Source organism: Pseudoalteromonas sp. SR44-8 (assembly GCF_014163635.1).
Classification (GTDB): Bacteria; Pseudomonadota; Gammaproteobacteria; order Enterobacterales; family Alteromonadaceae; genus Pseudoalteromonas; species Pseudoalteromonas rhizosphaerae.
The window spans coordinates 1-196,594 of sequence record NZ_JACJDS010000001.1; the positions used below are offsets into that span (position 1 = coordinate 1).

Consider the following 196,594-nt stretch of genomic DNA (forward strand, 5'->3'; position numbering starts at 1 on the left):
CTATCAGCTATCAGCTATCAGCCATTATTAACCGCCGTTTTGGTGCAAAATACCAAGCCTTGAATTTTGCTATTTTAATTACTTGTTTACAAAAGTAATTATTGGTGGAATTATCAGAATATGTAATAGATGCCGTTTTGGGGTTTATAAACCATCAAAATGGTGTTTAATAAGCTGTTAGACCTATGTGCGTACTTGGCAACAGTTAAAAATCAAGGAGATTAAATGATTGGATCAATTTGGGGTAAATGGGATTTACACATTCACTCTCCATATACTCATCAGGCTAATGAATATGGGGCTTCTACTATAGATGAGTTTGTTGACAAAATAATCTCTTCAAAACTTAGCCTAACCGGGATTACCAATTACTTTTTCTTTAAAGATAATGAATTAGGTGAAATCAGAGAAAAGTTTCAAGAGAAAGGCGTTGAACATACAGTCCTAGGAAACCTAGAATTTCGTATTGATCAACAAAATAAGGATGGTGAGTGGATTAACGTTCATTGTATATTTTCGGAAAATATTAGCACCCAGCAGATAAACAGCATTTTATCCACACTTCCCATCTCCAATACAACTTCTGACGGTAAGCATATCTATTGCTCCCAACAGTCTTTTACTGAATCCCAAACTAAAACATCTGAAGCGTTTGTAAAATTTGATTCATTGATAGCTCATCTAAATAATAACTTAAAGTTCGGAGTTGATTTTTTAATAGCTGCTTGCCCAAATGGTTATGGTGGCTTTAGACCTGATATGAAGGAAGGGAGGTCTCTAGCTGTTGCACTAGAAATAGAGAAACGGTGCCAAATTATCTTAGGCCGACCTCAAGACAGGAACTTTTTCCTTAAAGAGGATAGATATCCATCTGCAAAACAAAAGCCGGTATTTCATGCTTCAGATGCTCACAAGTTGGAAGATATCGGAACAATGTACTCTTGGGTTAAGGCTAAACCAACCTTTGAAGGCTTAAGGCAATCTATTATTGAGCCAGATTTGAGAGTTCAGCAAACTGACGACTTTGTCGAAAACACATACATAAAGCCTTGGTTTAAATCAGTTGAGTTAGGTGGAAAGGTATTTGCTGGAGAGGATATTAACTTTTTTAGTCAAACTATCCCATTAAATCCAAACCTAGTCACAATAGTGGGCGGTAGAGGGACAGGTAAAAGTCTTTTTTTAGATGCGATGCATTCAAGATTCAATCATCAATCTGAGCACTCAAATGCACGAAGAGTAAGTGGAGAAAGCCTTTGCGTTGAACTAGATCAAGGTGATGGAACAGTTTTAAAGTTCGATTCATCGGCAAATACCTACTCCTATTTGCATGTTTCACAAGGAGATGTGCAACACTTTAGCCAAAAGCCTGATGACCTAAGTGGCGAAATTAAAAGAATGTTAGGAATTCATGGTGTGGAATTTGATTCTGTTACCAGTTCTGAAATATCAAATAACCTGAGTAAATATCGCACGTTCGTTGAATATTGGGAAGATGTTGACTCTCAAAATCAGCGTGTTAATACGCAACAATATCAACAAAGCGTTATCGACAATAATACTCAGTTAATTGGAACACTTACCAATCCACAAAATAAGCTGTTAATTGAACAATATCAAAAGAACTCAAAGAATATTAACGAAAAAAATAACTTCATTGACGAAGCAAGAAGCACTTTAGCTCTTTTGAATCGGCACGCAATAGAAATAAATCAAAAAATTACACTCTTAAATACCAATCTATGCTCAACCAATCAAGCGCCATTGATTGATGATTCTTTGATTAAATATCCTATTAGCAAAAATATTGATATATGCAATAAAGAAATAGAAGCACTAACAGAATCAAATAGTGAAATAGCAAGCCAGTTTAGACAACAAGGTATCAATCAAGATATATCATCCTTGTTAAGCAAAGTGACTGAATATCAAAAATCTATTGATCTGGCGTCATCAAAATTAGATGAGATAAACCAAAAGACGATGGATTATCAAGCGTTTGTTAAAGAGCGTGGTGAACTTGCATTAAAGTACAAAGAGTACATTGATTACCAAAAAGACAATATAGATCAGGCCTTTCAAAATCTTAAGATAAAACAGCCCAATTGGAATGATGAGCAAAATGAATTAGTACAGGAGATTCTTTCAGACATACATATTAATGGTCGTGTCGTATTTAATGTAAATCATTTCTACAGTGGAATTGAAGAATGCCTAAATCGTGGAAAGTTTAGAAGCACAAGTGAAAAATCGACATTTGAACGGTTGAAAGAAACATTTTGCGTAAGATCAATTGATGACTTTTTTAAACTGCTTTCCGGGGAAAAAATTATCAACTGTGATGGAGCTCCTACAAGTATTGAAGAGTTCTTTTGGAAGCCTGAGTTCTTTAATAAGGGAGGACGATTTGAGTTGTTAAATTACCTCTACTCACCTTCAAATATTAGAAGATATCTTTATGCTAATGCAGATTTCCAGTACAAAGGTAAAACAGTAAATAAATTATCTGTAGGTCAAAGGGGTACATTCTACGTTTGTTTAAAATTAGCAACAGACCCGTTCGGTAGTCCATTTGTATTTGATCAGCCAGAGGATGACTTAGATAATGAATTTATTATGTCACAGCTGGTTCCCCTTTTTAGGAAAATTAAGAAATACCGACAAGTTATTATAGTTACTCATAATGCAAATTTGGTGGTAAATACCGATGCTGAACAAATTATTATCGCTGATAACCAAGGTGAGAGTATCCGCTACACTTCAGGTTCTGTTGAAGACGGTAATGTTAAAGAAAACATAGGGATAAGAGCAGAGATTTGTAATATTTTGGAAGGTGGGAGTTATGCTTTCGAGAAGAGAGAGCGTAAATATGGTATTCAAGAATTGGCCTAATCGGGTAGCCGGAGATCTCCTCCAGCTCCCACACCACTCATCATGCACTTTTTATTAACAGAAAGTGCAATGGGCGGTTCATCTTCCGTAATGAATATTGATTCAAATATCTCTCAATGACACTAAACCTTGTAAAGCTAAGTAGTTATTGTCTAGCGCAATGTTTATTCCTGCAAAAATGTCGATAGTTGATCAACATGAGATTGTGTCTCATTGATTAATAACCCTATCTGAACCGCGGCTTCGTTTGAAGTTTTGGCTAAATTACGGACTTCGTCAGCCACCACTGCAAAACCTCTTCCCGCTTCACCAGCCCTCGCAGCTTCGATCGCAGCATTTAAAGCCAATAAATTCGTTTGATCAGCTACGGCATTTATAGTTGTAACGGTTGCCTGGATCTTGCCAAGAACCGACGACATAGAATGATGAGTTTCACTAACAAGTTTATTTCGAGATGACACATTGCTGCCAAAAACAACGTACTTAGAAATATCACCATTTAAATCCGTTATTGACGAAATGACACAATCTAATACCACCTCAGCGCCATTATGATTCAGTTTTATCATTACTTCTGTGGCTTCACCTTTTTCAAATTTCTGAATACGTGGTTTATCTAGGTAGTCTTTTAAATTACCAATCACCGATTGTATTTGAGCGTCATTCTCAATATGCAGCTGCTTTTTCGTATAATCATTCGCCGAAATGAACTGGCCATTTTGGTTAAATTCCAACACCGCTGAATGACTACTGATGGCATCTCTTTGATTAATTTGCTCCAATACTTGTCGTTTAATTTCACGCACATCAGAGCTAACACCAACAAAGCCAGTGTGTTCACCATATTTGTTAAAAATAGGATTCACCGACAAAACGATCCAGTAAGGCACGCCACTCTTATCAAAATTCAATATTTCTTCGTAAAAAGGCTGTCGTGCTTTTAAGTTTTTTGAAATTCGCTTAATGGTTTCTTTGTCCGTCTGCTCCCTTTGCAAAAAAACACTTGGCTTCTTCCCTTTCACTTCTTCCAAGGTATATCCTGATAAAGTTTCAAAGCCTGGATTGACATATTCGACAAAACCATTTTTATCCGTGATCAATACACTTGTACTTGTATTACTGACCACCTGAGAAAGCAATTTGAGCTGTTCGTTATTGGTATTATCAGATCGTTTAGATAGAACAAAAGCACTTAATTTTTCGTTTTCTGAATTAAGAAAGTGATGATGAACATGAACATAAACATCTTGCTTTTCAGATAAACAAAGTAAGCAATCCTCGCTGTTAGAAGCCCTATTAAGAACTTCTAGTAGTTGGGGGTCTTTCTGGTCTAAATACAGAGAATCACTATTTATTGAATCAAAGTTAGCTGTAACAAGCTTGTTATTCATATCAAAAACCGCATACGAATCTTGGCCTAAACCGATTAATTTTTGCCAATTTAGCTCAGCCAAAATCTGCTCAGTGACTGGTTCAAAAACATAGAGCACACAAGACTCAAGGTGCTTAATCGTAAGAGGTGTTGTTTGCAACTTAAAGTGCAACCCTTTATCGCCTTTGATGTAATCACTACTTTTGTCGTGATGCTTCAACAAGAAAGTAAGGGCTTGACGATCATCTGGTTTGTTATATTTTTGGCTTAAAAAACCGTAAGCCTGATTGCTGGCAATAACCCTCTGCTCTCGATCAACAATGACTGCAGCGTCTTTATGAGTGATAACTACTTGCTCTGCCATTATTTCTGTCTTATTTGAACTAAACCACATAACATACCACTATTTAAAAATTCAAAATATTCATACGTTTAAAAGCATGTATTGGATCATAAAATCAAGTCACTTGCCTTGGAGGTACATTGCTTAGCAAAATATTTGAAGCTGACTTTTATTTTATGACCGAGAGCCAAGAAAAGGAGCTTTGCATTTCTTCAGCACAGATCATTAATTTACTTACAAGCTGTATCCATGAATCCCCATGTAAAGGCCGACAGAGTATTGTCAACTTATCAGCGGGAGCTAATTAAATTCGACAGAATACTCCTTAACTTAAATTTTGGACGCAACTAACCCTATTCCACTCTGCAAAGGATCGTTAACGAAAAAATCTATACTGGCTAGCTTTGAGTAAATGACAACCAAGTCAAAGAGATTATTTACCACTTCATGACAACTTAAAAAATGCTAGGCTTGCCCCTGTGATTTAAACTTACGTATCTGCCGTTCATGTTGTCGAGTAGGCTGATGTGATAACTGACATCGGTTATTTTCATATTGCACGGCAGAGTGTTTAACATTTGGTATTAAATTTATTTGAGCTGCGGTGTAACTGCGTAGTTTATCCATAACAACTTTAACTGGTGCTCCTTTCAACTCCTTGAGCAATTTTTTAAAGAAACGCATTGCCGCTTTTTTATCTTTACGCTTCTGGATCATACTTTCTGTACCATTGACGAATAGTTTTGTAACTTACAATAATACTTCGAGATCAAGTCATTCTTCGATACCCCAAAGCTCAATGTGAAACGGTAGTAAAGCCAGACTGCATGGCTGATGATTTATACAGGATAAAGAGAACCTGCATAGATGTTTGAGTTTTTAATCTCAAAATTATGTTCTTTTTATTCCAAAATTGGAATGCTTTCTTACAAGGCTGGAATAGAGAGTCATATTTAGCAAGGGCTACAGAGGTGGTGTTAATGTTGCCTATTTGGTTTTTTCTGATAGATCTTAGAATCCGTGTGTTGAGCTACTAACAGGCTGAAGCATGAAATTGTTAAATCCAAAAACTCTGAGTGAGTACTATATCTTTTTGCCATTAATACAACATCGAAAGTGCTCTACATTTATTAGGGATATTGCGAATGTAGTGCTAAGAGTTTTTAAATTTGTAAGGCAAGTTTGAACGATAAGCGGTCATAGGTAAAAGTTAAACTTATTCTTGTTTTGATGAGTAGGATCCTAATTTTGTCCAATAACATTATTAACCGTCGTTTTGGTGCAAAATAACAAGCTTTGAATTCGTACTATTTTAATTACTTGTTTACAAAAGTAATTATTGGTGAAATTATCAGAGTATGTAATACATGCCGTTTTGGTGTGTTATAAACCACCAAAATGATGTTCAATAAGCTGTTATAAGCCATGGGGAAAAGTTTGAAATCAGCGGTCTACCAAACATGCATAGTTCTAATGGTTTTTGGTGCATTGTTCCTAGCTATTCCCCCAATTCCGTCTGTGGATGAAGGGCATGGCTATGATACTTTCCCAAATCCTACTTTGTTTATTGGGTTGGTGCTTATTGGTAGCGCAGCACTATTAAGTGTTAAATACCTTCAATTTCCTAAGGTGTTTTGGTGTTTATTCGGCGTCGCTTACATTCTTTTTTCTTTGGCTATTCACGCTAGAATTTGGTGGTAAAAAATGGCTTATAATCGGGTAGCCGGAGGTCTCTAACCTCCAGTCCCCACACCACCCATGATGCACTTTTTATTAACAGAAAGTGCAATTGGCGGGTCATCTCCCGTAATGAATATGTATCCAAATATTTCTCAATGATACTAAACCTTGTGAATCTAAGTCATTGCCTAGCGCAATGTTAATTCCTTTTGTTTTCGAGCTTATACGGTAAGCGTATAGCTAACAACACCTAGTTTACTCAATGTTCCAAGGTAACAGCGGCTCAAGGTTATTAGGCTGCTCAGTAAGGTGCCCAAGCAAGTAGAAATATAGTGCTAAAAACTGGACTAACATTGGCACTAAACGATAGCTGAGGCGAAAGCCAAGAACCTTAATTAATTATTTATGAGCAACTGTTTAAAAAATCAATAACGTCCTCTTGTAAGTCACAATACTCATCATCATTCAAATGCAGTACATCTAAGACTTTTGATTCTATAATACCCCACTGTGGTATAGGCGAGCCTCGTCTGACCATAGTCACTAAGTTTTCAGACATTTTCAAAATAGCAAAGCAGATTTGCTCATCTGTATCTGTCACCTCAGCAAGAATAGCTGCATTGTGGTGGTTGAGGATTAACTGACATATCTCTTTTGGTAAATGCCAACTATTAGCAAAATAATAGCCAACAACTGCATGGTTTGTTTTATATAAACGCTCTTCAATCTCAATAATAGTTTCTTTGTCTGTTTGATTAGCGCAGTGTAAAGCGGTTAAATAATTATCATATTTTATTGCCATAGGAGGCACACCACAATCATGAAAAAGCCCAAGCGTATACAAGGGCTCTATGGCTATCTGTTTTTTAAGACGCTGACCTATCATCATGTTTATATTAGCAATCTCGGTTGAAGTATCCCAAAATCTTTCTAAACTAATACAGCTGTTATCGGTTGCAAACATTTCTTTTAATTTCAAGCCCTGTGCAAGCGCATTGACTCCGTCCCAACCAAGAAACATCACGGCTTGTTTTATATCAGCCACAGTACGGGATAAGCCATAAGCAGGAGAATTTATTATTTTTAGTATTGCTGATGAAATTGCTAAATCTTTTACCACTACCTTAGCGGCATCAGCAATAGGCGCATCGCCAGTTGCTATTAAATTTTGTAACTCAGTTAATATTTCAGGTTTAGGAGGAATAATAAAATTTCTATTTATATCTTTCAGTATCTGTTCGTTTATCTCAATCATGTATGTTTGATCCCTGAAGGTGCTTATCATTATAAGAACAAATAGATAATTAATAGTAGAAGTTCATCGCAACTATGACAACTAAAATAGGAAGCGCTAGATGAATTACAGCTCAAATAGTTAAGCTATTACTGACAAATAAAAAAGCACTGTATATATATACAGCACCATTTAAAATGCTACTTTATTAACCAATTAAGCTATAAAACAAAAACGGCAAGCCGAGGCTTGCCGTTTTATTACACTTAAAAAAGGTTTACTTACAAACGAATACCGCCGTCAATCTCAACCACGCGACCGGTGAAGAAGTCGTTTTCGATAATATACTGCGCTGTGTGCGCAATTTCATCCGCTTCACCAAAGCGCCCTACGGGTGTTACTGCTAGCATACGCTGCTTGGCTTCTGGTTTCATAGCATCAGTCATATTAGTACGAATAACGCCTGGTGCAATGGCACCTACACGAATACCAAAACGGCCAAGCTCTTTTGCCCAACCTGTAGTCATCGCTACCACACCCGCTTTCGACGCAGCGTAGTTAGTTTGACCAATGTTACCTGCACGAGCAACACTCGACATATTAACTATCACGCCACCTTTACCCGATTCAATCATATGACATGCAGCTTCACGCCCCGCTAAAAACACGCCGGTTAAGTTTACATCAATCACTGACTTAAATTGATCAAGCGCCATTTTTGCAACCACTTTGCCTTCTTTAGCTTTGATAAACATACCATCGCGTAAAATACCGGCATTATTTATCAATACACCAATATGACCAAAATCTGTATTGATGGTATTAAATGTATTTACCACCGCATATTCATCAGTCACATTGGCAACATAGGCTTTTACAGTTACACCATGTTGGCTAAGCTCAGCAACTGCATCATCTAACAACGCTTGTTGCATATCAATTAACGCAATATTAGCACCAAGCGACGCAAGTTTATGCGCCATTGCAAATCCTAAGCCTTGTGCGCCACCGGTGATCACCACGGTATTATTTTTAATTTCCACCTGTTACTCCTTCGAGAATAATTTAAATATGGCACTAAAGTCTTCGCTGCCCGCACCTTGGTGTTGCAACATGGTATAAAGGTTTTTAGCCATTGACCCCATCGGGGTTACTGAATTACTTTGCTGCGCGGCTTCCATCGCAAGACCTAGGTCTTTAGCCATTAAATCAACCATAAAGCCTGGTTTATAATCATTACTAGCCGGGGCTGTGGCCATCACACCTGGGCAAGGATTGTAAAGCTCAAGGGTCCAGTTACGACCAGAGCTGGCGGTCATAATGTCGCTCAGCACTTTTGCGTCAAGGCCATTATTTATACCCATTTGAATTGCTTCACTGGTTCCCGCCATAAGAATACTCAATAGCATGTTATTACAAATTTTTGCGACTTGTCCTGCGCCAATATCACCTGCATGAAAGATATTTTTACCCATATCAGCAAGCACCGGCTGGGCCTTAGCAAATTGCTCATCGCCACCACCGACGATAAAGGTCAGTGTACCTGCCGTTGCACCGGCAACACCACCGGATACCGGCGCGTCAACAAAGTCGATACCATGTTCACTAAGCTCAGCGCCTACGTCGCGTGCTGATGCTGCATCAATCGTTGAACAATCAATTACTAACGTTGACTTTGCTAAAATATGTACAAGTCCGGTATCACCTAAATAAAGTGACTTAACGTGCTTACTGGCCGGTAGCATGCTGATCAATACATCAACATCCGTTGCACAATGTTTAGCATCATCCGCGGCGATCGCGCCATTTTCAGCAAGTAGATTTACGACCGTTCGGTTTAAATCAAACACCTTAACCTGATGACCCGCTTTAACTAAGTTGGCAGCCATTGGGCCACCCATGTTACCTAAACCAATAAAACCAATAGAAAGTGACATAACATTATCCTTGTGTAAGTTGTTTTAGTGGATGTGAGTCGTGATCCCAACGTTGAACAAAAAAACTCTCGACTAATTCATCTGGGATCTGTTCAAGCGTTTTAAACTGCCAATTAGGCGCGCCGTCTTTATCAATCAGTAACGCACGAATACCTTCTTGAAACTCGCCGACTTCACCACAGCGAACCGACATACCCAGTTCCATTTGAAAACATTCGCCTAAACTTTTACCTTTTGAACTAGCAAGTTGACGCTCAACTAAGGCGCAACTGAGCGGGCAACCATGCTTTAATGCTTTTTGCGCTCGGGTAAGCCACGTATCGTCAGTTTCTAGATTTAAGATATAATTTACTTTATCGCGTAAATCAGTAAGCTCACCCAATTTTTGAATGGTGGCTAAATGCGCCTTTAAATTGCCTTTTGGCATACGCCCAGAAACATTATCAAGTTCGGTAAGTAAGCTGGTCAGCTTCTCGTGATTCAATGAAGCCGTTTTACCCCACTTAATGCTGCACAATTGCTCAATCAGAGTGTCGTATTTATCCGCTTTGAGGTAGTGATCAGCTAATGCCACATACATTGCATCGTCACAATTAATAGACGCTGCAGTTAACCCCAAAAATAAGCCGACATGTTCAGGCATTTTATGTAGAAAATAACTGCCGCCTACATCTGGGTATAAACCAATTGTTAGCTCAGGCATAGCTATACGTGAGTTCTCAGTTACCACACGATGACTTGCACCCGCCATTAAGCCTAAACCGCCGCCCATCACAATACCATTACCCCAAACAAGGATCGGTTTATCATAACAATGAATGAGGTGGTCAAGGCGATATTCGTGAGCAAAGTAATCTTCTATTAGATTTGCCGGTTCACCACTGTTCATAGCATTATGCAGGCTGACTACATCACCACCGGCACAAAATGCTTTATCCCCTGCCCCTTTAAGTATCACCATCGCAACATTACTGTCAGCCGCCCATGCGTTAAGTTGCGGCGCTAATAATTTGATCATCTCAAAATTAAGTGCATTTAACGATTTAGGGGAGTTGAGCGTGGCAAAACCAATGAGTGAACCGTTTGCAGCGCTCGCAGTTTCAAACACCACGGGCGCATCTGGTGAGTTTAATTGCGTTAACTCAATCATTAGCCATTCACCCAATTTGCTTTGCGTTTTTCTAGGAAGGCATTAACCCCTTCTTGTTGATCTTGTGTATCAAACAAACCAACAAATAACTCACGTTCAAGCGGTAATACATGCGCCATTGGCTGAGTGCGGCCCTTTTGGATCAGGGTTTTACAGGCACTAACAGCAACAGGACTTTGATCTGCCACTTGAGTAGCTAATTTAAGTGCCACTGCAAGACTTTCGCCTTGTGGTACCACTTCTTCAACTAAGCCGATTTGTAGGGCTTTATCTGCTTTTAGACGCTCACCACATAAGATCATACGTTTAGCCCAGCCTTCACCAACTAACCATGCTAGGTTTTGCGTGCCACCCGCACACGGTAGTAAACCTACTTTGGCTTCTGGTAGTGCCATTTGTGCTTGCTCTTCTGCAATGCGAATATCACATGCTAACGCTACTTCTAGACCACCACCCATGGCATAGCCATTGATCGCGGCAATGGATACACCTCGAAATGCAGTTAATGCTTCAAATGCGTCACCAAATACTTGCGACATAGTCGCTGCTACGCCTTTATCGCCACCAGCAAATACATTTAAATCAGCACCAGCACTGAAGAACTTTTCACCTTCACCGGTGATCACTAAGGAGTAAACATTTTTATTGTCATTGAGCTCATTTACCATATTTTTTAAGGCAATTAACGTGTCTTTAGTCCAGGTATTCGCTGGCGGATTAGACATGGTTAAAATCGCTACGTGACCTTCAATGGTTAATTCAATACTTGGGTTTGACATTTCGCGCTCCTTATAAAATATCGGCTGCTGATTCAGCTAAAATACGACGTGCAATAATCACCCGCATGATCTCGTTAGTACCTTCAAGAATTTGATGAACGCGCACATCACGAACGTGGCGCTCCAGTGGATATTCTTTGATATAACCATAACCACCATGAATTTGTAGTGCGTCATTACACACAGTAAAACCTACATCAGTGGCAAAACGCTTTGCCATGGCGCAATAAGTGGTTTTTTCGCTGTCATTATTATCAAGTTTAAAAGCCGCTAAACGCACCATTTGACGCGCCGCAACAAGCTCGGTATTCATATCGGCAATTTTAAATTGCAGCGCTTGAAAAGCAGCCAACGGTTTACCAAATTGTGTGCGTTCTTTTAAGTATTCACGGGCTGTTTCAAGTGCCGCTTGGGCAGTGCCAATTGAACAAGTTGCAATATTAATACGCCCGCCATCAAGGCCTTGCATTGCAAACTTAAAGCCTTCACCTTCTTGACCTAATAAATTATGAGCAGGTATGCGTACATCTTCAAAACTAATTAGTCGTGTTGGCTGCGCATTCCAGCCCATTTTTTCTTCTGCTTTACCGTATTCAACGCCTTTGGCATCAGCCGGTACTACAAACGCAGAAATACCCGCCGCACCTTCACCGCCAGTACGCGCCATAACTACTAACACTTCGGTCTCGCCTGCGCCTGAGATAAACATTTTTGAGCCATTGATCACGTAATCATCGCCATCACGAACCGCTTTTGTTTTCAATGAGGCTGCATCGGAGCCTGAACCAGGCTCTGTTAAACAATAAGAAGCTAGTAGCTCACCCATAACAAGTTGATCACAATATTGAGCTTTTGTTTGCTCAGTACCAAAACTTGCAATCATCCAGGTCGCCATATTGTGAATGGTCAACATTGCGGTTGTAGCTGTACACCCCATCGCCAACTGTTCAAAAATAATACTTGAATCTAAGCGCGACAGGCCTAAACCGCCTGCTTCCTCTGGCGTATACAAACCACAGAAACCCAGTTCACCTGCAGCTTTAATGGTATCTTTTGGAAAAATATGTTCGCGGTCCCATTTTGCTGCATAAGGAGCCAGTGCTGATTCTGCGAATTGACGAGCTGTTTGAGCAAATGCTTGCTGATCTTCAGTTAAATTAAAGTCCATTGGAGACCTCTTGTTTATAATTGCGTTGTCAAATTAGATATTCGTGAAGAGCAACGAAGGCAATATTGTGTGTGAAATAGCCTTCGTGCCCCTCTTTTTTATTATGTGGAGTAAGTTAAATTAGTTATTTAAGATTAATGCTCATGTTTGGACCAGAGGCAATCTCGTCTTCAAACCAACGTGAAGTAATTGTTTTGGTCTCAGTATAAAAACGAATACCTTGCTTACCGTACGTATGCGTATCGCCATAGAATGAACCTTTCCAACCGGTGAACGAAAAGAATGGCAGTGGCACAGGAATTGGTACGTTAATACCCACTTGACCGACTTCAATCTCATGTTGGAACTTACGCGCAACCGCACCACTTGAAGTGAATAACGACGTGCCATTACCAAATGGAGAATCATTTATAAGCGCGATTGCTTCATCAAGCGAATCAACAAACATACACGCCAGTACTGGGCCAAAAATTTCTTCTTTGTATAAATCCATCTCAGTGGTGACGTCAGTAAATAAGGTAGGTCCTACCCAGTTACCTTTTTCATAGCCTGCAACAGTAAAATCAGAGCCATCAATTAAACACGTTGCACCTTGCTCTTTACCTTGTGCAATCAGTGACAAAATACGCGCTTTGGCTGCGGTCGATGTTTGCGGACCATAGGCTGCATCTTTGTCATCCCACACACCCGGGCGCACATTGGCAAAACCGGCTTTGATGTCTTCAACCCAGTCTTTCGCTTGGCCAACAAACACCGCCACTGAAATACCCATACAACGCTGACCCGCAGCACCAACAGAGGCACCAACAAGGTTATTAACTACATGTGAGCGACTTGCATCAGGCATGATCACCATGTGGTTTTTAGCACCGACACAGGCTTGTACACGTTTTAAATTAGCCGTGCCTTTAGAGTAAATGTATTCACCTACGCCACACGAGCCAACAAACGAAATTGCACGTACTGCGGGATCTTCTAATAAGCGGTCAACTTGTACTTTAGTGCCATGAACAACTTGTAATACACCTGCTGGTGCGCCGGCTTCAATGAACAGTTCAGCGAGTCGCATTGGCGTCAGCGGATCTTGCTCAGAGGGTTTTAAAATAAAGGTGTTACCACAGACAATCGCCAGTGGGAACATCCATAGTGGGATCATCGCTGGGAAGTTAAACGGCGTAATACCCGCGCACACACCCAGTGGTTGCATGTATGAGTAAGTATCGATTTTACGGGCCACGTTTTCCATGGTTTCGCCCATCATTAAAGATGGCGCATTAGCTGCTTGCTCAACCACTTCAATACCACGCCAAACATCGCCTTTGGCATCTTCAAAGGTTTTGCCTAATTCATGGCAAATAATGGTGGCTAGTTCATCGTGGTGCTCTTTTAAAAGTGCTGCATACTTCATCATAATGCGCGCACGTTCAGTAATTGGCACATCTTTCCAGCTTTTAAAGGTGTCTTTGGCTGATGCGATAGCCGCATCCATTTCAGCGTCGGTAGCACACGGTACTTGTGCTAACACTTCTTGGTTTGCTGGATTAATAACGTCAATCAGTTGATCTGATGTTGATTGAACAAATTCGCCGTTGATCAGTAATGGTACTTGGTGCATAACGCACTCCTCCCCAGAGGGTAATAAATTAAGCCGCAGTAGTTATTGTTAAAAGAGCCTACGGCTGTAAGAGTTTAAATTTAACTAATTTATAGTGCTTCAACCGCCAGTGCGACCGCCTCGCCACCGCCAATACATAAAGACGCTACGCCTTTTTTCAGGCCACGATTTTTAAGAGCATGGATAAGTGTCACTAAAATACGTGCGCCGCTAGCACCAATTGGGTGGCCAAGTGCACAAGCACCACCATTAACATTCACTTTACTGGCATCAAGTTTTAATTCATTAATCGCCAACATTGTTACCATGGCGAATGCTTCGTTAATTTCCCATAAGTCAACGTCGTCAGTTGTCCAGCCTGCTTTTGCGAGCAAAGTATTCATTGCGCCAACAGGAGCAAGAGTAAACTCACTTGGTTTTTGAGAATGGGTACTGTGCGCAACAATACGACACAGTGGCGTAAGCCCTTGTGCTTTGGCGTGCGATTCACTCATTAAAATAAGGGCTGCGCCACCGTCTGAAATTGACGATGAATTAGCCGCAGTGATGGTGCCGTCTTTTTTAAACGCAGCACGCAAACCGGGAATTTTTTCTGGGCGTGCATTACCTGGTTGCTCGTCAATGCTGATGGTTACATCGCCCTTACGAGAGCTAATAGTGTGCGGCGCAATTTCATTTACAAAATCGCCATTTGCAATCGCAGCATTTGCTTTGGTCAGTGAATTAAGTGCAAATTCATCCATTTGCTCGCGGCCAATACCGTATTCATCAGCCGTATCTTGAGCAAAACAGCCCATCGCTTTATTATCGTATGCGTCTTCTAGGCCATCACTCATCATGTGATCTTTAATTTCGCCATGGCCCATACGCATACCGCCACGCGCTTTAGGAATAAAATATGGCGAGTTGGTCATGCTTTCCATGCCACCTGCAACCGCGCTGTTAATTGAACCGGCTTTAATTAAATCATGTGCAAGCATGGCGGCCTTTAAACCTGAACCACATACTTTGTTGATGGTCGTAGCGCCAGTACTGCGCGCAAGACCTGCTTTTAACATTGCTTGACGTGCTGGCGCTTGACCTAAACCTGCCGGTAATACACAGCCCATGATCACTTCATCAATAGCTGTATCGCTTAATCCGGTGTCAGCAAGCGCACTGGCAATGGCTGTTGCACCTAACTCAGTGGCGGCTGCATCACTAAGGGCTCCCATAAAACCACCCATTGGGGTGCGTTTTGCTGCTACAATAACAACGGCTTCGGTAGTCATAAAAAAGGCTCCATTTTATAATTGGCTATATTCATATGCAGAGATTAGCCAAACACTGTATTTATAATCTGCTTATGAGCATACATAATATTTACGTTTACGCCAACGTAAATCTAAAATCAAGGTTTTTGCGCCCAACAAAAGTGTAAACATATCTTTATTTTGCTGTAGCCTAATACAAACAGCGCCCCTGCAAGCTGCATTAATACAGGTTACACCTGCTATTTATGGCTTTAGGTTATTAGTCTAAAGTATAAGTTCTACAATCCACTTTACCTTTACGTAAACTTCACTTATATTGGGGTTATTCGAATGAGGTAAAAACACTATGAATCAAGATAATCAAACAAACTTTGCAAGTTCAGCCGCCGAACCGGCAAGCAATGAACAAACCTTTAGTATCAGTGAACTGGCTAAAGAGTTTGATATAACCACCCGCTCAATTCGCTTTTACGAAGATCAGGGCTTAATTTCACCTGAGCGTAATGGCCAAACCCGTATTTATTCAAAACGCGATAAAGTGCGTTTAAAACTTATTTTACGTGGCAAGCGGTTAGGTTTTACCTTAGCTGAAACAGGCCGTTTGTTTGAACTTTATGATGCCGATAAATCCAGCGCTAAACAGTTAGTGACTATGCTTGACTTAATTTCAGATAAAAAAGCTGACCTAAGCCAACAAATGGATGATATTAAAGTTGTCTTGATGGAATTAGTAACCGCAGAGCGTCGTTGTCGCGACACCTTAAATCAATTAGATGAATAACTAGTTTTAAACAATAACGATTAAATGACTATTCATTAACAGTCTCTCACACAGGAATGAATCATGAGCACTATTTCACTATATAAAGAAATGAACTTTGGCCTTGGCGAAACCGCAGATATGATCCGCGATCATGTAAACAGTTTTGCTAGCCAAGAAATTGCCCCTTTAGCTGAAAAAACCGATCTTGATAATGCGTTTCCTAATCAGCTTTGGCCACAACTTGGCGAAATGGGTGTATTAGGTATGACCGTACCCGAAGAGCTCGGTGGTGCCGGTTTAGGTTATCTAGAGCACGTAATCGCAATGGAAGAAATTAGCCGAGCGAGTGCCTCTATCGGCCTAAGTTACGGTGCTCATTCTAACCTGTGTGTTAATCAAATTAATCGCAATGGCACGCAAGCACAAAAAGAAAAATACTTACCTAAATTAATTAGTGGTGAGCACATTGGTGCCCTTGCCATGAGTGAGCCTAACGCAGGCTCTGACGTAGTATCAATGAAACTTAAAGCCGAGAAAAAAGGCGATAAGTACATTTTAAACGGTAATAAAATGTGGATCACCAATGGTCCAGATGCGCATACTTTAGTGATCTATGCTAAAACTGATTTAACCGCTGGCGCTAAAGGCATCACCGCATTTATTGTTGAGAGTAATTTCCCTGGTTTTTCTACCGCCCAAAAACTCGACAAACTCGGGATGCGCGGCTCAAATACCTGTGAATTAGTGTTCGAAAACTGTGAAGTACCAGAAGAGAACATCCTTGGCAATTTAAACGAAGGCGTTAAGGTACTAATGAGTGGCCTTGATTATGAACGTGTTGTGCTAGCGGCAGGCCCGCTGGGTATCATGCAAGCCTGTATGGATATTGTTGTACCTTATATTCATGAACGTAAGCAGTTTGATACACCGATTGGTCAATTTCAGCTGATACAAGGCAAAGTAGCCGACATGTATACACAAATGAATGCAGCTCGCTCTTATGTATACACTGTTGCGCGTTCATGTGATCGCGGTGAAACGACCCGTAAAGATGCCGCAGGCGCAATTTTATATGCGGCAGAGCTGGCAACTAAAATGGCACTTGATGCTATTCAAATTCTCGGTGGTAACGGTTATATCAACGAATACGCCACTGGCCGCCTATTGCGTGACGCTAAGCTTTATGAAATTGGTGCCGGTACCTCGGAAATTCGTCGCATGCTAATTGGTCGCGAATTATTTACTGAAAGCCGTTAAGGATAAGCGCTATGACTATTTTAAAATCAAGCGTCAACCCTCACGACCCGCAGTTTTTGCAAAATCATAAAAATATGGCGGCACTGGTTGATGATTTACGCGATAAAGTAAGCGAGATCAGCCAAGGTGGTGGCGTAGCGTTAATAGAACGCCATGAAAGCCGTGGTAAAATGTTCGTGCGTGAACGCATTAGTACCTTACTTGACGAAGGTTCACCATTTTTAGAGATTTCACAATTTGCAGCCTTTGGTGTTTATGAGCAAGCGATTCCTTGTGCCGGTGTAGTTGCTGGTATTGGTCGTGTTAAAGGCGTTGAATGTATGATCATCGCCAATGATGCGACAGTTAAGGGCGGCACCTATTTTCCACTAACCGTTAAAAAACATTTACGCGCACAAGATATTGCCGAGCGGTGTCACCTACCGTGTATATATTTGGTTGATTCAGGTGGTGCCAACCTACCTGAGCAAGATGATGTATTTCCTGACAAACTGCACTTTGGTCGTATTTTTTATAATCAAGCGCGTATGTCGGGCAAAGGCATTCCACAAATTGCAGTCGTTATGGGTTTATGTACCGCAGGTGGCGCGTACGTGCCTGCAATGGCCGACGAAAGCATCATTGTAAAAGAGCAAGGCACAATATTTTTAGCCGGCCCACCGCTGGTAAAAGCGGCTACAGGTGAAGAGGTAACCGCAGAAGAACTTGGCGGCGCTGATGTGCACTGTAAAACATCAGGGGTTGCCGATCATTACGCTGAAAATGACGCTCATGCGTTATCAATTGCTCGCCAATGTATTGAACGAATTAATTATCAACGCCCTACTTCGCCAATATTAGAGCAAGTAAAAGCACCGCGTTATGATATTAACGAATTATACGGCATTGTTGGCACCGATCTTAAAAAGCCATTTGATGTTCGTGAAGTGATTGCGCGTACCGTGGATGATTCTTCATTTGATGAGTTTAAACGTTACTTTGGCGATACCTTAGTGACTGGGTTTGCGAAAATCTATGGTCATCCGGTTGGGATTGTTGCTAACAATGGCATTTTGTTTAGTGAGTCAGCTCAAAAAGGCGCGCACTTTATACAGCTGTGCGCACAACGAAATATTCCACTGGTGTTTTTACAAAATATTACCGGCTTTATGGTAGGTAAAAAATACGAAGCCGAAGGCATTGCTAAACACGGCGCTAAAATGGTGATGGCTGTTTCGTGTGCTGATGTTCCAAAATTTACCGTATTAATTGGCGGCTCTTATGGCGCAGGTAACTATGGCATGTGTGGTCGTGCGTTTGAACCGACTATGATGTGGATGTGGCCTAATGCGCGTATTTCTGTGATGGGCGGCGAACAAGCAGCAGGCGTTATGGCGCAAGTCAAACAAGATGGTTTAGCCCGTAAAGGCCAAAGCATGACTGATGAGCAAATCAGCGAGTTTAAACAGCCGATTATCGAGCAATACGAGCAACAAGGTCATCCATACTATGCCAGCGCCCGTTTGTGGGATGACGGTATCATCGATCCAGCAGATACCCGAAGTGTGCTAGGTTTAGCTCTCAGTGCTGCAGCCAATGCACCAAAACGTGATTCGCAATTCGGCGTATTTAGAATGTAAGGACGTGAGTATGTCAGTAACACTACAAATAACTAAATCAAATGTGGCTGTACTCGTTTTAAGTCGCCCTGAAAAGCGCAATGCCTTTAACGAGCAAGTGATCCAAGAACTTATTCAATGTATAGAGCATGCTAATAGCTTAAATGTACGCGCCCTTGTTTTAAAAACTGAGGGAGAGCATTTCTCTGCAGGGGCTGATCTTAATTGGATGAAGTCCATGGCAAACAATGACTTCAGTGAGAATCTTGCGGATTCAAAACAACTTGCCAAATTAATGCATGTATTAGCCAGCAGCCCACTGCCAACGGTATGTGCTGTGCAAGGCGCGGCATTTGGCGGCGCACTGGGCTTAATTGCCTGTTGTGACATAGCCATATGCCAAGACAATGCACAGTTTTGTTTAAGCGAAGTAAAACTTGGCCTCATTCCAGCTGTAATCAGCCCGTATGTGATCAGAGCCATTGGCGAGCGCGCTGCACGTCGTTATTTTTTAACCGCTGAGATTTTTGATGCCCACACAGCCAAGCAATTAGGCTTAATTCATCAAGTAACCGGTAAACTTGAATGCGCGCTTGATCAACTACTCGAAACACTGATCAACAACGGCCCTGTCGCGGTTCGCGCAGCAAAACAATTGATCAACGATGTAGCTGGCCATGATATTAATGAACAAATCATAAATTTAACCGCAGAGCGTATCGCCAAAATTCGCGTATCTGAAGAAGGTCAAGAAGGGTTATCTGCCTTTTTTGAAAAACGCCCACCAAATTGGCAAAAATAGGGATCACCATGAGCACACAATCATTACAAAAAATTCTTATTGCTAATCGCGGCGAAATTGCCTGTCGGGTTATGCGTACCGCAAAGCAAATGGGCTTAACCACTGTGGCGGTTTACTCTGATGCAGATAAAAATTCACAACATGTAAAACTCGCCGATGAAGCCTACCATATTGGCGCAGCGCCGAGTAAAGACTCCTATTTGGTAGCTGATAAAATTATCCAAGTAGCACTGGATGCAGGTGCTGATTGCATTCACCCTGGTTACGGCTTTTTATCTGAGAACAGTGAATTTGCAAAGGCCTGTGAAGCCAATAATATTGCGTTTATAGGCCCACCAGCGAGCAGTATCGAAGCAATGGGCTCAAAAACCCGCGCCAAAGAAATAATGGCAGCCGCGAATGTACCATTAGTACCTGGTTATTATGGTGACAAACAAGATCCTGCGTTTTTACAAGCTGAAGCTGAAAAAATTGGTTACCCAGTGCTTATCAAAGCAGCCTTTGGTGGCGGTGGTAAAGGCATGCGCGTGGTTGAACATGCAAAAGACTTTATCAGTGCTCTACAAGGTGCACAGCGTGAGGCAATCGCCGGTTTTGGTAACGACTTAGTACTACTTGAGCGCTATGTTAATAAACCACGCCATGTTGAAGTGCAAGTGTTTGCTGATAATCACGGTAACTGTGTGTACTTAGGTGATCGTGATTGTTCATTACAACGCCGCCATCAAAAGGTGATTGAAGAAGCCCCCGCGCCTGGTTTATCTGACGAACTACGCAAAGAAATGGGCGAAGCCGCAGTACGCTGTGCACTTGCGATCAATTACCGAGGTGCAGGCACGGTGGAGTTTTTACTGTGTGGCGATGAATTCTTCTTTATGGAAATGAACACCCGGCTGCAAGTTGAGCACCCTGTTACTGAAATGGTGACTGGTGTCGATTTAGTTAATTGGCAAATTAACGTCGCCGCAGGTAACCCATTACCCATGCAACAAAGTGATATCCAATTACAGGGCCATAGCTTTGAAGCGCGTATTTACGCCGAAGATCCAAGCAATGACTTTATTCCTTGCTCTGGTACCATCAATGGCTTGTATATACCAGTTCAATCTGAGTATGTACGCATTGATACTGGGATCATGCAAGGGGATGAGATCAGTCCATTTTACGATCCTATGATCGCTAAATTGATCGTTCATGATGACTCGCGCGAGCAAGCTTTAGCACGATTAAGCACAGCCCTTGAACAATTTCATTTAGCGGGCTTTAGTTGTAATGTGAGCTTCTTACACACCCTTGCTAACCATGCAACCTTTAAGCAAGGCGCTCCTGATACTCACTTTATTGAAGAGCAAGGCGATGCGTTGCTTAAAGTTAATCAACAACACGCTGTTAGCAGCCGCATTATAGCTGCATTTAGCTATTTAACTGGGCTTAATCGTCAAGGAACTCAGAACGCATGGGACAGTCTAGCTGGTTTTAAACTCAATGCAGAAGCAACAATCAAGGTGCCATTCGTTGATAATGCGATCACTGCAACAGCTCATCAAGCGGGGTACACAGTCCGCATCGATGAGGTTGACTATACAACCTCTGGCAGTATCGACAATAACCTGTGTAGTGTATTTATCAATGGCAATAAACATATCGCCCATGTGGTTACTGCAGACAATAGCATCACAGTAATGTACAAGGCATTGCAAACTACCTTTGATATTTTTGATAAACACTATATCAGTGATCACGAAAGCGATGCCCTACCGCTTGCAGCACCACTTAATGGTACCGTTGTAAAACACCTTATTGACGTTGGCAGCACCATCACAAAAGGTGATGCTGTGGTGATCATCGAAGCAATGAAAATGGAATATACGCTTACCGCCCCCCATGATGGTGTATTGCAAAGCTATTGTTTTGCAGAAGGTGCTCTGGTGAGTCATGGTGCCCTATTAGCAATTGTCAGCGATGAGAGCGCAGCAGATGAATAGTACACTACCAAGTCATGTTCGCATTGTTGAAGTGGGTGCCCGTGATGGCTTACAAAACGAGCGTGCAGTAACTACCCAAGATAAGGTAACCTTAATTAACGCTCTTGCTGATGCAGGTGTTAAAGACATTGAAGCAGGCGCATTTGTATCACCGAAATGGGTGCCACAAATGGCCGATTCCAGCAATGTGATCAGTGCGCTTGATTTACCTACGACTAATTTAACGGCACTTACGCCTAACTTAAAAGGTGCAGAAGCAGCCCATGCTGTAGGTATTAAAGAATTTGCTATTTTTACCGCTGCCAGTGAAGCCTTTTGTCAGAAGAATATTAACTGCTCAATTGACCAAAGCATAGCCCGCTTTACTGATGTAATGGCCTTTGCTAAATCACATAATATTCGTGTTCGTGGTTATGTTAGTTGTGTGCTTGGCTGCCCATACGAAGGCGATATCGATCCGCAGCGCGTACTACAAGTATGTCAAAAGTTATTAGACCTTGGTTGTTACGAAGTAAGCCTAGGTGACACTATTGGCGTAGGTACCGCAAAAAAGGTCGATGAGCTGTTGGACGTACTACTAGCTGAAATTGATAAGTCATTGTTAGCTGTTCATTTTCACGACACTTATGGTCAAGCGCTCACAAATATTTACACTGCCTTAAAGCGAGGTATAGCAACGGTTGACAGTGCAGTTGCAGGCCTTGGTGGCTGCCCTTATGCAAAGGGTGCGTCAGGAAATGTTGCCACTGAAGATGTAGTTTACTTGCTACAAGGACTTGGCATAGAGCATGGAATTGATTTAGAAAGACTGGCTAAAGCTGGTTGGGCAATTTGCACGGCATTAAATAAACAACCTGTGAGCAAGGTATCCTTGGCACTTAAAAATCAAACTACTGATCAATAGTCTATATTTAGCCTTAAATTAGTAGTCATATAATTACAAATAAGGAGTGGGCCCATGGCCGGTTTCGATAAAGTGGTTTCAAGTTATGAAGCTGCAATGGAAGGCTTAAAAGATGGCGATACCATTATCGCTGGTGGTTTTGGTTTATGCGGTATCCCTGAGGGATTGATCAGCGAAATCAAACGTAAACAAACCAAAGAACTTACTGTGGTATCGAATAATTGCGGTGTAGATGATTTTGGTTTAGGTATTTTATTGCACGACAAGCAAATTAAAAAAATTATTGCCTCCTACGTGGGTGAAAATGCCCTATTCGAACAGCAATTGTTGAGCGGCGAGATTGATGTCGAGCTTACTCCGCAAGGTACGCTGGCTGAAAAAATGCGTGCCGGTGGTGCTGGCATTCCTGCTTTTTATACAGCGACAGGTTACGGTACGCCTGTGGCAGAAGGTAAAGATGTAAAAGAATTTAACGGACGCCCTTATATCTTAGAAGAATCAATCACTGGTGAGTTTGCCATTGTAAAAGCATGGAAAGCGGACCGTTATGGTAATTTAGTGTTTCGCCATACTGCCATGAACTTTAATCCAATGGCCGCAACAGCAGGTAAAATTACCGTTGCCGAAGTAGAAGAAATTGTTGAACCGGGTGAATTAGAACCAAGCCAAATTCACACCCCTGGTATTTTTGTTAATCGCGTGATCAAAGGTAACTTTGAAAAACGCATTGAACGTGTAACCACTCGCGATTAAGGAGCAATAATTATGGCATTATCACGTGAACAAGTCGCAATGCGCGTTGCACAAGAACTACAAGACGGTTATTACGTTAACCTCGGTATCGGTATTCCTACGTTAGTGGCAAACTACGTACCTGATAACATTGAAGTGATGTTACAGTCTGAAAATGGCTTACTAGGCATGGGGCAATACCCTACTAAAGCAGAGCTTGATGCAGATATGATAAACGCGGGTAAAGAAACCGTGACAGCAGCTAAAGGCGCAGCCATATTTAATAGTGCAGATAGTTTTGCAATGATCCGTGGAGGTCATGTAGACTTAACTGTTCTAGGTGCATTTGAAGTTGACCAAAACGGTAGTATCGCATCGTGGATGATCCCTAAAAAGTTGATCAAAGGCATGGGCGGCGCGATGGACCTTGTCGCTGGTGCAAAAAATATTATCGTTACTATGACCCATGCAAGTAAACATGGTGACTCGAAACTGCTAGAAAGTTGCTCTTTACCTTTAACTGGTGTTAACTGTGTGAAGAAAATAGTAACAGATTTAGCCGTGTTAGAAGTCAAAGACGGCGCATTTCATCTTTTAGAACGCGCACCGGGCGTGTCAGTTGATGAAATTATTAGTAAAACAGCAGGTAAATTACTTGTTGATGGTGAAATCCCTGAGATGGTTTTTTAATTTAACGCTCAGGTCCACCCTGTACCGACCTCATTCCCAGTGCCAATGGCGCTGAGTTACCCAAAATCCCTCGCAAGAGGGATTTTTTTTATCCTATTGCAAGGTGCACCATGTTATGGCAAAAAAACTGTTTGTGCCCCATAATCGTGAAAAACCACCCACTATCTGTAATGCATAAAAAGTAAAATAACTAACTATCTAGCTGTCAAACTCAGCTTTGTAGATTAAATAAACTTTTAAAGTGTGCTTTTTAAGCATAAATGCACTAATTCACGATAACCCATACAAATCTTGTGCGTACTTTGCAAATTGGGTTAATAATTGCTTAACTAACGGTATGAGTTAATTAAATAGTATTATCATGCAAACACCTATCAGAGGATTGCGTTCATTTTGTTTTGCGGCAAGAACGCTAAGCTTTAAAGAAGCCGCCAATCAGCTTTATTTGACTCCATCTGCTGTTAGTCATCAAATAAAGCAACTAGAAGAACAGTTAGGGATTGAGTTGTTTGAGCGCCAAACACGCTCAATTAGACTCACAGCTGCGGGGAAAAACTTTTATGACTCGGTATCACCACTTATAAAAGCACTCGAAAAAACCATTAACGAATTTAGTCAGCTGCAAGAAAATATAACCATCAGCATTACTTTGCCAGAGTTTTTTGCCAGTGAGTTATTAATGCCGAAACTGAGCGAGTGGACTGTTGAGCACCCTAAAACCAATTTACAACTAAACACCATGAAAACGCGTAAAGAGTTAACTAAACAAAGTGATTTATCTATTGTGCTGTCGTCTTCGAAGCCAATTGAAGGCGTTGTCCACGAGCTGTTTTCATTACAATACACACCGGCTTGTAATAAAGAAAATTGGCAACAGTGGCACAAAAAGCCACTTGAAGCATTACAACAAGTGCCGTTAATTTTGCACAAAGCGCGTCCTTGGGCTTGGCATCAATGGGCTGAACATGCAGGCCTTGATGACTTTTCACCCAAGCAAATTATACAAGTAGATAGTATGTTTGGTGTTGCCCGTGCAGCGCAACAAGGTATGGGTATAGCGCTAATTCCTTTGCCTATTAGTCAAACATGGTTTGACGAAGGCTGGTTGTGCAACTTTACTGATGAACCATTAGTAACCAAGGATAAATACTATTTAGTACAGCACTACCCTGGCGAGGCAAATGCACAGCTTGAGCTATTTATAAAATGGCTGCTAGACACATTTAAACACTTAAAATAAAGCCAATAACAGTGATGATCCGACATTAATTGTACTCTTATAATTTGATATACAACTCATTAAATACGATAAACCCAGCTCAATGGGTTTATCGTAAAAATAGTTTATTTTGAAGCCTTACTCTGCAATTTCCTCAGCCATTATTCTAATCTGTTAGGTGTCTTTGCGAGCGACAAAATCTAACACAGTTGCATTGATACAATAACGATCTTCACCTTTTGGGCCTTCACCTGGGAACAAATGCCCTAAATGAATACCCGTAGATTTAGATTTAATTTCAATACGTTGCATACCGTAACTATTGTCTTCATGCATGGTCACACTGTCTTTGATGGGGTGAGTAAATGACAGCCACCCGGTGCCCGATTTGAACCGATCCCGAGTATCAAACAGTGGTACACCACTGAGTTTATCTATAAAAATACCGTCCGGGGTATTTTTAAAAATATCGTACTGTTTACAAAACGGGCTGTCTGTACGGGCTTTAAATGCCACTGTATATGCTTCACTATCCCCTAATTTAAATGCGCCAAGTGCTTTATAAAACTCTTCGCTAGACACATAACCTTGGCGACCATAAACCTCTTTACCATCTTCTAAAAATAAGATTGTTGGGGTGGCCCAGGTCGCTGATTTAATCGTTAAACCATCAAGTTGATCGGCTTTACGATAAGTGACGGCAATGGTGCCTTGGTAATCATTTAACACATCTTTTTTGAGTTTTTCACAATAAGGGCAATAATCTCGTGAATCAATGATCACTATCTGCTTTCCTGCAAGTAAAGCCGTATTATCAACTTTATCATCACTGCGTTTTTCAAATACAACGCCTGTTGAATGATCAGGGCAATAGCCATTAGGATTTTTAACTAAGTAGTCTTGGTGATATTCCTCAGCCGGAAAAAATGCCGTTAATGGTTTTATAATGGTTTTTATAGAGCCATACCCGGCTTGGGTTAGTTTATCTTGATACTGTTGTTTTAATTCTTCAGCCAGTGCAGCTTGTTGCTCAGTAGTGGTTAAAATAATTGAACGGTACTGCGTACCAATATCATTTCCTTGACGATTTTTTTGCGTTGGATCATGACTTTCAAAATAACTTTTTAATAACGTTGCAGCACTGATTATATTGCTATTGTAAGTAACCTGAACAACTTCAGCGTAATTATTTTCATCGAACTTGCGCGTTGATTGGGTAATATTACGATAAGTTGCTTTAAAACCCTTACCATCGGCATAGCCTGATTTTGCATCAATTACACCAGGAAGCGCTTCATAACGTTTTTCTGCCCCCCAAAAGCAACCAGAACCAAGTACCATGGTTTCTAAATGCATTGTTGCTTGAATATCATTATCTTTTTCATTGTTAAGGGAAACACCATAACTTGCCGCACTGAACAAAATTGTTAAAGTGGTTAATTTAAGCCAATTCTTTGCTGCCAACATACTCTACCTCTTTCTATTTGTTGCTTCATTTTAGTAGACCTTGAAGCAGAACATATTATTTCAGGAATGTGGGTTATTTTATCGCTCATTATTGCGGCTTTACCGAATCCGACTTCACCTATGCGAATAAATGAGGTAAAACGTGTTTATTTAATAAAGGTACAAATATGAAAAACCTTATTGCTTTTTCTGCATTATCAATTGCCCTTGCACTTAGTACGCAAAGCCATGCTGCAGAGTTTAATTTTTCTTCCAAGCTTGATAGTAATGCACAAGCATTAGTGTTGTTTTACAGTGAGGATGGGAGCAATACCGCATTTAACTCAAACAATAAAAAGTTCAATGCTCAATTACAGCACGCTATTGAAAATGAAAGTTTTAGTGGCAAATACGCCAGTACTGTTGAATTAATTGCACCTTATAATAGTGACTATAAACGCGTGCTAATTGTTGGTACCGGTAAGCAAGATAAGCTTGATAGAGCGTTAATGACCAAACTAGGTGGTAATATTCATGCGCGATTAATGAGCAGTAAAACAACAACTGCTGCGGTTGCATTCGATGACGTTGAAGGCGTAAACAATAACAGTGTACTTAGTGCTCACTTTGCACACGGTGCAAATTTACGCGACCATCGTTTTGAAAAATATAAACAAACTCCGAACACTCACACTGTCAGTTATCATTTTGACGTTAGTAATTCCAAGCAAACAAAACGTAACTATTCTGAACTTGAAAGCATTCAAGCAGGAGTGTTTTTAGCACGTGATTTAACCTCAGAAGTGGCCAGCGAAATGACTCCTGTTGACTTTGCTAGTGCGGCAAAAGAGCTTGAGTCTCTAGGTGTAGAAATCACTATTTTAGAGCCTAAGCAATTAATAGAACTAGGTATGGGGGCACTTGAAGCTGTCGGGCGTGGCAGCGAACAAGGCGCTCGCTTAGTCGTTGCACATTACAAAGGCTCAAACGCGACCCCTATTGCTCTGGTTGGTAAAGGGATCACCTTTGACTCTGGTGGTTATAGTATCAAAACAGGCGCATCAATTGCGCGTATGAAATCTGATATGGCTGGCGCCGCCGCTGTACTTGGGACTATCAAAGCAATGGCGCTTGCAAAAGCTGACAAAAACATTGTTGCCGTTATGGGTATGGCTGCCAATATGGTGTCGCAATACGCTGTTGCCCCTGGTGATGTGGTTCGCACCGCAGAAGGTTTAAGCGTTGAGATTGTTAATACTGATGCAGAAGGACGCTTAGTATTAAGTGATGCAATGTGGTATGCACGTGAATATTTCAAGCCGGAGATCATGATAGACGTTGCCACCCTTACCGGCTCTAAAATCAAAGCCGTAGGTAACGATTATGCGGCGGTGTTTTCTGATGACGATACGCTTGTTACGCAACTCACTTTAGCTGGAATGCAAGTAAACGAAAACCTATGGCGCTTACCGCTGGGATATAAAGAAACCTTAAGTTCAGACATTGCCGATCTTAAAAACCTAGGCTCAAGTGGCCCCGGAGCAACAACGGCCGCCAGCTTTTTGCAACATTTTGCTGGTGAAACTCGTTGGGTACACATAGATATTGCAGGTAATGCACTAGCAACTAAAGGAAAAGATGAAATTTCACCAGGCGGCACAGGTTATGGTGTGCGCTTGCTCAGTGAGTGGCTGTTAAGTAATTAGCAGTAAGCTATTATAACTTAATGCATTCTACTAACATCATTAGTTGTTATAACAACTGTGGCATTATCAAACACCTACTCTAAGCAATAGTGAGTGATATGCCACAGTTTTTTATAGTCTGACTCACATATCTAGTTTACGTGTATTAGTCCAGAACATTCCATAACCAAACTAATGTGTTTGCGCTACACTGGGTAATGTTAATATTGCAAGGTTGTTAACTAGTCGCATCGCTATAAACATTTCATACGTTATATGCTAGTTTGAGGTATTCAAGAATAATAAATACATTTGGCTATGGATCAACAAACTATCTCTCCAACTATTAGTGTCCTCAGTAATAACAGCATATTGCTTGATGCCACTGCCCTAAACGATGACAGTCTGAGCATTCAAAAAAAAATCTGGGCACTAGTGCAACAATGCAACACCAGCGACGCCTTTATAGATGTAGTACCCGCAATGAACTCGCTGACAGTTTATTTAATAGACCCTACTTCGCTTGCTCACTGGCAAGCTCAGTTAGCACTTTGGTGGGCAAATATAAATCCGCACGACTATCAGGGTAAGCATCATAAAATTATTACCCAATACGGTGGTGACTATGGCCCAGATCTAAACTATGTAGCTGAGTATCACAATTTATCGCCACAACAAGTAATTGATATACATAGCCAAGGGCATTATCAAGTATTGTTTTTAGGCTTTCAGCCAGGCTTTGCATATTTGCACGGTCTGAATAGTCAATTACATACTCCGCGCAGAGCACAGCCGCGAACTCGAGTGCCCAAAGGTTCGGTTGCCATTGGCGCTAATCAAACCGCGATTTACCCAGCTGATTCGCCCGGTGGTTGGCATATTATCGGCCACAGTGATTTTGCATTATTTGACAGTGAAAATACTCCACCATGCGCAATACAACCGGGCGATACGCTGCAATTTATTACTAAGGAGTCGGTATTATGATCACCGTAATAAAGCCCGGAATGCAAATGACGATTCAAGATCTCGGCCGTCATGGCTATCGTCATTTAGGAATTGCCCAATCTGGTGCGCTTGACCCTTATGCAATGATCATTGCCAATCGTTTAGTGGGCAATGATGATAATCAAAGTGTTATTGAGATCACTTTAGGCTTAGCGCAATTGCAGTTTCAATGTGCCACTGTTATTGCGCTGCATGGCGCTGATATGCAAGCAAAGCTTGATGGAGTAAGTATTTATCCCGGCTGGAGTTATCCAGTAGAGCAAGGACAAACACTGACATTTGCCACCGCTCGGCAAGGTTTTCGCAGCTACCTCGCAATTAAAGGCGGCATTGATTGTCATGCAGTGATGAATTCAACAGCCACCGATATTGCAGCAGGTTTTGGTGGCCTAACGGGCGCGCCTTTACAAGCCAATGATCAAGTCCCAATCACGCCATTTGATGGCAATTGGCCGCAACGTGGTGCGATTGCCCCCGCTAAGCGCAGTGTGATCCGCGTCCATTCAGGCCCACATCAACAATTACTATCACAACAATTTAGTGATTTTTTTGCCCAGACGAAATGGCAAGTCAGTCCGCAAAGTAATCGTATGGGAGTAAGGCTCAGTACTGAGCATAATCAATTAATGCATACACATTCATTGCCTTCTTTAGCTGTTAGCCCGGGCTCTATCCAACTAACACCCAGTGGTGAGCCTATCGTATTGCTAAATGATGGCCAAACAACCGGAGGATACCCGCTACTTGGTACTATAATAAGTGCGGATCAACACCAATTTGCACAACTTAAACCTGGTGACTTTGTGCGATTTGAATTCGTCAACCTAGCAGCTGCAAATACTGCGCAGCGAAAACTTGACGCTCACCTACAACAATTGACTATTGCACTAAGAAACTTGAGCATCAGATAACCAATCACTAAATAAAAGCTCAGCTTAATAAATAATAATAAACACAGCACAGTGTAGGAACTATGATGTTTGATCTTAATTATTGGCCATTAATTGGCATTCCAGTGGTTGTGCTAGGATTTGCCTTGCGCTTTAACCCACTGATTGTAGTAACCGTTGCTGGCCTTGCAACTGGTTGGGCGGTAAATTTAGATATCCTCACCCTTTTGCAAACCTTTGGCGAGAAGTTTATGAACTCTCGTCAACTGGCCAGCTTTATTCTTATTTTACCCGTTATCGCACTGCTAGAGCGCTATGGTTTACAACAGCATGCGAAAAACTGGATTGCACAAATTCAAAGTGCCACCAGCGCACGTATATTAGCCCTGTATTTTATCGTTCGAGAATGCTCAGCAGCCCTTGGGTTATTAAGCCTTGGCGGTCAAGCACAAACTGTTCGTCCATTATTAGCCCCCATGGCATTAGGTGCCGCGACCAATAAACACGGTGAGCTGCCAAAACCCATAAAAGACATGATCAGCGCCCATGCAGCTGCCGTTGATAATATTGCGATGTTCTTTGGAGAAGACATTTTCATTGCTTTTGGTGCTGTACTATTGATGGATGCCTTCTTAAAGGAAAACGGCATTGCCGGTATTGAACCGCTGCATATTGGTTTATGGGCTATTCCGACCGCCATTGCCGCACTCATTATTCATTTATTTAGATTATCTCGTTTAGAAGCAAAAATAGCTCTGGCTGTTGCTCACTACAAACAGCAGGAAATGTGATGAGTAAAGTACTAACAACCGATGTAACTAACTCAAACGCTACAATTATCACCATTGAGAACATTTATTTATTAATTGGTCTCGTTGTGATGTTTTTAGTTGTTCGAACGCTGCAAGACACAAACCATCCAAAAAGGCTCACCACAGCATTATTTTGGTTGTTATTTGGTAGCAGTTTTTTATTTGGTGATGTATCTATTGCCTTGTTCGGCAAAGCCAACACTTATTTATGGGTTGGTGTGAGCGTAGTATTAATTGCCCTGTTAGCGGGCTTAAACCTAGTAAGCATGGGCAGTTATCAACCACTCACTGAACAGCAACAAACACAATCGGCCTCTCGCCTGGGCAATAAATTATTTGTTCCCGCATTAATGATACCCGTGATCACGGTATTACTGACTGTTTCTTTTGATGGTATCGCAATTGGTGATTATTACTTACTTGATCAACGTCATTTAACTCTCGCATCGCTCACTATAGCGTGTGTGTCTGCGCTACTTATTGGCTGGAAAATTACTGGGGGAAATCCGATTGAAGCTGTCACTGAATCCCGTCGGCTGCTAGATTCTATCGGTTGGGCAGCAATACTGCCACAAATGCTAGCAATGCTTGGTGGCGTGTTTATTGTGGCGCAAACAGGAGACTCAATTAAAGAGTTGGTTACTTTATTTATAGCGCCAGAGAATCGTTTTATGCTGGTGGTGCTGTATTGTGTTGGCATGGCGTTATTTACCATGGTGATGGGAAATGCGTTTGCTGCATTTCCGGTAATGACTGCGGGTATTGCTATGCCTTTTTTAATCGAAGGTCATGGCGCCAGCGCCGCACCACTGGTAGCAATTGGGATGTACAGTGGTTACTGTGGAACGTTAATGACGCCAATGGCAGCAAACTTTAATATCATTCCAGCGGCATTACTCGACCTAAAAGACAAATACCATGTTATAAAGGTGCAAATACCTACTGCGCTGGCCTTATTAACGGTCAATATTATTTTAATGTATATGGTGGTTTTTAATGACTAAACTGACATCAAGCATGCCCTGCGTATTGATAACTGGGTTTGCACCATTTGGCGGCGAATCGCTCAATCCGTCGTGGCAAGCGGTAAGCAAACTCGACGAACATTTAATCGCTAAGCACCGAGTAATAGCCCTTGAGCTACCGTGTGAGTTTAATACCTCATTAGAGGTGCTTTATAAAGCCATAGAGCAGCATCATCCGGTTCTAGTATTATGTATCGGGCAAGCCGGTGGCCGCAGTGAAATAAGCATAGAGCGTATCGCGATTAATATTGATGATGCCCGAATTAAAGACAACGCAGGAAAGCAACCCATTGATCACCCCGTAGTCAAAAATGCTCCTGCCGCATATTTTGCACAATTACCTATCAAACGCATGTTATTAGCACTGCAACAAAGTGAGATCCCAGCCGCCATTTCTAATACAGCGGGTACATATGTGTGTAATCACGTTATGTATGGTCTATTACATCATATCAATGAGCATGAACCACACATCAAAGGGGGCTTTGTGCATATCCCTTATTTACCAAGCCAAGCTGTGCACCATAATGGCGCACCGAGTATGAGCGAAGAAACCGTGCTAAGCGCGTTAAAAGTAATGATCAACGAAGCTATTGTTGCAAAACAAGATATAAAAGTCGCGGCTGGCACCACCCACTGACCAATTTGGTGCATCAGCGGCCATGCTGGTGCATAAATTATTCTGAAAATATTGTAAAAGCTATGTGACTTAGTTAATTATTTCTGTTAAAACAAACGTGAATGGTTAGGTATTATGACCTAACTAACACACATGATAGGAATGAGGAGTTACTATGTGTTCAATTTTTGGTGTATTAGATATAAAGTCTGATCCCGCTCCATTGCGTACGCAAGCAATTGAAATGTCAAAATTATTACGTCACCGCGGGCCTGATTGGTCTGGTGTATATTCATCTGAGAAAGCGATTTTAGTGCATGAACGTTTAGCCATTGTTGGTGTATCAAGCGGTGCGCAGCCTTTATACAACCCTGAAAAAACTCATATTCTAGCGGTTAATGGCGAAATTTATAATCACAAAGAACTTGCCGCTAACCTTGAAACCGATTTCACTTTTCAAACTCAATCAGATTGTGAAGTTATCTTAGCGTTATACAAACAGAAAGGGCCTGAATTTTTAGATGATCTGAACGGTATTTTTGCTTTTTGTTTATATGACGAAGAACAAGACGCTTATTTAATTGGCCGTGATCATATTGGTATTATTCCACTTTATACTGGCCACGATGAGCACGGTAACTTTTATGTTGCCTCAGAGCTAAAAGCACTTTCACCAATCTGTAAGCATATTGAAGAATTTCCTCCTGGACATTTTTTATGGAGTAAAGATGGTCAATTGCGCCCATATTATGCCCGTGATTGGCAAAGCTTCGATGCAGTTAAAGATAACAGCGCAAAAGCCGAAGACGTCAAAGATGCACTTGAAGCCGCCGTTAAACGTCAATTAATGTGTGACGTACCTTATGGCGTGTTGTTGTCAGGTGGTTTAGATTCATCCGTTATTTCAGCTATTACCCAACGTTTTGCAGCAAAACGTATTGAAGATAATGATGAAAGCGATGCATGGTGGCCTAAGCTGCACTCTTTCTCGGTTGGCCTTGAGGGCTCCCCAGATCTAGCGGCTGCACAAAAAGTAGCTGATATGATAGGAACTGTTCATCACCCGATTATATTTACGATTCAAGAAGGGATTGATGCCCTACGTGAAGTTATTTATCACATTGAAACCTACGATGTAACTACGATCCGTGCTTCTACTCCGATGTACTTAATGGCTCGCCAAATCAAAGCGATGGGTATTAAAATGGTGCTCTCTGGTGAAGGCGCTGATGAGCTATTTGGTGGTTACTTGTACTTTCATAAAGCACCAAATGCACAAGAGTTTCATGAAGAATTAAACCGTAAAGTATCTAAACTGCACATGTTTGATTGCTTACGCGCAAATAAATCAATGGCGGCATGGGGTGTAGAAGCCCGCGTTCCCTTCCTTGATAAAGAGTTTGTTGATGTTGCTATGCGTATCAACCCTGAAGCTAAAATGTGTAAAGATGGCAAAATTGAAAAGCATATTTTACGTGAAGGCTTTGACGGCTACTTACCTGATGAAGTGTTATGGCGTCAAAAAGAGCAGTTTTCGGATGGTGTAGGCTACAGCTGGATTGATACATTAAAAGAGTTTGTAAACGAGCAAGTAACCGATCAAGAGCTTGAAAACGCAAAATTTAAATACCCTATTAACACACCTGATTCAAAAGAAGCGTATTACTACCGTACTATTTTTGAATCTCACTTCCCAGGTGATGCAGCCGCTAAATGTGTACCACACGGTAAGTCAGTCGCCTGTTCAACGCCTGAAGCGTTATTATGGGATGCATCATTTCAAAATAATGCCGATCCATCAGGTCGTGCCGCAGGTATTCATAACGACGCCTATGCACAAAAGAAATAATAAGCCTAGTCGCTTATTAAATCTGGCAATAACTCACAGACTGCACAAAGCCCCGCGCTTTGTGCAGTCTTTTGCTATTGAGCAAGTTTTTAACGATACAGCGAGACGCTGTAAAGGTTCGTCTGCGTTAATTGTTATTTATAAAACAGGGTTAACAACTCGACTAATGCAGCGCATTGCAAAAAACACCGCTCAGCCCGCCACCGTATTTTTAAATCAAGCCAATATCAAAAAAAATCGATGCCCTATTCGTTGGTTTAATCACAGCCATGAGATCAGCCGCTGTGGTCATGGGACACTCGCCGCTGCACTGTTTTTAAAAAAATGGCAAGGGTTTAGCCCAAACACCTTTTATACAAATACAGGGGAAGTATTTAAAATCAGAATACATCAACGCGCACTGCAACTACAATTAGCCACCATTGATAGCACCGAGGTACAAACAGAGGTTCTGCTGCAACAAGCCATTCCTACCTCAATAGTGCAAAGCTATAAAACAGCAAAAATTAACGGCTACAGTACTGTGATGATTAACAGTGATCAGCCTTTAAAAACACTCGCGATAAATACAGCACAATTACAATACTACCCAAATGCAGTGATTGTATTGCAACAACGCCAAACAGCTAATCAAACCACACAGTGGCATTTTCGATATTTTGCTCCTTATTATGGCGTGGATGAAGATAGCGCTACAGGTTCAGCCATCAGCATTATTGCCCCGATAATCAAACAATACACTGAACAAACACATGGCCAGCTTTTCCAAGATTCTGTTTTCGGAGCAACCATTAATTACCGTTTAAAAGATAACAGCGTCATTATCAGTTAAGCCACTAAATTTGACGGTGTATTTTCCAAGCCCTGCATAGTCAATTTCAGTATCAACATCAGTGTCTAACTCAATAACACCACAATATGAGCCTGTTATGAGAATTTGGCCAGCAGCGAGCGTGATCCCACACTTAGCCAGATAATTTACTGCCCAATAGATTGGTGTTTGTGCCAGACCACATGGGTGCTTGCCAAGATAGCTATGACAGCGATTATTTTGTGTTATCGCGATAGTAATATGTGCCGCATCATAAGCTGCTTGCTTATTAATTTTAGGACCAAGTAACACCCCTTGGTTACTTAAGCCATCCGCTAACTTTGCAAAGTGATTTGCTTGATACGCTGTAGAGAAACGGTTTTGGATCAGCTCAAGTGCCATATGCGTGTCACTCACCGCGTGGTCAATTTCAGCTTCGCTATAGCTTGCCTGCTTTGGCATATTTTGCGCAAACACAAAAGCAATTTCAGGCTCTATCCGTGCCTTGTTTTGTTCAGTATATAATGTGCAGATTTGTGCAAATGATTGCGGCGGCTTTAATATTGGAGCCAAAATAATCGCACCGTTATCAAGTGGTAATAGGCATTTCCAACCAAATACTTGGCCCTTGTTTAATGCAATCATCAATTGTTGAACAGCTAAACTATCTTCAGTGCTTGTTAATGCTAATTGTGGCGGTAAATCTGATTGTGGCGCTGCACTTGTGCGTTGTGCAAATAAATGTGCTGCAATCGTTTTTAATTTAGTAGAACTGTCCACACTAACCTCTTCGTAATAAGGTTTTATAATGGCTACACCAGCAGCCGTAGGTTTAATGTAGTATTTATACTATTAAAAAATCAATTTGCGCAGCATTTTTAGCTAAGTACAGTTAAATAATAAATTATGGACTGTGCATTGTTTAAATTGGCCTTAATAAACACAATGCAAAATACCCCTGCTCGTCTTGCCACGTTTGCTCTAAACGTAATCCAGCTTGGGCGCTAAGTTCAGTAAATGCCTGTAGTGCGTATTTATGGGAGTTTTCTGTATGGATACTCTCACCTTGAGAAAAGCTAAATGATTCGCCATTAACGGTGACTGTTTGATCACAGTTACTGATCAAATGCATTTCAATACGGCTTAGTTTTTCATTAAACCGTGATTGGTGATTAAACTGGCTAAGATCAAAATCAGCATTTAACTCAGCATTAATACGCTGGAGCAAATTTTTATTAAATGCCGCGGTGACGCCTTGTTTATCGTCATAAGCATCAAGTAATACTTGACGGTCTTTGAGCAAATCAATGCCAATCAATACATAACCGTTAATACCACATAACCGATGGAAATTTTTCATGATCTCAATGGCTTTTAGCGGTGAAAAATTGCCTATTGTTGAGCCTGGAAAATACACGAGGTTCGTTTGGCTATCCAATTGTGTTTCACGGCTTAACTGCTTTACCATTTGGCTATGAGTAAAATCCCCCAACAACGGCGAAATAGCTAACTCAGGAAATAATGGAGATAAATGAGCCAATGAGTAATTAAGCATTTCATTAGAGATCTCAAATGGCACAAAACTTTTCACATTCACTAAGTGTGCTAACAAATAAGCAATTTTTTTACCTGAGCCACAGCCCGGCTCTATGATTGATAAGTTATCAGGAAGCAACTTGGCAATTGCTTGGCTGTGCTTGGTTAAAATGCTTAGCTCTGTGCGTGTCACATAGTACTCATCAAGCTCAGTGATCTGCTCAAACAAAGCGGCCCCATTATCATCATAAAAATATTTACAGGGTAGATTTTTTTGTTGCTGTGACAGTCCCGCAATAACATCGTTTAAAAAGCGGTTATCAATGTCGGTTGTCATTAATGTTGTTACTTGGCTCATGCTCAATCCTTAGCGAGTCTAATACCACTGCGCATCCACGCTTGGTGTGGGTAATAGAAATTGCGATAAGTTAGTCTTAAATGATTTTGTGGGGTAAGTTTACAGCCACCGCGCAGTACCATTTGATTCGCCATAAATTTACCATTGTATTCCCCTGCCACGCCTGCTATTGGCTTAAAGCCTGGGTACGGTAAATAGGCACTGTTTGTCCACTGCCAACAGTTGTCGGTCAGCTGGGTGATAGTTTGTGCCGCATTACTGTTAGCCACGCTTTCCCATTCAAATTCGGTTGGGAGGCGAGCTTGTGAGTAATGTGCAAAAGCGTTTGCTTCGTAAAAGTTAACATGGCTTAGCGGCTCATTTAGCGCCAAAGGCTGTAATCCAGCTAATGTAAATTCAAACCACTCATTATTTACTTTATGCCAATAGAGTGGCGCAGTTTGCCGAGCATTATTTATCTGCGCCCAACCGTCACTGAGCCAATGCTCTGGGTTTTGGTAACCACCATCTTGTATAAACGCTAAATACTCACCATTGGTAGTTAGCCGATTAGCAAATTTAAATGGCTGAATAAGCACTTGATGAGTTGGCCGTTCATTGTCGTAGCTAAACGTTTGCTCAGTTGCACCAATATTTGCAGTATGCTTTGAGAATGCCACAAAGCTAAGAGGACTGGCTTGCGTAACAGGATTTTCTATACGGATATTGTTAGTGTCACAATAAGCAGGAAACAACGGATTAACTGAAAAGTTATATTGAATGTCCATCAGCATTAATTCTTGGTGCTGTTGTTCATGGTTAAGTCCTAATTCAATAACTTGCTTTATTGACTCGCTACACGGTGCACTCAGTAATTCAATCACCGCCCGGTCAACATATTCTCTATAGGTAATCACGTCATCTAAACTAGGCCGCGATAAACTCCCTCTGCAGGCACGCTTAAATTGTTCACCTATACCGTTATAATATGAGTTAAATAAAGTTTTAAAGTTAGGATTAAATACTGTGTAGTGAGAGCTATGTGCAATTAGTAAAAAAGTTTCAAAGAACCACGTTGTGTGCGCAAGGTGCCATTTACTAGGGCTTACATCGGCCATAGCTTGTAATTGGCAATCTTCTGCTGATAACGAGTTTATTAACGTCACGCTTTGGTGTCGAACACGCTGGTAATGATGGACTAATTGATGCTCATCAGCTGTGTTTTTAGTGTTCTCTTTGCCATGGTTACTCATAGTAATGACTAAATTCCTTATCACAACTTAACAATGATATAGCTCACCTAATGTTAAATCATATTCATATTACGCTTTCATTACTGCGACTATAAAACGTCAATCTCGTGCAGCTGCCTTTTACAACTACAAAAAATAATAGTTCAATTAACCACAAAAAACAGCCGCGATTACTTTAACAATCAAACTAATTTTTGACCTTTTGCGAATTATGTAGTTTTATATAAAAACATAAAAATGGTTGCAATGGCCATATAAGCCGCTATTTAACTACAAAATCATTTACATTTGGTATTTAACTCATACACTAGTAGCTGTATGATCATCTTTTAAATTAGTTAGTCTTCAAATAAATTTAAGTATCAATTATTATCTAACCTGAACTTTGCTTTAAAAATTTACTAACGTAGTGATTTATTATCCAAAGCTCAGGTTACTTAGACTAATTAAATTAGGTATGTTGCTGGTAACAAGCAGCTTGTTAGGACAACAAAAGAGGTATTGCATGAGCGAAAATCATGACAAATATAGTATCGACAATACGGATTACACCGTAGGTCAGGATAACGTGCAAAAATGGGGATTTGATATACACAACCCTGTTTTTGGCATCAGCGCGGGCCTGATTGTCATCTTTTTAATCGCCATTCTCGCTACCGATCCACAAACTGCAAAAGCAGCACTTGATGGTGTGAAACTCGATATAATTAATAATTTTGATGCCTTGTTTATGTGGGCTGCAAACTTCTTCGTTATTTTTTGTTTAGCACTGATTGTTTCTCCTTACGGAAAGATCCGTTTAGGAGGCAGTGATGCTAAGCCTTCATATACTCGTGTTTCATGGCTCGCTATGTTATTCGCCGCAGGCATGGGTATTGGCTTAATGTTTTGGGGGGTAGCTGAACCGGTTGCATATTTTACTGGTTGGTATGAAACACCACTGAATGTAACAGCCAACACCCCAGAAGCTGCAAAACTGGCAATGGGGGCAACTATGTTCCATTGGGGCCTGCACCCTTGGGCTATTTATGCTGTAGTTGGCTTATCACTATCATTCTTTACATATAACAAAGGTTTACCACTGTCTATCCGGTCAATTTTTTACCCTATATTGGGCGATAAAGCATGGGGCTGGCCTGGTCATATCATTGATATTTTAGCAGTACTGGCAACTTTATTTGGCTTGGCAACATCATTGGGGTTAGGCGCTCAGCAAGCGTCTGCGGGGATAAACCACGTGTTTGGTCTCGAAGGTGGCATTGGCTCACAAATACTCGTTATTGTTGGCGTTACCCTACTGGCTATTATTTCTGTTGTGCGTGGTATCGATGGCGGTGTAAAACTCCTTAGTAATATCAACATGCTAATTGCTTTTGCCCTTTTGGTATTTGTTTGCTTAGTTGGCTTTGCTGTTGCGATGGGTAATATTCCTACCACCTTTATGGGTTATGTAGAAAATATCATTCCATTAAGTAATCCACATGGCCGTGAAGACGAAACATGGATGCATGGCTGGACTGTATTTTACTGGGCTTGGTGGATTTCGTGGTCACCGTTTGTAGGCATGTTTATCGCTCGCGTATCACGCGGTCGTACTATCCGTGAATTTTTGATTGCGGTATTACTTATTCCAACATTGGTTACAGTATTATGGATGTCAATTTACGGCGGTATCGCAATTGATCAAGTAGTCAATGGTGTTGGCGCACTTGGCCTAAATGGTTTAACCGATGTCCCTATGGCTATGTTTCAAATGCTAGATGAATTACCTATGTCTAATATTTTGTCTGTAATTGCTGTGCTATTAGTTTTAGTGTTTTTTATCACTTCATCTGATTCAGGGTCATTAGTAATAGACTCTATCACTGCTGGCGGGAAAATTGATGCGCCAGTACCACAACGCATATTTTGGGCATCTATTGAAGGTGCTATCGCAGCCGCGCTACTGTGGATTGGTGGTACACAAGCAATCGAAGCACTGCAAGCAGGTGCGGTCTCTACCGGCTTACCATTTACAATCGTCTTGCTGTTTATGTGTTTAAGCCTTATTTTAGGTCTGAGAACTGAGCCGTTACCGGCTAAATAAACGCTATTTAAAACCACAAACGCCGCAAATTTGCGGCGTTTTTTATTTAAGCTTGTTAGCCAAAGTTCAGGTTAAGAAATTTTTAACTCCATAATTGCGAGATCGGTGTATCTTCTCGGTAATGGTGACTCAATTGTGCTTGTAACAGTTCAGCCGTTGCTAAAGCGTCAGTTAAAGCGTTATGGTTTTTATACACAGGTAATGAATAGCGCTGGCGACAATCACCTAATCTAAGCGAACCTAACTTAGAATTAAATAACCAACCTAGCAAACCCTGCCTGGCTTTTAAGGCTTTTCGTTCAATTTCCATGGTATCAACCAAAGCAAAGTTGATCCCCTCGTTAAGCCTAAGTAACAGTGCAGTATTTAAGAAGTGCCGCTCAATCGCGCCATAGTGTACAACAACCACTTTACCACTGAGTGCTTGCAATAATGGCTCAATAATATGATTAAAATCCGGTGCATCGTCAATTTCTGAATGCGTTATGCCATGTATTACAATGGATCCCTCGTTGAAATTACGCCTAGGGCGCACCACCCAATGGCGACTATCTTTGCAATATATACGCTGTAAATTAAAAGGAATTAAACCAACGCTGACAATATCATCACTGGTGCTATCTAAACCGGTTGTTTCAAAGTCCATTGCAACAAATGGCACATCTTTAATTGCTGCGAATTTATCGCTAAAAGCAGCTCCATAAAAACGTTTGATAGTGTCATTTTGAGCGCCGCTTAATAAATTTTTATAGCGTGTTGCCCAGTCAATCATTGCTTGCTTTTTGAAAGCCATAAATTACTTTACCCCAGAGTTTGCTGAGTAACTAAATTTCAAATAGCTTTGTGCTTTTTCTAAAATTGCAAAAGCTTCTTTTAAGTTACGCTGCTCAAAAGGCGATAATAAATGAGGGTCTAAATCGTTGTCGGGTTCTTCCCCCTGTTCAATTTGCCATGCTTGGTGACGGATCCGCATCATGGCAATATATTCTAGCGCATCTCGCAAATCTTGTGCTTTGCCTTGCGGTAGGAGCTTGGCTTCAATAATATCTTCTAAGCGTTCGAACGAGTTTTGCTTACGTGATCCAACCGCCAATGCGTGAACACGAATAACATCTGAAAGCGGCGCTGTGCCTCTGCGCTTTAAATTCATAGAACGTTTATGCTGACCGTTGTGCTCCATAACAAAGCCTTTAAAAAACCCCAATGGTGGGGTTCTGTTGCGAGCATTTGCAGCCATATTAGCTAAAAATACGCGATTAACTTTGCTTTGTTTGGCAATAAATATTTTAAGCTCATCGGCCCATTTGGTTTTACCCCACACCCCGTCTAAATCAAAAAATATGGAGCTATTTAGTAAGGCTTGCGGTTTAGGCAGCTCTATCCACTGAGCAAATTGCTCAAACCATTGTGCACGTGTTTTTCGCCATTTTTTAAATGACGCCATTATTTCGCCATCACAATAGGTATAACCGCATTGAGCTAAACCATCACAAACAAAATCGGCAATATTTTGAAAATACGTATCATGAAGTTCATCATCATAATCATCATCTAGAATGAGCGCGTTATCTTGATCAGTAACAATGAGTTGCTCATCCCGCGCCATTGAACCTAATGCGATAAAACAGTATGCAACCGGCGGCGGCCCATACTTTTCTTCGGCTAATACCAGTAACCTTTGTTTAAAAGTGCGGCCAATCACAGCCATTGCCGTGCCAATCATATGCGAGTTTGCATCTTCATTTACCATTCGTACAAACACATTCGGCAGCTGGCGTGCATAGTGTGTTAAATCTTCAATTGATTGCTGCGCAAGTATTCCACGTACCAATAGCAAGCTGCTTTGTGATTCATAGCGTAAAATATCAGAAAGAGAAATAACCCCAATTGGACGGCGTTTTTGGACCACCGGTAAGTGATGTAAGTTATCACGTAGCATCGCAAGTACAGCTTCGAAAACATAGGCATTGGCATCTAATAAAACCAAGTTTGTAGACATTATTGTATGCGCGGGTGTGTCAAATGCCAGCCCATGAGCAATGACTTTGGTACGTAAATCTTTGTCTGTGATAATACCAACAACTTGACCATCATCTTCCTCTGGGTCGTCGTTAATAGGTTTGGTACTATCAGTAACTAAAACCGATGACACCGATTCATCAGTCATAAGCTGGGCAACTTGTTGCACCGTTGAATCAGTATTAACTGTTACCACATCACGGTGGATCAGCGATTTTACTTTTGCCGTGGTTAAATCATTACCATCGGCTTGTTCAACAATTGCCTGATGTAAACGAACATTACCATCCGTTTCAAAATAGTCAGCAAATGAATCAAATTCGTCGCAATAGCGGTTAAATAGTTCAACATTAATGCAATACACTAGCGTATCTTCAAGTGCTTTAGCTGGAAAGCGAACCTTGCGATTCATCAGTAAACCCATCTGCCCAAATATACCGGCAGTAGTTAAACGATTATCCAGTTCCCCATTACGTCGATACATTTCAACAGAGCCGCTTCTGATCACATAAAGATCGGCTATATCTTGACCAAATAATAAAATATCGGTGTGCGCTCTAAAGTAGGCGACTTCAACCTGTTGCGCGAGCTCATTGATTGCTTTACTCGGTAGGCTGTCAAAAGGCGGGTGTTGTGCTAAAAACTGCGCGATTTCTACTTGTTCGGCTTGCATAAAAAAAACCTGTTGGGGATAGCTTTCCCAAGTGTGAGCCTAATTAACTTATTTTTCAAAGATAAATAGTTAATTAGGCTATTTTAATTGTGATTTACTCTACCTTATCAAGCTCCTGCGCAAGTTGCTTACTTTCATCACCACGAGGTGTAGTAAAGCGTGCTAAGCCCAAGTAAATTACCGGTGTTAAGTACAACGTAAATAGCACCGCTAAAGACAAGCCACCAAACACGACCCAGCCAATCGCATTACGTGCCTCAGCACCTGCCCCGGTTGATAATATCAGCGGCAGTGCACCTAGTAAGGTTGATATCAAGGTCATGGTAATTGGTCTTAAACGTACTAATGCTGCTTGCTCTACAGCTTTACGAACTGTTAAACCTTGGTCGCGCAATTGGTCAGCAAATTCAACTAACAAAATCGCGTTTTTCGCGATTAAGCCAATTAACATCACCAAACCTATTTGCGAGTAAATATTTAACGAAGTACCAGTTAAATACAGCGCTAAAATTGCTGATGTAATACCAAACGGTACTGTTACCATCACCACCACAGCACTATTAACATTTTCAAACTGTGCGGCTAATACTAAAAATACGATTAAAAATGCCAGTATGTAAGTGATAAATACTTCATTAGAAGTTTCTTCAAAGGTTAATGCTTCACCTTTAAATGCCAAGCTAATGCCACTTGGTAGCGTTTGCTCCGAAATATCACGTAGTTGCGATACCAGCTGTGCAATACTCATGTCCGCCGGCAGTTCCATATCAAGCTCGATAGCACGACGCTGTGCGTGGCGTTCAAGCTCGGCGGCAACACCTTCTTCTGTAATGGTTGCAACGCTACTCAGTGGTACTAACTGACCGTTATTTGCACTGATATATAAATTAGCGAGATCACTGGGATCTTTAATGGTTTGATTTTGTGCTTGCAGAATAATCGGTACAGATTGGTCACCAATATTTAAATCTGCAATATCATCGCCATTTATCGCAGCACGTAAGGTGATTGATATATCACTCAGTGACACTCCTAATTCCTCTGCACGGCGTCTATCAATATTAACGCGCAATTGCGGCTGTGATGGCTGATATGAAATACGCACGTTGTCAATCGACGGGATAGTCTGCTCAACCTGTGCAGCAAAATCTTGTGCGGCCTTATAAATCTGCAGGTAATCTTGCCCTAATAGTGCCAGCTCAATACCGCCACCTTGACCGCGTAAATTTAAACTATTTGACCCAGACGGATAACCTGCCGCCCCAGGAATATTACCCAGCGGACCTCGAATTTTATTAATGATCTCTTGCTGTGAAAAATGACGCTCATCCCAGTGTTTTAAAGGCACGGTAATAAACACAATATTTGGATCCCACTGCCCTACAACAGTATAAATAGATTCAATTTCGCCGCTTTGCACATACGGCAGCAAAATATCTTCCATTTGCATTGCTTGACGGTCCATAAAATTCAAACCAACACCGTCAGGGCCCCGAGCAAAGATACGTATTTTTCCGCGATCTTCTGAAGGCAGTAATTCATTATCTAAATTGAGATACAAAGCACCCGAACCCGCAGCGACTAATATACTAGCTATAAACGTAAGCCACGCATGATCAAGCACCCAATGAATGGTTTTAGTATAAATATTAGCAAGCCAATGACCTATTTTAGCAAATGGGTGTTTACCACCTTGTTTGAGTTTTAGCTTTGAGGTGAGCGCTGGCACTAATGAAAGCGCTACAAAGCTTGAAATGATCACCGCTCCCGCAAGTACCCCACCAAACTCCCTAAATAATCGCCCTGCGGTTGAGGGTAAAAAAGCGATAGGAACAAATACCGCCGCTAACACCGCTGTCGTTGCGACAACAGCAAAAAACACTTCTCGCGTGCCAATTACCGCAGCAGCACGGCGGCCAAGGCCTAAACCGCGTTGACGTTGAATGTTTTCGCTGACCACAATCGCATCATCAACAATCAACCCCGTTGCTAACACTAATGCCAGCAAAGTAAGTATATTGATTGAAAAACCCAGTGCCCATATCAACGCTAATGAACCAACCAAGGCAACAGGAATTGCAAATGCAGGCACTAAAGTCGCGCGCCAAGAGCCGATAAATACCCATAATGTAATGATCACCAGCAGCACAGTTAGCACCAGTGAGTAAATCACCTCATCAACTGAGCTCCTGATAAATTGTGCATCATCAGAAGTTAAAGTAAATTTCAGCTCCGGAAAACGCGTTTGCATTTTTGCTAATAAACTTAATACTTCGTCAGATATTTCAATGGTATTTGACTGTGCTTGACGTATAACTTCCATGCCAATCACTGGCTGGCCGTTTAAGCGCACCATAGAGCGAGGATCCGCAGGACCAAAATACACCGCCGCAATATCACCAATACGCGTACCATCACGAATAATAATATCGGCCACTTGCTCAGCGGTAACTGAGGTTGCATCTGCGCGCACTATAATTTGTTGATCCGTCGATTTCAAACTACCTGCCGGTACATCAAATGGCGCTTGGCGCAGTACTTGGGCTACATCAGGAACGGTTAAATTAAAACTGGTTAATTTAAGTGGATCAAGACGCACCCGTAAAACACGTTTTCGGTCACCATTTAAACGTACATCGGCCACACCTGGAATGGTTAAAAACTGCGGTGCTAAATCAACCTCAACCAGTTCAGTCAACGCTTCAAGGGCTATGGTATCGCTTGATACGGTTAGCGATACAACCGCCTCAGCATCATTATCAGCCTTGATAATAGAAACGCGCTCAACTTCTTCAGGCAACTCACGTTGTACACGTGCTACCGACTCACGGGTTTCATTCGCAGCATCATCAAGGTCAACACCAGCACGAAACTCAACAACAATCCGTGCGTTACCTTCTTCACTTTGTGCGCGAATAGTTTTTACACCACTTACGCGGGCTACCGCCCCTTCAAGTTTACTGGTTACTTCGGTATCAACAGTCTCTGGGGAGCCACCAGGAAATGAAGCCGACACCGTGATCCTTGGCGTATCAACATCAGGCAGTTCACGAACTTCAACCCCGGCAATGGCCGCAATACCCGCAATAATGATCAGTAAATTAAGTACTACAATAAGCACTGGGCGGCGAATGGCCATTGAAGGGAGATCTTGCATCATAGGTTGTTGTTTCATACCTACTCCTGCGCTGCTGCAAGCGGCTTGATATAATTAAGCTCTTGCGCTGGGCGTAAACGTTGTACGCCTTCAACTACCAAAATATCGCCTTCGTTTAAAGGCCCAGATACGAGCAAACGACCCGCTAAACGTTGCTGAATTTTAACATCAACGCGAGTTGCCTTTTGCTCAACACTTTTCCATACATAGGGGCCAGTTGCCCCCCATAAAAGCGCAGCTTCAGGCACTGCAGCTAAACTCTGCCCTAATACCTCAATATGTACTCTAAAACTCATACCCGGTAAAAATTGTGCTTGTGCATTATCCAGTTTTGCTTTGACACGCAGCGTACGTGTTTGTGGATCAATGCGTGAGTCAAGATAAGCGACTTGCGCATTTATCGCATCGCTTCCTTGCCACGGCATCACAGTCACATTACCGCTAGTTCTAAGCATTGTAATAGCTGACTCTGGTGCATTAAAATTAATGTATAACGAACGAGTATCATCAATACTGGCGATGGCTGTTTGAGTGGTAATTCGATCGCCAACTTCAACATCCGTTAACCCCATGGTGCCACTAAAAGGTGCTCGTACTTGGCGATCTTCTAATTCGGTTTCGGCTTTAGTCACCGCAACCATAGCTAACTCATACACGGTTTTTGCATCATCTAGATCGCTTTTTGGCACCGCGCCTTTAGCATGACTTTGCTGTAAACGTGTTTGTATTCGTTCACTATCTGCAAGTTTTATTTTCGCTTCATTAAGCGCCGCTTTTTGTCTGCGCGAATCGAGCTCTAATAAAATAGCTCCTGCGGTTACCTGATCACCGGGTTTAAAATGCACAGCCGTGACTTTATCCCCCACTGCAGGATAGAGGATAACAGAGCGAATCGCTTCGGCATTACCAACCGCTTGAACTTGCTCTTTTGCACGTTCCATCGCAACAGGTTCAACAATTACGTTAGCAGCAAATGCCGATGGCATTACCGCTGAACAAGTAATAAAAACACTGACTAAAAGAACTCGTAATTTCAAAAAGATCACCTAATTAATTATTATTTCCATTATGGTACGCAGTGTAACAGTGTTTTGATCAATAAAAAGTCTAGTTCGATTAACTGTCAAAACAATACGTTGAAATACCTTTATAGGGGAAAGTAACTAGGGCAGTGTATTTAATGCTAAGAGGCTAACTAGCTATAAATACCCTATACATAAACAGCCTAATTGGTCAGAATAAGGTATTGTCTTAAATTTACTCATAATGGTAGTTTGAGCTTTTAGAACTAAAAATTGTTGAATTTACGGGTTAATAAACCCTGAAAGTGGTCAAAAATATCTAGTTTATTGCTAAGTACTTTTGAGTAAGTGGGCAAACAGGTATAGTATGCAACAATAGTTTTTATTAGGGTCCACTCTGCTAGTTTATATTTAAAAGGACAATTATGTTTAAGCAAAAATTTACCGATATACATGGTATTACACACCAAGAAGCCGTATTTTTGGTCAACCTTATTAACATCAGTGAACAGCTTTCTAAACAACTACAATTCGATCACAGCGGAGAAGTTAGCGTTGAGTCTTACGAACATGGCAATGTTGAATTTTCAGCCGTTTATTGGACATCAGCAAAAGCTAAAGAGGACGGTTGTGAGCCGCTGATTTTTATGTATAAAAAAGATATGTACACACTAGAGCAATGCACTATTGCTGTAGATAACGCTAAAGACATGACACCTGAACAGCTCACCAATGCCGCCGAAGCGCATTTAAAAACATTAATCTAAAGTTAGCATGTATACATGGTGATTTAATAAAAACATCACCGTGTTAACACGCTTATTTAGAACTTAAGATGACACCTATCACAATTATTTACCTAAAAAAGATACTCACCACATAAAAATGCACGACGCACGCCACGGGATACGCAATGGTAATAACCGTATCCACACAATTTATTTGACGTTTCCTTGCAATTGCCATGTATCAACCAGTTTGTATTTTGGACTAATTAAAAATTAATAATATGGAAAATACATACTTTAGAGTGCGTGTTTACTTTTTCCTTTTAAAAATATAAATAAATTCCAATCTCACTAATAACATAGAAAAAATGAGCTAAAATTTAAAGTTTGTATTAATCATCAAATGATGTGGTTTTATCTTTTGTGAACTAATGTCTTATTCCAGATACAGCCTAGGTGCAAGAAAGGTTTATTTGCATAACATTTGCGGTACTTTGTGCAGACTGAGGCATAATTTAAAAAAGGGTCCTAGATATGAAAAAATTTATTGCAACGACTACTAAAATTTTTCTGATTTCTACTATGCTACTAAACGCAAAAGTTAATGCGTGTACTCGCCTTGTTTATCATGGCCCAGATAACACGGTGTTGACCGGTAGAAGTATGGATTTTTCTATTAATATCCCTGCAAATTTATGGATTTTCCCCAAGGGGATTGAGCGTAATGGTGAGGTTGGGCCTAACTCAATTAGATGGCGTTCAAAGTATGGAAGCGTAGTCGCAAGCTCATGGGATATTGCAGCACCTGACGGAATGAATGAAAAAGGACTAGTTGCAAACCTATTATGGTTGGTAGCATCTGAATATCCCAAATTTGATTATGATGGTGAGCGTCCAGGTCTTACTATTGCAGCTTGGGCACAGTACGCGCTAGATAATTTCGCAACTGTTGATGAGGCGGTAAAGTTTTTCGAACAAGAAAAGTTTGCAGTTGTATCAGACTTTATTCCTGACACAGATAAGTTCACGACAGTTCACTTATCATTATCTGATGCAAGCGGAGATAGTGCTATTTTTGAGTACATAAGTGGCAAATTAAAAATACATCATGATCGTTCATATAAAGTGATGACTAATGACCCTGTATATGAACAACAACTTGCTATAAAGAGCTATTGGGATACGGTCTCTGGTCAAGACTTTCTCCCAGGTACTGGTAAAGCCGCCGATCGTTTTGTTCGAGCATCTTATTACTTGAGCGTATTACCACAAACTAGTGACCCTAAAATCGCAGCCGCAAGTGTGTTTAGCGTTGTCCGTAATGTTTCAGTTCCTTATGGAATTGCAATCGAGGGGCAACCTCACTTATCTAACACTCGCTGGAGAGTTGTTGCTGATCAGGGGAATTTAATTTACTACTTTGAAAATGCGCTTACTCCAAATGTTGTTTGGGTAGACTTTAATAAAGTGAACTTTGAAAAAAATGCAGATGTCATGAAGTTGGCATTAGATAAAAACCAGACTTATGCTGGGGAATCCAGTTCTTATTTTATTAAATCAAAACCCTTTAAATTTAAAGGGTTAGATAGTAATCCATATTAAAAATTAGTTTACAGTGTAAGTCCGCAATGATCGATATTAGTTGTGGACTTAATATAGCAAGTTTAAAACCTAGTAAACTGCGAACTAAAGTTTATAACTATTCAGAAATTCTGTGTTGCTCATATATCGTTTAGATCTTAAACGTATCCAATTACTTATATATCCCCCACTGTTGCTGAAAAACTCTAAAAGCTAGGTCAATGCCGCTTTTGGCAACAGTGATGAAATTTGTTCAGCGCAGGCCCGATAACAGTATCTAAATTTCAGGCTCTTTATCTTTAATAGCTTGGTTATTATTATTACTCTTATAAGACGCAACATCCTCCATGTAACTCAAGCGCAAGTTTATTGTTGAAAAAAGCTCTTGTGCTGTACTTGCAGCAAAAAAATTAGATGAGAGCAGCAAAGGTCAAGATGATTCGAAACATAATATCTTACCTTGTGAATTAGGGGGCTGTTATTGTGCAATAAAACCCTAAGGATTAAATTTATTCAATCTTGATTACCATCAAAAAAGCCCCAGACAATGCTGAGGCTTTATAAAACGGTAGTAATAGCTCTACTAAATTACTTTTTACGCTGTGCGTCTTTTTGCGCTTTTTTAGCCTCTTTACGCTTTTGTAAAACGGCTTGTGCTTCGTTGCCAATATGGCCTTCGCCACGAGCTTGCGCTAATTCAATTTGCTTTTGACGCTCAGCAAATCGTTCACGTTGTTCGTCGGTAACATCATCAATACAATGATGACACGAGACACCTTCCATGTACTCTGGTTTGAGTTTTTCGTCTTCAGTGATTGGCATACGACACGCATGACATTGATCATATGAGCCTTTTTGTAGGTCGTGATCGACTGCTACGCGATTATCAAATACAAAGCACTCACCTTCCCACATGGTTTCTTCTTTTGGTACTTCTTCTAGGTATTTTAAAATACCGCCTTCAAGATGGTACACATCTTCAAAACCTTGCTCTTTCATGTAAGCAGTTGATTTTTCACAGCGAATACCACCAGTACAAAACATAGCTACTTTTTTATGTTTGCTCGGATCGAGGTTTTCTTTCGCCCACTGCGGAAACTCGCGGAATGTTTTAGTATTTGGGTCTACTGCGTTTTGAAAAGTACCAATTTCGATTTCATAATCGTTACGGGTATCAACTAAAATAACCTCAGGATCTGAGATCAATGCATTCCAATCTTGTGGTTTTACATAACTGCCAACCACTTTCAGCGGATCAATCCCTTCAACACCCATTGTGACGATTTCTTTTTTTAGTTTTACCTTAGTACGGTAAAAAGGGCATTCATCATCAAATGATTCTTTGCTAACAATGTTATTAAGGTTCGGTTGGCTGTCTAACCAGCTTAAAAGGTTGTCAATGCCTTCACGCTTGGCAGAAACTGTGCCGTTGATACCTTCTGCGGCAATTAATAAAGTACCACGTACTTCATTGGCTTCCATCACATCTAACAATGGTTGGCGTAGGGCTTCGTATTCAGGTAAAGAAACAAACTTATAAAGTGCACATACAACAAAGTGCTCGCTGGTTACATTGTCTTTATGGACAGCAGTCATGGTGATTCCTATTTTGCTTTAGCCGTTATTGGCGGTAACCGAATCGTAAATCCGGCGCATAATACATATTGAGGGCGAGTATTTTACGCTTTTTCTAATTAAATGCAAAAAAAGCAGTGATAATTGGCTTTTTACTGTTAGCCGCACTCGGGACTGCGCTATAATAGCGAAATTATTTATACCCAAACAAATTGCTCATTTTGGAGAAACACACTTTGCATTTTACTGATCTTGGGATTGATACTCGCCTTGAAACACAATTAGCGCATCAAGGGATCACCCAGCCCACTGATATTCAGGCCCATGCAGTGCCCACCGCACTGGCAGGCCATGACATTTTCGCCCAGTCTAAAACTGGGTCGGGCAAAACCTTGGCATTTTTATTACCTGCTGTTCAACGGGTTATGAAACAAAAGGCGCTCAGTAAACGTGATCCTCGTGTGCTTATTGTGGCGCCTACTCGTGAATTGGCGACCCAAGTATTTACCCAACTTCGCCTGCTAATTGCAGGTACTAATATTAAAGCGGTGAAAATATTAGGCGGTGAAAACTTTAATGATCAAATTAAAGCACTGCGTAACGACCCGCAATTTGTTATTGCTACACCGGGTCGTTTAGCCGATCACTTAACTCAGCGTTCATTACAGCTAAGTGGCCTTGAGTTACTTATTTTTGATGAAGCTGACCGTATTTTAGATTTAGGTTTTACTGCACAGTTAAAGATGATCAACGAGCAAGCAGATCATCGCCTGCGCCAAACATTATTGTTTTCAGCGACACTGGATCATGCACAAGTCGATGCGTTATCACGTAATTTACTGAAAAAGCCAAAACAAATTACCCTTAGTGCGGCTAACGAACAACATTCAGATATTAAACAAAGCTTATATTTAGCTGATCACCTTGATCATAAAGAAGCGCTGCTTGAGCATTTTTTAAAGCAAGACGAGGTCGGGCAATGCATTATATTTACAGCGACTCGTACAGATACCAGCCGTTTAAGCGAATCACTTAATGCTAAAGGTTTTAAAGCCCAAGCATTAGCAGGTGATTTAGCCCAAAATAAACGTTTAGATATCATGGACGGCTTTAGCCGTGAAAACTTTAAAATTTTAATAACCACCGATGTTGCCTCTCGTGGTCTTGATTTACTGAGCGTAACTCATGTAATCAATTTTGATTTACCTAAACACGCCGAAGAGTATGTGCATCGTATTGGTCGTACTGGTCGAGCTGGCTTTAAAGGCACCGCTATTTCACTGGTCGGTCCTAAAGATTGGTTAAGCTATAAAGCAATTAAATCATTCTTAAATGATGAACTTGAGTTTCATACCGTTGCAGGGTTAAAAGGTAAGTTTAAAGGTTTACGCGAACCAAAACCTGATGCAACATGGGCTAAAGCACAAGAAAATGTAAAGCCTAAAGTAAAAGCTGTGACTAAACGCAAAGCAAAACCTAAAAAGCCACAAGCGCCAATCAAAGCCCCTCTTAATATTGATGGTGATGCACCAATGCGCCGTCGTAAAAAGCCAGAACAGGAATAATTATGAGTTACCTTGGAACCACCCAAACCCTATTCGTTAACGAAGTAAGTAACGAAGGCGCGTACCTTGATGGTCATGATCTGGGTGAAGTTTTTTTACCAAGCAGTGAAATTAAACATGAGCTAGAAGCTGGCGACAGTGTCAGCGTCTTTATCTTTTTAGATAATGCTAATCTCGCCACTGCAACAACTAAAAAGCCGTTAGCTCAAGTAGGTGAATACGCCCTACTTCGTGTTAAAGAAATCAACAGCATTGGCGCTTTTTTAGATTGGGGGCTTGATAAAGATGTACTGGCACCGTTCAACGAACAAAAGCCAAGAATGCAAGAAGGCTATTCTTATTTAGTACGTTTGTATTTAGATAACGCCAGTGGCCGTATTTGTGCATCAAATAACTTTAATCGTTTTATCAATAAAACGGAGCCTGAGTACGCGCCGCTGCAAGAAGTACAATTGATTGTCGCTGGCAAAACCGATATTGGCTATAAAGTATTAATAGAAGAAGCACATTACGGCGTTATATTTTACAACATGGTGTTTAAAAACATGTTTGTTGGCCAACGCTTAACTGGATTTATTCAAAAAGTACGTGAAGACGGAAAAATTGACGTTATTCTTGAAAAACCAGGTATGGCTAAAGTAAGTGACTTAGGTGAGAAAATAATGGATAGATTAAAATCCGAAGGCGGTGTTATTGCTTTAGGTGATAAATCGGATCCTGAGACAATTAAAAAAGTTTTCTCAACCAGTAAAGCAAATTATAAAAAAGCCATTGGCGGTTTGTTTAAGCAAGGCTTAATTGATATTGAAGCTAAGGCTATTAGGTTGAAATAAGCTACGGGCTACGGGCTACGGGCTAACAAAATATTGTTATATCATAAAAAGAGTAAAGTGAAAGCTTTACTCTTTTTTATTTCATAAGCACCAATGGCAACAATGAGCGTGAAGCTGACGGTCGGGCAAACTCATTTTTGGACAAAAACACGTTAGAGTATTTATTCGGCAACGCGCGTATTTGCGGCTGGTTTGGAGCGCAGCGGAAAATCAGTCCGACAACATGCGTTTATTATGACTTCTTTCCTTCTAAACTGTTCTCTGTTTGCTTTGGCATAAACATCCGTTTTGGTGTTTCATCGAAAAACTCAATATTAAATGACGAAAAACCTCCAGCAGGACGAACTCTAGCCCAAGGGTCTTTCAGTTCATCCTCACTAAAAACGACTGGTATTTCTGGGTCGAATTCAGTGAGATCTATTTCTATATCACTGGGAGAAAGCTCTTTAATCTTATAGCCGTTGGAATAGATGTGAATAGCCTTAATTTTTTCTGCTAAAGATTTATTGCAAAACGGTAATAGCATTGCCTCATCAATATCTCTAAGCGTAAGGCTGTCAGGATTTCTAATTAAGCTGTCCTTACTATATTGAATGGGAATAAACTCTACATGATCCATGCCTATGCTAGAAGACGAACCCACTTTAGTATATTCCTGTTCTTCGTCTTCAATGTCTATAATTTGCTCCCATTGCCCACCACCAATACCATATTTAATACCGCTTTCTTGCTCTGTGAAATCCGCTGCAACATCTTCCATCATTCGATTTGATCTATCTGTGCGGCCAAATAGTACTGAAAGGATCTTGTTTTTTGGTTCTTTTAAGTACAGGAAGCAAAAGAGTCTAAAATGTCCGATCTCTTCAGCGGCATACTTTTGGTTAAGCTCAATAGATAAAGTCAAATGAGATAAAGTACTTGAAGCTTCTTGGAAGAACAAAATTCGATTCAATGTATTTTCAACTCTTTGAAATCCAGTTGATATTACAGATTGAATATCATCACCCCACTTGGCAAAAAAGCTCGCTTGCTCTTCCTCGGACAAGGGAATATTTAAATGCTGAAATCTAATTGAAAACCCGTCTGGGCTATCAAGGGATATTCTTATTCTTTCCCTATCAATAATTTCACAATGAATCATTCCATGCGCTTTGGCTTTATCTATCAGCTGGTTTTTTTCGCCTATTGTTAGATTTATGTTTGTAAAAAACACAAATACCTCTGGCTTTTTATCAGCAGACAAAGCGCTGTTTAAGTCTTCCTTAAATTTTTCAGTAATGGTTTTCTTTTGCTCCTTAGAGTCATTTGCTTGATTCACAAATCCCACAGCACCAAACGCAACATGATCATTGCGATAAATGGCTTCTATATCACGACCACCGTCGGGTCCACCACGGGGATGTCTTGGGCGAACATCAGAAAATCTATTATCTAATGCAAGAACTGATCGACACAATTGTTCTCGACTTAGCTGATTTGTATCTAAATAGTTCTTTATTCTTTGATCAGTCTCGTAGCTCAATAGATAATCCCTGCCTTTTAGTCATAACATTTTATAGTGAGCACACCGCGTATCTTTCTGCCGATGTTACGCGCATGTATTAATAGATCTATTTTTAACAAATAACGTAATGCATTGCCAACTATAATATTTTTAATGACACTAAAAGTATTCAGAAAAAGAAAATGCGCTCGTCGTCCATTTTCTTGAATATGGGAGCACAATAAAACCGTATATTAATGCAGTTACTCATATCATCACCAACATAAAAGTTAGTGGAATATCAGATTATGGAGTAGAACCAATATCATTAGATGAATAAGACTGTATCTGATAGCTCAAAGCGACCTATAGAGTAATTACGTTAACTCATCTTGGGGCAAAAGTAAGTTAGAGCCTCACATTCGAAAATGACACATTCCAGACTATTCATCGCCAAGTTATTAAGTTTGTATACCTAGAAACAAAAAGAGCAAAGTAAATACTTTGCTCTTTGTACTCTTAAAAATAACGCTTGTTTATTTTATCGAGTCATTAATTTCTTTAAGAACCGCAACAGGGTCTGCGGCTTGCGTAATTGGGCGGCCAACAACTAAATAATCGCTGCCATCTTCAATCGCTTGTTTAGGTGTCATGATACGTTTTTGATCTCCTGCATCACTGCCTGCAGGGCGAATACCTGGGGTCACTAGTTTAAAATCTTCACCTAGCTCTGCTTTTAATTTTTTCGCTTCTTGCGCTGAGCACACTACCCCGTCAAGGCCTGACTCTTTAGCAAGTTTTGCTAAATAGATAACTTGCTCTGCAGGCGTTTTTTCAACACCTAAACGCTTTAGTTCGTTTTCATCCATACTGGTTAAAACGGTAACGGCAATTAATAATGGCGCTTTATCACCAAATTGCTCAAGCGCTTGTTTGGCTTTAGTCATCATTTCAACACCGCCACTGGCGTGAACATTAACCATCCAAACACCCATTTTGGCAGCTGCGGTAACCGCTTTGGCAACCGTATTTGGAATATCATGAAACTTTAAATCTAAGAATACGTCAAAGCCAAGGTCAATTAATTCTTTTACAAAAGCAGGTCCAAAATAGGTAAACATTTCTTTGCCTACTTTTAAACGACATGTATCAGGCGATAATTGCTTTACAAAGTTTAAAGCGGTTTGCTGATCATCGTAATCGAGGGCGATAAGAACTTTTTTTGAATGTTCGAGAGACATAACTTTCCTAAAACTGATTGTAGAAGTAAGTGAATATTTTTATAGAAAACTAAAAACCGTCTAAACCACGGCTCGGTACTATGGTTTCCCAATGTTTGCACGAAGGACAAACCCAATAAATTGTATGACTGGTAAAGCCACAGTGTTGGCACTGAAAATCTGGCTTGGTCGCAATATAAGATGTGACCAGTTTATCTATTTGGTCTAGTACATCTTTAATATCATTATTTTGTTTTGCTAATAGCTGTAATAAAAAACTAAAGCCACGAATTGTCGGCTGACGTTTTAAACTATCAGTTAAAAATTTAATTGCTTGTTCGGTATGCCCTTGCTCAAGTAATGCTTGGCAATGTTTTATTTTTATTAGCACCCCACCCTTATCAAGTAGCTGCTGTAATAATTCATGAAATTGGTGGGTTAGGTTTAATTGCTCATAACTGTGAGCTAAATCATCTATAAACAAGGGAGCAAAAAAAGTGAAACTACAGATCAGCTCACGCCAATAATAAATTGCTTTTACGTAATCTTCTTTTGCAAATGCTGACTTACCAAGTTCATATAATGGGCGGATCGCTTTATGATTTAGGCTAATGGCTTTGCGCATAATTTGCGGGTCATTTTCGATTAATGCCGCTTCACAATAAAAGTTAGCTATGGCCTTGAAGTGTTGCGGCTTTGAAAATAAATCACTGTGTGCTTCAAACATATTGATACCTTTTTCCCATTCACGCGTTTGTGAATATAGATTAAGGATCGGCTCTAATGCATCACTGTGGTTGGCTTTGACTAACCACACTAAATGTTCTTCGGCGCCATCAAGCAAACCCGCCATAATATAATCTTCAGCAAGTTCAAGGCGACTAGCAGCAGCTTGTTGTTCATTAAGGCTTGGATGTTTGAGCAGTAATTCGTGGATTTTTATTGCACGATCTAATTCACCTCGGCGGCGAAACATCGTTGCTAATGTAGAATAATGTTCAACAGAGTCAGCGGCGACTTCAAGCAAGTTGATTAAGTGCTCAAGGCCTTGATCTTCCTCTCTGTCGAGTAAAAACTTTAAGCCTTTACTGTATTCAGATGTGATCTGACGATTAAGTTGATGAGCTTGGTTTTTAGCGCTATTTTTACCCATGATCCAGCCATAACCAGCCGCAACAGGTAAAAGTAAAAACAAAAGCTCAATCATAGTTAGGTGTCTTTATTAGCAACAAGCTTATTATTATCTTTTTCAGGCGCTAATTTTTTTTTCAAACGATAGTTTTGCCACTTTAATTGCGAAAACAATTTAAAGCTAATAAAACAACCAATTGCGACACCTAAAGCAAAGCAGATACTTATTATCATTGCGAGGGGTAAAGTATTGCTGGCAATAATATAATTTATTTGCACTAACTGTGGATTTTGCGAACCAAGTACAAATGCAAAAATTAAGCATATTGCTACCAGGATAATTTTTAATACCCTAAACAAGTAACTACTCCAACTAAGTAACTAGGCAATGCTCGCGTTTACGCGATCTCTTAACTCTTTGCCTGGTTTAAAATGTGGTACGTGCTTACCTTCTAACTCAACCGTGTCGCCAGTCTTTGGATTACGACCTGTGCGAGGTGAACGAAAGTGTAATGAGAAACTACCAAAGCCACGGATCTCAATACGATCTGAGCTTGATAATGAGCCGGCCATTTGTTCAAGAATTTCTTTAACAGCATTCTCAACATCTTTCACAGGTACATGCGCGTGTTGCTCGGCTAATTGTTCTATCAATTCTGACTTAGTCATAACGTTTCCTTAAAAAGAGATAAAGGAAGGGCAACACTGCCCTTCCAATTAAGACTGATTAATTAGTCTTTTTGTGCATTTGCGAATGCAGCTGCCATTGCGTTTTCGAACACTGGCTCTTCTTTCTTAAGCTTTTCTAGTACTTCTTTCTCTTCTGCTTCGAAAAGAGCTTTAACTGAAAGGCTTAAAGTGCGGTTCTTACGATCAACACCAACATATTTCACTTCAATTTCGTCGCCTACAGAAACAACAGTAGTTGCATCTTCAACGCGCTCTTGAGCGATATCAGCTACACGGATGTAACCTTCAACGCCTTCGATAAGTTCAACAGTTGCGCCTTTCGCATCAACTTCTGTCACTTTACCTTTAACAATAGCACCTTTTTTGTTTGCATCAAGGTAGTTATTGAATGGGTCAGCTTCGATTTGCTTAACACCTAGAGAGATACGTTCACGCTCTGGGTCAACTTGCAATACGATAGCAGTGATTTCGTCGCCTTTCTTGAATTCACGTACAGCGTCTTCGCCAGGTGTATTCCAAGAAATGTCTGAAAGGTGTACAAGACCGTCAATACCACCGTCAAGACCGATAAAGATACCGAAGTCAGTGATTGATTTGATCTTACCAGTAACTTGATCGCCTTTGTTTTGTAGACGAGCAAATTCTTGCCAAGGATTAGCAATACATTGCTTAAGACCAAGTGAAATACGACGACGTTCTTCGTCGATTTCAAGAACCATAACTTCAACAGTGTCGCCTAAGCTAACAACTTTAGAAGGATGGATGTTCTTGTTAGTCCAATCCATTTCAGAAACGTGTACTAGACCTTCAACGCCTTCTTCGATTTCTACGAAGCAACCGTAATCTGTAAGGTTAGTTACACGACCAGAAAGTTTAGAACCTTCTGGGTAACGACCAGCGATAGCTGCCCATGGATCTTCACCAAGCTGTTTAAGGCCTAGAGATACACGAGTTTTATCTTTGTCGAATTTAAGAACTTTAACTGCGATTTCGTCGCCAACATTAACGATTTCTGAAGGGTGCTTAACACGCTTCCACGCCATATCAGTAATGTGTAGTAGACCATCAACACCACCAAGGTCAACGAATGCACCGTAGTCAGTAAGGTTCTTAACGATACCTTTAACTTCTTGACCTTCAACAAGGTTAGCAAGAAGCTCTTCACGTTCTTGTGAGTTTTCAGATTCGATAACTGCACGACGTGAAACAACAACGTTGTTACGTTTTTGATCAAGCTTGATTACTTTAAATTCAAGCTCTTTGCCTTCAAGGTGAGTTGTGTCACGTACTGGACGAACATCAACAAGTGAACCAGGTAGGAAAGCACGGATTGAATCAACTTCAACAGTGAAACCGCCTTTAACTTTACCGTTGATAACACCAGTAACAGTCTCTTGCTCTTCACATGCTTTCTCAAGACGGATCCACGCTTCGTGACGCTTCGCTTTCTCACGAGAAAGGATAGTTTCACCGAAACCGTCTTCAATTGCATCTAGTGCAACATCTACTTCGTCGCCAACAGCAACTTCTAGTTCACCAGCAGCATTTTTGAACTGCTCTGCAGGGATAGCACTTTCTGATTTAAGACCAGCATCTACAAGTACAATGTTGTTCTCGATTGAGATTACTGTACCTTTAACGATAGAGCCTTGCTCTGCTTCAAAACCCTTTAAGCTTTCTTCAAATAACTGCGCAAAATTTTCTGACATACGAATATACGTCTCATATATTAATACCAATAAGCAACCATGCTGCATGGGGTTGTTAAAATAGCACTGGCATCCTGCTGGCGCATAAATAGTTTATCGTCGTTTTGGAAGTTTACCTTCGACGATCGCTGCATCTAATAAAGTCATAACCTTATCAAACACTTGCTGTGCATTAAGCTCGCTAGTATCGAGTTCAATAGCATCGTCAGCTGGTACAAGCGGCGCAACAGCACGATTCATATCGCGGTCATCACGTGCTTGAATATCTTCTAATAGACCACTTAGTGTAACATCAAGACCGCGTTCATTCAACTCAACAAAACGTCGGCGCGCGCGTTCTTCTGCACTAGCGGTTAAATAAATTTTTAATGGAGCATCTTGGAACACCACAGTGCCCATATCGCGGCCATCGGCTATTAGCCCATTTTCAGTTCGAAATGCACGTTGGCGCCGTAATAATGCTTCTCTAACGCGCGGTAAGGCTGCTACTTTTGAAGCGGCAGCTCCTACTTCTTCATTTCGAATTGTTGTTGATACATCTTCACCTTCCAGAATAACCTTTCCAGCGTTAGTTTGACTATCAACTAAAAACTGCACATCTAAGTTAGCAGCTAAAGGCACCAATGCCTCTTCGTTGTCTAGTGCAATTTGGTGATGAAGTGCTGCTAGTGCTAATACGCGATAAATCGCGCCACTATCCAGTACATCCCACCCTAATTTATCGGCTAACAAGCGACAAACAGTTCCTTTACCTGAACCACTTGGGCCATCAACGGTGATCACGGGCATTAATAACGCCTGCATTTAAACCTCCTGCAATGCACACCAAAATAAAACTGCGACATTATACGTTACTTAATTAAATATATCCGCTTTTTGTATGTAACTTTTTATATTTCAACTTTAGTCATTTATTGACTAACCGATGCTAGTACATTGAAAAATGTTGGAAATGTCTTGTATGTACACTTAGGATCATTGATAGTTATTGGCTTGCCGCCTACCGCTACCATGGCAAAACACATCGCAATACGGTGGTCGTCATAGGTATCAATCGCCACATCGTTAAAGTGTTTTGGCGGTGTTATTTCGATGAAATCTTCACCTTCAACTACCTCAGCGCCCACTTTACGCAGCTCCGTCGCCATTGCATGTAAGCGATCAGTTTCTTTTACGCGCCAGTTATAGATATTACGAATAGCGGTTGGACCATCTGCAAATAACGCCACTGTCGCAAGGGTCATCGCCGCATCAGGAATAGCATTGGCATCGATATCAACACCTTTTAATTCGCCTTTACGTACCACTAAGCGCTCGTCATACCAATCTATTTTAGCACCGACCTGCTCCATCACTTTTGCAAAGCCAATATCGCCTTGCACAGATTTTGCGCCTACGCCTTTGATCTCTATTTCACCACCGGCAATTGCCGCCGCAGCGACAAAGTAAGATGCACTTGATGCATCCCCTTCAACCATAATACGCTCAACAGCTTGGTATTGCTGCGCACCTTTTACAGTAAAGGTTTTATAGTTATCGTGAGTTACCGATATGCCAAAGCGAGCCATTACATCTAAGGTAATATCAATATACGGTTTAGATACCAGCGTACCCTTAATTGTAATGCACGTATCGCCATTAAATAACGGCGCAGCCATTAATAATGCGGTAAGAAATTGGCTCGAAATACTGCCATCAATTGCAACGTTGCCGCCATTAATTTGCCCACCAACAATTTTAAGTGGCGGATAGTCTTTATTTTTTAAATAACTAACATCCCCACCGAGCGCTTGTAATGCATCAACTAGGTGACCAATTGGACGTTCCTCCATACGTGGCTCGCCAATTAGTTCATAGTTTCCCTTCACCGCTGCTAATACCGCAGTCAGTGGACGATACGCGGTGCCTGCATTACCTAAAAACAATGGCTCAGCTGGAGTTAAAAACTGCCCGCCAACACCTTTTACAGTGGCTACAGTTTTATCATCATTAAGACTGACATCAACGCCCAATAATTTTAATGCACCAAGCATATGGCGAATATCATCACTGTCTAATAAATTTTCTACAACCGTTGTGCCTTGCGCAAGTGCCGCTAACAGTAAAATACGATTTGATAAACTTTTTGAGCCAGGTAAGGTAACACTGCCATTTACTAGATTGATTGGCTCTAAGCGTAACTGCTCCATTAACTGTGCTCCTTGGCAAATTTCGCCATAAAGTCAACTAACGCTTGTACACCGGCAAGTGGCATGGCGTTGTAAATACTCGCACGCATACCGCCAACAATACGGTGACCTTCAAGTGCAAGTAAGCCAGCTTCTTTTGCTTGAGCTAAAAACTGTGCATTTAAGCTTTCATCATTGAGCCAAAAAGGCACATTCATACGTGAACGACAATGCTTAGCAACCTTATTGCTATAAAATGGCGATTCATCAATAAAGCCATACAGCAGTTCGGCTTTTGCTATATTTTGCTGTTCCATGGCTTTAACACCACCGTTTTGCTCAAGCCAGTCAAATACTTCTGCCGCTAAATACCAAGCAAACGTAGGTGGCGTGTTATACATGCTGCCTTGTTTTACTTCGAGTGCGTAATCAAATATACCTGGCTTTGCAACCCCTTCACGCTCAAGCAACGTTTTACGAATAATCACAATGGCAAGGCCTGATGGACCAATATTCTTTTGTGCACCAGCGTAAATTAAATCAAACTGATCAACATCAAATTCACGCGATAAAATAGTTGATGACATGTCTGCAACGATCGGCGCTGTTGGGTGACTTGGTACATCAAACACTTCAATGCCATCAATGGTTTCATTTGGGCAATAGTGGATGTATGAAGGATCGGCTGGAAATTGCCACTCACTAACTGGTTTGATAGAAAATTGCTCATTTGTGTCATTACGGACATCAAGCTCAGTGACGGTAGTAAATTTAACCGCTTCGTCAACCGCACCTTTAGACCACACACCATTTTCACAATATACGGCGTCTTTACCTGCTTGGTGCAGGTTCAGTGGCACTGCAGCAAATTGGCCTCGACCACCGCCATGCATAAACAGCACTTCAAATTCATCGCTGATATTCATTAACCGGCGTAAGCTTGCTTCACATTGTGCCGTTAATGCTAAAAATTCTTTACTACGGTGACTGATCTCCATCACCGATACACCTAAATCTTGCCAATCAAGAAATTCTTTTTGTGCTTTTTCCATCACAGCTGGCGGTAACATTGCAGGCCCAGCACAAAAATTATATATACTCATTACCTTTCCTCATTCCAGTAATTTAACAATTGTTTTTAATTGCTAATTTTAACAATTAATTTTTTTGATTTTTATAGTAAAAAAAAGCGGCCGAAGCCGCTTTAATGATTAATGTTATGCCTCTGGAGGATTATCCCCAGCGTCATCATTAACAGTGTCGACTAGTTCAACGCTTTCACCTTCGATAATAGCGTTAAGCTCATCGATTTCGATCTCTTCGATACGTTGTAAACCAACTACTTGCTCTTCGTCAATAGTTCTTATCAAAATAACACCTTGGGTATTTCGCCCAACGGTAGAAACTTCATTAACGCGAGTTCGCACCAGAGTACCTCTATTAGAGATAATCATGATTTCATCGTTATCGTCAACTTGTACAGCACCAACTACAGCACCGTTACGCTCACTTACTTTGATTGATACCACACCTTGAGTCGCACGACTCTTAGCAGGGTAGTCACTGAGCAATGTACGCTTACCGTAGCCGTTTTCTGTCACGGTTAAGATAGCACCATTCGTCTTAGGTACAATTAATGATACAACACGTTGGCCTTCAGCCATCTTAATACCACGAACACCTGTTGCAGTTCGGCCCATCTGACGAACACCCTTGAACTTGATTTCCGGGTTACCGTTTTCATCAAGTACTGGGTTGCCGTTTTCATCTAAAACAGGTGATTCTTCGGCTTCTTTAAAGCGAACAACTTTACCAGCATCAGTAAACAACATGATTTCGTTGCTACCATCAGTGATATCGACACCAATCAAGCTATCACCGTCGTTTAAGTTAACGGCAATAATACCGCTAGCACGTTGACGGCTATACGCAGTCAATGGTGTTTTCTTCACGGTACCAAATGCAGTTGCCATAAAGATGTATTTATTTTCTTCATACTCACGTACTGGCAAGATAGCCGTAATACGTTCGTCTGCTTCAAGCGGCAATAAGTTTACAATTGGCTTACCACGGGCTGCACGACTGGCAAGTGGTAATTGATACACTTTAAGCCAATATAAGCGACCCGCCGTTGAGAAACAAAGAATCGTGTCGTGAGTATTAGCAACTAGTAGACGTTCAATGAAATCTTCATCTTTCATCTTGGTTGCTGATTTACCTTTACCACCACGGCGCTGTGCTTCGTAATCAGACAATGGCTGATACTTCACATACCCTTCGTGAGATAGGGTTACTACTACGTCTTCTTCTGTGATCAAGTCTTCAAGACTAATATCATGAGCCGCAGCATTAATTTCAGTACGACGTTCGTCGCCGTATTGCTCTTTAATTTCAACTAACTCATCGCGAATAACTTCCATTAAACGCTCAGGATTAGCAAGAATATATAAAAGCTCGGCAATTAAATCTAATAACGTTTGGTATTCGCTTAGAATCTTTTCATGTTCAAGACCAGTAAGCTTGTGTAAGCGTAAATCTAGAATTGCTTGGGCTTGTTGCTCAGAAATATAATACTGACCATCACGAATGCCTAAGTCATCCGCTAACCAATCTGGACGGGCAACATTTGCCTCACCGGCTTTTTCAAGCATGGCTTTCACATTACCTAATTCCCACGGACGGCTAGCAAGTGCTACTTTAGCTTCAGCTGGCGTTGGTGAGTTACGAATAAGCTCGATAATTGGGTCAATGTTAGCAAGTGCAATTGCTAAGCCTTCAAGCATGTGTGCACGATCGCGGGCTTTACGTAGGTCAAATACCGTACGACGGGTCACTACTTCACGACGGTGAATGATGAATTCTTCAAGCATTTCCTTTAAGTTGAAACACTTAGGCTGGTTATTGATCAACGCAACCATGTTCATACCAAACACAGTTTGTAACTGAGTTTGTGCATAAAGGTTGTTTAAGATCACTTCGCCTACGTCACCACGTTTGATCTCGATAACGATACGCATACCGTCTTTATCTGATTCATCACGTAATGCACTAATGCCTTCAATCTTCTTATCTTTAACAAGCTCAGCAATCTTTTCGATTAAGCGGGCTTTATTTACTTGATAAGGGATCTCGTGAACGATGATCGTTTCACGATGGGTTTTTTCGTCAACTTCAATTTCCGCACGTGCACGCATGTACACTTTGCCACGGCCAGTTAAATAGGCTTGTTCAATGCCTTTTTTACCGTTGATAATTGCCGCAGTTGGAAAATCTGGGCCCGGAATATAATCCATTAGTTCATGAATGGTTAATTCAGGGTTTTGAATAAGTGCTAAACAGCCATTCACAACTTCAGTTAAGTTATGAGGAGGAATGTTCGTCGCCATACCTACCGCAATACCCGATGAACCGTTCACTAATAAGTTAGGAACTTTGGTCGGTAATACGTCAGGAATTTGCTCTGTACCATCATAGTTAGGTACAAAATCAACAGTCTCTTTTTCAAGATCAGCCAAAAGCTCATGAGACATTTTCGCCATACGGACTTCGGTATAACGCATTGCTGCTGCTGAGTCACCATCAACTGAACCAAAGTTACCTTGGCCGTCAACTAACATATAACGTAAAGAGAATGGCTGGGCCATACGTACGATTGTGTCATACACCGCACTGTCGCCATGGGGATGGTATTTACCAATTACATCACCAACCACACGGGCTGATTTTTTGTAAGGCTTATTCCAATCATTATTAAGCTCGTTCATAGCAAACAAAACGCGGCGGTGAACAGGTTTTAAACCATCACGTACGTCTGGTAGTGCTCGTCCTACAATTACGCTCATTGCGTAATCTAAATAGGAGTTTTTTAACTCGTCTTCAATATTGACTGGCAGAATTTCATTGGCGAAATCAGTCATTTGATATCACATTCCTTCAGTATTGACCCACGAAAGTGCCACATATGGGCGCTTGCGGGGATTTAGTTATTATTACCAAGTCATGCTACCACAATTAATTTAGATTTACAGGCGCTAAATCTTTGCGATTTATTAATTTACCCCTATATAATGGCCTGAGATTGACGAGGAAGTTTTTTATGACCGAACATCAGAATGTAGATAATGCAGAAATTGCAAAGTTTGAAGCCATCGCTGAGCGTTGGTGGGATCGTGAAGGCGAATTTAAACCCCTTCATGAAATTAATCCATTAAGATTAGATTTTATTGCCGACAAGGCCAAAGGCTTATTCGACAAAGAAACACTCGATGTCGGCTGTGGTGGCGGTATATTGAGTGAAAGTATGGCGCGAATGGGCGCACATGTGACTGGTATTGATATGGGTCAAGAGCCGTTAACCGTTGCGAAACTGCACAGTTTAGAAACCGGTGTAAACGTTGACTATATAAAAATACCTGCCGAACAGTATGCCAGCGAACACCCTGCCCGCTTTGATACTATTACTTGTATGGAAATGTTAGAGCATGTGCCAGACCCTGCATCTATCATTCATGCAGTAGCAGAATTAGCGAAACCTGGTGCTGATGTATTTTTCTCTACATTAAACAAAACCCCAAAAGCATATTTGTACGCAATTATCGGGGCGGAAAAATTATTGAAGATGGTGCCTGATGGAACCCATGATCACAAAAAGTTTATCAAACCAGCACAACTCATTGCATGGGCAGAACAAGCAGGCCTCAAAGTACGTGCTAGTGCGGGATTGAGTTATAACCCTTTATCAAAGCAGTACAGCTTAAATACCGATGTAAGCGTTAATTATATTCTGCATTTTGAGAAACTAGCGTAATGGCTGGTTTTAACACAGCAACCCCCGCAATTGATTACGACGCCTTTATTTTTGATTTAGACGGTACATTACTCGATACCGCAGATGATTTAGGGGCTGCGCTAAATTACGTACTCGCTGATCATAACCAACCATCAGTAACCGCTGATATATATCGCCCTGCAGCTTCTAACGGTGCAATGGCGCTGCTTGCAGCTGGATTTGGTCAGCAATGGCACGATCACCCAAATCAAGCTGACTTACGCCAGCAGCTATTAACTGCCTACGCAGATAATATTGCCACCCATAGTCAATGCTTTACTGGAATTGCACAATTATTGATCGCACTTGATCAACAACAGATCAAATGGGGGATCATGACTAATAAACCTGAGTTTTTGACTATTCCATTAGTTGCTGCAATTGCTGAACTCAAAGATGCACAAGCAATTGTCAGTGGTGACACCCTCGATATCGCTAAACCATCTCCTTTACCTTTACTGCATACAGCCCAACTGTTAGATGTTGATCCGAATCGTTGTTTGTATATCGGTGATGCGCAGCGTGACATAATTGCAGCCAAGGCTGCAAACATGCACAGCGCTGCTGCGTTGTGGGGCTACATCCCTAGTGAAGCTGAAGCATTGAGTTGGCAAGCCGATTTTAATTGGCAATCACCTATTGATGCATTTAACCATATATAGTGCCATGTTAAATTTTAACCACTACATATTGTGATCGTGTTACTTTTTGCACATTGTTTGTTGATAAAAAAAGCAGCCAAAATTTATTTTTAAAATGCGTAAATTTAATCGATCATCAGTTGATTTTTATAAATTTCATTTTAATCAGATGGTCAAAGGTTAATGGCTACTAACACAAGCGTGTTATCCCAACGTTATCCACAATTAGGGGCGTTTATGCCCCTTGCAAATGATCGCATACCACACTATCTTGTGATCTAGAATTTGATGAACACCAGATGTTGTGGCTAAATGTTATTCAATTAAATTCGCGCTAATACAATTTTATTGCAATAAAAAATTTATTTTAAGAAAAATGTGTCACTAAAAAATATTATATCCCAAGGAATACAGGCAAAACTATGAACCAACAGCTATCTGTAAGCAAACGTGACGGCCGTAAAGAGTCACTTGATTTAGATAAGATCCATCGCGTTATTGCTTGGGCCGCCGAAGGTCTAAATAATGTGTCTGTCTCACAAGTTGAGCTGAAATCGCACATCCAGTTTTATGATGGTATTCGTACTGAAGACATCCATGAAACCATCATCAAAGCGGCCGCTGATCAGATCTCTAAAGAGTCGCCTGATTATCAATATTTATCAGCCCGCTTAGCTGTATTCCATTTGCGTAAAAAAGCCTATGGTCAATTTGAGCCACCGCGCTTGTATGATCATATCGTTAAGTTAGTTGAAGATAAGCGTTACGATGCACACTTACTAGCTGACTACACAGAGCAAGAAATTGATCAACTGGATGAATACCTTGATCATGGACGTGATTTAAACTTCAGCTATGCTGCTGTTAAACAGCTTGAAGGTAAATATTTAGTACAAAACCGTGTTACGGGTGAAATTTATGAAAGCGCACAGTTTTTATATATTTTAGTTGCAGCCAGCTTGTTCTCTGATTACCCAAAAGAAACGCGTTTAGACTACATAAAGCGTTTTTACGATGCGGTGTCATTGTTCAAAATTTCATTACCTACGCCTATTATGGCGGGAGTTCGTACCCCTACGCGTCAATTCAGTTCATGTGTACTGATTGAATGCGGTGACAGCCTAGATTCAATTAATGCAACCTCATCAGCGATTGTAAAATACGTATCGCAACGTGCAGGTATTGGTATTAATGCTGGTCGTATTCGCGCACTAGGTAGCCCTATTCGCAATGGTGAAGCATACCACACCGGTTGTATCCCGTTTTATAAGCACTTTCAAACGGCTGTTAAAAGTTGTTCGCAAGGTGGTGTCCGTGGTGGCGCAGCAACCCTGTTCTATCCACTTTGGCATCTAGAAGTTGAAAACTTATTAGTGCTTAAAAACAACCGTGGTGTTGATGATAACCGCGTTCGTCACTTAGATTACGGTGTACAGTTTAATAAACTAATGTACTCACGTTTGATCAAAGATGATTACATCACATTATTCAGCCCGTCTGATGTGCCTGGTTTATATGATGCATTTTTTGAAGATCAAGATGAATTTGATCGTCTTTACGTACAATATGAACAAGACGAGTCAATTCGTAAAAAACGTATTAAAGCTATTGAGCTGTTTTCAATGTTTGCACAAGAGCGTGCTAGCACTGGACGCATCTATTTACAAAACGTTGACCACTGTAATACACACAGCCCGTTCATTGCTAAAGTGGCACCAATTCGCCAATCTAACTTATGTTTAGAAATTGCATTGCCAACTAAACCACTTAACAATGTTAATGATGAAGAAGGTGAAATTGCACTGTGTACGCTGTCGGCCTTTAACTTAGGTGCGATTGAGTCACTGGATGAACTTGAAGAGCTTGCAGAACTTGCGGTACGTGCACTTGATAACTTACTGGATTTCCAAGACTACCCGGTGCCAGCAGCACATAATGCAACTATGGGCCGTCGTACACTCGGAATAGGCGTAATCAACTACGCATATTACCTTGCTAAAAATGGCAAACGTTATTCTGATGGCAGTGCCAATGCATTGACTCACAAAACATTTGAAGCAATTCAGTATTACCTGATGAAAGCCTCAAATGAACTGGCTAAAGAACGTGGTGCATGTCCTAAATTTAACGAAACAACGTATTCGCAAGGTATTATGCCAACCGATACGTACAAACGTGATTTGGATAAAATTTGTGATGAACCATTGCATTTAGATTGGGATACATTACGTGCCAATATTAAAGAGCATGGTATGCGTAACTCAACGTTATCTGCGTTGATGCCATCTGAGACATCGTCGCAAATTTCAAATGCAACTAATGGTATTGAACCACCACGTGGTCATATCAGTGTTAAAGCCAGTAAAGATGGTATTTTAAAACAAGTTGTACCTGAGTATGAACGCCTTAAAAATAATTATGAATTATTATGGGATATCCCATCAAATAAAGGTTATTTAGAATTAGTGGGTATTATGCAAAAGTTTGTTGACCAAACAATTTCTGCCAATACTAACTACGATCCAAATAAGTTTGAAGGTGGTAAAGTACCAATGAAGGTCTTATTACAAGATTTACTGGGTGCTTACAAACTTGGCGTTAAAACCCTTTACTACCATAACACCCGTGATGGTGCATCTGATATGCAAGAAGATACACCAGAAGTGGAAGATGATGATTGTGCAGGCGGTGCGTGTAAAATCTAATCGGTAATAAATATAAATTGGAAGCGGGCTATACGCCCGCTTTGCCCTGTTCGTTTTTTGAGTGATCTTATGTCTTATACTACTTTTAGCCGAAACCATAATAACCAACTACAAGAACCGATGTTTTTCGGCCAAACCGTTAACGTATCGCGTTATGATCAACAGAAGTACCCTATTTTCGAAAAGCTAATTGAAAAACAACTATCGTTTTTTTGGCGTCCTGAAGAAGTCGATGTAAGTAAAGATCGGTTAGATTTTCAGGCCTTACCTGATCACGAAAAACATATATTTTTAAGTAACTTAAAATATCAAACCTTACTTGATAGTGTGCAAGGTCGCTCGCCTAATGTTGCGTTACTGCCAATTGTGTCGATCCCAGAACTTGAGACCTGGATTGAAACATGGGCATTTAGTGAAACAATCCATAGCCGTTCATATACACATATTATTCGTAACGTTACCCAAGCCCCTGAGCTTATTTTTGATGATATCGTTAGTAACGAAAAGATCAGTGAACGTGCTGATGCCGTAACTAAATATTACGATGAATTAATTAATAAAGTGGCTGTGTATAACTTATACGGTGAAGGTAAACATGAACTTAATGGCGAAACAGTTCATATCAGTTTATTTGAACTTAAAAAGCTTTTATACCTTGCAATGATGTCAGTGAATATCTTAGAAGCGATCCGTTTTTATGTCAGTTTTGCCTGTTCATTTGCGTTTGCAGAGCGAGAATTAATGGAAGGTAACGCTAAAATTATTAAGCTGATCGCCCGTGATGAAGCGCTTCATCTTTCTGGTACTCAGCATATTTTGAATATTATGCAAGATGGTAAAGACGATCCTGAAATGGCTATCGTAGCAGCCCAGTGTCGTGATGAAGCGATCAAGATGTTTGTTGATGCTGCTGAACAAGAAAAAGAATGGGCTGAATACCTGTTTAAAGATGGTTCAATGATTGGCTTAAACAAAGATATTTTATGCCAATACGTTGAGTACATTACTAATGCTCGTATGACTGCAGTTGGTTTACCAACACAGTTTAAAACCAGCAGTAACCCTATCCCATGGATCAATTCATGGTTAGTGTCAGACAATGTACAAGTTGCTCCACAAGAAGCGGAGATCAGCTCATACCTTGTAGGCCAAATTGACTCTCAAGTTAATGCCTCTGATTTCGGTGACTTCGATCTCTAATGACCAGCAACAAAACTGCAAAGATCCACTTTGCAGATAATAGCCAGTGTGTAGATTTTGACACTGGCTGTCATTCCCTTTTAGACTGCCTAGAACAACAGCAATATGAAATTCCTTTTCAGTGTAGAGAAGGATATTGTGGTGCCTGTAGAGCAACCCTAGTAGCAGGGCAAGTCACCTATAACGAAGAACCACTCGCCTTTGTACGTGATGGAGAAGTACTGCTGTGCTGCTGTAAACCCGATGGCAATATCACTCTCAATTTGAAGTAATTTGTTAATGCCAGTCAAACTGCTTTGTTTCATAGCAATGTATTTTATCACTGATCATTAAACTACTTTCATCTATGGTTACATCCCAATTTAAACTGCGGGTTAAATCCACCTGAATATCATCAATAAACTGCTGGTCAATCTCAATAATATGGCTATTATCAAATAACTTTAAGCGTGACTGAGATTGCGTCAACCATTCACTATTGCCCGTTGTTAAAATTAATAATTCATCCACTTGCTTAGCGATCTTAACTAATTCATCAAGGTCAGGTTTATCAACACTTAACCAGGTTTTATAATGTTCATCCAACGCTTGAATTCCTACATCTGGCTGTAGTTTATCAGCAAGTTTATTAAGCACTGCATGGCTGTCATAAGATAAAATACAATAGCCTAACAGCTTTAAAACAAAATGCTCCAGTGTTTCATTTTTAGTCAACGCTGTGGTAAAAATTTCTTTGTGATTACGCTGATGACGCAGATCAGCTATGCTAAATCGCGCTTTAAAAATACGTGTTTTATCAGACATAATATTCACCAGTCTCGCCGTTACTCCTATTGAGTATAGCCCAATCTGATATAAGCACGTTTATTTTAAAAGTTATGGTATAACATTATTGATCAGCACAAATGATGGTGTTATATTATATCACAACATAATAGCAACAACGTAGTAACCATGATCCGACATTCATTAATATCAACTGCAATTATCACTGCTTTAAGCTCTTTTTCTGCTCATGCTGCGCTGGTAACTGGGCAAGTTTTTGACAATAACAAGCAACCACTCAGCTATGCCGATGTGCACGTACACGGTAAAGCACAGTCAATTAAAACTGACGAGAATGGCCGATTTAGTATTAATATTGATGCTAATAGCCAATTACATATTAGTAAAAATAATTTTGTTGATGCTAGAGTTCAAGTAACTGAAACCAGTTCTGCTCTAAATATCACGCTTGTACCTACGTCAGTTGAATCTGTCGTTGTGTATGCCTCTGCCCTGCATAAAAATAGCTTAGAGATGATTTCACCAGTGAGTGTACTCAGTGGTGATGAACTGCGCAATAAAGCAAAACCCACGTTAGGCGAAACGCTCAAAGGCCTTCCGGGTGTTAATGCCAGCTATTTTGGCCCTGTTTCATCTAGCCCTATAATCCGTGGCCTAGATGGCCCTCGCGTTAAAATCACCCAAAATGGCTTAGACAGCAGCGATGCGTCACGTATTGGCCCAGATCACGCAACATCGAATGACAGCCTAGCTGCAGAACAGATTGAAGTTTTGCGTGGCCCAGCTACGCTACTTTATGGCTCAGGCGCGATTGGTGGCGTAGTTAACGTAGTAGATAACCGCATTCCAACTGATAATATCGAGCAGTTAACTGGGGCTGTTGAATACAGCCATGACACGGTTTCAAATGCCAACACCTATGCTGCCAAGCTTGAGACGGGCCATAACAACTTTAACTTCCATTTTGACGGTACCAAACGCACTGGTGATGACTACCAAACTCCGCGTTTTAACTTACCTGAAGAAGAGCACGAAGATCATGAGGGTCATGACGAAGAAGAGCATGAAACAGCCACCTCGGTAAAAAATACCTTTATTGATAGCCAAACCGTTAACTTTGGTACCAGCTATGTAGGTGAGCATTTAACGCTGGGTGTTTCTTATGGCCGTATTGAAACCGACTACGGTATTCCAGCACATAGCCATGAACATGGCCATGATCACGAACACGAACACGAACACGACCATGATGAAGGCGAAGAAGAAGCCGTTTATGCGCGTGTAGAACAAGATCGCTGGCAAGGTTTGATGAGCTATGCATTACACAACAACTGGATTGAAACTATTAATTTACGTCTAGGTTATACTGATTATCGCCATGCTGAAATTGAAGATGGCGCGATCGGTACTATCTTTAGTAATGAAACCACTGAAGCACGTTTAAATATCGAGCATAAGTTAGGTAATTGGCATGGTATGGCTGGTTATCATTTTAGTGAATCTGATTATGATGCCGATGGTGAAGAAGCCTTCACACCCGCTAGCAAAACGACTACTCATGCATTATTTATCCTCGAAGAAAAACAGTTTGGCAACGTGACATTAGAATTAGGTGCGCGTATTGAAGATTATAATATTGATAGTAATGTCGGTGCTGCTGCGCATGACCATGACCATGAAGATGATCATACTGATGAACACGCCAATGAAATAACGCCTTACAGTAAAAGCTTTACTAATCTGAGCGCTTCAGCAGGCGCTATTTGGCAATATACACCCGGACAAAGTATTGCGCTGAGCGTGTCACACTCTGAACGCGCACCGTTATCAGCCGAGCTATTATCAAATGGTGTCCATATTGCAACTGGCACCTATGAGCTTGGTTTAGGCTACGCGATAGAAGACGGTGAAATTCACTTCGAACCTGAAAATATCAAACAAGAAACATCAACCAATATTGATTTTGGCTTTAGACGCTTTAGTGGCGATTTTGGTTATACGGTTAACTTTTTCTATAACGACATTGCCAATTTTTACTATCAGCAAAACACGGGGTTAATGTTTGATGAAGAGCACGGCCTTGAAGCTGCAGAGCCTGGCCACGATGATGGTATGGCTGTTTATCAATTTGTCAGTAAAGATGCGAAATTATACGGCATTGAATTTGATGCACATTATCAATTAAATTCAAATGCGATGGTAAAAGTATTTGGTGACTCAACCACTGCAAAACTTGCTGATGAAGGGTATTTACCGCGTATTCCGGCAAATAAGTTAGGTTCAGAATTTCAGTATAATATCAGTGATTGGCAGTTCAGCTTAACTGGCACACACTACTTTGAACAACGTGATATTACGGCTTATGAAACCGCAACTGATGGCTATACACTGTTTGATGCGCAAGCAAATTATCAATTAAGTGTCGGTCCGGTAGATACACAGTTTTATATCAACGTTGATAATATTACGGATGAACTGGGTTTTGTACATAGTTCATTTATTAAAGATGAAGCGCCACTTCCTGGGCGTAACTTTAGAATTGGTCTACGTGGTTATTTCTGATCTCAGTAAATAACCATAAAAAAGCCGCGCTAATAGTTATTAGCGCGGCTTTTTATTACTCAATTTCTAATTAAAGAATTTCGTGTAGCTCAACGTCAAATACCAGTGTTGAGAATGGTGCAATTGCAGCACCGGCACCACGTTCTCCATAAGCAAGCTCATGAGGAACATAGATACGCCATTTGGTGCCTTCAGGCATCATTTGTAATGCTTCAGTCCAGCCTTTGATCACGCCACCAACTGGAAACTCAGCAGGTTGACCACGCTCATAAGAGCTGTCAAATACAGTACCGTTGATAAGTGTACCGTGATAATCAACACGCACTGTTGACTCAGCAGTTGGCTTGTTGCCTTCACCTGTTGCTAGTACTTCATATTGAAGACCAGACTCAGTCACTGTGATTTCAGCACGTTTTGCATTTTCTTCTAAGAATGCAATGCCTTCAGCTGCAAGTACTTTCGCTTCTTCTTCACGACGTGCTTGGATTTCAGTGTTGATTTTTTCGAATGCAGCTTGGATCTCAGGGATCTCAACTTGGAAATCGCCGCCCACATACGCATCTTTCATGCCTGCAAATACTGAATTTAAGTTTAAACCTTCGAAAGGGTTAGCTTTAAGTTGCTCACCCATCTGTAGGCCAATACCGTAACTTGCTTTTTCAGCATCTGTAGTAAAATTATCTGACATAATATGTTTCACGTTTTGTTTATACCAAGCTTAATAACGCTGGTATCAGTTAAAAGACGCGCCTATGCTATCATAAAAAAAAGCCCTTTTGGGCTTCTTTAGAGCTAGTTTTTAGTGAGTTTTCGCTTTATTAAGCGCACAGCAAAAGTCAAGATTGGCAAGCTGATTAAAATACCAGCAAGTAATGGACGACTCAGTAATGCCTGCGTACCAACTAATAGCACCGGCACGACTAATAAACCGATACAACCAATAAATATTGCCGCAATTTCTGGCCAGTATTTATCATATTTAGTAATTAAATGCCCAGCTAATAGATTAAAGCCTAGGCAGTAAAGCATAGCTGTGAGCAATACATGCTCTGGTTGTGCATCCATCGCCATTTTAACGAGTAAGTTAATAGCACTGTGATAACAGTAGCCAAACACCGACCATAACAGTACGTGTTTTAGCACCCGTTGAGTGGTGTTTAATTGATTTTGCTGTGACATCTTAAACTCCAGATAGCAAAAAGCCGCCCATAAGGCGGCTTTTTAAATATGGTGGAGAGATAGGGATTTGAACCCTAGAGGGGCTATAAACCCCTGCCGGTTTTCAAGACCGGTGCATTCGACCACTCTGCCATCTCTCCGTACGGCGCGGATAATAGGGGTTAGCCGCCTTGTTGTAAAGCCCTAAAAGTAAAAAAGTTCAAATTAATCGTTACAATTACTCAAAGCGCTTAAAAATACATCAATAATACTGTTTTGGACGTTTCGCGACCCACGAACACAGTAAGCAGACTAATAAGCTAAAAGTTACAAAACTTAAGCTCTGAAAGATTAAATCAAAACGGTTTAGATCATCACTTGGTACAAGCACCAATACAAAAGCGGGTAAAATACTCACAAACAACACGTAACAACACACTTTAAACGCTCTACCAAAATCAAATCGTCTTGTGCGTTGCATCCACCACGCTAAGATAACCACAATAGCAGTTGATGAGATCGCTATTAAATGAGGAGTCTGTGTACTAAATGCTGTGTAAAGAGTGATAGCCGCACCAACAAAACCCCATAAGGACCACGTTAACCATTTTTCTTTTTCACGTAAAAATAAATTTCCCATTATCCTCGTCTTCTTGTTGTTATTCTAATTAAGACACTCCATACATTAACAAACTGCAGAAAAATAACAAACCATTGTATTGAGGGTTATTGCATCCAAGCGCTTCAGACAGCCAAGCTACCTAAAGATAATAACAAAGGTAGCCTTAATGCACTCTGACTGAAATAACACGACAAAGTTCCAATTAATTACGTTTTGGCAACTATAAGTTTGTGAAAAAGTGTTCTGGGCTATGACGAACAGCCTTTTTACAGTCCACTTCTGGAGTGCCTAAATACAGGTAACCGACAATCTCATCTTCATTATCAAGCTTTAACGCCGCTTTTACCGCCTCACTTTGCGCAAAGTAACCAGTACGCCAGACACCACCCAGTCCTTGCGCAAAAGCTGCTTGTTGCATAGCTAACACAGCACAACCAGCACTTTGTACTTGTTCGATGCGCGGCACTTTTGGGTGCGCTTGATATTTGGCAATGGCAATGATTATCATCGGTGCACGCAGCGGTAACTCTTTGGCACGATTAATTACTTTTTCATCTTGTTGTTCTGCAACTGCACTTTGATAATAAATTTCGCCGAGTCGTTCTCGCGCATCTTCTGCAACAACAATAAATTGCCAAGGCGCAAGGCAACCATGATCAGGCACACGAAGCGCTGCTTGTTTAATAATATCAAGTTGACTGTTGTTTGGGGCTGGTGCAATCAGTCGAGGATCTGACTGACGAGTCAATAAAAGCTCAATAGCGTCCATAGCGATTCTCTAATTAAAAAAGAAACTAGCATAGCATTGATAGGGATTGCTGAGAAAGTTTGAAAGTTAGAAAGTTTGCGACGGGCGTCGCAAACTGACAGGTAGAGATTTAGATTATTCGAATCTTTTCCGTAACCAGTGATCAAGGCTAACAAAACGCCCACCGCCGGTAAAAAATAAACTCAATAACATCGCAAAATAAATTGCTGAAAACTCAATGCCATTATTCAAAATCGACGGTTTACCCTTTTCATAAAGGTAATCTGGGAAACCATGTTCTTGTACAAGTCCTCGAATTTTCTCAATACGTTCTTTTACTTCACGAGAATTATCTAAACTTTCTTTTGCACCGGGGATCGCCAACCAATCAAGTACTTGTGCAGCACTGGTATCTGGATCTGTCGGCGCAATCGCAAACCAGCCATTGTGCCAATGTACAGAGGTTGCGGCAACGACCATAGTAAACATCAGCGGTATGCTAACCAGACGGGTTAATAAACCAACTAAGAGCAGCCAGCCACCGAGAAATTCACTCCAGCCAGCTAAAAAAGCCAGTAAATCAGGAAAAGGTAAGCCTAAGCCCCAGTCTGGGTTACCAAACCAAGCAACAACATCTGGAGAAGCTAAAAAGAATTCAAAAAACCCATTACCATTACCACTGATATTTAGCTTGTTATAACCTGCGATGATCATAACTGGCGCCAGTATCAGTCTAAATAGTAAAGCAGGGATACCATCAAAAATGGCTATTTTTTGGAGGGAAGTTTTATATAGTGTGATCAATGTATTCATCGTAGCAGTCTAGTCTTTTGTAATGTATTAAACAAAGACCGCTACGATTAAAAGTTTATTTCAGTTAAATTTTACGCGCGACCTGAAGCGCTTCATAAATAGCTCGTTTTGCATCAATTGCTGATGCTAATTTGGCCCCGCCAATTACATGTACTTTAGGATTATCGATTAACCCCGACATTAATTCGTTATTAGAGACTTGCCCGATACAAGCGATCACTGTATCAACAGGTAGCACCTGCTCCTCTCCTGCCACAGTAATCTTTAGACCTTGCTGATCAAAATGATGATACTGACAATCAGCGATCTGTTTTACACCATGTTGCTTTGCAACTTGACGATGTATCCAGCCCGTTGTTTTACCAAGCTCACTGCCAAAACGCCCGGCGCTGCGTTTTAGCATAAACAATTGACGATTATCTTTATCTGGACTTGGCTGACACTCAATTCCCCACTGCGATTTAAAATCAGCAATACTTTGGTCTTTATGTTCACTTAAAAAAGCAACCATATCAAAGCCAATGCCGCCGGCACCTAAAATTGCAATCGATTGCCCTAATTCAACTTCGCCTCGAATAACTTCATCGTATGAAAAAACACGTTTATTATCCGCGCAGGTAAAGTTTGCCTCACGCGGGCGCACACCCGTTGCAAACACCACGTCATCGTATTGCTCAAGCATTTTATCGGTAAAAGGAGTATTGAGTGTTACCGTGACCTTCAGACGTTCAAGTTCATTAATAAAATAACGCAAGGTATGATTGAAATCTTCTTTACCAGGAATTCGCATCGCTAAATTAAATTGGCCGCCCATATCTGTATTTTTATCAATCAGCGTTACCGTATGACCTTTTTGCGCTAAGTAACAACTGGCAGATAAGCCCGCAGGCCCAGCACCTACAACCAACACATTTTTAGCCTTGTTGGTCAGCTCAAGAGGATAATCTAGCTCAAACCCCGCTTGAGGATTCACTAAGCATGTTGCTCGTTTACCTTTAAATACATGATCTAAACAGCCCTGATTACAGCCGATACAAATATTAATGTGTTTACTTTGTTGTGCTTGGTATTTATTAAAAAATTCTGGATCGGCTAATAGTGGTCGTGCCATCGAAATCAGATCGGCATCCCCTGCAGTTAAAATTTCATTGGCAATCTCAGGAGTATTAATACGATTTACAGCAATGACAGGAACCGATACCACTTCTTTTAAACGTTTTGAAGCTTCTTTAAATGCACCTGCTGGCACCATACTCGCAATGGTAGGTACTCGTGCTTCATGCCAGCCTATGCCAGTATTTAAAATATCAACTCCAGCCTGCTCTAATGCTTTGGCCTGGATCGTAACCTCTTCAGGTGTTGACCCATTCGGAATTAAATCCATCACCGATAATCGAAAGATAATTAAAAATTCTTTATTTACTTTGGCACGTACAGCTTTGACTATCTCTAACGCTAAACGCATACGGTTTTCTAAACTTCCACCGTATTCATCTGAGCGTTTATTGGTATGCGGTGCCATAAACTCATTAATCAAATAACCTTCTGAGCCCATCACTTCAACGCCATCGTAGCCAGCTTTTTGTGCTAAATAGGCGGAATGAGCAAAGTCTTTGATGGTTTTTTTTATTGCACTGAGCGACATTGCTTTGGGTTGATATGGGTTAATAGGTGCTTTAATTGCACTTGGTGCTTGATTAAATGGATGATACGCATAACGTCCAGCATGTAATAATTGTAAGCAAATCTTACCGCCGTGTTGATGGACAACATCAGTGTATGCACGGTGCTTAAACACATCATAATAGCTATTAAAAGACGATGAGATTGGGGTTAATTTGCCACGCAAATTAGGACTGTAACCCCCCGTAATGAGCATCGCAGTACCACCTTTAGCGCGCGCTTCATAAAAAGCACGCAGTCGTTTTCGGTTATGCCATCCCTCTTCAAGCCCCGTGTGCATTGAGCCCATTACCAAACGGTTACGTAGCTGTGTGTGTTTCAATTGTAATTGTTGTTCTAACATCCTCTGCCCCAATGAACTGGTCTAACCTCTATACATTAGCCAATTTTGCTCGATTGGCAAGCAATAAGCAACAAAAGCGATAAATTAGCTAATATTTTCACATTCTCACGGTTAAAACCTCGCTCATAAATACTTAGTTACGATTTAACAGTTAAATTAATTTTTATTCTGGGCTAAGATGGTGACAGATATAAGTTGTACCAGACTAAGGATTTATTTTGATTGCAAAGCTATTTAAAGGACTGTGGGCAGGAATTAACTTTTCTCGTCGTTTAGTCCTCAATTTTTTATTTGTGTTACTCGTTATTCTTTTCATTGTTTCAATCACAAGTGATGACAATGAAATTAATGTTGCTGACACATCTGTGCTCAGGTTAAACCTCAATGGTCCAATCGTAGAGGAAAAAGTTTACGTTGATCCAATTGAATCTGCCATCAATGACGCAACACAGAGCAACGATGAGCCCGCTGAAATTTTACTTGATGATATTATCAATGTAATTGATCAAGCCACTGAAGATAAACGCATTAGTGTGATCTTGCTGGATTTACAAAAAATGCCTAGCGCGCATTTAAATAAATTAAAACAAATCACTCTAGCGTTAGAGCGGTTTAAAGCGAGCGGCAAAAAAGTAATTGCCTCTGGTTATTATTACTCACAAGCACAATATTACATTGCTGCGCACGCTGATGAAATATCTATGCACCCTTATGGTGGTGTAGAGATCCAAGGCTTTGGCATGTACCCGTTATATTTTAAAGATGCGCTTGAAAAACTCGGTATCACTCAGCATATTTTCCGTGTTGGTACATTTAAATCGGCTGTTGAACCGTTTATTCGTAACGATATGTCAGATGCAGCAAAAGAAGCTAATAATGTATGGCTAGGTGCATTGTGGAAAGAATACAAACAAGACGTTGCCGCTGTGCGCCCATTTGATGAAGCAAACTTTGATGAAACAATGGACGTGTTTCTGGCAAAAATGCAAGCAGTTAATGGCGATTCAGGTAAATATGCCCTTGAACATCAATGGGTTGATTCTTTAAAAACCAATCAACAAGTGCGTCAACAATTAATTACCTTAGTAGGCACTGAAGAAACAGGCAAAACCTTTAACCAAGTATCGTTTAAAGAATATCTCTCATTAGTTAAATCGCCGATTGAGTTTGATAACCCAATGACAGAAAAAGTCGCCGTTGTGGTTGCACGCGGTACTATCTCTGACGGCGAACGTAAAGCCGGTGAAATTGGTGGTGACTCTACAGCGGCTTTACTACGTAAAGCACGCTTAGATGATAAAGTAAAAGCGGTTGTACTGCGTATTGATTCTGGCGGTGGCAGTATGTTTGCCTCTGAAGTTATTCGTGCTGAAGTGCTTGCTCTTAAAGCAGCTGGTAAACCAGTGGTTGCTTCAATGAGCTCAGTAGCAGCTTCTGGCGGCTACTGGATTGCCTCTGCTGCCAACGAAATTTGGGCAGCGCCGAGCACAATTACCGGCTCAATTGGTGTATTTGGTAACTTTATGACCTTTGAAAACACCATGGCTAAATTAGGTGTTTATTCAGATGGCGTTGCCACAACTGAAATGGCTGGTCTATCAATCGCTCGCCCGCTTAATGAAAAAATGGCACAGGTTATTCAACTAAGTGTAGAAGATGCTTATCAACGCTTCTTAGAGGTTGTTGGTGAAGCACGAAATATGACCCCTGAGCAAGTTGACTCTATTGCACAAGGCCGTGTTTGGATTGCAAGCCAAGCGCAAGAGCTTGGCTTAGTTGACAAATTAGGCAATAAGCAAGACGCTATCAAAGCGGCAGCTGAACTGGCTAAGCTTGATTTTTATGAAGTTAAAACCATTAAGCAGAGTCTATCAGCGGAAGAGAAATTAATGCAGGATATTTTTGGAAATGCATCGATTAGATCGCTAATTGGCTCACAAAGTACGCTACAAAACGCACTCTCAAACCAAGCATCTATCAATGGTTTAGTTAAGCAATTAACAACTGAGGTTGAAGGTCTAAAAGATTACAACGATCCGCAAGGCATTTATGCCCGCTGCTTAGTGTGTAATATTTCGCAATAAATAGTGTATAGGCTGTAATCGCAGCAACTAACCGTTATACTAAGCCCAGTTTTTTTACTGGGCTTTTTTTATGAAACGTAAACGTATTTATATCGCATATACTGGCGGTACGATTGGGATGAAAAAATCGAGTCGAGGCTATATTCCCGCTGAAGGTTTTTTAACACAAACCGTAGAAAACAATGCCGAATTTAATCGTGATGAAATGCCCTTATTCGATATTCACGAGTATTGCCCGCTGATTGACTCATCAGACATGTCCCCTGCTCATTGGCAACTAATTGCTGATGATATTAAAAGTAAATACCAAGATTATGATGGCTTTGTCGTGCTTCATGGTACAGATACCATGGCGTATACCGCATCTGCTTTGTCCTTTATGTTTGAAAACTTAACAAAGCCAGTGATAGTGACAGGCTCGCAAATTCCACTGTCGCAATTGCGCTCTGATGGCCAAGTAAATTTACTTAATGCGATGTATTTAGCGGCTAATTATCCGATTGCTGAGGTTAGTCTATTTTTCAATAATCAATTATTTCGCGGCAATCGTGCAACTAAAGCACATGCCGATGGCTTTGATGCCTTTGCATCCCCTAACTTAGACCCACTGGCTCTCTCAGGTATCAATATTCAATTATTAAAAGGCCAGTTGAGCCCGTATGTTGAAAATGAGCTGCAAGTCACCAACATCACGCCGCAACCTATTGGTGTTTTATACTTGTATCCAGGGATCAGTCATGCTGTAGTTAAAAGTCTGGTAAACGACAATATCAAAGCCCTCGTATTATTGAGCTTTGGTGTGGGCAATGCACCACAAGATCCAGACTTTTTAGAGATCCTCTCCAGCGCAAGTAAGCGCGGTATGGTTATCATCAATTTAACCCAGTGTTTAAAAGGGCATGTAAATATGGGCGGCTATGCAACTGGTAACGCATTACTTAACATTGGTGTGATCAGCGGTTACGATATGACCTTAGAGGCATGCTTAACTAAATTACACTACTTATTTAGCCAAAAGCTTGAAATTGAAACTATTCGCCATTTAATGCAAGACAACTTACGTGGTGAGTTAAGCAGATAAGCTGAGCGCTTTATAATAAAAACTATTTTTTTAAACTAAAAAGGCACGCTAATTAGCGTGCCTTTCATTTTAACTTATTGGCCTAATTAACGTACTTTCGCGTCAATCTCTACTAAATCAGTTAAATGACATACCTCACCACTATGAGTTTTAATGCCATGCTCACCAAAATAATCTCGCTGTGCTTGTACTAGATGACCATTGCTTGGTGTCGTCAACGTCGCAAAATACGTTTGCGTTGAGCTAAGTACCGGAAATGCTAATCCAGTCATCATTGCTTGACCTGTTATTTTACGCAGCGCTAATGACTCTTTTTCTAAAGTGTCGATAAACTCAACACCTTCAGCGATGTTATCTAAGTAATCAGCACGGATAATACAACCAGCACGCCATGTTTGCAGTGTTTTAGATAAATCGACTTTCCATTGATGTGCACGTGATGCACCTTTGATCAGCGCAAGGCCTTGACGATAAGCCAGTAAACTTGCAAACAAGAAGGCATCTTTAAGTTCATCTAAATCTAATTCAACCTGTGAAGTTGATTTAGCTGCATACGTCATTTCTTTCGCTGCATGTGTGTCACCAGTATTGGTTAAGTGACGCGCTTGCACAGCTGCAACCAATGAAGGAACGGCGATACCCAGTTCTAATGCATTTTGTGCCGTCCACAAACCCGTGCCTTTCGCGCCAACTTTATTATCAATCAAATCAACCAACGCTTCACCCGCATCGGTTTCTAACGATAAAATATGACTTGAGATAGATAATAAATAGCTATTGAGTGTGCCTTCAGACCATTGATTAAAAATCTCTGCAACTTCATGTGGAGTGCGGTTAGTGCCTAAGCGTAATAATTGATACATTTCTGCGATTAGTTGCATTAACGCATATTCAATTCCATTGTGCACCATTTTTACAAAGTGACCACTGGCTGATTGACCAACACGGGCAAAACACGATTCACCTTTGTAGCTTGCTGCTACTTTTTCAAACCATGGCTCAACGCGTTCCCAGCCGCCTTCTGAACCACTTGCCATCATCGCAGGACCATGACGCGCGCCTTCAGCACCGCCAGAAATCCCCATAGTGGCAAATTCAAATTTATTTTGATATTTTAGTTTACGAGTAATACCGTCTTTATAATTACTATTGCCACAATCGACGATAATATCGTCACAATCAACGCCTGCATCAACTAAATCGCTGCAAACTTTATCGACTAACTCACCCGCTGGCACTAATAACAAAATTGAGCGAGGCGGCGTTAACCGTTTTACCATATCACCTAAATCAGACACAATGTGCAGACGATCTGCCATGCCTTGTAATTTAGCACAGCTTAATAGCTCTTCGCCCGCGTCTGGGTTTTTATCATAAGCTACTAGCGTCATCCCTTGTTCAATCAAGTTGAGAGCAAGATTTTTACCCATAACGCCTAACCCTACTAATGCAACTTGCATTTAGTGTCCTCCTCGGTAACAACTATTGGTTAGTAAATGAAATAATACCGCGCGCATTATATACCCAAGCCACTTAAAATTGCGAGCCTAGACAACAGATACAACGCTTTGCGCAAGACAAACACGCAAGATACAGTGATTATATCAAACAACCGTTGCCTCGGGGCGATAAATTTTCCTGATATGGATTTCTGAGTCGAGCATTGACGAGACCTGACACCGGTGTCATAATGTGGTCATAATTTTTTTGTATAAAATAATGACAGCTTTACACGTTACCTTGATGTCAACGCGCTATTTGCTGTCAGTAAAAACTGTATTATGCGTGTCAGTTAAACTAACACCTATAAATAACGAAAAACCGTCAACCTGCTTACAACATTGTAAGCCTACAGGAGAATTTGATGCTTAGACGCACAAAAATAGTCGCGACCCTTGGACCTGCAACCGATCGAGATAACAACTTAGAAAAAATAATCCGTGCTGGTGCAAACGTAGTGCGTTTGAATTTCTCACACGGCATTGCACAAGATCACAAAGACCGTGCCCAAGCAGTGCGTGACATTGCCAAAAAACTAGGCAAGCACATTGCTATTTTAGCCGATCTACAAGGCCCAAAAATTCGTGTATCGACATTTAAAGATGGCAAAGTAACGCTACCTGTTGGTGCAAAATTTATTCTTGATGCAAAAATGGAAAAAGGCCTAGGCGATATCAACGCCGTAGGTATTGATTATAAAGAATTACCACAAGATGTTGCCCCTGGTGACTTACTACTTTTAAACGATGGTTTAATTCAATTAACAGTAGTAAATGTTGAAGGTCATTTAGTGCATACCACAGTAACTGTTGGTGGCGTGTTATCTAACAATAAAGGCATCAACCGCTTAGGTGGTGGTTTAACTGCTCCAGCCTTCACTGATAAAGATAAAGAAGATTTATTAACTGCAGCAGAAATTGATGTTGATTATATCGCAGTATCATTCCCACGCAGTGGCGACGATATGCGTTATGTGCGTTCACTAGCTGAAGCTGCAGGCTCTAAAGCACAGCTTTTAGCTAAAATTGAGCGTGCTGAAGCCGTTGAAACGGTAGAAGCAGTTGATGATATTATCCTTGCTTCAGATGCGGTGATGGTTGCTCGTGGTGACTTAGGTGTTGAAATTGGTGATGCTGCCTTAATGGGTAAACAAAAACTCATTATCCGTCGTGCTCGCTCACTTAACCGTACCGTGATCACAGCAACACAAATGATGGAATCAATGATCGATAACCCAATGCCTACCCGTGCAGAAGTTATGGATGTTGCCAACGCAGTCCTTGATGGCACTGATGCGGTAATGCTTTCAGCTGAAACAGCGGCAGGCGATTACCCAGAAGAAACCGTGGCAACCATGGCGCGCGTTTGTTTAGGGGCAGAATCACAAAAAGAAACTCACGTTTCTAAGCATCGCTTAGATAGTCGTTTCTCTTCTAATGCAGAATCAATTGCATTGTCAGCTATGTATGCGGCAAACCATTTAGATTCAGTAAAAGCGATTATTACTTTAACTGAATCAGGTAGCACAGCAAAATTGATGTCACGTATCAGCTCTGGCTTACCTATTTATTCATTGTCTCGTCATGCCAGTACACTTGGTCAAACAGCATTATATCGTGGTGTTTACCCGGTATTCTTTGACTCAACACAATGTGAAAAAGATAACATGGTAAAAGATGCCCTTAACACACTTGTGAATGCGGGTTCATTACAATCTGGCGATACTGTGATCATCACTCATGGTGATGCTATGGAAACGATTGGTGCAACCAATACTATGAAAATTGTTACTGTTGCTTAATTAACGCAGTTATAAAAAAACGCGAGCCAAGGCTCGCGTTTTTTTATTTAAAACACATGGTTTAATTTACTTCGTTATATAACAGCTATTGAGCCCGTTTCTAAGTTAACTTGCTAACGCAGCTTTTACTTTATCGCGATAACTACGGCTTACTTTTAATTCTTGGCCGTTCTCAAGCACTAATAAATACTCACCACTTACCTGAGTTACAAGCTTGCTAATTTGTTTAGTATTTACAATCGCACTGCGATGGACACGTACAAATAGCTGAGGATCAAGTTCCTGTTCTAGTTCTTTCATAGTTTTTCGTAAAATATGCGTTTGACCATCTTGGCAATGTAAACACATATAGTCACCAGCGGCATCAACCCATTGAATTGTCGCTACAGGTACACGGATTATTTCACCCTGCTCTTTCACCGCTAAAGATTCTGGGTAACGGCGATCTGTTAATGTATCGCCAGTTGCCAGTTTTTTCAAAATCTCTTCACAATTATTACCAGTAATTCCAGCTACAAAACTCGCCAATTTCTTTTTATGGGCGTTGTCTTGTTGCGTCTTCAAGTAGGTATGCACTTTTTCTACCGCCTGTTTTAGTCTGTTGTCGTCGACTGGTTTAAGGATGTAATCTAAAGCATGGATCTCAAATGCTTTGACTGCGAACTGATCAAATGCGGTTACGAATACAATAGCAGGTAACGCTCTGACACTTTCACTGAGTGCTCTGGCAACCTCAAACCCATTCATTCCAGGCATTTGAATATCTAAAAAAACTAAATCTATTTTCCCTGCTTGGCATGCATCGATAGCCTCTTGACCAGAGTTACATAACTTAATGACTTCGATATCATCAAACTCCTCTAATCTTACCGCTAACCCTCTACGGGCTAATGGTTCATCATCGACAATCAGGGTCTTAATCTTGCTCATTTCTTCACAGCCTTCTCAAACGGAACGCGCAGATTCACTTTCAATCCACTTGGCGTATTATGTGATAACACAAACGAATAGTTATTTTCATACAAAGTTTTCAGGCGGTCTTTCGTATTTGCCACCCCTACCCCTTGTGAATTAACTAATTGGCCATTAAGTAATTCAGTACCGGGGCCATTATCGCCTACTTCCAATAATAGTTCATTAGCAAAAACTTGTGCTTTAATATCAATTACTCCCCCTTCGCTAAGATGAGCTATTGCATATTTAATCGCATTTTCGATGATCGGTTGCAATATTAAACTCGGCACTAATGCATTTTTTGCTTCATCACTGATTTGCACATTCACTTGCAACCGTTCATCAAATCGTACTCGCTCTATTTCAAGATAAAGCATCAGTGCATGCAACTCTTGTTCAAGTGGGACTTTTTTTATCGGATCGGTATTGAGTGTATAACGTAAAAAGTCGCTCAACTTTGACACCATTAAATTAGCATCTTTATTCTCTTTTACCAAAATCAACGTAGATATAGCATTAAGAGTATTAAACAAAAAATGAGGATTTAATTGATAACGTAGCATTTTCAGTTGTGCTTCATGCGCCATCGTTGTTGCTTTAAGGGCTTTTTGGCGCTCACTTTGCAGTAGTTGATAATATTTAATGCCAAAGTACAAACCACTCCAACAAAGAATAATATAAACCGAATCTAAGCCTTGTTGCAGATAGTAAAACCATTCTGTAGGACGATAACCATGGCGATAAATCTCCCATAAATTAAATTTTTGTATTACCGCCCATAAAGTGCCTGTAATGTACGAAGCGCCGAACACTACTAACATTAAAACCCAAGGAGATGCATTCCAGGCTTTGCGATACATATAGCGCAATGGCACAGTCATTAAACACCCGGCGTAAGCATTGAGTACGATCACAAATACATAAATATCGCGCATCTCAAAGACTTTTGAGCCAATGTAGTTAACAAGTGCATAACCGATCCAACCCGCAATCTGTAATACCCAGAAAAAGCGTTGGCGGTTATCAACTAAGGATTGCCAATTCAAAATAGTTAATTACCTCATTTATTTGTAATTATTATATAGCGTTAGCGCGGTTGGGATCACTACCGACTATCTCGCTTTTCACGAGCCTTACCGCAAATAACTGTTGGTGAAAACTTTATTTTAGCCACAAAAAAAGGAGCCATAGGCTCCTTTTTAATACTTATTTTAAAAGCTTAAGCTGCCGCTAGGCCTTCTTTAGCTTTTGCAACAAGCGCTGCGAATGCAACCTGGTCATAAACAGCGATATCTGCAAGGATCTTACGATCGATTTCTACAGATGTCTTTTTAAGACCATTGATAAAACGGCTGTAAGACAGACCATTTTGACGTGAAGCAGCATTGATACGTGCAATCCATAATTGACGGAAAGTACGTTTCTTCGCACGACGGTCACGGTAAGCGTATTGACCCGCTTTAGTAACAGCCTGGAAAGCTACGCGGTAAACACGTGAACGTGCTCCATAGTAACCTTTTGCTTGTTTTAAAACTTTTTTGTGACGTGCACGTGCGACAACGCCGCGTTTAACTCTTGCCATTTCTAAAAACCCCTATTAAGCGAATGGTAACATACGTGAAACTAGACCATGGTCGTTCTTATGAACCATCATCTTAGGACGTAGGTGTAACTTACGCTTAGAAGTTTTCTTAGTCAGAATGTGACGAAGATGCGCTTGTTTACGCTTGAAACCGCCAGAAGCAGTCTTTTTGAAACGCTTAGCCGCGCCTCTGTGACTTTTTAGCTTATAAGCCATTGCAATAACTCCAAATGTATTGCTTTAAAATTAGTAAGCAGGCGTGAGATATATTGCTATAGCTCCACTTTTAGGCCTAACTTACTGCCATATTCCGGTGAAAACCCAACATAAATGCTGCAGTTTTACTTTATTACCGGTTAGCACAGGTGAATATTTGCATATTACTTGGTGACCTGAGCTAAATTCGCTGCGTATCTTAGCTTGTTTATTGCTTTTTAGCAACAGGCGCCATCATCATAACCATTTGGCGACCTTCAACACGATTAGGGAAAGACTCAACAACTGCAAGCTCTTCCAAATCGCCTTTGATACGGTTTAATAATTCTATACCAATTTCTTGGTGGGCCATTTCACGACCACGGAAGCGGATGGTAATCTTAGCTTTATCGCCACCTTCTAAGAACTTACGTAAGTTGCGAAGCTTAACCTGATAATCACCTTCATCCGTGCCAGGACGGAATTTGATTTCTTTTATCTGGATTTGCTTTTGCTTCTTCTTCTGCTCTTTTAGTTCTTTGCTTTTTTCAAAGATGAACTTACCGTAGTCCATGATTCTACAAACAGGCGGCTCAGCATTTGGGCTAATCTCTACTAGATCAACACCAGCGGCATCAGCCATAGTTTGCGCGTCTTTTAATGACTGAATTCCAGCTTGCTCGCCTTCAATGTCAATTAAGCGAACTTCTTGAGCTGTAATTTCTTCGTTAATACGATTTTTTTGGGCTGTTTGTTGCCCTTTCTTGCCGCCTCTAATAGTACGTTCCTCCAAGAATATCAAATAATAAGCGTGTAGTTAGCAATTAAATGTATGCCCTACACGCAGAGTTTTTATAGTCGATTTTTAATTTCTTCGCTAATTTTAGCGACAAATTCATCAACATTAAATTTGCCCAAGTCTTCACCTGTGCGGGTACGTACTGCTACTTCTTGTTGTTCAACTTCTTTATCACCAACAACAAGTAAATAGGGGATACGTTTTAATGTATGTTCACGGATTTTAAAGCCAATCTTCTCATTTCTCAAGTCAGCAGCGGCTCTAATTCCAAGTTTATTTAATTTTTGTACAATTTCCTGCACATAAGCAGCTTGTTTATCAGTGATATTCATAATCACTACTTGCTTTGGTGCAAGCCAAGTCGGGAATAAACCCGCGTACTCTTCTGTAAGAATACCGATAAAGCGCTCGATAGAGCCCAATATTGCACGGTGGATCATAACAGGTGTACGACGTTCGTTGTTTTCAGCAACATAAGTTGCCCCTAAACGCCCTGGTAATGCAAAATCTAGTTGCACTGTACCACACTGCCACGCTCTGTCTAAGCAATCGTACAAAGTAAATTCAATTTTTGGACCGTAGAAGGCACCTTCACCCGGTAAATAATCAAATTCGATGTTATTTGCTTTCAGTGCATCAGCTAATGCAAGCTCTGCTTTGTCCCACATATGATCTTCGCCAATACGCTGTTCAGGGCGTGTTGACAGCTTAACCACAATTTTTTCAAAGCCGAATGTTTCGTACGTATCGTAAACCATTTGGATACACGCTGATACTTCGTCCATGATTTGCTCTTCAGTACAGAAGATATGGGCATCATCCTGAGTAAAGCCACGTACGCGCATTAGACCATGAAGTGCGCCTGACGGCTCGTTGCGATGACAACAACCAAATTCAGCCATACGCAGTGGAAGATCACGGTACGATTTTAAACCTTGATTAAAGATCTGTACGTGACCTGGGCAGTTCATTGGTTTGATTGCGTATTCACGCTTTTCAGATTCAGTGGTAAACATTGCTTCTGAATACTTTTCCCAGTGACCTGATTTTTCCCATAAAGAACGATCCATCATCATTGGACCTTTTACTTCTTCGTACTGGTACTCGCGTAACTTTTCACGCACAAACTCTTCAAGTTCACGGTAAATGCTCCACCCATCGTTGTGCCAAAACACCATGCCTGGCGCTTCTTCTTGCCAATGCCATAAATCAAGTGCTTTACCAATACGACGGTGATCACGTTTTTCGGCTTCTTCTAAACGTTGTAAGTAGGCTTTAAGTTGCTTTTTATCGCCCCATGCAGTGCCATAAATACGCTGCAACATTTTATTATCTGAATCGCCACGCCAGTAGGCACCGGCTACTTTCATTATTTTGAAATGTTGGCAAAAACGCATGTTCGGTACGTGTGGACCACGACACATATCGATGTATTCTTCGTGGTGATATAATCCTGGACGGTCATCTTTAGCGATGTTTTCGTCAAGGATTTGAATTTTGTACATTTCGCCGCGCGCTGCAAATGCATCACGGGCTTCTTGCCAGCTTACGGTTTTCTTAACCACGTCGTAGTTTGTTTTAGCAAGTTGCAACATGCGCTTTTCAATAGCTTCTAAGTCATCTTGACTTAATGAATGTTCCATATCGATATCATAGTAAAAACCATTATCAATCGTTGGACCAATTGCCATTTTTGCATCAGGAAACAGTTGCTTAACTGCATGACCTATCAAGTGAGCACATGAGTGACGAATTATTTCTAAGCCGTCATCATCTTTTGCGGTGATGATTTCAAGACGAGAATCGTCAGAAATTAAATCACAGGCATCAACGCGAGTGCCATTAACACGACCAGCGATAGTGGCTTTTGCTAAGCCTGGGCCGATATCATTGGCTACATCAAGTGTACTTACAGGGTTTTCAAAACTACGCTGACTGCCGTCAGGAAGAGTAATAACTGGCATTATAAGTCCTTACTACAGTGGTGACGCCTACAATGCATCACATGTATTTATTAAATTAAAATGAATAACTCGACAACGCTTTTACGAATAAGCATTGTTAATTTTAACCGTATTTGGTTAATGTATTTGTTGAGTCTTAGCAAACACAAGCGGTTATTGTCGCGTTTGGAGCCACTAAATACAAGTATTTAGCCAGACAAATTGACAAATAACCCTCGCATTTCATACTTAATTTAATTTCAGCTGTTGGATAACCTAATGACGACGTCTAATCGTATCCGTTTTGCCACTTTAAATTTACTTAATTTTACGGCGCCACCTTATTCTTTTTATCAATTACATGAACGTTACAACGCAACGCAATGGCGGCAAAAACAGCAATTTATCACTGACTTCCTACAGCAAAGTCAAGCAATGGTTGTTGCTTTCCAAGAGGTGTTTAGCCCCAAAGAATTGGCAATTTTGTGTAAAGAGCAAGGCTATGACTATTTTGCTACTGTTGCCAGTCCACGCAGTGATCATCTCTATCCACAGGTATTATTTAACCCTGTGGTGGCGATTGCCGCGAAAATCCCTTTTCAAGCATGCCACGAACTCACCCCTTGCCCAGAACTACTTGAGTACTTAAATAATCAAAATGAATTTAAATTTAATCGCACACCTATTAAATGCAGTTTTGATGTACCTGAATTTGGTGATTTAACCTGCTACGTGGTGCACTTTAAATCACAACGGGTGCATTCAATGGCGCATATTTTAAACATTCATAATCAAGACGATCCCTTATTAAATCTATTACAACAAACCGTTGGCATGATGCAATCGCAAATATCACGCTCACTGGAAGCTTCGATTGTTTATTATGATGCGCTAAAAACCCAGCGTGAAAAAAACTGTGCAACATTAGTAATGGGGGATTTTAACGACAATATTGACAGCCCTGCGCTGTCATTCATGACCCAAGGATTTCACCCTACTCGTTGCGAGCCCTGTTTAGAGCTTGAACAACCCATTGTAGGATTAACTGATTCGTTTGAATTAAGCAGTGAATCGGCAAATGGTAAAGTAAAACCAGCAACACATTACTATCAAGGTCGTGGCAATGTGCTTGATTATATTTTGACCTCAGGACACTTTAATACTGATTGTGCATTATCGCGGATAAAATCGTTGCACTATCTAAGCTTTGATAAACACTTAAATCCAAACCAAATTGATGAAGATATCTGCGTAAGCGACCACAGTGGCATTGGGATTGAAATCGGTTTTTAAAATGCACTGTTTTTAAGGCGTTTAATTGATATAATGCTGCCCAAATTAGTTATTTAGAGAATGACAATGAGAACATGCGGTGTAGAAATTACCGGTAGTGACGTACTACTGTGTATTTTAACAAAAGATAACGATGTATTTGATATACGAGATATTCGCCAAACTCGCTTTACCTTAGGTAATGGTAATGACACTGAAGTAATGCGTAAATTCCAATTTGATTTTGCGAAACTTATGCAGGACTATCAAATTGACTCAGTTGCTATTCGTCAACGTGCGCCTAAAGGTAAATTTGCCGGTAGTGCGAACGGTTTCAAAATGGAAACTGCAATTCAATTGATCCCTGAGCTGAGTGTTTATTTATTCAGTACAACCGAGATCAAAGAACAATTAAAACGTAATCCTATTCCTATTGATTTCGCTGAAACGGGGCTTAAAAAGTACCAAGAAAATGCGTTTGTAAATGCATATGTACATTTAATGAAAAAAACCTACCGCAGCGAAGAGCTTTAATTTTCAATTAGAGTTCAATTTATAATCAGATACTACGCTAGTGTGTACTGCAATGTTTTTGTTGTAGCTACAGCTAGCGTTTTTTATTGCCTAATATTTATCATTTTTATTACTACATTGGTCGTATAGCGCTTTCATTTGTCGACAATCTGTGTTTTTCTAACTGAGTAGACTCTCACAACATTGACACGGAGACCGTACATGCAAATAAGTAACAATAATACAACTGCAACCGATGCGAATAAAACAGTCAAAGATACAGCTGGCTTAGAGCATAGCTACTATAAAGGAGCACAAAGCCCAGCATTGATCAATAAAACCATAGGTGATTACTTCGACTCCATTGTCGACAATAATCCAGACCACCCTGCGATAGTGCTGCATCATCAAAACATTCGTTTAAGCTATAAAGAATATCAGCAGCAGATCAACCAGCTGGCAATGGGGTTACTGGCTTTAGGTGTAAAACCAGGTGATCGTGTTGGTATCTGGTCACCAAACAACCTTGAGTGGTGCTTAACCCAATTTGCGACCGCCAAAATTGGCGCAATCATGGTCTGTATTAACCCAGCGTATCGTCCAAACGAACTACAATTTGCACTAAATTCAGTCGAGTGTTCAACTCTTATAACCGCTTCAAGTTTCAAAGCCAGTAATTACCTAGGCATGCTTAATGAATTACTGCCCGAACTTGCCGCTGCAAAAGCTGGGCAACTGCAGGCAAAAAACCTCCCCTATTTAAAAAATATTATTCGCATTGGTGATGAGCCTGCCGCAGGCATGTTTAGTTTTAGTCAAGTTATGACAATGCCAACGGCCGCCCACCGCGTTGAGCTCAACGCCATTGGTGCAACTTTGCAACCAGATCAAGACATCAACATTCAGTTTACCTCCGGCACAACAGGCAATCCCAAAGGCGCTACGCTCTCCCATAAAAACATTTTAAATAATGGTTTTCTTATGGCTAATGCAATGCGCTTAACTGCAGATGATAAGCTGTGTATTCCAGTGCCGTTATATCACTGTTTTGGAATGGTATTAGGTAATTTAGTATGTATAAGTAAAGGAGCTACGGCAGTATTTCCAGGAGATTCTTTTGATCCAACAATCACGCTTGAGGTGGTTGAAAAAGAACGCTGTACTGCACTGCATGGCGTACCTACGATGTTTATTGCTGAACTAGAACTAAAAGATTTTGCTCGTTTTGACTTATCCAGTTTACGTACGGGTATCATGGCAGGCTCGACGTGTCCTGAGCAAGTAATGCGTAAAGTACAATCGCTGATGCATATGAATGAAGTTGTTATCGGTTACGGCCAAACGGAATGTAGTCCCATTAATAATGCCACGGAGATTGACTCATCCATTGAAAAACAAGTTACTACCGTCGGCCGCGCGCTGGCGCATACAGAAGTAAAAATTATTGACGAAGTAGGTAATATACAAAAAATAGGGCTTGCTGGCGAAGTATGCAGCCGTGGTGCGGGTATTATGCGTTGCTATTGGAATGATGAAGAAAAAACCGCCGCAACTATCGATAAAGAAGGCTGGCTACACTCTGGTGATTTAGGTGTAATGGATGCGGAAGGTTTTGTTGCAATAGTGGGCAGAATTAAAGATATGATCATTCGTGGTGGCGAAAATATCTACCCGCGCGAAATTGAAGAAGTACTTTACACTTACCCTGGCGTGCAAGATGCTGCTATTTTTGGCATCAGTGACGACAAGTACGGCGAAGAAGTATGTGCTTGGGTACAGCCTAAAGATGATGCCGTGTTAACAGAGCAAGAAATTCGCAGCTTCTTAAAAGATAAATTAGCTTATTTTAAAATACCAAAACACATTCAATTTGTTGAAAGTTACCCTATGACGGTTACCGGAAAACTACAAAAGTTTAAAATGCGCGAACAAATGCAAGCACAATTAAAAGACAACGCGTTTTCATAATTAGCCAAAGCTCACGTTAGTTAATAACGCCCAATGTAATTTAAAACCTTGGGCGTATTATAAGATTAATAGCTTAACAGGCCTATTCTGGCGGTTTTAAAAAATACGTTTGCGCTAATGCATTATGAATGCCCGCTAATTCAATTTGGATTTGATCCATATAATTGTGTAAGTAGCCATTTTTAAGCGCTCTTACATCTTCAGCTTTCAATTGTTTTACCACTGCATCTATTAAATTTATAATCTCTGTAGAGTTTGGCAAAGGTGAAATCAGCGTTTTCAGCTCTATTAAGCAAAACAAAATTGACCGTGGAAATACTTCACTGTGCATCACGAATTCTAATACATCAGCACGTTGCACCCGTACGCTCATCTCTTGTCGATACATTTGATAAGCACTAAGCGAGCGCAATAAGCTGATCCACTGAATATTTTCATAAGGTTTTGCTTCATCGCTGGTGATCAACGTCTCTGAACGAATGTCTAATATCCGTGACGTCATATCAGCACGTTCTATTAACGACCCAAAGCGGATAAACGTAAAACCATGATCATGGTTAATAGTCGCATCTAAAGCACCAAATATTTGATGGGCTGATTCGATGATTTTCTTTAGATAAGCAAATCGGCCACGCTTAGCAAGCCCTTCTTTTTGATTATCTTTTACATAGTAATAAAGGGAGTTAATTTCTTCCCATACATCGCGAGGCATTACGTCTCGAATTGTTCGAGCGCTCTCTCTAGCATAGATAATAGAATTTAAAATAGACGAGCCATTATCACTACCTACAAGTAAATAACGCAGCGCTTTTTGCTCTGTGTAATCAGCGTGTTTATCTTCATACGCCTGACGCGCGCCAATAATATCTATTAATGGCTCCCAGCCTGTACATACGCCTTTAGGTAAATCCAACATCAGCATGTTGTTGACATTAATTAACCGTGCAACATTTTCTGCACGTTCAACGTAACGAGCTACCCAATATAAAGTTTCACCTACTCTTGATAACATATTATTTAGCCTCTTCGTCAACAATCCAGGTATCTTTACTACCACCGCCTTGAGATGAATTTACCACTAATGAACCTTTCACCATCGCAACACGAGTAAGGCCACCAGTAGTGATCTGTGTGTCTTTACCTGACGATAATATAAACGGTCTCAAGTCAACGTGACGTCCATCAGGCTCTGTCCCGTCAAGGGTGGGAACCGTAGACAAATCAAGAGTTGGTTGCGCTACCCAATTCCGTGGATCGGCTTTTATTTGTGCAATGGTTGCTTGTTGCTCTTTTTTAGTCGATTTAGGACCAATCAATAAACCATAGCCACCCGACTCGTTTGCAGGTTTGACAACTAGTTTATCAATATTTTTAATAACATAATCACATTCTTTAGGATCTAAACACTTATAGGTTGGCACATTTTCTATCTTGGGTTCTTCATCCAAGTAATATTTTATGATGTCAGGTACATAGGCATAAACCACCTTATCATCCGCAACCCCTGCACCGGGTGCATTGACTAACGCCACATTACCTTTCGACCATGCTCGCATTAAACCGGGTACACCTAATTGTGATTCAGGTAAAAAAGCTTCGGGATCTAAGAATAAATCGTCGATGCGTCGATAAATTACATCAACGCGTTGCAAGCCTGTAATTGTGCGCATATAGACACAGTCGTCTTTTTCGACTACTAAATCACGCCCCTCTACTAATTCACAGCCCATCTCTTGAGCAAGGTAACAATGTTCAAAATAGGCGGAGTTAAATACACCGGGTGTTAATACCACTACTTCAGGCTTATCGTCTGGACGAGGTGACATTGCTGCCAACATATCAAACAGTTGTGAAGGATAATCATCAACTGGTAAAATCGACACTTGTTCGAATAACTCAGGGAAAACACGTTTCATCACTGAGCGGTTCTCAAGCATATAAGACACCCCAGACGGCACGCGTAAGTTATCTTCGAGTACAAACATAGTGCCATTTCCATCGCGCACTAAATCGGAGCCGCAGATATGCGCCCATATATTATTTGGCGGAGTAATTCCAACACATTGAGAGCGAAAGTTAACTGATTTTTCGAGTAAGCCTTTTGGAAAAATACCGTCTTTTATTATTTTTTGATCATGGTATAAATCATTTATAAACAGATTCAACGCTTCAACACGCTGTTTTAAACCTACCTCAATAGTCTGCCATTCTTTTTTACCAATAGTGCGCGGAATAATGTCAAACGGCCACGCTCTATCGATCATATTGCCTTCATTATAAACTGTAAACGTGATGCCCATTTCTTTTATGGCTAGATCTGCAACAGCTCTGGCTTTAACTAATTCTTCTTTTGATAAGCTAGAAAAAAACTGTGCTAACTGTTTACCGTGCGTTCGAATATTTCCTTGTGCGTCTATTAATTCATCAAAAAAGCCATTTGTTTGATATGCTTTCCAGTCAATTTTCATACATCCTTCCGCCTTATCCATTATTAATATTGAGTTGTTTTAATCACTCCAATCGAATCATATCAACCGCTACATCAAGCAATTGTGTACCGCCACCAAAAACCACGCCTTTCAAAGGAGTGACATCAGAAAAATCACGGCCAACAGCAAGTGTTATATGCTGCTCATTAGGCATAACATTGTTTGTTGGATCAAAGTCGACCCAACCAAATCTTGGCACAAACACAGAAAACCATGCATGGGTCGCATCTGCACCAGCTAACTTTTCTTCCCCCTCGGGAGGCATTGTTTCTATATACCCGCTAACATAACGTGCTGCTAAACCAATACTGCGTAAGCACGCTATCGCAAAATGTGCAAAATCTTGGCAAACGCCCCTTTTTTGTGCAAAAACAACACTCAAAGGTGTACTAATCGTAGTAAAACCGGGATCATACTGAAACTCATGAAAAATCCGTGCCATGAGATCTTTACAGCCGCAAATCAAGCTAATATCAGCTAAAAACGACGTTAAAGCGTATTCCTTTATACCCTGTACAAAAGGAGTATATTGAGATGGCAAAATAAACTCCGATGTTTTTAACAGCTGATATGTATTTGCCTTTGCGACGATATCGCGAGCCTCTTGCCAAGGCATATCAGTGTCGAAGAGGTTAATATTTGCACTTAATAAAAGTTCCACTTCACTGGTCATAGTCACTTTCAGTTTTTTATGCTGTGTGGCTATTTCAAACGCGGTCACTTTATTATCAAAATAATCCGTAAATTCTTGTAGATAATTTGCCGGCGGCTCAATATCTATGCGACTACTGTGGCATATCTGAGCACGATTTGTTTTTGGTGTTAACCGTGCTTGGTTTTGACACAAGCTAACAAAATCAGCATAACTGTAAGTTGTGGAATGCTTTATTTTATATTTCACGATTGAGCTTGCTCAATATTAGTCCAATTCAATTTATTCGCCGTTTGTGTATGAGAAAAATACTGCAATAATAATACATCACAAAAGGTATTTAAGTTCAGGCGAATATTATGGTTAAACTCGATTAACTGTTTACGAACTCCAGCGTCCGTCCTTTGCAGGTAGTCTTTTTCTGTGACATAGCAACTCGTTTTAGAAAGTAAAATTGCTTTTTCATGTGCTGCTATCACTCCCTGTCTGCGTTTAGTCGGTAAATGCTTACATAACTGGTTTATTTGCTCTAACTGAAAAAGTAATGAGCGAGGGTATTCTGCATCCAGTAATAACAGCTCAAGCCCAGTACCTATACTTTGATACATTCTATAGCGACGTTTATGGGTCACTAAGCTAACTTGACTACTCAAAACCGCTTCGAGTAAACCAAGCTCTTCAGCTTGCTCGAGTTCTTGCGTTAATAAAGCCCCTGTTAATGAGGTGATTTGTAAGCTGCGCTCAATCCTGCGACCCATCTCAAGTAAAAACCAGCCATTGCTGTTTGGCATACAATCCACTAACGAGCCATTAAAGGCCATGATCAAACCAATCACTTTATCTAAAATACTTTGCATCGCACGTGATGAAATGTTGATATTAATATGCTTTAGCACTTTAACTTGCTCATTGATTTCATCAATAATACGACGACTATCATGAGACAATAATTCTTGGATCTGTACTGATGCATTCGCTAAATAATTTAACGTATTTATTATGCTACCCGCGCGTAGCTCATCAGCGAGTAAAGCAAACGCTGTTTGCTTAGACACTGCGCTATCAAATTCTTCAAGCTTGATGGCCTGTTCTACATAAGGGTAAACAATATGCTGAGCGCTGATAGCAGCCAACAAACGAGCAACAGTACTGCGGCGTATTAAATCTGGATAAATAGCCAACTCAGTGTAACGATCAATAAAGATACGTAATATTCTTATGGTATTTTCACAGCGCTCTAAATAACGACCGAGCCAAAATAAATGTTCTGCAGTACGACTTGATATAACCCCTTCAAGTAAGCTTACATCCATTCTTTTTTTAATTGGTGTTGGTACACTTTGCTCAGTTAAATCAATATCTTTACTGGTATTTATCCAAGTATCTTTGAGCCAACCAGCGCCCTTAGCGTTAGCACTATTTTGATAAGAGAAACACAGTGCCGATGGCAGCACTTCGATGCCATTTTCTGTGGTTAATACATAACACCTAAATACCACAGGTTTTGCAATTAACTTACCGTCATCCCAAAATGGTGCGCTACTAAATGCGGGTTTATCTTGAAAATAATAATCGCTAGGTTGCTTAGTTATAAGTTGTTTAATTTTATCCGCGTCTAAATGGCCATCAAGTGTTAGTTTAGGATCTTTATAACTACCAAACACTAACTGTGACCAATCCGATGATTTAACATCTTCAATGCTGTGGTACTTAGGGCAATCTAGTAATAATGGTTGTTGTAAAAGTTGCTCTGATAGCTGGGCTAAATTACATTGTATTGCTGGTGATGAGAGTACCCCGCTACCAAAAGGATTTAATACTTTTACTGAGCCCTCACGTACAGCTTGTAATAAGCCTGGAATACCATGTAACGAGTATTGTGTTTGTTCAAGTGAATCGATACTTTGATCTGGGATCCAACGTAAAATCACATTGATTTTCCCCAACCCTTGTAATGACTTTAAACACACTTCGCCATTACGCACTGTTAAATCAGCGCTTTGCACTAAAGTATAGCCAAAGTAAGTAGATAGAAACGCATGCTCGTTATAATTTGGATCATCGATCCCTTGAGTTAAAATAACAATACGAGGATCATCCATATAATGAATAAACTCGTTAATGCCTTCTTGAAACAAATTTAAAAACTCTTTAATTTGTTGCACGTTGCATTCAGCAAACTCTTCAGCCATAACGCGCCTAGCTATAATGCGGTTTTTAAGCAATAGCCCTAGACCTAACGGACATTGGCAATGATCAGCTAAGACTTTAAATTCACCCGATGGTGCGCGATACACATCAACCGCTGTAAAAAAAAGTTTTAGCTCATCACTTGGTAAGCTAAATCCTTCACGTAAGTAATGACTATCTTGGTACAGCTGCTGCGGTGATACTTGCCCACTCAAAAGTAGCTTTTGCTCAGAATAAACATCTTGTTGGATCTTATTAAGTAATAAAGTTCGCTGTTTTATGCCTTGCTCTAACGTATTCCAATCTGCTCGAGAAAACATAAAAGGCAGTGGATCGAAGTGCCACTGTTGATTACTCTCACTTTTAATATTGCCATTTTGCAAAAGTTGCGTAATTTCAATGGCACGACTACTTACATCTTCAGCGGTTAAACTTGCTAAACGATTAAATAAAGTATCCCAATGCTCAGGGTTTAAGCCACTGTGATCCGCCAATTCATCATGACCGTGGCGTTTATCAAGGTATAAAGACAACCAATTAGGCAGCTCTGGCATCGTATTATTATTAATGTACAAGCTAAAAGCGCTCCGCTATAGAAAGTAAACTATCATTCTAGTTCAATTTGTTGGTAATTGTATTAACAAAAGCGTCTGTTAAATAATGACTCTACTTTGCGTAATGTCAAAGTGGAGTCATACAATGAACAACCCAAAAAGATGATTTATTTGAACTTAGGTTGTCTCCTTAAATCGAGCGTATTAGGGTAATCTGAATTAGTATTTTCTTCATCGGGAACAACAAATTCACTCACCGATTGTGCTGATTCAAAGCTTCGTGTCGCAGCCGATGGGCTCCAACTAGGCTGATCAGATGCTAATAATGATGGTGTGTGACCATGCTCCCAAAATCGTGCAACCCTTCGCCCTTCAGCTTCAAATGCATTAACGGGTAATGTTTCTGGATTTCGCCCACCAGCATGACTAACATGGTAGACAAAACCACCCATTGAGCGGCCTTCCCAGGTATCGATCAGATCAAATACTAACGGTGCATGTACACCAATTGTAGGATGCAGCGCTGTTGGTGGCTGCCATGCACGGTAACGGATCCCGGCAACCATTTCATCTTTCGCTTTGCCTTTAACAATTTTAAGCGGCACGCGTCGGCCATTACATGTAACGATATAGCGGTCACTCATTGTGCCAATTACTTTGATTTGCACGCGTTCTAATGACGAATCAACATACCGAGCAGTACCAGATGCACTGGCTTCTTCACCTAGTACATGCCACGGTTCAATCGCGGTTCTAAGCTCTAACGTCACATCATCGAGTTCTCGGGTGCCGCAAACAGGGAACCTAAACTCAAAAAATGGGTTTAGCCAACTTACTTGGAATGCAAAACCAGCTTGCTGCAGATCTCTAACAACCTCAGCTAAATCATTTTCAACATACTGAGGTAATAAAAATTTATCATGTAATTCGGTGCCCCAACGGATCAACGGTTTGTGATAAGGCTTTTTCCAAAACCAAGCCAATAAAGTCCGTAATAACAACATTTGCACTAAACTCATTTGTGAGTGAGGTGGCATTTCAAACCCCCTAAACTCGACAATACCTAGTCGTCCTGTTGCTGAATCGGGTGAATATAGCTTATCAATACAAAACTCCGCCCTGTGTGTATTACCTGTTAAATCAACAAGTAAGTTGCGTAACAAACGATCAACGAGCCATGGCTCAGGCACTTCCCCTTCAGGCATATGTGAAAATGCGATTTCAAGCTCATAGAGCAACTCATCACGTGCTTCATCCACACGAGGTGCTTGGCTTGTAGGGCCGATAAATAAACCTGAAAATAAATAAGATAATCCAGGATGGTGCTGCCAATAAGTAATAAAACTTCTTAAAATATCTGGGCGTCGTAAGAACGGGCTTTGCTGCGGCGTTTCACCACCTAAAGTGACATGATTACCCCCCCCGGTGCCGGTATGACGACCGTCCGCCATAAACTTATCTGTTCCTAAACGTGCTTGTTTGGCTAGATCGTAAAGTGTCGTTGTTCTATCTACCAATTGCTGCCATGACGAAGATGGGTGGATGTTCACTTCAATGACACCTGGATCAGGTGTCACGGCGTATTTTTCTACACGACTATCTTTAGGCGGGCTATAGCCTTCAATAACAACCGGGATTTGCAGGGTTTTTGCGGTGCTTTCAATCGCATTTAATAGCGACATATAATGTTCAAAATGGCTCGTTGGGGGCATAAAGATGTACAACCGCCCTTCTCTTACTTCCAATGCCATTGCGGTTTTGATCATCTGTTGACCAATAAAGCCTTTTTGCAGTTTTTTAGCTTTTGTAAAGTTATCTGGAATATCAAACGGATCTCGCTCAATAATGTTGCTTGTCCACTCAAGGCTATCAAGCGGTAATCTATAACCAAGGGGTGATTCACCTGGTAATAAAAAACAGTATTCGCGTTTAAATTCCCATTTGCATGACTGCCAACAATGTTTCGCTTGATTAAACTGCAGCGGCAATGCATAACCAACAGGCTTTTCAATACCTTGTTCCATTTTAGCTAAAAAGCCTTTACGGCTCATTGCACTAAGAAGTTCAGGCTGTTTAGGCCCCACCTCTTTGGGTAACGATGCCTCTTGCCATAAATGATATAAAATATCTTCATAGGCTGTAGTGATAGCCTTGGTTTCAAGGCCTATTTCTGCACATAGCTGTTCTGTAAAACGCTTGGTATCTGTGTGGTCTAATTTATAATCTTTATTCGGATCAGCTAATAAACTGGCATCTTGCCACAAAGCTTCACCGTCTTTTCGCCAATAACATGCATATTGCCAGCGAGGCAGTGACTCTCCCGGATACCATTTACCTTGCCCATAATGTGTAAAGCCACCTTTGGTATATGCTTTGTTCATCGCAATAAATAAGCTTTGTGCTAACACTCGTTTTTCTTTACCGTCGGCTTCTGTGTTCCATTGGGGATGTTCCATATCATCAATAGAAATAAACGTCGGCTCACCGCCCATTGTTAAATGAACACCTTCCTTAACATATACATCATCAACTTGCTGACCCAAGCGGTTTATTGCAGCCCATTGTGTTTCTGAATATGGCTTTGTAACGCGAGGGTCTTCATGTACGCGCGTTACTTTGTTATAAAAACTAAATTCTGATTCGCACTTATCTATGCCACCAGAGACAGGTGCTGCTGAGCTAGGTTCAGGTGTGCACGCAAGCGGAATATGGCCTTCGCCAGCAAATAAGCCGGAGGTAGGATCAAGCCCGATCCAACCTGCGCCTGGAATATATACTTCAGTCCATGCGTGTAAATCAGTAAAATCTTCATCAGGACCACTTGGGCCATCAAGTGATTTTTGATCTGATGTAAGTTGGATTAAATAACCAGATACAAAACGAGCAGCCAAACCTAAATGACGAAACAGTTGTACTAACAACCACGCAGAATCTCGACATGAACCGGTTTTTTTTGTGATGGTTTCGTTCGCCGTTTGAACTCCAGGCTCTAAACGAATGCCGTAGCCAACAAGATTATAAATTGACTGATTGACCGCAACTAAAAAATCAACACTTCTGATTGGTTTTTCCGGACGTAACGAATCAATCAATTCTAAAAACTTAGGACTCGCCTTACGTTTTTTTAAATAGGGATTAAGCTCAGCCTTTGCGACTTTATCGTATTCAAATGGAAACTCTTCAGCATATTCTTCTAAAAAGAAATCAAACGGATTAATTACCGTCATTTCAGCCACTAAATCAACAGTAAAACTAAACTCAGTTGTGGGGCTATTAAATACCACTCTTGCCTGATAATTACCAAAAGGGTCTTGCTGCCAATTGATGTAATGATCTTCCGGCACTATTTTTAATGAATAGCTTTTAATTTTAGTTCGGCTATGCGGTGCTGGACGTAAGCGGAAAATATGCGGCCCCATATTTACTGGGCGGTCGTACTTGTATTGAGTATGGTGCGCTATACCAACAGTAATTGTCATCGATTAATCCCTCTTTAATTTTTTGTATAGCCATTTAAGTATAACTTACTACTACCTGCCTGCTATTTAAGCAATATACATTCCATATAGATTACATAATAAAATTAGGCTGTTAGCCTATATATTGGTCACTATTGACTGTTTAGAATCAAAGAGCGAGCGCTGTGAAGAATTATTTGGTGCGACATTCGCACCAAATTAGCACAAAGCTAAGTATTAAAAATCACACAGCGCTTATTATTTTATGTAATTCACCAATAAAGCATGCCTGTTTTTTCTAGCGATTAAATAGAAAAAAGTCCCAATTAATCACAACACCAGTTAAATGCTTCGCTAAAACGAACTTAAAAAATAGTTCACAATAAAACCACGATTAAGCTTCTTAACAGTGTTATAGTAGTTTGATTTTTAATCGCCCTGAAAGCCAAACTAGCAAGCTTAGTGTCTTTAAACAAGCAATGTTGGCATTTTATTTTGCTAATTTATTATTAGCATCAATGCTTAAGGTAGATTGTTCACAGTTAGATCATGACGTAATACACATCCCGCCTATCTTCATATTAAGGACTCTATTTATGCAAACATTAACAAACATTGGTGACAACTTGGTTAAAGGGATATCTGCCCGCTATGGTTTAAGTTATGAGGCAGTAGTACATATGTTAGTTGCAGTAAATAATGGCGGCGGTTCAATGGCGCAGTTTAATTGCCCAGAGCTTGGCGGCTCAGGTCAATGGATGCGCGGTGGAATGACAATGGTAGGAGACATGTTCAATAATGGCTTGAAAAACACCGTTGATAACTTATGTAACGAACTTGCCACTATTTTAGCAAACAACCAAGTTTTCCCCGTCATTCCTGCCGGTACTTTAGGTAGCAACCAGTGGTGGCCAGTTAATTTAGGTAATCCATCGAGTACCGGTTCACAAAACAACACCCGTTATGCTGTTTTTCCTAATCGCTTAGCCATTGAAAAAAATGGTCAGGTCACACTCTATGATACGCTCGATCACCAGATCGGGGGAGTAAGCCAGCAACAAGGCAACGATATATCGCTTACCTTTAGTAGCCAGTGGGGAAACATTAGCGTAAATAGTTTGCCAGTGATTGCTGATGATAGCTTCACTCAGACACATTCAAGTCACAATACCAACTTTGCCCAATCAACAGACTTTGCAAAACAACAGCAATCCCCCCCTGAGACAGGCTCAAATGATAAAATGATGAGTAGCGAGTCGACAGCTATTAATGCTTCGCAATACTCAGTGAATGAAACCCTCGACATTATTGAAAAATTAGCACAATTACGTGATTTAGGCGCACTCACTGATGCTGAGTTTAATGAGAAAAAATCAGATTTATTGCAACGAATTTAACGGCAAGTAATCTCAGGCTTATTAATTTTATAATTTGCTAACTTTATAATTTGTTAGCAATATAGCTAATGTAAGTCTGTTCACTGAATAATTTGTCATTGTATTTATCAACGGATACGGTAAAAAATATGAAAACGTTTAAATGTAACTGCAAAGATAATCAAATATTGTTTTTTGAAAGTAGTCACTGCCTTGCCTGTGGCAAAACTGTTGGTATTGATGACAATTTTAACCTTGTAGAACCCTACGAATTTAATGACACAACGGGCTTATATTACAAAGCGTCAGCCCCTGATGTGCCCTATCAAAAATGTGATAACAATGCACACTATAAGGCATGCAATGGCATGGTTGATATCGACAGTTTTGTACCAGCGCCAGACACAGAAGAAGTGCTGTGTTTCGCATGTCGGTTTAATGAAACAATCCCAGATCTAAGTATTAATCAACACATTCCACTTTGGACCAAAATGGAAACAGCAAAACGCCGAGCATTGTATACACTTAAAGCGCTTTCTTTACCATTAAATAACCTCAGCCAAGATGCCGAAGGTGGCCTTAGTTTTGATTTTATAACCGACCGCAGTGTTAATGACCATTTCGTGACTAAATTAGCAGGTCAAGAAAATGTTTTTACTGGCCATAACTGCGGCCATATTACAATTAATTTGGCTGAAGCTGATGATGTCGCTCGCTCACAAACAAAGCATGCTATGGGTGAGCGCTATCGCACTTTGCTTGGTCATTTTCGTCATGAGTTAGGGCATTATTATTTTGACCAGTTAATTGCAAATTCACCGCAAAAACATGCTTTATGTAAACAATATTTTGGCGATGATTCTTTAGATTACCAACAAGCGATTGATGCCCATTATAAAAATGGCGCTCCTGCTAATTGGCATGAAAACTATATTAGTGAATACGCCACCATGCACCCTTTTGAAGACTGGGCAGAAACTTGGGCGCACTACATGCATATTATTGATACTTTAGAGACAGCAAAAAATTTCTCTATTACCGGTTCTACACTCGGTAATGAATTTGAAGTTGAGGACACTGATGAGTTAAGGCTACCGCAAAACTCGTATTACTTTAATAGCCAAACATCAATCTCAGTAATGTTGGATAGCTGGATGGAATTTTCGATTATTTTAAATTCGTTAAATCGCAGCATGGGCTTAGCTGATGCTTATCCATTTGTTTTAACACAGGCGGTACGCACTAAGCTTTCGTTTGTTCATCACGCGATCCATAACAGACTTAACCTTATGCCTGATTTAAATACAACAGCTGAGAACACATAACAACAGCTTTGATAATGTAATTTCGGCAAATGCTCTATACGGATTAACAGCACTGACACAGATAACAAACCGCAGTACGTTATCAGCCAGCTAACACAACACATCCGCTAATGAGTATGACCTGTATTGCGTTATAAACTTTTGGTATTACAAACTAAAGCTTGCCTGATACTTAGTTGAAATTAATCGTACTCGTTCAAATGGCCAATGCTCAGCGAGCCAATGTAAGATGCATAACCGTAAGGTATTATTTAATTCCTGACTATCATTACGTAGCCAAAAAGTTATCTCACTATCGAATTCATTGTTTACCCCAGGATCGATATACACTGAGCCTAGGCAGCGTGTTTTTTTAGGGTTTAATATCGCATAAGCAAATGCTTTTTTTTCGTTAAACTCTGCGCCATGTTGAGCTAAGCTTTGACGATTCTCTTCAAGGGTCATATCGGCTTTTGGCCAATCAGGCTTGGGGGCGAATATACCTTTTAGCTGCGGCACACTTGACATTACAGCAGTAAAATCAAGCTCGACTACCTGCTCATTTAATGGGGTAAAATAAAACGCAGTTGTTTGCAGCGCTTCTGGGGGGTTAAAATCCGTCGATACAAATAAAGACATTGCTTCCTTCCTTGCTAATATTTAACTGATAAAACCAGCCATTGTTGTTTTAATCCTATAAAATGAAAGCCGCCAATCAGTAAACAAATGATCGAGCTGCAAAGCCAAAACATCTCACTGCGTCCTAGCGGATTAGTCATTAAATATAATCCTGCAATACCGCGAAATAAATAAATCGCAGTTACCACAACTAACACAAAGCGTATGAAAGGTAGCTGTTTGAACAAACCCGCGGCTGAAAAAGCATATAATGACCAAACGCTTAATATAAAAGCGATGAAGAAAGTGATCAGCGAAGGCGTCAACTTGCCCTGCTCTGCGAGCATTGCCATGTGCTCACCGGCACCGAAAAAGCGATACCACGGCGCACCAAAAACAATACAACCAAGGTGAGCGAGTGCGGCTAAAGCACTAAAGCTGCCTGCAATCAGCAAAAATAGGTTCATACACTGTCAACTAATTCACATTTAACTCCACCATAATACGAAAAAGCCATTAACTTCAAGTATTCACTGAAATTATTGTATAAAAAGTGTACTCCCATAAACTAAGGTCAACATAAAATACAACTATTGCTGTTCAATTGCGAAGTCCGCTACTAAATTGTCTTGCCTGATATTCAAGCGCAACTGTAATTACGCTTGAATATCAGACGCTACACATTACTTTAGTGTTTGCTCAAACGCACCTACATCGCCAGGGAAAACCACCGGTGATTCAATACCGTCTTTATTAACCGCAGCAACCCCAAAATAATAATTATCAATGACTACATTTTTAAGAGTCGCTTCACTTACATCACCCACATAGCGGCTAAACTGCCATTGTGGTTCACTGGTATAACGCCAATAGAGTCTGTATCCCGTGGTCGTTTTATCATTATTTTTTTGCCATTTTAAGGTCGTACTTGGTTGCACAGCACCTGATATTTCAACGTTATTAGGTGGTGCCGGTGCCCATGCCATTGACGCTAAACTTACCGCATTAAGCGCTGTTAATTTTGCGGTATAATCAAAATCAACGCCATCAATGGTATCACCATAAACAATACCATCCTCAGTGCGTAAGTCTTGATGTTGATGGTTATAATTTTCGTTCGTTTCCATTACCCTTACAGCAGCATAACCCATGTCGTTAAACGGGCGATGATGCCCTCCTCGGCCAAAGCGATCGAGTCGATAAACTAACAATGTGTCAAGATTGGGAATATAGCGATCGGCAATGGTATCGATATAACGGGCTAAATTACGACTAGCTGAATCGACCTCGCCACCGGTAAAACGGCGTTTATGCGCTTGCTCTTTGGTTTCGATAACCCGCGTACCTTCAGAGAAAATACGTGCAGTCGTGTTATCAGTAACGCCATTAATACCAGTAATATTACCAATCATGTCATTATTGAGTACACCGTGTACTTGCCAGCCTTGCTTTTGTGCATAGTCGGCTAAAATTTTACCACCAAAAAGTCCTTGCTCTTCGCCTGAAAGCGCGGCATAAACAATTGAGCCATTAAATTTATATTTAGATAACACGCGAGCTGATTCAATCACCCCAGCAACACCCGATGCATTATCATTCGCCCCTGGTGCGTCGCTGGTAAAATCCATTACATCGCTGACCCGTGAATCAATATCGCCCGACATCATCACCATCCGGTTTGGCTGATCAGTACCGCGTTGAATAGCAATAATATTCACCACTTCAACAGGATTTGGAATACGCTTTTCGCCAGAAATGGTATCTTTAACTTCTATTACTTCTAAACAGCCACCGCATTGCTGAGAAATTTTCTCAAACTCAGCCTTGATCCAACGCCGAGCTGCACCAATTCCTCGGGTGTTTGATTTTGTATCTGATAACGTATGACGAGTGCCAAAATCAACAAGTGTTTGAATATCACTGCCAATACGTGTTGCTGAAACATCAGCGGCAATATCATGAAGCTTGGTTTGATCTTGATAATTTAGCTCAGCGGCCAAGGTGCTTGTTGAAATAAACAATGTAGTTATTAAAATTGCGGGCTTGAGGGTCGAGAGCTGATAGGTTTTATGATCAGACATAGTGTTGATGCTCTTTATTATTTGATAAATATACAATACGTGAGCAGTTACCTGCTGCAAATAATTTTGAGACCAACACCTGTTTAACTCGTTCAATCACTGATTGGTTAGATAAACGGGATAATAATCGCGGTATGAACAAATATACGTCAATAAAAAACCCACCAATATAGTGGGCTTATGCATAGTAAAACTATCGTATGTTAAACAACACCTTGCTCAATCATAGCATCGGCTACACGACGAAAAGCAGCAATATTAGCACCTAACACTAAATTACCAGGTTGATCAAATTCAGCGGCTGTATTACTTGCAGTATCAAAGATATTTTTCATTATTTGTTGCAGCTTAGTATCGACCTCTTCGAACGTCCACATTTGCATACTGGCATTTTGCGCCATTTCTAATTGGCTCGTCGCAACACCACCCGCATTAGCTGCTTTGCCAGGGCCATAGGCTATTTTAGCAGCAAGCAACACATCGACCGCTTCTTTAGTACTTGGCATATTTGCGCCTTCACAAACTAATATACAGCCATTGCTTATTAACGTTCGCGCATCAGCTTCAGTTAACTCATTTTGCGTCGCACAGGGAAAAGCGGCATCAGCAACAAAACGCCATACCGCATGTCCATCACTGGGGTAATCTGCACAAGCAATATACTTCGCATCGCTGTGGGTTTCTAAATAGACAGCTAAACTTTCACGCGCACCTTCTTTAAGCTTTTTAACAAGCGCAACATCAATACCTGATTCATGATACAGCGTACCGCTTGAATCACTGCAAGTGATAGGTGTTGCCTCTAATTGATAAAGTTTTTCCATCGCGTAAATTGCCACGTTCCCGGCACCAGAAACTAAACAGCGCTTACCTTTAAGTGAGTCATCATTGTCTTGCAACATGTAATTGGCAAAATAAACAGCGCCATATCCTGTCGCTTCTTTTCGAGCCAATGATCCACCCCACAATAAACTTTTGCCGGTAAACGCACCGTCGTAACGTCCGGTCAACCGTTTATATTGACCAAACATATAGCCTATTTCGCGTGCCCCAACGCCAATATCACCCGCAGGCACATCGGTGGTTGGGCCGATATGACGATACAGCTCGTTGATAAATGATTGGCAAAAACGCATTATTTCGCTGTCAGAGCGGCCCTTAGGATCAAAGTTTGCGCCGCCTTTACCACCACCAATCGGTAAGCCAGTTAACGCATTTTTAAAAATTTGCTCAAACCCTAAAAATTTTATGATGCTGGCATTTACACTTGGATGGAAACGTAAACCACCTTTGTATGGACCTAAGCTTGAGTTAAATTCAATTCGATAGCCTTTATTGACATGAATATTACCGTCATCATCAACCCAAGGGACTCTAAACATAATTTGACGTTCAGGTTCAACTAGACGTTGAATAATCGCATTTTTTTGATAGTCGGCTGAGTTTTCAATAATAGGTTCAAGTGATTCAAGCACTTCTTCAACGGCTTGATAAAATTCGCATTGTGCTGGGCTAGTTTGTTTTAAATGTGCAATGGTATCATGGATATAATTCATAATTATTCTTCCGTGTTAAAAGTTATGCTTGTCTCAGATGTTAAAATAGACGTGATCAAGTTTATGGGTCATCTAGTTAAGAGCCTTAAAAATTGTAATATTTTTAACACTGTAACATGATAAACCTATATATTTAACGTTCGATAACGTGAATTATTTTTGAGTTGATACGCAAGAGCAACAATTAACGCTCATTAAAAAAGAATATAAATTTATGAAATGTGAATAAATAAAGATTTAAATACTAACGCAGAGAGCAGCTTAAAACACCGATACTTAAAGTGGGGTTAAAAATCATATCCGTACGATATAAATACGGATATGAACACGTAAATTATTCGCCGCTTGCCTCTGGACGAAGTTGTAGCTGTAAACCAGTTAAAAAGTTACTTAATATTTGGTCATTACATACACGATAATGCTTGTTATCGGCTTTACGAGAAAATGCACTTAACTCATGCTTACTCAAACTAAAATCAGTTAAGGCAAGGACATCGATCACGTCTTCCGTTTTCATATTTAATGCGATACGTAATTTCATTAAAATAATATTATTATTTAATTTACTTTCTGGCGCTGGTTGCTCACCGTCGCGCTTACCGCGCTTTGTATTAATAAAACCATTTAGAAAAATGGCAAACTCAGTATCACTTGGATCTACGTAACCCTCTTCCCCTTCTCTGGTTAGCCAACCAATCACTTGTTGTTGAGTCACGTCATGATCTGCTGCAGCAAAAATTTCAATCATGGTAGTATCAGCTAAATTAAAGGTATAGCGAAGGCGGCGTAAAATATCATTATTAGTCAAAGTAAATTCCAGAGTAAGATAAGACAACCAAGCAGGTATTGCTGGCTTATGAGTAGCCATACAGTTTAGCAGAGTTAACAAGGCCACCCTATTGATTTTTTGTTTTGCTCAACATCCCCATTATGAAGGAACGGCATGATTGATTTAACGCCATTTACTACCGATGCATACCTAGTAGCAACAATCCAAAGTAAGCAAGACACGCTAAAGATTTTTGAAAATGCTGATTATCGTTGGCTTACACTCGGGGATAAGCTAACTTTACAAGGTGTAATGGAAAAATCACAACCGCAGCAAGTATGTAATCCGGTAAATCAAGCTATGCTGCTATTTTTGCTTTGTAGCGAACCCTCCTCACAGATATTAAATTTAGGTTTAGGCAGCGGTTGTTTTGAACGAGCAGTGACTAATAAAGCCGGATTTGAATTAACGACTGTCGAAATTAATCCGAATGTAATTAAAGCAGCTAAGCAGTATTTTTTCCTCAATGACAACAATCATATTGTAGCGCAATGTGCTGAACAATTTATTGCTCAAAGTAGCCGCAAATTTGATGTGATTTTAATTGATGTTTTTAGTGGTAAATCGCAGCCAGCGTTTTTACAAAAGCAGGCATTTTTGTGCGACTGTCATGCTCGACTTAGCACATACGGTAAGATCTGCATCAACTTTACTGCAAAAAATAAACAACAATTAATCGCTCTACTAACGACACTTCGAAGTCTATTCAGTCATATTGTGGTGATTGAATTTAACCAATATAAAAATATTGTGCTGATCGCCAGTGAGCAACGCCTTGATGCTATTAATATTGAACAGATAAAACAGCACAACAATTTTAGCTCGCCTGATTTAGCTGCTGAAATTAAACAATTATTTCATATACCTAAGCTTGATTAAAAATGCGAGCCTGGTTGAGCTAAAAACGCAACTTCCTCGGCGCTGGACTGACGCCCTAAAATAGCATTTCGGTGTGGGTAGCGACCAAACTGATCGATAATATTTTTATGGGCAAGTTCATAATCTTCATTACTCAAACCTTTAAATAATACCATCGCCTGTTGGTGTATAAAGCTCGATTCGCTGTGCATAAACGGCATATAAAAAAACACCCGCTGCTCAACAGGTAATAATTGATCAAAGCCTTTTTCGATTGCCAACTGTGCCAATGTTAACGCTTGCGGATCTTGACTAAACGCGTGAGGGGTATCCCGGTAAATATTACGAGAAAACTGATCAAGCACAATCACTTCAGCTAATGCACCTAAGGCAGTCACTCGCCAAGACGCATACTCGCCTTTTGTAATAGCTATCAACAGATCACTAAATGTATCTCGTATCTTAATATCTGTAGCATCAGATTTTTTATACCAACCAGATGGACCAAGTTCATCAAACCAATAATCAATTACTACTTGATAACTAAACATAAATTTCCCTTAGTTGCCTAATACCTTGGCTGGATCCACTGTTGTTGCCTGCCATGCAGGGTAAATAGTGGCTAATACTGCCAACACAAAAGTTACAATAACAGTGATCACAATATCTTGCCATACCAGCTTACTGGGTAAAAACTCAATAAAATACACCCCTTCCAGCGGGTTTGAGCCTAACAACTGACTCAATAGGGTAAAAAGCTCACTGATGTTCAGCGCCAGTATCACACCTATAAATGAGCCCAGTACCACGCCAATAAATGCTTGGCTAAGTCCTTGTAAAATAAAGGTCGCTAATATCGTACTGTCTTTAGCGCCCATGGTTTTTAATATCGCTATGTTGGCCTGTTTTTCACGTACTTCCATCACTAATGACGAAACAATATTAAAACTTGCCACCGCAATGATTAAAAAAACCACAATATAAACAATGGTTCTGACCATTTGTATATCTTGGTATAAGCTACCTTGGGTTCTAAACCAGCTAGAGATATAAACATAATCATCAATTGTTTGGCCAACCCGTAGCGCAATTTGGTGCGCTTGAAAAACATCGGTTACTGCTAAGCGAAGCCCTGTTACTTGCAGTGGTTCATAACCAAGTACTGATTGCGCCTTACTGAGATGGATGAAGGCAGCAGAACTATCAATAGGGCCACCCATTTCAATAATACCCGCAAGGGTTAAAGTGACCCTTTTGGGTGCTAAAATCTCAGTACTTATCTCGTTAACTTGCGGGATCAATAAGGTAATTAACTCCCCTTGCTTAACACCTAATTGTTTAACAATTTGTTGGCCTAAAATAATTTCGTCTTCGCTTATTTGGCTGACCAACTTGCCATGGGTAAACTGATTAACCGCCGATACGTCACTTTCTAGAGCAGGATCAACCCCTCGCACTTCAACCGCTTTTAGTTCACTTTTGTATTGCGCCATGCCATTGACACTAATAAAAGGTGCTGCACCGGTTACGCCACGTTGCTCTGAGAGCTTTTGAACTTTATCCGGCCAGTTATCAATTGGACGATTAGGCGCAACATATTCAACTTGTGGCACAACGCTTAATAAGCGATGTACTAGTTGTTGTTCAAAGCCATTGATCACCGACAAAGCAACAATTAACACTGCAACGCCGAGTAAAATACCAATGGTTGACGCTTTGGCAATAAAACTAACAAAGCCATTTTTTTCATCGCTGCTGCCGGAGCTTGCTCTAAAACGTTTACTTAAATAGGCACTAAGCAACATGGCTGGCCTCTTTAATTGCCAATTTCCCATCATCAAGGTAAGCAATTTTACCCAGCTTATCGGCTAATTCTAAGTCGTGCGTCACCACTACAAAACTGGTATTCAAACTGCTATTAAGCTCTTTGATCAAATCGTAAATTTTAATCGCATTTTGTTTGTCTAAGTTACCTGTTGGCTCATCGGCCAATACTAAATCAGGTTCGCTCACCAATGCCCGCGCAATTGCCACCCGTTGACGCTCTCCACCAGAGAGCATTGATGGTTTATGGCTACTACGGTGCGATAGCCCTACTTTATCGAGCATTACGAGGGCTTTAGCATTGGCTTTTTTAGCGCTGAGACCTTTGATCAAAAGCGGCATCGCAACATTTTCTAACGCGTTAAACTCCATTAATAAATGATGGAACTGATAAATAAACCCTAAATGCTCATTACGAAATTTTGCTTGCTCAGCACGTGATAGCTTAGCAACTTGTTGACCTTTAATTTTTGCCACACCGGCACTTTGTGAATCCAAAGTCCCCAAAATGTGCAGTAAAGTACTTTTACCAGAACCAGAGCTGCCAACGATAGCCAGCATCTCACCTTGTTGTAAGGTTAAATCAACCCCTTTTAAAACCTCAACGTGATTTTCACCATCTTGATACACTTTACTTAACTGTTCACATTGGATAACTAAATCATTCATAGCGCAATACCTCTGCTGGGCTAACATTGGCAGCTTTACGCGCCGGATATAAAGTGGCTAAAAAGCTCATGGTAATACTGCCTACGGCAATCAGCGATAAGCTCATTACGTCAAATTTTACTGGTAAGGCAATCCCTGTTAACAAGTTTAAACCTATGCCTGCCAGCACTTCGTTGATATAAGCACTGAGTAATAAGCCAAGGGCTGCACCGATACTGGTGCCAATCAAACCATTGTACAAACCTTGGATCATAAATACTTGCTGCACTTGAGCCGGCGTTAAGCCAAGCGTTTGTAAAATAGCCACTTCACTTTGTTTTTCGCTCACCATCATGGTCAACGCAGAGACAATATTAAATACCGCAACTAATACAATCAGCGCCAGCAGCATCGACATAATGCGTTTTTCCATTGCGACTGCTGCAAACAAAGTACCTTGTGACTGGCGCCAATCGGTGACTGTATGTTGACTTAAAATTGCACTAGCTGAAGCGCTAAAGGCATCTAGTTGAAAAGGATCGTTCAGTGAAATACTCAAATTAGGAGCACTAGTTTGAGGCAACTTTAATACCCGTTGTAGCGATTCGCCGCTAGTAAAAGCAAGTCCCATATCAATTTCAGAACCTGTTTCATAAATGGCAGCAACGGTGAACAAACGTTGGCTTGGTACGCGACCTAAAGGTGTATAGGTTGACGCATTAGGCATGATCACACGCACTTTATCACCTAAACCAATTCCCAGTTTACGTGTTAAATAACGACTAACCGCAATGTGATAGCGCGATGTCATTACTGTTTGCCAATTACCTTGAATAACTTTATCGCTGATTTTATAAAGCGATGCGTTATCGTCGTACAAACCTTGCAATAGCACGCCATGTAAATCGCGATTGGTTTGTAAAATGGCTTCACCATGGCGATACAAACTCGCTCTTTTCACAAATTTGGACGCAACAATGGTATCTTGCAGCTGGATCATTTGTGCTTGAGTTTGTCCATCAGACGCAATTTCAACATGAGGAATGAGGCCCAACATATTGGTTTTAAGGTTATTTTCAAAACCATTCATCACTGAGCTGACAGTAAATAATGCCATTAAACCAATGGCGATACCGGCAATGGAGAAAAACGAAATAAAAGAGATAAATGCGTTCCCTTTCGAGGAGCGACTGTATCTCAGCCCGATAAACAGGCTAACAGGTTGAAACATAATTATTTATGGTCACATTTAATGCCAATTCAACGCTCATACTAGCATAAATAAAGCGCCATTGGGTATGCGCAAAAGTGTAAAAATTCATGATAAATCAACTGCTGTATCAAAATTAAGCCGCTTTATTTAAACTTTTAGTTTAGAGATTTAATAAGGTGATCGAGTAATGCTCTGACATTGGTCGCAACAAATTGTCGCGGAGGATACACTCCCCATACACCTTCTGGTTTTGGCTGATTATTGGTTAAAATAGGCACTAAATCACCCGTGGCTAAATCACTCTCAATGTAGTAGTTTGGCACTTGTATGATGCCAAGACCCTTTTTAGCTGCATCAGCTAACGCCCAGCCACTATTACACTGTAACCGCCCCGCAATTTTGATATGTTTATCACGCCCTTGCTCGCACACCCGCCAATAACTGCTGTTGCCGACTAAGCATTGATGGTGCTGTAATTCAGCTAATGTGTGAGGTTCGCCAAAACGGGCTAAATAGGCTTTTGAGCAGCAAATTACAAAATGACGTGCACTTAAGCGTCGTGCTTTTAAGCTAGAGTCTTTTAAATGACCAAGGCGAATAGCTAAGTCAAAGCCGCCCTCAAGTAAATTTTCTTGTTCATTGCTCAGCGCCATCACCACTTCTACATCAGGGTGCAGTTGCATAAAAGTATGCACTGCTGGCATCACGAAGCTTTCGCCATACATAACCGGAGCTGTGAGTTTAATTTTACCTTTAGGAGCATTTTGCTGTTGTGCTAATAACGCGGTGGCGTCGTCCATTGCATGCTGTAAATGTTTTGTTTGATGTAAAAAGACTTCGCCTTCTTTAGTCAGTACAACTTTACGGGTAGTACGCGTTAATAATTGGGTATTTAAGCGCTGCTCTAATTGCGTTACATGGCGGCTTATGTGTGCAACGGATACCCCTAATGTGGTTGCAGCGCGGGTAAAGCTGCCTTCTTCACCGACTGCGATAAATTCGTCTATGCCTAACCAACGACTCATTATTACCATACTGTAAAAGTGTTTTATTAAAATGAAGATTAACATTGTTTGAGAAACAAATAAAATAGCGTTATTGTTCTCAAGTCATCTTCGTATTTAACCAGCAAGAGAGTTACTATGTCTGAATTTATAAAATCAAAAGCCGCAATTGCTTGGGGTCCAAATCAACCACTATCTGTAGAAGAAGTGGATGTAATGATGCCTAAAAAAGGCGAAGTAATGGTAAAAATTACTGCTACTGGCGTATGTCACACCGATGCATTTACATTATCAGGTGCCGATCCTGAAGGGATTTTCCCAGCCATTTTAGGGCATGAAGGCGCTGGTGTTGTTTATGCTATCGGCGAAGGCGTAACCAGTGTTGCTGTAGGCGATCATGTTATTCCTTTATATACTGCAGAATGCGGTGTATGTAAAATGTGTACTTCAGGCAAAACAAACTTGTGTTCCGCTGTACGTGAAACGCAAGGTAAAGGCTTAATGCCAGACGGCACGACTCGCTTTTTCAAAGATGGCCAACCAATTTATCACTACATGGGCACATCAACCTTTTCTGAATATACGGTACTGCCAGAGATCTCACTGGCTAAAGTAAACAAAGCAGCATCACTTGAAGAAATTTGCTTACTAGGCTGTGGTGTTACAACTGGTATGGGCGCGGTCACAAACACTGCAAAAGTTCAAGCAGGCGATACCGTTGCTATCTTTGGTTTAGGTGGTATTGGTTTATCAGCAATTATCGGCGCGAAAATGGCTGGTGCCTCGCGTATTATCGGTATTGATATCAACACGTCTAAGTTTGATCTAGCCACTAAATTAGGTGCCACAGACTTGATCAATCCAAAGGATTTCGATAAGCCTATTCAAGAAGTTATTGTCGAGATGACCGATGGTGGCGTTGATTTCTCATTTGAGTGTATAGGTAATGTTGATGTCATGCGCTCAGCCCTTGAATGTTGTCATAAAGGTTGGGGGGAATCGGTGATCATTGGTGTTGCTGGTGCAGGACAAGAAATTTCAACTCGCCCATTCCAGCTAGTCACTGGCCGCGTCTGGCGTGGTAGCGCATTTGGTGGGGTTAAAGGTCGTTCACAACTACCTGAGATTGTTGAACGTTACATGGCTGGCGAATTTGCATTAAATGACTTTATCACTCATACCATGGGTCTTGAAGACATAAACGACGCGTTTGATTTAATGCATGAAGGCAAAAGTATTCGTACTGTGATCCACTACTAATATTAAAAATACAGATACCACATAGGGTGTAAGCTATGTGGTATTTTAGCGAGGAATCCATGTTAGATAATTTAAGCGCCACAAAAGTTAGCGGTGGCTGGCACAAGCAATACAGCCATACATCTACAAGCACCCATTGCCCAATGCGGTTTGCTATTTTCTTGCCACCCGGTGCCAGCCAAACTAATAAAGTACCGGTGCTGTATTGGTTATCAGGCTTAACCTGTACGGATGAAAATTTTATGCAAAAAGCAGGTGCATTTAAAAAAGCGGCAGCGCTTGGTATTGCTATCGTTGCACCTGATACCAGTCCTCGTGGCGACACTGTGCCAGACCAAGACAGTTATGATTTTGGCCAAGGCGCAGGGTTTTATTTAAACGCCACCCAAGCCCCCTATAACACGCACTATAATATGTATGATTATGTGGTAAATGAATTGCCTTCGCTAATTGAACAGCACTTTCCCGTGACTGATAAAAAAGCGATTAGCGGGCATTCTATGGGGGGGCACGGTGCGTTGATGATTGCATTGCGCAATCCAAAAAGTTACACCAGTGTTTCTGCTTTTAGCCCAATCACTAACCCTATTGACTGTCCTTGGGGGCAAAAAGCGTTTAGTCAGTACTTAGGAGATGATCAATCACAATGGGCCAATTACGATAGCTGTGAACTAATGAAAAAGGCACACAGTAACGAATTTTTACCAATGCGTATTGACCAAGGTGATGCCGATAATTTTTTAGTCGAGCAACTAAAACCAGACAACCTAACTGCAGTAGCAAAGCAAGTTAATTACCCGCTAACGTTGAATATGCACGCAGGCTACGATCATAGTTACTTTTTTATCAGCAGCTTTATCGACGAACACTTATCATTTCATCAAGTGTATCTTCAGCGTTAATTGTATCCTCTACTGTGAGGTTGTCAGTCGTTACTTCCTCACATTGTTGTATTGATTTAGTTATTCTTTTGCATACCAGAGTAGGCTCTGAGCTTTCTTGCACTAACCCCACTAAAAAACGATCTACTTCGATGCCTAAGTCCGCAAATGACAAAGTCTGTTCATGACTAAAGTAAGTATTATCTTGAGGCGATACATGTGCGGGGGCCTGCGCTAAATCAGCATCATAATTTGTATCCGCTTTTGAATAAATAACTCCATCAACTAATACACCCACTACAGTGCACGCGCTTAGTAATTGGCTGACAAGTAAAACGCTAATAAAGTTCTTGAACATAAATTTAATCCTTTATATCCCATTGCTTAAATGCGTGAGTTATTATTTAACTACCTCGAATGAGCCAGTTTTTAATAGCATTAGTATTGCTTAGTGGTTGTATCTGGAATACCCACTATAAACGAACGAGTATAAAACACTGTAAAAAACTGTAAGTGAATGACAATAAAGTAATTAAAAGTTTAAACTAGCTCGATCATAGCAACAGTAATAGGTTTAACTACTCTTGTAACTCCTTCATAAACTCTTTTACAAATCCTATAAGCTGCAAAATAAAAATAAACAAAAAAGGCACTGCACCAATAATTGCAATACTACGGTTAAGTAATTCATTATTTTGTAATAACAATACCCAGCTACTTAGAGCTAAAGTAAAAGACCACACATACAAACTAAATCGATGACTGCTTTTTGTCCCCGCTAAATTACGGATCACTAAAATTGCAGAATCTGCCGAAGTAGCAACAAAAATCAGTAATAATAATAAGCTCGACCAAATAAGCACACCTCCTTGCCAACCTAACTGCTTAAAAAATACAAATAAGCCTTGTGTATAATCAGTTTTAATAGCGGCCATAATGCCACTACTATGGCCGCTATCCCAAGCAATAGCAGATCCCGAAAAAACACTAAACCAAATTAAAGTGACGAAAGTTGGCACAATTACTACGCCAACAATGTATTGCCAAACTGGCCGACCTTGACTTATTTTAGCTAAAAAAACCCCAACAAAAGGTCCCCACGCTAACCACCAAAAATAATAATTATACGTCCAACTATTAGCCCAAGCAGGATCATTTAGTTGACTTGATAATTGCCATGTCCCTGTCACTAATAAGTGGCTATAAAATTTAACGCCACTGATCGCCACATCTATAATCGGTTGTAGTGGTACCATCATGATGAGCCAAATAAGTACTCCAAATGCTAAAAAAACATTAAATTGACTGAGTGTTTGAATACCCTTTTTTAATCCTAAGCGCGCAGATAAGCTAAACAACAGCGCTAATAACATAATAATAATCAAACCAACTAACCAAGGCGAGTTAATGCCAAGCTCAAGCTCAATCCCTTTTCGTAGTAATAATGTTGAATTTGCAATCGTGCCAACTACACCAAAAAAAATAGCTAAAATGGCCACTAACTGGATCACGTATTTACACTTTAGCTGCCCTTCGCGACTTAAAAATGAAGTTGTTACACTCAACACCGGAGCACTTATATCTCCCGCTTTGCCACTGTTATGGCTCAAACCACCTAAGACTAAGCCAAATACTGCGTAGAGTGCCCATGCATGAGCGCCCCAGTTTACTAACGTAATAGCCAATGCAGCACCTTGTCTATCAGGGTAAAGACTTTGCTTTAATGGCGGTTGCAATACGTGCATGGCTGGCTCAGCTACGCCCCAAAAAATTAAACCCGATCCCATTCCTGCAGCAAATAACATTGACAACCAACCAAAAGTTGAAAACTCGACAGATGTATGCTCTCCACCTATTTTACGTTGTCCGAGAGGGCTAATAGCCAGCACAATAACGCTTATCAATAAAAAATTAACTAACAGAAAAAATGGTCCACCCAACACTGATAATGCATTAATGATCAGTGGTTGAATATGCGCGGTGAGCATATCAGGAAATAATAGAGCCCCGCTAACAAATAGCACACACAAGGTGAGCGCTAGTTTTTCAAGATTCGACACTAATTTAGGAATACGAGCTTTAATTACCACATAGATACCTTAAAAATTATACTAATTAAATCGGTTTTATCAGCGCTAACGTTACGACGCTTTAAAGCTACACCAAAGCAACTTTTTAATTTTACATAATTTAGACACAAAAAAACCGGCCGCAGCCGGTTTTCTGATACTTAATACCAATTATATTGATTTACAGAGCTCTTGAACTCGCTTGCATAATCATGCATTTAATAAAACTGAGATCAATAAACTTTACTTTGCAGCCAAAAGCTTCGCTTGCTCTTGTTGGCTTGCCATAAATTCGTTAAAGGTGCCATGGAAATTAACCACTTCTTTGTCACGAATATCAATAATACGAGTTGCCAATGATGAAACAAACTCACGGTCATGGCTGACAAAAATCAGCGTACCTTCAAAGCCTTTTAATGCATTATTAAGCGCTTCAATGGCTTCCATATCCATGTGGTTTGTCGGTTCGTCCATCACCAAAACATTTACGTCTTGCATCATTAATTTGCCAAACAATAGGCGATTTTTCTCACCACCTGAGCAGTTTTTAGCTTTTTTATTCGCATCATCCGCAGTAAACAATAACCGACCTAACATGCCACGCACCATTAAATCGTTATGCTTGGCTGTACGCCACTGTGACATCCAATCAAACAAGGTTAAATCGTTATCAAAGTCTTTACTACTATCTTGCGGACAATAGCCAATCGATGCATTTTCTGACCATTTTACAACACCGTGATTAGCTTCAAGTTCACCCACTAAACAGCGAATAAAGGTTGATTTACCAACACCGTTTTCACCAATAATGGCAAGTTTTGAACCCGCTTCTAAAATCAGCTCGCCGCCTTCAAACAATACTTCACCGTCAAAACCATGGCCAAAGTCTTCTAAGATCAATGCTTGGCGGTGCATCTTTTTACCTTCATCAAAATACAATGACGGCGCCATTCGGCTTGACGACTTCACTTCATCTAAGCTGATTTTATCCATGCGTTTAGCACGTGAACTCGCTTGTTTTGCTTTTGACGCATTAGCACCAAAGCGGTTAACGAAATCTTGTAACTCTTCAATTTCAGATTGCTTTTTAGCATTACCAGCAAGTAATTGATCACGAATAAGTGTTGATGCTTCAATGTATTTTTCGTAGTTACCTGGGTAAATACGCAGCTCACCGTAGTCAATATCAGCCATATGAGTACATACCGCATTAAGAAAATAGCGGTCATGAGAAATAATGATCATGGTACATTTACGCTGGTTAAGTTCGTGCTCTAACCAGCTAATGGTATGAATATCCAAGTTATTGGTTGGCTCATCCAGTAATAAAATATCAGGGTTAGCAAACAAGGCTTGCGCAAGTAAGACGCGCAGCTTCCAGCCAGGGGCTACTTGTGACATTAGACCAAAATGAAATTCTTCTTCAATACCCGCTTTTAATAAAATATCACCCGCGCGGCTTTCTGCACTGTAACCATCCATTTCAGCAAAAACGCTTTCAAGCTCAGCGACTTTCATACCATCTTCTTCACTCATTTCTGGCAGTGAATAAATACGTTCACGTTCTTGCTTTATTTTCCATAATGCAACGTCACCCATGATCACAGTATCAACCACTGAGTATTGCTCAAATGCAAACTGATCTTGGCTTAAGTTACCGACTTTCAGTCCTGGGCCAATTGATACGTTACCTGATGTTGGCACTAATGAGCCATTGAGGATTTTCATGAAGGTTGACTTACCGCATCCATTGGCGCCAATTAAGCCATAACGATTACCGTTACTAAATTTAGCGGAGATATTTTCGAACAAGGGTTCGGCACCAAACTGCATGGTGATATTAGCGGTAGAGATCAAAATGAATTTCCTAAGCAAATACTGACAAGTACACTGTTCGCTGAATAAGGAAAAGTTAATACAGGCAATAAGACGGTATAAAGAGGCCGCGAATTATACAGGCACTAGCTGCACTAGTCGAGCTTAGTCTCAATAATTGACTCACCGAGCACTGGTTTTTATGTGACTTAAATAAATTTTAATGTCATCTACGGTTTCAGCCAATGATTTGTTCGATAGCAATAAAAAAGCGAAGGCAGTGCCTTCGCTTTTTTATCAAACGTCTCGTTTAAGCAAGCTTGTCTGAAGCAACTTTATAAGTTGGATCTTCTATTACATTAACTTCTACTAAGTCGCGCGCTTTATGTAATAACTGTATACAGTCTGGGCTCAAGTGGCGTAAATGCAACTGCTTACCTGCCTTGGTGTATTTATCAGCTAAAGTATCAATTGCTTCAATGGCACTGTGATCTGCCACTCGGCTGTATTTAAATTCGATGATAACGTCTTTAGGGTCATTTTTAACATCAAACAACTCCGCGAACTTTTTCACTGAGCCAAAAAATAATGGGCCGTGTAGTTCGTAGACTTTAGAACCTTCTTCATCAATGTAGTTTGTAGTAAAAATATGTTTAGCATGTTGCCATGCAAATACTAAGGCTGACACAATCACACCCACACATACTGCAATTGCTAAGTCAGTTATCACCGTTACACCCGATACTAATACAATGACAAAAGCATCTGATTTTGGGACGCGTTTCATCATTTTGAAACTCGCCCATTCAAAGGTGCCTAATACCACCATAAACATCACGCCAACCAATGCTGCCAGCGGCACCATTTCAATCAAACTGGCGGCAAAAATAATGAATGCTAGGAGCATTAATGCTGCGGTGATACCAGATAGACGCGAACGACCACCTGAGTTAATGTTGATCATTGATTGACCAATCATCGCGCAGCCCCCCATCGCACCAAAGAAACCACAGGTAACGTTTGCAGCGCCTTGACCAATGCATTCTTTATTGCTGTGACCACGGGTTTCTGTGATTTCATCAATTAGGCTAAGGGTTAATAATGATTCAATCAAACCAATTGCCGCTAAAATAAGTGCATAAGGTAAAATAATTTTCAGTGTTTCAAAGGTAAATGGCACCATTGGAATGTGAAATTGTGGTAAACCACCAGCAATAGTTGCCGCACTGTCACCGGTCATATCTTTTAAGAAATCAAGTACTGTACGCGCTTCTAAATCAAATCCGATAACAATGGCGGTTACAGTAACAATAGCGACTAATGTTGATGGCACAGCTGTAGTCAACTTTGGCAAAAAGTGAATAATAGCCATCGTTAAGGCGACTAATCCTAGCATGATCATCATCGGCGTGCCGGTCATCCACTGCATGTCACCTTGACCATCGGACACCTTAAATTGCCCTAGTTGCGCTAAGAAGATTACAATCGCTAAACCATTTACAAACCCGAGCATCACCGGATGCGGAACCATACGAATAAACTTACCGAGCTTAAACACCCCTGCTAGTATTTGCAGTATCCCCATCAGTAATACAGTCGCAAAGAGATACTCAACCCCATGATCTAGCACTAAACTTACCATAACAACGGCAAGTGCACCGGTTGCACCGGAGATCATACCTGGGCGGCCGCCAAAAATAGCGGTGATCAAGCCAACAATAAATGCTGCATATAAACCAACTAAAGGCTCTACATTTGCAACAAACGCAAATGCAACAGCTTCAGGAACGAGCGCTAGGGCAACCGTTATACCTGATAAGATATCGTTTTTAGCAGAGCTCGGCGCCTTGCTTAATAAGTTAAACATTGAATTCCTCTTCGGAGTGTGGGATCAAAAAAGCGCTGAATTCTAACAAATTAAGCTAAGGTTAACAATTGCAGTAAGAGGAACAAGCTAACGCCTTTATAGCGCTAGCATGATTAGATACGATTAAAGTGGCAGCGATGTACTGCGTTTGACACAAGTCATAGTGACGTTTGAGTGAACTTCTTGAACAAATTCAAGATTCAATAAATTATCACGAACAAACTGTTCATAGCCTTCAATGCCTTTAGAAATGATCCGCAACATAAAGTCCATAGTGCCAGCCATACTGTAACATTCTGTTACTTCATCATAACTTAGGATAAGTCGTTCAAACTCAGCTAAATTTGTACGGCCATGATTTGATAAACGAACATGAGCGTACACTAGCATATCAAAGCCGAGCTTTTTCTCATCCAATAAGGCAACTTTGCCTTTGATGTAACCATCTTGCTCAAGCTTAGCAATACGACGCCAACAAGGTGATTGAGATAAACCGACTTTATCAGCAATATCAGCGGTCGAAAGACTTGCATCTTGCTGTAACAGTGCCAAAATTTGGCGGTCAACATGATTTAGAGACATTTTATTTCTTATTTATTTTACTAAATTGGTTAAATTATACATTGGTTTGTAGGTTGAGTCTTGTACTTTTATGCATTTATTATGCGCAACTAACCAAATTTACCACTTATAAATGGATTCGATATGCGCTCAGTCAGCACTTTAGTGTCAGGTCCATGCCCAGATAGAATTCGCGTTTCATCAGGCAGTGTCAAAATTTGATTTTTAATCGAGTCAAGTAACTGCTGGGCATCCCCTTTAGGGAAGTCTGTACGCCCTACTGAGCCTTTAAAAATAACATCACCCACTATCACTAACTGATGTGTTGCTTCATAAAATACAATATGCCCAGGCGTGTGGCCCGGACAATGACGAATGTCAAATCGCAATTGACCCAATGTAAACGTATCACCATGACTTAACCAATGCTGAGGATGAAAAGTCGCAATTGGTGCAAAGCCAAACATTTGCGCTTGCATAGGTAATGCATCAAACCAAAACAATTCGTCTTTTTGTGGCCCGACAATATCAACAGAAAAATGCTCAGCAAGTACTTTTGCCGCTCCGACATGATCAAGATGGCCATGGGTGAGTAAAATACACTGCAAGCTTAACTGATGCTTGGCAAGCTCAGTAATGATTTTATCAGCGTCGCCACCCGGGTCGATAACCGCTGCGTGGCGTGTTTGTTTACAAATAACCACTCGGCAATTTTGTGCAAAAGCGGTCACCGGTACGGTAATTATTTCCATATGTTAATTCTTTATTTGCGGTTTAGTGTCAAATGTCATCAGCACAGGATACTTTAAATAAGCTTGATCATAAAATGGCGTATGCTCATAGAGCCAGTTTAATCGTGCTTGTGCATCTTTAGCAAAAGCGGCATCCTCACGAATTTTTTTATCAAACTCAAGTGCAAGTGCCGGTTTATCTTTGAGCATATGGCGAGCATACGGCGCTAATGCATAGTTTTCCATGTACTCAGTACGTTGAAAAATCGTATTAAACTCACCCCACGCAAAAAATGAATCCGGTGCTTTGGGGTGTAAAAGATGGGCAACTAACTCACCGAAAGGTTGAGCAGTTTCAACTTTATACCAACCGGTCAAAGACTTTTCTGGTACATCAACAAAATCAAAATCTGCGTTTACTCGAAAGCGTCCTTCAAACGGCGCTTTATCAAATTCATGCTTTGTTACTACCGCGACTTTTAAATTAGTTACCAGCTCATCACTGCTCACGTTTTCTACTGTAATACCATGTAATTTGAGTTTTTCGACAATCTCTGGATACGCAGGTGGAATATAAAATGTACTTGGTACGGTGATCACAGTTTTTGCATCCTTCTGCCAGTAAATGGGCAACGCATCATAGTGCTGTTTTTCGCCTAAATACTTTACTTCCATCTGGCCACTCAAGGCGCTTTTACTGCGCGAATATTTGATCCCTGCAAATGCGATAGTGTTTGGCTCTTTTGCATAACCGCGTTCAACAATAAGCTGGCTTGGCACAAAAGCACGTTCTTTTTCAACCGCTTCGGTTAATTGTTGATGATGTTGCGCCAATGCTGACATAGCCCCATCTAAAAATACATAGGTGCCAAGTACACGTTGTTTATACGGTTTTAATGAATGATTTTCGACAAGAATTGTGGGTAACGATCTTAAATCCCCCCAACCATTCGAATAACGAGGAGTGGCAACCCAGCCCGCTAAGCCTTTTTTAAACTCGCGCTTATCCATTACAAATACCAGCGGCCCAGGTATATGGCCTTGCTCTTGTAATTTTGTGTCGATGATAGGTTTAAAATAATTATTGAGCGCATCTGACACACTTGGCGATTCACTGGCAAATACGGGGTTGTACCCGTAAGTTACATCGTATTGATAATCTGCACCATCAGTCACATGCACATCGATATATAAATCTGGGTTAAACTGCTTGATCACCTTTAATACACCACGTACTTCCGGCGTATCTAGTTTGGTGAAATCACGATTTAAATTTAAATTATTAGCATTGGTTCTAAAGCCCATTTCAACTGGCCCACGCTGGTTTATGCGATTAAACTGACTACTACGCTCATGGCCATCAACATTTAAAATAGGAATAAATAAGATGTTCACTTGGCTTAAAATATCTCGACGTTTACCGGTTGCAATATCGCGTAGCAACATAAACATCGCATCTTTACCGTCAATTTCTCCGGCATGAATTCCCGCTTGAATAAAAATAGTCGGCTTGGCGTTTTGCATTAACTGCGAAGGTGTAAATGCACCATCTTCGCTTGCTACCATCATGTTGATCGCACGGCCACTGGCACTATGTGCAATAGTTTGCACTTGGAATTGGGTAGGGTTTGCTGCAACAAGACGATCTACAAAGGCCATAGTTTGCTGATAATTTGGTGACTTTAGTCCTTCGCTTAGTTCGAAATCAGTGGTTAATGGGCCTTTTTGTTGTATCAGTGCCAAACTTTGACCTTGCCATGGCAACAATGGCGGTAAATGGCTATCTAATGTAACACTGGCACTTAACAATAATAAACTGGCGATCATAGGACTCTCAAACGTTGGCCTCTTTAATAGCTTGAAATTATAACAAGGATAAATGACAGATCGCGTAAACTGCGGTGATTCAACAAAAAAATGCAGCCAATGACAATTTAAAAACTTTATAGGGCTAATTTTCACGCATTAAAAAAGGCGCTATAAAAGCGCCTTGCCACTCAAGAATAATGTGCTTAAAACATATCTTGATAAGGATTCGTTTTACTAAATGCAATGGCTTTATCAAAACCGGGAATATGCATGTCGGTATCAGAAATGACAATTTCATCTTCATCAATCATGCCATCACCAAAGCGATAGATTAGCTCATATTGTCCTAAGTCAGCTTGTTGCTGATAATTAGCCTGAGCGGCTGTAACGGTTTGATTGCTCAATGCATATGCATCCATCACCGCACTACCATGGCGTTTTGCTAGCATTTTCATGGTCACCATGGGTGACAAAACAGTGGCTGTGGCATTATTTCCGCCAAAGCCTTTTGAATTAATAAAAGCAATATCCATGTCTTCGCATTGATAATGCTCAGTACGAATATCTAAATACTGGTTATGCACATCCTTGGCCACTTTATCTATGGTGGTAATACCCGGCATAATATTATGTGCAAATACACCCAGCGCCATCGCTAATTGGTCGCCACTAGCTGGCGCAATTGTGTGCCCTACATACGCTTTTGGTGCTGCTACTTTCCAATTATCAATGGCAAACGTTTGTGCCACCTTATGATAAATTAATGACTCTGTTACGCGGTTTTGCGGTGTGCTTGAACCATGCGCTAAAATAAAGCTACGTTGTTGTAATGCTTCTTTACCTAATAAGCTCGTGGCTAATGCCGCCGACTTCGCCATGGTTATATAATTACCCGGTCCCGGTGATGTAATTGATTTTTTAACGCCATCAGCATTTACAAATACATCAGGCACGCAGCCTAAAATGTCTGCCCCCAACTCCAGTGCTAACGCATCATCCATTAGAATCGCTACTTGTGCGCCTTCACCTAAAGTAAAGCCACAATTTTCGCCAAATGGGCGGCTACTTTTACGATAATCAGGCTCATCATCATTGCTTAAGTTATCCAAGCGGCGTAAACCTTCAATATTCGCCAGCGCACTCATATTACCAAAGCCTTCAACAACTTCAGGGGTAATTGCGCATTCAACACTTGCCACAATAGCAACACGTGTACGCCCTGCTTGTATATCGTTTACTGCAGCGCGCAAGTTATATAAAAATGTTGCACACGCGCCTGAAGTTGAAAACGTAGTGCCTACATTGCCCGTCACATAGGCATTAATAAAATCGGTCGACATTGTATTTAAGCCAAGCGCTAACTGCTTGGTGCTGACGCGATCACCTTGCTGGCGCGCTTTTACTAAACCACCTAAGCCCTTGTCATCCATTTGACCAATAACCGACGCTGAATAAGTGCCAATTTTATCAGGCTCAACACTATTCATAATGTGTTGCCAATCGAGTCCGGTTGATTTAATCGCGTCAGTAGCAGCAAATATAGTGGCTTGTAAACCACGTGGCTGGTAGCGACTGTTGTACATAATAGACGGATCAAACCCTGTTGGTAGTTGCCCAGCCGATTTAATCGGATTATCGCGAGTAGAATCATGTTTAATATCAAACTGAGCCGCAATGGTTACTTTTACTTTTTTATTTTCAAGCTCTTCTACTTGCCAACTTGTAGGGACCGGCGAAGGTAAATCTTTACGACGTGTTTCAAACACAATAGCGCTTTCATCTGACGCGGTTAACGTCATTTTTTGCTGCCACGGTGTTGCATCGACATCAAAATGCTCTTTTTCAATTTTACGAATTAACGTACCGGCAATAATTTGCTCACCAAAGCGTGCTTCTATGTCGCTTTGCTCAACAGTATTGCCTTGTAAATCTTGCAGTTGCCCATTCACAAGACTCACTAAATTCATTAACGTGGCGAGGCCTAAAAATGTTTCTTGGCGGGCTTGAGTATCTAAGTTATTTAACACGATACGACGATAACCTTGATGAAAAGAAGTACGGCCTGCGGCGTTAATTCCACCCATGCCGATAATAACGGGTAATGCTGTCATAATTTACCTTGAGAAAACGTGTTATAGGAGAAGCTTGCAGTTTAGATGGATTTAATTATCAACATTGTGCTTAAATAGCCAAATAATGAGCCTATGAGGCCAAATCAAACTGGTCGGAGCAATTAAATGGACAACAACTTGGTACTTAGCCCTTTGCAAATAAGTATTTTGGTATACCAGCACTTATTGATCACCAGTGTCACCTTGCCAATTGAAATGCTCAGAGCCGGTGAGGCGTACGCCAAGGGGCATATAAACAGCGGAACTTTTCGGCCATTAACGATTAATTTAATCGCTGAGGACAACGAACCTATCAAAAATCGCAGCGGCTTAGCAATATTACCGGATCACACTTACAGCACAGCACCTTACAGTGACTTGATTATTGTGCCCGGTATTTGGCGCAATCCTCGCCCTGTTGTCAGAGCAAACTCTGGGTTAGTTCAGTGGCTTGCCAGTAGCTGGCAAACGGGTAGCTCAATCATTGGCGTGGGTACTGGCAATTGCTTAGTCGCTGAAGCTAAGTTATTAAATGGTCACCCCGCTACCACTCATTGGCATTATGCAGAACAATTTAAACGCGACTACCCACAAGTGCTGCTCAAGCCTGATTTTTTTATCACCCAATCTGAGCGCTTATACAGTGTGGCAAGTCTAAATGCCTTAGCAGATGTGATCGTGCATATTATTAGCCAATACTACGGACAGGCCGCCGCTCAGCATGTTGAGCGCAACTTTTCTCACGAAATTAGGAAACCTTACGAAGATCAGCGCTACCTTGAAGGCGCCGTTGATCGGCATCCAGATGAACTCATCGCGCAAATTCAATTTTGGTTAAAAAACAACTTAACCACAGAACAAAGTTTAACAGAGGTCGCTCAACTATTTAGTTTGAGTTACCGCTCTTTTACCCGCCGTTTTCGCATTGCGACCAACCAAAGCCCCATTGAATATTGGCAGCAATTACGCGTACAAACAGCCAAAGAGCTACTTGCATCATCTAACTTATCAATTCAGGAGGTTGCTTTAGAGGTGGGTTACAATGATCAAGGTCATTTAACCCGCGTGTTCAAGAAAGTGCTCTCGCAAACGCCTAGCGAGTATCGAAAAGTGGTTAGAAGAAAGTTATTTGGTTAATAAGTTGGCGGGGTGTTATTTTTAAACAATTAAACCTTTTAGATAGCAAAATATACAGTGCGAGTTAAACATGAGCATCGACGTTTAACGCGTATCATTTATCATCGCTGTCGATTTGAGTACGCCTTTCAAATACTAGCTTTAATGCTGCGTCCATTTCTTTAATAAAGTCATCCTTAAATGGAAATTTTTCTGATGGTGCTTTCAAATAGCCAATGTGAGCAGTTCGCTTGAAAATAATTTTGTCTTGCTGAAGTTGACTCAAATCAACAAATGGATGGCTTTGCTTAAGTGCTTTAATGCCTGATAAAATGGCCCATTTGTCGTTGATATAACAGTCGATTCTATTTTTAGCCAGCTTCAAAATATTTGATAATGTATCTTTATTTTCCCATATTTTTATTTTGTTTTGCTCCATGGCAGTGTTCAATGCTTGATCGAATAAAAGATACCCTGTATTGATACCAACATTAATCGGCTTTAATGGATATTCTGTGTTTTCAATCTTGAGTAAGCTTGAGTTTGGATTACAAAAAGCTTGTATTACTTCTTCATGCAGCGGCTCTGAGTAAGGCCAAATAAAACTGCGCCCTTGCACATTTTTATAAGGAGGTAGTAAGGCAAAGTCCTCTCCTCGTCTAAGTGCGTCAACACCGCGCTTCCAAGGTACTGGTTGCAACTCTATAATATATTTTTCACTGATCAAATCGGCAGCTTGACGAACTACATCAACATATAAGCCCACTAACTCACCGTCTTTAAGGTAAGAATATGGGGGATAACTATCATCGACTAATATCACAACACGATAGCTTGGTTTGGCCACTACCTGTATTGTAAAAAAGAAAGCAAACAGCAGAAATACAATTCTTTTCGGCCCATTCCACTGTATTATTTGCCAACTCGATTCCATTAAACAACACCTAAATAAATAATCACTGGTTATTAGCGCAGTCAGATTCATATTTTTTACAAATCTTACCATCCCCAAATATTATACCTACTGAAACGCTAAAATAACAAAAGCATAAGGCTCACTCTTATTATAACGATAAGCGTACGACAAGGACCATCTAAGTGCCGGACTTTCTAGGCCATTAACGACCGATTTAATCGCGCAGGACTGCAAATCTATAAACGAGCTAGTCCCTCCCTGAATTATAGATAGAGAAAACTGAACTAAGCAGCAAATAAAATCAAACGCTAATTAGACGTTTATATCTATATAAATTATAGTAATAGCATTAAAAGTGCTAAAAAATCACATGGAGGCGCCATGACGGCAAATTTTAGCGATGTGCTTTTGGATCAAAAAGATAATTCGTCAATCGATGCTAAATTGACAAATTTGCTGGGATTAGTGCGCAAACATTTAAATATGGATGTTGCTTTTATTTCAGAGTTTATTAACGATGAACGCGTTTTCAAAGTTGTCGATAATCCATCAGCAAATAAAACGGTTAAAGTGGGCAATTCCGATCCTATTAATGAAACATATTGCCATAAAATCACTGAGAAACAGCTTAGCCCTATTATTACCAATTCAAAAATAAATCCAATTACTCAAATAATGCCAGTAACCGACAAGTTAAACATAGGCGCTTATATTGGTGTGCCTATCAATCTTTCAAATGGTAAATTATATGGTACGTTTTGTTGTTACAAATCGCATCATGATGAAAGCTTAAACGAGCGGGACTTGTCTTTTTTAAAGATGATCTCTGAAATTGCAACTGGATTAATTGAAAAAAACCTGCATAACACTGCATTGCATTGCCAAACCAAATTAGCAATTGATGAGGTTATTGCAAGCAACAGTATAAGTATTTATTTTCAGCCTATTTTTAATCTATTTAGTAATGAAATTGCGGGCTTTGAATCACTGTCACGCTTTTTTACCAAACCTTATAAAACACCTGATCTCTGGTTTAAAGAGGCAACAGATGTGGGCCTAGGTGAATCTCTGGAAATGCTGGCGATAAAAAACAGCCTCGCCTATATTGCGCAATTTAATGACACCACTTATATCGCCATTAATTGTTCACCATCCCATATACTATCGGGTGCACTTGAATATACTCTGCAAGGAGCCGATTGTTCAAGGTTGGTATTAGAAATAACTGAACATTCACCAATATCAGACTATACAGTAATGCGAGCTGCATTAGCGCCACTGCGAAAAAAAGGGCTACGTTTGGCTATTGATGATGTAGGTGCTGGCTTTTCGTCGTTTCAACATATTTTAGAACTGGAAGCCGACATTATTAAATTAGATATCAGCCTTACGCAAAATATAAATAAAGACAATCGTAAGTTTTTACTGGCCAAGGCACTTTGTGGCTTTGCTAAAGCAATAGACTGTTCGATTGTTGCCGAAGGCATTGAAACGCAAGCAGAGCTTAACGCATTAAGAAAATTAAATGTTGATAATGTGCAAGGTTACTTTATTGGCCGCCCAGCTCCTATTGAAGATGCATTGAGCTATCAAAGCATGACTTTATCAACATAAAAACGCCACTCTTAGTGGCGTTCTGATTCGTTAATTTCTTTTCGATAGTATCGTTTGTGATAACTTTTAACTTTAGCGTGTACACCTTTACTTAAGCTTTTAAACTTAGCTTCAAGGACATCTACACCATATAAAATGCCCACCACTAAAATGGATAGTTTAATAGCTGCCAATAAATTATCGGTTGCAATCACTACACCAATAGATGCCAAAACCCAGATAGTTGCCGCAGATGTTACCCCAACCACAGCGCCATCTTTAGCGAGCATCACTCCAGCACCTAAAAAGCCGATGCCAGTAATAATTTGACCAACCACGCGCGAGTGGTCAATCACATCACCATGGAGCATAAACGCCGTGGCTAAAAACAAATAAGTACCTAATATAATCAGTACTGAGGTTCTTATTCCTACTGGTTTGCCACGTAACTGGCGTTCCATACCAATCAAAGCGCCACAAAATGCAGCACTTCCTATTGCCGACCACGAATAGGGGGCGATATCTACTAATTCAAAAAAAGTCACTCAAAATCCTAAAATTACTGCATGTGTATAGCCAGTGCCGTACTCAAACGAGAACTACCGAAACTGGCCATTTTTAAAAAGTCACTCTTAGCGATGGGTACGTGTTGACAATCAATCGCCAGCTGTTTATCGCTTTCACAAAAAGGGTCATGGACATATAGACAATGCTCATCTAAATGCGTTACACACACCCAATGCGGTGACTTTTTACCATCAAAGCGATACGTACTGATCAATAGCACCACGGCCATTTTGGCTACTAACCAGCGCTCTATGTGCTCAAGGGTTAAATCTTGATACTTCACATCTAGTTTGTGATTAATTGCCTCAACCACAAATTGATTATGAACCGTGTGTAAAATTGCTTTCTTCTTATCACTTCTTACGCCATCAACAAACAATGTATCACGTGTATTAATAATCACATCGGCTGTAAAACCGCGTTTATTGGCAGCTAAAGCAAGTCCTAATGGATGACAACCACCATGACCAGAGGTCATAAAAATAGTGGTTGCTTCACGCCAAATATCAAGCTCATTCACTTGTGAAATAATCGCTTTTTTTATTGATGACATTGCCATTAGTAATGCCGCTGGCCCGCAAGTAAATTCGGTTGTTTGCTGATACCAAGGCGTTTCACGCGAAAACTCAAGCTCATTGGTTTTACGAATGTTTTTTTGCATCCGCAAGGCATCACTATGATCATCATAATAGTCACTGTATTGCCCAAATACCCGATAGCCAAGCTTTTCATAAAGTGCGATTGCAGCTTTATTATTTACCGCCACTTCAAGACGCATAAATAACCGTCCGCGTTCAGCCGTTGCTCTTTCTAGTGCTTTCAAAAGCTGCTGAGCAACGCCTTTTCCTTGTGCATTTGGTGCAACTGCTAGCGAATATAAACGTGCTAAACGAGTGCCTTTATGGCACCACACTAAGCCATAGCCGAGTAACTGTTGTTCTGACTCTGCAACCATTAAAATACCATGCTTGGCTGCAATCCAGCGCTTAAAGCTACGCGCACTTAATCTATCTTGATTAAAACTTTGCTGCTCTATCTCAAGTAACGCTTTTAAATCGCTATCTGTGGCAGCGCGAACTGCCACACTATGCTCGGTCATTAACTTCGACCTCGTGCTTCGAGGCGTTGTTTAAATTCTTCCATAATAATCATATAAAGTTCATCACCTAAGTAACCATCTTCTACTTTATGGTCAATACTTGGGTTATCGTTTACTTCAAGCACATATGCACGGCCTTGGTGTTCTTTAACATCCACACCATAGAGCCCTTTGCCCACAGTTTTACATGCTTTTAATGCCGCATCTAAAACTGCTTTTGGCAACTCAAAAGTAGGCAGTGTTTCAAAACCACCAGAGAAAAACCGTTTTGCATCATGATTATAAATTTGCCAATGATTACGCGCCATTAAATAACGGCATGCATAGATAGCACGACCATTTAAAACTCCTACTCGCCAATCGTATTCTGTGTACATATATTCTTGGGCTAGAACTAAAGCGCTAAATTCAAATAACTCAGCCAATTTTGCTGCCAGCTCATTGCGATCAGTTACTTTGTAGACACCTTTTGAAAACGACCCTTCAGGCATTTTAAGCACTAATGGGTAAGTAAATGCCTCTTCAAGCTGACTGATGGTTTCATCACTTTGATCAGCTACTACCAAGGTTTTTAAGCTCGGTACTTTTTGATAATTAAACGCATCATGTAAATACACTTTATTACAACAGCGTAAAATAGACTCAGCATCATCAATCACCACTAATCCTAGGCTCTGCGCCTTACTTGCCAGACGGTAAGTTGGGTGGTCAATTGCAGTTGTTTGGCGAATAAATAGCGCATCAAACTGAGCGATATTGTCTATTTCTTCAAAACTGAGCGCTTGAGCATAGATACCATGTTTAGCTGCCGCTTTAATAAAACGGGCTATTGCATCTTTATCGCTTGGTGGCACTTTTTCATTGTGATCAACTAAAATAGCCATATCCCAGCGGTAACGTTTTTGCGAACTGCTTATACGCCACTGTGTTTGCGTAAACTCAGTTAATTTAGCAACAAAGTCTTGATGCTGCTGAGTATTAAGCGACGCCAATGAACCTTGCTGTAACAGCCCGGCTTCATCTACAAATAAAATAGGCGCTGGATATTGTTTAAATACCGCTTTTGCTGCTTTGTTTTGTAGTTCATTTACTGCATGCCCAAAGTATAAGGCATCATCGAGATGGCCAACATTAAGCATCAAAGTTTGGCCATTACGTAGCGCATTAATCGTTTTTACGCTTGGCAATACTTGATGTTTACGTGCCTCAGCAAGTAATGAGCAATAATAGCCTTTACTCAAGTATTGGCTTGAGTCGCATAGATTAATAATGCGCGTTTTTGGCTCATTATGCTTTGGATAATCTCGTAAGTAGGTATTGAAGGTAATTACGTTTTCGAATGAGTGAGCAAGTGCCTGCTCGTTGTTATCAACCACAATCAAGGTTTTAAACACGACTTTTCCTAAAATAAGTCAAAATACAAATGTAAGAGTGAATATAAATAGAAACACCCATACTGCTAAGTCATCGTTGTGCAACACGTGTACTTAACAGGATGGGTGCTTTAGATTCAGCTACTGCTTAATCTACAGGTGATTTATAAAGGGTTTTTCGCTACCTTTCCAACGAGTAATTTTTAGCGTTAAGATAAGTAAATTTAATCAACCACAGTAAGATCAAAAAAAGCTGGTTAAAGCTCCTTTCAGCATCACTAACTTATTGAAATAATTTCTAATAACGTGGATTTATTCGCTATTGTAAAACTAAACTCATCACCTTGTTGCTTATCCATCAGTAATTGACCTAATGGTGACAGTGGTGTGAGAACATACACTGTAGTGTCTTTTATTTTAATGCTTAAACCACCAGAAAGTGGCCCTAAAAAATACCATTTTAGATTTTCGTCTTCATCGCAGATACAGACCAGCGAACCAATGGCAACTTTACTTGATACAGCGATTTTAAATGCCTTTTCAAACTCGATAATACTCAAATGGCAGTCATTCACACGCTGTGCTTGCCCTTGCGCTAAATAGGCAGCTTCTAGGCCTAATGTATCGTATTTATTTTCAGCAATATTTTCTTCATGAGTGGCGGTGTCATGGGCTGTCTTTGCAGCAGCCTGCGCGGTACTAAGTTGCGCCTCTAAAGCAAAACGCAGGCATTCAATCACATGGGTTTTATTCATATCTAAGGAATTATTTTAAATCTATAATGACTGTATTTTAACGTGCTTTGGGCTGCGTGTAACTCAATTGGCTAAAAACAAGGTTATTCATAGGCATTGATTAGTAAATATGGAAGGATATTTTTTAATTACTCTTGATTACTCTTGATTAGTAATAACATAAATCAAGCGCTGCTGTTAACAGCGCTTACTCAACTGTTTTTTACTACTTAGCAATCCATGGCGTTACTTTTAGTAATGGCACCGGCACAGTAAATGCTGTTTTATCGTCTTCCCACTGCTCAGTAACACTGACATGACAAATTGCTCCTTGGCAATCAAAAGCAGGATCGGCAATCGTCACTGGCTCTGCAAAAGTCAGCACCACACCTTGTTGTTCAGGCAATAAAAAGCTCATCAGTTTGCTAACAAAAAATCCCGACAGATCCGATAATAATTCATCAAACTCATCATTAAGCTGATACAACTGGTGTTTATTTAAATTACTATTATTGAACTCACGCGCCTCAATTTGCAGTTTTAACTGGCAATCATGGTTTTCATTTTGAGGCTCGATAACCACCACAGCTTTATTTGTATCAAGTTGTTTATCAAAAGGAAGTAAAAGCTGAGCATGCTCAGTATAATTAAGTGAAAATTCCTCTCGCTCAGTAATAATGCGCCCGGTTTTAATTAAACATTCGTCATTACTGGCAATGTCGGTGATGTAAAAATTGACCTGAGCAAATTGAAAATCACCTTTATTGACGACTTTTAAACGATCATAAAAGCCATCATAAGAAACCACAAACTCTTTTGCTTGCACAGTAAACGTTGCTATTAGTACAACGGCTAATGCCATAATATGACTGATACTACGTACTGGGTTATTCATCAAAGTAAGCTCTATTTTGGTTGATCATTTGATTTAATTCTTCGATATACGCTTCACCACGCTCGGAATAGGAGATTAATCCGTAACTTAGCTTAGTCGCTGAAATTGGCTTTTCTTGTAAACGCAAATCGGCGCGGATACTACGTAACTCTTTATAAGCTGCATGGGTATTAATATTTTTAAAATAAGAAGTCACGGCTGCTCGCACAGATTTAAATGCCGCCACTTCATGGTCTGCACCAGTATTACGACGATTAGGCACCATACCGCAGCCTTTGCTATAACACCACTGACCAAAAAAGTTTAATCCTATTCGAGCAAATCGAGACGTTCCCCATGCTGATTCGTTTGCCGCTTGCATCAGCGCTAGCTCTTTAGGAATAATATCAACTCGACGTAATGCCTGACGCAAAGACAAACTATCAATCGTTTCTGGTAATTTATAGCTGTTTAAAATCGTTTTAACTTGCTTAGTTTGCGTGCGACTTAATGGCTCATCGTATTGCACCATCATCAATGCAATCTCCAGCGTTGCCCGTTGCTGCAGGATTTTTTTATTTTCAGCCTCAACATGCGGCCGAATAAAGTTAAAAAAAGCATGTTTTTTTTCTTTTACATCACTAAAGCCGTTAAAATCAGGAAGCTTAACGTTATGTAATGGCTTTTCTTTCTTTTTGACTGGTGGCTTGATTAAGGCTGTTTCGCCCTCAATAGTTGAATTCGTCCTTTCTATAAATGGGTAACTCAATGCCCAAATAAAAAATAGGCTAACGATTAAACGAAATAGATACTTAAGCATGTATTCTCTCAAAAAAACTAATGTTTATGCATGGTATATCCACACGCATCTGACCATTCATTATACCTAAGCACTCCAATAAAGGCGAATATACCCATTTGAAGGATTTATAATCTATAAAAATCGGCTACAATTAAGCGCATAAAAACGCTAAAGAAGTTACCGGATACCCATTAATGAAATTAGACTGGCAAAGCCGCATAATAAATCAAAACAAGTTTCGCCCTAATGACAATCGCTCAGCATGGCAAGTAGACCGCTCCCGGATAATCCATGCAGCTGCATTTAGACGTTTACAAGCTAAAACTCAGATAATGGGGATTGGCCTAAATGATTTTCATCGTACACGATTAACCCATTCTTTAGAGGTATCGCAAATTGGCAGTGGTTTACTTCGTCATTTAGAGAAACAACACCCTGACTTCACACATTTTCCCGACCCTAGTTTGCTTGAGACGCTTTGTTTGGCCCATGATATAGGCCATCCTCCTTATGGTCATGGCGGTGAAATTGCCCTTAACTACATGATGCGTGAACATGGTGGTTTTGAAGGCAATGCACAAACACTGCGCATTGTTTCAAGACTTGAACCATACAGTGATGGTCATGGTATGAACTTAACGCGCCGTACTTTGCTTGGCTTTATAAAATACCCGGCTTTTATTGATGACTTGTGGCACACCATCCCACATCATGATCCGCAACGTGCATTTATAAAAGCTGACGACTGGCGCCCAGCAAAAGGTTTATACAAGGATGATAAAGCGACCTTTGACTGGATTGTAGCGCCTTTATCTGACGCTGATAAACAACGCTTAGGCGATTTTAAGGCCGTCGATGAGTTTAGATCTAAAACCAGTTTTAAATCCCTTGATGCGGCCATTATGGAACTTGCCGACGATATCGCTTATGCCGTACATGACCTTGAAGACGCAATTGCAACAGAGCAAATCACCCTAAAAGAGTGGCAAAATCATGCCTTACCCGCACTTGAGCTTGTGCAATGTGAGTGGCTTAGCGACAGTAACTTAACCGAGCGGCTATTTTTAGGTAGCGAAGCACAACGTAAAGATGTGATTGGGGAATTAGTAAACTTATTTATTACTCAATCATCCATTGTGCACACAGAACTTGAGTTTGAAAATCCAATTTTAAATTACACCGTTGAATTACCGCACAGTTATCAGCATTTACTTGAGACGTTAAAGTCATTTATTTATCAACGACTCATTCGTGCTTCACATATGCAGCAAATTGAGTTTAAAGGACAAAAATTAATTATTGAATTATTTGAAGCATTTGCCTGCGAACCATTACGACTATTACCTGAAACCACAGCAAATGTGTTTCGCCTAGCACAACAACAAAATGGTAATACACACAGAGTAATTTGTGATTATTTAAGTGGTATGACTGACGAATATGCGTTTAAAACACACCAACGCCTTTTTTCAAGTAATAGCTAATTAATACTCTTGCGTTGCAAAGTCCCACTGCGCAACCTTAAAAACACCGAAACAATCGCTTCGGTGTTTTATTTATATTATTCAATTACAGTGATTTGATACCCATGTTATAAAGGGTGAAACCGTAAATATCTGCATATTGATCAATAATTTTACTGGTTGGTGTACCTGCACCATGACCCGCATTAGTTTCAATACGGATAAGGTATGGATTGTTCCCTGCACCTTTGGCTTGTAGCTCCGCTGCAAACTTATAAGAGTGAGCTGGCACCACACGGTCATCGTGATCGCCTGTGGTGATCAAGGTCGCTGGGTATTTAACCCCAGCTTTTACATTATGAACTGGCGAGTAGCCTTTTAAGTAATCAAACATTTCTTTACTTTGCTCACTCGTACCATAGTCATATGCCCAGCCAGCTCCGGCGGTAAAAGTGTGATACCGTAACATATCAAGTACGCCTACTGCAGGTAGTGCGACTTTAAATAACTCAGGGCGCTGAGTCATGACCGAGCCAACTAATAAACCGCCATTTGAACCACCGCGAACGGCTAGGTAATCACTTGATGTGTATTTCTCTGCGTTTAAATACTCAGCAGCAGCTATAAAATCATCAAATACATTTTGCTTTTTAAGTTGTGTACCCGCATCATGCCACTGTTTACCGTATTCACCGCCACCACGAATATTAGCCACGGCGTAGACACCCCCTTGCTCAAGCCAAGCAGCAATGGTTGAACTAAAGCTTGGCGTCATGCTGGCATTAAAACCGCCATAACCATATAGAATAGTTGGGTTAGTACCATCACGTTTTAAATCTTTTCTATAGGAGATGATCATCGGTACTTTAGTGCCATCTTTGGAACTATAAAATACTTGTTCAGAAGTATATGCCGCAGAATCAAACTGCGCCCCAGATTTACGGTAAACGTCTGAGTTACCAGTATTTACATCAAACGCATAGGTATTGCCCGGCGTTGTGTAATTAGCGAATGAATAATAAAGCGTACTACTTTCTTTTTTACCACTGAAACCACGAGCGGTACCCACACCGGGTAAACTAATTTCACGAACTAACTTGCCAGCTTTGTCATATTGTTGCACTTTAGAAATGGCATCAACCATGTATTTTGCAAAAAAGAAATCCCCCCCTTTAGACATACTCAATACATTATCTGTTTCTGGGATCAAATCTTGCCAATACTCAACAGTTGGGTTTGCGGCGTCTACCGTCACTACTTTCTTATTCGGCGCATTTAAGTTTGTTACTAAAAATAACTTACTGCCGTCGTTATCTAAAACGTAAGTGTCTGAATCTGTATTATCAAGCACTGTGACAAGTTTGCTGTCTGGCTTGGTTAAATCTCTAATAAACAGTTTATTACCAGATGTTGAAACACTAGCAGAAATCAATAAGTAGCGATTATCACGCGTTACCGAGGCACCAATATAGCGATGTTTTTGTTCCTCAGAGCCACCATATATAAGTTCATCGGTTGTTTGTGCAGTTCCTAATTTATGGTAATACACTTTGTGTTGATCAGTTTTTGCCGAGAGTTCACTGCCTTTAGGTTTATCGTAGCTTGAGTAATAAAAACCATCGTTGCCAACCCAAGCAATACCACTGAACTTTATATCGATTAATGCACTTTCAATTTGCTCTTTACTTTGCGTATCAATAATAATGACTTTTCGCCAATCACTGCCACCTTCAGAGATCTGATAAGCTGCTAGCGAACCATCTTCAGAGAAAGTCAGACCAGACATTGAAGTTGTACCATCTTCGCTAAACTTATTTGGATCGAGGAAAACCTCTGCTTCGCCCTTGCCTTTACTACGATAAAGTACATATTGGTTCTGTAGGCCATCATTTTTATAAAAGTAGGTGTATTCACCTTCAGTAAATGGAGCCGTTACTTTTTCGTAATTCATTAGCTTTTCAAGGCTGGCTTTTAATTTATCCCGGTACGGGATATTTTCAAGATATGAAAAAGTCAGTTCATTTTGTGTTTTAACCCACTTAGCCGTATCACTGCTCATATCATCTTCTAACCAACGGTATGGATCAGCCACTTTCTCGTCAAAGTACTGATCAACCACAGTCCCTTTTTTTGTTTCCGGGTAAGTGATAGATTGGTTAGCAGTTATCGGTGCTGCTGCATTATTTTGATTGTTTGTTGATATTGATGTCGATTCAGAACAACCCCAAAGCGCAACTAACACCGCGCAAGTAATGGCTTTTTTTAACATGATTATGATCTTTTAATTATTTGTTAGACTCATAACGGTATAAATTTGTCGTAAGTATGTCTAGTAGTATGAGATCAAAGCGCCTAATATCTGTAAAGAAATGTAAAACTAAATATTTAAAACCAGTCAATAGCATTAACAAGATATGTGATATGAAAAATACACCAGAATTTACTAGCTTTAAAAAGTTTTACCCATACTACTTACAAGAACATAAAAATATTACCTGCAAACGGTTACATTTTTTTGGTAGCTCTTTGGTGCTTATTATCGTTTTGTATGTGCTGTATAGCCAACAATTTATGCTGTTGTGGTTGCTACCCATTATTGGTTATGGTTTTGCCTGGGTTGGTCATTTCTTCTTTGAGAAAAACCGCCCTGCTACGTTCAAATACCCGTTTTATAGCTTATGGGCAGACTGGGTGATGTTTAAAGATATGCTGATTGGCAAAATAAAATGGTAGTCACTGTTGTTTTGTAATAACCGACAAACAAGCAAAAAGATCATTATGCAAACCTGTTTTTGTCGCTTTTCAGTGATATAGTTAACGCCATTTTTGCTATTCAAGATATTAAAATGTATCGATTATTTGAGCGGATGATCAAGCCGTTTCCCGAACAAAAGCCAACCCAGCCTCCTGCGACGCTATTTGCATTTTGTCGTCACTACACTAAAGGTATGGAAGTCTCGCTATTTTTTATGTCGCTAAGCGCAGCATTGCTCGCGATTTTAGAAGTATCACTGTTTAGCTATATGGGCCAGCTTGTTGATTGGCTAAGTATCTACACCCCTGAAACATTATTTGTTGAGCAAAAATCTGAACTCATAAAAATGGCGATAGTGCTACTTGTTGTCCTACCTATCGTGGTGTTTTTTCATTCTGCGATATTGCACCAAGCCTTGTTAGGTAATTACCCGATGTCAATTCGTTGGTTAGCACATCGCTATTTGCTTCGCCAAAGTGTGAGCTTTTACCAAAATGAATTTGCAGGGCGCATCGCCACCAAAGTAATGCAAACATCCCTCGCGGTGCGTGAAACCGTGATGAAACTACTTGATGTATTAATGTATATCGTGGTTTATTTTGGCGCTATGGTGTTTTTAGTAGCCGAAGCCGATTGGCGCTTAATGCTTCCTTTGCTTGTATGGTTAGCTCTGTATATTTTGATCCAAATGTACTATGTACCTAAGCTCAAAAAAGTGGCTAGCTCGCAAGCAGACGCTCGCTCTGAGATGACCGGCCGAATAGTTGACAGTTACACTAATATTTCGACTATTAAATTGTTCTCATATACCCAACGTGAAGAGCAGTACGCAAAAGACAGCATGGATGTTTTTTTACAACCTGTGTATAAGCAAATGCGCTTAGTTACCAGTTTAAATTTTGCCATTCAAACGCTTAACTACTTTTTAGTATTTAGTGTTGCGGCATTATCTTTGTATTTATGGACTCTGAGCGCCATTAGTGCCGGCGCAATTGCAATTGCGGTAAGCTTAGCACTGCGTTTAAATGGCATGGCACAGTGGATCATGTGGGAAATTAGTGGCTTGTTTGAAAACATCGGCACTGTCGCTGATGGTATGAAAACGTTATCAAACCCAATTGAAGTCGATGATCTGCCTGATGCCAGCACATTAAGTGTAACCACAGGTGCAATTGACTTTAATAATGTGCATTTTAACTACGGTAAAGCCGCAAACGAAACGAATCGCGGCGCTGTTATCAATGGCTTAAATCTCAATATCAAAGCCGGAGAGAAAATAGGTCTTGTTGGTCGCTCTGGCGCTGGTAAGTCAACACTCGTTAATTTGTTGCTACGTTTTTACGATATTGATAGCGGTAGTATCAACATCGACGGCCAAGATATCTCAAAAGTGAGTCAAGAAAGCCTGCGTAAGTACATTGCGATGGTTACCCAAGATACTTCTTTACTGCATCGGACAGTCAAAGAAAATATCCTTTATGGCCGCCCAGATGCCAGCGATGAAGAAATGATGAAAGCGGCTAAACAAGCCAAAGCGCTAGAGGTTATTGATGACCTTGAAGATAGCAAAGGCAACAAAGGTTTTGCAGCCCAAGTGGGTGAGCGCGGCGTAAAACTCTCTGGAGGTCAACGCCAACGTATCGCCATTGCTCGGGTGCTGCTGAAAAACGCCCCGATATTAATTTTAGATGAAGCCACCAGCGCGCTCGATTCTGAAGTTGAAGCGGCTATTCAAGCTAGTCTTGATGATTTAATGACCGGTAAAACCGTCATTGCCATCGCGCATCGACTATCCACTATTGCACAAATGGACCGGCTCATCGTACTTGATGAGGGCGGCATTGTAGAGCAAGGTAGCCATGAAGAACTGCTGGCACAAAATGGTATTTATGCCGCGTTGTGGACACACCAAACCGGTGGGTTTATTGGTGTAGAATAATTTTTACCTAGCCATAACGCCCTAGTTAAGTTTCAAAATCCAAGCGCTGTTTTTTGAAACTTAACCAGCCAAGCGTCATTACAAAAAACTTCATCGTTTTTAATACAACTTAAAAACCACACCTTCCCTGCCAATTTGGCTACGAAACTGTTCCCTACAAAACTCATATCTTTGGTGGCTTGGCTGTCTATATACCCAAACCACCTCAAGATGCGAGTTTCAGTTGGAATTAAAAGCGATTTAGTAAAGGCATTGATTGCAAGTAATAGTGGTTCTATTGTTAAAATCAATAACGCAGTATAAATCGCTTTTAAACCAACCCGTTGGGCGTTTCACAGGCACTTACTCTCAGCGTTGTTACTTATTAAAAGGGACTGCCATTGTTGCAAAGTAACGCCTTGATATTAAGCCCCTGTGAAACGCTGAATTCTGCATCTTGAGGTGGTTTGGGTATACTGCTATAATCGCGGCCTTTCATAGCCTGCGTAATTTGTCAGAGTGTCTCCTTTTAGCTCTATAATACGCGTATGCGCTAGTAGTTTAAATGACAGCAACCTGTATAAGCGAAATTATCCATGAGCGAAAATAGTCACATTAAAGTCATCGTTGGCATGTCCGGCGGTGTTGATTCTTCTGTATCAGCTTATTTATTAAAACAACAAGGCTATCAAGTTGAAGGCCTGTTTATGAAAAACTGGGAAGAAGATGATAATGATGAATATTGCGCTGCTGCCGACGATTTAAAAGACGCGCAAGCAGTCTGTGACAAGCTGGGGATTGAACTACACACAGTTAATTTTGCCGCAGAATATTGGGATAACGTATTTGAGTACTTTCTTGCTGAATATAAAGCAGGCCGTACGCCAAATCCTGACATCATGTGTAATAAAGAAATCAAATTCAAAGCTTTTTTAGAATTTGCAGCAACGGCGCTTGGCGCTGACTTTATAGCCACGGGACATTATGTACGCCGTGAATTACGCGATGATAAATACGTTATGTGTCGTGGTCTTGATGATAACAAAGATCAAAGCTACTTTTTATACACATTAAGTCATGAACATATTGCACAAACGCTGTTCCCAGTTGGTGATATTGCCAAACCTGAAGTGCGCCGCATTGCTGAAGAACAAGACTTAATTACCCACGATAAAAAAGACAGTACCGGTATTTGCTTTATCGGCGAGCGTAAGTTTAAAGACTTCCTACAAAAATTCTTACCTGCACAACCGGGTGTTATTGAAGATACAGACGGTAACAATGTTGGTGAACACGAAGGCTTGATGTATCACACTCTCGGTCAACGTAAAGGTTTGCTAATTGGTGGCATGAAAGAAGGCTCTGGCGAACCATGGTATGTAGTAGATAAAGACTTAGAACGCAACGTATTGATTGTTGGTCAAGGTAAAGACCATCCGCGTCTTTACAGCAATGGACTAAATGCCAACCAATTACACTGGGTTGATCGTGTTGGACCAAAAGGTACCACCCGCTGCACGGTAAAAACTCGCTATCGTCAAGAAGACCTAAACTGTACGCTGCTCGTTGGCGATGATGGTTTTGCCCGAGTATTATTTGATGAACCACAAAAAGCAGTAACCCCAGGACAATCTGCGGTATTTTATGCCAACGAAATATGTTTAGGTGGCGGTATTATTGATTCGGTGATCAAATAATGAATGAACACCAAGTCATGGCATTAGCAGCCATGTGCCAAGTTGCTAAACAAGTTCAAAAAATAGCGCAGTACGGCAGTAGCAACGATTACGAATTAGAAAAACTATTAACCAGTATTGTACAAACCTCCCCTGATTCACCCAGTGATGTGTATCAAGGCACTGAGAATCTAAGAGATGGTTATAAAATCTTACTTGATCAACTCAGTGCAGGTGAAAAGAAAGATGTTGAAATCGTCAAATACGTTGGCGGTTTAATGCAACTTGAGCGTGCACTGAGCGCAAAAGCAAGTAGCTTAGCAGAGCTTGGTAAAAGCATTGATGATATCAAGCGACGTCTTGATCACTTTGCTATTACTGATGACACTGTTATTACGGCTCTTGCCGATATTTATTCAAAGGTGCTTAGCCCCCTAGGGCACCGAATTCAGGTTTATGGCAAGCCTGACTTACTAAAACAGCAATTAGTACAACACAAAATACGTGCATTATTATTAGCAGGTATTCGCAGTGCAGTATTATGGCGACAAATGGGCGGTAAACGCCGTCACTTTTTCTTTGCGAAAAGAAGAATTATCGCCATTGCTAAAAACCATATTTAATTATCGTTCAAAACTAAAATTTAGGAGTTATTATGGAGCTTTCAGCGTTAACAGCTATCTCTCCGGTGGATGGTCGCTACGGCAGCAAAACCACTGAACTACGCAGTATTTTCAGCGAATTTGGCTTGATAAAATACCGTGTAACAGTCGAAGTTCGTTGGTTACAAGCCCTTGCAGCAGCTGATGCGATCAAAGAAGTACCGGCATTTAGCGACGAAGCCAATGCTTTACTTAACGCGATTGTTGATAACTTCAGCGAAGCCGATGCGCAACGTGTAAAAGATATCGAGCGTACTACAAACCACGATGTTAAAGCCGTTGAATACTTATTAAAAGAAAAAGTAGCTGACAACGCCGAGTTACATGCAATTAATGAATTTATTCACTTTGCATGTACATCAGAAGACATCAATAACCTGTCTCACGGTTTAATGCTCACTGAAGCACGTAACGAAGTATTACTTCCTTACTGTGATCAACTACTTAATGCAATTAAAGAAAAAGCCATTGAGTACAAAGCAGTACCAATGATGACACGTACTCACGGTCAACCTGCAACACCTTCAACTATGGGCAAAGAATTTGCCAACGTATATATGCGTTTAAAGCGTCAACGTGACCAAATTGCACAAGTTGAAATGCTAGGTAAAATCAACGGTGCAGTAGGTAACTACAATGCTCACCTCAGTGCCTACCCTGATTACGATTGGCACAATCATGCTGAGCAATTTGTAACTAGCCTAGGGTTAACATTCAACCCATTTACAACGCAAATTGAACCGCACGACTACATTGCCGAGTTATTTGATGCGATTGCTCGCTTTAACACTATCTTATTAGATTTTGACCGTGATGCATGGGGCTATATAGCGCTAAATCACTTTAAACAAAAAACCATTGCGGGTGAAATTGGTTCATCAACTATGCCACATAAAGTTAACCCGATTGATTTTGAAAACTCAGAAGGTAACTTAGGCCTAGCAAATGCTATTTTCGCTCATCTAGCGCAAAAGCTGCCGGTATCTCGCTGGCAACGTGACCTTACTGACTCAACAGTACTGCGTAACTTAGGTGTTGGTATGGGTTATGCGCTAATTGCATACCAATCAACCCTAAAAGGTGTAAGCAAGTTAGAAGTAAACGAGCAACGTTTACTTGACGAGTTAGATCAGAACTGGGAACTGCTAGCAGAGCCAATTCAGACGGTAATGCGTAAATACGGTATCGAAAAACCATACGAAAAGCTAAAAGATTTAACCCGTGGTAAACGTGTAAATCAAGAGATCATGGCTGACTTCATCGATGGTTTAGAGTTACCGGAAGAAGCAAAAGTAGAAATGAAAAAACTAACACCGGCTAACTATATTGGTCGTGCTGTCGAGTTTATCGACAACCTAGTTTAAGCTTTCTGCGACAACTTATTTTATATACACTATAAAGCGAAAGGCTCTTGCCTTTCGCTTTTTTCATTTTAATGGGCGCAGCATGTATCAATTAACGATTAACGACTTATCCGAGCAAGACTTTCTAACACAGTATTGGCAAAAAAAACCGCTCTTGATCAAGCAAGGGTTTACAGACTTTGCCGACCCGCTTGATGCTAATGAGCTTGCCGGTCTTGCCATGGAAGAGAGCATTGAATCGCGTATTATCACTAATCATGATAATGACTGGCAAGCGCATCATGGCCCATTTGAAGATTTTGAATTACTAACCGAGCAACATTCTACCCTACTCGTACAAGCAGTCGATCATTGGCATCCTAATGCTGCGCAGCTGCTGGAACCATTTCGGTTTATTCCTAATTGGCGTATTGATGACCTAATGATCAGCTTTTCAACGCCTGGGGGTGGAGTCGGTCCGCATTTAGATCAATACGACGTATTTATTATTCAAGGTGAAGGCAAGCGTCATTGGCGTGTCGGTATGCCAGATAATAAACTAAAACAATTTGCACAAAATAAAAGTTTATTACAAGTTGAACAATTTCCAGCCGTGATTGATTGCATCCTAGAGCCAGGCGATATTTTATACATCCCGCCGGGCTGCCCACATGAAGGTTATGCTGTAGAAAACGCATTAAACTACTCGATCGGATTTCGTGCACCAAATCAACGCGATCTATTATCAAACTTTGCTGATCACATTATTGATAAAGAAGCGGGAAATAGCCGTTATCAAGACCCTGCAATAACATTGCGCGATTCTAAAGGTGAGATCCAAGCTTGCGAAGTCGAAAACATTAAACTATTAATGCAAGCGGCCCTAAATGACGACGCATTACTTAAATCTTGGTTAGGTAATACACTTAGTCAACCTAAGCATGAAATGGATTTAATGCCGCCAGAAGATTTATTTAATAGTGAACAAATAGCTGAGCTATTGAATGATGATGATGTGATTTTTGAGCGCCTCGGTGGCACCCGTGCATTGTATCAAGTTTTTGAAAATGAAATACTTCTCAGCGTAAATGGTGAAAACTACCCACTCCCTGTTAGTGACTTAACTGCGGTTAAATTACTCACTGACCATACTATGGTGACAGCAGAGCAACTAAATAGTTCAAAAAATAGTTTAGTTTTTATACAAACCTTTACTACACTAATTAATGAGGGGATTTGGTTTTGCTAGGAGTGTGTTTGTATGGGCTATCATATCAACAAGGTAGAATGGGATATAGGCAAGGAGTTACTACAACAGATCAGAGAGCGGGTATTTGTATGTGAACTACATATTCCCAAACATATCGAGTTTGATAATCTTGATAGATATGCTCATCATATACTGGTAACAGATGACAGCCAAGGCCCAGTTGCAACAGGCCGATTATGTAGCGATGGCCTTATTGGCCGTATTGCGGTGCTGCCAGAGCACCGTAATCGCTCCGTCTATCGTTCATTGCTGAATTATATTGTTGAGCTTGCACAACAGCAGGGTTGTGATTGCGTCAGCATTAATTGTATTTTAAATGAGGTAGAACGATTTAAACGTAATGGCTTTGAACAACAAGGTTGTGTGTTTATGGAAGCAGGTATTCCACGGCTTCGTATGCAATGCCCCATTAATAAATTCAATACGAAACCATTTACACTGGTGCATTGATAAAAAGTTATTAAAAATGGCCATCCTAGCGAGTTAAAAACCACCAATTTAACGCAATGGGCATTAAAAAAGCGAACATATTAATGTGTAACTCCACATAACACGTTCGCTTTTTTAATTTTTAAAGCTGTTCTTTATATTAAAATCTTTAAGTTAAAATTACAAATAAGCTTTCAGGTCAATTAACTTCGTTTGCCCACAGCTCTTCTTTTTCGTACATTTCATAAATACCATGCGCACGATTAATTAGTAGGTTTGCAAAATCAACTTTAGTTTTATCGTGTCCACCGGTTTGCATAATTTGATCTGCTTTTAACTGCCATTGCAGAGAAAAATATCGCAGCGCATCACGCGCATTTTCGGCAACTGATGCTAACGCATGATCAGTTGGTAAGCGACCGGTGATAACCCAATAACTTTTACCGTCTTGGCCTTTAAACTTCCATAGGGCACATAACGGAGCGATAAAGCGGCTTTCTTTTTCTAGCAAAGTTTTTGGCATTACGCCCTTCTCTGCTAAATGCTTTTGTGCATTTTGAAAACACTCACGTTGCCATGCAATACTTTGCTGCTTTGCTTGTTCTTGTTCTTCTGGTGTTAATTCTTTAAGTTGTTTTTGTTCCACAGTATTCATCACTCGTTTACATCATTTTAGCTACTTTAAGTGCATATAATTATCGGTGCAAGTATAAAAGACCAATTCCAGCGAGATCATAAGCGATCGCCTGTTTTTTCTACATTCTAACCCATCGTTCTACGCACAACTGTTTACTAATACTGCAAAAAAATCAATTTATAGCTAATTTATAAACTATAAAGCCGCTGTTAATGCATACCAGCACGGTATTATTCATCGTTTGTTTAACGATAATTCTTTTTCGCTGTCATACGATTAAAAAAACTAGGAAAGAAACGTTTTATAGTCGGAGCCCAGCCACTGATCCCCTCGCCAACCACCACTTCATCTTTACGTTTAGCTATTGCACTGACCATTTGCTTCACAGCAGCCGTTACATCCATACCATTTTCAATAGAGTGTTCAGCCTTATTTTGCGCAATACCATGTTCATTAAGCGAATTATGAGCAATAGCCGTTTTTATAGAGCCTGGGCAGATAGTCAAACAATGAATGTTTTTATCGGCCACTTCAGCTCGCAAACAATCCATAAAACCAACGACTGCATATTTAGAGCCTGAGTAACCGGTTCTGAATTTAGAGCCAACTTTACCTGCGACACTACTGATTGATACTACACAGCCGCCGCCATTTTTAACCATACTCGGTAATACCGCTTTAGTTAGCGCAATCAAACCAAAATAGTTAACTTCCATAAGTTGACGATACACAATAAAGTCATTTTCTAAAAACAAACTACGCTGCGACACACCACCATTATTAATTAAAATATCAACGTTACCAATCGTAGCCATACTATTTGCAACATACTCAAGTACCCGCTCAGGTTGTGATAAATCAAGAGGTATTACTTTGTGTTGTCCAGCCGGTAACTCGCTACAAAGTTGATTTAGTTTATCTGCACTTCTGGCTGATAAAATAATATTAGCGCCTAAGTGTGCTAACTGTATCGCTAACTCTTTACCAATACCTGATGATGCCCCGGTGATCCACACCGTTTTATTATTAAAGTTCATGCTCTACCTATGATTATTATTAAGGCTTTGTAGGACCCGCAATGTCTGTGATCTGTTGCTCGAGTTGTTTATATAGTCCGAGTAAAAAAAGCGCCTCAACAAGCACAAATAATGGCCCAATGATAAGCCCGATTAAGTCATCAACAAAAGCTGGTTTTTTACCTTCAAAATAATGCCCAATAAACTGTAAAACCCAGCCAAAAATAAAAACACCTATACTAACAGCTAACCAGCTAGTAAAACTAAGTGATGCAATTGGCGCAGCCGCTATACTCATTACTACTAAAATAACAGCCATTATCAAACCTAGTGAGACATTAAGAAGTAAATAATAAATCACAGTAGCTAACACAAAAACATGAGCGCCATTGATAACATGATCAGCAACCGGTAAATAAATACGCGCTAATAAACACAATACAGCGTATACAATGAGTGGAATACCAAAAAAGTGTGTGAGTACATTGCGTTTTGAACGGTGATATAAGCCATAATTGCCCAGTTGTTGTTGCAGTGTTTTCATTTTCTTTACTTTATATAATTATCTTATTATTTACTTTAGCAGTTAACACAACGTAACAATGTCTTCTACCCGACATTTTTAAAATCCACTTATACAAATGCGCTTATGATTTTACCTTTATCGTGATCCGGAGTTTTAGATTGTAACTCACGGCCTTTTTGATATTCTTGTCCAAGCATTTTTTGTAACGATTCCATTTGTTTTGCTAATTCGTCATTCCCCCCTCCCTGCTCTTGTATTTTTTCTGTCAGCTTTTCAATCGCGGCCTTAAGTTCAGCTATTTTATCTTTATCAACACCTAATCGTTGATAAATAAGCGCTTCATTTGCTTTTTCTAAAAAGTCTTTTCCATATGAAGGGTTTTTAGGGCTGCTAACAGTATTAGCTTGGCTATTTATTGCCGTTTCTGGCAATTCGGTTGCCGCTTTAGAATGGCTTATGCTTTTCGCTTGCACAGGAGGGTTATAAGGTTCTGTACGGTACTGATTATTAAATATTAGTGAGCTCATTGCTTCAAATCCATTGATAGTTTTATTTTATAAAGCAAATTTAAGGCCAATGTACTTATATCAGGTAAAAATAATAACGCAGCTAATGTACAAGTAAAGCCAGCTGTTGTTTATCAAGAATTTCTATACGCTGGTAATGAAGGGAAATAAGCTTTTTTTCACTTAATAACTGCAAGATTTGATTAATAGTTTGACGAGTTAAATAGGTCATATCTGCGAGTTGTTGCTGCGATAACATAATAGTAGCGGTATTACTGGGCAGCGACATGGTTGCCATCATAACCAGCCGTTTACAGACTTTCTGCTGGGCAGTTAATAAAGCATGATCTTCTAATGAAGTGAACAGCAGCCGCATTTTTTGTGAAAGTAAAACACCAAAATCATGCCAGTAAATAGGCGTGATTGCTAATAATTGTATCAGTGCCCGATGCGGTACATGTAGCAATCGAGCGGGTGTTTGTGCATAAACATCGTGGGTACGCAAACCACCATCAAATAAAGCAACTTCACCAAACCAAATAGCTGGATCTATAAAACTCAGTACCGCTTCTTTACCTTCTCCATTTACTCCACTAACTCGCATAACTCCATTAACAACAGCGTATAAACCCGCATTTTCATCTCCTCTTAAAAATAATGCTTCACCCGCATCGAGTTTAATTACTTTTGCATGTAACAATAGCTGGTGTTGAAATTCTTTAGAGCGGCTACTAAACCAATTTCCTTGGTTAACTATCGCACGGTCCTGTTCATTCATATCGGTTTACTCTACATTAGTTTTAATAATCAAATAATAAAAGGGATCACTATGTTACACAAAGTTATTTACAGCGGCTTATTGCTAAGTACGTTATCTGCACCAAGTTTTGCAGCTGCTCCTGATCAACAGCTCAACAAGAATCTAAATAAAGCTAACCACAGTGTAAGTGAAAAAGTGATCACTTGGCGACGCCATCTTCACCAATACCCAGAGCTTAGTAACCGCGAATTTGAAACGGCTAAATACATTACTAAACATTTAAAAGCACTGGGGCTCGAAGTACAAACTGGGATAGCCCATACGGGTGTAGTTGCTAAACTCAAAGGTGGTAAAAAAGGCCCTTTAGTGGCGCTGCGTGCCGATATGGACGCCCTGCCTGTCACTGAGCAAGTTGATTTACCGTTTGCTTCAACTCAGACCTCAACCTACCGTGGTAACGAAGTCGGTGTTATGCACGCCTGCGGCCATGATAACCATGTCGCTATTCTAATGGCTGTAGCTGAATCTTTGGCTAAAATTCAAGATGACTTAGCGGGTGATGTATTATTTGTCTTTCAACCAGCTGAAGAAGGTGCCCCAGAAGGTGAAGAAGGCGGTGCTGAACTCATGCTAAAAGAAGGCTTATTTAAAGAAAAACCTGACGCCGTGTTTGGTTTACATGTAACCAGTTCATTAAACACAGGCCAAATTGGCTTCCGTGAAGGCCCGCTTATGGCCAGTGAAGATTCATTTACAATTAATGTACAAGGCCGCCAAACTCATGGTTCACGACCATGGAATGGTGTTGATCCGATTGTTGCATCATCACAAATAATTATGGCCACACAAACAATTTCATCTCGCCAAGTTGATGTTACTAAAGCGCCGTCAGTTATTTCGTTTGGTGCTATTAATGGCGGCGTACGTTCCAATATCATTCCGGATAGTGTCGAGTTAATTGGCACTATTCGCACCTTTGACCAAGCAATGCGCGCTGATATCAAAAAGCGTTTAGTGAAAACAGCTGAAATGGTCGCTGAATCCGGTGGTGCTAAAGCTGATGTACATATCGACCACGGCTACCCTGTCACCGTAAACGATGTAAAACTCACGCAAAAAATGACGCCAACACTAACTAAAGTTGCTGGGGCTGAGAATATTATTACCACTGATTTAATCACTGGCGCTGAAGATTTCAGCTATTACGCTTTAGAAACTCCTGGATTGTTTTTCTTTTTAGGTGTTACCCCACAAGGTCAAGATGCAAAAACGGCAGCAAGTAATCATTCACCACAGTTTTTCGCTGACGAGCAAGCACTGCAATTAGGCGTGAATGCTATGACGCAGTTAGTTGTGGATTACTTTGCAATGAAAAAATAACCATAACTTCAACGTACATGCAAAATCATAATCGGTTGGCATGAAATAAATATACCCACACTCTGTGGGTATATTTAAAAGTATTGATAAACCTACGCGGATTTATTTTATCGTGCGGTTAGTAGTTGTGATAAATAGTCAGGCTTACCTTCAATACGTTCAAGGTGAGGATATTTAAGGCCATCATGATAATCGATCTGAATTTCACTGTACTGATCAAAGTTTTTCACCAAGAGCTTAATTGGCGCTTTTGAGCCTTTAGCATCCGTCACTGCATCTTTGAGTGCATCAGCACTAAACTGAGTATTATTAACGGCAACAATTTGCATACTTGGCGCAAGACCCGCATTAAATGCAGGGCTATCCCATAATACATCACGCATTTTGCCTTCTTTATTTACTGAAAAGCCCAGAGAATAAAGTAAATCAGTTGATTTATAGCGGCTTTCAATTGCTTTAATGCCATCAGAGGCTTTATCGTTATAAGTCAATTTCCAACCTTGGTCTTCCAGCGACTTAGATAAGTTAACATGGCCTTTTAAACGCGAATTAATAAAGTCATCCCATTGATACTTTTCAATGCCATTAAGCGTGTTAATCACATCATCAAATTTATAGGTCAACACATTCCAATCACCCGGATTTACGCCAAAAAAGTTGTGGGCAAAATCATCTAATGAATGACTGTTGTTACTCAATTCACGTAATTTTGCATCAACTGCAAACCAAATTAATTCTCCACCAGAGTAATAGTCTTCGCTCATTTGATAACTACGATAAGGCAATGATGAACGCTGAGCGATAGTTGGATCGTTGGTTGTATCTAAAATATTACGCCATGCCATGCCAGGGCGTCCTTGGTCATAGGTTGCACCTAAACGAGCGAGCATATCCATCGTATTTTCTTGGCTCCAAAGTCCTGAACGAGCCGCAATGACTTGCCCCCAAAACTGTGTTTGCCCTTCATATACCCATAAACCATTAGCTTCTTTAACTTGGTTATAGGTCGGTGTCCATAATGCTTCAGGGCGACGATATTTACCATTCCATGAATGATTAAATTCGTGTGCTAATAAATCGCGACCGACCCATGACTTATCCCAGTCAGTAAAATAATTTTCTTTCGCGCTATTTTCACTTGAGCGATGATGTTCCATGCCGATACCGCCTAACTTATCTGTCAGGGCAAGTAAAAAGTCATAATGATCAAAGTGATGTGCACCATAAAGCGCATACATTTGTTGAATAAGCTCACGGTGTGCTGTTAACCCTTCAGCACTGATCTCAAGATCTTTTTCTTTATCGGCAAAGACATTTAAGAATACCGGAGTATCTGCATTTGGGTTTAAATCAACACGCTTATAGTGGCTACCGGCAAACATTGGCGAGTCTACAAGGTTTTCAAAATCAATTCCCTCAAAGGTAACTGTATTACCTTTTTGCGAAGACTTTTCAAGTGCAGTAGCAAACTGCCACCCTTTTGGTAACGTTACACTCGGTTGAAATTTAATTTTATGGCTATAGTGCCCAGCAGGGTAAAGCGCTACTGTATCCCATTGTAAATTTAGCATTTCTGGCGTCATCATAACGCGCCCTTGCTCTGAACTTTGTGGTGACAAGAATTGATATTCAACATGCAACTCACGTACACCTTTAGGAACTTTAAGATTAAAAGCATATACGTTGCCAGGATCTCGTTGCCATTCGATCACTTTACCTTTTGCTGACATTTTCAATCCAGCCAACTGACTTATTGGTCCAACTGGTGAGTGATGTCCAGGTATCCATTGCGGATAAAGCAAAGTCATTTCACCAGCATTAACAGGGATAGTTTCGTTTATTTTAAAAATACGATGAGCTAGATCTGTGGCATCAACCGCTATTTTTATAGTGCCGGAATATGGGGTATCAGTCGGGTTTGGAACATCAGCAAACGCTGGAAGCGTAAAGCCCATAACAGAGCTGAGGGCAGCAGCAAAAACATGTTTATTCACTTACTTCTCCAATTAGAGAGGCGCAAAGCACGCGCATTAGATGGGTATTGTCCTAGTAATTTGAGTGCAAAACACTCGATAACCTCCTTTTTACTTTCAGAAACTTCTGAAACAACCAACATCAGTTATAACTATAACAACAGCTAATAGCAATTATTTATGGACGAACAACCATTTAATGCGTTCAATTTACTTGCGCTTTAAGTCAATTTATAGTGCCGAATTTAGCTGTATCAGCGCTTATTTGCATTCTTGTACTGAGAATATAAGAGCGCTGCAAGCACTGTTTTAAAACTTAATCATGCACCATACCTATGTTCAGGCTAAATAAATCATCAGTACGCTATCCTAATAGGCTACTTTTTTGGTAATGGTATGGAGACCACAATGGCATCTGACTATTTTCATTTGTTAAATTTGATCGGGGTAGCGTTTTTTGCCATCTCAGGTACTCTGATGGGCCATGAAAAAAACATAGGAGGTTTTGGTGTTGTGGTTGTCGCGTCAGTGACAGCGCTCGGCGGCGGCACACTGCGCGACGTATTATTAAACCACCCAGTATTTTGGATAGCCGAACCGGATTATTTATACGCAACATACAGCGCCATATTTATCGCCGTAATATTTATTCGTCATTTACCTCACGTATCAAACTATTACATGTTGCTGGTCGATGCTTTGGGCATGGCAATTTTTAATATTGTTGGCATTGAAAAGTCCTTAATCGAAGGCACTACGATGATTGTGGCTATTACTATGGGCATGACCACGGGCATCTTTGGTGGTCTAATGCGCGATGTAATATGCCGTGAAGTCCCCCTTGTCATGCGCGAAGAGCTCTACTCCACCGCGTGTCTATCTGGTGGCTTAACTTATGCCACACTGTTTCTATTAGAAGTACCTCATGTTTGGTGTATTTTAGGCGCACTCTTTATTACCGTATTTTTACGGCTCGGTTCCCTACACTGGGGATGGCAACCAAATATATTTAGAAAAAGGTCGGTTAGAAAACAATAGTTTGCTATGTGAAGTTCCGATTAAAACGCCGAACTTTTGTACGTACCTTTTTCATCGATGATGACGTATTAAACTGAATCTTACATCCCAATGTCCATTTTTCGTACCAGGTTACACCATAAAATTCATAGTTATTTAAGCTGAAATAAGCAAGAGTATATCGTTTGCCTTAAATTCAAGCTCCATAAGTAGATCATCGTATTTCCAGTCTCGATACTCTTGTTATTGGGTCAGGATTTGCTTTGTGAAGTCAGCCATTTATAGGTGGAAATATGATACTTTTAAGCACCTTGTCTTATTTTACCCCTATTTTCTCCACTGTGTTTGCCTCTATTAACTTATCCGTTGCTTTAGCTGACTATTTTTTACAAGGTGTTGTACTCGTGACTATTGGGTCGTTAATTTGCTTTTGGGTTACCCGCACAAAAAAACCTGTAGTAGATAACTAAATGTAAAAGCGAAAAGCAAATAACGCTTTTCGCTTTATCAGGTTTTATTAGTTGGCTAATCTTAGCCCTAGCATCACCAGCATAACTAGATTCGCAATTACGCCAATCAAAAAGAAGTAGCTACGCGGGCTGGGGTTTTTCTCTGTGGCAATTGCGTAATACAGTACCATATGAATTAAACGTGCAATGACGTAAACCCAAATACAGATTGCAAAAACCGAACTGTGGTAATTAATCACAAAGGCAAATAAAACCGTTCCTATAAATAACGCGCTGTTTTCTAATGTGTTATGAAAGGTGCGATGCGCTCTAAATATAAAACTCTCATGAGATAGGTCTTTATCAATTTTTCCTGGCACAGCTCCAGGCTGTTTGGCTTTACTAAACGTCGCCACTGCCCACTGTACTAACACCATAATTAAATATAAATAAAATGCTATAAACGCTGAATGTGCTATATCGGTCATTGCTTAATCCTTTGTGTTGTTATTAGAGTAGTAGTTATAGCAACTATCAAGCCACATATAAGCCACTGATATATATAGAAATTACTTTTTAGTAAAATGATTTTTTGTAATAGATTCATTCTTTATATAAAACTTACTCTATAACAGCGGCTTGGTATTTTTTGCAGCCTAAGCGCAACCACAAAAACAATACTAATTACTTACTTTATAAATTTTGTTTGATTATTTATTCTAAGTATTGTTTTATAGCGTTACTGATAACGGAACGGTAAAATAAATATGATGAATAAAATAACCAAATGCTTGGCAACCTTAGCTCTGTTGAACTGTGTATCAGCGCCCGCTTTTTCAGCTCAATATGAAATCGAAAAAGGTGAAAACTTGTCTAAGTTGGCGCAATACAAAGACGTAACCACCATTAAACGCAATTTTGCAAAACAAATAGCGCTTAATTACAGTGTATTAAACGCTGATCTTAAACAAACGCTAAGCCAATATAAACTGGTTTTGAATGCGGATCAGCTACCGTCTTTAGGCATGCACACACAACAAAATACTCGTTTAGCAAACAGCGCATTACAACAGCTTAAAGGTTTACCACAAAACACCGGTAGTTTGTTACAAGTGCGTTTGGCAAGTGACACAATGCTTAGCGCTTGGCAGCAAGGCGAACGCCCTTTATTTGCATTTGCACCTGCTGGTGACGATTCGCAATGGAGCGAGATTGAAGCGTTCGATCAGTTTGGTGACATTCACTATCTTAGTGTTGATCAAATGCCGACCCAACCTGTATTTATTGTCGAATTAGATCAACAAAAAGTACAAGATGCGGGTATTGCAGTAATGAGAGGAATTTTATCTGCTAACAAATTCAGTAAAACCACGGTTAGTCCACAAAACCAGTTAAGCAATGAACAACCCCTGCAAACCAGTGTATTGAAAAAAATACGCTTAGAAGATGACAAAGAACCTTGGATCTCAGGTGGTGCTGAAATTTATGCCATTGTAACGGGTATCGACCCGACCCGAGATGAACCAATATTAGATATCGTTGATTTACCTTATTTAGATCATGACAAAACCGATTACAGCCCTAATCAGGTTTTAATTCATTGGCAGCGTTATCGTTGGCAAGCGGTCGATTTACTCTTAATGGAACAAGATGACAACACCAACTATAAAACTCTAGCAATAAAATTATTAGAAATATCAGAGCAAGTAATGGCGAGCATTCCTGATTTACAAGCGCAAGGTTATGCCATTATCCCTAAGCTGACCAATGAACTACTAAAAGCAATGCCGGATGAATGGTTTACTAATAATGACGATTATGTTGATGTTTTTTACACGCTGTTTGAAAACAAAGACTATCAAGAATATAAAGGAGCAAGCAGTAATGCGACCATTACGCTGTCTCCTTTAGAAATTAACCCAAGACTAAACTAAGTCATCCCCATTCGCTTAATTATTATTGCGGATGGTATCTTCAGTAGCCACCCATTAGCGCTTTAACGTTAACGGGTGGCTTTATCTTAAACAGCCACTTTTTTGAAAACACGCGTTATATTTTAATACCCTAACCTTGCGCCACTGATTTACGAAAGCGCATTAATGCAACAGTAAAAAACACACTGCCAATAACAACTAACGCTAAAAAGTAAGGCCAAACTACATCCCACCCTGCCCCTCGGTATAAAATTGCTTGAGCAAATTTTACAAAATGCGTTGTTGGCGCCAATAACATAATATTTTGCACCACCTCAGGCATACTTTCTCGCGGCGTAACACCGCCAGAGAGCATTTGTAATGGTAATAAAATTAAGATCATCAATAACCCGAGCTGCGGCATAGTGCGCGCCTGCGTTCCCAACAATATACCCAGCGATGTGGTCGCAAATAAATGAATAGCAACGCCAAATAAAAATAAGCCCGCCGAGCCATGAATAGGCACTTGTAACAAACCTTCGATCACAATACATAATGAAAACGTAGTCAGTAATAAAATCACTAACCCATTGGCCCAAATTTTCGCCATCACTATTTCAAAGGGGCTTAATGGCATCACTAATAAATGCTCTAATGTGCCGTGTTCGCGTTCACGGATCACCGCGGCGCCAGTTAAAATAATCGAAATCATTGTGATCACGTTCATTAATTCCATCACGCTACCAAACCATACACTTGTCATGTTTGGATTAAACATAATGTGCGCCGATTGCTTTATTGGCAGTGAATAAACGGTTCGATAACCTTGCACAAACTCATTTACTTCGCCGTTAATAATGGTTTGAATATAGTTATCACCAATAAATGCTTGCGACATGCGCGTAGCATCTATATTTACTTGAATTGTAGGTTGCTTAGCTGCAAGTACATCACGCTCAAAATAAGGCGGGATATTAAGCACAAAAGTATAACGGCCATTATCCATAGCTGAGTCAACATCGCTTAATGAAATACTGTCTGGCGTTTTAAAGTAAGGCTCATAAAAGGCATTAATAATACGCTTAGATAATTGCGATTGGTCGTGATCAACAACTGCAATCGGCGCATTATTTAACTCTATCGACGTGGCTGAAGCCACCACATAGATCAACCCAGTAAAAGCAAAAAAAACAAATAGCAGTAAAACCTTATCACGCCATAAACTACGCAACTCTTTAATACCTAAATTAACAATGTTTCCGCGACGTTGCATGGCTATTTGTCCTGCTTTGGAAGTAAAAATACACTGGCCAGAGTCAGCACAGGTATAAAAGCGAATAAAGGCAGTAGCTGGGCTGATAAATCAGAAAAATTAAGTGCTTTATTAAAGACCCCTCGACACGCCTCTAAAAAGTAGGTGGTCGGAAACAGTTTGCCAATAATCGCGCCAAACCCTTCTAAGGAAGAAACAGGGTCAATTAGCCCACAAAAGTTAACGGCAATCATCAACACAACCACCGTAGTGGCTGCCAGTGCTGAAATTTGTGTTTTTGTAAAAGCCGAAATTAACAGCCCCACCCCCGTAGTCGCTGTAACGTATAATAATGCAGCCAAACTAAGCGCCCAAAAGCTGCCTTTTAGCGCCACACCAAACACGGTAATAGCAAGTGCGACTAAGCCAAAAAAGCTGATCATACTCACTAAAATGTAAGGCAGCTGTTTGCCAATAATAAATTCCAGCCGGTTAACCGGTGTTACATATAAGTTTATGATTGAACCCAACTCTTTTTCCCGCACTACGCCAAGCGCCATCAATATCGCAGGAATAAATACCAATAGCAGTGGAATAACCGCCGGCACCATGGCCTCAATGCTTTTAAAATCTTGGTTATAACGATAGCGAGATTCAATATTAGCTGGCACTAAGTTTGGTACTTGTGCATAAGTGCGCAAAGATAAGTTGGTTAAATAGCTGTAATACACGCCGCTCATATAACCATTAATCGTTTCTGCCCTAAACGGCATAGAACCATCAATCCACACTACAATTTCAGGTTTACGGCCGCGTTTAAATTGCTGACCAAAGTTAGGTGGAATTTCAACGGCCACGCTTAACTCACCACTGCGCATTCGTTTATTAAGTTCTTGCGGGCTTTTAATATCTGCTTTTTGAATAAAGTAACGTGAACCTGCCATATTTTGAATGTAGTTGCGGCTCTCGGGCGATTGGTCTTGATCTAGTACCGCAAAGCTTAAATCTTCAACATCAAATGTAATGCCGTAACCTAAAATAAACAGTAAAATTATCGAGCCCAGCAAAGCAAACGTTAGGCGAATAGGATCGCGCCATAACTCTAGCGTTTCGCGATGCGCATAACCAAATAACCGCAACAAACTAAATGCGGGGTTAGTGTTATTCTTACAAGTAGCGGGCGCTGTAGCCAAAGCTTTGGGTTTATCAGTTATCGATGCTTGTATCGCCGAGCTTGCTCCGGCTGCATTTACTGCTTCTTCTAAATATGCAATAAAGGCAGCTTCTAGTGTGTCGGTATTACGCGCTTGGCACAGTGCAGCTGGCGTATCGCTGGCAAGTATTTTACCTGCATGCATTAACGAAATTCTATCGCAACGTGCTGCTTCATCCATAAAGTGAGTCGAAATAAAAATAGTCACGCCTTGTTCGCGCGAAAGCTCAATGAGTAACTGCCAAAAGTCATCCCTTGCAACGGGGTCTACACCCGATGTGGGCTCATCAAGTATGAGCATTTCAGGGCTATGTACTACCGCAACAGCAAGCGATAAACGCTGGCGAATACCTAGGGGCAAATCGGTAGGAAAATCGTCACTGTATTTTTTAAGGTTAAACCGAGTAATTAAATCTTTAACGCGCGGCTCTATTTTCTCTGCGGGTAAGTGAAATAAACGAGCATGCAATACCAAGTTTTGCTTCACTGTAAGCTCGTTATAAAGCGAAAACGCTTGCGACATAAAACCAACGCGTTTGCGGCTTTCGATGTTATTGGCATCGACCTTTTCACCAAACAATTTTGCTTCGCCACTGGTTGTGGGTTGTAACCCGGTAAGCATTTTCATTGTGGTAGTTTTTCCACAGCCATTTGAGCCTAAAAAGCCAAAAATTTCACCTTGTTCAATACTTAAACTCACGTTGTTAACAGCGGTAAAATCACCAAATGTTTTACATAATCCATTTGCTTCTATAGCGAACTGGGTTGTTTTTATGTCTTGTTTACGAGGTGGCACAACTAACCGCTGATGATCATGACGTTTTTCTTCAGGAAGTAATGCTATAAACGCTTCATCAAGCGATTCTTTATTAGTTTGCATTTTTAAGTTTTGTGGGCTGCCCGTACCGATTACTTTTCCATCGTCCATAGCGACTAGCCAATCAAAATCATCGGCTTCTTCCATGTAGGCGGTCGCAACCAGTACGCTCATCTGTGTATTTTCAGCGCGAATACTGTTTATTAATTGCCAAAATTGACGACGCGATAGCGGATCAACTCCGGTTGTTGGCTCATCTAAAATTAATAATTGAGGGTCATGGATCAGTGCGCAGCACAAACCGAGTTTTTGTTTCATCCCACCAGAGAGCTTTTCTGCGGGGCGATCGGCAAATGCCTCTAAGCCTGTACTTTTTAAAAGGTTATTAATTCGTTGTTTTCGCTCGGCTTTATTTTGAGAAAATAGACGACCAAAAAAATCTATATTTTCAAACACAGAAAGTGTTGGATACACATTTTTGCCAAGCCCTTGAGGCATGTAAGCAATGCGTGGCGACACCGTATTACGAAAACCACTGCTGCGCATATTGCCGTTTAATACCTCAACCTCCCCCTCTTGAATCGCCCTTGCCCCCGCTATAAGTGCCAGCAAGCTTGATTTTCCTACGCCATCAGGGCCTATAAACCCGACCATTTTCCCGGCAGGTAATGAAATACTAATGTTGTCCAGCACGCGATTATTAGCATAACGATGGCTCACCTTAGTAAGCGTAACCACACTTTCACGTGGTGGCTGTTGAATGTTTTTATCGTCGTTATCCATTATTCAGGTACTCGTACCTGTAATGACGTAGGCCAATTTTTTTCAGGCGCTAACAACACATAAGCAAGCCCTGGCACCCCTGTTTTTACTTGTTTGATATGGTCTTTTAATAACTGCGAGTCGAGTTTTACCTTAACTCTAAACATCAGTTTATCGCGCTCGTTTCGGGTTTCTACCGATTTAGGGGTAAATTGCGCCTGTGCAGATACAAACGTCACTTTAGCCGGTAATGTATACTCGGCAACAGCATCAATAACAATACGCGCTTGTGAGCCTATTGTTACCTTGCCCGCTTGCGCGGTTGGTAAATATATACTCATATAAACATCGGTTAAATCCAATAACGATAAAACCTTACCACCACTGCCAAGCACTTCGCCAGGTTCAGCTAATCGATACAATATACGTCCATTGATTGGTGCTGTGAGCGTGCTGTCGGCTATGTTGCTTTGTAATCGCTCAATACGTGCCTGCGCTGCTTCTATTTCAGCATCCGACTGCACAACTTTTACGTTTGCCGCGGTTAAAGCAGCTTGCGCAATAGCAGAGGTGGTTCGTTGTTGATCTACCACTTCTTTTGAAATATGGCCTTTTTCCAATAATTTTGCAGAGCGGCGCAATTCAGTTTGTGCAAAATTAAGCTCACTTTTATGCTGCTCTACAATCGCTAATGCGTATTTACGAGACTCATTAGCAACACGAAGCCCCGCCTGAGCTTCACGTAACTGTGCATTTAAATCATCAGTATCAATAACCGCTAACGTTTGACCCGCTTTGACCATATCGCCTTCTTGCACCATAACGTCAACTAAGCGGCCCGGTAATTTTGTAGCAATATCGTACTCAGTCGCTTCAATTCGCCCATTTCCATAGGCAACACTGTCAGGGAGTTGTTCAGCAAATGATGTAGGTTGCAAGGTTTGCCAAGCATACCAGCCAGCCCCCCCCACAATGATCAATACAGCGAGCTTACTCAAAGATTTGAACGTTGATTTAATTGTCATGTGCTAAAACTCCATGTATGTATAAAGTAATGTAAGTGAGGGTAGTCAAGGTAAAAATTTTTAGGATACAGCACGCTATTTGTTATATAAAAGCAACCCTGCTTTGTAAGTACAACAAGGGTAGTTGTAATAAGCGATTTAAACGAACTTAAAAATCCAGCGTCACTAATCTACCACTCTCACCGTTAATAAAGATGATGTGGATCAATATAAATTAGAGTTAATGCACTAATTATTAGTGATTTTTTAAAACAGCAGGATAAAAGAAAGGGAAAACATCAAGGCACCTACTGAGCGCCTTAATATTAATTATGTCAGCGGCAGATCCGCTTACAATTTTTAGTAACAAAACCCGTCAAGACCTTAATGCTAAGCTAATCAATACCACGCCATGATCGGTGCTTAAATCATCACGCTCAAATTCAGGGTTAATTAAATGACGATCGTAAGTATGATAATGGATCACCTCAAAAAAGCTGTCGTCGTAACTTGAGTCAAACTCGCAAGATAGCAAAATGTAGTCAAGCACTGAGCTGCTCGCGCCAAAATAATGGGTAGGCTGACGCTTTAAATCCACTGTATTTTCATTATTTTGATTAGCCGAATTTAATTGCGACTTTGCAAATAACTGCCACGCGTCGTTAAGGCAATATTTTGCAAGGTAAGTTTTACTGTCAAACGTGGGGGCAAAACGCAGTGTATTTGTTAGTAAATGGCTTAAAACGCCATCAGCTAAGTTGTTATTAAAATCGCCCATTAAAACCATTGGGTTTTGTGTAGATTCACGGCGCGCAATGATGTCTATCATCAGTAATGTGGCCTCACTGCCGCGCTGAATAGTTGAGCCCCAACTCCCTGCTATATCGGCTTTTAATAACTCAATAATGTTTTTTTCGGGTGTGAGGTCTTTGTTTTGCTCATCGAGCTCTATCATTGAGCGCTTAGACTTAAAATGCACCACATAACAATCCGTGTTGCCGATATGCGGTAAAGTTATTGTAGCTCTAAGCACCTTTCGGCTAAATGTAAAATCCTCAGTTAAACCAAGGGTTTTAACAAGCTCATGGTCATGCTCAACAGTTGCCACTTCAGCAATAGGGTATTTTGCGGCTATTGCCACAACAGGACGTTTATAAATAAAGTCGTCGATTACCTGGGGCTCATCTACCACGGCAAAGTACACATAACCTTGCTCTTTAACTAATTCTTTAAGCGACTCAATACTAAATACTTCTTGAAAGCCAATCACATCAGGCTGATGCTCGGTTAAGTAATTAATAAGCCAACGCTGCTTTTTAGCCCACTGCTCTGCGGTGTATATGCGTTCAAATTCATAATAGGCATTAGGCGGCTCAAGGTAATTAAACAAATTAAAAGTGGCAATTTTAAGGGTCGTATTAGTAATAACCGAATCGTCTGCAGTGGTGTTTAAATGTGTTTTAGTGTGTGATTCAAGGTTGCTGATAAGGCTGCCCTACTTAAAATATGAAAAACGATTATAGCGGGTTATGGCTATATTAATCTAAGCGGTGAAAATTTTTCAATATCAAATTCATAGTGTTAATTTACACTAACTTATCATTTTTTAAGGCACACGGTCATTATGGATTACTCAAACTTCGGCACTAAATTTACTCAACCTAATGGTATTACACAGTTAATGGAAGATTTAGGCGATGCTAAAAACAGTAACAATCCAAATATTATTATGCTCGGTGGTGGTAATCCGGCCTTAGTGCCTGAGGTTAATGATATTTTTATCAATGAGTTACAAAAGCTTGTTGCTAATAATACACTTTCCAACGTATTTGGACTTTACGATGGCCCAACAGGTAATGATGCATTTCGTGCAGCTCTGGCCAAGCAACTAAAAAGTGAATACTCATGGGATTTAACCGCAAATAATATAGCGCTTGGTAATGGCAGCCAAGCCAATTTTTTTGTGTTATTTAATCTGTTAGCTGGCAGTATGCCTGATGACAGCCATAAAAAGGTTTTATTTCCGCTGGCACCTGAATATGTAGGCTATGCAGATCAGGGCTTAACTGACGATATGTTTGTAGCAATAAAGCCCGATATCGAAATTTTAAATACTGAAAGTGGCTCAAACCAATTTAAATATATCATTAATTTTAAAGCTGTTGAGCAAGTATTAGCAAGCGACAGCAGCATTAGCGCACTGTGTGTATCGCGCCCGACTAACCCAACAGGCAATGTCATTACTGATGAAGAAGTACAGCATCTCGATTTATTGGCTAAGCAATATAATATCCCACTGATCATTGATAACGCCTACGGCGACCCATTCCCTGGGTGTATTTATACCGACGCAAACTTAACCTGGAACTCAAACATTATTTTATGCATGTCACTTTCAAAGCTTGGCCTACCGGGTTTGCGAACCGGTATTGTAGTGGCTAACAATGACATAATTAAAGCCATTGGCCGTGTAAATGGCAGTATGGTTTTGTCGCCGAACAGTTTTGGCCCAAGTTTAGTAACGCGCCTTATTAATGAAGATGAACTCCTTCCGCTGTGTAAAAATTCAGTGCTGCCTTTTTATCGAGAAAAAGCACAAACAGCAATGAACTTGTTTGATGAAATATTTGCCCACCTCCCCGTTTACTTACACAAAGTAGAAGGCGCATTTTTTATGTGGCTGTGGTTTAAAGAGGCAAAAATAACCAGCGAACAACTTTACCAAAAGCTCAAAGAGCAGGATGTTTATATTATTCCCGGGCATAATTTTTTTATTGGTATTGATGATGCTTGGGCACACAAACACCAGTGTATTCGCATTAATTATGCAACCGATGCCAGCACTTTGCGAAAAGGCTTAGAGGCCATTAAAGCCGTGATGGCATGAATGGGGTGATATTATGTAGAGCATTCAAACCCTTTGCTTGAATAAAATGCGTGAAAAGTGTTTATAGTGCCTATAGTTATTGGCATAAACCTGTGAACAATATGCTTATTAAGTCATTCTCGAGGTCGTTAAATAAGCCCTAAACTGAGGTAAGCGGTTATTACTGTTATTTATTGTTTGTATTAATTTTGTGCAAACGCGCCACATCCCCTTTAAATTTATATATAAGTTGGTATGCTACGCGACCTTTTTTAACATATGATTATCATCAAAAAAGGGTTTGCCAAGGGGCGGCTATCGCTGCAAGGCACTTAATATAAGTGGCAGCAATAATACAGGCATCGCGTTATAAAACGTTAGATGTAACTTTAAATAGCAATATACAAAAGTACTATTAAGGTCAATTATGCGATTAGGACCAGGACTACTCGTCACCGCTGCCTTCATTGGACCAGGGACTATTACGACTGCCAGCGTGGCAGGTGCAAACTTTGGTTTTGCACTAATATGGACATTACTGTTTTCAGTTATTGCCACCATATTATTACAATCTATGGCGGCGCGCCTTGGCGTAGCCACCGGGCAAGATTTAGCGCAAGCGCTAAGAGCTCACATTGAAACGCCCCTATTTAAATCTCTCGCTATATTTTTAGTGATCAGCGCCATTGGAGTAGGCAGTGCCGCCTACGAGGCTGGCAACCTTAGCGGTGCCAGTATGGGATTAATTGAAATATTCCCTCATGTTAATGCCCAGCTTTGGACGCCACTCATTGCATTTTTAAGTGCGGTGTTACTTTACAGCGGTAAACACAAAGTCGTTGAAAACGCGCTTATTTTATTAGTGATTTTAATGAGCCTAGTGTTTATCTCTACACTTGTTATGGCTGCTCCCTCGCTGAGTGATGTGTTAGCAGGGTTTATTCCTAGTATGCCTGAGGGTTCAATTACCACGGTATTGGCATTAGTGGGCACCACCATAGTGCCGTATAACTTATTTTTACACTCAGGTGTTTTAGCTGCAAGGCACGACAGCAAAAGTGATAAGCAAAAAGTCATTAAGCAAACTAATGTAGACACTGGCGTATCTATCACCTTAGGTGGCGTGATCACGCTGGCTATTTTATCAACCGCGTCAGTGGCATTTTATGGCACAGATGCAGGGCAAATTAGCGCTGCCAACATGGCGGTACAACTTGAGCCATTACTTGGCGATGCCGCCCATTACTTTTTTGCTATTGGCTTATTTGCAGCTGGTTTAACCAGTGCAATTACAGCCCCTCTTGCCGGTGCGTATGCAGTATGTGGCATGTTAGGTTGGTCAAATAAAATGGATAACACCCGCTTTAAAAGTGTCGCCATTGTTATTTTATTATTTGGTGCAGCCGTGGCGTCTCTGGGTTTAGACCCTGTTGCCGTGATAATTTTTGCTCAAGCCGCAAATGGCTTATTACTGCCTATTGTCACCACTTACCTAGTGTGGCTGGTTAACCAAAAAACAGTAATGGGCAAATACACCAACTCAATGTTGGTAAACTTGCTTACTTTACCGGTGTTAGTGCTTATTTTTGGCTTAAGTGGTTACAAGCTGTTTAGTTTGATTTTTTGATACGTTTGCGAGTCTTTCCACCTTGTTAACTGCTCATTTTTTCAATGCTATACATCACCCACATTGCGAGTACTGCGATGAAGTTAATTGTAAAAACACTTCCTCGCAGCCTGATGTTTGAAGTGAATATTTGAACGCCACTGTGCAACACTCGCCCAGCGATAAAGACCCAAGCCAGCAAATAATAAGCTGAACTAATTGTTGAATCAGTAGAAATTAAAAGCACACAAACCAGATGAAAAAATACCGGCCACTCGAATTGGTTGCTCAAATTAGCGCTGAGTTTTGGCTGTATAGATTGAAATGGATTAGAGCCATCCGCTCTTTTACCAAGCCCCCATACACTTGGGGCTCTGGCAATAGTGAGCAAACCATATAGCACAACACACAAAATCACGTGTGCGAACATGGGCAAAAATATAGTATTCATTTCACACTGAGTCCTTTAAAGTAATCTAACCTTCGCTAAAACAAGCTTCTTCAACATAGAATAAAAACAGTCAATTGTACGCTATTGTCAATTACTAGGCTTAAGAGAGTAGCTGTTATACGGCAACTATTACTGAGCCTATACTATTGGCAAAACCACCCACCTTTACGCTGTTTATTATTGAATTGTTAGACTCAACTGATGCTGTAATTATTGAATGGCAATTCATAGCCCTACCTTGTTCAAAAACATATTCACTTCCTAACTCAGTAAGGTGCTCGGTAAGGTAACATGCTAAAGCCCCACAAGAGCTTCCTGTTGCTGACTCTTCAGAAATACCAAACAAAGGAGCAAAGTTACGGCAGCTGGCTGTATGTTTACTTTGCACTTCACAAAGCTCAAAAACATGAAAGCCAACAAGGTTATGCTGTTTGCAAAAATCAGCGATACGTTCATCGTTTGGCTCTATTGCATCTAAATAGCCATGAGGAACAGCAATAATGACATCGGCTAGTCCTGTTGAAATAGCTTCAATAGGTAAGTTTGTGCTTTCAAGTATATTACTTTCAATACCTATCACATGGGCAATTTCTTGATATGAAAAACCAGCTATTTTTTCAGGTAATTGCTGCTCCATGACAACCTTACCATTTGGTTCAATACTCACTGATAACATGCCAGCCTTGGTGCGCTGAACATAAGTGCCCGCAGTAAGCATACCTTCTTGGAACATAGTAGAAAAAGTAGCTAACGTAGCATGGCCACAAAAATCAACTTCTGCTGTTGTAGTAAAAAAAGACACCTCAAAATCAGCTTCATCATCACTAGCAACAAAAGCCGTTTCTGAATACCCGACAACTTGAGCAATTTTTAATTTTTCAGCATCTGTGAGCCTATCAGCATTAAAAACAACGCCAGCAGGGTTGCCACCTTTACCATTTACTGTAAACGCGCTTACCAAAGCAACTTCAATATCCACCTGTACCTACTCCCTCTATAACGAGCCTTAAAAGTGACTCGTTTTATTTATCTTTTAATTCATCAACCATAACCGAGTTGCTATTTTGATTCAATGGTTTAGCTGTTCTGGCAGGAGCATCAGACTTTACTCTTTATCCATGAAAGACCTCAACGTTAGCTTTATCAACGAGACTGCGATGTATAAACTTTAAAAATGGAGTTCCCTAGTTTAGCGATCACCTCATTGCGTTCTTTCATTGAGACCTCAGTTTGCGCTATGTAGATGCTAATTATGATCGGTGATTGATGTTCACTCCATACTACAGCTGTAATGCTTCGAGCACCAAAGCCACCAGCCCCGGAACGATCGGCTATGTTCCAACCTTCAGGCAACACTGAGCGCAACAAGTTACCAGTTACTTGGTTATTGACCATCCATGCTTTTAACTTTTCTTGGCTCATTGGAGAAAGTGTTGAGCCGAATAATAGCTCATTTAAAGTGTTTGCTATTGATTTAGGAGTCGTTGTATCCCTTAAGTCTCCTGGTATTCCTTCATTTAAATCGGGCTCAAAACGGTCTAAGCGAGTTTTTTCATCCCCTGTGTGCCTTACAAAATCAGTTATGCTTTCTGTGCCCCCTACTGCATTTATGATGATGTTTGCCGCGGTATTATCACTTGTTTTCATGGTTGCAGAGCACACATCATCGAGGGTTATTGCTTGTCCTACATACTTTTCTATAACCGGAGAATACGTCACAAGATCTGTCTTTTTAATTTTGACTGTACTATTAAGATTAATATCCCCTTGCTCAGAGTCATACAATAACTTTGCACAAGCAATTGTTTTAAAAGTACTTGTCAAAGGGAAGCGTTCATCACCTTTGTAATCCCAGTATTCTCCATTTTTAGTATCAAGAACCGTTACCCCTATCCGGCCCGAAAGCGTCACTTCGATTAACCTAGCTTCTTGCTCCACTTGTTGAAATTTTGGGCTATGTGAAAATGCCACAAATGGTATTAAAAGCAAAATAACCAATAAAGAATTCATCTATTTAATCCCATGATTCTGATTAACCAGCATTTTATATCAAAGCATCTGTGACAACAAAAAAGCTAAAGCTCGACCTACATGATAAATTTAACGGGGTCAGATCAAGCAGCTTAAAACTTAAAGCTTTCCCTTTCAAAGCTACACCAACCTCTCATACAATCCTGATGCCCTGCTGACTGATTTATTCATTGCCATTAACAACACTTTTTTATCAGCCACCAGCTCGAAAGTGTTTTTAGCGCGGGTAATGCCGGTGTAGACTAACTGGCGGTTGATGCCGGCAGTTGCTTGGTTTTGTGGTGGCAGTACCATAGCCGTATAGGCAAACTCGGAGCCTTGTGATTTATGAATAGTCATTACATAAACTGTGTCATGGGCTGGTAGTCTGGCTGGTGAAAATGCCCGTTGATTGCCCTGCTCGTCAATAAATATGGCTTTGAGCTGGGCACTGTCGTCGTGCATTAAAATCCCAATATCTCCATTAAATAGTTTTAGCTGATAATCGTTTTGCGCAATCATAATCGGCATGCCCAAATAATGCCGCTGATTTGAGTTTACATTAATCAATCCTTGCTGGCTTAATTGCGTTTCAATGCGTTTATTTAAACTATGAACGCCGTAATCGCCTTCGCGTACTGCGGCTAACAACTGGTAGCTGGCAAAAGCTTTATGTATGTCTTGTACGCTCGCGTGTTGTTTAATTAAATTAAGGTACTGAGCGTATTTACTGGCGGCGCTTTGTACTAGTTTATCAATCGGTTTACTTACAATGTCATAGTCTAAAATAACGTCTTTAAATTGGCCGCTGCTCAGCTCTTGCTCTACATAATTGAGCTTGCCGCTGTTATTGGTATTAACCGCTAATGCTAATTGACCTATGCCGCTGTCGGCTGTGAAACGGTAACTGTGCTGTAAAAACGCGATACAGTCGGCCAGTTTGAATTGACTATTACCTGCGACTAATTTGCGCTGGTTATTAAAGCATAAGCTGTTTAGTTCAGCGCAACGGGCCTCTGAATAACTTGGTGTTTGGCCAAGCACTAAACCTTGGCATAAATCGCTCATTACACTGCCGGTATCAACCGAGGCAAGCTGGTCTTTGTCACCGAGTAATATAAGTCGCGCATGCTCTGGTAAGGCCTCAATTAGTTTAGCCATCAGCGATAAATCAACCATCGACGCTTCATCAATGATCAATACATCTAAATGCAATGGATTACTGCGGTTATGCCTAAACTTATTAGTAAACGGTTTTACCCCCAGTAACCGGTGAATCGTTTGCGCGCTTTCTGGGATCAGCGGCGTAATAGCAGCGCTTATTTTATCTTTTAACTGTTGTTTTGCCCCAAGGATTGATTCACTTAATCGCGCAGCGGCTTTGCCTGTCGGTGCCACCAACTTAATACTCAGTGGGGCATTTTGATAAAGCGATTGTAAAATTGCTAGTAGCTTAGTCACGGTCGTGGTTTTACCTGTTCCTGGGCCACCGGTAATAACGCTAAAGCCTTTGGTTGCTGCCATCGCACAGGCAACCTTTTGCCAATCGAGCCCTTGCTCTGGTGCATCTTGTTCGGGGAAATAGTCACAAAGTAACTGAGTTAACTTATCGCTATCAATATCAAGCTTACGCTCACTCATTAACAACAATCGTGATGCCAGTGTTTGCTCATAACCGCTTAGACGTGCAAAATAAAGCCGTTGTTCAAGTAACTGTAACGGTTTAGTCTCCCCGACACTAGGATGGTTTTGCAAGCAATTAATTGCCTCTACGGTGGTAAATGTGTCGCTAAACGGGCTGAGTGTGTCAGGAATTATGCCCGCTAGTTTGGTAAAATCACTTTGGCGTAAATTAAACGGATTACGCCAATCTACCTGCGCTAAATCTAAACAGCTGTGCTGACTTTGCTGCGATAAACAGAGTAATAAAAGCAGTGAATAAACGTCGTTTGGTCGTTGAGTTTGCTCACTGCTACACAGTAATTCTGCCAGTTTTATATCAACCATTCGTAGCCGGTTTTCGCTAAGTAGGTAATCAAATAATGGCACTATTTGTACGTCGTTCGTCGCTGCTGTTGCAATGGCTGTATTGGTATCTAACACGCTCATAGCATTGCTCCTTGGCTATTTTCGGTTGCCTCATCTATGCTTTGGGCAACCCTGCCTTGACTAAAAAGCCCATCTAAAATAATAACTTGCTCGGCGGTCAACTTTTTAAAGTACACACCTTTTCCATCTGCCATACCACGTAAAAAGGTGTAATATACGCCACCTAAATGCTGCTCAATGCTGTAATTGTTGATCCGTTGTTTTAATAACCGATGCAATGCCACGGTGTAAATTAGATACTGTAAATGGTACTGGTGGCTACTCATAGCTTGCTCTAAATGCTCTTGCTCATAATCAGTTGGCTGGTTGCCTAAAAAGTTAGACTTATAATCCAAAATAAAATACTGCTCGTTATGACAAAATATTAAATCGACAAACCCTTTTAATAAGCCTTTTACATCATAAAAATCGAGCCTACTTTGATTAAAACCAAAGTGCTTAATCAATGTTTCATTCAAGCCTTTTGCCGTTAAACTGGTAATTGGCAGATTAAACTCCATTTCAACCAAACAATCCCGTGGCGTTAATTTACTTAAGCTTAAACCGTTTTCATTCAATGGGCAGTTTAACGCGGCAAGCACCCATTGCTCAGTTGTCCCTTGCCATTGCTCACTAATATGGTATTTGTTTAAGCTGCGCTCAACTACCACGCTTAGGTTTTGCTCATGGTTTGTGGGGTGCTGCTCTGGGCTGGTGAAATCCAGTTGCTCAAAAATCTCGTGTAAACAACTACCCGGTTTTGCCCCCTTGGGAAAGCTATAAGGTGAGCGAATATCGTCTTGTTGCGTGGCAAACTCATCTTTTTGATGATCTTCGTCGCTGCGCCCAGGTTCTAAATGCTCGCTATGACTTTTAAAACTCAGCGCACTAAAACTGGTGGTGCGCCAATCACGTTCAATTTTAACTTTAACCTTATTAACACTCACACTGTGACTTTGTGTTTGGCTTGATTGCAGTGATAATGCACCCTGCTGAGATAACTCTTCGCTAGTAAACTGTTGATAGCTCATGGCTGGTTTGTCAGCACAAAACTCTTGTAAATGCGTGCGCCACACTAAACTACTGGTGATATCAAGTCCTGCAAATAATACATGCCCTAAGGAGCTACTTTGAATTGCCAACCGACTACTCTGTCCTTGGCCTAGGTTATACATACCAATTGCGCAGTAATGAACGGCGCGAGTGAGTGCAACATACAATAACCGTAAATCTTCAGCTAGGCGTTCTTGCTCCGCTTTTTGTAACGCATCGTCATTTTTACTGAGATCGTAAATCAGCTGGCCATCTTGATGATACAACGCATCTTTCGTTTCACGATACCCGCTGGCAAATGGCATAAATACCAGCGGGTATTCAAGCCCTTTTGAAGCATGCATAGTGACTATTTTTACCAAATTGGCATCACTCTCAAGGCGTACTTGCACGGTTTCACCATCTTGTTGACTTACTTGCTGCGCAAACCAACGTAATAACCGTAAAGTACCCTCTAGCTCGATTTGTTTTTGCTGTAGGATCTCGCCTAAATGACGAAAATCGGTCAGCCAACGCTCAACGTTGTAACCCAGCCCTTGCCATTTCGCGCTTAATTGATTGTGACTGAGTAAGTGCTCAAGCATAGCCATAGCACCTTGTTTGTACCAAATAGAGCTCAAGTAAGCAAAAAAGTTAAGATGCTCTTGCCACTGTGCTTCATCATCAGCCAAGGCATAAATTTCATTATAACTTAAGCAAAATAGTGGCCCAGCTAACACGCCGCGCAACAGTGATTCGTTGTATTGGCCATGTAAAGCCGATAAAAAATTAAGTAAATGATGGCTCAGCTCTTGGCTAAATACACTCTCACGGGATAAGTACACGCTCGCAATTTTGGCATCACTGAGGGCTTTTTTCATAATTTGCGCTTCAACCCGATCACGCACCAAAATACAAATATCTGCCGCCGTGACTGGCTTATTCGCAATACACGCACGCCCTTGCTGTGCTTGCTCAAGTAAGATCACTATTTTATTGGCAAAATAGCTAGCTAAATGTTGCTGGCCAATGCCTTTATTAGTTGGTTTATTTTTTTCATCTGCGGCGCTATCTGCAAACACACAAAACTCAAAGGCGGTGGCAGGTTGGCCATCAATTAAAAACGATTTATCGGCTTTTTTACCTTGTGCCGCCACGCGATTAAACGGGATCGCATCGTTATAAATAAAGCTGTTATCGTGTTTACTAAACAGTGCATTAACGCTTGCAACCACATCGCTACTGGAACGAAAGTTAGTACCAAGGGTAAATTGCTGCTCCTTTGCCACTTCGTGTTTAGCACCAATGTACGTAAAAATATCCGCGCCCCTAAAACCGTAAATAGCTTGTTTAGGGTCGCCTATCATGGCAAGCGTGGTGTTTTCTTGGCTATAAATTTTACTAAAAATACCGTACTGAATGGGATCAGTATCTTGAAACTCATCAATCATCGCTACCGGGAACAACTGCGCTATTTTTTCTGCCAGTGCTGCGCCTTGCTCTGTATTGAGTGCACTGTGCAAATTAGTTAATAAATCATCAGGAGTTATAACGCTTTGCTCTTGCTTGCGTTTTACAATGGCTTGTTTAACCCAACTTGCCGCATGTTGCACAATAGCGATTGCCAAGCCTTGATTAACGGTGTTAACAAGCTTCGCCATTTCATCAAACTGGCTAAGCATTACATGACTAAACAAAGGCTGATTTTTTTTATAATTAGCTTCGTCACTGAGGTTTTCAGTACTCCATATTTCATAAGAGTACTTGTTTGTACCAAACTCAAAAAACAGCTCATCACCTTTACAAAATGCCTCAAGCGCTGCAAGGCTGCCTTTACGTGCAGGTGTTTTGGCACCACTTAAGCCAGAGCTTTTTACAGCTGCAATAAATTCGCTATCAAGGCAGGCTTTTTTAAAGCTCGCGACTTTACCAAGATATAGCTCGCGTGCTTGCCACACATCATCTAGTTTTATTTGCGGAGTAACCAGCGCATTGCCTTTATTAAGTATGTTCGCCACTTTACTAAATAACGCTTCAGGGGCAGCAAATACCTCTAAAATTGCATCAGTTTTTTCTTTATTGAGTGGATATACAAACACTCGCCAAAAATCTTTAATGGTTTCAAGCAAGATCTCCCGCTGATCTAAAATAAACTCCAAATTAAACGCCACACCAGACTCAAACGCATGCTGTTTTAACATTCGTTGGCAAAAACCATGAATGGTGAATATTGCTGCTTCATCCATCGATTTAGCGGCGGCATCGAGCAAATCAAATGCACGGTGTTTATCATCGATTGTGGCGATCACAGCATTGATCAGCTCATCCTCTGTTGCTTGGCCAAGCAGTGCATCACGTGCTGCTATAATACGAGTGCGCACACGGTCTTTAATTTCTTGGGTGGCGGCATCGGTAAAGGTAACGACCAATATTTGTTCAACACTCAACGGAGTATTTACGGGCGATGAGTGTTGTTGCGCGATTTGCATGCCGAGTAAATAACGTAAATATAAACCTGTAATAGTATAAGTTTTACCGGTGCCTGCACTGGCTTCAATGAGACTTTGCCCAATAAGCGGCATCGTAAGTGGATTAAGCGCTTGCATGGTCACTCTCCTTTGCATGTGCAAATAACGGCGCAAGTAGCATATAGCTCCAGCGTATAAATTCCTCTTGGCACTCATTCAACGATTGCGTTGTTAAGCGAATATAGGGGTTCTCGCCCTCGCCTCGGCCAATATATTGTGGGCTAAATTTGCTCATTGCTTTGCCAATATCGCCACCACTTTTTACGTACTCATAGCCACTCACAGGAAAAAACGCCACTGGTTTTTTAAGTAGCGCGTTATATAAAGTAAACCAATCTTGCAACAGTGCTTGGGCATCTGCTTTATCCAAAGCTGCAAAAGTGATTTGTTTATCAAGCCCAAGTAATACAGTTTCTACATGTTGATCCACGCACTGCGCAACAAGGTGATATATAAAGCCCTTTATGAGATCTTTTGCCTTGATACTGGCACTGCGATAAAACACTTGTTTGTGCTGATAAAGATGATTTAACCAGCCTTCAAGCTCAGTACTGTTGTTATCACTGTGAAGTGTTAGCGCAACTTCAATCGGTTCATTTTTGCCGCCCTTGATGTGCTCTTTCACTTGCCCTGCCAGTGCATCAACCCGGTGCTGCATTTTCTCAAAGATCAAATCTCCAACATGCGCCTGCGGTAACTCGCCTCGTTGCAGTATTTGCTCACGACTAAGGGGCTGCTCAAAAATAGCCGCTTCGAGTATTTCGTCGAGATAAAAATAACGGTGCAGTGCGTCTAAACTAAATGGCTCTTCATCTTTAGCTACTTCGTTAAATTGTGCTAAACGCAACCCTAAACTTTGCTGATAAAAACTCTCTTGTGCATTGCATACGCTGCGGATAAACATATCCAGCTCAAGATGTTCAGGTGCGCTGACCTCAAGCGCCGTCAGTGGCTCTGGGATTATCGCCTGAGCGGGTAACCAAATTGGATTATAACTGTGATTGGATTGCAGCGTATTAGTGGTATCTGCCTGATAATTTAGGCTATTAAAAGGCTGTAAATGCTGTTTATTGATCAAACACTCAGGCAAGGTTTGCTCACTTGGCTCAGCAAATTTGAAACTGCGGCCAATGTATTCTAGTAATTCACTCACTAAGGTTGATGGCATACGCGGTTGATTATCAAAACATGAACGGCCAATATAGCTCATGTATAAGTTATCACGGGCACTGAGCAGCGCTTCTAAAAATAAGTAACGGTCATCTAATTTGCGCGATCGGTCACCTTTTTGCTTTTTCGAATAAGGCACTAAATCAAAACCAATCGGCTGCACCGTTCGTGGGTAATCGGCATCGTTAAGCCCTAACATACACACCACTTTAAATGGCACAGCACGCATTGGCATTAGCGTACAAAAGTTCACTTGGCCGACTAAAAAGCGTTGCCCTACACCTTTTTCTTGAATGCCTTGTTTAATTAAATAACTCACAATACGCTGCGACACTACTTGCGTGTAATCGCCATTATCATGGTGCTTTTGCAGCTCTTCGAGCACCTTTTGCAGTACCAGTAAATCCCAGCTATCGTCGCTTTCGCTCTCGTAAATAGCCGTTAATAGTTCACTCAGGATAAGGGTTTTATTAGTTAGCGTGTCGTCTGGGGTGAGCCTGTGTTTAAAGTGTTGCAATACATCAATAAAATGCACTAATTTATTGAGTGTATCAAGTGCCATCCCTTCCACTTCATCAGCGCTATATATGCCATTAAACGGGCATTGTTCATCACGTTGGGCGATACCTAACAATAAGCGGTTTAAGCCATGTTGCCAGGTATTTAATTCTATCGCGGGTAAATCAAAGCTATGCTTATGCTCGGCGTTTATTCCCCACTTGACGCCAACACGCTCAAGCCAATATTGAATTTGCTCATATTCATGCGCTTCAACACTAAACTTTTCAGCTATTTGCGTCACTTGCAGTAAATCAAGGATATCTGACACACCAAAGCGCGAAAACGGCAGATCCGCTAAACTTGCAAACGAACTCAGTACCGGTTTTTCTTGCTCAATGGCTAGATCGGCTAACGCATAGGGAATAAAACGGTTACCCTGCGCACCGCCAAATACCGCTTCGATGTAAGGGCTATAAGTGCCAACATCCGGCATCATTACTATAATATCTTTTGGGGTGAGTGCGGGGTTTTGATTAAATAAATTAAGTAAGTAATCGTGCAAACGCTCAACTTCTCTAAGTGGAGTATGGCAATCACTTAGAGCAATGCTGGTATCGGTAGTGCTTATTGCAAGCTTACCTTCATCGTTTATAAACCATTCTTTATTGTCAGTAAGGGATTCACCTTTAAACGCTAACTGGTAAATTTCGCTTTGAATTTGACCAAGTAAACTGTCGTCAAACACATCAATAAAGCCATCAATCCAGCTTGCATCACGCTGTACCAGTTGTTCAAAGTAATCACGGCCTAATTTACCCCACGATGATAACAACGGATTACCAATAAAATAGTAGTCTTGCTCTGGCTCACTTTGCTTTTTTTGCTGCGCTTCCAACAATGGCATTTTGGCGTATTTAGCCGTTATTTTAGCTGCCGTTTTTTCATCAATTAAATCCCCCCAATAATGTTCGCTGGGATTAAAAAAGAATAAAAACACCTCGGTTTTTTTACTCAATGCATCAAACACATCAAGTTGCGAACTGGCAATGGCTGAAATACCAAATAAACTGATCCGCTTTGGTAATAAGCTACTGTCCATTTTATCAAGCGCGGCTAATAACTGCCCTTGCATATTGGCGCGATGAAACTGACTTTGCCCAAGCACTTGACTATGCGCTATTATTTTTCGCCACAGATCAGGCTGCCACGGCGCGATACTAATATCTACATCATCTAATTTATCAGTGCCGCTGTCCCATGTGGCTATCCAGTGCGGACGGTACATTAAATATTGGTCATATACATCGGCTATTTTTTCACATAAAGCAAAGGTTTTTTGACCGTCAGTGTCACCTGCTAGGTAGGTTTTAAGGGGTAAATATAACGGTTCATCAATGCAGTTTGGTAAAATAGCAAATAACTTCCAAGCAAGATTAGGTTTATTAAACGCCGACTCTTTGGGTACATTCGGTAATAGCTGCTGGTATAACTGCCAAATGAAACTCGACGGCAGTGGAAAATCTACCTGTGCTGCCACCCCCAAACTTTCACTTAAACCAATTTTCAGCCACTGCGACATACCCGGAGATTGCACCAACACCACTTCTTTATCAAACGGGCTGCTTAATGGGTTTACTTTTAAAAGCTGATGAAACTGCGCTTGCAGGGCTTCCATACGGTTAGATTGAATAATATTGAGCATAGCGACACTGTTCTTGCTTGAGATAAAAACAGTGTAAGATATTTTCAATTATAGGGGTAGCCATTGTCGCTAATTGGCATTAATAAATCAGCGAGTTAGCACAATAATTAACTCACTTTTTATACGCACAGTATAGCTACTGTGCGTTTTATTTTCTGAGGGAGTCATTATTTATATGGGCTAATACTTGATAAGCTAAATTGGCTTTGCATGATCACATCGCCATCAATGCCTTTTAGCTGGAGTGAAATAGCTGGATCTGTTTGTTGCCAATCAATGCTTAAATCACCGTAATTAACGTCATGTGTGAACTTCCCCACGCGGTGTTTATTAGGACTGACGTTTTTCCATTTTTCAGTAAGGCCTGAGCTGGTCATTTCAATCAGTGGATAATCAAGGTTTTGTTCATACCTTGATATCTCACCCCAATGTGTGTCACCACTGATAATTACCACGCCGTTTACTTTGTGTTTTTTAATTAACGCAAATAAACGGTTTCTATCCTCCGGAAAATTAGCCCATGACTCCCAGCCGGTAAAGTCAGGCAGTAACTGTAAGCTCGAAGCAATCAGTTTAATTGCAGCAGGCTTTTTAAGCTCTTGTTCAAACCATTGCCACTGCGCCTCACCTAACATCGATGCGCCTTTTACTTCACTTGGGCTATAAGGCCCTTGATTATTCGCTTTACGCTCAGTCTTGTATTGTGTTTCACTAACGTGGTTAAGTGCATCGCGGTTCCAACGCAGATCAGGCATGATCACTTGTATCGTGTGCTCATCTTCACCATACATATACGAGGTATAAATCCCATCGGCACGTGTGCGACGCACTGAACCCGTTGGCTCTTGCCAAAAGTCGAGCATAATTTTCCGAGACTGTTCTTTATGTGGGTACTCTTTACCTGCATCATTTTGGCCAAAATCATGATCATCCCACATGGCAATAAGGGGAGTCTGTGCTTTTAACGTTTTAAAGCCGGGCTTAGCGCCTAAGCGCTGATATTTATCGGCAAGTACGCGCATATCGTTGGTGTCGCCGTAGATGTTATCACCCAAAAAGATAAACAAATCTGCCTGCTCTTTATTGATCGCGTCAAAAATCGGAATATCTTTATCTTGATGCCCACATGAGCCAAACAGTATTTTTTGCGGCGTTAGTTTTTGCGGTGTACTTAATACTGAAAAACTCGCAACAATGCTTACCAATGCGGCCGCTTTAATTAAATGCTTCATTTTAAAATCTCATCAATTGCATCCGCCATAGCGGGATTAAGCTGCTTAGGGTTTTCGCCAAGTACGGTTAAAATCGTTGCCGCAACTTGTGCTTGTTTGAGCTCTGTTGTTGTTTTTAATAAACCTTGCGGTTTAATATCTGGGCCAATTGCAGCTAACCAAATATGCTCAGAGCCAATAATTCCCTCAGGAAAAGCTTTACGACCTTGCTCCGATTTTGCCATTGCTTGTTTTGAACTATGATGCTGCCAATCATTAGCGTTACTGCCACGGCCATGATCCGTGGTGATAATAAGCGTTGTGTTATTTTTATAGCCAGGTGTAGTCTGAATGGTTTGCCATAAGTCTTTGATAAAAGCGTCACTTTGTTTAGCCGACTGCAAATAGTGATCGTAATGACCATCATGGGCAAAATCATCGGTTTCACCTAAGCTGATCACTAATAACTTAGGCTTTTTTGCCAGCATATAAGCTTTGGCAAAACGATATGTAAAACTGTCTAAACGCACATTATGCCAAGGACTTGGGATCTCCTGTTGTAAAGCATTTAATAGTGGCGCATCGGCAAATAAGTCTGCCTCAATTGGCATAAAACCCGCATTTACATATACGTCGCTGCGTTTGGTATTAACAATAAACGGAAATACATCCCAACTGCCAAATAAGGCGGTTTTATTTTTATAGTCAGCGCGTTGCTCTAATCGCTCTAAAATAGTTTTATTTGGATTTGGCGTTTTATCATTACTGTTAATTGCCTCATCAACACTGCCAGTTAAGATCTCACTGTAGCCTGGGTATGAAAAATACCACGGGTTACTCACCGACATTGTTGAACCATTCTCTCTATCGCCAATTAACACACCGTGTTGAGCAATCGTATTGCTAATAAATGGCATTAACTGAGCTTGTCGGGCGTGTTTGTCATCGCGCCAAAACTGTTGTTTCAATTGCTCTGGCTGTTTAACAAAATCGGGATTTGCTAACAATTTTTGATCGGCGCCGTTAAATACCTCTTGCCAGCGCACACCATCAAGCGTCACAAGCACGACATTATCACTGGCTTTGACAATATGACTTACCATTAATGTACAGCCTATTACGGCCAGTTTAGCTATTGCTTTCATAGTATTCCTATCAATAAAAACCCATCAACAAGGATGGGTTTTGGTTATTATTTTTATAATTAGGGCTTAAAAATTAGCAGTAAATGTAACTGCTGCAGTTCGTGGTGCACCAATAAAATAAGTGCTGCCATTACCTGTCCCACCCGCTAAATACTGTTTATCTGTTACGTTAGTGACAGCAAAAGCAATATCGATTGATTTAAATGGGCCGGCATTGACGTCTGCAGCATAACCGGCATTGATATCAAGCACGGTATAACCATCAACTTTATTACGTGTACGAGTTTGCTCATCTAAAAATGCACCTAAGCGTTCACCGGTATATTTAGCGGATATACCAAAGCGGAAGTCGCCACTGTAATAATCGGTCGAAAGCACAAACATATCGCTTGGTGAATCGATTACGTCATCGCCTTTTTTAAAGCTTGGCGGTAGCGCTTTTCCGTCTTCATCTTTGAGGATAACACCATCGGCATCGTAGGCACTTGGATCGTGCGATGCGTATTCAGAGCTGTTATTAGTATATGAAGTATAAATATTCCATTCATTTGTAAGCATATAACTTGCTGATAGTTCAATACCTTGCGAGTCAATACCACCTACATTGATGTAAGAGCCATTTGTACCTATCGTATAATCAATCCCGCCGGTATCACTGCCAGGTGCGATAAAGGTGATACGGTTATCAAAGGCAATAGAATAAGCGGTCGCAGTTAGGCTCAAGCGGTCTGCTTTATAACGTACACCAAAGTCGATATTTTCAGCTGTTTCTGGTTCAATTTCTGTGAGTGTAGAACTATCACGCTCCAGCACACCATCTTTAATTGCTGAGAAATTTTCACTGAAACTGGCAAATAACTCAGTGCTGCTAGTTAGCTGGTACAAAGCACCGGCACTAAATAACACATCTGAATCACTGTTTATTTTATCAGAGCGTAGATCTGCAAAATGATCGTATTTTTGTAATTCAACTAAATACTGTTTAGCGCCAAGATTAACTGTAAAATCGCCTAGGCTGATAGAATCTTGTACGTACCACTTAAAGGTATCTGTTTCAAAAGTATTTTTATATTGCGTCCAGTATGGGGTGCTATCAAAGTGATGATACACGCGAGCATCAATAACTTTATGCCAATCACGAGATTCGTCACGATCAGTTTGCTCAAGCCAAATACCTGCTTCAATATCGTGCATCCCTAAGGTTAATTTATAATCGGCGGTTAAACCTAAACGGTCCTTGTCATAGTGTGTATGGCGATATGACATTACCGGTATTGCCGAATCTGGGTAACACGCCGGATTCAACCCTGTGCCTGAATCCCATGGCCAACTGAGTGTGTCTGTACAATTTGCGTTAGGCGTTAATGGCTTACCTTGGCTATCTGCAAAACCATATGAGCCAGCATTTGTGCCGCCTTCGGTTGTTGGATTACCGTCTTTGTCGACAGGTGATGTTAAATAAGGTGGGATCCAATCACCACGCCCTGAGTTTTTATGGTAATAAGGGCTGATTGTTAATAATGACGAAGGTGAGATTGCGTATTCAAACTTTACGTAACCTAACGCATTTTCACGCAATGTACCCCAACCTTCTGCAAACATTTGGTCAAAGTGTGGCACGCCAGTCCAATTCCAAGTTAGTTGATCCCAATTTGGTGTTTGCGCAAATTGCTGCAAGCTCACACTGTTATAGTTGGTCTCACTTACATCATCATACGATAAACGCCCTGTTACAGTCAGCGCATTAAAGTTAGATACAAATTTAGCCTCAGCATGTTGATTATCTTTACCGCCATTACTGCCATCACCTATCCAGCGGCTAGTATTGGTTTGTGAATAACTCACATAAGCTTGCGTGTTATCAAAGAGAGTGCCAGTTTCATGCTTAAAATAATAACGGGTCGCATCATGGTCACCATTGGTGTAAGCAAATGTAGTTCCTCGCTCAAGGCTAGGATCTTTACTTACAAAATTAAACGTACCACCGAGCGCTTCAAGTGATGCTGAGGCGATATCTGAGGTACCTTGGCCCACTTCAACCGTGGCTAAGTTTTCGCTGTCTAGGTAGCGATTAGCTTTTGCACCACCGCCATAATTAGAGCCGCCGTTTGGAATACCATCAACCGTCATACCTAACTGCTGTTGGTTACCATCGATACTAAAGCCGCGCATCGTAATAGTGGTAGACCAATCATCACCACCAAATGCATCACCTTCGTTAATACTAATTCCCGGTAGGTTATCCATCACCGATAATACACTTGATACCGAACTCTGCTGTTCAATCATTGATTGCTCAATCACACTATTTGCATAGCTCGTTGGTTTTGCCACTACCGTGACTTCTTCTATTTCGTTGGTATTTGCAAAGCTATTAGTTGAAAACGCTAAAGCGATTGCTAAGCTTAAAGTCGATCTTTTAGTAAAAGTACGCATTGTTGTCCCATTTGCAATTATTGTTTTGTATACGGGCAAAGTATGGAGGGAATATATGACAAAAAAGCTCGAAAAAATTGACGTAACAGTGACAAAAATATTGATTATTTATGGCAACAATGCAGCTTAACCAATTAACAAAATAAAGATTATAATTTAAATAACAGTCTATCGCGGTAATATTTTTAGGAAATAGAGAGGGAGTTAAATCAATACGAAAGAGTATTTTTCACAGCATTAGTAACGATTAAAAAGCAATATTGCTAATCGCAAATAAATACCTAAAACAAGTTTGCAATCAACATCTATTGACGTGTTATAAACGCCAGAGACAAGTAGTTTCCGACGTTAATGCAACCACCTACAGAAGTAGGTGGTTTAGTGACTAAAACAAACTACGTTTAAATTAGTTCAGCCAGCATTTCATCACTATATGGAACCACTTCTTCAGCATTTTTTATTTTACTGATGTAATCTGGGTTTGCAATAAACGGGCGACCAATAGCAATTAAATCAAACTTATTGGCATTAATAGCAGCTTTAGCCGTGTCAAAATCATAGCTACCAACACCCACTAAAGTACCTGAATAAGCCGCACGTAAATATTCTGACGTCGTTTTATCTGCAAGGCTTGCAAAGCGCATGCTATCGTCAAAAATACCGCCATGTAAGTAAGCGAGTGCTCGGCTATTCAACTCGTTTAAGAGGTAATCAAATACCGCTTTATCGCGGCTATCTTCGCTCATATTAAAGTAAGCACCAGGAGATAAACGTAGCCCAGTTTTATCTGCGCCGATGACATTAATTACCGCATCAACAACTTCAAGTGCAAAACGCGACATATTCTCTGGAGTTTGCCCGTATTCATCATCACGCTCATTGGCTGCATAATGTAAAAACTGATCGATTAAGTAACCATTCGCACCATGGATCTCAACGCCATCAAACCCTGCTTCAAGCGCATTCTCTGCAGCCTTTGCATAATCTGCAATTAATGACTTAATATCGGCAGTGGTTGCTGCTTTTGGGGTAATATAAGTAAGCTCACGCATACGTGGTACAGAGCCTTCAACACCAATCGCAGATGGGGCTAAAACGTCGCCATCAAAAAAGTGTGGATGTGCAACCCGACCAACATGCCAAAGTTGTGCAAACATTTTACCGCCCTGCTCATGCACAGCATCGGTTACTTTTTTCCAGCCTTGAATTTGTGCGCTGGTAAATAAACCTGGCGTATTCGGGTAACCTTGCGCATCAGGGCGAATAATCGTGGCTTCACTAATTATTAAACCGGCTTCAGCACGGCGTGCGTAGTAATCAACCATCGCTTGGGTTGGCACTAAGTTATCGTCAGCCATACAACGCGTTAGCGGTGCCATAAGTATACGGTTTTGTAATTCAATCGTGTCATTAAGCTTAAACGGTTGCAGTAGATCAGTGGTCATTCTTATCAATCCTTATCTTGAGTGTACATTCAAGATAAGGGCGAACAATAAAACATTCAAGTCTATTTTTGAATATTTGTTCAAGATTAAGTAAACTAACCCCATCTACACCTTATAAGTCAAATAGAATGCAACAGAGCGCCCTATGAGAATAGCCGAATTTGACCGTGAATTTGTACTTCGCCAAGCGATGCTGGCTTTTATGCAACACGGTTATGCTAAAACGAGTATGCAAAAATTAACGCAAGTTACAGCGCTTCATCCGGGATCTTTATATGCTGCGTTTGGCAATAAAAAAGGTATTTTTTTAGCGGCTATTGAGCAATATCAGGCTGATCGAAATCAGCAATTTACGGCACTTTTTTGTCAACATAAACCCGTTTTACCAAGCCTACGCCAATACTTAGACTCAATAGTCAACGAGTGTATCAGTGGTGATGCGATGAAAGTATGTTTACTGACTAAAAGTATTAGTGAAGTTGAAGGGCAAGATTCACAGATCAGCCACGTACTGATGACAAATTTAAATGCCTACGAAAACGCCCTCGCCGAACAATTTGAGCGCGCGATAAAAGAAGGTGAAATCCCAAACACACGCACAGCTGAGCATCTAGCTCGTTTTTTAGCAATGGGCCTTTACGGCTTGCGAACCTATGCACTGACTAACCGCTGCGAACAAGATCTAAGCCAACTCGCCGACGATTTATACCACGCAATGTGTAATTAATTTTTAACTAATCGACATTTTGTCATATTAGTCAATATACTATACCTAAGCCATTCTAGAGAGAGTCTATTAATGAGTAATGCAACTGCAACCGCATCTGAAAAATTCGAGACAATCTTAAATTTAGGAGCCAAAAAAAGATTGGCTTTTATGTTTGAGACCGTCCAAGAGTTCAAACAAGTGTGGATATTAAATGACGACGATGGCTGTGTTATGCTCGCCAACGAAGATGATGATTGTGTACCGGTATGGCCTGAACGTATTTATGCCGAGGCATGGGCTACCGGTGAGTGGGAAAATTGCACAGCTAAAGCAATTCCATTGAAAGATTGGACAACCCGATGGACACCCGGTCTTGAACAAGATGACTTACTTATCGCCGTTTTTCCAACTGAAGAAGACGACGGCACAATTTTATTTCCTGATGAATTTGATTCACAACTAAAAGCACCTAAAAAACGTTACTAATTACACTTCGCTATAATTGAGTCGCAGACGTGTTGTTCTGCGACTTATCCACGCAAACTTTAAATTTTTTACGCGCAACGCTTTAAGACAAAGATACAAAATTAATACCTATAAAAATTAAAATATAACGGCAATAATGTCGCTTTTAGCGATAATTAATTTATGCTTATTCACACTGATCAGTGAAATAAACACAGCTCCCACTGCAAAAACTTTGGCATTAGTTGACTTCAACACGCCCCTTACTCTTTGGACTTTATAATGGTACGACAAGGTATTTTAATATTACTACTGCTAACGTTTATTAATAGTGGCTATGCCACAGAGCAAATTGACTCACTAGAATCCACACTCAGTGAAATAAAACAGCTCAAAAGTGATGGTGAATCCGCACAAGCTTATCAACAATTAAGAGCAACATATTCCTCGGCACAATCAACCACACAACAAGCTGAGTTAATGGTTGTTTGGCTTGCATTTATGAATGAAGACAAGAACTGGCATGAATTCGACTTGCTCAAAGACGATGTCTCACAATTACTCGATAGCGAAGTCGATATAGAAACTAAATACGCACTTTATGACAACCTCGGATTAATGAAATATCGCTTAGGTAAGTTTGCCGAAGCCGATTCTTATTTATCAAAAGCAGTGTCTTTTGCTGATGACACACAGCTTGCTACGAGTATGACTTACTATTTGTATGGAATTAACTCTGTTAGACAAGGAAAAATGGTAGATGGACTCGATAAAATCTTACATGCTCACGATTTACAAATAAACATTCAAGGATATGCTTCACCGAAGATATTAATTGGTTTAGGGTTTACCAATTATTATATGAAAAACTACGACAAAGCGATTGAATACACTCAACAGGCAATAGCAGCATACCCTGAAAATGACATACTGCTCACTGAGCTGTATGCAAACTTAGCTGCAATGTACGTTGATAAAGCCCAATACCAAGAGGCATTAATTGCCATTAATCAAGCCGAAAAAGTAGCCCACTTCCATAATATATTTGACCGAGTTCCTATAATTATTAATAAAGGCACTATTTATGCTGAGCTAAATGAGCACCAAAAAGCCATTGATTATTATTTAAAAGCGTTAGATATTGTAAATAAAAACAATGATTTAATACATAAGCCTACCGTTTTAAGTAATCTGGCACAAAGCAATCAAAGTTTAGGTAATTATAAACTTGCTGCCGACTATTTTGAGCAAGCCCTTGCTATATTTTCAAGCGAGAGTCAACTCATCAAACGTTTAGAAAACTATCCGCCAATGATCGAAAATTATCAATCATTAGGAAATTACCAACGCGCATTAGAACTTATGATTGAATACAAAGAATTAGATGATGAAAGTACCTCATTAGCTGCAAAAGAAAAATTTGATCAATCACAAGCAGCCTATGATATTGCCTCTAAAGAAAAGTCATTAATCGAAGCTAAACTAGCGCAAACAAGCAATGAAAATGCAATTCTACGACTCTATGGGATCGTTGCCTTCAGTCTTTTAATTATCCTATTTATTTATATTGCCTATAGACTAAAACACTCTGCCTACCTGCAAGTTAAAGAGCTTGCGTTGCGCGATCAGCTCACGGGACTATTTAATCGCCGCGCATTGCACGATATCTTTGAATTAGAAATGAGCCGGGTTAATCGCAATAAAAAAACTTTTAGTATTATTTTGCTGGATATAGATCATTTTAAAGTACTCAACGACACCTATGGACATGACTATGGTGACATTGTATTGCAAAAAGTGGCTAGCGCATTGCAAGATTCAATTAGAAGTATGGATAAAGTTGCTCGCTGGGGAGGTGAAGAATTTCTGGTGTTTTTACCTGAAACCAATAAAGAGCAAGCATCGCATCTTGCAGAAAAGTTACGCTTAGCCGTAAGTAACATTGAATTGACTTACCAAGATAAGCTACTTCAGGTCACTGTTTCTTTAGGTGTCTGTGAATATAATCAACAAGGTGAATATAAAGACATGGTTAAACAAGCCGATCTTGGTCTTTATAAAGCTAAAGAAACAGGGCGGAATAAAGTCGTCTGTCTCAGTTAAACTAACAAATGTTCTTGCGCGCAACTATCTTCAAACATATAGTTTACTAATAAAGCGATGTTATTTCCTCGCATTAAGGCTGCTCTGTTGACCTAAAAATAGCAATGGCACACTGTTTTATTGCGCTTGCTCAAAAAAATTACGACATAGTTTGCTAAACTAACCTAATAACCTATTAGATTAAGTGTGCTAGCACAACGCTGAGATTTACTCTGGGCACATTTACAGAAACAGTTGGACAAATACGTGATATTTAATTCTAAGTATAAAAAAGAAATTGCAAAACTAAAAAATGAAATTGTAGATATTCGTAACCAAAATGAAGCACTGCATGATGAACTAGAACAAGTTAAGAATGCTAAAAGTCAGTTAGTAGCGCAAATAAATCAAACTGATAAAACTGCCAAACAACAAGACGAATTAAACCGCTTGTGGCTACAGTCTTCAATTTTAATAGAGCAAATCAGGGAGAGCCTAGCAGCAAATTCAAGTGAACTTGTAATGCACAGAGATGGCTTTCAATCATCACAGCAGTTGCTTGATAACATTATTGTAATGCTATCCGCCACTTTGCAATCAACTTCTGTGATATCCAGAGACACTAAAACAGCCTCTGAATCTGTAAAGCAATTACAAACAGTCACAGCAGGGATTAATGACTTTGTAAACATTATCAAAGGCATCTCTGACCAAACTAACTTACTAGCCCTTAATGCTGCTATTGAGGCCGCCAGAGCTGGAGAACAAGGTAGAGGCTTTGCCGTAGTTGCAGATGAAGTTCGCACATTAGCACAACGCTCAGCTGATGCATCGAATGAAATTTCAGGCTTAATTGAACAAGTAAACCAACAAATGGACCACGTTGTTGGCAACATTACCGACGTCGGGAAACAAAGTAATGAGATCAGTGAAAGTTCAGCGGCTATCGAAGATACCGCTAATAAAATTGTTACGTTCTCACAAAACATGTATTCAGTTATTACCGACTCAACTGAAAACGCATTTATTCAGACGGTAAAAATGGATCATATCGTTTGGAAACTGGAAGTTTATAAGGTACTACTTGGTTTATCTGATAAAACCACAGATGAATTTGCCGATCACACAATGTGTCGTTTAGGTAAATGGTACTATAAAGGTGATGGTGCAGCTAAATACGCCTCCCATATTGAATTTAAAAACTTAGAAGCCCCGCACGCCGAGATTCACAACCATGGCATACAAGCATTGCAAGCCTTTGCAGATGGCCATTCGGATAAAATGATTGATCATATATCGCAAATGGAAGCGGCGAGCTTTAAAGCCGTTGATTTATTAACTAACCTAGCAAACAAAATAACTAAATAACGGTCGTTTTAAGTTTAACTACAACTTTAGCGCTGCTCATTTTATATTTATTATTGCAAGCAACTAAACACCAATACCTAATAAAAAGTAAAAAATAGTTAGAATTTGAGTTATTTACTTCACTTTTTTATAGGCACAAAAAAGGACGCCATGAGGCGTCCTAATATTGAATAATGGCGGTGAGGGAGGGATTCGAACCCTCGTTAGGGATTAACCTAAACACACTTTCCAGGCGTGCGCCTTCAGCCACTCAGCCACCTCACCGCAGGCGTTAATGTATAACGCGGCGTAATAGTATGAAATAGCGCGCGGCGGTGCAAGGTGTTTTTCCCTTTTGCCTGTTAACTGCCTAGTAAACAAACAAAAAAGGCCGCTGATAGCAATACCAGCGGCCTTATCTTTATAACCTAGTTTAGCGTTGGAGTGACGCTGAGAAATCGAGCATACGATTAAGCGACTTGAGTGCGCCTTCACGAAGGTCCATATCTACAAACACTTCTTTGCCAGTTGCATCTAATAACGCTTCCTCAATCGCTTTGAGGCCGTTCATTGCCATCCACGGGCAGTGCGCACAACTCTTACAGGTTGCGCCTTCGCCAGCCGTTGGTGCGGCAACAAATTCTTTATCAGGGCATAACTGCTGCATTTTATAAAAAATGCCGCGATCAGTGGCAACAATAAACTTTTGATTGCTCATAGTTTGTGCCGCTTTGATCAATTGACTGGTTGAACCTACTGCATCAGCTAACGCTACAATTTCTGCTGGTGATTCTGGATGAACCAAAACGCCAGCGTCAGGGTAAAGCGCTTTCATGTCTTTTAACGCTTTGGTTTTAAATTCGTCATGCACGATACATGCGCCATTCCACATGATCATATCAGCGCCAGTATTCTTTTGAATATAGGCACCTAAATGTTTGTCTGGGCCCCAAATGATTTTTTCACCCATTTCATCTAGGTGCTCAACAATCTCAAGGGCACACGATGAGGTAACAATCCAATCAGCGCGAGCTTTAACGGCAGTTGATGTATTTGCGTATACAACCACTTTACGATCAGGGTGCTGATCACAAAACGCTGAGAACTCATCAATTGGGCAACCAATATCAAGCGAACAAGTTGCTTCTAGTGTTGGCATAACCACGGTTTTATTCGGTGTCAGTATTTTTGCTGTTTCACCCATAAAACGTACGCCGGCAACGATAATCATGTCAGCATCGTGCTTGGCACCAAAGCGAGCCATTTCTAGCGAATCAGCAACACAACCGCCAGTTTCTTCAGCAAGCGCTTGAATTTCAGGATCAGTATAATAATGGGCAACCAATACGGCATTTTTATCAATCAATAATTGCTTGATACGTGCTTTGTATTGCGCCTGCTCATCATTATTCAATGGAGCTGGTTTAGGAGGAAAGATATAACCTTCAGGCATAATAGTTTGAGCTAAACTCATTTCTCGACCACTTAATCTACAGTGCATTTATGGGGCGGATTATACGAGAATATAAAACTAAATAACAGTAGTGGTCATAAATACCAATCTACTTAAATATTTAATCATTCTAGCAGGCTAAATAAAGCGTTAACTGCGTTAGTTATTTTTTATGTACGACTGCATGGATGCAGGAGGTAGAGCAATGCAGGAGCAATTGCCGAGAACAACTACATGTCAAAATTTAAGCCTTGTTATCACTGTATTTATCTGTCGCTATAAATGGTCAGTAACTTAACACGATTGATATAATAGCAATTTGATTAACGCATTTATATTTAGCTTGACGATAATTTTTTGTAAGTGTTTTTTTCTTTTGATGTAAAGTGATGTGAATTTACTAAATAGGGGTAAGATAAACTGAAATTGAATAAACCAGAATGGTGGGTCATGATGGACTTGAACCATCGACCAATGGATTAAAAGTCCACTGCTCTACCAACTGAGCTAATGACCCGCTCTGATGTGCCTAAGCACGCTGCGTAGATCCGCCGATTATAACCACTCTACTATTCTACGAATAAAGAATGGTGGGTCATGATGGACTTGAACCATCGACCAATGGATTAAAAGTCCACTGCTCTACCAACTGAGCTAATGACCCGCTCTGATGTGCCTAAGCACGCTGCGTAGATCCGCCGATTATAAC

Annotated in this window: 155 protein-coding genes, 4 tRNA genes and 2 pseudogenes; 59 read left to right on the forward strand and 102 right to left on the reverse strand. The window is 40.6% G+C overall.

Translation table 11 applies throughout. From position 1 onward, the window contains the following. Nucleotides 1–225 precede the first annotated feature (225 nt). Nucleotides 226–2,892: a TrlF family AAA-like ATPase gene (locus tag H5183_RS00005; RefSeq protein ID WP_182730578.1), complete on the forward strand. Its 2,667-nt coding sequence runs from the start codon at nt 226–228 to the stop codon at nt 2,890–2,892. 164 nt (nt 2,893–3,056) lie between these two features. On the opposite strand, the gene H5183_RS00010 is transcribed toward H5183_RS00005, so the two are convergent. From H5183_RS00010 to H5183_RS00055, 10 genes are all read right to left on the reverse strand, one after another. Beyond that, nucleotides 3,057–4,628 carry a methyl-accepting chemotaxis protein gene (locus tag H5183_RS00010; protein WP_259397058.1) on the reverse strand — a complete coding sequence of 524 codons (1,572 nt, stop codon included), beginning with the start codon at nt 4,626–4,628 and terminating at the stop codon, nt 3,057–3,059. Nucleotides 4,629–5,072: 444 nt separating this feature from the next. Then, nucleotides 5,073–5,324: a transposase gene (locus tag H5183_RS21670; protein ID WP_259397060.1), complete on the reverse strand. Its 252-nt coding sequence runs from the start codon at nt 5,322–5,324 to the stop codon at nt 5,073–5,075. 1,366 nt (nt 5,325–6,690) lie between these two features. Continuing rightward, nucleotides 6,691–7,542 carry an HDOD domain-containing protein gene (locus H5183_RS00020; RefSeq protein WP_182730580.1) on the reverse strand — a complete coding sequence of 284 codons (852 nt, stop codon included), beginning with the start codon at nt 7,540–7,542 and terminating at the stop codon, nt 6,691–6,693. Between the two features lie 260 nt (nt 7,543–7,802). Continuing rightward, nucleotides 7,803–8,564, reverse strand: coding sequence for an SDR family oxidoreductase (locus H5183_RS00025; protein WP_182730581.1), 762 nt, complete (start codon nt 8,562–8,564; stop codon nt 7,803–7,805). 3 nt (nt 8,565–8,567) lie between these two features. After that, nucleotides 8,568–9,458 carry a 3-hydroxyisobutyrate dehydrogenase gene (gene mmsB, locus H5183_RS00030; RefSeq protein ID WP_182730582.1) on the reverse strand — a complete coding sequence of 297 codons (891 nt, stop codon included), beginning with the start codon at nt 9,456–9,458 and terminating at the stop codon, nt 8,568–8,570. 4 nt (nt 9,459–9,462) lie between these two features. Further along, nucleotides 9,463–10,608 carry an enoyl-CoA hydratase/isomerase family protein gene (locus H5183_RS00035; RefSeq protein WP_182730583.1) on the reverse strand — a complete coding sequence of 382 codons (1,146 nt, stop codon included), beginning with the start codon at nt 10,606–10,608 and terminating at the stop codon, nt 9,463–9,465. After that, the gene (locus H5183_RS00040) at nt 10,608–11,387 is read right to left on the reverse strand and encodes an enoyl-CoA hydratase (RefSeq protein WP_145233284.1); all 780 of its coding nucleotides are present in this window, start codon (nt 11,385–11,387) and stop codon (nt 10,608–10,610) included. The genes H5183_RS00035 and H5183_RS00040 overlap by 1 nt, the downstream gene beginning before the upstream one ends. 10 nt (nt 11,388–11,397) lie before the next feature. Beyond that, the gene (locus tag H5183_RS00045) at nt 11,398–12,555 is read right to left on the reverse strand and encodes an acyl-CoA dehydrogenase family protein (protein ID WP_145233281.1); all 1,158 of its coding nucleotides are present in this window, start codon (nt 12,553–12,555) and stop codon (nt 11,398–11,400) included. Between the two features lie 124 nt (nt 12,556–12,679). Next, nucleotides 12,680–14,170: a CoA-acylating methylmalonate-semialdehyde dehydrogenase gene (locus tag H5183_RS00050; protein ID WP_145233279.1), complete on the reverse strand. Its 1,491-nt coding sequence runs from the start codon at nt 14,168–14,170 to the stop codon at nt 12,680–12,682. 89 nt (nt 14,171–14,259) lie between these two features. Continuing rightward, on the reverse strand, nt 14,260–15,441 hold the full coding sequence (locus tag H5183_RS00055) for an acetyl-CoA C-acyltransferase (RefSeq protein ID WP_182730584.1): 1,182 nt from the start codon (nt 15,439–15,441) through the stop codon (nt 14,260–14,262). Between the two features lie 328 nt (nt 15,442–15,769). Here H5183_RS00055 and H5183_RS00060 point away from each other — a divergent pair, with 328 nt between their 5' ends. From H5183_RS00060 to H5183_RS00100, 9 genes are all read left to right on the forward strand, one after another. Then, nucleotides 15,770–16,204 carry a MerR family DNA-binding transcriptional regulator gene (locus H5183_RS00060; RefSeq protein ID WP_145233276.1) on the forward strand — a complete coding sequence of 145 codons (435 nt, stop codon included), beginning with the start codon at nt 15,770–15,772 and terminating at the stop codon, nt 16,202–16,204. Between the two features lie 63 nt (nt 16,205–16,267). Beyond that, on the forward strand, nt 16,268–17,443 hold the full coding sequence (locus tag H5183_RS00065) for an isovaleryl-CoA dehydrogenase (protein WP_182730585.1): 1,176 nt from the start codon (nt 16,268–16,270) through the stop codon (nt 17,441–17,443). 11 nt (nt 17,444–17,454) lie between these two features. Next, on the forward strand, nt 17,455–19,062 hold the full coding sequence (locus H5183_RS00070) for a carboxyl transferase domain-containing protein (protein WP_149982463.1): 1,608 nt from the start codon (nt 17,455–17,457) through the stop codon (nt 19,060–19,062). A 10-nt stretch (nt 19,063–19,072) separates the two neighbouring features. Further along, entirely contained in the window at nt 19,073–19,843 is a 771-nt protein-coding gene (locus H5183_RS00075; RefSeq protein WP_145233273.1) for an enoyl-CoA hydratase/isomerase family protein, read from the forward strand. Nucleotides 19,844–19,851: 8 nt separating this feature from the next. Further along, entirely contained in the window at nt 19,852–21,828 is a 1,977-nt protein-coding gene (locus tag H5183_RS00080; protein WP_182730586.1) for an acetyl/propionyl/methylcrotonyl-CoA carboxylase subunit alpha, read from the forward strand. Continuing rightward, on the forward strand, nt 21,821–22,732 hold the full coding sequence (locus H5183_RS00085) for a hydroxymethylglutaryl-CoA lyase (RefSeq protein WP_145233271.1): 912 nt from the start codon (nt 21,821–21,823) through the stop codon (nt 22,730–22,732). Before H5183_RS00080 ends, H5183_RS00085 begins: the two co-directional genes overlap by 8 nt. 54 nt (nt 22,733–22,786) lie before the next feature. Continuing rightward, on the forward strand, nt 22,787–23,485 hold the full coding sequence (locus tag H5183_RS00090) for a CoA transferase subunit A (RefSeq protein ID WP_145233270.1): 699 nt from the start codon (nt 22,787–22,789) through the stop codon (nt 23,483–23,485). A 12-nt stretch (nt 23,486–23,497) separates the two neighbouring features. Beyond that, nucleotides 23,498–24,154 carry a 3-oxoacid CoA-transferase subunit B gene (locus H5183_RS00095; protein WP_145233269.1) on the forward strand — a complete coding sequence of 219 codons (657 nt, stop codon included), beginning with the start codon at nt 23,498–23,500 and terminating at the stop codon, nt 24,152–24,154. A 361-nt stretch (nt 24,155–24,515) separates the two neighbouring features. Beyond that, entirely contained in the window at nt 24,516–25,394 is an 879-nt protein-coding gene (locus tag H5183_RS00100) for a LysR family transcriptional regulator (protein WP_145233266.1), read from the forward strand. Nucleotides 25,395–25,547: 153 nt separating this feature from the next. Here the strand turns inward: H5183_RS00100 and msrA are convergent, their stop codons facing one another. Beyond that, nucleotides 25,548–26,840: a peptide-methionine (S)-S-oxide reductase MsrA gene (msrA, locus tag H5183_RS00105; protein ID WP_182730587.1), complete on the reverse strand. Its 1,293-nt coding sequence runs from the start codon at nt 26,838–26,840 to the stop codon at nt 25,548–25,550. A 167-nt stretch (nt 26,841–27,007) separates the two neighbouring features. Between msrA and H5183_RS00110 the strand changes: the two genes are divergently transcribed. From H5183_RS00110 to H5183_RS00145, 8 genes are all read left to right on the forward strand, one after another. Next, nucleotides 27,008–28,525: a leucyl aminopeptidase gene (locus H5183_RS00110; RefSeq protein WP_182730588.1), complete on the forward strand. Its 1,518-nt coding sequence runs from the start codon at nt 27,008–27,010 to the stop codon at nt 28,523–28,525. Between the two features lie 297 nt (nt 28,526–28,822). Next, nucleotides 28,823–29,491, forward strand: a complete 669-nt coding sequence (gene pxpB, locus H5183_RS00115; protein WP_182730589.1) for a 5-oxoprolinase subunit PxpB — start codon at nt 28,823–28,825, stop codon at nt 29,489–29,491. Then, a complete protein-coding gene (locus H5183_RS00120) occupies nt 29,488–30,423 on the forward strand; it encodes a biotin-dependent carboxyltransferase family protein (protein WP_182730590.1) in 936 nt (311 codons plus the stop codon). Before pxpB ends, H5183_RS00120 begins: the two co-directional genes overlap by 4 nt. A gap of 65 nt (nt 30,424–30,488) precedes the next feature. Then, on the forward strand, nt 30,489–31,193 hold the full coding sequence (locus H5183_RS00125) for a DUF969 domain-containing protein (protein WP_182730654.1): 705 nt from the start codon (nt 30,489–30,491) through the stop codon (nt 31,191–31,193). Beyond that, nucleotides 31,193–32,218: a DUF979 domain-containing protein gene (locus H5183_RS00130; protein WP_182730591.1), complete on the forward strand. Its 1,026-nt coding sequence runs from the start codon at nt 31,193–31,195 to the stop codon at nt 32,216–32,218. The genes H5183_RS00125 and H5183_RS00130 overlap by 1 nt, the downstream gene beginning before the upstream one ends. Next, nucleotides 32,211–32,879: a pyroglutamyl-peptidase I gene (pcp, locus tag H5183_RS00135; protein WP_220496224.1), complete on the forward strand. Its 669-nt coding sequence runs from the start codon at nt 32,211–32,213 to the stop codon at nt 32,877–32,879. Before H5183_RS00130 ends, pcp begins: the two co-directional genes overlap by 8 nt. A gap of 154 nt (nt 32,880–33,033) precedes the next feature. Beyond that, nucleotides 33,034–34,707 (forward strand): asparagine synthase B, encoded by a 1,674-nt coding sequence (gene asnB, locus H5183_RS00140; protein WP_145233255.1) that lies wholly within the window; start codon nt 33,034–33,036, stop codon nt 34,705–34,707. After that, nucleotides 34,691–35,539 carry a PhzF family phenazine biosynthesis protein gene (locus H5183_RS00145; protein WP_182719006.1) on the forward strand — a complete coding sequence of 283 codons (849 nt, stop codon included), beginning with the start codon at nt 34,691–34,693 and terminating at the stop codon, nt 35,537–35,539. Before asnB ends, H5183_RS00145 begins: the two co-directional genes overlap by 17 nt. Here the strand turns inward: H5183_RS00145 and H5183_RS00150 are convergent. The 3 genes from H5183_RS00150 to egtB all read right to left on the reverse strand — a co-directional run bounded on the left by H5183_RS00150 (nt 35,510) and on the right by egtB (nt 38,644). Next, on the reverse strand, nt 35,510–36,298 hold the full coding sequence (locus tag H5183_RS00150) for a 2-keto-4-pentenoate hydratase (protein ID WP_220496226.1): 789 nt from the start codon (nt 36,296–36,298) through the stop codon (nt 35,510–35,512). The genes H5183_RS00145 and H5183_RS00150 overlap by 30 nt on opposite strands. A gap of 142 nt (nt 36,299–36,440) precedes the next feature. Beyond that, a complete protein-coding gene (gene egtD / locus H5183_RS00155) occupies nt 36,441–37,412 on the reverse strand; it encodes an L-histidine N(alpha)-methyltransferase (RefSeq protein ID WP_145233249.1) in 972 nt (323 codons plus the stop codon). 2 nt (nt 37,413–37,414) lie between these two features. After that, a complete protein-coding gene (gene egtB / locus H5183_RS00160; protein ID WP_182730592.1) occupies nt 37,415–38,644 on the reverse strand; it encodes an ergothioneine biosynthesis protein EgtB in 1,230 nt (409 codons plus the stop codon). 505 nt (nt 38,645–39,149) lie between these two features. Here egtB and H5183_RS00165 point away from each other — a divergent pair. Next, the gene (locus H5183_RS00165; RefSeq protein ID WP_145233245.1) at nt 39,150–40,730 is read left to right on the forward strand and encodes a BCCT family transporter; all 1,581 of its coding nucleotides are present in this window, start codon (nt 39,150–39,152) and stop codon (nt 40,728–40,730) included. Nucleotides 40,731–40,812: 82 nt separating this feature from the next. On the opposite strand, the gene H5183_RS00170 is transcribed toward H5183_RS00165, so the two are convergent. From H5183_RS00170 to H5183_RS00185, 4 genes are all read right to left on the reverse strand, one after another. After that, nucleotides 40,813–41,523, reverse strand: coding sequence for a 3'-5' exonuclease (locus H5183_RS00170; RefSeq protein WP_145233243.1), 711 nt, complete (start codon nt 41,521–41,523; stop codon nt 40,813–40,815). Between the two features lie 3 nt (nt 41,524–41,526). Continuing rightward, nucleotides 41,527–43,422 (reverse strand): DUF294 nucleotidyltransferase-like domain-containing protein, encoded by a 1,896-nt coding sequence (locus H5183_RS00175; RefSeq protein WP_145233241.1) that lies wholly within the window; start codon nt 43,420–43,422, stop codon nt 41,527–41,529. Nucleotides 43,423–43,516: 94 nt separating this feature from the next. Continuing rightward, entirely contained in the window at nt 43,517–46,597 is a 3,081-nt protein-coding gene (locus H5183_RS00180) for an efflux RND transporter permease subunit (protein ID WP_145233239.1), read from the reverse strand. Between the two features lie 2 nt (nt 46,598–46,599). Next, entirely contained in the window at nt 46,600–47,616 is a 1,017-nt protein-coding gene (locus H5183_RS00185) for an efflux RND transporter periplasmic adaptor subunit (RefSeq protein WP_182730593.1), read from the reverse strand. Nucleotides 47,617–48,026: 410 nt separating this feature from the next. Here H5183_RS00185 and H5183_RS00190 point away from each other — a divergent pair, with 410 nt between their 5' ends. Beyond that, nucleotides 48,027–48,368, forward strand: coding sequence for a hypothetical protein (locus H5183_RS00190; protein WP_182730594.1), 342 nt, complete (start codon nt 48,027–48,029; stop codon nt 48,366–48,368). A 95-nt stretch (nt 48,369–48,463) separates the two neighbouring features. Here the strand turns inward: H5183_RS00190 and H5183_RS21905 are convergent. Further along, nucleotides 48,464–48,567 (reverse strand): annotated as a pseudogene (locus tag H5183_RS21905) (transposase); the annotation flags it as partial. Nucleotides 48,568–48,863: 296 nt separating this feature from the next. Here H5183_RS21905 and H5183_RS00195 point away from each other — a divergent pair. Beyond that, nucleotides 48,864–49,931: a linear amide C-N hydrolase gene (locus tag H5183_RS00195; RefSeq protein ID WP_182730595.1), complete on the forward strand. Its 1,068-nt coding sequence runs from the start codon at nt 48,864–48,866 to the stop codon at nt 49,929–49,931. Between the two features lie 567 nt (nt 49,932–50,498). Here the strand turns inward: H5183_RS00195 and H5183_RS00200 are convergent. Then, nucleotides 50,499–51,506, reverse strand: a complete 1,008-nt coding sequence (locus H5183_RS00200; protein ID WP_182730596.1) for a rhodanese-related sulfurtransferase — start codon at nt 51,504–51,506, stop codon at nt 50,499–50,501. Between the two features lie 215 nt (nt 51,507–51,721). On the opposite strand from H5183_RS00200, the gene H5183_RS00205 reads away from it, so the two are divergent. Beyond that, complete coding sequence (locus H5183_RS00205; protein ID WP_145233234.1) at nt 51,722–53,050, forward strand: DEAD/DEAH box helicase; 1,329 nt, start codon at nt 51,722–51,724, stop codon at nt 53,048–53,050. Between the two features lie 2 nt (nt 53,051–53,052). Next, complete coding sequence (locus tag H5183_RS00210) at nt 53,053–53,883, forward strand: S1 RNA-binding domain-containing protein (RefSeq protein WP_182719011.1); 831 nt, start codon at nt 53,053–53,055, stop codon at nt 53,881–53,883. A 232-nt stretch (nt 53,884–54,115) separates the two neighbouring features. On the opposite strand, the gene H5183_RS00215 is transcribed toward H5183_RS00210, so the two are convergent. From H5183_RS00215 to gyrA, 10 genes are all read right to left on the reverse strand, one after another. Continuing rightward, nucleotides 54,116–55,405, reverse strand: a complete 1,290-nt coding sequence (locus tag H5183_RS00215) for a hypothetical protein (protein WP_182730597.1) — start codon at nt 55,403–55,405, stop codon at nt 54,116–54,118. A 497-nt stretch (nt 55,406–55,902) separates the two neighbouring features. Next, nucleotides 55,903–56,607: an orotidine-5'-phosphate decarboxylase gene (gene pyrF / locus H5183_RS00220; protein ID WP_182730598.1), complete on the reverse strand. Its 705-nt coding sequence runs from the start codon at nt 56,605–56,607 to the stop codon at nt 55,903–55,905. Between the two features lie 49 nt (nt 56,608–56,656). Further along, a complete protein-coding gene (gene lapB / locus H5183_RS00225; protein ID WP_182730599.1) occupies nt 56,657–57,793 on the reverse strand; it encodes a lipopolysaccharide assembly protein LapB in 1,137 nt (378 codons plus the stop codon). 2 nt (nt 57,794–57,795) lie between these two features. Continuing rightward, nucleotides 57,796–58,077 (reverse strand): lipopolysaccharide assembly protein LapA domain-containing protein, encoded by a 282-nt coding sequence (locus H5183_RS00230; RefSeq protein WP_016707217.1) that lies wholly within the window; start codon nt 58,075–58,077, stop codon nt 57,796–57,798. 21 nt (nt 58,078–58,098) lie between these two features. Beyond that, on the reverse strand, nt 58,099–58,386 hold the full coding sequence (ihfB, locus tag H5183_RS00235) for an integration host factor subunit beta (protein WP_016707218.1): 288 nt from the start codon (nt 58,384–58,386) through the stop codon (nt 58,099–58,101). Between the two features lie 62 nt (nt 58,387–58,448). Further along, nucleotides 58,449–60,116: a 30S ribosomal protein S1 gene (gene rpsA / locus H5183_RS00240; RefSeq protein WP_029216020.1), complete on the reverse strand. Its 1,668-nt coding sequence runs from the start codon at nt 60,114–60,116 to the stop codon at nt 58,449–58,451. Nucleotides 60,117–60,209: 93 nt separating this feature from the next. Next, nucleotides 60,210–60,920: a (d)CMP kinase gene (gene cmk / locus H5183_RS00245; protein WP_149982486.1), complete on the reverse strand. Its 711-nt coding sequence runs from the start codon at nt 60,918–60,920 to the stop codon at nt 60,210–60,212. Between the two features lie 107 nt (nt 60,921–61,027). Then, nucleotides 61,028–62,305: a 3-phosphoshikimate 1-carboxyvinyltransferase gene (aroA, locus tag H5183_RS00250; protein WP_182730600.1), complete on the reverse strand. Its 1,278-nt coding sequence runs from the start codon at nt 62,303–62,305 to the stop codon at nt 61,028–61,030. Beyond that, nucleotides 62,305–63,387: a 3-phosphoserine/phosphohydroxythreonine transaminase gene (gene serC, locus H5183_RS00255; protein ID WP_182730601.1), complete on the reverse strand. Its 1,083-nt coding sequence runs from the start codon at nt 63,385–63,387 to the stop codon at nt 62,305–62,307. The genes aroA and serC overlap by 1 nt, the downstream gene beginning before the upstream one ends. Nucleotides 63,388–63,501: 114 nt before the next feature. Then, complete coding sequence (gene gyrA, locus H5183_RS00260) at nt 63,502–66,201, reverse strand: DNA topoisomerase (ATP-hydrolyzing) subunit A (protein WP_145233217.1); 2,700 nt, start codon at nt 66,199–66,201, stop codon at nt 63,502–63,504. A gap of 179 nt (nt 66,202–66,380) precedes the next feature. Between gyrA and ubiG the strand changes: the two genes are divergently transcribed. The 5 genes from ubiG to yfaE all read left to right on the forward strand — a co-directional run bounded on the left by ubiG (nt 66,381) and on the right by yfaE (nt 71,930). Beyond that, nucleotides 66,381–67,091: a bifunctional 2-polyprenyl-6-hydroxyphenol methylase/3-demethylubiquinol 3-O-methyltransferase UbiG gene (gene ubiG, locus H5183_RS00265; RefSeq protein ID WP_182730602.1), complete on the forward strand. Its 711-nt coding sequence runs from the start codon at nt 66,381–66,383 to the stop codon at nt 67,089–67,091. Further along, nucleotides 67,091–67,774 carry an HAD family hydrolase gene (locus H5183_RS00270; protein ID WP_182730603.1) on the forward strand — a complete coding sequence of 228 codons (684 nt, stop codon included), beginning with the start codon at nt 67,091–67,093 and terminating at the stop codon, nt 67,772–67,774. The genes ubiG and H5183_RS00270 overlap by 1 nt, the downstream gene beginning before the upstream one ends. Before the next feature lie 401 nt (nt 67,775–68,175). Next, entirely contained in the window at nt 68,176–70,458 is a 2,283-nt protein-coding gene (gene nrdA / locus H5183_RS00275; protein ID WP_145233211.1) for a class 1a ribonucleoside-diphosphate reductase subunit alpha, read from the forward strand. Between the two features lie 69 nt (nt 70,459–70,527). Next, nucleotides 70,528–71,658: a class Ia ribonucleoside-diphosphate reductase subunit beta gene (gene nrdB / locus H5183_RS00280; RefSeq protein ID WP_145233209.1), complete on the forward strand. Its 1,131-nt coding sequence runs from the start codon at nt 70,528–70,530 to the stop codon at nt 71,656–71,658. Then, complete coding sequence (gene yfaE / locus H5183_RS00285; protein WP_145233207.1) at nt 71,658–71,930, forward strand: class I ribonucleotide reductase maintenance protein YfaE; 273 nt, start codon at nt 71,658–71,660, stop codon at nt 71,928–71,930. The genes nrdB and yfaE overlap by 1 nt, the downstream gene beginning before the upstream one ends. A 4-nt stretch (nt 71,931–71,934) precedes the next feature. Here yfaE and H5183_RS00290 read toward each other — a convergent pair whose 3' ends face one another. Next, complete coding sequence (locus H5183_RS00290) at nt 71,935–72,462, reverse strand: YaeQ family protein (RefSeq protein WP_182717449.1); 528 nt, start codon at nt 72,460–72,462, stop codon at nt 71,935–71,937. Nucleotides 72,463–72,612: 150 nt separating this feature from the next. Between H5183_RS00290 and H5183_RS00295 the strand changes: the two genes are divergently transcribed. Next, the gene (locus tag H5183_RS00295; protein ID WP_182730604.1) at nt 72,613–75,006 is read left to right on the forward strand and encodes a TonB-dependent receptor domain-containing protein; all 2,394 of its coding nucleotides are present in this window, start codon (nt 72,613–72,615) and stop codon (nt 75,004–75,006) included. 70 nt (nt 75,007–75,076) lie between these two features. On the opposite strand, the gene H5183_RS00300 is transcribed toward H5183_RS00295, so the two are convergent. The 7 genes from H5183_RS00300 to H5183_RS00330 form a co-directional block, all read right to left on the reverse strand. Further along, nucleotides 75,077–75,694, reverse strand: a complete 618-nt coding sequence (locus tag H5183_RS00300; RefSeq protein ID WP_182717447.1) for an FKBP-type peptidyl-prolyl cis-trans isomerase — start codon at nt 75,692–75,694, stop codon at nt 75,077–75,079. A gap of 104 nt (nt 75,695–75,798) precedes the next feature. Further along, nucleotides 75,799–76,185, reverse strand: a complete 387-nt coding sequence (locus tag H5183_RS00305; RefSeq protein WP_179959208.1) for a hypothetical protein — start codon at nt 76,183–76,185, stop codon at nt 75,799–75,801. Between the two features lie 49 nt (nt 76,186–76,234). Then, nucleotides 76,235–76,325, reverse strand: a tRNA-Ser gene (locus H5183_RS00310). Nucleotides 76,326–76,426: 101 nt separating this feature from the next. Then, nucleotides 76,427–76,804, reverse strand: a complete 378-nt coding sequence (locus tag H5183_RS00315) for a hypothetical protein (RefSeq protein WP_145233198.1) — start codon at nt 76,802–76,804, stop codon at nt 76,427–76,429. 202 nt (nt 76,805–77,006) lie between these two features. After that, nucleotides 77,007–77,555, reverse strand: coding sequence for an NAD(P)H nitroreductase (locus tag H5183_RS00320; RefSeq protein ID WP_145233196.1), 549 nt, complete (start codon nt 77,553–77,555; stop codon nt 77,007–77,009). A 114-nt stretch (nt 77,556–77,669) separates the two neighbouring features. Continuing rightward, nucleotides 77,670–78,347, reverse strand: a complete 678-nt coding sequence (locus tag H5183_RS00325) for a DoxX family protein (RefSeq protein WP_149982495.1) — start codon at nt 78,345–78,347, stop codon at nt 77,670–77,672. Between the two features lie 64 nt (nt 78,348–78,411). Continuing rightward, entirely contained in the window at nt 78,412–80,373 is a 1,962-nt protein-coding gene (locus H5183_RS00330) for an FAD-dependent oxidoreductase (protein WP_145233192.1), read from the reverse strand. A 218-nt stretch (nt 80,374–80,591) separates the two neighbouring features. On the opposite strand from H5183_RS00330, the gene sppA reads away from it, so the two are divergent. Further along, complete coding sequence (sppA, locus tag H5183_RS00335) at nt 80,592–82,457, forward strand: signal peptide peptidase SppA (protein WP_145233189.1); 1,866 nt, start codon at nt 80,592–80,594, stop codon at nt 82,455–82,457. 70 nt (nt 82,458–82,527) lie between these two features. Further along, nucleotides 82,528–83,538, forward strand: coding sequence for an asparaginase (gene ansA / locus H5183_RS00340; protein ID WP_182730605.1), 1,011 nt, complete (start codon nt 82,528–82,530; stop codon nt 83,536–83,538). Nucleotides 83,539–83,624: 86 nt separating this feature from the next. Here ansA and gndA read toward each other — a convergent pair whose 3' ends face one another. Then, complete coding sequence (gndA, locus tag H5183_RS00345; protein ID WP_145233185.1) at nt 83,625–84,998, reverse strand: NADP-dependent phosphogluconate dehydrogenase; 1,374 nt, start codon at nt 84,996–84,998, stop codon at nt 83,625–83,627. 404 nt (nt 84,999–85,402) lie between these two features. On the opposite strand from gndA, the gene pyk reads away from it, so the two are divergent. Beyond that, nucleotides 85,403–86,839: a pyruvate kinase gene (gene pyk / locus H5183_RS00350; RefSeq protein ID WP_182730606.1), complete on the forward strand. Its 1,437-nt coding sequence runs from the start codon at nt 85,403–85,405 to the stop codon at nt 86,837–86,839. Nucleotides 86,840–86,944: 105 nt separating this feature from the next. Here pyk and H5183_RS00355 read toward each other — a convergent pair whose 3' ends face one another. The 6 genes from H5183_RS00355 to thrS form a co-directional block, all read right to left on the reverse strand. Continuing rightward, nucleotides 86,945–87,769, reverse strand: coding sequence for a LytTR family DNA-binding domain-containing protein (locus tag H5183_RS00355; protein WP_145233180.1), 825 nt, complete (start codon nt 87,767–87,769; stop codon nt 86,945–86,947). Beyond that, nucleotides 87,766–88,839 carry a sensor histidine kinase gene (locus tag H5183_RS00360; protein WP_145233178.1) on the reverse strand — a complete coding sequence of 358 codons (1,074 nt, stop codon included), beginning with the start codon at nt 88,837–88,839 and terminating at the stop codon, nt 87,766–87,768. The genes H5183_RS00355 and H5183_RS00360 overlap by 4 nt, the downstream gene beginning before the upstream one ends. A gap of 173 nt (nt 88,840–89,012) precedes the next feature. Beyond that, nucleotides 89,013–89,375, reverse strand: coding sequence for a 50S ribosomal protein L20 (rplT, locus tag H5183_RS00365; RefSeq protein WP_008110477.1), 363 nt, complete (start codon nt 89,373–89,375; stop codon nt 89,013–89,015). Nucleotides 89,376–89,390: 15 nt separating this feature from the next. After that, entirely contained in the window at nt 89,391–89,591 is a 201-nt protein-coding gene (rpmI, locus tag H5183_RS00370) for a 50S ribosomal protein L35 (protein WP_004587840.1), read from the reverse strand. Nucleotides 89,592–89,799: 208 nt separating this feature from the next. After that, nucleotides 89,800–90,363: a translation initiation factor IF-3 gene (gene infC, locus H5183_RS00375; protein WP_145233176.1), complete on the reverse strand. Its 564-nt coding sequence runs from the start codon at nt 90,361–90,363 to the stop codon at nt 89,800–89,802. Nucleotides 90,364–90,422: 59 nt separating this feature from the next. Next, nucleotides 90,423–92,333, reverse strand: coding sequence for a threonine--tRNA ligase (gene thrS, locus H5183_RS00380; protein WP_145233174.1), 1,911 nt, complete (start codon nt 92,331–92,333; stop codon nt 90,423–90,425). A 258-nt stretch (nt 92,334–92,591) separates the two neighbouring features. Here thrS and H5183_RS00385 point away from each other — a divergent pair, with 258 nt between their 5' ends. From H5183_RS00385 to H5183_RS00395, 3 genes are all read left to right on the forward strand, one after another. After that, nucleotides 92,592–93,605: an endonuclease/exonuclease/phosphatase family protein gene (locus tag H5183_RS00385; protein WP_182730607.1), complete on the forward strand. Its 1,014-nt coding sequence runs from the start codon at nt 92,592–92,594 to the stop codon at nt 93,603–93,605. Between the two features lie 66 nt (nt 93,606–93,671). Then, nucleotides 93,672–94,118, forward strand: coding sequence for a DUF3010 family protein (locus H5183_RS00390; RefSeq protein WP_145233170.1), 447 nt, complete (start codon nt 93,672–93,674; stop codon nt 94,116–94,118). A 201-nt stretch (nt 94,119–94,319) separates the two neighbouring features. Then, nucleotides 94,320–96,065, forward strand: a complete 1,746-nt coding sequence (locus H5183_RS00395; RefSeq protein ID WP_182730608.1) for an AMP-binding protein — start codon at nt 94,320–94,322, stop codon at nt 96,063–96,065. 82 nt (nt 96,066–96,147) lie between these two features. On the opposite strand, the gene H5183_RS00400 is transcribed toward H5183_RS00395, so the two are convergent. The 5 genes from H5183_RS00400 to H5183_RS00420 all read right to left on the reverse strand — a co-directional run bounded on the left by H5183_RS00400 (nt 96,148) and on the right by H5183_RS00420 (nt 105,429). Then, nucleotides 96,148–97,077 (reverse strand): alpha-E domain-containing protein, encoded by a 930-nt coding sequence (locus tag H5183_RS00400; RefSeq protein ID WP_182730609.1) that lies wholly within the window; start codon nt 97,075–97,077, stop codon nt 96,148–96,150. Between the two features lies 1 nt (nt 97,078). Then, nucleotides 97,079–98,533: a circularly permuted type 2 ATP-grasp protein gene (locus H5183_RS00405; protein WP_145233167.1), complete on the reverse strand. Its 1,455-nt coding sequence runs from the start codon at nt 98,531–98,533 to the stop codon at nt 97,079–97,081. 43 nt (nt 98,534–98,576) lie between these two features. Next, the gene (locus H5183_RS00410; protein ID WP_182730610.1) at nt 98,577–99,455 is read right to left on the reverse strand and encodes a transglutaminase family protein; all 879 of its coding nucleotides are present in this window, start codon (nt 99,453–99,455) and stop codon (nt 98,577–98,579) included. Next, complete coding sequence (locus H5183_RS00415) at nt 99,452–101,971, reverse strand: circularly permuted type 2 ATP-grasp protein (RefSeq protein ID WP_182730611.1); 2,520 nt, start codon at nt 101,969–101,971, stop codon at nt 99,452–99,454. Before H5183_RS00415 ends, H5183_RS00410 begins: the two co-directional genes overlap by 4 nt. 146 nt (nt 101,972–102,117) lie before the next feature. Beyond that, on the reverse strand, nt 102,118–105,429 hold the full coding sequence (locus H5183_RS00420; RefSeq protein ID WP_182730612.1) for a DUF2126 domain-containing protein: 3,312 nt from the start codon (nt 105,427–105,429) through the stop codon (nt 102,118–102,120). A gap of 575 nt (nt 105,430–106,004) precedes the next feature. On the opposite strand from H5183_RS00420, the gene H5183_RS00425 reads away from it, so the two are divergent. Together H5183_RS00425 and H5183_RS00430 are read left to right on the forward strand one after the other, a co-directional pair. Further along, nucleotides 106,005–106,805: an SHOCT domain-containing protein gene (locus H5183_RS00425; RefSeq protein WP_149982508.1), complete on the forward strand. Its 801-nt coding sequence runs from the start codon at nt 106,005–106,007 to the stop codon at nt 106,803–106,805. A 128-nt stretch (nt 106,806–106,933) separates the two neighbouring features. Further along, nucleotides 106,934–108,109 (forward strand): putative zinc-binding metallopeptidase, encoded by a 1,176-nt coding sequence (locus H5183_RS00430; protein WP_149982509.1) that lies wholly within the window; start codon nt 106,934–106,936, stop codon nt 108,107–108,109. A 147-nt stretch (nt 108,110–108,256) separates the two neighbouring features. On the opposite strand, the gene H5183_RS00435 is transcribed toward H5183_RS00430, so the two are convergent. The 5 genes from H5183_RS00435 to H5183_RS00455 form a co-directional block, all read right to left on the reverse strand. Further along, entirely contained in the window at nt 108,257–108,727 is a 471-nt protein-coding gene (locus tag H5183_RS00435; protein WP_182730613.1) for a hypothetical protein, read from the reverse strand. A 14-nt stretch (nt 108,728–108,741) separates the two neighbouring features. Beyond that, a complete protein-coding gene (locus H5183_RS00440; protein WP_182730614.1) occupies nt 108,742–109,173 on the reverse strand; it encodes a hypothetical protein in 432 nt (143 codons plus the stop codon). Nucleotides 109,174–109,389: 216 nt separating this feature from the next. Continuing rightward, nucleotides 109,390–110,787 carry a M28 family peptidase gene (locus tag H5183_RS00445; RefSeq protein ID WP_149982512.1) on the reverse strand — a complete coding sequence of 466 codons (1,398 nt, stop codon included), beginning with the start codon at nt 110,785–110,787 and terminating at the stop codon, nt 109,390–109,392. A 203-nt stretch (nt 110,788–110,990) separates the two neighbouring features. After that, nucleotides 110,991–112,343 (reverse strand): NADP-specific glutamate dehydrogenase, encoded by a 1,353-nt coding sequence (gdhA, locus tag H5183_RS00450; RefSeq protein ID WP_182730615.1) that lies wholly within the window; start codon nt 112,341–112,343, stop codon nt 110,991–110,993. A gap of 334 nt (nt 112,344–112,677) precedes the next feature. Further along, nucleotides 112,678–113,151: a DUF1456 family protein gene (locus tag H5183_RS00455; RefSeq protein WP_182730657.1), complete on the reverse strand. Its 474-nt coding sequence runs from the start codon at nt 113,149–113,151 to the stop codon at nt 112,678–112,680. Between the two features lie 135 nt (nt 113,152–113,286). Here H5183_RS00455 and H5183_RS00460 point away from each other — a divergent pair, with 135 nt between their 5' ends. Further along, the gene (locus H5183_RS00460; protein WP_182730616.1) at nt 113,287–114,051 is read left to right on the forward strand and encodes a spermidine synthase; all 765 of its coding nucleotides are present in this window, start codon (nt 113,287–113,289) and stop codon (nt 114,049–114,051) included. Here the strand turns inward: H5183_RS00460 and H5183_RS00465 are convergent. The 5 genes from H5183_RS00465 to H5183_RS00485 form a co-directional block, all read right to left on the reverse strand. Further along, the gene (locus H5183_RS00465) at nt 114,048–114,581 is read right to left on the reverse strand and encodes a DUF924 family protein (RefSeq protein ID WP_145233156.1); all 534 of its coding nucleotides are present in this window, start codon (nt 114,579–114,581) and stop codon (nt 114,048–114,050) included. The genes H5183_RS00460 and H5183_RS00465 overlap by 4 nt on opposite strands. Before the next feature lie 9 nt (nt 114,582–114,590). Next, nucleotides 114,591–115,835, reverse strand: coding sequence for a lipoprotein-releasing ABC transporter permease subunit (locus H5183_RS00470; RefSeq protein WP_182730617.1), 1,245 nt, complete (start codon nt 115,833–115,835; stop codon nt 114,591–114,593). Beyond that, nucleotides 115,825–116,523 carry a lipoprotein-releasing ABC transporter ATP-binding protein LolD gene (gene lolD, locus H5183_RS00475; RefSeq protein WP_145233154.1) on the reverse strand — a complete coding sequence of 233 codons (699 nt, stop codon included), beginning with the start codon at nt 116,521–116,523 and terminating at the stop codon, nt 115,825–115,827. Before lolD ends, H5183_RS00470 begins: the two co-directional genes overlap by 11 nt. Next, nucleotides 116,516–117,733 (reverse strand): lipoprotein-releasing ABC transporter permease subunit, encoded by a 1,218-nt coding sequence (locus tag H5183_RS00480; protein ID WP_145233153.1) that lies wholly within the window; start codon nt 117,731–117,733, stop codon nt 116,516–116,518. The genes lolD and H5183_RS00480 overlap by 8 nt, the downstream gene beginning before the upstream one ends. Nucleotides 117,734–117,870: 137 nt before the next feature. Next, nucleotides 117,871–118,740, reverse strand: a complete 870-nt coding sequence (locus tag H5183_RS00485) for a LysR family transcriptional regulator (RefSeq protein WP_179959209.1) — start codon at nt 118,738–118,740, stop codon at nt 117,871–117,873. 117 nt (nt 118,741–118,857) lie between these two features. Between H5183_RS00485 and H5183_RS00490 the strand changes: the two genes are divergently transcribed. After that, nucleotides 118,858–119,979 carry an S-(hydroxymethyl)glutathione dehydrogenase/class III alcohol dehydrogenase gene (locus H5183_RS00490; protein WP_145233151.1) on the forward strand — a complete coding sequence of 374 codons (1,122 nt, stop codon included), beginning with the start codon at nt 118,858–118,860 and terminating at the stop codon, nt 119,977–119,979. A 59-nt stretch (nt 119,980–120,038) separates the two neighbouring features. Then, entirely contained in the window at nt 120,039–120,881 is an 843-nt protein-coding gene (fghA, locus tag H5183_RS00495; protein ID WP_182730618.1) for an S-formylglutathione hydrolase, read from the forward strand. Here fghA and H5183_RS00500 read toward each other — a convergent pair. From H5183_RS00500 to H5183_RS00535, 8 genes are all read right to left on the reverse strand, one after another. Beyond that, nucleotides 120,835–121,218: a hypothetical protein gene (locus H5183_RS00500; protein ID WP_182730619.1), complete on the reverse strand. Its 384-nt coding sequence runs from the start codon at nt 121,216–121,218 to the stop codon at nt 120,835–120,837. The two genes, fghA and H5183_RS00500, sit on opposite strands and share 47 nt — an antisense overlap. Before the next feature lie 220 nt (nt 121,219–121,438). After that, nucleotides 121,439–122,950 (reverse strand): BCCT family transporter, encoded by a 1,512-nt coding sequence (locus tag H5183_RS00505; RefSeq protein ID WP_257326090.1) that lies wholly within the window; start codon nt 122,948–122,950, stop codon nt 121,439–121,441. A gap of 222 nt (nt 122,951–123,172) precedes the next feature. Next, complete coding sequence (locus H5183_RS00510; protein WP_145233148.1) at nt 123,173–124,786, reverse strand: ABC-F family ATPase; 1,614 nt, start codon at nt 124,784–124,786, stop codon at nt 123,173–123,175. A gap of 268 nt (nt 124,787–125,054) precedes the next feature. Beyond that, nucleotides 125,055–126,611, reverse strand: a complete 1,557-nt coding sequence (locus tag H5183_RS00515) for a SulP family inorganic anion transporter (RefSeq protein WP_182730620.1) — start codon at nt 126,609–126,611, stop codon at nt 125,055–125,057. Between the two features lie 123 nt (nt 126,612–126,734). Further along, complete coding sequence (locus tag H5183_RS00520; RefSeq protein WP_016707271.1) at nt 126,735–127,193, reverse strand: Lrp/AsnC family transcriptional regulator; 459 nt, start codon at nt 127,191–127,193, stop codon at nt 126,735–126,737. An 89-nt stretch (nt 127,194–127,282) separates the two neighbouring features. Further along, nucleotides 127,283–127,924, reverse strand: a complete 642-nt coding sequence (locus H5183_RS00525) for an MBL fold metallo-hydrolase (RefSeq protein WP_182730621.1) — start codon at nt 127,922–127,924, stop codon at nt 127,283–127,285. Nucleotides 127,925–127,927: 3 nt separating this feature from the next. After that, nucleotides 127,928–129,730, reverse strand: coding sequence for a M14 family metallopeptidase (locus tag H5183_RS00530; RefSeq protein WP_182730622.1), 1,803 nt, complete (start codon nt 129,728–129,730; stop codon nt 127,928–127,930). 185 nt (nt 129,731–129,915) lie between these two features. After that, on the reverse strand, nt 129,916–131,823 hold the full coding sequence (locus tag H5183_RS00535) for a beta-ketoacyl synthase (protein WP_182730623.1): 1,908 nt from the start codon (nt 131,821–131,823) through the stop codon (nt 129,916–129,918). A gap of 126 nt (nt 131,824–131,949) precedes the next feature. Between H5183_RS00535 and H5183_RS00540 the strand changes: the two genes are divergently transcribed. Beyond that, nucleotides 131,950–132,960, forward strand: coding sequence for a GlxA family transcriptional regulator (locus H5183_RS00540; protein ID WP_145233143.1), 1,011 nt, complete (start codon nt 131,950–131,952; stop codon nt 132,958–132,960). A 94-nt stretch (nt 132,961–133,054) separates the two neighbouring features. Here the strand turns inward: H5183_RS00540 and H5183_RS00545 are convergent, their stop codons facing one another. Next, a complete protein-coding gene (locus H5183_RS00545; RefSeq protein ID WP_182730624.1) occupies nt 133,055–133,873 on the reverse strand; it encodes an ABC transporter substrate-binding protein in 819 nt (272 codons plus the stop codon). Nucleotides 133,874–134,236: 363 nt separating this feature from the next. Here H5183_RS00545 and H5183_RS00550 point away from each other — a divergent pair, with 363 nt between their 5' ends. Beyond that, nucleotides 134,237–135,469, forward strand: a complete 1,233-nt coding sequence (locus H5183_RS00550) for an EAL domain-containing protein (RefSeq protein WP_182730625.1) — start codon at nt 134,237–134,239, stop codon at nt 135,467–135,469. 11 nt (nt 135,470–135,480) lie between these two features. Here the strand turns inward: H5183_RS00550 and H5183_RS00555 are convergent, their stop codons facing one another. The 6 genes from H5183_RS00555 to H5183_RS00580 form a co-directional block, all read right to left on the reverse strand. After that, nucleotides 135,481–135,993, reverse strand: coding sequence for an MgtC/SapB family protein (locus H5183_RS00555; protein ID WP_145233140.1), 513 nt, complete (start codon nt 135,991–135,993; stop codon nt 135,481–135,483). Nucleotides 135,994–136,007: 14 nt separating this feature from the next. Next, complete coding sequence (rimI, locus tag H5183_RS00560; RefSeq protein WP_182730626.1) at nt 136,008–137,114, reverse strand: ribosomal protein S18-alanine N-acetyltransferase; 1,107 nt, start codon at nt 137,112–137,114, stop codon at nt 136,008–136,010. Next, nucleotides 137,114–138,508 (reverse strand): RimK family protein, encoded by a 1,395-nt coding sequence (locus tag H5183_RS00565; RefSeq protein ID WP_145233138.1) that lies wholly within the window; start codon nt 138,506–138,508, stop codon nt 137,114–137,116. The genes rimI and H5183_RS00565 overlap by 1 nt, the downstream gene beginning before the upstream one ends. 257 nt (nt 138,509–138,765) lie before the next feature. Next, the gene (locus tag H5183_RS00570; RefSeq protein WP_145233137.1) at nt 138,766–139,242 is read right to left on the reverse strand and encodes a GreA/GreB family elongation factor; all 477 of its coding nucleotides are present in this window, start codon (nt 139,240–139,242) and stop codon (nt 138,766–138,768) included. Nucleotides 139,243–139,447: 205 nt separating this feature from the next. Next, nucleotides 139,448–140,116 (reverse strand): DUF2987 domain-containing protein, encoded by a 669-nt coding sequence (locus tag H5183_RS00575; RefSeq protein WP_145233136.1) that lies wholly within the window; start codon nt 140,114–140,116, stop codon nt 139,448–139,450. Then, the gene (locus H5183_RS00580) at nt 140,109–140,915 is read right to left on the reverse strand and encodes a glucosaminidase domain-containing protein (RefSeq protein ID WP_182730627.1); all 807 of its coding nucleotides are present in this window, start codon (nt 140,913–140,915) and stop codon (nt 140,109–140,111) included. The genes H5183_RS00575 and H5183_RS00580 overlap by 8 nt, the downstream gene beginning before the upstream one ends. 176 nt (nt 140,916–141,091) lie before the next feature. On the opposite strand from H5183_RS00580, the gene H5183_RS00585 reads away from it, so the two are divergent. Continuing rightward, the gene (locus H5183_RS00585) at nt 141,092–142,381 is read left to right on the forward strand and encodes an anti-phage deoxyguanosine triphosphatase (RefSeq protein ID WP_145233134.1); all 1,290 of its coding nucleotides are present in this window, start codon (nt 141,092–141,094) and stop codon (nt 142,379–142,381) included. Nucleotides 142,382–142,466: 85 nt separating this feature from the next. On the opposite strand, the gene H5183_RS00590 is transcribed toward H5183_RS00585, so the two are convergent. Next, the gene (locus H5183_RS00590; RefSeq protein WP_182730628.1) at nt 142,467–144,629 is read right to left on the reverse strand and encodes a prolyl oligopeptidase family protein; all 2,163 of its coding nucleotides are present in this window, start codon (nt 144,627–144,629) and stop codon (nt 142,467–142,469) included. Nucleotides 144,630–144,781: 152 nt separating this feature from the next. Between H5183_RS00590 and H5183_RS00595 the strand changes: the two genes are divergently transcribed. The 7 genes from H5183_RS00595 (at nt 144,782) to H5183_RS00625 (ending at nt 152,434) form a co-directional block, all read left to right on the forward strand. Beyond that, nucleotides 144,782–145,093: a DUF962 domain-containing protein gene (locus H5183_RS00595; RefSeq protein ID WP_145233132.1), complete on the forward strand. Its 312-nt coding sequence runs from the start codon at nt 144,782–144,784 to the stop codon at nt 145,091–145,093. A gap of 113 nt (nt 145,094–145,206) precedes the next feature. Then, nucleotides 145,207–147,054 carry an ABC transporter ATP-binding protein gene (locus H5183_RS00600; RefSeq protein WP_182730629.1) on the forward strand — a complete coding sequence of 616 codons (1,848 nt, stop codon included), beginning with the start codon at nt 145,207–145,209 and terminating at the stop codon, nt 147,052–147,054. 575 nt (nt 147,055–147,629) lie between these two features. Continuing rightward, on the forward strand, nt 147,630–148,730 hold the full coding sequence (mnmA, locus tag H5183_RS00605; protein WP_145233130.1) for a tRNA 2-thiouridine(34) synthase MnmA: 1,101 nt from the start codon (nt 147,630–147,632) through the stop codon (nt 148,728–148,730). After that, nucleotides 148,730–149,332 (forward strand): high frequency lysogenization protein HflD, encoded by a 603-nt coding sequence (gene hflD, locus H5183_RS00610; RefSeq protein ID WP_149982535.1) that lies wholly within the window; start codon nt 148,730–148,732, stop codon nt 149,330–149,332. The genes mnmA and hflD overlap by 1 nt, the downstream gene beginning before the upstream one ends. A 32-nt stretch (nt 149,333–149,364) precedes the next feature. After that, nucleotides 149,365–150,735: an adenylosuccinate lyase gene (gene purB / locus H5183_RS00615; protein ID WP_145233128.1), complete on the forward strand. Its 1,371-nt coding sequence runs from the start codon at nt 149,365–149,367 to the stop codon at nt 150,733–150,735. An 82-nt stretch (nt 150,736–150,817) separates the two neighbouring features. Beyond that, nucleotides 150,818–151,963, forward strand: a complete 1,146-nt coding sequence (locus H5183_RS00620) for a cupin domain-containing protein (protein WP_182730630.1) — start codon at nt 150,818–150,820, stop codon at nt 151,961–151,963. A 12-nt stretch (nt 151,964–151,975) separates the two neighbouring features. After that, a complete protein-coding gene (locus tag H5183_RS00625) occupies nt 151,976–152,434 on the forward strand; it encodes a GNAT family N-acetyltransferase (RefSeq protein ID WP_145233126.1) in 459 nt (152 codons plus the stop codon). A 178-nt stretch (nt 152,435–152,612) separates the two neighbouring features. On the opposite strand, the gene H5183_RS00630 is transcribed toward H5183_RS00625, so the two are convergent. The 5 genes from H5183_RS00630 to H5183_RS00650 form a co-directional block, all read right to left on the reverse strand. Further along, nucleotides 152,613–153,068 carry a DUF4826 family protein gene (locus H5183_RS00630; RefSeq protein WP_220493027.1) on the reverse strand — a complete coding sequence of 152 codons (456 nt, stop codon included), beginning with the start codon at nt 153,066–153,068 and terminating at the stop codon, nt 152,613–152,615. 227 nt (nt 153,069–153,295) lie between these two features. Beyond that, nucleotides 153,296–154,087, reverse strand: coding sequence for an SDR family oxidoreductase (locus H5183_RS00635; RefSeq protein ID WP_145233125.1), 792 nt, complete (start codon nt 154,085–154,087; stop codon nt 153,296–153,298). Between the two features lie 19 nt (nt 154,088–154,106). Then, nucleotides 154,107–154,610, reverse strand: a complete 504-nt coding sequence (locus H5183_RS00640) for a DUF962 domain-containing protein (RefSeq protein ID WP_145233124.1) — start codon at nt 154,608–154,610, stop codon at nt 154,107–154,109. 89 nt (nt 154,611–154,699) lie between these two features. Beyond that, nucleotides 154,700–155,119, reverse strand: a complete 420-nt coding sequence (locus H5183_RS00645; protein WP_182730631.1) for a hypothetical protein — start codon at nt 155,117–155,119, stop codon at nt 154,700–154,702. An 82-nt stretch (nt 155,120–155,201) separates the two neighbouring features. Next, on the reverse strand, nt 155,202–155,876 hold the full coding sequence (locus H5183_RS00650) for a Crp/Fnr family transcriptional regulator (protein WP_145233122.1): 675 nt from the start codon (nt 155,874–155,876) through the stop codon (nt 155,202–155,204). A 51-nt stretch (nt 155,877–155,927) separates the two neighbouring features. On the opposite strand from H5183_RS00650, the gene H5183_RS00655 reads away from it, so the two are divergent. After that, nucleotides 155,928–157,238, forward strand: coding sequence for an amidohydrolase (locus H5183_RS00655; protein ID WP_182730632.1), 1,311 nt, complete (start codon nt 155,928–155,930; stop codon nt 157,236–157,238). Nucleotides 157,239–157,345: 107 nt separating this feature from the next. Here the strand turns inward: H5183_RS00655 and H5183_RS00660 are convergent, their stop codons facing one another. Next, the gene (locus H5183_RS00660; protein WP_310736573.1) at nt 157,346–159,232 is read right to left on the reverse strand and encodes a peptidase M61; all 1,887 of its coding nucleotides are present in this window, start codon (nt 159,230–159,232) and stop codon (nt 157,346–157,348) included. A 387-nt stretch (nt 159,233–159,619) separates the two neighbouring features. Here H5183_RS00660 and H5183_RS00665 point away from each other — a divergent pair, with 387 nt between their 5' ends. Beyond that, a complete protein-coding gene (locus tag H5183_RS00665) occupies nt 159,620–160,249 on the forward strand; it encodes a trimeric intracellular cation channel family protein (protein WP_182730633.1) in 630 nt (209 codons plus the stop codon). Nucleotides 160,250–160,253: 4 nt separating this feature from the next. Here H5183_RS00665 and H5183_RS00670 read toward each other — a convergent pair. Beyond that, nucleotides 160,254–160,471 (reverse strand): annotated as a pseudogene (locus H5183_RS00670) (ClbS/DfsB family four-helix bundle protein); the annotation flags it as partial. Between the two features lie 274 nt (nt 160,472–160,745). Beyond that, the gene (locus tag H5183_RS00675) at nt 160,746–161,165 is read right to left on the reverse strand and encodes an MAPEG family protein (RefSeq protein ID WP_145233119.1); all 420 of its coding nucleotides are present in this window, start codon (nt 161,163–161,165) and stop codon (nt 160,746–160,748) included. 279 nt (nt 161,166–161,444) lie between these two features. Here H5183_RS00675 and H5183_RS00680 point away from each other — a divergent pair, with 279 nt between their 5' ends. Beyond that, nucleotides 161,445–162,611: a DUF3103 family protein gene (locus H5183_RS00680; RefSeq protein WP_145233118.1), complete on the forward strand. Its 1,167-nt coding sequence runs from the start codon at nt 161,445–161,447 to the stop codon at nt 162,609–162,611. Nucleotides 162,612–162,741: 130 nt separating this feature from the next. On the opposite strand, the gene H5183_RS00685 is transcribed toward H5183_RS00680, so the two are convergent. The 4 genes from H5183_RS00685 to H5183_RS00700 form a co-directional block, all read right to left on the reverse strand. Continuing rightward, complete coding sequence (locus H5183_RS00685) at nt 162,742–163,863, reverse strand: ABC transporter permease (RefSeq protein WP_182730634.1); 1,122 nt, start codon at nt 163,861–163,863, stop codon at nt 162,742–162,744. A gap of 2 nt (nt 163,864–163,865) precedes the next feature. Next, a complete protein-coding gene (gene rbbA, locus H5183_RS00690; protein ID WP_182730635.1) occupies nt 163,866–166,655 on the reverse strand; it encodes a ribosome-associated ATPase/putative transporter RbbA in 2,790 nt (929 codons plus the stop codon). Beyond that, complete coding sequence (locus H5183_RS00695) at nt 166,655–167,659, reverse strand: HlyD family secretion protein (RefSeq protein WP_182730636.1); 1,005 nt, start codon at nt 167,657–167,659, stop codon at nt 166,655–166,657. The genes rbbA and H5183_RS00695 overlap by 1 nt, the downstream gene beginning before the upstream one ends. A 355-nt stretch (nt 167,660–168,014) precedes the next feature. Then, entirely contained in the window at nt 168,015–169,028 is a 1,014-nt protein-coding gene (locus tag H5183_RS00700; protein WP_182730637.1) for an endonuclease/exonuclease/phosphatase family protein, read from the reverse strand. 234 nt (nt 169,029–169,262) lie between these two features. On the opposite strand from H5183_RS00700, the gene H5183_RS00705 reads away from it, so the two are divergent. Next, nucleotides 169,263–170,525, forward strand: a complete 1,263-nt coding sequence (locus H5183_RS00705; protein WP_182730638.1) for a valine--pyruvate transaminase — start codon at nt 169,263–169,265, stop codon at nt 170,523–170,525. A gap of 406 nt (nt 170,526–170,931) precedes the next feature. Beyond that, nucleotides 170,932–172,131, forward strand: a complete 1,200-nt coding sequence (locus H5183_RS00710; RefSeq protein ID WP_013464769.1) for an Nramp family divalent metal transporter — start codon at nt 170,932–170,934, stop codon at nt 172,129–172,131. A gap of 25 nt (nt 172,132–172,156) precedes the next feature. Here H5183_RS00710 and H5183_RS00715 read toward each other — a convergent pair whose 3' ends face one another. The 10 genes from H5183_RS00715 to H5183_RS00760 all read right to left on the reverse strand — a co-directional run bounded on the left by H5183_RS00715 (nt 172,157) and on the right by H5183_RS00760 (nt 189,829). After that, nucleotides 172,157–172,561, reverse strand: coding sequence for an MAPEG family protein (locus H5183_RS00715; RefSeq protein WP_145233112.1), 405 nt, complete (start codon nt 172,559–172,561; stop codon nt 172,157–172,159). 115 nt (nt 172,562–172,676) lie between these two features. After that, the gene (locus tag H5183_RS00720; RefSeq protein ID WP_182730639.1) at nt 172,677–173,540 is read right to left on the reverse strand and encodes a PhzF family phenazine biosynthesis protein; all 864 of its coding nucleotides are present in this window, start codon (nt 173,538–173,540) and stop codon (nt 172,677–172,679) included. 164 nt (nt 173,541–173,704) lie between these two features. Then, nucleotides 173,705–174,571 carry a CARB/PSE/RTG family carbenicillin-hydrolyzing class A beta-lactamase gene (gene blaCARB, locus H5183_RS00725; protein ID WP_182730640.1) on the reverse strand — a complete coding sequence of 289 codons (867 nt, stop codon included), beginning with the start codon at nt 174,569–174,571 and terminating at the stop codon, nt 173,705–173,707. Nucleotides 174,572–174,712: 141 nt separating this feature from the next. Next, nucleotides 174,713–176,680, reverse strand: coding sequence for an exodeoxyribonuclease V subunit alpha (gene recD / locus H5183_RS00730; protein ID WP_182730641.1), 1,968 nt, complete (start codon nt 176,678–176,680; stop codon nt 174,713–174,715). Then, nucleotides 176,677–180,297, reverse strand: coding sequence for an exodeoxyribonuclease V subunit beta (recB, locus tag H5183_RS00735; protein ID WP_182730642.1), 3,621 nt, complete (start codon nt 180,295–180,297; stop codon nt 176,677–176,679). The genes recD and recB overlap by 4 nt, the downstream gene beginning before the upstream one ends. Next, nucleotides 180,284–183,592, reverse strand: a complete 3,309-nt coding sequence (gene recC / locus H5183_RS00740; RefSeq protein WP_182730643.1) for an exodeoxyribonuclease V subunit gamma — start codon at nt 183,590–183,592, stop codon at nt 180,284–180,286. The genes recB and recC overlap by 14 nt, the downstream gene beginning before the upstream one ends. Before the next feature lie 167 nt (nt 183,593–183,759). Continuing rightward, nucleotides 183,760–184,824, reverse strand: a complete 1,065-nt coding sequence (locus H5183_RS00745) for an alkaline phosphatase D family protein (RefSeq protein WP_182730644.1) — start codon at nt 184,822–184,824, stop codon at nt 183,760–183,762. Beyond that, complete coding sequence (locus H5183_RS00750) at nt 184,821–185,948, reverse strand: alkaline phosphatase family protein (RefSeq protein ID WP_149982558.1); 1,128 nt, start codon at nt 185,946–185,948, stop codon at nt 184,821–184,823. The genes H5183_RS00745 and H5183_RS00750 overlap by 4 nt, the downstream gene beginning before the upstream one ends. 66 nt (nt 185,949–186,014) lie before the next feature. Next, a complete protein-coding gene (locus tag H5183_RS00755; protein WP_182730645.1) occupies nt 186,015–188,384 on the reverse strand; it encodes a TonB-dependent receptor domain-containing protein in 2,370 nt (789 codons plus the stop codon). A gap of 401 nt (nt 188,385–188,785) precedes the next feature. Next, nucleotides 188,786–189,829 (reverse strand): alkene reductase, encoded by a 1,044-nt coding sequence (locus H5183_RS00760; protein ID WP_149982560.1) that lies wholly within the window; start codon nt 189,827–189,829, stop codon nt 188,786–188,788. 145 nt (nt 189,830–189,974) lie between these two features. Between H5183_RS00760 and H5183_RS00765 the strand changes: the two genes are divergently transcribed. The 4 genes from H5183_RS00765 to H5183_RS21910 all read left to right on the forward strand — a co-directional run bounded on the left by H5183_RS00765 (nt 189,975) and on the right by H5183_RS21910 (nt 194,453). Then, on the forward strand, nt 189,975–190,556 hold the full coding sequence (locus H5183_RS00765) for a TetR/AcrR family transcriptional regulator (RefSeq protein ID WP_145233102.1): 582 nt from the start codon (nt 189,975–189,977) through the stop codon (nt 190,554–190,556). A 72-nt stretch (nt 190,557–190,628) separates the two neighbouring features. Then, nucleotides 190,629–191,024: a DUF2750 domain-containing protein gene (locus H5183_RS00770; protein WP_145233101.1), complete on the forward strand. Its 396-nt coding sequence runs from the start codon at nt 190,629–190,631 to the stop codon at nt 191,022–191,024. Between the two features lie 261 nt (nt 191,025–191,285). After that, nucleotides 191,286–193,106: a tetratricopeptide repeat-containing diguanylate cyclase gene (locus tag H5183_RS00775; RefSeq protein WP_182730646.1), complete on the forward strand. Its 1,821-nt coding sequence runs from the start codon at nt 191,286–191,288 to the stop codon at nt 193,104–193,106. Nucleotides 193,107–193,352: 246 nt separating this feature from the next. Further along, nucleotides 193,353–194,453: a methyl-accepting chemotaxis protein gene (locus H5183_RS21910; protein ID WP_274803910.1), complete on the forward strand. Its 1,101-nt coding sequence runs from the start codon at nt 193,353–193,355 to the stop codon at nt 194,451–194,453. Nucleotides 194,454–194,627: 174 nt separating this feature from the next. On the opposite strand, the gene H5183_RS00785 is transcribed toward H5183_RS21910, so the two are convergent. The 4 genes from H5183_RS00785 to H5183_RS00800 form a co-directional block, all read right to left on the reverse strand. Beyond that, nucleotides 194,628–194,717, reverse strand: a tRNA-Ser gene (locus H5183_RS00785). A 148-nt stretch (nt 194,718–194,865) separates the two neighbouring features. Then, nucleotides 194,866–195,906, reverse strand: coding sequence for a quinolinate synthase NadA (gene nadA / locus H5183_RS00790; protein WP_182730647.1), 1,041 nt, complete (start codon nt 195,904–195,906; stop codon nt 194,866–194,868). Nucleotides 195,907–196,326: 420 nt separating this feature from the next. Next, nucleotides 196,327–196,402 (reverse strand) — tRNA-Lys (locus H5183_RS00795). A 71-nt stretch (nt 196,403–196,473) separates the two neighbouring features. Next, a tRNA-Lys gene (locus tag H5183_RS00800) sits at nt 196,474–196,549 on the reverse strand. Nucleotides 196,550–196,594: the final 45 nt, after the last annotated feature.

Excerpts from the sequence above, each read along its gene's own strand:
- H5183_RS00005 (WP_182730578.1), top strand. The coding sequence starts at position 226 with ATGATTGGATCAATTTGGGGTAAATGGGATTTACACATTCACTCTCCA.
- H5183_RS00010 (WP_259397058.1), bottom strand. The coding sequence starts at position 4,628 with ATGGCAGAGCAAGTAGTTATCACTCATAAAGACGCTGCAGTCATTGTT.
- H5183_RS21670 (WP_259397060.1), bottom strand. The coding sequence starts at position 5,324 with ATGATCCAGAAGCGTAAAGATAAAAAAGCGGCAATGCGTTTCTTTAAA.
- H5183_RS00020 (WP_182730580.1), bottom strand. The coding sequence starts at position 7,542 with ATGATTGAGATAAACGAACAGATACTGAAAGATATAAATAGAAATTTT.
- mmsB (WP_182730582.1), bottom strand. The coding sequence starts at position 9,458 with ATGTCACTTTCTATTGGTTTTATTGGTTTAGGTAACATGGGTGGCCCA.
- H5183_RS00035 (WP_182730583.1), bottom strand. The coding sequence starts at position 10,608 with ATGATTGAGTTAACGCAATTAAACTCACCAGATGCGCCCGTGGTGTTT.
- H5183_RS00040 (WP_145233284.1), bottom strand. The coding sequence starts at position 11,387 with ATGTCAAACCCAAGTATTGAATTAACCATTGAAGGTCACGTAGCGATT.
- H5183_RS00045 (WP_145233281.1), bottom strand. The coding sequence starts at position 12,555 with ATGGACTTTAATTTAACTGAAGATCAGCAAGCATTTGCTCAAACAGCT.
- H5183_RS00050 (WP_145233279.1), bottom strand. The coding sequence starts at position 14,170 with ATGCACCAAGTACCATTACTGATCAACGGCGAATTTGTTCAATCAACA.
- H5183_RS00055 (WP_182730584.1), bottom strand. The coding sequence starts at position 15,441 with ATGACTACCGAAGCCGTTGTTATTGTAGCAGCAAAACGCACCCCAATG.
- H5183_RS00060 (WP_145233276.1), top strand. The coding sequence starts at position 15,770 with ATGAATCAAGATAATCAAACAAACTTTGCAAGTTCAGCCGCCGAACCG.
- H5183_RS00065 (WP_182730585.1), top strand. The coding sequence starts at position 16,268 with ATGAGCACTATTTCACTATATAAAGAAATGAACTTTGGCCTTGGCGAA.
- H5183_RS00070 (WP_149982463.1), top strand. The coding sequence starts at position 17,455 with ATGACTATTTTAAAATCAAGCGTCAACCCTCACGACCCGCAGTTTTTG.
- H5183_RS00075 (WP_145233273.1), top strand. The coding sequence starts at position 19,073 with ATGTCAGTAACACTACAAATAACTAAATCAAATGTGGCTGTACTCGTT.
- H5183_RS00080 (WP_182730586.1), top strand. The coding sequence starts at position 19,852 with ATGAGCACACAATCATTACAAAAAATTCTTATTGCTAATCGCGGCGAA.
- H5183_RS00085 (WP_145233271.1), top strand. The coding sequence starts at position 21,821 with ATGAATAGTACACTACCAAGTCATGTTCGCATTGTTGAAGTGGGTGCC.
- H5183_RS00090 (WP_145233270.1), top strand. The coding sequence starts at position 22,787 with ATGGCCGGTTTCGATAAAGTGGTTTCAAGTTATGAAGCTGCAATGGAA.
- H5183_RS00095 (WP_145233269.1), top strand. The coding sequence starts at position 23,498 with ATGGCATTATCACGTGAACAAGTCGCAATGCGCGTTGCACAAGAACTA.
- H5183_RS00100 (WP_145233266.1), top strand. The coding sequence starts at position 24,516 with ATGCAAACACCTATCAGAGGATTGCGTTCATTTTGTTTTGCGGCAAGA.
- msrA (WP_182730587.1), bottom strand. The coding sequence starts at position 26,840 with ATGTTGGCAGCAAAGAATTGGCTTAAATTAACCACTTTAACAATTTTG.
- H5183_RS00110 (WP_182730588.1), top strand. The coding sequence starts at position 27,008 with ATGAAAAACCTTATTGCTTTTTCTGCATTATCAATTGCCCTTGCACTT.
- pxpB (WP_182730589.1), top strand. The coding sequence starts at position 28,823 with ATGGATCAACAAACTATCTCTCCAACTATTAGTGTCCTCAGTAATAAC.
- H5183_RS00120 (WP_182730590.1), top strand. The coding sequence starts at position 29,488 with ATGATCACCGTAATAAAGCCCGGAATGCAAATGACGATTCAAGATCTC.
- H5183_RS00125 (WP_182730654.1), top strand. The coding sequence starts at position 30,489 with ATGTTTGATCTTAATTATTGGCCATTAATTGGCATTCCAGTGGTTGTG.
- H5183_RS00130 (WP_182730591.1), top strand. The coding sequence starts at position 31,193 with ATGAGTAAAGTACTAACAACCGATGTAACTAACTCAAACGCTACAATT.
- pcp (WP_220496224.1), top strand. The coding sequence starts at position 32,211 with ATGACTAAACTGACATCAAGCATGCCCTGCGTATTGATAACTGGGTTT.
- asnB (WP_145233255.1), top strand. The coding sequence starts at position 33,034 with ATGTGTTCAATTTTTGGTGTATTAGATATAAAGTCTGATCCCGCTCCA.
- H5183_RS00145 (WP_182719006.1), top strand. The coding sequence starts at position 34,691 with ATGCACAAAAGAAATAATAAGCCTAGTCGCTTATTAAATCTGGCAATA.
- egtD (WP_145233249.1), bottom strand. The coding sequence starts at position 37,412 with ATGAGCCAAGTAACAACATTAATGACAACCGACATTGATAACCGCTTT.
- egtB (WP_182730592.1), bottom strand. The coding sequence starts at position 38,644 with ATGAGTAACCATGGCAAAGAGAACACTAAAAACACAGCTGATGAGCAT.
- H5183_RS00165 (WP_145233245.1), top strand. The coding sequence starts at position 39,150 with ATGAGCGAAAATCATGACAAATATAGTATCGACAATACGGATTACACC.
- H5183_RS00170 (WP_145233243.1), bottom strand. The coding sequence starts at position 41,523 with ATGGCTTTCAAAAAGCAAGCAATGATTGACTGGGCAACACGCTATAAA.
- H5183_RS00175 (WP_145233241.1), bottom strand. The coding sequence starts at position 43,422 with ATGCAAGCCGAACAAGTAGAAATCGCGCAGTTTTTAGCACAACACCCG.
- H5183_RS00180 (WP_145233239.1), bottom strand. The coding sequence starts at position 46,597 with ATGAAACAACAACCTATGATGCAAGATCTCCCTTCAATGGCCATTCGC.
- H5183_RS00190 (WP_182730594.1), top strand. The coding sequence starts at position 48,027 with ATGTTTAAGCAAAAATTTACCGATATACATGGTATTACACACCAAGAA.
- H5183_RS00195 (WP_182730595.1), top strand. The coding sequence starts at position 48,864 with ATGAAAAAATTTATTGCAACGACTACTAAAATTTTTCTGATTTCTACT.
- H5183_RS00200 (WP_182730596.1), bottom strand. The coding sequence starts at position 51,506 with ATGACTGCTGTCCATAAAGACAATGTAACCAGCGAGCACTTTGTTGTA.
- H5183_RS00210 (WP_182719011.1), top strand. The coding sequence starts at position 53,053 with ATGAGTTACCTTGGAACCACCCAAACCCTATTCGTTAACGAAGTAAGT.
- pyrF (WP_182730598.1), bottom strand. The coding sequence starts at position 56,607 with ATGTCTCTCGAACATTCAAAAAAAGTTCTTATCGCCCTCGATTACGAT.
- lapB (WP_182730599.1), bottom strand. The coding sequence starts at position 57,793 with ATGATTGAGCTTTTGTTTTTACTTTTACCTGTTGCGGCTGGTTATGGC.
- ihfB (WP_016707218.1), bottom strand. The coding sequence starts at position 58,386 with ATGACTAAGTCAGAATTGATAGAACAATTAGCCGAGCAACACGCGCAT.
- rpsA (WP_029216020.1), bottom strand. The coding sequence starts at position 60,116 with ATGTCAGAAAATTTTGCGCAGTTATTTGAAGAAAGCTTAAAGGGTTTT.
- cmk (WP_149982486.1), bottom strand. The coding sequence starts at position 60,920 with ATGCAGGCGTTATTAATGCCCGTGATCACCGTTGATGGCCCAAGTGGT.
- aroA (WP_182730600.1), bottom strand. The coding sequence starts at position 62,305 with ATGGAGCAGTTACGCTTAGAGCCAATCAATCTAGTAAATGGCAGTGTT.
- serC (WP_182730601.1), bottom strand. The coding sequence starts at position 63,387 with ATGAGTATATATAATTTTTGTGCTGGGCCTGCAATGTTACCGCCAGCT.
- gyrA (WP_145233217.1), bottom strand. The coding sequence starts at position 66,201 with ATGACTGATTTCGCCAATGAAATTCTGCCAGTCAATATTGAAGACGAG.
- ubiG (WP_182730602.1), top strand. The coding sequence starts at position 66,381 with ATGACCGAACATCAGAATGTAGATAATGCAGAAATTGCAAAGTTTGAA.
- H5183_RS00270 (WP_182730603.1), top strand. The coding sequence starts at position 67,091 with ATGGCTGGTTTTAACACAGCAACCCCCGCAATTGATTACGACGCCTTT.
- nrdA (WP_145233211.1), top strand. The coding sequence starts at position 68,176 with ATGAACCAACAGCTATCTGTAAGCAAACGTGACGGCCGTAAAGAGTCA.
- nrdB (WP_145233209.1), top strand. The coding sequence starts at position 70,528 with ATGTCTTATACTACTTTTAGCCGAAACCATAATAACCAACTACAAGAA.
- yfaE (WP_145233207.1), top strand. The coding sequence starts at position 71,658 with ATGACCAGCAACAAAACTGCAAAGATCCACTTTGCAGATAATAGCCAG.
- H5183_RS00290 (WP_182717449.1), bottom strand. The coding sequence starts at position 72,462 with ATGTCTGATAAAACACGTATTTTTAAAGCGCGATTTAGCATAGCTGAT.
- H5183_RS00295 (WP_182730604.1), top strand. The coding sequence starts at position 72,613 with ATGATCCGACATTCATTAATATCAACTGCAATTATCACTGCTTTAAGC.
- H5183_RS00300 (WP_182717447.1), bottom strand. The coding sequence starts at position 75,694 with ATGTCAGATAATTTTACTACAGATGCTGAAAAAGCAAGTTACGGTATT.
- H5183_RS00305 (WP_179959208.1), bottom strand. The coding sequence starts at position 76,185 with ATGTCACAGCAAAATCAATTAAACACCACTCAACGGGTGCTAAAACAC.
- H5183_RS00315 (WP_145233198.1), bottom strand. The coding sequence starts at position 76,804 with ATGGGAAATTTATTTTTACGTGAAAAAGAAAAATGGTTAACGTGGTCC.
- H5183_RS00320 (WP_145233196.1), bottom strand. The coding sequence starts at position 77,555 with ATGGACGCTATTGAGCTTTTATTGACTCGTCAGTCAGATCCTCGACTG.
- H5183_RS00325 (WP_149982495.1), bottom strand. The coding sequence starts at position 78,347 with ATGAATACATTGATCACACTATATAAAACTTCCCTCCAAAAAATAGCC.
- H5183_RS00330 (WP_145233192.1), bottom strand. The coding sequence starts at position 80,373 with ATGTTAGAACAACAATTACAATTGAAACACACACAGCTACGTAACCGT.
- ansA (WP_182730605.1), top strand. The coding sequence starts at position 82,528 with ATGAAACGTAAACGTATTTATATCGCATATACTGGCGGTACGATTGGG.
- gndA (WP_145233185.1), bottom strand. The coding sequence starts at position 84,998 with ATGCAAGTTGCATTAGTAGGGTTAGGCGTTATGGGTAAAAATCTTGCT.
- pyk (WP_182730606.1), top strand. The coding sequence starts at position 85,403 with ATGCTTAGACGCACAAAAATAGTCGCGACCCTTGGACCTGCAACCGAT.
- H5183_RS00355 (WP_145233180.1), bottom strand. The coding sequence starts at position 87,769 with ATGAGCAAGATTAAGACCCTGATTGTCGATGATGAACCATTAGCCCGT.
- rplT (WP_008110477.1), bottom strand. The coding sequence starts at position 89,375 with ATGGCAAGAGTTAAACGCGGCGTTGTCGCACGTGCACGTCACAAAAAA.
- rpmI (WP_004587840.1), bottom strand. The coding sequence starts at position 89,591 with ATGGCTTATAAGCTAAAAAGTCACAGAGGCGCGGCTAAGCGTTTCAAA.
- thrS (WP_145233174.1), bottom strand. The coding sequence starts at position 92,333 with ATGCCAGTTATTACTCTTCCTGACGGCAGTCAGCGTAGTTTTGAAAAC.
- H5183_RS00385 (WP_182730607.1), top strand. The coding sequence starts at position 92,592 with ATGACGACGTCTAATCGTATCCGTTTTGCCACTTTAAATTTACTTAAT.
- H5183_RS00390 (WP_145233170.1), top strand. The coding sequence starts at position 93,672 with ATGAGAACATGCGGTGTAGAAATTACCGGTAGTGACGTACTACTGTGT.
- H5183_RS00395 (WP_182730608.1), top strand. The coding sequence starts at position 94,320 with ATGCAAATAAGTAACAATAATACAACTGCAACCGATGCGAATAAAACA.
- H5183_RS00400 (WP_182730609.1), bottom strand. The coding sequence starts at position 97,077 with ATGTTATCAAGAGTAGGTGAAACTTTATATTGGGTAGCTCGTTACGTT.
- H5183_RS00405 (WP_145233167.1), bottom strand. The coding sequence starts at position 98,533 with ATGAAAATTGACTGGAAAGCATATCAAACAAATGGCTTTTTTGATGAA.
- H5183_RS00420 (WP_182730612.1), bottom strand. The coding sequence starts at position 105,429 with ATGACAATTACTGTTGGTATAGCGCACCATACTCAATACAAGTACGAC.
- H5183_RS00425 (WP_149982508.1), top strand. The coding sequence starts at position 106,005 with ATGCAAACATTAACAAACATTGGTGACAACTTGGTTAAAGGGATATCT.
- H5183_RS00430 (WP_149982509.1), top strand. The coding sequence starts at position 106,934 with ATGAAAACGTTTAAATGTAACTGCAAAGATAATCAAATATTGTTTTTT.
- H5183_RS00435 (WP_182730613.1), bottom strand. The coding sequence starts at position 108,727 with ATGTCTTTATTTGTATCGACGGATTTTAACCCCCCAGAAGCGCTGCAA.
- H5183_RS00440 (WP_182730614.1), bottom strand. The coding sequence starts at position 109,173 with ATGAACCTATTTTTGCTGATTGCAGGCAGCTTTAGTGCTTTAGCCGCA.
- H5183_RS00445 (WP_149982512.1), bottom strand. The coding sequence starts at position 110,787 with ATGTCTGATCATAAAACCTATCAGCTCTCGACCCTCAAGCCCGCAATT.
- gdhA (WP_182730615.1), bottom strand. The coding sequence starts at position 112,343 with ATGAATTATATCCATGATACCATTGCACATTTAAAACAAACTAGCCCA.
- H5183_RS00460 (WP_182730616.1), top strand. The coding sequence starts at position 113,287 with ATGATTGATTTAACGCCATTTACTACCGATGCATACCTAGTAGCAACA.
- H5183_RS00465 (WP_145233156.1), bottom strand. The coding sequence starts at position 114,581 with ATGTTTAGTTATCAAGTAGTAATTGATTATTGGTTTGATGAACTTGGT.
- H5183_RS00470 (WP_182730617.1), bottom strand. The coding sequence starts at position 115,835 with ATGTTGCTTAGTGCCTATTTAAGTAAACGTTTTAGAGCAAGCTCCGGC.
- lolD (WP_145233154.1), bottom strand. The coding sequence starts at position 116,523 with ATGAATGATTTAGTTATCCAATGTGAACAGTTAAGTAAAGTGTATCAA.
- H5183_RS00480 (WP_145233153.1), bottom strand. The coding sequence starts at position 117,733 with ATGTTTCAACCTGTTAGCCTGTTTATCGGGCTGAGATACAGTCGCTCC.
- H5183_RS00485 (WP_179959209.1), bottom strand. The coding sequence starts at position 118,740 with ATGAGTCGTTGGTTAGGCATAGACGAATTTATCGCAGTCGGTGAAGAA.
- H5183_RS00490 (WP_145233151.1), top strand. The coding sequence starts at position 118,858 with ATGTCTGAATTTATAAAATCAAAAGCCGCAATTGCTTGGGGTCCAAAT.
- fghA (WP_182730618.1), top strand. The coding sequence starts at position 120,039 with ATGTTAGATAATTTAAGCGCCACAAAAGTTAGCGGTGGCTGGCACAAG.
- H5183_RS00500 (WP_182730619.1), bottom strand. The coding sequence starts at position 121,218 with ATGTTCAAGAACTTTATTAGCGTTTTACTTGTCAGCCAATTACTAAGC.
- H5183_RS00515 (WP_182730620.1), bottom strand. The coding sequence starts at position 126,611 with ATGTTTAACTTATTAAGCAAGGCGCCGAGCTCTGCTAAAAACGATATC.
- H5183_RS00520 (WP_016707271.1), bottom strand. The coding sequence starts at position 127,193 with ATGTCTCTAAATCATGTTGACCGCCAAATTTTGGCACTGTTACAGCAA.
- H5183_RS00525 (WP_182730621.1), bottom strand. The coding sequence starts at position 127,924 with ATGGAAATAATTACCGTACCGGTGACCGCTTTTGCACAAAATTGCCGA.
- H5183_RS00530 (WP_182730622.1), bottom strand. The coding sequence starts at position 129,730 with ATGATCGCCAGTTTATTATTGTTAAGTGCCAGTGTTACATTAGATAGC.
- H5183_RS00535 (WP_182730623.1), bottom strand. The coding sequence starts at position 131,823 with ATGACAGCATTACCCGTTATTATCGGCATGGGTGGAATTAACGCCGCA.
- H5183_RS00540 (WP_145233143.1), top strand. The coding sequence starts at position 131,950 with ATGGACAACAACTTGGTACTTAGCCCTTTGCAAATAAGTATTTTGGTA.
- H5183_RS00545 (WP_182730624.1), bottom strand. The coding sequence starts at position 133,873 with ATGGAATCGAGTTGGCAAATAATACAGTGGAATGGGCCGAAAAGAATT.
- H5183_RS00550 (WP_182730625.1), top strand. The coding sequence starts at position 134,237 with ATGACGGCAAATTTTAGCGATGTGCTTTTGGATCAAAAAGATAATTCG.
- rimI (WP_182730626.1), bottom strand. The coding sequence starts at position 137,114 with ATGACCGAGCATAGTGTGGCAGTTCGCGCTGCCACAGATAGCGATTTA.
- H5183_RS00570 (WP_145233137.1), bottom strand. The coding sequence starts at position 139,242 with ATGAATAAAACCCATGTGATTGAATGCCTGCGTTTTGCTTTAGAGGCG.
- H5183_RS00575 (WP_145233136.1), bottom strand. The coding sequence starts at position 140,116 with ATGAATAACCCAGTACGTAGTATCAGTCATATTATGGCATTAGCCGTT.
- H5183_RS00580 (WP_182730627.1), bottom strand. The coding sequence starts at position 140,915 with ATGCTTAAGTATCTATTTCGTTTAATCGTTAGCCTATTTTTTATTTGG.
- H5183_RS00585 (WP_145233134.1), top strand. The coding sequence starts at position 141,092 with ATGAAATTAGACTGGCAAAGCCGCATAATAAATCAAAACAAGTTTCGC.
- H5183_RS00590 (WP_182730628.1), bottom strand. The coding sequence starts at position 144,629 with ATGTTAAAAAAAGCCATTACTTGCGCGGTGTTAGTTGCGCTTTGGGGT.
- H5183_RS00595 (WP_145233132.1), top strand. The coding sequence starts at position 144,782 with ATGAAAAATACACCAGAATTTACTAGCTTTAAAAAGTTTTACCCATAC.
- H5183_RS00600 (WP_182730629.1), top strand. The coding sequence starts at position 145,207 with ATGTATCGATTATTTGAGCGGATGATCAAGCCGTTTCCCGAACAAAAG.
- mnmA (WP_145233130.1), top strand. The coding sequence starts at position 147,630 with ATGAGCGAAAATAGTCACATTAAAGTCATCGTTGGCATGTCCGGCGGT.
- hflD (WP_149982535.1), top strand. The coding sequence starts at position 148,730 with ATGAATGAACACCAAGTCATGGCATTAGCAGCCATGTGCCAAGTTGCT.
- purB (WP_145233128.1), top strand. The coding sequence starts at position 149,365 with ATGGAGCTTTCAGCGTTAACAGCTATCTCTCCGGTGGATGGTCGCTAC.
- H5183_RS00620 (WP_182730630.1), top strand. The coding sequence starts at position 150,818 with ATGTATCAATTAACGATTAACGACTTATCCGAGCAAGACTTTCTAACA.
- H5183_RS00625 (WP_145233126.1), top strand. The coding sequence starts at position 151,976 with ATGGGCTATCATATCAACAAGGTAGAATGGGATATAGGCAAGGAGTTA.
- H5183_RS00630 (WP_220493027.1), bottom strand. The coding sequence starts at position 153,068 with ATGAATACTGTGGAACAAAAACAACTTAAAGAATTAACACCAGAAGAA.
- H5183_RS00635 (WP_145233125.1), bottom strand. The coding sequence starts at position 154,087 with ATGAACTTTAATAATAAAACGGTGTGGATCACCGGGGCATCATCAGGT.
- H5183_RS00640 (WP_145233124.1), bottom strand. The coding sequence starts at position 154,610 with ATGAAAACACTGCAACAACAACTGGGCAATTATGGCTTATATCACCGT.
- H5183_RS00645 (WP_182730631.1), bottom strand. The coding sequence starts at position 155,119 with ATGAGCTCACTAATATTTAATAATCAGTACCGTACAGAACCTTATAAC.
- H5183_RS00650 (WP_145233122.1), bottom strand. The coding sequence starts at position 155,876 with ATGAATGAACAGGACCGTGCGATAGTTAACCAAGGAAATTGGTTTAGT.
- H5183_RS00655 (WP_182730632.1), top strand. The coding sequence starts at position 155,928 with ATGTTACACAAAGTTATTTACAGCGGCTTATTGCTAAGTACGTTATCT.
- H5183_RS00665 (WP_182730633.1), top strand. The coding sequence starts at position 159,620 with ATGGCATCTGACTATTTTCATTTGTTAAATTTGATCGGGGTAGCGTTT.
- H5183_RS00675 (WP_145233119.1), bottom strand. The coding sequence starts at position 161,165 with ATGACCGATATAGCACATTCAGCGTTTATAGCATTTTATTTATATTTA.
- H5183_RS00680 (WP_145233118.1), top strand. The coding sequence starts at position 161,445 with ATGATGAATAAAATAACCAAATGCTTGGCAACCTTAGCTCTGTTGAAC.
- H5183_RS00685 (WP_182730634.1), bottom strand. The coding sequence starts at position 163,863 with ATGCAACGTCGCGGAAACATTGTTAATTTAGGTATTAAAGAGTTGCGT.
- rbbA (WP_182730635.1), bottom strand. The coding sequence starts at position 166,655 with ATGGATAACGACGATAAAAACATTCAACAGCCACCACGTGAAAGTGTG.
- H5183_RS00695 (WP_182730636.1), bottom strand. The coding sequence starts at position 167,659 with ATGACAATTAAATCAACGTTCAAATCTTTGAGTAAGCTCGCTGTATTG.
- H5183_RS00705 (WP_182730638.1), top strand. The coding sequence starts at position 169,263 with ATGGATTACTCAAACTTCGGCACTAAATTTACTCAACCTAATGGTATT.
- H5183_RS00710 (WP_013464769.1), top strand. The coding sequence starts at position 170,932 with ATGCGATTAGGACCAGGACTACTCGTCACCGCTGCCTTCATTGGACCA.
- H5183_RS00715 (WP_145233112.1), bottom strand. The coding sequence starts at position 172,561 with ATGAATACTATATTTTTGCCCATGTTCGCACACGTGATTTTGTGTGTT.
- blaCARB (WP_182730640.1), bottom strand. The coding sequence starts at position 174,571 with ATGAATTCTTTATTGGTTATTTTGCTTTTAATACCATTTGTGGCATTT.
- recD (WP_182730641.1), bottom strand. The coding sequence starts at position 176,680 with ATGAGCGTGTTAGATACCAATACAGCCATTGCAACAGCAGCGACGAAC.
- recB (WP_182730642.1), bottom strand. The coding sequence starts at position 180,297 with ATGCAAGCGCTTAATCCACTTACGATGCCGCTTATTGGGCAAAGTCTC.
- recC (WP_182730643.1), bottom strand. The coding sequence starts at position 183,592 with ATGCTCAATATTATTCAATCTAACCGTATGGAAGCCCTGCAAGCGCAG.
- H5183_RS00745 (WP_182730644.1), bottom strand. The coding sequence starts at position 184,824 with ATGAAGCATTTAATTAAAGCGGCCGCATTGGTAAGCATTGTTGCGAGT.
- H5183_RS00750 (WP_149982558.1), bottom strand. The coding sequence starts at position 185,948 with ATGAAAGCAATAGCTAAACTGGCCGTAATAGGCTGTACATTAATGGTA.
- H5183_RS00755 (WP_182730645.1), bottom strand. The coding sequence starts at position 188,384 with ATGCGTACTTTTACTAAAAGATCGACTTTAAGCTTAGCAATCGCTTTA.
- H5183_RS00760 (WP_149982560.1), bottom strand. The coding sequence starts at position 189,829 with ATGACCACTGATCTACTGCAACCGTTTAAGCTTAATGACACGATTGAA.
- H5183_RS00765 (WP_145233102.1), top strand. The coding sequence starts at position 189,975 with ATGAGAATAGCCGAATTTGACCGTGAATTTGTACTTCGCCAAGCGATG.
- H5183_RS00770 (WP_145233101.1), top strand. The coding sequence starts at position 190,629 with ATGAGTAATGCAACTGCAACCGCATCTGAAAAATTCGAGACAATCTTA.
- H5183_RS00775 (WP_182730646.1), top strand. The coding sequence starts at position 191,286 with ATGGTACGACAAGGTATTTTAATATTACTACTGCTAACGTTTATTAAT.
- nadA (WP_182730647.1), bottom strand. The coding sequence starts at position 195,906 with ATGAGTTTAGCTCAAACTATTATGCCTGAAGGTTATATCTTTCCTCCT.